The organism is Myxococcales bacterium, from assembly GCA_016706225.1.
Classification (GTDB): domain Bacteria; phylum Myxococcota_A; class Polyangia; order Polyangiales; family Polyangiaceae; genus JADJKB01.
The window spans coordinates 1-227,871 of the sequence record JADJKB010000025.1 but is presented as its reverse complement, the minus strand read 5'-3'; the positions used below and the strand labels follow the sequence as shown (position 1 = coordinate 227,871).

The following is a 227,871-nucleotide window of genomic DNA, read 5'->3' as shown; positions in this document are numbered from 1 at the left end:
GAAACGACCCGAGAATGTAGTCCCGAAGCCGTACCCGCGTCAGTGCGAGGGCGTAGTTCAGCAGGTTGAACGGCAGGATCGGCGAGAGCCTGAGCAACACCACCGTCCGAATTCCATTTCTGCTCACTGCGCGCTCCAGCGCGGAGAGCCGCGGGTGGCCGGCGAGCCTCCGGGCGACCCATTCGCGCGCCAGCGACCGCCCCAGCAAGAACGCCGCCGTCGCCGAAATAACGCTCACCGGTGAGACCAGCAGCGTTCCCAGTGTGGGGCCATACACAAAGCCTGCGCCCAGGGTGAGCACCGAACCCGGCAACACGAACACCGTCGCCACGAGGTACACGAGCGAATACACCCCGACGCCGGCACCACCCGCGGACTGCATCCAGGCGACGACCTTCAGGAGCCAATCACTTACCGGCAAGAGCCAAGCCGCGAGCAGGAGCGTGACCACGACGGCGAGGGCAGCGGCGCGTTTCACTGGAGGGCTCCAGAGCAGCTCGAGCCAGCGCCCGCCGTGCAGCCGAAACAGTGTGACTCGGTCGCAATGCGCCTCCCCTCGAGCTCGCTGAGCGAGTGGATCTCCCAGAGCGTACAGCCGGTCCTGCCGTGGCACGCCCCCAGATCGAGCTCCAGCATCTGGTTGAAGTCGCAGTCGTACAGCCGACCGTCCCAGCTCACACTGACCAGCGACCGGCACATCAGCCCGGGGACGGTGCCGGGGTTGAAGTGATTCACCAGCAGGCTCATGTACTCGTCGTGCCGTCCGCTGCGCACGAGCTCGTGGGCGAAGCGGTGGATGGGCATGTTGGTGAGCGTCAGCAAACGATTGAACTCGATACCGTAGCGTGAGCGGAGCTCCTGCCGATAGCTCGCCTCGAGGGCGGCCTGAGGCGGCGGCAGGGTGGCGCCGCGCGGGTTGTAGACGAGATCGAGCTCGAGCCCGGGACTCGTGCCGTAGCCCCATGCGTTCAGCGCGTCGAGCGCCCGCACACTCTTGTCGAAGACCCCACGACCGCGCTGCTGGTCGACGTTTTGCCCGAGGTAACACGGCAGGCTCGCCACCACCTTCACGCCGTTCTCCGCCAGCAATTGCGGGAGCTCTTGCATGCCGGGCTCGAACAGCACCGTGAGGTTGCAGCGGTCGATCACGCTGCGGCCGAGCCGGCGCGCCTCGCGCACGAGCATGGGAAAATTCGGGTTGAGCTCCGGCGCTCCGCCGGTCAAGTCCAGGCACGCGATCTGCGGCGTTCCGGCGAGCAGCTCGAGCACCCGCTCCGCCACTCGCGCCGCCATGCTCTCGGTGCGCTTGGGGCCGGCCTCCACGTGACAGTGGTGGCACGCGAGGTTGCAGAGTTTGCCTACGTTCACCTGCAGCGTGGTCAGCGCACCGCGGCGCAGCTCCGGTATGCCGTGCTCGGCCAGCACGGCGTCGAAGGGCGGCCGAGCCGGGGCGAGCGGGAGCGTTCGGGCCGAGGCTTTGTGCATGCTCCCTGTCCCTACGCAGCCAGTGGAGTGTGGTTTCGCGAAACCAGCCCCATCCGCGCGCGTAGCACGCTCGAGATGACGCTGGTCGCGCTCGAAATCAGCCCGAACTTGCTGCCGTGGTGGGCGGCCGCGGCTGGCTTCCGAGCCCACCCGGGTGATAACGTCGCGCGCGTCGTGGAGGAACGTTCGCGCGCCAGCGTCGCCATGGAACGTCACGCTGACGGCGACGCCGCGGCCTTCGCCGTCGTGTACGACGAGGTCGCACCGAAGATCTACCGCTACCTGCTGCGGCTCACCCGGAACGCCGACTCAGCCGCCGACCTGCTGCAGCAGGCGTTCCTCAAGATGCACGAGGCGCGGGCGCGTTTCAACCGGGGCGCCAAGGTCGAGCCCTGGGCATACGCCATTGCACACCGCCTCTTCATCGACTCGACCCGTCGCCACCGAGCAGTCGTCCCAATCGAGGATCAACTCACCCTGGCCAGCGACGACGACACCGAGTCGGTCGCGCGGGCCGGCGAGTTCTCCCGCGCGCTCAGCGTGGAGCTCGAGAGAATTCCTCGTCAACAACGCGAAGCCTTCCTCCTGGTTCGCGGCGAAGGGCTCTCGATCGCCGAGGCGGCCCAAGTGCTTGGAGCCAGCGAGACGGCGGTGAAGCTGCGGGCACATCGCGCCTACGTTCACCTGCGTGAGCACCTGGGAGAATTTCGCAGCGAGGAGCAGCCCGAATGACCCCCCTTCCGCCCGACATCAGGAGCCACGTGCTCGCGACCAGTCAGGCGACCCCGTCACTGACTCGTCATGCGCTCGGCCGTCGCCGTCAGCTGGTGCTCGCGACGGCGCTCGGTGCAACCCTCGCGGTGGGCCTCATGCGCGGCGTGCCCGAGCCGAGCAACCTGCGCCCGATGATGTTTCTGGGGGTTGCCGTGGGCGCTGCACTGCTCGTCGCCGTCGCAGTCTCGTTGTGGATGTTCGTTCCCGCGCCCTCTGCCCTCGGTCGCCCGAGCTCGAGTCGGCGCGCTGTCGCCGTGTGCGTCCCGATCTTGCTCGCCGCCGGCATGCTCGCAGCGAATCTGCTTGCCCCCGAGACCCTGCGCTCGCCACCTGCGCCAATCGGAGCGGCTGTCGCCTGCCTGATCGTGTTCACCGTTCTCGGCATGATGCTGCTCGGTGGCCTGGTGTGGCTCGAGCGTGACTCGGACCCCACGTCGCCCCGGGCGACGGGCGCGAGCCTGGCGGCGCTCGCCGGTGCATGGACCGCGTTTGCCATGGCGGTTCAGTGTCCGGCGGTGGACCCTGTTCACGTCCTTGGCACGCACGTGCTCCCCTCTGCGCTCTTGATCGGCGCCGGGGTGTTGCTCGGCGGGCGCTTCGTGGCGATGCGCGCCCCGCACCGCCCGAACCGTCCAAAAGGATCGACCTGAGACCTCCTACCGCTCGCCGTACTTGCTGATCAGGTTGATGCCGAAGGTCTTGAGCAAGTCGGCCGGCGAGGTCCCGCCAATCTGAGCGATCACGGCGTCGTTACGCAGCTCTCGCACCGAACCGTCCTGCTTGAAGAGCACCCTCGCGGGTTCGATGGCCTCCAGCGTCGACGGCATGAGCGCCTGGACCCTCCCGCTCTTGATTAGCTCGTCGATGCGACGCCGGTTGTCCCCGCGACAACGCGCAAAGGCATCACGCCGGTAGCTGATGGCCACCGACGCACAGCGGCCGTAGTCCGCGAGTGCGAGCGCCGACTCGACGGCGCTGTTGCCGCCGCCGACGACCAGCACGTGCTGTCCTTCGAAGGGGTCGGGTTCGATCAGCCGGTACACCACCTTCGGCAGCTCTTCGCCCGGGACGCCCAGCTTGCGTGGCGAACCCCGCATTCCGAGCGCGAGTACCACGTTGGCCGCGCGCCACTCACTCGTCTCGGACCGGATGCGCCACATTCCGTCGCCCTCGGGCTGAATGCTCTGGACCAGATGTCCAGTCGCGAGCGGCAGCGAGCACTTGGCCATGATCTCCGCCCACAGCTCGACCAGCTTCTCCTTCGACATCGTCCGCTTCTTGACGGTGCCGAACAGCGGGAGCTCGAGCGGCCCCGTCATTACGACCTTCGCCCGAGGAAAATGCGTGATGGTGCCGCCGAGGGCCTCACGGTCGACCAGCAACGTCCGCAGCTTGGCTTCCATCAGGCCCAACGTGGCCGAGATGCCGGCCGGGCCCGCTCCGACCACCAGCGCGTCGAGCGCGCCGTCCACCCCGCGGCGCACACCGTTCGGACCACCCTTGTGGATGTGCCCGGCCGCCTGCGCACCTTGGGACACCGCGTTCTTGATCAGCCCCATGCCCCCGAGCTCACCCACGATGAAGACGCCGGGCTGGTTGGTCTCGAAGGTGGGCCCGATCTGAGGCAACTCGACGCCGCGGGTCTTGCTGCCGAACACCAGGCGAATCGCGTCGACCGGACACGCCGCTTCACACGCCCCGTGACCCACGCAGCCGAGGGGGTTCACCAGCACCGCCCGGTTTGCGATCAGCCCGAGCGGGCCGTGCTCGGGGCAGATCGCCACACAGGCGCCGGACCCCATGCAGATGTTGGGGTCGATCTCCGGATGGAGCGAGGTGGGGATGACCACACCCAGGCCCGCGAAGTCCTCCGCTGCGGCGCGCGTCGCCGCTTCTTTGCGCGAGTCCCTGGCCTCCCAGAGCAGCCACAGGAGCACGGCCAGCGCAACCAGTGCCCCCAAGATGAGCGTGGAAGACAATCCCTGACTCCGTATCGAGCGACTGGCGAGCTTGCCAACTTCGGCGGCTTATTTACGGCCGTCTGGGTGACAGTCCAAGCAGAAAGTCTTCGAGCTGGAGGTTTGTGGATACTTGCCCTCGTCCTTGTGCACGCTGTCCATCTTGGCGTCGCCGTGGCAGGTGACGCAGTTGATGTTGCTCTTGGCAGCCGACCCCAGGTTGGCGTCGTGGCACTCGGCGCACTTCACGTTGCTGTGTTTGCTGCCGGCCAGCGGGAACTTGTTCTCGGGGTGGCCACCGGCGGCGGGCTTCCACGCCGTGGTGCTGTGACAGTCCGAGCAGACGTGGGAAAAGCCCTGATGGCCCGGGAACGGGCTCTTGTCGTAGTCGTCGACATGGCAGCTGAAACAATCCTTCGGCGTGCCCTTGTAGACCGGCGGATCACCCACATGACAAGCGGTGCACGGAGCCGTCGCGTGCGCGCCATCCAACGGGAAGGGGTGAGCGGCCGCGGACGCCGGCTTCCAAGCCACCTGGTTGTGGCACGCATCACACGTAGTGGGGAACGTGTTGTGACCTGGGTAGGGGCTCCCGTCGTAGTCCTTCTGATGACAGCCCACACACTCGCGGGGGGTCCCGGCGTACTTGGGTGGGTCGCCGACATGGCAGCTCTGACACGCCAGGGCCTGGTGAGCGCCCAAGATGGGCCAGCTGTGCTCGAACTTCGCCGGGATCCAGGCGTCCTCGCTGTGGCACGCGCCGCAGACCGTCGGCATCACGTTGACGTGGGGTGGTTTGGCCGCGCCCTCGTAGTCCGGCTGGTGACACGAGTAACACTCACCGGCGCGCACCTGAATATGCTCTTCGCCGTCACCCGACAGCACCTTGCCGCACGCGCCCGCGCCGGCGGCGAGCGCGATCACGCTGACCAGCAGGGCGTTCCAACGCGAGCGCGGCCGAGACCCGGACATCCAAGCAGCATACCGCAGGTGGGGAACCCGACCCAAGGGGGCACTCACCCACGCACCCCGAATTTTCCCGCCCGCGCGGGCCTTACTCACCAGAGAACCCTTGCAACGCTGCGGCGCATCAAGTCAATTGGCGAAGTGGGTGACGGGACGACACAGGCTCCGGCACGTCAGGGTGTGCTGGCGTGGGCGTTGCTCGCACTCCTCCTGGGGACCGCGGCCGGAGGCCTCTGGTCCTACGGTCGCGGCTTCTACACTCTCGGCGTCGAGGCCCGCGTGGATCACGAGGCGTTCCGCGTCCTCGGCCCCGGCGAGGTCGTCGGCCACGGCTACGGCATCGTGGGCACCGCGCTGATCCTCACCAATCTCTTCTACGTGGTGCGCCGGCGTTTCCCCTCGCTGCCCATCGGCTCGATGCGCGCGTGGCTGAATCTGCACACGACGACCGGGCTCTTCGGCGGACTGCTGGTGCTCTATCACTCGGCGTTTCAATTCCGCAGCCCGATCGCGACGGTCACGATCTGGGCCCTGTCGCTGGTCATCGCGACGGGCCTGCTCGGCCGCATCATCCATGGCTTCACGAGGGCACCGGACCTCGCCGAGCTCGAGCCCCACCTGGCGGTGTTCGACGGGATCCGCCCGGGAATCAGCCACGAGATCCGCGGCAAGCTGAAGGCCATCGAGCGTGTCGACCTCGAAGGCAGGTCGCTGGTTGCGGTGCTCGTGACCCTCCCGAAGTGGCGACGCGAGGCCTTCCAGCGTCGGGCCGCCATCGAACAAACCCTGGCTGCGTACGATCATCTTCACCGCGCGGAATTTCAACTGCTCGGCACCAACGTGAGGGCCGCAAAAGCCCTGCTGTTCGGCGAGGTCCGAGCTCGCGCGGCCGGCAACGTGCTGCGTGGCTGGCGGTCGATTCACCGCCTGGCCGCCGTCATCATGGTCTTGCTCGTCACGGTCCACATCGGGGTGGCCTGGCAGTACGGTTATCGCTGGATCTTCTCCGATGCGCCGGCTCTGGTACCTTAGCCTCCTGTTCGTGGCTGTCGTGCTGGGAGTGGGTCGCACGGCCCGCGCGCAGCTGATGAGCCCCGGGCCCCTGGCAGCACCGCATGCGTCCCTCGAGGGGGACGAGAACTGCGGCCGCTGCCACAGCTCGGGCAAGGGGGTGTCGAACGGCGCGTGCAACTCTTGCCACAGCAACGTCACCAAGTCGGGCATGCACGCCCGGGTGTTCTCGGGGGGCTGCCCGCGGTGCCACTCGGATCATCGCGGCCGTGGCTTTGCCATGGTGCGGTTCAGTGCGAGCGGCTTCGATCATACCCAGACGAGCTGGCCGCTCACCGGGGGCCACGCCAAAGCGAAGTGCAACCAGTGCCACAAGTCGCGCGGCTGGCTCGGCCTGTCGACGGGTTGCACGAGCTGCCACAAAGATCCACACGGCAAGCGCTTCGGGGGCAACTGCGTCGGCTGTCACAACGACTCGAGCTGGAAGTCCGTCAACCTGAAGTCGTTCGATCATTCTCTCTCCAGGTTTCCCCTGCGCGGGGCCCACACCAAGGCGGCGTGTGGCAACTGCCACGGCTCACCCGCGCGCTACCAGGGGCTCGACTTCGGCGGTTGCACGTCGTGCCACAAGGATCCGCATGCCGGGCGCTTCTCGAAAGAGTGCCTCAACTGCCACAACGAATCGGACTGGCACGGCATCCAGATGAAGGCGGGGGCGCATCCGGGACTCAGCCTGGCCAACGGGCATGCCCGCGTCGCCTGCGGCCGCTGCCACAACCGCGGGATCTACACGGCGCCCTCCGCCGGCAGAGCGTGCGCGGCCTGCCACAAACCCGTGCACGAGGCGGATTTTGGCAAGAACTGCGGCCGCTGCCACGCGAGCATTCGCTGGCTGGGCCTACCCAAGAAGACAGGGCGAGACGCCCACGACAAGACGCCGTTTCCGTTGCACGGCCGGCACGTCACGGTGGAGTGCAGCGGCTGTCATGCGCCGAGCAAACCCGCGCAGCAACGCTTCCGGGAGCTGAAGTTTGGCAACTGCAAGGACTGCCACAGCGACGCCCACGCCGGGGAGTTCGCAAAACGGAGCGGCGGCGAGTGCGGCGGCTGCCACAACGACGCTGGGTTCCGGCCCTCGAGTTTCGGTCCTCAGGCTCACGCATCGACGGCCTTCCCGTTGTCGGCCATCACACCGCCGTCCCCTGCGGCACCTGTCACGACAAACATCCCAAAGGCGGGAAGCGCTTGAACTGGCAGGGCGCGGCCACGCGCTGTGAGTCGTGTCACGAGAACCCACACGGCAGTCAATTCGCGAAGGAATTGAAGCAGGGCGGCTGCGCGAGCTGTCACTCACCGCACGACTGGCACACCCCCAAGATCGACCACAAGGGCTGGCCGTTGACCGGGGCTCACGCCGGCGCGCCCTGCGCCCGCTGCCACACTCCGTCGGAGGCGGACCGCAAACACGGACGCGGCGGCAGCTACCGCGGCACTCCTCGAGTGTGCGAAGGCTGTCACGCCGACGCACACATGGGTCAGTTTCGGCTGACTCGCCCGGTCAAGCCCTGCAACGGCTGCCACGATACTCACAGCTTCCGCATCGCGAAGTTCCCGCACACCGCCCGCGCCGGCTTTGTGCTCGAGGGGCGGCACGCGGGGCTCGCCTGCGCCAAGTGCCATCCGATGGCGGATCTGAACGGCGGCAAGAGCACACGGCGTTACCGCTTGGGGTACTCGGCGTGCAAACACTGCCACGCGGATCCGCACGAGGAGGCCGCGCCGTGAAACGCTGGCCCGCGTTCCTGCTCGTCGCGGCTGCGTTGCTGGCGGCCGTGGTCGCCCTGGCGGCGCCCGGAGACAAGCCGAGCACCGGCAAGTCGAAGAAGCGCGCGCCACACCGCTCATCGATCACCAGCGGGCTGGACTGCTCGACCTGCCACACGCCCAGCAGCTGGCGATTGGTGCCGGGAGGCGCAGGCGGAGGCTTCGATCACGCTGTCACCGGCTTCCCGCTGAGCGGAAGGCATCGACAAACCGCGTGTACGGGCTGTCACACCGGGAAGGCCAAGATCTCTCGCGACTGCGTCTCGTGCCACGCGGACTCCCATCGCGGCCGCCTCGGGCAAGGCTGCGATCGCTGCCACTCGGCGCGGAGCTTTCGCGAGGTGCGCGCCATCGAGAAACATCGCCGCACCCGGCTGCCTCTGACGGGTATGCATACCCTGGCGGACTGCACCGAGTGCCACCAGCGCAGCTCCCAGGGGCAGTGGTCCGGAGTGCCGGCGGATTGTTATGCGTGCCACGCCGGCGACTATCGGCGCACCGACATCCATCCCTTGCACGTCGGCGGTCCTGGTCAGACGCCGTTTCCCAAAGAGTGCGGCCAGTGCCACCGGCCGACGGGTTGGACGCCCGCCTTCGTGCCCGCGAGCTTTCAGTTTCGTCTGACCCAGAGTCCGCTCGCGCCGCAGAGTCACGAGCTCTCATTTCCGATCAAGGTCGGGAAACACCGCGGGCTCGAGTGCGGGGACTGCCACATCGCGCTGGCAGCGCCGCGACTCGTGCGCTGCACCGGTTGTCATGCGCACAACCCGGTTCGGGTGTCACGCCAGCACCGCCGGCAAGGGCCGGTGCGCGAGCGGTGCCTGCACTGCCACCAGGGAGGGCGCGCACGATGAGAGCCTCCCCCACCCTCGGCGCCCTCCTGGTCGTGCTCTCGTCTGCGCTGACCGCGCTTGCTGCACCCAAGGACAAACCGGCGCAAGACAAACCGGCGAAGGACCACAAATCGGCCTCCGGCAAGGGCGTCACGCTGAAGGTCGAGGTCGTCGACCTGACGAATGACCGCGCCTACATCACGCCCGGAGCGAAAGCAGGCCTGCGGGTCGGAGATCCGGTCAAGATCGGGCGTGACACCTTCGAGGTGATCGCGGTGACCGCCTCGTCCGCAGTGCTGAAGCTCGACAAATCGCAGCTCGAAGTCGGCGACAAGGGAACCGCGGCGATCGAGCTCGACCGCGAAGCGGTGGTGGTCGAGCGCATCAAACCGCCGCCACCGGCCGCGACCTTTCGAGACAGCTGGTCGCCCGCGCGACCGCCCGCCGAAGACCAGAACCCCGCACCCGTGCCCCTCGGCCTGGTCCAGGCTCAGGGACACAATCGCGCCAGTGTCTCGATGTACGGCTACGGCCTCGCCCCCGCGGGCAACGCGGGCACCGGGATCGGCTTCGCCGAGCTGCGAGGCCAACTCCACTACGAACCGTTCACGAGCGCGCCCTTTGCGCTCGACGTCGACCTCAGCGGTCAGACCTGGATATCGCCGAACCTCTCTGCGCGGCGCGCCGGCGACGCCCGCCCCGCGCTCAGGGTGCGGCGGCTCGAGGCGGCCTACGGGCGCGAGCGCTCGTGGTTCGCCAGCGGCGGTCGGCTCCGCTACGCATCCAGCTTCCTGGGATCGCTCGACGGCGTGAAGGTGCGTGCTCCACTTTTCGGAGACGTGTCGGTCAGCGCCTTCGGGGGAGCCGTCCCCGAACCGTTGAGCGGCGTGCCCTCCTCCACCGCGCGCTTCGGTGGTGAATTCGCCCTGGACGCCGTCGAGAACGAGCTTCGGCCGCGCGTCATCCTGGGGGGCAGCGCCTCACGCTTCAACGGCACCATCGACGAGCGTCGCTTGAACGCGAGTGTCGACCTCTTGCCTCGCTTCGGTCGCTTCGGCGCGAGCGCAGAGGTCTCGTTCTTCGACGCCGACAACCCCTGGCGAGCGAACACGACGGAGCTGACCTCCGCGATGGCCGACGCCTCGGTGCGCATGGGCATCGTCGAGCTCTCTGGCCGCGGAGGCCTGCAGCGCCCCGAACGCTCGCAATGGCTGGCCAGCTTTCTGCCGCCGGAGTGGCTGTGCGTTGCGGGTGCAACGGCCGCCAGCCCCGGCACGTGCCTGGGCAGCGACGCCACCTACAGCGGAAGCGGAGAGGTCGGCATCCGGCTCACCAAGCTGTCTGCCACCATCGGCGGACACGCGGCCACGACTCAAAACACCAACGCCAATGCGGTCGGTGGCTTCACCCAGCTCCGGCTGCTCGACATCGTCAGCACGCTGCGCGTTGACGCCGGCGCGTCCGCGGCGCGAACCAGCTTCCTCACGAACGCGGGCTTCTCGTTCAGCCCCGGCGTGGAGCTGCTCGATCGCACCCTCGATCTGTCCTTGCGATATCGCCCGGCCATCACCCGCTACACCGCGGACGACAGCGCGTTCGTCGAGCACCTCATCGGCGGCGCGATCTGGTTCTCGCCGTCGCGACACCTCGACCTGGCTCTGGACGGCGACCGCATCCTCGGCGCCGACGTCGACGTCTTCGTGGTCCAGGGACTCGTGACCTGGCGACCGGAAATCTGAGCGCGAGCAAAGCCCGCCACAGCTGATCCCCCCTTGCCAGCGGACGCTCGCCTGCACTACGGATGCGTGATGAAGAGTCTGATCCTCAACGGGGTCACGCCGTATCACTGGGCGTGGGGTGGGGCCGGCGTCGCGCTCGTGACGTTGTCCATGGTGTGGCTCACGAATCGTCGCCTGGGCGTCTCGACGGGGCTCGAGAGTGTCTGCTCGCTGGTCCTCCGAGCGCCCTATTTCCGGCGCGCCGACCTGCTGAGCTCCAACAGCTGGCGCCTGCCGATGCTGGTGGGGCTCGTGCTGGGCGGCGTGCTGTCCGCCGTCCTGGGTGGCGGCTGGGCGCCAACCTGGAATGCCGGGATGTTGGATCAGGTGTTCGGACTGGGCCCGGTGGCGAAGCTCGCACTGATGTTTGGAGGCGGACTGTTCATCGGCTTCGGCACCCGCATGGCCGGGGGCTGTACCAGCGGTCACGGCATCTTCGGGCTCTCGAACTTCGAGTCGTCAGGTCTGGTCAGCACGCTCAGCTTCATGGGAGCCGGCATGCTGACGACCACGATTGCCTACCGTGTGATCGGGGGCATGTGATGCCGCTGGTCTTCGTGGTGTTCGGCGTCGTGTTCGGCTGGACGCTGAGCCGCAGCGGCGCGGCGGACTACGACTTCATCCAGAAGATGTTCCTGTTTCAGGACTTTCAGCTGTACGGCATCATCGGCACAGCGGTGGCGCTGACTGCGCCCGGACTCTGGCTGATCAAACGGCGCGGTCGCACGTTGACCGGAGCCGTGGTCACGCTGGGGGAGAAACCTCGGCATCGCGGCAACGTCATCGGCGGCGTGCTGTTCGGCATCGGCTGGTCGATCACGGGCATGTGTCCCGGGCCGATGCTGGTGAACGTCGGCGAGGGCAAGCTGTACGCCGTCGCCGCGCTCGCCGGAGCGCTGGTCGGCGCCGCCGTGTTCGGGGTGTTGTACCCGAAGCTCGCCCCGCGCATCGGTCTGCCTGCGCTGGCCACGGGCACCGGCGACGGCTGAACGACGCGGCGGCACGCAAAATCGAGCGGGGGCCGGCATGGGCTTCAGTTCTCCACGCCAGACGGACGACGGTTCGTGCTAGCGTCAGGCGAACCAATCGAGGGAGACGGTCATGCGAGCGGTGTTGCTATCGGTAGCGCGGTCTAGCAGCAGCGCTCTTCGCCACCCGGCGCTCACGCCGACCGGCGGACCGCCGCAACCCGACCTGAGCCGGGTGCCCTTCGCTAGTCCTCCCGACCGCGCCCCAGGTCGAGCACGACTTTCTCAGTCTGAGCGACCAAATAATCTCCGATGGCGACGTACACCCGCGCGGCCGTTGCGCTCACGCTGGTGATGAAGCTTCCGGGAGACTCCACTGGCACGCGCCAGAGCTCCTTGCCACTCTGCGCGTCCACCGCGAGCACGTGCTGGGTGTTGGTGCCCTTCACGAAGAACCCCGGAGCTACGTAACAGAACGGCCCGCTCGATTCAGCGTATGCTGCCGGGATGCGCGCTCGAGTCATCACCAGCGTGGGGGTGTTGTTGCTCGCAACGGCGTGTGGCGACGACGCTGCGGTCGCGGCCGACACCACACTGCGGCCGCTGACCCGTGCGCCGCTCACCACGGAAGAGAGCCTGAGCGTGCTCCACCCCATCCAGACCGCGACTCAGGAGCTGAGCCCGCAAAAGCCACAGGCGATGGACCAGATGCTCGCCGACGGGTTCGGCGACACCGCGACCGGCCCGGGTCTCGCAGTGCTGAAGCGCACCCTGGATGACGCACCGCCGCCCGCCGCACACGCTGGTGGACCCCAGCACCACCAAGACCCAGCCCGGCACGCTGACGCTGGAGGAGTGGCAGAGCTTCGTCGGCGGCTACGATCACGTGCTTGCACACGTCACCGGTCACTCACACATCCACCGTGTTCACCGCCGGCAGCAGACCGGCAAGAACGCCTACTGGGAGCTGAGGCGTGTCGTCGGCCGGGCCCCTACCAGGTGTAGCCGCCCCCGACGGTCACGATCACGAATTCCGAAACGTAGATGGCCATCGCGCTGATGGTCCAACGCCGCAGCTTGGCGGTGCCGGCGTTGTACTTTGGAAAACTCAGCGTGAGCACCGGCCCGTGCGCCACGCTGCTGCTGCTGTCCTCGTTCTCTTTGTCGCCCACCTTCGTCGTGGTGAACGTCGCAGCAGCGCCGGCGCGATACCCCAAGAACACTCCGAACCCACCTTGTTCGAGCGTGGCCGGCTCCATCGTGCCGAAGCGCAGCCACTGGTAACCCGCCGTCAGCGACGCCGACACGGTGGCCTGTTCATACTTCACCTCGGTGTTGCCCGCCGTCACCGAACCAAAGCCGCCCTGAAACGTCCCCATGAGATCGAGGCCGAGACCACTCCAGCCTCCACCCTCCGGCCCGGGGAACTGCCCGCCGGCCATCAGCCGCAATCCGCCCTGAATCGAGTAGCCCATCAGCGTGAGATCGAGATCACCGGTGCTGGTGCCGTACAGGCCCGAAAGCTCCAGCGCGCCACCCAAGTCGTGGGACGGCGGTGTCACCACGCGGCTGACACTCTGCCCTTGAAGCCCGAAGCTCACACCGCGACCGTCCACGCGGGTGTTCGTGTCCTCGCGACAGACCTCGCCAGGCCGAGTGGCGCAATCGCGACGGGTCGCGTGCTGCGCGCTTCCGCCAGGACCAATCTGGGTCGCGCCCGGAGCTGTTCCGCCCGGCGCGCTCGCGCCCGCCAGCGCGGTGCGATCCGGCACCAGCGCCACCACCTTGACCTGCGCCCACGCCCAGGTCTCTTCGCGTTTGTCCGGGTGCTGAAACGTCACGAACGACCCGGGCTCGTGGCGAACGACCCGCACGTAGAGCACTCGGTTGTCCGCGGTGACCAGCACGTCCCAGTTGTTGGTGGCTGCCCCCGGAACCGGGTAACTCGGCACGGCTGGCGCCGCGGGAGGAGGGCTCGGCTGCTCGGTCGGCGGTGGCGTTTCGCCCGCCGGCTGGGCGGCGGCAATCGCAGGCCAAGAAATCATGAGGGCGAGTCGCAGGGTCGAACGCATTCGGGGCATGGCACCTCCACGGCGGCGTCGAGACAGCTCGACTGGGAGAAACTCGCGACCATACTCAGAAAAAAGTTCAAATTCTCCTTGAAAACACAGCGCCGCACCCCTTTCGGGAACCGGGGCCGCCGGCGCTCAGCCGGAAGCCCGAGTGCCCGAAGAAGAAAGCGCGAACCCTAAGGGCCCCGCGCGGCTCTCACCGAAGGTCATGGATATCACCGTCAGATTCCCAGGGAACAAGCGCGTCGATGCCCTCTTTGGCGATCGGGTCATCCACACCGATCAGAGCCCGTTGCACGGCGGCGAGGGCAGCGCACCTGAGCCGTTCGAGCTGTTTCTCGCCTCGCTCGCGACCTGCGCCGGGGTCTACGTGCTCGGCTTCTGCCAGGCGCGCAACATCCCGACGGACGGCATCGAGCTGACCCAGCACCAGGACTTCGACGAAGCCGGACGGCTTGCGCGCGTGACGATGAAGATCAGCGTGCCCGCTGGTTTTCCGCCCAAGTACGTGCCGGCGCTCGAACGGGTCGCGGCCAAGTGCACGGTCAAGCGTGTGATCCAGGACGCTCCCGAGTTCGTGATCGAGGCGACGGCCCGAGCGCCGGAGCACGAGACGGCCGCGGCGGTTCACTGAGACGAGCCGACTACCGCTGCCTCGTCACCACCGTCGAGTGCTGCTCGCCCCGCTCCCCGGCGCACAGGAGGAGCGTCAGGTTGCTGGCCAGGAAGTTGCGACTCGGCTCCGGCAGCACGATGCCAAGCCGCGCCAGCGTCTCCAGCGCATCCTTCACCGTGTCCAGCGCGCCTTCGACCAGCGTGCGTCGCGCGTCCACCAGCGCTTGGGCCTGCTGACGCAGCAACATGGATTGTGCGATCTCCGGCGCGTAGGCCAGATCGTTCAGGCGGATCAGCCGAATGTCGACCCCCGCCGCCTGCACCTGCCCTCGAAGCTGACTCGCGAGGGCGTGGATGATCTCCGCGCTCTCCTTCTTCAGACAGGGCTGGTTGGGGTTCTCGCTCTCGTACGGGAAGCGCGAGCACACCGCCTTCAGCACCGTAGAGGCCTGGTTGTTCACGAAGGTACGATAGTCCTGCACGTCCAGCGTCGCTTTCACCGGATCGACGACGTGAAAGACACACACCGCGGAGGCCTGGATCGGGTTGCCGTGGGTGTCCACGATGGTGGTCAGCGGGATCTCGGCAATGGCATCGCGCAACGAGACCCGGCGCCATCCGAGCCCGATGGGGAACGCCCAGTGGATGCCAGGCTGCACGATGCTGCGCCGGTACTTGCCCCAGTACAGCACCACGAAGGCGACGCGCGGCTCGACCACGAAGAACCCGCGCAAGATCAGGATCAGCAGGATCAGGCCCGGGATGAAGCCCACCCCCACCACGACCCCGAGCAGCTCTCCGAGCTCTTCGGTCATGACCGCACCTGCGCTGTGGGGCTCGTCGGATCCAGAGTGACCGCGATGGGCATGACCGTCTGCACGCGCTCTCCGCTGCAGAGCACCATCATGAGGTTCGTGGTCAGCGACTCCAGCGCGTGGGGCGGCAACTGGAGGCCCGAGCTCGACATCTTCCCCAGCGCACCCCGCACCGTCTCGGTCGCACCCCGGACCATGGTGCGCCGTGCATCCACCATCGCGGCTGCCTGCTGTCTGAGCAGCATGGATTGAGCGATCTCCGCGGTGTAGGTGAGATCGTTGAGACGCAGGTCGAGCACCTCGACCCCGGCCGGAACCAACAGCTCCTGCAGCGTGGTGATCAAGTGACGAGTCACCACCTCACTCTCGTGTTTGAGGTTGGGTTGGCCCGGGTCCTCGGCCTCGTATGGGTAGTGGGCGCAGATGTTCTTGACCACGACCGTCGCCAACGAGTTCACGAACAGCGGGTAGTTTTCGACCTCGAGCGCGGCGCGCGCCGCATCGCGCACGCGGTAGGAGCACATCGCCGACACCTCGATGGGGTTGCCGCTGGACTCGACCACCACGAGGTGTGGCAGGTTCGTCGTCACGACCTGGCTCGAGATCCGGTACAGCTTGCGCCCCAGCGGGAAGACGTACCCCAGGCCGTTGTCCTCGATGGTGCGTTTGTACTTGCCGAAGCGCAGCACCACCACCTGAGTGAACGGTTGCACGATGATGATCCCGGTCAGCGCGTACAGTAGAAACAGGCCGAAGGCCCCCAGGCCTGCGAGCACGAGCAGAACGATCAGCTCTTCCATCCGTCCGGCATAGTCGATCGCCGCCGCCGCGAGCAACGGGCGCGCCGCCAACCGTCTCAGCCTCGTATTTCGCCCTTTCGGGCGAAACACGAGGCTACAGACTTCAGGCTGCAGACTTCAGTGGGTCCGCTCGACCGGTGGGGTTCAGTGCATGCTGCAGATGACGATCTGGGGGCGTCGAGGTTGTTGTAAAGTTCTCGGAAAGGTTGAATGGAACCAGAACGTCGATGCCGTGGAGGGCACGACGGGCGGTACGGAGGATGTCGGGGAAGAGAAGTAGCGCTTGTGCGCGTAGCACGGTCGGACAGGAAGCCTGGCCAGCGGGCTCTGGAGGGCGCCTTCGGCGAACCAGAGAACGAGGACGGAGTAGAGGAGTCCGACCAGGGGAGCGACGCGAAGGACCGCCGCTTCCTTGCGCTGTGTTGGCTACTTCGGGTATCCGCCGAATGATCGCCCGGAAATCGGAGGCGAACAAGACTTGAACAGCGCGCCGATATCACGACAATCCCTCGTGTTCTGGCCGTGTTTGCTCGATGGGCTGGAGGCGTCGTCGCCGGCGTGGTGCGAAGGGTGCACTCCGCCGTTCGGGCGACGACGCGGCCAACGTCTCTTTTCGTCGGACTCGTCGAGGACGCGTTCCGGTCGCGCGAGGAGCTCATCGCGGAGAACACCCTTCTGCGCCAGCAACTCATCGTCGCCGCGCGACGCGCTTCGTGACACCCGACGGGGTGATCGGTCGCGCGCCCAAGCTTCAAGGCGCACGAGCGCGGGCTCCATGGTCCTCCTGGCAAGTCTCGCTCGCCATTGGCAGAGCGCCATTCTTCTGATCCAGCCACAGACCGTGCTTCGCAGGCATCGTCACGGGGTTCGACTCTTCTGGCGCTGGAAGTCACGCCACCCCAGGGCCGCTGCGCCGCGGGTCGCAGCGGAAACCGTGGAGCTCATCCAGAGAATCGCGCGGGACAACCGGCTCCTGGGGCGCGGAGCGCATCCGGAGCCGAGCTTTGAAGCTCGGCATCCGCGTCGCCAAGCGCACCGTGCAGAAGTACATGCGGTCGGCGCGACCGCGCCCGCCGTCGGGCCAAACTTGGGCGACCTTCCTACGCAATCACATGCACCAAATCTGGGCGTGCGACTTCATCCAGACCTACGACATCTGGTTCCGGCCGCTCGTTGCGTTCTTCATCATCGAGCTTGGGTCGCGCAAGATCGTGAGCGTGGGGGTGACGAGCAACCCGAGCTCGAGCTGGGTTGCGCAGCAGCTCCGCAACGCCACGGCGTTTGGCGTCGGGCCTCGGGCCGCAAGCCCGAATTGTCGGCGTTTTCCATGCGCCACCATCCGACGTCAGTTCGGGTGAATTCGAGCTGGGGCTACGACTGGAGTGCGGCTTTCAACAGGTACGCGCTGCAGAGCACGCATCATTCCGGGGAGAGCACCCAGCCTTGCTCCGGCGCGGGGTTTAGTTTGTCGGATCCGATCCCGCCCCAAACCACTGCGCGGTCTCCGGCACCGAGTACGGTCATGCTGTGGAGTGCGCGCGCTGGAGGGGCGCACTCGTCCTTCGGGAGCGGTGTCCATGTGTCCGTCGCGATGTCGTAAATCCCGCCCGTAGCCAGCAGCCCTTCCACACCGGTACCACCGAAGACAACTAACTTCCCTGCCTCGCCCAAGGCGGGGAGCACCGCGCCCGCTGCACCCGATCGGGCAGAAGGGGCGCCGGCGCCAGACATCGCTTTCCACTTCCACTCCGGGATTGAGAAGCGAGCACCGTCGTCACGGAACTTGGAAGCGTCCCCGCCACCCCAAATGATGACCTCTTCGTTCGCCGGCGACCAGACCGCGACCGCGCCGTCGCGAGCCCCGATTTGGCCGTCCGTCGGAGGCAGCTTCCACTTGCCTGTCTTCGCGTCGAACAGGTAACCGGCGACCTCCTTCGACTCATGCAGTTCGCCGTGGGTCAGCACGCCATACTCCCCAGCGGTGACCGTCACGCAACCGAAGCACTGGAGGGGCGCGGGATCCACGGGCGACCACGAATCGGAGTTCAGGTCGTACAGCGCTCCGTCGCTGAGAAGCACGCCATCTTTCGTGTACCCGTCCCACACGAGCAAGCCGCCTCCCACCACCCCGAACTTGTCCACGCCGCGTGCACTGGGCGCTCCGACACTGGCCACGGGTGTCCACACGCCTGCGACGGGGTCGAATCGAGCACCATCACCCAACACGCCTTGTTCGTACCCGTCGCCGCCCCAGACCACCAGCATTCCGCCGGCGACGACCATGGCGTGGTTCATCCGCGGACTCGGCGCGCCCGCATCGGGGAGCGAGATGGGACTCGCGCTCGGACCCGCAGGGATGCGCACGCCGTCTCCGCGCAGCTTCTCGAAACGGCCTCCCCAGACGAATACGTCGCCTTCGAAGGCGGTCGCGCCATGGTCCGTGCGAGGCGACGCGCCCGGAGACGGCGGCAGCCAGCGCCAGTGCGTTCCGACGCACCCGCCGCCCTCGCCGCCGGTCCCCGAGCTCCCGCCCCCGCCGCTCGCTGGCGCATCCGTGGTCGTCTGCCCGCAACCGAGAGCGAGGCACACCAGGGCAACCGAGCACCGGCTCACAAGCAGTACTCCCGCTCCAGCGGCACGCCTCCGTTCGGCTGGCACTCCGCCTTTGCCACAAACCCAGTCCAGGCACCCATGCTACAGCAGACGAGGTTGCACTGATCCGCGGTCATCGTGGCTCCGCCGCAGGCGCCCAGGCGCATGAATTCCACGTCCACGGGACTCTCGGAAACCACGCAGCACTCGGTGCACGCCGCATCCGGCAGCGCACTTCCCGGACACATCATCATGGGCGCCCAGAACTTCCCACCCCCGTTGTCGCAGCACGTGCGAGCGTGCGTGCGTGCGTGCGTGCGTGCGACATCATGCCAACCTCCGAGCGTGTGTACGCAAACGCATCATCTCAGATTCTGGAGTGCGTGTCTCGACGGTGCCCCGGTCATTGTTGACGGGGGTCAAGTCCGTGCACGCGTGGGCGCGTGCGGGACTTCCGAGTCGTCGCAGGCGGTTGCCACGCACAGGCCGACGCCAAACAACGAGAACGCTTTGGCAAGGAGCTGGGCCATTCTGTTTCCTCACCGCATGGCGTGTTCTGAGGGTTCTCGAGCACGGAGTCGGGCGTCACGGCCAGTCGATAGACGCGGAACATGTCGGCGCCACCCTCACCAGCGTGAAACGGCCAGTAGAGGTGTGTGTCGTCCGCAACGACGTCGACCACGTCGATGATGTTGTTGCGGAGGACCTCCGCACCGTCGTCCATCGTCGGGCAAGTCAGCACGTAGCCGCCGGTGCCGCCGGTGCCGGCGCCGCCCAACCCGGTGCCGCCGTCGGTCGCAGTCGTTCCACCCTCGGCAGCGCTGCCCCCTCCGGCGCTCGTGGCGGAGCAGGCGCTCGCTGTGGGGGCGAGGCCGGCCGCCACTGCTGCCAGTAGATCCGTCCGCCGCGCGAAGGAAGATCGAAGCGCCAAGGCCTGCCTCACGCTACCTGCTCAGTCCGAACAGCCAGGCGAGCCCCGTCCGTTGTCGTCAGCATCGCCCACATGGTGCGCCCTGACTTCTGCGCTGGCCATGGTCAATCGTTGCGGCTTCGCACGGCGGATCCCACCGAGCAACGCGGTCAAGATCTCAGGACGTGACGAGCTCTGCAGTCGCTCGTCGCCCCACCCTCGAGCACAAGCGTGCCCCAGCGCCGCTCGCTCAGGCACTCACGCTCGTCGGCCGCGAGGCGCGGAGGCACGATCGCCACGTCATACGGACAGCGCGGGATGTCCTCGGGCCCGCGCGTGCGCATGTGGTGCCCCCTGTCATCGCGCCTGGTTTTTTTCCGAGTCCACGCGGCCGACGCGACGCCGAGCACGGAGAGCCGGCGCTGCCACGGCGGCTAGCCCAAGCAAACCGATCGTGCGAAGCTAGCGGACGCCGAGATCACCGCCGACATCACCTCGGCGGGCAAGCCGGGATCGATCTCGTCGTTCGGGCAAGACGCGGTCGGCGAGCTGTACGTCACCGACTTCGACGGCAAAGTCTGGCGTATCGACCCAGAGTGATGTCCGTCGATACCGACAAGCTACGCGAGCTCATCGAGCGCTCCTCTCGCGTCCTGGTGTTCACCGGCGCCGGCATCTCCACGGGCAGCGGCATCCCGGATTTTCGCGGTCCGACCGGGGTCTGGCAGAAGCGCGCGCCGGTCTACTTCCAGGAGTTCATGGCGGACGAGGACGCGCGGCGCGAGTACTGGGAGTACAAGCTCGAGGGCTACCTCGGCTTTCGCGACGCCCGTCCCAACGCCGCGCACCTGGCGCTGGTCGAGCTCGAGCGGCGCGGCAAGCTCGAGAGCCTGGTCACCCAGAACATCGATGGGCTGCACCAGGCGGCAGGGACGAGCTCGAAGAAGCTGATCGAGCTTCACGGCACGAACTCCGAGGTGGAGTGCGTCGAGTGCCGGCGCCGCGAGCCCGTCGAGCGCTGCATGACCGATTTCGAGCGGACGCGCGAGCCGCCCGCCTGCACGGCGTGTGGCGCGCTGATGAAGCCGGCGGTGGTGATGTTCGGGCAAGCCCTCGACATGACGCTCCTGGGCGCGGCGATGCGTGCGGCCGAGCGGGCCGACCTGGTGCTCGCGCTCGGCTCCTCGCTGGTGGTCACTCCGGCTGCCGACGTGCCGCTCGCGGGAGCGCGTCGGGGAGCGCCCTACGTGATCGTCAACCGCGGCGAGACGGCCCACGATCGCCTGGCCACCCTGCGCATCGACGACGACGTCGTCAGCGTCTTGCCTGCCGCCGTGGCTTGAAGAAGAGAAGATTTTGTCACCACGGCGCCCACGGGAGACGCCACGAACGCCACGAAGAAATTCTGGGCTCAGAAAAATTGGAAGGAACGGTCAATATCCAGAAGGTCACGATCTTCGTCAGTACCGCCCCTACTGGTCAAGGTCACCGACCTGGACCTCGCAGTTGGGCCGCGCGGCGCGAAACACCCGCATGGACTCGGGGGTAACGGACACTCCAATCAAGTGCAGGGGCGTCTACGACGCGCCCAGCACCACGCTCCCCACCCGCGGGATCGCCCGGAAGTGCTCGTCGAAGGTGACCACCGAGGCGCCCTCGCGGGCCGCAACGGCAGCGATCCAGATGTCGTTCGTCGGGAGCGGTGTCCCTGCCTTGCGCAGCGCCACCACTATTTCCGCGTAAATGCGCGAAGCCGCATCATCGACGTCGAGGACTTCCACCACCGGGTTCCGCAGGAACGCCGCTAGCTCGCGTTCGTTCTCGGGCGACTTGCGCCCGAGTGCAAAGCCCGTGCGCAGCTCACCCAGGGCGACCGCGGGGAAGCCCACCCATTCCGCCGCGTCGATGACCTCGATGGCCGTGGGCGCACCGCGCTTGAAGTGGCTGTACGCGGAGGTGTCGAGGCAGATCCTCATCGCTTCCAGATCTCTTCGTCGACACGCTCGAACATGGACGTGTCTCGCTCGAAGCGCGCCAGGTCTTCCTTCGACCAGGTCCCGGCGAGCTTCCCGAGCGAGTTGGACCGGACCGCAGTCGAGTCGAGCCCGAGCGCTTGCCTGAGTAGCTGCAGCACCGTCTGGTTCAGCGAGGAACCGCGGCGTTTCTTCTCGCGTTCGAGGGCGCGCGCCAGCTCCCCATCCACGTCGCGGACTGTCAATGCTTTCATCCAGTGCAGTCTATGACTTCAGCAGTGAATGCGCAATCGGCATGATCGACGCCGCGCGCGAGGTCCGCGGCTCGGAAAGGCGACACAATCTCGGACTCATGCGATCTTTGCCTTCCGTTGCGAGTGGAACGCAGGACTCTGTGAGGCGCCGTGCTCGCGCTCGGGATCCTCGCCGTGATCATCGCCATGGGCGCGATGTGGCGGCGGGGGTGAGCGCAAGTGCGGACGCGGGCGAAGGGTCCTCGCGCCACCGGCTCATGAACGGCTCGAACCCGCGTACGACGAGCTCGTCCGTGCGCTCCAGGGGCTCATTCGATCGCTCGACGCGCGCTCCCAAGCCTGTAGCCTGGAGCCTGACCCCTGGAGCCCTCGTGTTTCGCCCGAAAGGGCGAAACACGAGTCAGAGTCGAGAGCCGGATTCCGGCCGATGCCGTTTGATTCAGCGAGTGAAGGTCACATGGAAGGGGGGCGTCGTCGCAGTGATGGGCCGTCCGGCTGCGTCGCGCGCCGCCCGGAAGCGCTGACCGAGGGCGCAGGCGCGTGCGGAGGCGCCAAAACCGTGACCGGGATCGGACAGCACGGTCACCGCCAGCGCATGGCCGTCGGTGTGCACGGTCACCGCCACCAGGACGCGCGCGAAGTGGATCTGGTCGACGTCGGCTTGCGGGGGAAACGCGCAACTCCAGGCTGTGACGACCGGTCGTGCGGAGCTGGCCTGGCTCGGCGGGGGCCTGGTCTGCGCTGCGTGCGCCGCTGCGGGTTTGGTGGTTGCTGGCCCCGCGGTCACCGCATTGCGCGGAGCCATCCCGGCGCCGGTCGCGCGTGGGTCCGTGACCTTGGTCTCGCTGGTGCCGCTCGAAGCGGTGAGGCCACCCGCGTAGCGACCCGCCGAGCCTTGCACCATCGTGAAGTCCACGACGTCGCCCTCTCCCTCGACGGCGAGGACTCTGCCCGCCTGCGCAGCAGGTGGCACGGCCGCGTTGCCGATGGGCGTGTTCGCTCCGATCTGGAAGTTGACTCGCGGTCCCGCCGGATGCCGTTCGTTCACGGCTCCGGGGAGCGGAGCCGGGCCGCCGGCTCCAGGCTCGGCAGACTCGTCGCGGGCCTCGGACGGCGGCGGCGCCTCCGGCGCGGCAGCAACCGCGGCGCGAGGCGGCTCCGGCTCGATCTCGATCTCGTAGAGCTGCAGGTCACGCGCGGTCACAGATCCGCCGGTCGCCAACATCACGAACAGCGATGTGTGAATGACGCTACTGAGCAGGAGGCTGCCCGCGAAGCGCCGAGACGCGGATGCGGAGCGGGCCATGTTGCCGTTCGGAATGGCTGCAAGCTTCGCGCCACGAAATGCGGCTTCCACTGAGACTTCTACCGCAATGCGCAAGCCGAAAGCTCTGCGCTCGGCGCTATTTCTCGGCAATCAGTGCGCGGTGCTGGCGCACGATTTCATCGACGCGGGCAGTCGACCTCGCGACCGCGCACGCGAGCGCAACCGTTCGTTGGCCTCGCGCCGGACTGGGACGACGTGAGACTCAGCGCGCCGGCCAGAGTCGCTGCCACTCCATGCGCCACCCAACCGTGCCCATGGCAACGGAATCGTAGCCCGGTTGGCCCGAGTGCATGACCCACAGGTTGCCCGCCGTGAACAGGGCCGAAGGTGTGCCCTGCATGCCTTCGTTTGCTCGTACCCCGACCGCGAACGCCTTGTCGTCGCACCCAACGGCGTTGAACCGCGGCTCGCCGTTTCGGTCGAACAAACGAGCGACCGTGCCCTTGCGATCCGCTGTTTGCCAAGCCACCACGAGCGTGTCGTCGTCGCCGTACGCCAAGCTCGGGTAGAAGTGAGCCGCTCCCGTCCCAGCGTCCACGCGATATGGCGCCGTGACGGTCTTGCCGTCGTCTGCGGAGACCTTGGCTAGGCGGGGGCTAGCTTCGCCGCGCGGCCGACGATCAAACCTCGGCGCTTCAGCAGCCGGTACATGGTGACGGTGTTCACGCCGGCCTGCTCTGCCGCCTCGCGCACGTTGCCGCCGCACTGGTTCAATAGCTCCAACAAGTAACGTCGTTCGAGCGGGGCCAGCCACTCCTCCCTCAGCTCGAGCAGGCCCTTCAGCGGAGGGTCGGGCTCCCGCCTGCGGTCCACGTTGCGACGCAGTGGTGCGGGCAGGTCTTCAGGGCCGATCTCGTCGCTCGTCACCATGGCTGCGGCGTACTCCATGCAGTTGCGCAGCTCCCGCAAGTTGCCGGGGAAATCATGGGCTTCGAGCGCGGCCACGGCGCCAGCGCTGAGGCGCAGATCGCCGCGCCCGAGATCTTGTGCGGCGCGCCGGAGAAAGGTCTCGGCGATCACCTCGAGGTTGTTCTTGTACGAACGAAGCGCCGGCAACTCGAGCGTGACGACGCCAACGCGGTAGTAGAGATCCTCGCGGAAGGTGCCGGCCCGAACCATGTCCGGAAGATCGCGGTGGGTAGCGCAGATCAGGCGCACGTCGATGGGTTTTGGCGCCCCGTTGCTGCCGACGGGCAGGATCTCCCGGGCTTCGAGCACCCGCAGCAACTTCGCTTGCAGCGACGGCGCGAGGTCGCCGACCTCGTCCAGAAACAGCGTTCCGCCGTTGGCCTTCTCCAGCTCCCCGAGCTTGGTGAAGGTCGCACCGGTGAACGCACCCTTCACGTGCCCGAACAACATGCTCTCCAGCAGTTGCTCGGGGATTGCCGCGCAGTTGACGGAGACGAAGGGGGCCTCGCGACGCTTGCTATTGAAGTGGATGGAGTGAGCGACCAGCTCCTTGCCGGTGCCACTCTCGCCCTGGATCAACACCGGGATGTCCGTCTCGGCGACCTGTTCGATCTGGTGTTCGAGCCAGAGCCACTCGGGCGAGAGCCCCTTGAGCAGGAAAGGACGTCGTTTGGCGCCTGCGCCGGCCCGGTACATGTGAGCGCGCCGCAGAAACTTCGCTGCGCTTCGCGCCACCTCGCCCAGAGCTTCCTCGGTATCTGCGGCGAAGGCGCTCGGTTCAGCGCTCGACACGCTGAGTACTCCGATCGGACGGCGCTGATACGGGATGGGCACCGCGACGATCGAGCGAACGTCGATCAAATACTTCGCGTAGTGGGGATCGCGTGAGGTGTCGTCGGAGCGGTAGGGTTGGTTGTTCCGGAACACCCAGAGTGCGATGCCGTCCGGACGCCCGTCGGTCCGGTGGCGCAGCAAGAGCCCCGGCACGGTCATCACGACTCCGTCGACCACATGGAAGTCGAGCCGCAGAGCCTTCTCGGTCTCGTCCCAGACGAACAAGGCACCGAAGCGCGCGCCCGTGCGCTCCATCGCCGCCTCGAGCACCACGCGCTCGATCCGCTCCTCCGCGGCGGCGTGGAAGCGCAGCTCGAGTAAGTTGCTAGCCGACATATCTACTAGCAACGCATGCACTAATAGTTGCTTTAGCGCAACTCCATCACCGCAGATCCCGCGACTTATTGCGACTTCTCCTGGGCCAGGCCGCTGGCATGGCCCGTGCTGTTGGGCCGCTGTCGATAGGAGACACCCCATGATGCGCAGCCGCCCCCTCAGCCTGATCTCCCTGCCCTTTGCGCTGACTCTGTTGGCGTGTTCCGCCGAGACCCGATCACCCCAGACGGAGTCGGTGGGGACCGAGACGCAGGCCCTGACCGGCGCGGCCCTCGTGGTGAACGAGTGCGCCACCGGAACCTCCGGCTACATCGAGCTTTACAACCCCACCGCGGCGACGATCGACATCGTAATCGACTCGAGCTGCTGGTTCGTGGACGACGTCGAAGGTGGCGGCGCCCCCAAGCGCGTCACCGACAGCAATGTGAACCACGCCGCGACCTCCAGCACGTGTGCCGCCGCCGGGCGAGCGGCGACCTGCGGACTCGTGGGTCCCGGCGAGCTCGTGTGGGTCCCGTACTCGTACGTGAACGCGAAAACCGCCGATGCGTGCCGGCTCATCAGCTCGCCACTCTCGGCGGGGGTCTGCTCGACGAGCTACCTGGACGCCACGGTCGGTGGGCCCACTGCTTCGAGCGCGTCCGGGCAGTGTTTCGGTCGTCAAGGGGACAGCGGGCCGTGGCAGTCCGCGGCGATCGGGTGCACACAGGGCACATCGAACGGTCCGACGTGCGCGGTTGGAGCCGAATGTGACGATGCTGATGCCTGCACGGCGGGTGAGACGTGGTCGTCGACCTGCGTCTGCGCTGCCGGCGCGGCGATTTCCTGCGACGACGCCAACCCCTGCACCGCCGACGCTTGCGACGCACTGGCCGGCTGTACCCACACGAACGTCACGGACGGCACCCTCTGCGGCACCGAGATGAGCTGCTCCGGCGGGACGTGTGCAGCCGATGTGCCGCCACCAGCCGGGGACGCTCAGATCGTCCAGCAGGGCGCAGCCGACAAGATCCTGCTGCGAGGCACCGTCGTCACGGAGGCGGGCTTCTTCGCCGGCGAAGTGCTGATCGACGGCGAGACCATCACCTGCGTCGCCGAGAGCTGCGCGAGCGCGGTTCAACAGATGAGCCCCGGCCCGAGCATCGTGGCCACGAACGGCATCATCCTGCCGGGCCTCATCGACACGCACAACCACATCTTGTTCGACATCTTCGACGAATCGGACTGGTCGCCGACCAAGGTCTACGTCAATCACAACCAGTGGCCGGGCGACGCCCGCTACGGGGCGATGGTCGACGCCAAACAATACCTGAATGGCGAGTACAGCTCGCCGGTCAGCATCGGCTGCGAGCTGAACAAGTACGGGGAGCTCAAGGGCCTGATTGCCGGCACGACCAGCATTGCCGGCGCGGCGAACCCCGCCAACAAAGCCTGCTACGGCTCGCTCGCGCGCACCATCGACCAGAGCTCGAACGACCTGCCAGGGGACAAGGTGCAAGCAGCAACGTTGTTCCCCAACACCACGAGCGCAAACAGTGTGTGCAGCAACCTCGCGACCGGCAAGACGGACTCGTACCTGGTTCACCTCGGCGAGGGTGTGGATGCCACGTCGCTCAACGAGTTCGACAAACTCTGGACGGTGCCGACGGTCGACGGCTGTCTGCACGCCCCGCAGACTTCCATCGTGCACGGAACGGCCTTCGGCGACGCCGAGTTCACGACCATGGCCGAGCGCGGCATGGGTCTGGTCTGGTCACCGCGCTCCAACGTGTTCCTCTACGGCTCCGGTGTGGACTACACCAAGACCACCAACATTCCGCTCGCCCTCTCCAAGGGGCTCAACGTGAGCCTGGCACCCGATTGGTCCATCGGTGGTAGCCAGAACCTGCTCGATGAGCTGCGCTTCGCCAGTCAGGTCGACGACGGCGCTTGGGGCAACATCCTCACCCCCAAACAGCTGTTCGAGATGGTAACGGTCAACCCCGCAAAGGCCCTCGGTCTCAGCAACGTGATCGGGTCCATTGCGGTGGGCAAAAAGGCAGACCTGTTCGTGATCGGCGGCGATGCCTCCGCTCCCTACGACGCCTTGCTCGCGACGGAGCCCAAGAACGTCCGCATGGTCCTGGTCGGCGGTCGCACGCTCTACGGCGATGCAGCACTCGCCGCACTAGCCCCGCCGGGACCCGCCTGCGAGGCGCTGCCGATGTGCGGGGCCGACAAGTTCGTGTGCGTCGCCGAGAATGGCGGCACGGCCAGCAACAAGCTCGGCCAGACATACGCCGACATCGTCAACGTGATCTCCGGCGAGCTTCAGTCGTACGATGACCAGAACCTGACGCAGTGGGACTTCTCGCCCATCGCTCCGCTAGTGAAGTGCCCGTCGGGCTCGTGAGCAGGAGCCGCCCAGGTTCTATCAACTTGAAACGTGGTGCGCAGTCGTCCTACTTTAGCCGCCATGAGTGAGGGGGAGACAAAGCCCGAGGCGGCAAGCGACGGGGAAGACGAAGCGGTCAAGGCAGCGACGGCGGCTGAAGCGGAAGCGTCGGACCGTCCGAGCATCGTCGAAGAGGTGGAGCCGGAGATCGTGTCGCCGGAGGCCCCGCACAAAGCACGGACGCATCATCCGCCGCCTCCACCGCGCCTGCGGGCGTCGGAGGGCCGCCCCCTCGAGGTGAGCGGCGAGCCCAAGTTGGCGCGGGACCTCATGACGCGGCAGCTCTTCACCATCGGCCCGGAAGACAGCCTCGAATCCCTCGAGGAGCACATGGCCACGCTCCACTTCCGTCACCTGCCGGTCGTCGACGACGACAAGGCGGTCGGCCTCATCACCCATGCCGATCTGTTGCATGCCTCGTCCAGCTACCTCACGAACCTGGCCAAAGAGGTCGACGAGATCGTCCACAAGCTGCCCGCCAAACGCATCATGCGACAAGACTTCGCGTCCGTGCGCCCGACCGACGACTTGGTCGAGGTTGCGGCGGTGATGTGGAAAGCGCGGGCCGTGTGCGTGCTCGTCACCGAGGAAGGTGGCAAGCTCGTTGGGATCATCACTCAGGGCGACTTCGTTCGGCTCGCGCACCATCTGCTGCAGCAAAAGCAAATCGGCGGCAGCAAATAACGAGTCATCGAGCGTCGAGCGTTTGCCGCTCGTGACAATCGCCTCAGTCCGTCGACGCACCCTTGAACGTCGCGATGACGCCCGCGACGCTCCGCGTGGGCATGTCGTGAGTCCACGTGTGGCTGATCTTTCCCGAGCTCGTCAGCAGCTTCGAGACCATCGAGTGCCCCGGCGGGTTCATGTTCGCGGAGGTGCTGTTTTGATGGACCTGGTGCGAGACCCAGCCGCTTTCTTGGGTGATCATCATGTTCGTGTCGTCGCTGCGCATCGTGAGCACGCCGACAGCCAGCTCGTTCGCTTGCGTCGTGGCGAGATCTGTCGTGGCGGTTGTCGTGGTCGCGTTGGTTCCTCCGACCAGACTGAGACCCCACGCATCGAGGCTCGGGGGCGCCTTCAAGCCGGCGACCTCGATGGCACCCCAGGCGATACCTTGCACCTGCGGCGGCCCCTCGGGGTCGACGCTGATGATGAACGAGCCCGCGGCCGCGATGTTCTGTGCGATGAAGATGTACGAGCGAGCCTTCTGGTGGCTCGACGCCAGCGGTTCGCCCTGCACGACGCGCGTGTAGGTATTCCCCTGATTGTCGGCGACACTGCCGTTCGAGAGGACACAGTCGCCGGCTACGCCCGCATCACCGTCGTAGCCGTACTCACTGATGCAGGTGATGCCGACGATGATCGCGTTGCCCGGCTGGGGTGTGGCGGACAGCGTGAGCTTCGAGACGGCCTCGGGCGACGTGCTGAGTTTGACAGCCGACGCTTGCACCACGGCGATCGGTTGCGGCCCTGCGTCGACGCTGGAGTCCGTGCTCGCGTCGCCCGGAGCGCCGCCAACGCCGGAGACTCCACCGGATGGCGCGCCTCCCATGCTACCCCCGGAGCCTGCGCCGCCGGCGAGCCCACCACTCCCACCGGAGGCGCCCGACGTGCCTCCGGTTGCGGCACCCCCGCTCGCTGAGCTGCCTCCCGTCGCCGCCCCGCCAGCGCCACCGGAGCCCTCACTCCCGAACTCCGAGCCGCCGCATGCGACCAGCAGAAGACCGACACCCCATCCCAACAGGCCCCGCGCTCGCATCTGGGTACTCTGACACAGCTCTCCACGAGGGCGAACAGCGCTCTGTTCCCGCCGGCGCCGACCTACCCTGTGGTGGGTTCGAGTCAGGGGTCCGCGCATCGGCTAGGCAGGCGCCAGCGCAGGACTGCAATTTGACACGCTCTTCTGATGATGAATGGCGTAAGGTCAGCCGACCTGGCGCGTTTTTCGAGGATGAATCGCGTGGTCCTCCGGGGACTGATGGCCGCCGCGACAATGGTCGCCGGCTGCGGCGCGGCGTCGCAGCCCGCACCGACCGAGCCCGCTCGCAGCGCGCCGCCGCCCGTGACTAGCGCAACCGAGCCTCCTCCTGAGCTCGTCGAACCCCCAATCGAACCGCTCGGCCCGGCTCCGAGCCCGCCGACTGACGCACCCCAAACAGAAAAGAGCTGTTCGATCTGGAGCGGCGGGCCGCTCGGCGACGCCCCACCACCCAAGGGATACGATCCGAATCCTTGCGGCCCCGCCGCACACTGCGTGTGCAACGCGCAAGCCGGCTATTCTTGCTCCGGCACCTGTCAGCCCAAGTGAGGGAGCGCGACGGTACAGCAGGCTCGTCAGTAGCTCTAGTGCCGCGGGGCGCCCCGGAGTGGTGCATCCCCGACCACCGCAACACTCTCCACTCTCGAGGAAAGCTCCGCGTAGAGTTGTTTCATCTCCTCGAGTTTCTTTGGCTCGGACTGCGACAGCTCTCGCGTTTCAGCGAAGTCGAGGCCAACGTTGAACAGCTCGAACCGCCGGTCGTCACCGAAGGCGATCAGCTTGTAGTCCCCCTCGATGATCGCCCTGCGCCGGTCGCTCAAATTGGAGCGGGGTAAATCGACGATTACAGGTCTCGGTCGCGCCTCGGCGCCGAATACCTCCGGCACCAAGCTCTGGCCTTGGTACTCGTCGCCCACGGGCAAACCGAGCAAGTCCGCCATCGTGGGCGCAAGGTCGATGGCGCCGCGCGCGGTTTCGATTCGCCGCGAAGGGGCGCCCGGCACGTAGATGAAGAGCGGGACTCGCACCAAGCTCTCCCACAGCTCGAAGGAATGGCGATAGTGCCCGCGCTCGCCGAACCCCTCACCGTGATCGGCGGTGATCACGATGGCGAGGTGCTCACCCCACGGTTGACGAAGGGCCCAGTCCACCAAGTCACCGACCCAACGGTCGGTGAAGTGAACTTCGTTGTCATAGAGGTCCCGGCGCTTGTCACCGTAGTCGGGGTCCTCCGGGTGTTTCACATACGTGAAGTGCGGATCGACGAAGTGAACGTAGGCAAAAAAGCGCTTCTGACCGTGTGAGCCCACGTTCGCCGGGTCCGACAACAACTTCTTCGCCAGCGCGTTCAAGCGGTCGCTGTTGACGTCGGTTACACCCGCGGTCTCGAGCGCCGTGCCATCGAGTAACCGGTAGTCGTCCCAGCCCTGATTCAGTCCGTACTTGGGCAAGAAGTAGCCGTGCGCATGGCCGGCCAGCGTGCGGATCCCGTGCGTCTGGGCGCGCTCCGAGAGAAAAACGTTGTCGTCGAACCACTTGGTGAAGAACCAGCCGTCACGTTTCATCTGGCTCGGGTACTTGCCGGCCAACGTGGGAGCTACGCTCTGGGCGGTGTAGCTCGAGATCGAATAACTGCGCGGATAAAGCGTCGAGCGCTCGCCGAACTTCGAGAGCCACGGCGCGATCGCCCGGGGATATCCGGCCCAGGGCATGTCGGCTCTCAGGCTGTCGATCATCAGCAAGAGGACGCTGTAGGGCCGTTTCGCCGACGGCTCGACCGGGGCCAGATGGGCACTCACCTTCGGCGCGGTGAGATCCGAGGCCGACGGGCCCGCTGCGCTCGGCGCCTTCGCGCCGCGCCCGGTCGGCACGCTCGAGTGGCCGCAGTGCACAACGGCAGCGATGGCGAACGTGGCTAGGCAACCCACGACCCACGACCGCGTCGAGCTCGCGACGGTCCGGCGAACCGAAGACATGACCCAATCGATGTACGTGGCGCAGGGACTGGCCGTCAACTCGCCTCGCGCGGCGACGGGTCCGGGCTCGCCATCCGTTCGACGGCTCCAACACGCGGTTGCGTCAACTCGGGCCCTGAACGTGCTCGAGATCGATCGTGCGCGCAAGGCGGTGTGGCCGGCGTCCACGTTGCCTCGAGCCCGACGCGAATCGTTCCCGCTCTCGGTCCCGTGGTAAGCTCGAAGCGAAAAGGAGGCAGCCGTGTCGCAGCCCGTCCCGTTTCGAAAGTTGATGCTCGCATTCCTGGTCGTCCCTGCTCTCGTGGCTTGCAGCAGTGAAGACGGAGGCGGTGGCGGCACCGGTGCGAACACGGGCACCGGCGGCACGGCTCAGGGAGCGACGGGCGGTGGGGGAACGGCTCAGGGAGCAACGGGGGGCACCGGCGCACAGGCTGGGCAGGGCGGAAGCGCGACCGGAGGTGCAGGCGGCGCAGTGGGAGCTGGCGAGCCGGCGAGTCTCGCGGGCATCACCCAGCTGCACAACGAAGCGCGCGCAAAAGAAGGCGTGCCGCCGCTGACGTGGGATCCGGCGCTGGCGGCCATTGCACAGGGCTGGGCCGACGGCTGCGTGGACAACGAAGCGCCCATCGGCCTCATCGATCACAATGCTGGGCGCAGCGACAACTACCCCGGGTACGTTGGCGAGAATATCTACGGAGCGAGCGGGACCGGCACGCCTCAGGCCGCGGTGTCGTTGTGGATGGCGGAAGAGGCCGACTACGACTACGCCAGCGGCAAGTGCGCTGCCGGAAAGGCCTGCGGGCACTACACCCAGGTGATGTGGGCAGCAACGACCAAGCTCGGCTGCGGCATCAACAAGTGCGCGGGACTCAAGTTCGGTGGCGTGATCGTCTGCGACTACGCCCCGGGCGGCAATTCCGGCGGCAAGCCGTTCTGAGCTCGCATCAGCCCGCCGACTTTGCGCTCAGGCTGATGCGTTTGCGCTCCAGATCGACGCTCAGCACCCGGACGCGGAGCAGATCACCCACAGCGACGACCTCGTTCGGGTCCGTCACGAAGCGGTCGGCCAGGGCGGAGATGTGCACCAGACCGTCCTGGTGCACACCGATGTCCACGAACGCGCCGAAGGCAGTCACGTTCGTCACGCGCCCCTCGAGCACCATGCCCGCGCTGACGTCCTCGATGCTGCGCACGTCATCCCGGAAGCTCGGCGCCTCGAACTCGGCTCGCGGGTCACGACCCGGCCGCTTCAGCTCGGCAACGATGTGATCGAGGGTGTAGTCGCCCACGTCTGCCGATAGGTATTTGCTCCGCTCCAGCCGCTCGAGCAGCTGAGGCTCCCGAAGCAGGTCCCGGAGGCCGACGCCGAGATCGCGCGCCATGCTCTCGACCAGTCGGTAGCGTTCCGGATGAACACCGCTCGCGTCGAGGGGGTGCTCGGCTCCGTGAACCCGCAAGAAACCGGCCGCTTGTTCGAAGGTGCGCGCCCCCAGCCCATGGACCTGGGTCAGCTGCTGCCGGGACACGAACCGGCCGTGGGCCTTCCGGTATTCCGCGATGCGCTGCGCGAGCTTCTCACCGATCCCCGACACTCGACCGAGCAGCGAGGGGCTCGCAGTGTTCAGCTCGACGCCAACACGATTCACGCAGCTCTCGACCACCTCATCGAGTTTCGCTTCGAGCAAGGTTTCACTCACGTCGTGCTGATACTGGCCAACTCCGACGCTCTTGGGATCGACCTTCACCAGCTCGGACAGCGGATCCTGCAGCCGGCGGCCGATGCTGACGGCCCCCCGCACCGTGACGTCGTGATCGGGCAGCTCTTGGCGAGCCACATCGCTCGTTGAGTATACATTGGCGTCGGCCTCATTGATCGAAACGCAGAGCACATCGGCGTTGCCTCTGCGTTTCAGGAGCTGGCGGACGAAGCTCTCGGTCTCGCGCCCATGCGTGCCGTTGCCTACCGCCACGGCCGCAATGGGATGGCGGTCGAGCAGACCGGAGAGGGTTTGTTCGGCGGCTCGCTCGGCGTTTTGGCCCTGGACCAGGTTGATGACGCTGTGCTCGACCAACGTTCCAGTCGCGTCGAGCACGACGCACTTGCAGCCCGTGCGTTGCCCGGGATCGATCCCCAGCACCCAGCGCCCGCCGAAGGGTGCTGCCAGGAGCAGTTGCTCCAGGTTCTTGGCGAACACCTTCACCGCGTCGCGCTCCGCAACGTCCAGCAACTCCGCGCGCACGGCAGAACGCGCGGCAGGAACGAGCAACCGCGAGAGTGCCTCGTCGACCGCACGAGCAAGCAGCTTTCCCCACGCATCACCGGCTCGGAGTCCGACCAACCGCTCGAGCTCCCGGGTGACACGAGCGTCGTCCAATTCGAAGCTCGGCCTGAGCACGCCCTCGTTCTCACCGCGGCAAATCGCCAGATAGCGGTGCGGCGCGAGCTTCGCGACGGGCTCGGCGAAGCTCGCGTAGTTGTCGAACTTCGTGGTCTGCGTCCGAAACTTCGTCGCCTTTTTCACGCGCACGGTGCCGCGTCGCAGCTCCTCGGCGACCCGACGGCGCGCGGCGGGGTCTTCGGAGATGCGCTCGGCACAGATGTCGACCGCGCCGTCGAGGGCCGCCTCAGCCGAGCCGATCTCGGGATTTTGCGCGACGAACCTGCGCGCCGCTGCCTCGGGACTCTCGCTGGCGTCGTGCTTCCAGATCAGGTCGGCCAGCGGCTCGAGCCCGAGCTCCTTGGCGATCTGGCCGCGCGTGCGGCGTTTGCTCCGGAAGGGCGCGTACAGGTGCTCGAGTTCGGCCTTCGTCTCACACAGCGTGATCGCCCGTTCGAGCTCCGGAGTGAGCTTGCCTTGTGCGCGGATCGCCTCGAGCGCCACCCTGCGCGCATCCCCGAGCTCCGACAGGTATTTCGCCCGTTCGGCGATCGCGCGCAGCTGGACCTCATCGAGCCCACCCGTGGCCTCCTTGCGATACCGCGCGACGAACGGCACGGTAGCCCCGCCATCGAACAGGGCGAGCGCCGCTGTCGCCCCTCGCGGCGGAACGCGGAGCTCGCGTGCGATCCGCTCGATGAGTGCTGCGTCACGCATCTGCCCCACCGAGAGCGATGACCTGCGTCAGTTGCAGTAGCCTAGACTGCCCACGTTCGTCGTGTCGATCGGTGTGCAGGTCTTGCCGCCGCACTCGGCGCTGGAGCAACAGAACTTGGCGCACACCCCGGCTCTCCGGTGCAGCGGTAGGTGGCGACGCAATACGGTCCGGCACCGTTGTCGCACGTCTGACCCGCCTGGGCCGTGTTGGGTGCGGGGAAGCACTTCGTGCTGGCGACCGCGCCGCTGTAGGCGATGTCGCAGGCCTCGCCGGCCACGGTGCAGCCCGAGTTGGTGAGCGGGTTACACAGCAAGGTTACGCCGCCCATCACGCAGCCGGGGGGCAGCGCAACACCACCGCCGCTGCCGCCGCTGCCGCCGGTGGCGCCCGTACCGCCAGTCGCGCCCGTACCGCCAGTCGCGCCCGTACCGCCGGTCGCGCCCGTACCACCGGTCGCGCCCGTACCACCGGTCGCGCCCGTGTCATCGCTGCCGCCCGTCGGGGCAGTGCCGCCCGTCGCGCCGACGCCACCGGTTGCACCGAAGCCGCCGCTCGCGCCGACGCCCCCGGTCGCGCCCGTCGCGCCAAACCCGCCGCCACCACTGAGACCGCCCGTTGCGCCGACACCGCCCGTTGCGCCGAACCCACCGCTTGCGCCGAACCCACCGCTGGCGCCGACGCCGCCGCCAGCGCCGCCGCCGCCCGTACCGACCGACTGGCAAACACCGCTGAGGTCGCAAGTGTAACCCGACGGGCAAGTGCCACCATCGGCGCAGCTGTACCCACCACCACCCCCGCTACTGGAGCAACCCGGCGGAACCAGAAGAGCAGCGGCAAACAGCAAGATGGCAGGGGTCGCGGCGAGCTTCGTGCGTGTCATGAGGTCTCCAAGTGCCGGGGGTATGTTCCACATCGAGAGGCCCGAGTCCAGGAGACGCTGCTGGCTCGAGCGCCCGCGCACCACTCGAGATGGGACCACGCAGAAATCGCCGTCGCACGCGGCGCGCTCCGTGGTTCCGCGCGGTCCCCATCGCGTCCGGCCAAGCAGAGGAGTAGGTTCTTGGGGCCCAAAACGGGCCCCCAAGGAGCGCGGTCATGACCACTTCAGTCGACGCATTCATGGAACGAGTCCAGGCCAAGAACCCGGGCGAGACCGAATTTCTCCAGGCTGTCCGCGAGGTGGTGGAGTCGGTCATGCCGGTGATCGAGCGCAACCCAGCCTACAGGAACGCCAAGATCCTGGAGCGAGCCACCGAGCCCGATACAAAAAACTCCGCAACGAGTTCACCGGGGTGCTCACCGGCAAGGGCATCAACTGGGGCGGCTCACTGATCCGACCGGAGGCGACCGGCTACGGTGCCACCTACTTCGCTCAAGAGATGCTCGCCACGCGCGGGCGCTCCTTCGAAGGCGCGACCGTCACCGTGTCGGGAAGCGGCAACGTCGCGCAATACGCGGTGGAGAAGGTCAACGAGCACTCAGGGGGCAAGGTGGTCTCACTCTCGGATTCCGCTGGAACCATCTTCGATCCCGACGGCATCGGGCCGGACAAACTGGCGTGGGTGATGAACCTGAAGAACATCCGCCGCGGGCGCATCGCCGAGTACGTGGCGCAGTATCCCGGCGCAAGCTATCGCGAAGGCCAGCGCCCCTGGGGCATTCCAGCGAGATCGCGCTGCCCTGCGCCATCGAGAACGAGCTCGATGGCAACGACGCACAAACCTTTGGTCAAGAACGGCTGCATCTGTGTGTCGGAGGGTGCCAACATGCCCACGACACCGGAAGGGGTCAGCGTCTTCCGCGAAGCGCACCTCCTGTACGGTCCGGGCAGCAGCCAACGCCGGCGGCGTGGCCACGTCGGGTCTCGAGATGGCGCAGAACGCCGCTCACCTCAGCTGGACCCGGAAGAGGTCGACAACCGCCTTCACATCATCATGCGCTCGATCCACACCGGAGTGCGTGAAGTACGGCAAGCAGGGCGAGTTCATCGACTACGTCGCGGGCGCCAACATCGCCGGCTTCGTCAAGGTCGCCGACTCGATGCTCGATCAAGGCATCGTCTAGGGATGCCAGGCAAGCCGTCCCGGCCGGCCCTCCCGCGCATCCGCTCGCATTGGCGTGAACAGTTCCACGCGCTGATGCCAAACCGAGTGCGGGAGGTCCTGCTGGTCTCCTCGGCTTACGACGCATTCCTGCTCGAGGAGGACGGGCCGCTCACCCACCGGATCTTTGCCAGCTACTCCGAGCTGGAGCTGTCCTGGGCACCGCGGATCACCCACGCCAAATCGGCGGAGGCCGCGCTGGCCCTGCTCACGCGCCGGCCCTTCCAGCTGGTGCTGATCGCCAGCTCGCTGCCCGGCACCGACGTTGCCGATCTGGGCCGGCAGATCCGCAGCTTGCACGGGGCTCTGCCGCTGGTGCTCCTGGTGTTCGACGAGGCGCAGCTCGGCTCCCTCCCGCCGGCGGAAGAGGGGTATTTCGATCAGGTCCTGCTCTGGAGCGGCGACGCGGGCATCATGCTCGCCGTCGTCAAGCTCATCGAGGACATGGCCAACGTCGATCACGACGTCGATGCGGCCGACATTCAGGTCATCATCGTCGTGGAAGACAGTGTCCGGGCGTTCTCCGGTTTCCTGACGCTCCTGTATCCGGAGCTCATGCGGCAGTCGCGCTCGCTGGTCGCGGAGGGTGTCAACGAGTTTCATCGGGCGCTCCGCATCCACGCCCGGCCGAAGATCCTCCTGGCGCGCACGTTCGAAGATGCCAGACGCTTGCTGGAGCGCTGGGCCAGCAACGTGATGGGGATCATCAGCGACGTCTCGTTCCCCCGAGGCGGCCAGCTCGAGCCCCGCGCGGGGTTTCAGCTGCTCGAGTTGGTCCGACAGCGCGAGGACCCGCCGCCCATGCTGCTCCACTCCTCCGACGCCTCCTTCGCCGCGGCGGCGCGGGAGGCGGACGTGCGATTTGCCGACAAGAACGCCCCCGACGCCATGCAGGTCGTGCGTCGGTTCCTGGAAGAACACCTCGGTTTCGGCGAGTTCATCTTTCGCCTGCCCGACGGCACCCAGGTCGCCACCGCCCGCAGTGTGCTCCGAGCTCGCTGAAGCCCTGGAGCACGTGCCACTCGAATCCATTCTGCACCACGCCAAGCGCCACGATTTTTCGCGCTGGCTCAAGGCGCGCTCGATGTTCCAGATCGCGCGTTACACGCGCGGCATCACCCTGGCCGACTTCAACAAACCCGAGCGCGTGCGGACCTACTTGCAGGAGGTCCTGCGCCAGGCCTCGGATCACGATCAGGCCGGCGTTGTGACCGACCTGGCGACGGGCACCCGCTCACCCAGCAACCGCTTCATGCGCATTGGCACTGGGTCCATCGGTGGCAAGGCACGCAGCATCGGCTTCGTGAGCGGACTCTTGGTGCAGGAAGGCCTGATCCAGCGCTTCCCGGAGCTCGAGATCCGCATTCCCAAGACGGTCGCCATCAGCGTCGGGGAGTTCGATCGCTTCATTCGACAGATCGACGTCAAGCTCCTCGGCCGGCGTGATGACCCCGAGATCCGCCGCGTGATCATGCAGGCGCGCCTGTCGGAGAGTTTCTTGGCCGAGCTGCACGAGGCGTACTGGGCACTGGAAGGCCCGCTCGCGGTGCGCTCCTCCAGTCTGCGCGAGGACGCCCGCTTCCAACCTTTCGCCGGCGTGTACGCCACCTACATGTTGCCCAACAACCACCCCGATCCCGAGGTGCGCTTCAGGCTCCAGCGCGCGATCAAGGCGGTCTACGCCTCGATGTTCGCGCGGGACGCCCGCACCTATTCGGCAGCTCACCCCCACAGCGCCGAGGATGAAAAGATGGGCGTGCTGGTGCAGCAGATCATCGGACAAAAGCATGGGGAGCGTTTCTACCCGCCCATCTCCGGCGTTGCGCAGTCGTACAACTATTACCCCATCGGGCCGCAACGAGCCGACCAAGGTCTGGCGGTGATCGCTCTGGGTCTCGGCCAGATGGTCGTGGCGCAGGGCTCGGGCGTCCGCTTCAGCCCGGCCCACCCGGGCGTCCTGCCCCAGTTCGGGCGTCCGGCGCAGGTGCTCGAGAGCACACAACGCCAGTTCTACGCGCTGGACCTGAGCTCGCCGCTGATCGACTTTGCGGCCGACCCGCACGGGCTCTTGCGCTTGTACGACCTGGATGTGGCCGAGGGCGACGGAACGCTGGCGCTCGCCGGCAGCGTCTACTCGGTCGACGACGACGCCATCCGGGAGAACCTGGCGCTGCCGGGCCCGCGCGCCGTCACCTTTGCCAACGTGTTGCGCTGGAAGGCCATCCCGCTGGCGGAGGCCATCACCGAGCTCCTGGCCGTGGTCGGCAAAGCCATGAATTCGGAGGTGGAGCTCGAGTTCGCCGTGGACATGGGGGACTACGGTCGCTCTCCGGAGCCCGGCCAGCGCAGCAAGGTGCCGAGGCTGTACGTGCTGCAGGCGCGGCCCATGGCGAGCCAAGATCCCGCTCCCGTGCATGTCGCCTTCGACGCCTTCGACGCCGACGAAACCCTGATCCGGACGGAGCGCTCACTCGGCAACGGCATCATCGAAGACGTGCGCGACGTCGTCTACGTCAAGAGCGGGTACCTCTCGGCGCAGGAGACGCGCGCCGCTGCCATCGAGCTTCGGGAAATTGACGCCAACCTGCGGGCACACGGCCGGAAGTATCTGCTGGTCGGGCCTGGTCGCTGGGGCTCGTCGGATCCACACCTCGGGATCCCGGTGGACTGGACTCACATCGCCAATTCCCGCGTGATCGTCGAGACTCCTCTCCGAGGCGAGCTGCTCGAGTCGTCACAAGGCACTCACTTCTTCCACAACCTGACGGCGGCGCATGTCGGCTATCTGACCGCCACACCCCAAGCGAATGCGCGCATCGACGAGAGCTGGCTGAACGACCAACCCTCGGCGCGGGAATCGGCTCTGGTGCGCCACGTCGAGCTCGAGCAACCGCTCCGCATCTACCTGGACGGGCGGCACGGCCGGGCCGTGGTGTTGAAACCTGCGCGAGCGTGAGCCCCGCGCGGGGCGCGGCCGAGCGCCGCCGCGTATTTCGCTCTGCGAAAGCGCTCTAGTCGAGTCTACGATGCACGCGGACCACACATGGCCCTGGTCGAAGTCAAGCTCAGCCTCGAAGCTCTCCTCGCCCAACCGCCTGTGGTCGCGGCGAACGACACGCTCTCGCTCAAAGTAGTCGATGTAGCGGCTCGCTCTGCCGAGCTGTTTGCGTTGCCTCTCCTCGGCAACGTCGTCGCCCTCGATCTCTTCGACCAGAGCATTGGGCCGGCGGGGGCCGCGCTGCTCGCCGCTTCGCCGTACGTCGCTCAGCTCTCCTGGCTGGATCTCGGCTACTGCCAGCTCGGGCAAACAGGCCTCGAGGCGCTGTGCGCGTCGAAGAACTTGCCGCGGCTCCGCTACGTAAACCTCGCGTCGAACGGGTTTCCGGATCCCTGCGACGACCCCTCGGTCGACCAAGGTGCGGTGATCGGTTGGGGCCGGAGCGCCCTGGGCGCCGAGCTCGAAGCCAAGTTTGGGCCGCTGCCCTGGCTCCACTGGCAAGGCGATCCTAGACCCACACCGGCCGCTGTGCTCTGGACGGTGGAGACCCTCGGCTAGAGGTCGACGCGACGGACGCTGGGTCCCGGTCGGTTAGCGCTCACGCCAGCCGGTCCGCGAGCCCAGACAGCGCCGAGTCGGGCGTGTCGTCCGCCGCCATCACGATCACGTCAGGATCCGAGCCGTCCCATGAAATCGAGAGAGAGTGTGCGCCCACCTTCAACAACCACAATCGCTCGTCGGGCCCGTCCACGCGTTGTTCGATGTGGGCCCGCACGACGTCGACGAAGGGCTGCGCGTGAGCCGGAAACTCCTCGAACGAAACTCCGCGAGCCAGCACCAACATCGCGCGTCCGCTCGGGGCCGTCGCACGCTCGAAGCGCAGTAATCCTGCCGCGTCGGGAGCCGGCCCCGAGCCGATTGGCGTGTCGAGCCAGTGCGTAAAGGCCGGGTGGAGCCGAGCCGCCATGGCATACAGCCAGCCGTGGGTCTTGCGGAAGAACGCCACCCGAGCCCGGACGGCGTGCTCGAGCTCGATCGAGCTCCGACCGCCGGCCATGGCGAAGAACGCTTCATCGAGGGACGGCAGAGCAGTGAGCTGCTCCGCTTCCGCTGCCGCGATCGGCTGCGCCGCCGTGACACCGGTCGCCTCGACACCGTTCGACAACCGCTCGAAGCTCGGCGCCAACCCGAGCGCGGGGTCGTGAACCACCCGACCGAGCAGGTCACTGTGCTCGAACAGCGTCGGTGTGCTGCCGGCCCGCAGCGCAGCCGCATAAGTCACGAGCGTTTGCCCCGGTTCGAGCGGCCAGCACGTTGGGAAAGGCAAAGACAGTCTCGAGCTCCATCTGGCGTCGAGCTCGACCCCGGTCCGGAAAAGCTCACCGATTGCCGCCCGCGCGCTCGCAGCGCGCTCTGCAACGGTCGGACATGAGCCCCTAGAATCGTCCATCACGACAGCCGCCCATGTCTGCGGTGTTATGTCGACCGAAGCGGCCCGTCAACGCACCCGCACGGGTCCGGCTGCAGCGGGCGTTGGCTCACGGCGGTGTGCATGTCAGCCAGAGCACGTGGCTTGGGGGACCGTCCGCGCTCCTTGCAACCCGCCGTCGCGCTTGCCCTGCGCTCGCGTACGCGGTAACGCGGCGGGCCGATGACGGCCGACGACTTCGAACCCGGCGACGAGCCTGCCGGCGAGCCGAGCTCGTCGACGGAGTCGCAATTCGAGCCGGCTCCGTCGGTTGCGCCGACGCCGCGCCAGCCGTGGACATCGCGGCGTACGCTCGGTCTCTCGGCCGCTTTTGTCGCCATCCTCGCGGTGATCGCGCTCGACGTCCGCTCAATCTTGAATACACGAAAAACCGGCGTGGTCATTCCGCCGAGCACGCCGAGCGCGAACCCGCCGACCGAGAGTCCGGCGCCGGTCGAGTCAGCCGAAGTGCCGTCGGTTCCCAGCGAACCGAGCCTGTCCAAGTTCGAGCCCGTCGATGACGGCGACGACGAACCGCCGACGGACGAACGTGCGAAACCCAAGCCCGACAAGCCCGCGCGCGCCGGGACCGTGCGCGAGGCGGCAGCGCGAACTTGCTCCACGTCGAGTGTGGACGGTCTGAGCCGGCAGATCGTGATCCAGGCTCGCTGCATCGATGGCAGGGCGTTCGCCAGCGTTCCGTCGCGGCCCAACCTGGTCACGGCGCGTAACGTATTTCTGTACCTGCACGCGCCAGCTCGCGATCACCTGGTCAAGGCGCTCGACGCGAACAAGACGAAGAAGATGACCGTCAACAGCGCGCTCCGCACGGTCGCTCAGCAGTACTTGTTATGGCGCTGGGCTGCGGGCCAGCGCTGCGGCATCAAGCTCGCGACGCCGCCCGGCGAGAGCAATCACGAGACGGGGCTCGCGCTCGACATCGCCGAAGCAGGGGCCTGGCGGTCGGCACTCGAGGCGCACGAGTTCCGCTGGCTCGGGTCGATCGATCGCGTGCACTTCGACTACAAGGGGCCCGACGCCGCTTCCCGCTCCAGCGTTGACGTGAGGGCATTCCAACAACTCTGGAACCGCAACCACGCGGACGACCCTATCCCGGAGACGGGGCGCTACGCGCCCGCGACGCAGGAGCGGCTGGAGAAGTCCCCCAGCGCAGGGTTTCCGCTCGGGCCGCGCTGCGGCAAGGTCGGCGCGCGCGACAACGCGACCCACGCCGATCGCGACAGCAAGCAGCCGAAGCAGCGCGGCTGAGCGCAATCGCACTCGCCGACGCTCAGCGTCGCCCCCAGCCGAAGCGCGGACCGAGCGTGCCCGCCCCAGGCGCGGCAAACGCCGCCCCCCCGACCGCCGCCCCCGCCACGCTGCGCTCCGCTCTGGGCTGCGCCGCTCCGCTCCGCTCTGCACTGCTCTGTTCTGCTCTGCTCGGCTCCGCTGCTCCTTTTTTGTTTTCCCTGCTCCGCTCCGCTCTGCTCTGCTCCGCTCCGCTCTGCCCCATCCCAAACTCCCCTTCCGGCTTGCTGCCGAAGGCGCGAACGACGAAAGGCGGCACAATGAACCAGCTGCGAACGGACAACCTCATCGGGGGCGAGTGGACGCGCGCCGCGTCCAGCTTCGAAGTCAGGAACCCAGCGACGGACGAGGTCATCGCTGAGGTTCCGAACGGCGGACAGGCAGAGGCGCGCCAGGCCCTCGCCGCGGCGCGCTCGGCCTTTCCGGGTTGGAGAGCCGCGTCGGCCGAGACCCGCGCGATCCTGCTCGGTCGATTGGCAGACCTGATGATGACCGAGAGTGAACGTCTGGCACGACTGCTCACCACCGAGCAGGGCAAACCGCTGGCCGAGGCCCGCGGTGAGATTGCCTACGCCGCCTCGTTCATTCGCTCGGCAGCCGGGGAGGCAACGCGGGTGCACGGCGAGGTTCTGCCGAGCGGCAAGCCCGAAAAACGCATCCTCGTCCTGCGCCAGCCGGTCGGTGTGACCGCCGCCATCACCCCCTGGAATTTCCCCGCGGCGATGATCACCCGCAAGCTCGGCCCTGCCCTCGCAGCGGGCTGCACCATGGTGGTGAAGCCCGCGGAACAAACGCCGCTGTCGGCGCTGGCGCTGGCAGAGCTGTGTGAGCGGGTCGGATTCCCTGCCGGCGTGGTCAACGTGATCACCGGCGACCCTCGGGCCATCGGCGCGGAGCTGATGGACAACCCGACGCTCGCCAAACTCTCATTCACGGGCTCGACCGAGGTCGGGCAGCTCTTGATGCGCGGCGCGGCCAAGAACCTGCTCAGGCTATCGCTGGAGCTCGGCGGTCACGCACCGTTCATCGTGTTCGACGACGCCGACGTCGATCAGGCGGTTCTCGGCGCGCTCAGCTGCAAGTACAGGAACGCGGGCCAGACCTGCATCTCGGCCAACCGCTTCTACGTGCAGTCCGGGGTCTACGAGCGCTTTCGCGACGCGCTCGCCGCGCGCCTCGGCGCGATGAAGGTCGGCCCCGGGGTCGATGCCGGGGTCGAAGTGGGACCGCTGATCGACGACGCCGCGGTCGAGAAGGTGCAACACCACGTGGCGGATGCGCTCGAGCGCGGAGCGAGCTTGCGCCTCGGGGGCAGTCTTGCGGACCTCGGAGCCAAGTACACCAAACGCTTCTACGTGCCCACGCTGCTCGAGGGCTTCACACACGAGATGCTGTGCGCGCGGGAGGAGACCTTCGGCCCGGTCAGCCCGCTGCGCCGCTTCGAACACGAAGACGAGGTGGTTCAGCTCGCGAACGACTCCGAGTTCGGCCTCGCCTCGTATTTCTACACACGCGATCTGGGCCGGGCGTTCCGCGTGGCCGAGCGGCTCGAGTACGGCATCGTGGGCGTCAACGACGGGGCGCCCTCGACCGCGCAGGCCCCCTTCGGCGGGGTCAAACACAGTGGTTTTGGTCGTGAAGGAGGACACTTCGTCATGCACGAGTATCTGAATGTGAAATACGTCTCGCTGGGGGTCGGATGAGCACCTCGGCGGATTGGGTCCGGCGCCGGCGGGCGGTCGTGGGCACCGATCTCGGGATCCTCGCGATGCCCGGCCGCGCGCTGACGGCTGACCTTCAGCCCACCGAGCGCGCGCAGCGCTGGATCGACGCGATGCGAGCCGAATCCGTCACGGCCAGCGCGGGGCTGGCCGACCCGCGCCCGCACAACGGCGCAAAACACGGTGCCTTCAAGCTTTCCTGAGCGCCAACCCGAGGGAAGAGACATGCCGAATCGAATCCTCGTCGCAACCGACGCCACCGACAATTCACTGGCCGCCGTGCGCATGGCCGCCGCGCTCGCGCGCTCGACGGGCGCGACGCTGATTGCGCTTCACGTCGTCGAGGCCCCAAGAGAGGTGTTGCGCTGGTCCGCAACGCCAGTAAGGGGTGAGCTGGTCGCCTACAAACAGCTGCTCGACAAACAGCTCGGCGTGGCCGAGCGCCGCACGCGGCGCCAGGTGGACGGAGTCGTGCGGCGCTCCGTGGATTTCAAGGTGGAGGTGTTGGTGAAGGCCGGCAGCATCGCCGAGCAGGTCGTCGACGTCGCCCTGGCCTACGACGCGGTCATGATCGTCATCGGCAAAGGACGACGCGCCGGGGATCTCGCCGAGCGCACGACCCGCATCGCGCGCATCGCGCGCCGTCCAGTGGTGATCGTGCCGGGCAAGTGGAATCGCGGTCTCCGAAAGTTGCCCCGCCAGACCAGCGTCCGGCGGCAACCGCGCCTTTCGAGGGTGGCGTAGGCTCCGCGAAGCCTCCAGCTACTGCTCGAGCCACTCCCGATAGTCACCCACGTTGAGCGTCGCGTATTTGACCTTGCCGCCGACTGGCGCCAGCACCTGGAAGCTCGGTGAGACACTGAGGTTGAGCGGACACGTGAAGGTGGTCGTCGACGTGCTCGTGGAGTAGCTGACCGTGCCGGAGTAGCGGGACTCTGTCAGATCCGGCGCGATCTCGAGCGCGGTGAAACAGCCGCCTCCCCCTCCGTACACGGCGAGCTTGCGAGTTGCTGGGGTTCCGCTTGCGATGATCTGTTTGATCAGAACGTAGGTCCCAGACGGGATGACGCCTCCGCCGGAAACCGTCGGCACGGTGCCGACCACGCCGGTCACGAACGTCGCCGCTGCTGGCATCTTCATCGTGTTGCAGGTTGGGCTCGCTGCGAGCTCACACTGTCCGGCGCCGCCGGTTCCCGTGCCGCCGGTCCCCGTGCCGCCGGTCCCCGTGCCGCCGGTTCCCGTGCCGCCGGTCCCCGTGCCGCCCGTGCCGCCGGTCCCCGTGCCGCCAGTGCCGCCGGTTCCCCCGCCGCCGGCGCCCGCTGCCGCGCCGCCGGTTCCGCCACCGCCCGCACCCGCCGCCGCGCCACCGCTGCCCGCGGTCGAGCCGCCGCTTCCGCCTGCCGCCCCGGCTCCAGCTGCGCCGCCGCTTCCTCCCGTAGCCCCGCCGGCCCCGCCCGTCGCGGAGCTTCCGCCAGAGCCCTTCCCGCCCTCGTCCGAGCTGTCACCGCATGCAGCGAGCGCGAAGGACAGCACCAAGACAGACACTCGAGCCGGAAATGACGCGTCGGACATGCAAACTCCTCGTACGAACCTCGGGATGGAAGCGCCGACAGTAGCTCAAGCATCGCAGCTCGGTGCGCCTATTTTCGTAAGCGACCCTCGCCGGAGTACCCTTGACTCAGAGCGCCGCCGGCGGATGCTCCCTGGCATCGACGGGCACGGGTTGCGGCACCGGACCGGGGCGGAGAGGACGGAGCAGCGACAGAAGGACAGCGCCGACCACGAGCGAGGCGATCACCGCCAGCGAGGCCGTCGTGGGAATGGGTGCGACGGCGCTCAGACACAGCTTCACTCCCACGAAGGTCAGGATGATGGCCAGAGCCGGCTTCAAATAGTGGAACTTGTGCACGACCCCCGCGAGCAAGAAGTACAACGAGCGCAGCCCGAGGATCGCGAAGATGTTCGAGGTGAACACGATGAAGGGATCACGCGTCACCGCGAGCACGGCGGGGATGGAGTCGACCGCGAAGATGACGTCGCTGATCTCAACCAACACCAGCACGGCCAGCAGCGGCGTGGCCAGCCATTTCCCACCCTCCCGGACCATGAACTTGCTGCCACGCAGGCCCTGAGTCAGGGGCACGAATCTCTGGAACGTGCGGTAGACCCAGCCGTCGGCGGGGTTCGACTCGACTTCGGTCTTGGCAAACAGCAGCTTGGCTCCGGTCACGATCAGCAGGCCGCCGAACAGATAGATGACGAAATGAAAGTGCTGGAGCAGCGCAGCTCCCGCCGCGATGAAGATCGCGCGCATCACCAGCGCACCCAGGATGCCCCAGAACAACACCCGATGTTGCTGCGCCGCAGGAACGCCGAATGCGGCAAAGATGATCACGAACACGAAGATGTTGTCGACCGAGAGCGCTTTCTCGAGCACATACCCAGTCGCGAACTCGACCGCCTTGCCACCGCCGAAGGCCAGGTGAATTCCGACTCCGAACGCCACCGCCAGGCTGACCCAGACGGCGCTCCAGACGCCCGCTTCTTTCAGCGAGACCTGATGAGGACGGCGGTGGAACACGCCCAGATCCAGGGCGAGCATCACCAACACGAGCGCCAGAAAACCAACCCACAGACCCGGGCTGCCGATCGAAGATTGCATCCGCTCTGATGTAGGTCCGAGCTCGCCCCAGGGCCAATAGATAGATATGTGCCTTTACATAGAGTTTTTCTATCCTAGGCTTGGCCCATGGAATGGCTGAACTATCACCACCTCCACTACTTCTGGCTGGCGGCCAAGGAGGGCGGCATCAGCCGCGCCGCCAAGAAGTTGCACCTTGCCCAGCCAACGCTCAGCAGCCAGATCCGCGCGCTGGGCGAGAGCCTGGGCGGCGAGCTGTTCGAGAGGCGGGGACGTGGCCTGGTTCTGACCGAGCTCGGCACGACGGTGTACCGGCACGCTGACGAGATCTTCAGCATCGGGCGCGACCTGTTGGACGCCGCAAAAGGACGCTCGAGTGGACGAGTGCAGCGGTTGGTCGTCGGGATCGCGGATGTGCTGCCCAAGCTCGCCGTCTACCGCATGCTGGCTCCGGCGCTCCGCCTGACGCCGCCGGTCCGTATCGTGTGTCGCGAGGACGCCGCCGAGCGGCTGGTCGCAGCGCTCGGCAACCATGAGGTCGACCTCGTGCTTTCGGACTCAGCGCTGTCGCCCAGCCGAGGAACCCGAGCCTTCAATCATTTGCTGGGGGAGAGCGGCACCAGCTTTTTCGCGGCACCGAAGCTCGCGAGCAAGTTGCGGCGCGGCTTTCCGCGCTCGCTGGACGGCGCACCGTTCATCATGCCCGGCGAGCAGAGCGCAATGCGGCGGGAGCTCGACGGCTGGTTCGACTCACGGGAGGTGCGGCCGCAGGTGGTCGCGGAGGTCGACGACAGCGCGCTGGCCAAGGTGTTTGGGCAGGCGGGCGCCGGTGCGTTTTTGGGCTCGACCGCCATCGAAGCGGAGATCGTCGAGCAATATGCTGTGGGAGTGGTTGGGCGAGCGCCCGAGCTGAAGGAACGATACTTCGCCATCAGCTTGGAGCGGCGGATCCGGCACCCCGGTGTGCTCGCGATCTCTTCGGCCGCGCGGGAGCTGCTCTCGAGCTGAGCCCCGCCGCGGGCGGGACCGCGGCACCAACATTCACGCATCCGCCCCCTCGCTGATCTCGAGCCCGTCCGGGAACACCTCGCGCAAGCGCCCGGCCCCTTCGCACAGAGCCACCCACGCAGCTTCATCGAAGCGTTCCCACGCGACCAGCACCCGGCGACCGGTTGGCGTCACTCCCGTCAGCGAGATCTCTCCAGGGCCTTTCGCCGGAGTCATTGCGTGCAGCAGCCCGCGGGTGAATTCGGTTTCGCTCCACTCCGCTTTCTGATGTTGAAGCCGTAGAACCACGCGACCTTCACGGCGCGTGAGCTCGAGCTCCGGGCGCGGTCGCGCTGTATCGTGATTTCGCACCTGCTCCTCCAGCCGCCGCGCAGCGTGCTCTCGAGCGGAGATCCCTGCAAACTGCCCCGCTCGCTCGGCGAAGGCCTGGGCCTCCTCCGGGGAGCGAAACGTCGCCAGCAGGACACCCGGTGGATTACCCCGTCCCTCCAGCCACACCTGCCATCTGCGTTCCGGGCCAGTACCGAAGTCGGAAACTGGGACACGAAAGAACTCGGTGAGTTGCCGTCGCCCTGTCCAAAACGGAACGAGAGCTCCGCTTTGAAACGTGACGATCCCGCGGGCCCGGTCGATGCTCACCCACCTCATCCAACCGGTGAGCAGGAGCATGAGCCCCGCGAGTCCGACGAACGCAGCGACCACGACGTAGCCAGCGACCCCGCTGCTCGGTCCAACACCCCGCGCGACGCGCACGCCACCCAAAACCAGGACCTGCCAGAGAAAAAACAGAGCCACGATCAGGGGCACGACGCTCACTGGCGCCATCTTCCGCGTCCCTTGCCGGATGCGGAGGCAGCCGGCCTCCTCTCGGATTTCGAGATCGAGAAAGATGGACCGAGTTTGCGCTGATGCGAGGTTCTCGGCCATGGGCGCGCTCCAGCAACGCCCCCGACCCGGCATGGCACCTATGTCGGGCTAGAGCGCACATCGGCCGCCGCGCCGCTCGGTGCTATGAGTCCAGCCGATGGGCCGGGCGAAGCTTTGGGCGCTGCTTGCGGCACTGCTCGCGATGGGCTGCGCAGAAGCCGAAGGTGTGTCGGCCGACGAGAGCCCGGACGCTTCGGCGGGCGGCGCGGCAGGCTCGGTGTCCACCGGCGGAAGCGCAGGCGCCAGCGGAGGCAACGCCGGCCAAGCGGGCCTCGGCGGAACGGCGAGCGGTGGAGCTGCCGGTGGTGGTGGCTCCGCGGGAGCCGATCCTTGCATCGGGACGACGTGCAACACGCCGCCCAAGAACACCTGCGCCGATGCGATCTCGCTGACGGTGTACTCGACGGTGGGCACGTGCTCCGCAGGGAAGTGCGCCTACGCCTCGCAGCAAGAGCTGTGCAAGTCCGGTTGCAAGAACGACGCCTGCGACGGCGATCCGTGCGTCGGCGTCAGCTGCAACACCGCGCCCAAAAACACCTGCGCGGACGCCAACAACCTCACCGTGTACGACGTGCCCGGCTCGTGCTCAGGCGGCCAGTGCGCTTACACGTCTCACAAACAGTACTGCTCTTTTTCATGCGCCAACGACGTCTGCAATGGCGACCCGTGCATCGGCGTCTCGTGCAAGACGCCCCCTGCGAGCTACTGCTCCGGCGCAACCGAGCTGACCGTCTACGACGCACCGGGCACGTGTGGCAGCGGTCAGTGCAGCTACGGAAAACACACCGTCTTCTGCTCCTTTGGCTGCGCCCTGGGAGCCTGCGCCAACGACCCCTGCGCCGGCGTCGCGTGCTCGACGCCGCCCGCACCCTACTGCAGCGGCCCGAACACGCTGAAGACCCCCGCTTCGAGCGGCACGTGTCAGAGCGGCAGCTGCAGCTACCCGACCACGGACGCGAACTGTCCATTCGGCTGCTCCAACGGCGTGTGCAAGGACTGCTCGACGACGGCGGACTGCAGCGCGGGCAAATGGTGCGACGCCGGCACCTGCAAGACCTGCAACAACGACGCACACTGCGGCGCGAGTTGCGCGAACTGCACCAGCACGACCCAGGTCTGCAACGCGGGGGGCACCGCGTGTGTCGCGTGCACAGCGGATGGCCACTGCGGGGCCGGAAAATACTGCAGCGCGAACACCTGTCTTGCCTGTGACACGAACCAGAAGTGCGGCGCCACCTGCGCTGCCTGTGCGACGAATCAGCAGTGCAGCGCAGCAGCCTGCCAGGTGTGCAAGACCAACACCGCCTGCGGCGCCAACTGCGCCGCCTGCGGCGGCGGCACGCCCCTGTGCCTCGACCAGGGCACGACGTCGAAGTGTGTGCAGTGTTTGACCGACGCCAATTGCACCGGCGGTCAAGTTTGCAAGGCCAACGTCTGCGGTCCTCCCGGCTGTCCGCCGCCCACCGAGGCCTGCAGCAACGGCAATCAGAACCGTGACAAGTGCTCGGGCGCCCGGATCATCGGCCGCATCGACGCGGGCGACTCGAACGGGTTCACCATCAGCGACAACACCTGCTACGCCTACAATCGCCTGGACGACAGCGGAAGCTGCTACGACGCTGGCGCCGATCACACCTATCGGATCTACCTGCGTGCGGGCGAGAGCATGGCCGTCACGCTCACCGATTCGTGGGCCTGCCCGTCCTACAGCAGCTCGTTCTGGGACGCGACGATCAAGATCTTCTCGAACTCGGGCTGTAACGACCTGCTCTGCACGAACAAGGACGTCTGCGACGACTACTTCAGCGGCACGAAGAACTACGTCGCGGCGAAGGACGGCTGGTACATCATCGTCGTCGACGGCAGCACCGCGTTCGACGACGAAGGGGACTACACGCTGAAGGTGAAGCTGACCTGCGGTGCCCAGGGCTGCACGTGCTCTTGAACTGCGGCGCCGGACGCAAAGATGGCCGGCAAATCGCGCCCGCAGCTCGAACTCAGTCCGATGGCCGACTCACGTGCACGGATTCGTCACTGACGGTCAAGCTGACACGGTGAATCTCGGCTCCCCCGCCGGCGATCGACGCCAAGTCCCGACGGCACCACTCCAACAGCGCGTAGGCGGTACGGGCGTTTGCGCTACCGCGGGCCCGGCGGCCCTCCACCTTCCAGCGCAACCGCCGGTCACTCGTGGGGTCTTCCGCGGAGTAGAACGTCCTGTCCGCCTGCTCGGCGAGGCGTTGGAGTGCGGCGGAGACCTCCGAGCTCGCCCCGCCTTCGACACTCACCACCACGTGACGCCACATTTCATGAATCCAGAAGTTCTCCTGGTCCACCAGCTTGGCCCAGCCGGCAGGCTCGAGCTCGAAGGGCAGCCTCTCGCGAAAACGAGTGAGGGACCGAAGGCTATGTAGGAGCAGAGCGGACCCAAGAACCGCGGCCAGCGCACACGCGACAAACGCCCACTGCATCGCCATGCGCTCTCCCGGGAGGATGAGGATCTCGCGGTTGAGCGCTGCCGCCAGCGGGCCGAGCCCGAGCCAACCGATGCCCCCCAGCACCAGCAACCCAATGTGTGCGGCGCGCCGCAGGTTCCAGGCGACCATCCAGCGGTCGCGCCTGCCCACGGTGCGGGCACGCGCCGCGCGCTCGCGTTCTTTCGCGGCTCGTGCCGCCTGCTCGAGCTCGCGGTTGCGCTCCACCACCGCCTCGTCCAGTAGCTGGTGGGGAGTAGCCTGCGTTGCCTCATCGCGCTCCGCCACGGCGGCGTCGCGCTCGCGGCGTGCCGTATCAGCCTCGTCACGTGCGGTCGCCAGATCTGCCTCGAGCACGTCGATCCGGGCACGCTGCGCCTCGCGGTCGTCACGGAAAGCCATGCGTCAAACGTCCAGGGCTGGGTCTCTCGTGTTCCAGACTACGCGTGGGGAGCGCCAGGGTCGAGCGCGCCGAGCGGGCGGCCCGCGCGCGCTCAGCCGCGACGCGACACCGGGCGTGCCCCAGCAGACTCCATATCAGCGCGCAGGCTCGCGGACATGCGCTCCCAGAGGCGGGAGCTCAGGCTCGGCGAGAGTCGCTCCAGGTACCAGAGCGCCTTCCACCAGCTCGGGATGATGATGAGGGCTTCGTTCTTGCCGATGGCGGTGAGAGCCTTCCTGGCGAACACGTCGACGTCCATCGGCCGAACGCGCGCCCACATCTTCAACACTGCTTCGTCGGTCAGTCCCTCGTAATTCATCCTGCCGAACTTTCCTCCGGTCAGGATTGGCGTGCGAATCGCGCCCGGGCAGAGCACCGAGACCCGCACGCCGTGGCGTTTTGCCTCCATGCGCAGGACCTTCGACAGCCCGACCACCGCGTGTTTCGTCGCGCCGTAGCTGCCCTCCCCAGCCACCGCCAAGAGTCCGGCAACCGAGGCGGTGTTGACGATGTGCCCCGATCCCTGCGCGATCATCACCGGGTAGGCAGCTTGAATGCCGTAGGTCACGCCGCGCAGGTTGACGTCGATGACGTCGTCCCAGTCAGCAGCCGCGTAGCCATCGATCTCACCCCCCACGCCGATGCCTGCGTTGTTGAAGAAATAGTCGAGCGAGCCCAGTTGCTCCACGGTCGCCCGCACGACGCGAAGCGTCTGCGGTAGATCGCGGACGTCGAGCTCGAGCGCGGTCGCGCTGCCGCCAGCGGCGCAAATCTCCGAGGCGATGCGCTCGGCGAGATCCAGCTGTCGATCCGCGAGCACGACCTTCGCGCCCGCCTGCGCCAGTTGCCTTGCGAGCGCCGCACCGATGCCCGAGGCCCCGCCGGTGATGACCGCGACTTTGCCGTGAAAGCTCGTCTCCGCCACGTTCCCCCTCACCCGCTCGGCGCGCCCGCGATCTGCACCAGCGCGAGCAGCCAGGCCGCGTGCCCGACCATCAGCTCGAGGCTCGTGAGCTCCTTCTCGCTCTCGGGCGCGAAGTAGCCGGTGCCGAGGTTCGCAAGGGCCACGTCGCGCTCCAGGAACGGATCCACTCCCGTGCCCCCGCGAATGGGCAGCACACGCGTCTCGACGCTCACCGCTTCGCCTGCGCGCTTCGCCCACTCGGCGAGCTCCGGCCGATCCGCGAGCTTGGGACCCATATTGGCGTACTGCACGTCGATCTCGACCGGCAACGCTGCGGCCTGGCGCTTCAGGTGCTCACACCGCGCCCGGAGACCCGCTTCATCGAAGTCGCGAAGCCGCACGTCGAGCCTGAGTCCGCGCTCGTCCGAGAGCGCGCGGAACGGCTGCGAGTAACCCTCCCAATCCGCAGAGTCCTCGGCGGCGAGCGGGAAACCCGGATTGGAGCAGAGGAAGCGCGCAATGAAGTCGAGCAGGTCGTAGACCGCGGCGTCTGGAGTGGGCCGCGAGGGGCCGGGCTCGAGCCGAAAGCTCGCGCCCCGGGGGACGTGCGGCGTCACGATTGCTTCGAGCGCCTCGACGAGCGCCCGTCGGGCGCCGTCGTCACGCAGGTAGACCGCGAGCTCTGCGTCGCAGTCGCGAAGCGAATCGGAGCGGAAAGATGCGAGCACGATGGACTCCGGCACGAGGTGTTGTGCGTGCAGGCGCTGCAAGAGCTCGGCGCCGAGGCGCGTGGCCGGTCGGTGCCCCTCTGCCTTGGCGGTTGCGCCGTGGGTGTTCACGCCCCCCAAGCTGAGGGTGAATACCGGCCAATCCGGCATCTCGCCCGGCCGAGACTTGAACCAGACCGAACCTCGGGAGCCGTTGAAATTGGCAACGTTGATCTCGTAGGGCTCGATGCCGTCGATGGTGTAACCGCTCCGAACCCCGCGCTGGGCCAGTAGCGCGGCGAGTCCCTTCACGGCCTGCATGCGCGCGATCTCTTCGTCGGGACGACCAATGACGATGAGCGGCGGGTGCGAGATCTCGGGATTTTCCCGGAGCAGCCAGGCGAGGGTCATCACGTGCGCCATGCCGAGTTTGTCGTCGAGTCCGAACGGCGCGTCCCCTGGGCCGTACAGCAGGGTCTGTCCGACGAAACTCCGCAGCGTGGAGTAGTTCTCGACGTTGACCTCGAGTCTGTCATTCGCCGAATACCGCACGGTGTCGCCATCCCAGGTCGACGTCAGGTCGAGTCGCTCGAGCGCTCGTGTGCCGCGCGCCGTGTCGAGGTGGAACAGCAGCGCGAGCGGAGCGGCCGCGGCGCCGGCTCCACGTCCCGCGAAAGTCGCGATCAGGTTGGCGTGCGCGTCGCGCTCCACCGAGGCGCCGAGCTCTCCGAAGAATCCAGCCAGGTGCTCGGAAAGCCGCGCTTGACCGACGGTGCTCGGGATCGTTGCCGAGCTCTCGTCGCTCGCCGAATCGATGGCCACGACCTGCTCGAGGTGACGCCGCGCGCGCGCCGCGATTTCTTCGAACGACTGCTGCGCCTGGACGGGCATCGGGCCTCCTGGTCAGCGGTCGTAGCAGATCTTCCGCCGCGGCGGCCGAGCCATCGCATGCGGCGCTGGCTTTTCGGCGCCCCGCGGCCCGTGCCGCCACCGGCCTGCCGGCCCTGATCCGCCCGGCTCCTCATCGTGTTAGTGCGAGCCCCGGAGGTCTCGATGACACACCCTCTCGAAGACGTAATCCGAAACGCAGAGCCTTTCGTATTCATCGGTGACAGTGGCGAAGACCGCTTCCCGGCCATGAGCTACGCCAACGCATCGAAGAAGGGTCACCGCGTCTACTACCTGGACCTCGGCGGCATGACGGCGTCGCGAGGACCTGTGAAGGGCGGGAAGGTCTACGCCGAGCCCAAGGACATTCCTGCCGATCGCAGCGACCTCGCGGTCGTGTGGACCAAACCGCACAGCGCAAAGCGCGCCGTGGACATCGCGCACGAGCTCGGCGCAAAACGCATCTGGTTCAGCTTCCAGACCGGACATCGGGACGCAGTCGCCCACGCCCGTTCACTCGACATGGAGGTCGTCGAGATCGGCCGCTGTCCCGTGTACTACATGGAAGGGCAGGTCCCGGTGTGCAAGGTGCACACGGCAGTCGTCAAGCTCTCGGGCTCGTACGCCAAGCCGCCGCAGCTCGATCCGGAGGCCAAGCGGCGAGAGCTACTCTAGACTCGACGTGGGCAGTCTTGCGCGAACTCAGCCAAAGCTGAGCCTGCAACACCGAGCCGGGTCAGATCCGTGTCTGGGCTCAGTCCTGGCTCGCGTCCGCGCCAGCGTCGCTCCCGGCGTCGGATGCGCTCGCCCCACAGAACGCGGCCGCCAGCTTCTTCGCCGAAGCGAGATCTCCCTTGACGCAGTAGCTCGAAGTGAACGACTGACACACGCCAGTCGCCGCCTTGGCGTAGCTCGAGCAGACACCCTGACCGGCAGCGCCCCCGCACTTCTGGTCGACCGTGTTGTTCTTGTAACAAGGCCGGCAGACTTCTTCGACACACTGGCCAGAGGCTGACAAGAGGGCGGCGCACTCGGCAGCGTTCTCGCCGCCGAGCAGCTCGATGCAGCCGTACCCGTTCACGATGGAGTAGGTCTCGGAGTACGTGAGGAGGACCGACCAGCCCGGATCTCCGAGCTTCGACCACAGGCATTGTTCGCATTTCGCTTTGGCCGAGTCCGAGCTTGCGCCGAACTTCTCACAAGGGGGCTCGTTCTTGTCGGCGCAGCTGCTGAAGTACTCGTCGATCATCGGCGTCGTGCACGAGTCGAGCTGAACCTTGGCGGGTCCGTAGGGCTTCGGTGCCCAGGCGCTAGGCAGCGCGGTCGGGCCACACGTGCTCGCGTCGCCGGCGCTGCCACCCGTTCCGCCGCTCGCACCCGTGCTGCCGCCGCCGCCCCCACTCACACTGCCGCCGCTCGCGCCACCCGAAGCGCCCCCGCTGCCGCCGGTGGAAGCGCCGCCGGTGCCGCTGCCTCCCCCTCCCTCCGAGTCCGAACCACACGCCGCGGTCCACAGAGCCCCGAGTGCGATCAAGCTGATGAACGAGCTCCAATACTTCACGGCCGTGCCCTCCGAAGCGCATCTTAGAGAGGTCGCGGAGGAACGCTCAAGTGGGATCGTCCGAGCGGCGCGGTCCAGAGGTTGGACGGGACTGACCCATTCCGCGCGCCTCGTAGTCTGGTGTTGTTCGTCGTTCCGCCCGTGGTCGGAACCGCCACCTTCGACTGCAAGTGAGGCGCTGCGGGCCCCCGCACCAACTCAAGATCCGCAGCAGCGAAACCCGGTCGTGGCGTCCGTCGAGCTGCGTCCGGCTCCGAGCTCGATGCCCGGACCCGGCACGCAGCCGAGCTCTCCGTATTCGTTGTTGGCGGGATCGGTGTACCCGTGCTGCCAGCGTCCCCCACCGCGCACCCGACAATAGTCGACTTGGCCCGAGGGCACGTTGGTGAACGGCTCGCACGAATCTTCCCACTCCGCCACGTTGCCACTCAGGTCGAATACACCCGCATACCCCGAGACGGTCGACTGGCATGTCGTGAGGGTACCCGCCGCCACGGTGTAGTTCAGATCTACCTTGACGTAGTCGACCCCTGCGCACGCCTGCGGGTCGTACTGGTTCCCGTACGGAAACGACTGCTTGCCTCCCGAGGTGCAGGCCAGAGTCCACTGGCTCTTCGTTGCATCCTTGTACTCCGCGTACGGGGTGGGTCCGCCACCGACCGCGCCGCACAAGCGTTTGCCGACGCCTTTGCAGTAGGCGTGAGCGTCGCACCAGTCCACGTGCCCAACGGGGCGGTCGCCGTCGCCCGTGGGTGGCCAATCGAACTGGGGAACGAAGGTGGAGTTCCAAACACATTGACTTGGCTGCTCCGCGAGCGACGGGTTGGTCGCGAGCCAAGTCGCGTAGTGGTCACGCGTCACCTCCGTGCTGTCGATGCAGAACCCGGCCGCGAGGGCGACCATCTTGGGCCCGCCGCCGGACGGGCAGCTCACCGTTGCGCCACCCGACCCCGCGCCGCCACCCGTGCCCGCGCCCGACGCCCCACCCGTCGAGGCGTCGTTGTTCCCCGCGTCGGATGCGGTCGAGCCTCCGCTGTCCCCACTCCCGCAGCTCACCGTCAGCAAGGCGTTCGCGACCAAAACAACAGCGACCGTGCGCGCGCAACTCGACATGCTTCGATCCTGACACGCCGTCCGTTGGGGGGCGTGAGAAATTCCGACTGCCCCCGGTTTCGCGGATTCAGCCGGCCGGGGGCGACGGCGTGCCCGTCGCTGTCCGGCTGGCGACGGTCAGTAGCGCGGCGGCATCAGTTGGGCGATGGGCTGCGTGCCTCTCTCGGTGATGGTCCCGGCGAGGGCAGCGAACAACATCGGCGCCGAATAGCTGAGCTTGGTCGTATGACCCGGCCAGATCTGAAACTGATGCTGGGCGAGCCCCCCCGGCCCAAACAGATTGGGGAAGTGCAGCTTCACGTGGTGCATTCCGGCGGGCAGATCGAAGCATGTGCTACCCCACTTCTCGAGCCGCTCCTGCCCATTGATCGTGACGCGCAGGCGCGTGAAAAACAGGAACCACATCAGCGGGAAAAAGCTCGAGTAGATCTCCAGCCGCCCCATGCCGCCGCTGGCGTCTGCTGGTGAGAAGCTCGGCCCCTGCTGGCCGTAGCCGGCTGCTGCATGAGGCCCTTGCGGTGGATATCCCTGCATGGAAGAACGCTAGCCTGGAGTGGGGTCCGTCGTCGACTGGAACGCTGATTCACCGGTGCCGCTTGCGCCAATCGCTCGGCGTCTCGCCGATGCGTTTCTTGAAGAGGGAGCTGACCTGGGAGGCCGAGCCCGAACCTGACGCCGGACACACGGGCGGCTACCGCAACAGCGCCCGGCGGCTGCGCATGCAAGACGCAGCGTGACTGCCGTTGCAGCTCAGCGACGACCACCGCACGTTCGGTTGACACTAGCCGGCTCACACCGCGCCGATATAAAGGAACACTGCCGCGATCACCATCGCAGCGACGCGCAGCAACGCGGTTTCGAGTGGGCGCTCACGCACCAGGTACGGCGCGCCCACGAACAGCGCACAGGCAAAGAGCTGGGCGAACGTGCCAATGTAGGCGAATCCGGGCGCCGTTCCCGAGACCGCGCGCGGGACCCGCTCCCACAGCCGCGGCCGAGTGACGAGCAGCACTCCCCAAGCCGCGAGCGGAACGAACGGAACGGCGTAGCGGAGAGCGGCGAGGCGGCGAAGCTGCACGTCGGATCTCAGTTCTCGCTCAGCGACAGCTCGTCGACGTACCACCCGAGCTGCCCGCTACCGGAGTGCTTGCACTTCAGACTCGGGAACTCGTCGCTCAGGCTCGAGGTGTCGCCGGTGATCTTGGCAACACTACCGCTCACCGTGACGCTCACCGGTGTGGCGCAATTGCCGCTCTGCTGTGTCACCACCGGAGGGCCCGCGTCGGAGCCCGCGTCCGCGCCGGCCGCGCCGCCAGTGCTCGCGTCCGGCGGAGCGCCACCGAGCCCTGCATCGGCGCCCGCGCTGCCGCCGCTCGTATTGCCCGCCGCACCGCCAGAACCTGCAACACCGCCACTGCCCGCCTGCCCTCCACTGCCGCCGCTCGTCGCGGCGCCGAAACCGCCGGAACCGCTGCCCCCGAAGGACCCACCGCCTGCTGAGGGATTGCCGCCAGAGCCAGCCTGGCCACCCGACCCGCCCCCTTCCCCGCCACACGCGACGGCCACGGTCGAGAAGAGCACCAGGAGAATCGAGCCTGAAACGTGCGAATTTGCCACGCTGCAGTCTACGCCACGGGCGCTGAGCATCCCCGCTGAAAAGAAATGAAAGTGCGAGGGCTCGGAGCTCGGGCTCGGCACCCTGCGTGCGGCTCGGCTCCGGTGTGTTGGCCGAGACACGCGGCAACGCGAACCCTTCGCGTGCACCGCGGCGGAGCCGTGACACTCGGCGAGTGCAGCGTGCGTGGTAGGCTCGTGCGATGCGTGGGCGACGGCGTGATTGGCTCCGAGCGGGAGGGCTGACTCTCGTCGCAGCATCCCTCGTGCTGCCGAGCTGCCGAGAGCCAACCCAGATCACGGTCGAGCTCCGCACGGACGTCCCGTGCGCCAGCGTGACCGAAACAACGGTCGGCGTCGGGACGCTGACCAGCGTGAAGGACAAGCCGACCGTCTCCAGCCAAAAGGGCTGCAAGACGCCAGACGGCCGCATTGGCTCACTGGTCGTGATCCCGAGCGGAGAGAATCAGGACGAGGTGACGATACAGGCCATCCTGGGGGTCGACGGGCAGCTCGCGAGCGGCTGCCAGCCAGACCAGCCGTCGGCGAATTGTGTCGTGGCGCGGCGCGCGCTTCGCTTCGTGCCCCACACGCCCCTCGAGCTGCCAATCGAGCTCAGCGCGAGCTGTTTGGGCAAGGTGTGCCCCGACGACCAGACTTGCCTCGACGGCAAGTGCGTTTCCGCCAAGCTGCCGGACCCCGAGAGCTGCACGACCCCCGGAGGTTGCGCGCCCGCGCCGGACGCGGGCAGCGACGCGCTGAGCGTGGACACCGGAACCGACTCCGCGCTCGACGCGGGCTTCGATGGCGGCGTCGACGCGGCGGCCGACACCGGCAACGACGCTCCCGCAGACGTCAACGCGGACGGGCCGGCAACAACGAAGCCGTTGCTCCACTACGCGTTCGAGGTCACGACCGGCGCGATCCCGGACTCGTCGGGCAACGGCCTCGATGGCACTCCGATTGGCGCAACGGTCAAGGCGGGTGCGGGGCACAACGCTTCCGGAGGCCTGGTGCTGACCGGTGCCGCCGGCACTAGCACGCTACAGATCGCGCCGAGCACCCTGCTGGCGGCCGTGACTCAGCTGACCGGTGTCACCATCGCTGCCTGGGTGAACCTTACGAAGGCGCCCCCCGCCAAGGGCTTCATCTTCGCCAATGACCCCGCCGGCACGCCCACCGTCGAGCTTTGGATCGAGCCGACCCGCGCGCTCTGCATGGACGTGGTCCCCACCGTCGGCGGCACCTACTATCCTGCGTGCAGCACCGCGACGTTGACGACTGGCACCTGGGCCCACGTGGCACTCAGCGCTGACACCGCGAGCGCTAGCCTGTACGTGGACGGTTCATCGGTGGCCACGAGCAAGACCCCGGCGCCGAAGTTCGCTCTGACCCAGATATCCTTCTTCGGGTATGGCTGGGACGGCGTTCTCGACGAGGTGCGGATCTACGACCATGTGCTGTCCCCGGCAGAGATCGCGGCACTGGCCAAGCTCTGAGTCGGTGGCGGCGAGCGGGGAGCTCGGGCGGGTGACTGCGAAGTCGCGAAGCGCGGGCGGCCGCGCTATCCTGCCTCCAATGCCTGGACCGCCTCGCGCGTCGACAAGCTTCCGTGCCGGCGCTCTGCCGCTGGCCCGGACTGCTCTTGCCCACGGGCGCTCGTCCGCTGCGCTGCGCACGCCGAACCGCCGGTCAGGGGTGCGCGGCTCGTGATCCAAGCTCCACACTCCACCCCCCTCGACGGCGAGCTCCTCGCGGGCAAGTACGAAATCTTGCGACGGGTGGGCGAAGGCGGCATGGGCGTCGTCTACGAGGCCATGCATCGGCGCCTCGGCGAACGCGTCGCCATCAAGCTGCTCCGTGAGCAGGACCGCCAGTCCAAAGAAATCGTGATGCGCTTCGAACGCGAGGCACGCATGGCAGCGAAGCTCCGCAGCGTGAACGTCGCCCGCATCTTCGACGTCGACTCACTCCCTGACGGGACACCGTTCATCGTGATGGAGTTCCTCGAGGGGCGCGACCTGGACTCGGAGCTCACGGAGCGCCGCAGCCTGCCGGTAACCGAAGCAGTGGGGTACCTGCTTCAAGCGTGCTCTGCCGTGCAGGAGGCCCACGCGCGCGGCATCGTTCACCGCGACCTGAAACCGCACAACCTCTTCCTGTGCGGGGACGGACCGAATCGAACGCTGAAGCTGCTGGATTTTGGCATCTCGAAGCTGTCCGACGGCGACTCGTCGGTCACCGCCACGCACTCGGCGCTGGGCACACCGCTGTACATGTCGCCGGAGCAAATCCGCTCCGCGAAGCGCGCCGATGCTCGCTCCGACATCTGGTCGCTCGGCGTGATCTTGTACGAGCTACTCACCGGCACGACGCCGTTCCACGGGGAAAACCCCACCGCCGTGGTCGCAGCCATCACCGCGGATCCGGTCCCGAGCCCGCGCGTGCACCGCTCCGACCTGCCAGACGCCCTGGTAGCAGTGATCATGCGTGCTCTGGAGAAAGCTCCAGAACGACGTTTCCAGACGGTCGAGGAGCTGGCTCGAACCCTGGCTCCCTTCGGTGTGAGCGGCACCTGGGTGCCAGAGCCGCTGGCGACGAGCAACCCCTCGAACCCGGCGACGACTCCACCCGTTCTCACCGACGCGCCGACGTTGCTCGCGTCGGGCCCGCCCGTCGATTCTGCGTCCGACGCGAACGCTCGGCCGGCCTTGACCGTGGCCATGGAGCCGCCGCGGCCCAAGCCGCGGGCGCTGGGCTTGAGTCTTGCGGCGCTGGCGCTGGCGTCGATCGCGGGCCTGCTCTGGTATGCCCTGGACGGCCGCGCCGCCGCGCCCGAGCCGGTCCGAACGGCTGCAGAGGCGGTGCCTGCACCGTTGTTGTCGAGTCCGGTGAGTCCGGAGCCTGAGCCGCGGCCGGCGGTCGAGCCCCGCGCGTCGGCGGAAGTCAGCCCGCAGGCGGGGCTGTCCCCGCCGAAAACTCGGCCGCAAAAGCCGCCGAACGCGCTACCGTCGGCCCCTTCGAAGCCGGGGCCAGAAAAGCCGACCCCGAAGCCCGAGGCAAAAGACCCTGGGATCCCACTGACGTTATGATTCGTCCGCGCGCACTCTCGCTCTGGCTGGCCGCGCTCGCCGCAGGGGTCATGTTGTTCATGACAGCGTCCGCCTGGGCCGAGCCCGCAGCCGAGCCGACGGCGGTGGATCTGAAAGCGCAAGGCGACGAGGCCATGCAGCGCATCGACTACGAGCGCGCCCTCGACCTGTACAACCGAGCCTACTCACTGGAGCCCTCACCGGCGCTGCTCTACAACCGGGGCCGAGCGTACGAGGCCCTGGCGCGGTATCCGGAGGCGCTCGAGCAGCTCCAGGCCTTCGAGCGTGACGCGCCGCCCGAGCTGAAGTCCCGGGTCAAGAAGCTCGACGAGTTGCTGGCGCGAGTGAGAAACAGGGTCAGCGAGCTCGACGTGCAATGCAACGTGAACGGCGCCCGAGTCCTCCTGCGTGCCAAGGTGCTCGGGACGACACCGTTCGCCAAGCCACTCTGGGTGAACGCGGGCAAGGCCGTGATCGAGGTCAACGCCGACGGCTATCAACCGTTCAAGCAGACCGTCACTCTGACCGGCGGGGGCAAGGTCTCCCTGGTGGCCAAGCTACTCTCGAAGTCCTCGAGCGGGCTCCTGATCGTCAACTCCCCGATCGCGGGCGCAACCGTGTTCGTCGATGGCAAACGGCTGGGGGCGGTCCCGGTGCAGATGGCCCTCCCGGCCGGCAGGCACCGCGTGGTCGTGCGGCACCCCGACTACGACGAGGCCGACACGAGCGTCGAGATGGCCGCGGGCGCCAGGAACGAGATCAGCGTGCCGCTCGACAAACCGCCGGGGTTGCTTTCGCGCTGGTGGTTCTGGACCGGAGTGGGTGTCGCGGTCGTGGGCGGGGCGGTGCTCACCTACGCACTGCTCACCGAGCGCGATCCGGACACGGGCGACATGGCACCCGGCCAGGTCGCAGGACCGCTCGTTCGGTTCTGACTCGAGTTTCGCCCGAAAGGGCGCGAGCCGACGCTGACGTGCCGCGCGGCACTCACTTCGCCAGCGCCGCGATCTCAGTGTCGGACAGCACCCGGTTGTAGATCCGCAGGTCGTCCATGGTACCCGCCCAGTCGAACCCGAAATACGAGGTCTTGGTCAGCGCGAACTGGGGAGGCGGTGCCCCATTGGAGAGGGCAAAGACCCCGTTCACGAAGAGCGCGAGGGTGGAGGCATTCGCGGTCATTGCGACATGGAACCAAGCGCCAAGTGCCACAGGTCTCGGCGTGCAGGTTGGTGTCTGGTGGCTCGGAACCGCGTCGCCGCAAACGTGCGTCGCGGTGAGCCAGGCTTCGAGGTCGTCGATGCCCGGAGTGGGGTCATGGTCGAAGATGAATCCAAGGGCGGTGGGGTTCGCCTTCACGCTCACCCAGGCCGACACGGTGACGCCGCTGTTCTGATCGATCGCGGCCAGGATGGGGCTGGGCCCGACACTCAGTGTGTCCAACGCCGTGAGCACGAGCCCAACACTCCCGTTGTGTCCCGCTCCCGCTTGCGCGCTGGCGCCCAGCAGCGTGCCGTGATTGCCGTTGCCCGAGAGGTCCAGGACAATGGAGCCCTGTGTGTCCTCGAAATCGAACCACGCGACCAGGTCCGATTGAGATGCGTCGGCGGTCGCGTCGACGGCGACATCAGGGCCAGCATCTCCGACCACCGCGCAACCGCCGGGGGTGGTGCAGGCCGCCGGGTCGGGCAGCTTCGCAGCGACACAAACACCGCCCAGACAAGTCTGCTCTGGGGAGCAAACCTTGCCCAGACAGCTCGCGCTGAGCTCGATCGGCAAATCGAGCGGCGTGTGGGGCACGAAGCGTAAGGCACGACGCGCGACGATGCAGTCGCTCGAGGGCTTGCTGGCGTCACACGCGCTGCTTGGGAGGCCGTTGATGGTGGTGATGACCTGGATGGCGACCTCGTCGTCGTTGTCGCCACTCGGGACGATGACCAACGAGCCGATGCGGCCGCTCGGGTCGCTGCAACCTTTCCGGGTCGAGACCGGGGGTTTCCCGGCCAGCGTCGTCAGGCTACCGACGCTCAGGCTGGTCTCGGAGACGTCGGCGCATCCAACGTCGGTGCGCAAGGTCACCGTAATTTCCGTCGGCTCACGGCAGCCCGCGAACAAGAGTGGTACCGACGCGAGGGCCAACGTCCCAGCTCGCACCACCTCGACTGCACGCCGCCTGAGGAGCACGACTCGGGAAACATAGCGCTTCTCGAGAGATGACGCAGAGGCGCCTTCGCCCGAGAGTGTCGCGCCGGTGTCGAAGCGCTCTCGAGTCAAGTACCGCACTTTTGCGGGCTGTCGTCCAGCTGGCAGGGACGGGCATAGTGATCGTATTTCGAGGACTTGATGTAAGCCCCGCCTACGTCTTTCCGGTGGACATGCTGGAGGTAGCAGGTCTTGGTCTTGGGTGCGTAGTCCACGCTCTTGCACAACGAGTCTGCGGAGCAGGCCAGTAGACATGCGTCGCGACTGACCTTGCTCAGCTTCGCGGAATTGTGCTTGTCAATCTCGCGATCGTCGAACTTCTGGTAGGCGTACGGGGCTCGCGGCAGGGTCCCGACGCTAACCGGGCTCCACTGCTCGTTGTTGGCGAAGTCCTCCTGCAGCGCCTGATCCTTCACGAACACCATGATGCGAGTAGGTGAGGCCCCGCCAGCCGGCAGCCACGGAGTGATTCGCTTCCAATCCGTGACGATCTGTGTCACCGAGCCCGGTGTGTACTTGACCACGCCAGTTGCGACTCCTGTGCACGTGGCGGAGGTCTGTTCGCGGCAAACCTGGAAGGCGTAAGTCAGCTGGCGGTCCGCCTTGGGGAATTTCCCCGTGGCGTTGACCGTTACCCCAAATTGAACGCGTCCGCCGGGGTTGAACTCGCCGTTCAGCGTCAGGTTGGATACGCTGAGATCGGCAGGACCCGCGGGCACGGGCTGGGCCAAGGCAGGTGGAGCAGCGGCGCCCGTCAGAATGGCGCAGACCCACAGAACTGATTGCACGAGTCGCATGGTTTCTCCCCGGCCGCCGCGCGTGCACGCGCAGCATGGCACCCGCCAAACCATATCCCAGCCGCGGGGACGGGTCGAGGCAGCCGGCACACCCTTGAGCCGCTTGGGGTGGCGGCCCGAGCCGAGGCGGCGGAACCGCTTGCTGGCCGCACGGGGCGCACGCGTGCGGGTGTGCCCGGACCGTCTCAGGGCGTGAGCACGGCGATCGCGGCCGTGCGATGCCCGCCGCCGATCCTGGGGCGAAGGCGAGAGCGGCAGGCCTGCGCGAAGCTCAGCACCGGCGAGACGAATCGCCATCCCGCGGGCTGAACCCGAACTGAGACGCCGCGGGTCACACCCTGCCAGGAAGGCCCTTTGCAGTGTGACCGGCCGTGTCACACTTGTCGGCTCCGCGGGTGCGTAAATGGCCTACAGTGAAGCGATCGGAAGGCTGGCATGAACACTGCTCAGCGTCTTTGCATGAACTCGCGCAACATTGCCTCGGTCGTCTGCATGCTCCTTGCGCCCCTCGCGGTTGGATGTGGCGGCGAGGACGGTGGCGGAAGCGGTGGCGCGTCATCCGGCGGAGTCGCTTCGGGCGGCGCTGCGACTGGCGGTGGCAGCTCGGGCGGCTCGTCCGGCAGCTCGAGTGGCGGAGCGGCGGGCAGCGCGAGCGGCGGAGCTGCCGGCAGTGCGAGTGGCGGGGCAGCCGGCAGCGCGAGTGGCGGGGCAGCCGGCAGTGCGAGCGGCGGGACAGCGGGCTCGGGGACAGGCGGCGCGGGAACTGGCGGCAACGGAACCGGCGGCGCGGGAACCGGCGGCAACAGCGCTCAGCCCGACTATCCGGGCCAAGCGCCAGCCGGAATGCTGGTCTGGGGAGCGGCGGTGTCTGGCAACGGCGATCCGGTCGTGCGTCACGAGACGCCGGCGGGTCACCCGCTCGCTGTGCGCCGGACCTTTTTCCAATGGTCGCAGCGCACCACGTCGATGATCACCATCGCGAAGGACGATCTCGCACATCAGCGGTTGCCGTGGGTGAGCGTCAAGACGCCATCGTGGGCCGCGATGGGCGCGGGCACTCATGACGCCGAGATCGATCAGATGCTCACCGCACTCGCCGCGCTGAAAGGTCCCGTGTGGTTGACGCTGCATCACGAGCCCGAAGGCGGAGGCGGCACGAACTCGCCCGACGATCCCGCGGGGCCAAAGGGACACGTCGCGATGAACGAACGCGTCCGCCTGCGCATGACCGCCACGAAGGTCGGCAACGTTGCGCTCGCTCCCATCTTGATGTCGTGGACATGGGATCCCAAGTCCGGCCGCAACCCGGAAGAGTGGTGGAAGGCCGGCATCTACGACTTCGTCGGAGTCGATCACTACCGGGACGCGGAAGCCTCGCTGCTCACCACGACCTGGGCGACGGTCCGCACCTGGGCCAAGGGCAAGGGCGTCGACGTTGCGGTCGGTGAGTGGGGCGTGCGCGGCACCGATGCCGCGGCTGGTCTGCGTGTCCAAGAGTGGTACGACGCGGCCGCGGGCTCGAACAAGGACGGGAAAGGCGCGCGCGTGGTGGGTTTGTCGGCCTTCGACAGCTCCCTGAACTCCCCGACCGGTTCGTGGGAGCTCAAAGGAGAGCAGCTCACGACCTTCTGGAAACTGCTGAAGGACGCGCGAACAGCCGACGTAGTGCCGTAATGGCGCGACGGCTCGCCCGAGTCGCTGACCGTGGATCTCGCAAGGCGGCCCTGCTGGAGCTCATCCGCGCGGTCAAAATCGCGGGCAGAGCCCGCAGCCCCGCTCGACCGAAGCCCTGTCTCACGGAGTGACGGTTACCGCGCGGAAGTAGACGAACCCACCTTTGGCGGTGACCTTCCAGACACACTCGCCCTGCGTCGGAACGCTCCAGGCCGTGGCGGGGAAGTTGTTGAACCCTGGCTGCCCCGAGCCGGGTGCGCTGAGCGGGTAGCTGCCCACGCTCTGATTGCAGGCCTCGAAGACACCGGTTCCGACGCCGGCCTCGCTCGTCGACGCGAGCTGCACGTTGATGCTCGTGACACCTTTGAAGAGTCCCCAGACCGAGGCGCCGTCGGAGATCTTGGTCACCTGCTCGGTGCACCCCGAGGCGCAACTTCCGCCACCCTCGCTCGGTGGCAAGCTCGTGCCATCCTTGTGCGCTAGCGGAACGAACTCGACGTAGCCGCTCCACTTCACGTACGCGCTCTCTTCGTCGTAGGTGCGCCCCGGGTGCAGGTACTCGGCGACTAGGCCGCCGTCGCTCGAAGTTCCCCCGCCGCTCGAGCTTCCCCCTCCACCCGCGCTCCCTCCGCTCCCGGCTGCGTCGGAGGCGCTGCCGCCCACGCCCCACGCGGAGTCTTCGACGGTGACCAGGTCGGAGCTGGCATCAGCCGGGCCTCCGCCAGTGCCTGCGGCGGGCAAAAGGTCTTCCTCGCCACCAGCGCACGCCATACAGGCAAGGCCGAGCGCCAGTTCGAGCGCCCGAACCCCACGGTTCGTATCCAACCCGGCCACCCCACGAGCCTAGCATCGCGCCGAGCGCGATGGGTCGACGTCGGTGCTGATGCTGGCAACGAACTCATGGGCGAGCGGGCAGCGCGGGGGAATATTTGCTGATGAGGGCGCTCTGCTCGGCTCTCGCCGCGCCGCGACCGGCGGATGCTTCTCGCGGCGCCGTTCAGTCGCCGAGCTCCGCGAGCGCCGCGCTGATCAACTGAGAGTTGCGGCCCTCGGCGCTGGTCCGAGTCGCGACATCTACGGCGCCCGAGCGCCTACCGACCCGATGGCATCCCCCGCGCGCGGAGGCGCGCGCTCTTCCTGCGTGGATCGATGAGGTAGCCCTGCGCTTTCGTGGCATGATGCCCGCATGGGGAATCCAGGCTGGGGTGCGATTTTGGCGCTCTTGTTCGTCGCTTGCTCGAGCACCTCGACCTCGCAACTCGTCGATCCGGACGCGGGCAAGGTCTGTGGTCCCGGCGATCAACGCGCGTGCTCTTGTGGTGCCCTGGCGGGGTTCGAAAAATGTAACCCCGACGGCAAAGGCTACGGACCCTGTGCGTGTGGCACAGGCGGCACCAGCGGCGGGGGCACAGGCGGTAGTAGCGGCGGCGCTGGCGGTGGAATCGGTGGCGGGGGCGCAGGCGGAGTCAGCGGCGGCGGAGGGAGCGGCGGGATCAGCGGCGGAGGCACGGGCGGAGTCAGCGGCGGAGGGGGCACAGGCGGAGCCGGCGGCAGCGCCACGGGCGGCAGTGCCGGGAGCGGTGGAGCCGCCGGCAGCGACGCCGGCTCCGACGCATCCCTCGATGGCGCCGCGGGTTCCGACTCCGGGTCAGACGGTTCGACGGATGCCGTCGGCGAGGACGCGGCGGCGCTCGACTGTTGGGCTAGCCCAAACCCCGCCGTGCTCACCACGCTCGTAGCTCCGTCGCCGGTAACAAGCTCGCGCTTCGGCCACGTCGTGGCGCTTTCCGGCGACACACTGGCGATCGGAGCCCCGGAGCTCTCGAGCGGTGGGGCCGTCTACGTGTACCGGTGCAGCGGAGGCGCTCTGAAGCACGAGCAGACCGTCACCGGCGTCAACACGGGCGCCGGCGACAAGTTCGGCAGCGCCATCGATCTGGATGGCGATACGCTGGTTGTCGGCGCCTACGCTGAGGACGGAAGCACCAAGGGGGTTGGAGGATCGGACGACAACGGCGCGCCCGATAGCGGAGCGGCCTATGTGTTTCGCCGCTCCGGGAGCACGTGGACCCAGGAGGCGTACGTCAAGGCATCGAACGCCGAGCAGAGCGATGGGTTCGGCATCGCCGTCGCGATCAGCAGTGACACGCTGGCGGTCGGCGCATACCTGGAGGACAGCGAGGCCGTCGGAGTCGGAGGTAGTCAAACGGGAACTGCCGCTGCGAACAGCGGCGCTGCATACGTGTTCGTGCGCGCAGGCACCACCTGGAGCCAACAGGCTTACGTCAAGGCTTCCAACACAGGCGCTGATGATTGGTTCGGTGCAGCCCTCGACATCGACGGGGACACGCTGGCAGTCGGCGCGTATCGAGAGGACAGCGCGGCTGCGGGCCCCGGCGGCAATCAGAACGACAACACACTCTCGGCGAGCGGCGCAGTCTATGTGTATCGACGCAGCGGGGCAGCCTGGGCGCAAGAGGAATACCTCAAGGCCAGCAACCCGGGCTCGGACGATCGCTTCGGCCAAGCGCTGTCCCTCAGTGGCGACAGCCTGGCGATCGGCGGTTACGCCGAAGACAGCAGCTCCGTGGGGATCGGCGGCAACCAGAGTAACAACGCAGCAACGGACAGCGGCGCCGTCTACGTCATGCTCCGGACCGGCACGACGTGGAGTCAGCAGGCTTACATCAAGGCTTCGAACACCGGCGTCGACGATTGGTTCGGTTTGCGTGTTGCGCTCGACGGCGACGCCTTGGCGGTGGGAGCCATTCAGGAGGATGGCATTGGCACCGGCATTGGCGCCGCACCGAACGACGGCAGCGCCAACACGGGAGCAGCGTACGTATTTTCGCGCAGCGGTGGCGTTTGGTCTCAAAAGGCCTACGTCAAACCGCCCGCCGCAGCGGCCGGGGACACTTTTGGCAGCGGGCTCGCCATCTCGGGGTCCAGGCTCGTAGTTGGTGCGCCGCTGAATGACGGCGCCTCGGCGGACGGAGGCTCACCGGACTTCGGCGCCGCCTTCGCCTACGCGCTGACTGGCCTCGTGCCGTAGCGCACGCGCTGTCCGAACCGATCGCGATGCGCGACGCGCTTCGCTCACCGCTGTAGCCACCCGAGCTCATGCAGACGCTCGCTCACGGCCTGAGCTGCCCGTGCGTGCCCCTCGGCGTTCGGGTGGTAAGGGTCCGGCTTCGTGAGCCTCCAGGCGTCGAGCGTGCGGTCGCGCTGGAACGCGGGAGTCAGATCGAGAAACGGGATCTTCGCCTCGGACAGCAGGCGTCGGAAGAGCTCGAGCTCGATCTGGGGTCGCTCGGCGAAGAACGGAAAAAGCACGGCCATCAGCCGCATGCCCTTGCCCGAGGCGTGCGCCGCGAGCTGCGCGAGGCCGCGGCGCTGGTCCGGGGTCGCCTCGACCAGCCGCGTGCCATACACGTCGTCGCGGTCCGGACGCTTCAGCGCGTGATCGATGGTCCACAGCACACGGCTCCCCGCGAAGCGACCGAACGTGCGCTCGCGGCAATCGAAGCTGATGGCTTCGTAGCGCGACCAGTGCTGGTCCTCGCTCGAGCCGTGAGTCTTCAGGACTTCGAAGACGTTGGGCGTGGGGCAGACGGCGAGCTTTGGCATTGCGCCATTGCTCTCCCGGTCGTGGAGATACAGCACCTCGGCGTCGTTGGGGCACATCTGCAACAGGAGGACGTCCGCTTCGAGCCCCGACAAGTCTGCGGTCAGGTACGCGACCTCGTGCGCGGTGTTGTAACCCCCGACTCCGACCGGAACGGCCTCGACCTTCGCCAGAGTCCCGAGGTCGTCCACCCAGTTGTGATAACCCGCGAGGTTCCACAGCTCGGTGAGGGAGTCGCCCAGCGCAACCACCCGGACGCGGTCCGACCGCTTCAGTGAGAAGTGCCGGGGGCCGTCCGCCGTGTCGAGTCGGAGAGCATCCCCCTCGACGCGCATGCGTTCCAGCCGGTACGGGATCGGACTCGCCGGGAGCAGCTCCCCGAGGCCAGCCCCGGGTGTGCGCACCAGACGATTGACCTGGCTCACGTAACGCGGAACTCGCTGCGCCACGACGAGCTCGCCCGCGCCCCACGCGACGAGCAGCGAGAAGAATACGAGTAGAGCGCGGCGCCGAGTCTCAGGGGACATCGGGCTCGCTCCCGGGCGGCGGAAAGAGCGCCGGGTACCGCTCACGGAGCACGAGCTCCAAGGCATCCGCCACGCGCTGACTCCCAGCGGCATTCCAGTGGCGATTGCCCTTGAAGTAGAAGCGCGAGTGCGTGTCGACGGGGAACAGGTCGTAGAGGCTGATGTGGGCGATCGCTTGGGCTTCGAGGCGGGCGTACAGCGGGCGTAACTCCTCCTTCTGGTACTGCTCGGTGAAGCCTGGATAGGGGTAGGTCACGACCAGGAAGGGCACGCTCGAGGCGCGCAGCTTGGCCGCCATGGCCTCGATGTCCCCTGCGCTCCGCGCACGCAGCTCCGCGAAGGATGGAAAACTCGCCGCGCCGTCCGCGCCTGCGTCTCGGGCGTCCGCAACTCCGCCGTCTGCGTTGTGCCTCCACGCCTGCGCGATGACCTGCTCTCGGAGCTTCCAGAACTCCTCCATGTCTCCGTCGCCGCGAAAGTTCCCGCCCGGCCCCTCGAGCCTGCGGTAGACCTCGTTGTCGTAGAAATCCGAGTCGTCGAAGAACAAGACCAGCAGATCTGGCGAGAATCCCGGCAGCTGTTGCTCCACGATCCGAAGCTGGACGTAGCTCGCCCACGAGACAGCGGCCACGTTCCAGACCTCGTACTTGCGACTGCCCGCGGCGTTGAGCTTGGTCTCTAGGCGCTCGTAGAAGGTCTCCTCGTGACGCACTCCCAACCCGTACACGAACGAGTCGCCCAACAAAACCACGCGGGTGACGCCCGCGGGCTTCTGGACGGTGTATTCGTCGTTCCGGAAGCCGAGGGAGTTGATCGCGATGTCCACCTGGTATTCCGAAGATGACACCGAGCCGTTTACGATGAACTTCTGGTCGACAAAACGATCACAGGGAGAGTTGACGTGGTGGTAGCGGGTCGCATCGCCGAGGGCGAAGGGGTCCGGCGTGCAGGGTGTGACGAGTGCGCGGGTCGCCGTCGAGTACTGCGCGCGCTGCCACACCTTGCGCCCGAGGTAGACGATCAAGCCGCAGACGACCAGCGCGTACGCCGCCAGAGCAACACGCTTCGCGGCTGGGTTCGTGGCGAATCCCATGGCAGGACACGCCAGTGTAGACGGCCTCGGCGCGGCGCGGCGGGACATTGCCCCCGCGGACGCCCGGCGCTCGGTCGGTGCGTGGAGTGCGGCATTTGACATCCGCGGTGGGCACGACGGACCATTGCTCCGCCGTGCCGGACCGCCGAAAGCTGCCCTCGGATCGCGCCTCCGGGGCCACGCTCGCGCTCGTGCTGAGCGTGCTCGCGCTGGCGCCGCGCCTCCGGGGGCAAGCTGTCCGAGCCTGGCTACTCGGCGTCGGCGGCCTCGTGCTCGTCCTCGCGTTGGCTCGCCCGAGCTTGCTCCGGCCGATCAATCGCGCGGTTCGCGCCATCGGCCACGCCATCGGCTTCGTCGTGCAGCAGGTGACGCTGTGTGTCCTGTTCTTTTTGGTGCTGACGCCAATCGGCTGGGTAGCGCGGCGGCTCGGGCGCGACACGATGGGGGGTCTGTTTCGGGCCCAAGTGCCGAGTTACTGGCTGAAGCGACCCGACCGCGGCCCGCTGGCCGTCGACCTGCGAAAGCCGTACTGACTCATGCTCGAGTTCATCAAGGACTTCTGGGGATTCCTGCGCATGCGCAAGAAGTTCTGGCTCCTGCCCATGCTGGTGATCTTCGGCTTGCTGGCGGTGCTCACGTTTCTCGCCGAGACCACCGCGGCAGGCCCGTTCATCTACACCATATTCTGAAGGGGACAGCGTGCGCGCCCTCGGGATCTCTGCTTTCTATCACGACAGCGCTGCCGCTCTCGTTGTCGACGGTCGAGTCCTGGCGGCCGTGCAAGAAGAGCGGTTCACGCGCAAGAGACACGACGCTTGCTTTCCGGAGCAGTCCATCCGTTGGGTGCTCGAGCATTCCGGCACTCGGCTCCGCGACGTCGAACACGTGGCATTCTACGAGAAACCGTTCATCAGGTTCGAGCGGCTGCTGGAGACGTACCTTCAGTTCGCTCCCCGTGGTTTCGGCTCTTTTCGCGCCGCTCTCCCCGTCTGGCTGCGCGACAAGCTGTTTCAAAAACAGGAGCTGAGCTCGCGTCTGCGGGAAATCGACGAGGGCTTCGACCCGAGCCGTCTTCTGTTCGCCGAGCACCACCGGAGCCACGCGGCCAGCGCTTTCTTCGTGTCGCCCTTCGAAGAAGCGGCCGTGCTGACCATGGATGGCGTCGGCGAGTGGGCGACGACCACGCTGGGCGCAGGACGCGGCAACCAGCTGTCTCTGACCCACGAGATCCACTTCCCACATTCGCTCGGGCTCCTGTACAGCGCGTTCACCGCCTACGCTGGGTTCCGGGTCAACTCGGGCGAGTACAAACTCATGGGGCTCGCGCCTTCGGGAACCCCCAAGTACGCAGAGCTCATCTACGAGCATCTGATCGACCTGAAGGATGACGGCTCGTTTCGCCTGAACCTTCGCTACTTCGACTACTGCACGGGCCTCAGCATGACGAACGAGTCGTTCCACCGCCTGTTCGGCGGCCCACCTCGCAAACCCGAAGACCCACTGCGGGAGCGCGACGCCGATCTCGCGGCGTCGGTCCAGGCCGTCGTCGACGAGGCCGTGCTGCGCCTGGCCCGGGCCGCCCAGCGCGAGACCGGGCTGGATAGCCTGTGCCTGGCCGGTGGTGTCGCGCTCAACTGCGTTGCGAACGGCAAGCTGTTGCGCAGGGGTCCGTTTCGCTCGCTCTTCATCCAACCCGCCGCCGGGGACGCGGGGGGTGCACTCGGTGCGGCACTGACCGCGTACCATGGGATGGGCGGCGCACGCGCGTGTGATGGGGTCACGGACGGCATGGGCGGAGCTCTCTTGGGCCCCGCGTACTCCCAAGACGAGATCGAAGCTCGCCTGCGAGCAGTGGGCGCGTGTTTCGAGGTCCTCGACGAGGAGGCCCTCGTGCTGGCGTGTGCGGCGCGGCTCGATGACGGCGCGGCCCTGGGTTGGTTCCAAGGCAGAATGGAGTTCGGACCGCGGGCGTTGGGCGCCAGATCCATCCTTTGTGATCCGCGCCGCCCGGACGCCAAGGACACCCTCAACGCGAAGATCAAGCTGAGGGAGTCGTTTCGCCCCTTCGCGCCGGCGGTCTTGTGCGAGCGCACCGCAGAGTGGTTCGACCTCGCGGGCGACAGCCCATACATGTTGCTCGTGGCGAAAGTCGCGGCCTCGCGGCTCGGGCAGATCCCCGCCGTGACTCACGTGGACGGCTCAGCGCGCATCCAGAGCGTGGGGGCTGACGCGGAGCCGCGATTTCGCCGACTGCTTCAGGCATTCGAGCAGCGCACGTCGTGCCCGATCCTGGTCAACACGAGCTTCAACGTGCGAGGTGAGCCCATCGTTCGAACACCCGAAGAGGCGTTCCGTTGTTTCATGGGCACGGAGCTCGATTGTCTGGCGGTCGGCTGCTGTTTGCTGGACAAGGACAAACAAACCGTCGAGCGCGACGCGCTGCACGGGGCGCGCTTCGACGCGGACTGATTCGCCGCTCGGTCGCAGCATCGTCTCCGCGTTGACCCTGGCGGCCAGTCCATTGACCGCACTGACCACTTCGCACGTACGCGCTTGCACCGCGGTGCGGCAGCGCTCAGCCTGGGCGCAGACCTCGAACGAGGCGGAGGATCATGACCCCGAGAAACTACTTCGAGCACAGAGTGTGGAGCTCGCGAACACTGAGCATCGTTTGTCTTTCGCTGCTTGTGACGGCCTGCAGTGGCACTGACGATGACGCTACCGCGGGCGGCAGCGGAGGCGCGGTGGCTTCCGGCGGAAGCGGAGCCGCGGCAACCGGTGGCAGCGGCGGCGCCTCGGGCTGCGTCGCCGGCGAGAATCGGCTCTGCGACTGCGCACCCGGTGAGACCGGCTTCCAGGAGTGCGGGCCCAGCGGCGCGTGGGGCGCATGCACAGATTGTGTGCCGAGCGGCACCGGCGGCTCGAGCGGTTCCGGGGGCGCAGGCGGTGCGAGCGGCTCGGGAGGCGCAGGCGGTGCGAGCGGTGGCGGTGGTGCGAGCGGCGCAGGCGGCGGCAAAGGCGCTCCACTGCCGGATCTGTCCGTGTACAGCGGCCTCAGCTGTTCGACCGGCTGTTGTTTCAACGGGACCGATGCCAGTGCGCGCAAGGACTACGATGAGTTCTTCGCCGCGCAGGGATTCCCGGCCAGCGAGGCCGAGCTCTGGACGGGGACCTCGACGATGCAGCCTAGCTTCGTGGACCAGGTGAAATTCGAGATCCTTCCGGCGACACTGTCCAACGACGACTACCACCAGCTCTACAGCTTCTTGCCGCAGATCAGCGTGGGCGGGCAGAGCTACACCCGGAAGGCGGGGGCGAACCAGAGCCTGTTCGCCGGGTTCAGCACCAACTTGGACAAGTGGCGCTATTTCAACGTGAGCGACTTCACGCCTGCGGTCGCGACCCACTACAGCCGCACGGCCACGTCCGACGTGATGGCGCGGCAGTTCATCTATCAGCTGAAGTGCAACCCCGCGTACAAACAGGCGCTGATGGCGTGTCCGGACTGCGCCGACGCGTTCACGGCATTCTCCAAACACGACATTGGTCGAGTGTTCGAGCTGAGGATCGCGCGGGTCGCCGGCTCGAGCTTCGAGCTCTCGAAACCCCTGAAGGTGATCGCAACGGACGTCTCTGGTTCACTCGCGTCCCACTCTCAGGAGCCGATCAACAACTACGGCAAGATCGGCAGCACGACCCACCGGGCCATCTGGCGGGCCGAGCTCAGCTACAAGCTGGCTGAGCTCGCGAAACACATCGGGGGTCCGACGCCGATCGTGGTGCGCGCGGTGAAGTGAATCAGATCACGGGGGCGTGGCCATGCCAGCAGCCTTGGTGATAGGCTGCCGGCGGCGGCGCAGCGCGCATGGCAGCTCCCAATCGTTGGCTCACCGGCGTGCTCGTGGCGCTGCTGTGCGCCATCTGGGGCAGCACCTGGTTGGTGATCCGCGGCGGGCTCCACGATCTGCCGCCCTTCACCTCGGCGGCCGCCCGCTTCTGGCTCGCAGCCGCGCTCATGTCGGTCGTCGCGCGACCTCTTGCCCGTCGCGAGGGAGGAGCGCGGCCGCGCGCCTGGCTGTGGCTCGCGTCGGGCCTGCTGAACTTCGGCACCTCCTACGGCATCGTGTACTTCTGCGAGACCCGCCTGCCGTCGGGTCTGGTCGCCGTGCTGTGGGGCGTGTTTCCCATCTTGATGGCCCTCTCGGCACACTGGTTCCTCCCCAGCGAGCGTCTGCGCTCCGGAACTTGGATGGGCATCCTCCTGGGATTTGCCGGGCTCTTTGTGCTCTTTCAGAACGACGTCCGAGCCCTGGGGGCTGGTGCAACCTCCGCGGCTCTGCTGCTGTTCGTGAGCCCTGTCGTCTCCGTGGTGGGGACGACCGTGATCAAGAAGTACGGCGCCGGGACCAGCTCCGTCCTGACCAACAGAAACGCGATGTTCGTCGGGGCGGCGGTGCTCTCGGGCCTCGCGCTGACCCTGGAACGCGACGCTTCACCGCGCTGGACCGCCGCGGCTGTCGGCAGTGTCGTCTACCTCGCGGTGGCGGGTACCGCCGTGACCTTCGGTGTCTACTTCTGGCTCTTGCGCTACGCCGACGCGCACAAGCTGGGCTTGATTGCCTATGTCACCCCGGCAATCGCGCTCACCCTCGGCTGGTCGGTGGGCGGTGAGCCGCTCCGCTCGTCTACGCTGATCGGAACGGGCCTCGTGCTCTTGGCGGTCGTGCTCGTGGTGCGCCCGGCGCGGAAGCGGACCGGGCGCACCGTGTAGCTCGATCCTCTGCTCGTGGTCGGAGGCGACTCAGCTTCAGGCTCTGCGCGCGGTCTTACGCGATGCCGTCGATGATCGCGTTGAGGGTGGGACTCGGACGCATGGCGTTGCCGGTCTTGACCGGATCCGGCTGGTAGTAGCCGCCCATGTCGACGGGCTTGCCCTGGGCGCCGACGAGCTCGGAGTTGATCTTCTCCTCGCTGTCCTTCAGCACCTTGGCCACCGGGGCGAAGCGATCCTTGAGCGCCGCGTCCTTGGACTGCGCGGCCAGCGCCTCGGCCCAGTACATGGCCAGATAGAAGTGGCTGCCGCGGTTGTCGATCTGGCCCACCTTGCGTGCCGGCGACTTGTTGTTGTCCAGGAACTTGGCGATGGCCTGGTCGAGCGCCTCGGAGAGCACGGCGGCCTTCGCGTTCTTGGTCGTCGCCGCGATGTGCTCGAGCGACGCGCCCAGCGCAGAGAACTCTCCCAGTGAGTCCCAGCGCAAGTAGCCCTCACTCTGGAACTGCTGGACGTGTTTGGGAGCCGAGCCGCCGGCGCCGGTCTCGAACAGACCCCCACCCGCGAGCAGGGGCACGATGGAGAGCATCTTGGCGGAGGTGCCGATCTCGAGGATCGGGAAGAGATCGGTCAGGTAGTCGCGGAGCACGTTGCCGGTGACCGAGACCGTGTCCTGCCCCTTGCGGATGCGCTCGAGCGAGTACTTCATGGCCTCGACCGGCTCCAGGATCTTCAGCGTGAGCCCGTTCGTGTCGTGCTCGGAGAGGTACTTCTCCACTTTGGCGATCACTTGTCGGTCGTGAGCGCGCTGTTTGTCGAGCCAGAAGACTGCCGGTGAGCCGGTGGCGCGGGCGCGCGAGACGGCGAGCTTGACCCAGTCGCGGACGGGCACGTCCTTGGTCTGGCACATGCGGAAGAGATCGCCCGTCTCGACGCTCTGCTCGAGCAGCGTCGCACCGGTGGCGTCGTTCACCACACGGATGCTGCCCGCGGCCGACGCAACGAAGGTCTTGTCGTGCGAACCGTACTCCTCGGCCTGCTGGGCCATCAGCCCGACGTTGGGGACGTCACCCATGGTGGCCGGGTCGAACGCGCCATTGCGCCGGCAGTCATCGAGGATCTCTCGGTAGATGCCGGCATAACTCCGGTCAGGGATCATCGCCTTGGTCTCGGCGAGTTTCCCGTCCGGTCCCCACATACAGCCCGAGTCCCGCACCACGACCGGCATCGAGGCATCCACGATGATGTCGTTCGGGGCGTGCAAGTTGGTGATGCCCTTGTCAGAGTCGACCATCGCGAGCGCCGGACGCTCGGGGTAGACCGCCTGAATGTCGGCCTCGATCTCGCCGCGCTTTTCCGCGGGCAAGATCTGGATCTTCTTGTAGAGGTCGCCAAGCCCGAGGTTGGGATTCACCCCGGCCTCCTGGAGCGCGGCCGCATGTTTGTCGAAGACGTCGGCGAAGAAGACGCTGACCGCGTGGCCGAACAGCACGGGATCGGAGACCTTCATCATGGTCGCCTTGAGGTGGAGCGAGAGCAGGACCCCCTGCGCCTTGGCATCGGCGATCTCGTCCGCATAAAACTTGCGGAGCGCCTTCACGCTCATCTTGCTCGAGTCGATGATCTCGCCGCCGAGGAGCGGGGCCTTCTGCTTCAGGACCGTCACTTTGCCCGACGCTTCGACGAGCTCGATGCGGTAGTCGAGCGCTTCGGCGAGGGTGATTGAAGTCTCGTTGCCGAACCAATCGCCCTCACTCATGTGGGCGACGTGAGACTTTGACTCCGGTTTCCACGCGCCGAGCCTGTGCGGGTGTTTCTTCGAGAACGCCTTCACCGCAGGTGGCGGGCGGCGGTCCGAGTTGCCCTCGCGAAGCACCGGGTTCACGGCACTGCCCAGGCACTTCGCGTAGCGGGTCTGGACGGCCTTCTCGGCGTCGTCTTTGGGCGCTTCGGGATACTCGGGCACGTCGTATCCGTGAGCCCGAAGCTCCGCGATCGCCGCCTTCAGCTGCGGGATGGAGGCCGAGATGTTGGGCAGCTTGATGATGTTCGCTTCGGGGGTCTTGCTGAGCTCACCAAGCTGCGCCAAGCAGTCGGGGACTTTCTGCTCCGGCTTCAGCTTGTCCGGGAAGTTGGCGAGAATGCGTCCCGCCAAGGAGATGTCGCGGGTCTCGACCTCGACTCCGGTGCCCTTCACGAAGCCCTGCACGATGGGCAGGAGCGAGTAGGTCGCGAGCGCGGGCGCCTCGTCGATTTGCGTCCAGATGATCTTCGACGTTTGGGTGGTCATGCCGTCTCCTTGTGGTCCTTCGGCCTGTTTGGCGAATTCCTGCGCCAGTCGCGCTCGGGTTCTCGGTTGGGCGCCGAGCAGCGGGCGCTCCGCGGCGTCTAGCCTGGCCGACGCCCTTCTACATCACCTAGCCGGGCTTGAGCAGGCCCTTCTCGACCACCGCTCCGTGACCGGCGACGGAGGGATGAGGGCCGCACCGCTTTTCTGGCGCAATCGAGCTTGGGCGACTGTCACCGCTCGCGGCAGCGCGGTCCGGGCTGCGGCTGCGGTTTTCGCAGAGACGGCCACGGCTGCGGGGTTCTGCTCGCGCCGCGCACCGGCGGCGGGGCTCGCCTCGCACGCGCCCGTGATTCAGCATGTCCGCGAGCGCAGCGAGTGGGGGACCCGACTCACTCCCTCAGCCGTCGGTGAGCTCGAACAACGTCAGATAGTCACCCCTCGACCACCAGGGTTCGGCTAGCCCCGGGTGGGCGCGCCGGAATGCGCCTTCTTCCCCGCCGCCGTGCACAAGACCGAGCGTCGGGTACGGCGCCAGAACCAGGTAGCTCGTGTGGTCACCTTCGAGGTGGACCACGTCGAGCATGCTGCCGACGATGACGAGGAACAGCAGCGTCGGGCCCCAGACCAAACCCGCCGGGCGCAGCTGCTCCATGAAGTGACCAAACGTCTCGACCGTGAGCATGCATTCCAGAGACGGCGCCACGCGGGCGGCTCAGCGCCGGTAGAGCTTCCGCACGCTCCCGCTGCCGTCGGCCTCGATGCTGGTGAAAAAAACAGCGTTGGCATCGATCGCCACTCCCATGACCGAAAACGGGTTGGACTCCAGCAGCGCTTTCGGACCACTGCCGAAGACCGCGCCACGCAGGGATTCTCCGGGCGACTGCCGCATGACCCAGAACACACTCTCGGAGTCGGCCGCGATGCCTTCCACCGAGCCGGGCGTGGCATGCACGAGCTCGGCGCCGCCGCCGCTGCTCGGGGCGCGGTACACGCTCCCGACTTGAGAAATTTCGCTGGCGGACCAGTACCCCGGCGGACCAGCCGTCACGTTGCCGGTTCGACCTCACCCTTGGCGACGTACACCGCCGCCGCCAGATCTCCCGTCACGTTCAGCGTGGTGCGGCACATGTCGAGGAAGCGGTCGACGCCCAAGATCAAGCCGATGCCCTCGACCGGGATCCTCAGCATGCCGAGGATCATCATGATCACGGGCAGCGAGCCGGCCGGCACACCCGCCGTGCCGATGCCCGCCAAGATGCAGACCCCGACCACCAGCACCTGTTGACCGAAGCTGAGCGGCACGCCGTACACCTGCGCCAGGAAGAGCACCGTGACACCCTCGAACAGGGCCGTGCCGTTCTGATTCATGCTGCTGCCCGCCGTCAGCACGAAGCGGCTGACGTGTCGGGGCAACTTCAGGTTGTGTTCCGCCACTTCGAGCGCCGCGGGCAGCGACGCGTTGCTGGATGCCGTCGAGAAAGCGGTGACCATGGCCAGGCGAATGGAGCGAAAGAAATGGAGCGGCTTCATGCCGCCGAAGAACCGCACGCTGATCGAGTACACCACGAACATGTGGAGGCCGAGACCGAGCAGCACCACGACCACGTAGAGCGCGATGATGCGCAGCAAGTCGAGCCCGAGGCGAGACGTAGCAGTGAACATCAACGCGGCGACGCCGAGCGGCGCTAGCCGCAAGACCCCGTTGATGATGCGCATGCTCACGTCGAACAGACCGCTGATGGCCTCCTTGAGCCGCTCAGCGCCCTCGGTCTTGGTGAGCGCCAGACCGGCGCCAAAGATCAGCGAGAACGCGATGACCGCGAGCATGTCGCCGTTCGCTGCGGCGGCGACGACGTTGGACGGGATGAGGTTCACCAGCAGCGCCACCGGCGACGTGTCGGTCGGAGCGCCGGCGGCCTTCAGCGAGGCGATCTGCGCGCCGAGATCGAGCCCCTCGGTGGAGACTCCGCGCCCGGGACCGATGACGTTCACCAGCGTGATGCCGATGGTCACGGCGATGGCCGACACCACGATCGTGTAGCCCATCATGCGTCCGCCGAGCCGGCCCAGGTGCTGCATGTCCAGATCGGCCACACCAAGCACCAGCGCGGAGAACAGGATCGGAATGATCAGCATGAACAGGAGCCGGAGAAAGATCTGCCCCACTGGCACCGCCGTGTAGTCGGTGAAGAGCGCAACCCAACGCGCGTCTCGCGCGAAGGCATTGACCGCCAGGCCTCCGGCCGCGCCGGCGACCAGGCCGACCAGCATCGCGCGGTGGTTCGTCACCGGCCCATCTAACGTGGATCCGAGCGAGACGGAAAGCCCGGCCGTTCAACGAAACCCGATCGCGAGTCTCAGGGCGGCGTCGTTCGCAGCCACAACCGCCCGTCTGGCCGTAGTCATCCCTCAGGTCGCGCTGCACGGCGCGCCCGATGGGCAGCAGTATCCGTACTCGGGAGGAAGTGTTGCGGTGATCTGACAGGTCATGCCAGTGGGGCAGCCGCCATCCGGGGGGTGGCACACGATGAGCTGCGCGTCGGAGTCACACGTCTGCTGGCACTGAGCAACCTGATTGAAGCTCCCGTCCAGCATCGACAACTTGGTGACACAACAAAACGCGCCGGGACAGTCCGCAGCGTCGTCGCAGTGAAACGCAAACCCGGTGCACGGCACACCGGCCTTCACACAACTCGAGGCGCAGCAGTACTCCGGAGCCGCGCACTCTTGTGTGGGGTTGGAGACACTGCCACAACTCACACTGCCGAGCGCACCGCCGCCGCCCCCGGCCGACCCGCCGCCACCCACCGCTCGTCGAGCCGCCGCTGCCGCCGCTCGTCGCGCCACCGCTGCCCGTCTTGCCAGCGCCGGTCTCACCACCACAAGCCAAGACCACGAGCAACGGCGAACCGACCCACAACCGTCGTGCGACCCGCTGTCCTGTGCTCATCGTCCGATCCCCGGGCTCGAGTTCCGCCGGCCAACTTAGCCCGAATCGCGGCGCTCGGCACGGGATGGAACACGACCCGACCTCGATCCAGGCTCGCGCTCTTTACGGTGCACACCGCAGAGGACGAGCTGCACGTGCTCGCCCGGATGGGAACCGGGCCCGTGCTCGAGGTTGCAGCCAGCGTCCCGCACATCTTCGATCGCTTCGTGAAGCTGGTCGCCGTGCTGCAGCTCGCACCCACCTCGCAGCTACGGCTGTGGGTCGACGACGTGCTCGTGGGCAGCGCGCGCGGCGGGTCTTCGCCAGTGGCTCGGCTGGTGGGACGCCAGACAATAGGCGCCGGGGTGCTCGGCCGGCATCGCTCCGCCTTGTTCCTGAGGGAGTTGATCCTGGTCGGGAGCCCCATCGGCTCCGAATCCCTGGCCGTCGTGTCACGCCGCTTCGACCGCCACACCCGTGGAGCACGCTGAGCTCACGCGTGGCAGTCTTGGCGGTGGAAACGCGACAGCACCGCCCCGGCCGCGCGCTCAGTGAAGAACGCTCACGATGGCAAGCGCTGGGCGCTGCCGGCTGCGCGCCGAATCGGCTATCCTCGGAGCGTGCGCACCTTCCCGCTCCTCGCCCTCTGCTTGCTTGCGCCCGGTATCGCTGCGTGTTCGTCCGACGACGACGGCGGCGGCGTGAGCGGTGGTGGCGGAGCCGACGGCAGTGCAACGGGCGGCGGCGCCGGCAGCGGCGCGGGCGGCGCGGCGTCCGGGGGCACGAGCGGGAGCGGTGGCTCGGGCGGCACGGCGTCCGGAGGCGTCAGCGGTGGCGGCGGAAGCAGCGGCGCGGGCGGGACGGCGATCGGTGGAACGGGCGGAAGCTCGGGTGCAGGAGGAAGCGGCGGCTCGACCGGCGGCGCTTCCGGCTGGCCGGCGCCGAGCGCGTGCGAAGAAGGCACCACGTCGCAGCAGTGCGGAGAGGGTGTGGCGGAAGCAAGCTGTCCCGATCAGGTCACCTTCTTCGACCGAACGCTGAAGGACACGGCGACGACCTACTGGGAGCTGCCAAAACCCAAGGCTGGCTTTCGCATGGCCGACAAGTTCGCGCAGGGCAACGCGTACCTGCGCCTCGAGGTCCTCAACAAACCGACGAACATCGAGATCTTCCCGCAGGTGTGCGCGTGGCGCTGGGACCCGAAGGTCGAGTGCAAGGATCGCTGGAAGGTGTTCGCCGAGACCTGCAGCTCCCAGAATGACTTCAGCTACACGCAGACGGGCGTGAGCTACGTCGCGCTCGGCTCGCCAGCAAAGTGGTGGCAGAAAGCGACGCCTGCGTGGAGCTACGCTCTACCCTGGGACGCCCTCCGGATCCTCCAGAAGGCAGTCCAGAACGGGAACAAGTACCTGTTGCAAGACGCAGGCTGCGGGACCGCTTGCTGGCCCGTCGCGGGCGGCGCGGCGGCCCACATGCCGATCGACATGCGGGGGGAGCTCGTGCTGGTGGCCCAGGGCAAGACGCTGAAGACGCCAGCTCACTGGACGGGCTGCACCGCGAGCTTCTGCAAGTGAGGTCGAGATTGCTAGCGAACGTGGACTCGTTTGCGGGTGGAGCGGAGCGCTGCGGCAGACGCAGCCAGCACCGCGAGCAGCAGCCCGCGCACTGGGGGCGCCGTCGGGCGATGAGTTCGGCAACTGCACCCGCCATCGTCGGCGCTTTCAGCCTTCGCGGGTGCCCCGCCCGAGCCCGTCGCCCCGCCAGTTCCACTGGCGCCGCCGCTGCCCGGCGCTCCGCCGCTCGGGGGCGGCGCGTCCGTGTACTCGAACGCACCGACGTCGGGCTTGTCGTCCCGGACGACGCCGTCGTGATCGTCGCTGACGCTGAAGCTCGACAGCACGAGTCCCACATCACGAGCCGGGGAGCTCGGCTGGAGGCGATACAGGTCGGTCGTTGGATCTTCGAACAACGCCTCGGCGACGCTCCCGAGCTCGAGGTTACCCGCGTCCGTCGCGTCGACGTCCCCACCGATGCCGTACTTGTCAGCGGAAGCGACAAACAGGTTGTTCACCACCGCGTTCCCCTTTGTCAGGTTGCCGAAGAGGCGGAGACCCGCGCCCCCCGAGCGCACGACGGTGTTGTGGATGAAGGCGTAACTCGCCCCCCCGATCGCGCTGAGCTTCTGATCATTGCCGTAGATCCCGTCCCTCTGCGAAGTCCACGATCAAATTGTTGGCTACCCAGGTTGCCGCGGCGCCCAGGACGAAGATCCCGATGGTGGGGCCGCCGATCAGCGTGTTGTCGTAGACCTTGCACGCGGAGGCGCCCCCGATCTGAATACCGCGGGTCTGCACCGAGTCGGTGGCTGTCTTGCCCACACCGCGGATCAGGTTGGCGTAGACCTCACAGTTCTTGGGAGTGACGCCCACCTGCAAGCCGTCCCAGCCCGTGTTCTCGATGCGATTGTCGTGCAGGTACACGCCATCGTGCTCGTGTGGGTACAAGATCGTCTCGACGCCATTGCAGTCGAACTTGCGCCCGCCGTAACCCGTGCTGCCGACGTAGAACCCCTCCCCGCCGGTGTCGTGCACATAGGTGTGATGCACACGCGTGTTCTTCTGGACAAACTTGCCCAGGTTGGCCGTGCCGTCGCAGCGCGACTCGGTCTTGAGGATGAAGCCGGCAAATCCCGTATGGTGGACCTCCAGGCGATCGATCTCGTAGTCGGTGGAGAGACCGCCCACGGGAACGCCGGAGGCAGAGTAGTCCGGTCCCGTGCGGGTGGCGCTTACGTCGAAGCCGTACGCGTAGGCCGGGTCACCGGTTCCAGTCAGGTGGAAGTGCTCGCAGCGGTTGACGAGCAGCCCATAGCCCTTGTCCGTATTCGCGATCTCGACGCGCCCGCCGCAGTTCTTGATGGTGATGGGCGCGACCTCGGTCCCCACCAGGTCCTCCAAGATCAAGAACGGCCGCTTGCCTGCCTCGATGCACACCACCTCGCCTGGCTTCACGCCCAGCGTGCTGCCGCTCACGCTGGTCTGGCTGGCGGGAATGGAGTGGTCACACCCGCAATCCGCGCCTTGCGCCCGGAGCGGGACGAGAAGTGCCAGCAGGCAGAAGGCAGCGGAGCGTCGCCTGAACATGCAACACATTTATCGCGGCGCCGCCGCAGCTACAACCGCGCGTCTGGGCGCGGTCTTCCCGCAGCGGGTCAGGTTGCGCTGCACGGCGCGCCCGATTCCGTCAGCAAGGCCCTCGTCGCATGGCGGCGGTTGAAGCGCGGACACATTGCGCCTAGGCTTCCTCTCATGAAGTCCAGCGGCGTGAAGATTTCGAGGCGCAGCTCGCTGGCAGCTGCCAGCGGGCTCTTGATGATCGGTTCCGGTCTTGGTGCTGTGCTCGTGGCCAAGCGGGCCAACGCAGCGCAGGGAGTGAAGTTCGCCATCAAGATCCACAAGCAGGTCGGCAACAAGAAAAAGCTGATCGCGACGCTGGACCTGCCGGACGAGTTGGTCGAGAAGCTGGCAGCAGCCGGCGACGGTAGCGTCAGGCTGATGGTCGAGCGCGGAACGGCGAAGGAGCGCAAGGTGCTCGGCGAAAAAGAAATCGAAGAGGCGCCGAAGCTGAGGGCCGCCGCCAAGAACGCCAAGAACAAGGCGAAGCAGAAGTAGTTGGGCCTCCGGCGTTGGCCTCGCTGAAGCCGAGCCTGCGGCTGAGCTCGTTCGCCGTGGTCCTGCCGCTCGGCGGAGACCGAGCGTTCGCGGGACACGCGGTCAGCGGGCGCTCGCTCATCTGTGATGGCGCGATCGGGCGCGTGCTCCAAGCGCTCGGCACTCCGTGTACCCTCGCCGACCTCGAGCACGAGCTCGGCGACGACGAGCTTTTCGCCGACGCGCCGGACTCCATCGGGCGCATCATCAGTGAGCTCCGAGCGCGCGGGCTCGTCACCGAGAGCGCGCCCGAAGAGGAGCTGGAACAGACCCGGGAGCGGGTCCGGCACTTGGACGGGGCCCGCGCCGAAATGCGCGCGTTGTTTGCTCCCGTCGAGCGCATGGCGAGCGCTCCCCCCGCGCTGCAGCGACGCGCGGTGGTGCTCGGCTGGTGCACCGCCGAGGCGCTCGTGCCTGCACTGCGGGAGGAGGGCCGCACGCGAGGGATCGCGCTCGATGTGCAGTCCGGATTCGAAAATGACGCGGCGCTCGCTCACCGCCACGACGCTGACTTCACCGTTTTGGTCCTCGGCAACTTCCGTCTCCTCGCGCCGCTCTTCGCCTTCGGCGGGGAGGACACCACCGGCGACACGCTGAAGCGCGCAATAGCCGAATGCGAGCGGACGATTCGGGACGCTGCTGCGCACACCCGCGGCACACTATTGGTGCTGGGATTGGTGGCGCCTCAGGCAGAGCCTCTCGGTCTCCTGGGCGCGTTGTCCGAGCACAGCTTCGCGGATCGAGTCTTCGAGCTGAACCGATCGATCCGCAGCGTGGTGCGGGCGCTCCCCAGCGCGCTCTATCTCGACCTCGACCGCCTGCTCGCAGGTGCCGGCAAGGCGAGCTTGTTCGACGACATGCTTGCGCCCTGGGCGCACGCAGGAGTAGCCAGCGGCGCCGGCAATCCGGAGTATCATCGCATTGTCGCTCACGCTTGCTTCGACGCTTTGGAGGCAGCGACCGGAACGAACGCGATCCGTTGCGTCGCGGTGGACCTCGACGGCGTGCTGTGGCCCGGCGAGATTGCGGATCCGGATTTCCAATTCGACGACGAGCTGCGCTCGACGTCCTTGCTCTACGGTGTGCATGGCGGCATCCACGAGGCGCTGCGTGCGCTGCGCGGGCGCGGCATCACCCTCGCCGTCGTGAGCAAGAACGTGAAACAGAGTGTGCTCGAAAAATGGCGCAGCGTGACCAGCGGCGCGCTGGGCTCGGCGTCCCACCTGCTCCACCCCGATGACTTCGCCCTGCTCGAGATTGGCTGGGACAACAAGAGCCAAGTGCTCCGGAAGCTGTCCGCCGAGCTCGGCGTGGCTCCGGCAGCCATCGCCTTCATCGACGACAGCCCGCTCGAACGCGCCGAAGTGCAGCATATGCTGCCACAGGTGTGGGTGCTCGACGCACCCATTGAACGCATGCGTGAGACCCTGCTCCGGTCGCCGCGCTTTGAGGTGCTGGAGCGGAGCGCCGAAGCACGCACTCGCGCCCAGACGACGCGCGCTCGCATCGAGCGAGATCGTGCGCTGGTCTCTGCTGAGAACCGCGGCGTGTTCCTCGAGAGGCTCCGGGTGCGTTGTACGCTGCGCGCGGCACGCGAGCCGACGGAGCTCGATCGCGTGTGCGAGCTGGTAGCGCGCACAAATCAGTTCCGCACGACCGGGGAGCGTTTCTCCCGACGCGAGCTCGACGCCCTGACCCGAGCCGCCGAGACGACGATTCTGTCGCTGTACGTAGCTGATCGCTTCGCCGACTACGGCTTGGTGGGTGCTGCGATCGTCGAGCGCGGCGAGCTGCGCCTGCTCGCGCTGAGCTGCCGCGTGATCGGTGCCGAGGTACATCAGGTGTTGTTCCGCGCGGCACTCACAGCATGCCGTGCCGTGCAAGACGGCGCCGACGTCGTCGTGCGCTTCAGCGAAACTCCGCACAACGCACCAGCGCGGCGCCTGTTCGACGGCAGCGGATGGATCTCGACGAAAGCGGGCTACGAGCTTTCGGCCGCCGCGCCGCTCCCCGACGATCCGGCTCACTGTTTCGTGGTCCACGCTTGACCGTGGGTGGGCCGACCGCTAGCGTTTGATGCATGAGCGTCTCCCTCACCTGGCACAAGCTGTCGCTGGTCCAAACCGTCAAGGCTTCGGATGGGACGCTGTCGAGCTACAAACTGGGAAGTGTCACGGTGAGCCCCACAGTCGCCACCCAGTTCAAAGGCTCGACCATCGAGTTCGAGTTCGTGCACACCGACGCCGAAGCGACGAACGCGGAACCCGTCTCCCTCACCAAGATCCTGATCGGCCTCTGACGGCAAGCGCCACCCTCCGCTCGTGGGTTCGGCTCAAGATCGACGGCGCGCCGGTCGATTTCGAGATCGTAGTGCCGGCGGCGCCGACACGCCTTCACGTCTTGATGCCGGTCCTGCGCGGACTCGCGAGTCAGATGGCGGACATTGGCAGCGCTCGCGCCGAGCAGGGCGGCAAGACGATTTCATGCCGCAAGGGCTGCGGCGCATGCTGCCGACAGCCGGTTCCGATCAGCGAATCGGAGGCGCTCGCGCTGGCTCGGCTGGTCAGCGACCTGCCCGAGCCGAGGCAGAGTGAGGTGCGGGCGCGCTTCAGCGCCGCGCTCGAACGGGTTGTCTCCTCTGCACTATTCGGGAGGCTCCGACAACCGGCCGAGATGAGCAACGCGGACTTGGCCCTACTCAGCCGAAGCTACTTCCAGCTCGGAGTCGCGTGTCCGTTCCTCGACGACGAGTCCTGCTCGATTCACGCCGAGCGCCCGCTGGCGTGCCGCGAGTTTCTCGTCACCTCGGCGCCAGAGCACTGCGCCGCACCCTCGGATGAAACAGTGGAGCGCGTCCCGCTTCCGGCTCAGACCTTCCGCGCCGTGCGGGCCGTGGATGCGCGCGCGACGTCGTCGGCCGGCTGGACGACGTTGATCTTTGCGCTCGAGCACGCCGCTACGGCTGCGGACCCACCTGAGCGGCCCGGTCTCGAGTGGCTGCGAGAGGTGTTCGCGGAGCTCGCTGGTACTCAGGGCCGTTTCGTTGACTAGCCGCGCGACTGAACCAGCGAGAGTGGAGCTCGTGCGGGACCGACGGGTCAGGTCATGGCAGCTGCGGCCCGTGGGCACGCGTCGTGAAAACCTCCCGCGGCTCCGTCACTCCGCGCAGGGTGTGGTGCCCAAGCGAGATCAGAGCGTCACTGCCGAGCGCCGCAGCGAAGACGTCCGTCATCAGGAGCGGGCAGCTGAGCGGCTTGCACAGCGCCTCGACCCGGCAGAGCTCGTTCACGGCTCCACCGATCACCGTGAAATCCAGGCGCCCGCGCCCACCAACGTTACCGTACATGACCGCTCCAACGTGCAAGCCGACACCAATCGCAAGCGCGGGTCGGGTGCTGTCCGCGCTCGACCAAGCGCGGACGGCGTCGAGCACTTCCTCTGCTGCAGCCAGCGCCCGGCGGCAGGGCTCGCGCGCGTCGCTCCCGGCGGGGAACACCGCCAGCACGGCATCGCCGATGAACTTGAGGATCTCGCCGCCCTCGCGCTCGATGGGCGCGGCCACGAGCTCGAAATAGGCGTCGAGCACCGCCACGACCTCGCGCGGCGGCAGGCGGTCGCTCAGCTCGGTGAAGCCGCGCAGGTCGCAGAACCACATCGCTGCCCGGTGTTCGACTCCAGTGCCGCGCCGGAATTGCCCCGCCAAGACCCGACTCGCAGCGTTGGCGCCCAGGTAGACCTCGAGCAGCGATCGCGTCGCGAAGCTCGCCCGGGCCAGCTGAAAGTGCAGCGACAGCAGCGGTCCTAGCGCAAGCAGAGCGTCAGCCTGCCCCGGCGCAAATCCGCCGCTCCGATCGCAGGCGAAGGCGATCCAGGGCGGGCGTTCGCCGCCGGGCTCGAGCGAGAGAATGAAGTAGTTGGTGGCGCCCGCCGCGGCCAGTTCGCGCAGCAGCGCGAACGGGATCTGCTCGCGTTGTCTGTCCAGGCGGCAGCGTAGCGAGGCGATCTGATCGCGGTGAATCACCTCGTTTGGAGTTCCTACGTAATTGGACGTCGCGGTCACATCGTGATCCCGCCGTATGACCTGGCACTCGCCGCCGCGAGTCCAGAGCAGCTGATTTCCCCAGAGCTCCGGGTGCAGCGTGGGGATCCATGCGCTCACTCGGAAAATGGCGAAGCCCCGTTGGTTCAGCTGCGCGGCGAGCCCGGCGACGAACGCCTCGGGCTCGAGCTTGCCGGCCGAGGCGTGCAGCAGCCACTCGGCGACTTCCGGTGCCCCGAGCTCGCTCACCTGCGGTCCTTCGCCGGGAGTGCGTCTGCGAAGCGCGGATCGTCCTTCCACGCCGGTCGCGGAGCCGGCTCGCCGGCCCGCGGGACATGGGGCGAAGGGGCCAGCTTCTCCATCTGGTGCACGTAGCGCGGGCAGTTCGGGAACACGCGCTCGATGTCCACTCGCGCGACGAGGGCTGCGCCCGGCATGCTCTCCAGGAGCGGGTCGTCGAACCCGAGGCGCGCGCGGCCGTGGATGCGCAGCCGGGCGGGGCGCGTCCAGTCGATGAACAGGAGCGCGACTTCGCTCCGGACCTGGACGTTGCCGAGCGAGCGAAACTGACCGTTGCCATCGTAGTCGGGCCAGGCGAGCTCTGTGGGCGAGAGCACCCGCACGAAGCCGGGGGCGCCACCCTTGTACGAGCAATCCGGAAAGCCGCTCGCGTCTGCCGTGGCGAGGAAGAACATGTCCGCAGCGCTCACCAGCGCCGCGTCGCCCTCCCCGAGCGCGCTTCTGTACGTCAACTGTTCCAGGCGATCGGCGATGCGTCGTGTATCGAAGCGATCCTGGAGCCCCCGACTCCCCCCGTGGTAGCTGGACATTCTCCCGCCAATCATACGCGCGCCTCGCCCTCGCGCGCTACGCGTGACGCCCGGGCACGGGATCGCCAGCTCGAAGGGACGGAGTTCGTCGCGGGTAGCTGGCAAGGGGTAGCAGTCCCGACTCGCTGGAACATGCCGGCTTCGGGGTCGGGGTACGGCGTCCGCCGGGTGCGCATCACGGGGCCCACCCAGGACGCAAAGGTCGAGCACATGAAGCTCCGGCTCGTTGGCGGGAAGGCCGTCGACGCCGAGTGTCAGAGACCTCCTATCAGGAGCCCGGGGCGGGCGCCGCATCTCGCCTTTGTGCCGCACTCCGGCTAACGTGTGTGCGGGTTTCTACTCGGGTGGTGGGCGATGAAGCGGGTCGGCGCTCTCTTGGCGGTGGGCTTTGGTTTTCTGACGGCTGGTGCTTGTAGCAGCGACGATGCGGGAGAGCTGAGGCGCGCGAAGCTCGCCGAAGGTTGTCTGGTCAACTCGGACTGTTCGCAGACGCCGGAGCCGCTGGTGTGTGCGTTCCAGCGCTGTCACGTGAAGTGCAACACGGACGCGGACTGCGAGAAGGGTCTGCGCTGCATGCTCGCCGACAAACCGGTGCACGTCTGCCAGCTACCGGACGAGCTGCCGAGCCCACCGTGCAAGTACAGCAGTGAGTGCCCCGGTGAGCAGGTGTGTGGCGTCGATGGAGAGTGCCGCGACGCCTGCAAGACGGACAAGGACTGCGTCTCGCAACAACTCTGCGTGAGCTCGACGTGTGCGTCGAAGGAGGAGCTCACGAATGGTCAGCTCGAGCCGCAGCCCGGCGTCGATGGCGGAACCAAGGAGTGCGAGTACAACTCCGAATGCCCTGCGGACCAGGTCTGCCGTCCGCAGGGCACGTGCGGTCTCGAGTGCAAAGGCGTCAAGGACTGCGCGACCGGCCAGAACTGCGTGGGGAGCAAATGCGTGTCCAAGGGTGGACCCGCCACGCTGCCGGACCACTGCAAGAACGCCCTGAAGGACGGCGACGAGAGTGGCATCGACTGCGGCGGCAGCTGCTACCCGTGCCCGACCGGCGGCGACTGCACCAAGAAAGAGGACTGCACGAGTCAGAGCTGCGCCGCGAGCAAGTGCCAGGAGCCAACCTGTGGCGACGGCGTGCGCAATGGCAGTGAGACGGGCACCGATTGCGGTGGCCCGAGCTGCACGGCGTGTCCCGCGGCCCAGACCTGCAACGTTCCGGCGGATTGCAGCGCTGGGATCTGCAAGTCCGGAACGTGCGTGGATGCAAGCTGCGCCGACGGCCAGCAGAACGGCGACGAGACCGACATCGACTGCGGCGGCGGCACCTGCCCGGCCTGCGACGGCGCGAACAAGGGCTGCGTCATCGGCGGCGACTGCACCAGCGGCGTCTGCACGGCGTACTCCTGCGCGCTGCCGACCTGCACCGACGGCCTGAAGAACGGCAAGGAGACTGCGCAAGACTGCGGCGGAGCCGAGTGCAAGCCGTGCAGCGCGGGAAAGGGCTGCGCGCAGGCCGGCGATTGCGTGAGCAAGGTCTGCATGACCGGAACCTGCGTCGCCGCAACCTGCACTGACACCGTCAAGAACGGCAACGAGACCGACACTGACTGCGGCGGTTCGGACTGCGACAAGTGTGCAAGTGGCAAAGCCTGTGTTCAAGCCACCGACTGCAGCGCCGGCGGCTGCGTCGGCAACGTGTGCAAGGCCACCTTCAAGCTAACGATCACGCCGGCGGGCACCGGCGCAGGCACGGTCAAGTCCGACGTCGGCGGCGTCGACTGCGGCGCCACGTGCAGCGCCGACATCCTCGACGGCACGAGTGTGGTGCTCACGGCTACCGCGGCGTCGACCTCGACGTTCACGAGCTGGGCCGGCGGCGGCTGCACCGGCACGGGCACGTGCTCGCTCACGTTGACTGCGGACACGACGCTGACGGCGAGCTTCGGAGGAGTGGCTCCCGGGGGTGTGGTGCTGACGAAACCACTGGGGAACGCCTATTCCACGGCGTACCCGGGAGGAACGGACGCCGCAGGCAACTACTATTTCCACGGCGTGTTCAACGGGTCTCACGACTTCGGGGGCGGACCGGTGAGCGCGAACGCCTACGACGGCTTCATCGCAAAGTACTCCCCGAGCGGCGCGTGGCTCTGGTCGCGCAAGCTCGGAGGCGCGGGCGAGGAGACCGTAGAACGAATGGTCATCGAGCCAAGCGGGGACGTTGTACTCATTGGGCGCGGAACGGCGGCCACTGGCCTCGACTTCGGAGGCGCACCCACGAGCTGCAACGCGGGTGGCCTCATCTTGGGCAGGTACGCCGGGGCAGATGGCGCGCACAAATGGTCGAAGTGCGTGGGGTCGGGTGTCGACACGGTAACCAGTGCAGTGCTCGACGGGAGCGGCAACGTCGTGGTTGCGGGCACGCTCGCCAACGGGACGACCGACTTCGGCACGGGGCCGCTCAGCGCTCAAGGCACGGACATGTTCGTCGCATCGTTCGCGCTTTCGAACGGAGCAGCCGTCGCCGCCAAGGACTTCGGCGGCGCGTCGGACGACCGGACCTTCGAGCTCGCACGCGCCGCGGATGGCAGTTTCGCGCTGGTCGGAGAGTGCACGGGCAACGTCGACTTTGGCAGCGGGATCGTGACGACGGGCAAGGGCGGCACGGACCTCTGCGTCGCGAAGCTGAGCTCGGCGTGGGTTCCAGCCTGGGTGCGGCAGCTCGGTGACCTCGGAGCGGACACGGGCTACTCGGCAGCCTTTGCGCCAAGCGGGAAGCTGGTGGTCACTGGGGTCTTCAACGGGCAGGTCGATTTCGACACCGGTACGGTGGACGTGGCCAAGGGAGGCGGCGACATCGTGCTCGCCCAGATAAACCCCACGACCGGCGCCATCGAGTGGCACAAGGTGTACGGCACCACAGCCGTCGAACGAGCCTCGCATCTCGCCATTGCAGCCAACGGTGACATTGTCCTGGTGGGAGGCTTGGAGGCCCCGCTCGGCTTCGGGGGCCCGCAGGTGCCGGCGGGTCTGTTCTGTGTGAAGCTGTCGTCAACTGCGGCCTTCGTCTGGAGCTCTGCCTTCTACGCGCCGCCGAGCGGCGCGTCCCTCGCCGTCGGCCTCACCCCGAGCGGTGGGGTGATGCTCGGGACGCAGAACGGCGGAGTCGGAGCGGAGGGTCTCATCCTCGCGCCATGACGCTGCGCCCTCACCCGCACCTACTCCATCTCCTCGACTCGTGAGCTTTCGCGAGCCGGTAATTCAAGTGGGTTTTCGCCGCTCATGACGATCGCGATCTGATCATCGCAAGACTGCCCACGTCGAGCCTAAGGCCGCTCGGACCGGCCCGCGGAATTCCCGACCGCTTCGAGCCAGGTCCCAAGAGAGCCCTCGCGCTCCGACGAGTCCCCGGTGCTGCGCGTCCCCGCCGGCTCCACCAAGAGCACGTGGCACTCCTCGGGCGCGAAGGGCTGGTGCTCGACCTCACGCGGGACGACACAAACGTCACCCGGTCCCAGGTCCACGCTTCCGTCGCGAAAGCGCAGGCAGAGTCGGCCGCCGAGGACGAAGAAGAGCTCGTCGGTGTCGGAGTGGCTGTGCCAGACGAACTCACCCTCGAGCTTGGCGAGCTTCACGTGGTAGTCGTTGAGCGACGCGATGATCCGCGGTGACCAGCGCTCGGAGAACGTCGCGAGCGCGTCCCGGGACCGGATGACCGGCGGAGGCATGCGGCATGGTGTCACCTGTGGTGCAGTGATGGCAATGCGCCGGTGCTCGCGTTCGCTCTGACGTCGAGCGATGCGTGGGCGACGGCGCCCGACCGCTGCGGCGAGCGTCACGGATTCGTGAGCTTCGAGCGGTCGCAGGCCGTCAGCTCGGCGGCGGGGGTCCAGAAGGCTTCGCCGGAGCGCGGACGCACGCCCAGGCGATGTGTATCCAGGCGCACAAAGTCAGCGCGCACTTCGGCGCCCTTGGCGCGCGCTCAGCTGATTGTGAACGGGGTGCTGTTCACGGTCTTGCCGTTGAGCTCGAGCTCCACGCGATACTTGCCGATTGGCCAACCCTTGGTTGGGCGCGTCAACGAGGAGTCGATGGTCATGGGATACTTCCCGCCAAGCTCGGTCAGCTTGGTTTGCTCGATCTCGACGGTCCGGATCGGCGTCTCCTTGGGAGCTGCGTCACCGACGTCTTCCGCGATCCACTTCACCTTCGCGGAGGCGAGCGGCCCGGGACCCGTGCTGACCTCCCACACACCGAAGATCGCGGTCATATCCTTGTCGAAGGTGGTCTTGGGCGCGACCACTCGGAGGTCCTTGACCTCGGTCCCCAGCTCGGCCTTCACGCTGAAGGCGCTGGCGGCTGGCGCCGTCGCCGCTGCGGACGCAGACGCCCTGGACGAGGTCCCGCTCTTGTCGCTCTTGCAGGCCAAGAGCGCGACGGCCACGAGCGCGAGAGCTGCTGCACCATTGAGTATCCTGAGCATGTTCCGTACCTCCGATGGGCCCGCACGCTAACACGCCGCGAGACGCGAAAGCGCGACCCGGCGGCTTCGGCCTCGATGGCGGAGTCACATCAGCCAGAGGGTGAGTTGGCGCTGTTGACCCACGGGTCTTTCGGGATTTCCAGCTCGCGATCGCATCCAGCTTCTGACAGAGTGCCGGCGAGTCGCGGCAAGGCCGCCGAGGGAGGAGACCCGATGTCGATGTTCAGAACGGTGAAGGCGTGCGTGTTCCTGTTGAGCGCGGGGCTGGTGTTCTCGACGGGAGCGTGTGGCGGCGACGACGGAGATGGCGGTGGCGGCAGCGGTGGCGGCGGAGGCTCGGCAGGCTCACTGTTCGCCTGTGACACTCCAGCCAAATTCGCCTGCTTCGAGATCGCCATCACGGCGGGTCCCGGGCAGCAGGCCGCCGCCGACCAGTGCACCTCCGACGGCGGCACGGCCACCACCGCGTGCCCTACCGCCTCCGTCGCCGGTGAGTGCCTGGGCGCGATTCACTATTTCTACTACAGCGGCTTCAGCGGTCTCGATAAGGCCCAGCAGGTCTGCGAGGGCCTGGGCAGCACGTGGTCCACGCCTTGAGCTGAGCGTCACCTTCCCCGTTGCATGCCCACACGATTGATCGAGCTCGAGTCCGGGCGCGTCTGGGAGCTCCTGGCAACCGCCAAGAACGCTGGCCCGTCTGGCTCGGGAACGGAATGTTATCGGTATTCCATCAATCGTATGCGTAGAGCGGACGTGACGCTGTCCGGTCCCTGGATCAGCAAACACCATGGCGCGGTTGAGTATCACGACGGAGAGTGGCGGGCCGTGGACGGTGGCAGCGTGAACACCGTGACGGTGAATGGCGAACGGCTGACAATGTCGCGGGTAATCGTGGATGGTGACGTGATCGGACTCGGCCAGTCCCAGCTGCGATTCGAGACCGACGGCGGACCGCCAGGTGTCCCTCCAAGGTAGCTCCCATGACGTCAGCCCGCTTGACGGAAAGCTCGGCTTTCGCGGCCGGGCCCCATCAGTGACCGAGCACGGCTCCGGAGCCTGCAGCCACGTCCGTGAGGCAGATCTGCTCCCCCGCACCGAGCGGGTTCGGGAAATAGATTTCGCTCCCGCTCTCGACCCTCCCCCGGTGCAGGCCCAGATGGTTGAGCGGGCGATACACCGAGACGATGCGACCGCGCGTCGTCTGCCGCCCTTCGAGTGCGGATGCGGCAATGGGCGGGGCTGACCAACACCACTCCAGCGCCTCCCGCAAGGAGGCAGAACAGACACCCGCTACAGCCGCAGCCGCGAGCTCGCTTCCCTGCCTCGTCACCCACGGCGTTTGGGTCGCCAGGGGCTGGAACTCTGAGTCGAGGCGCAAAGGGTCGGCTCCGGTGCAAGTGCGCTTGGCTCTGATATGCTGCCAGGCCACGCCATGAAACGATTCGTATTTGGCTTGGGCATGCTGGCTTGGCTGCTGGCCGTTTCTTGCACCTCCGAATCGACCAACGTCAACAACGACGGCGGCACCGGGGGAACGGCCACCGGCGGCACGGACGGGGGCGTCACCGGCGGGGCATCCGGCGGGAGCGTCACCGGCGGTGCATCCGGTACGGGTGGGGACGCAGCGACCTCCACTTGCACTGACGACAAGAAAAACGGGGACGAGACCGACAAGGACTGCGGCGGAGCGTGCGGCCCCTGCGACAGCGGCAAGGGCTGCAAGACCGGCGCGGACTGCAGCAGCAAGGTATGCGACAAGGACCAGCTCACGTGCTCGCCTCCCGACTGCACCGACGGGCAAACCAACGGGCAAGAGACGGCGCAAGACTGCGGGGGAGTGGCCTGCCCCAAGTGCGACGACGGCAAGGCCTGCAGTCAGGGCTCGGACTGCTCGAGCTCCGTGTGCAACGCGAACGTCTGCCAGGCCGCGACCTGCAGCGATGGCGCGAAGAACGGAGACGAGACCAGCGTCGACTGCGGCGGAAGCTGCGTCGCTTCGCAGAACAAGACCTGCAAGGACGGCGATGCGTGCACCGCCCAAGCAGACTGCACGAGCGGCATCTGCATCGGCGCTCCCAAGACTTGCGCAGCGCCCACGTGTATCGACACCGTGAAGAACGGCGCCGAGACGGATCTGAACTGTGGCGGTGGTTCTTGCCCGAAGTGTGATGACGGCAAGCAGTGCGGCGTCGCCGACGACTGCACCAGCAGCGTGTGCACGACCAGCACGTGCCAGGCGCCGCTGTGCGATGACAAGAAGAAGAACGGCACGGAGACCGACGAGGACTGCGGCTCCAACTGCCCCAAATGCGCGGACTCCAAGGCTTGCGCGAACGCGGGCGACTGCCTCAGCGGGGTCTGCACGGGAAACAAATGCCAAGCCCCGCTCTGCACCGACGGCGTGCAGAATGGCAGCGAGACCGGCGTCGATTGCGGTGGAAGCTGCAAGGGCTGCGCGGCCGGCGGGGCTTGCAGCGTCAACGCCGATTGTTCGACCGGACTGTGCGCCGCACAGAAATGCGAGCGCTGGGCCAGGGACTTCGCCACGAGCAACTGGGAGATCCCGTTCGGCTTCGCGACGAGCAGCAGCGGGCGAACGGCAATTTCGGGCTACCACACCGGTCCCGATCTGGATTTCGGCAAAGGCAAGCTCAACTCCGGGACGGACTACAACGCATTCGTCGCGGTGCACGACTCTGCCGGCGGGGCGCTCTGGGCGCGGACCATCGGACTGTCCGGCAAGTTCGAGGCCGCACTGGCCGTGGCGGTGGACGCTTCCGACAACGTGTACGCGCTGATCGCCTACTCCGGCGATCTCGACCTAGGCAGCGCGGCTTGCCCGAAGCTGAGCGTCGGCGTAGCGCCGTACGGCTTGGCGGTCGTGAAGCTCGCCGCGGCGGACGGGGCGTGCCTCGCACAGACCTCGCTGCTGAGCAGCGTTGCGACTTGGGTGCAGCTGGACTCCTGGAAACCCGCGAGCATCGCGGTGAACGCCGCCGGAGTCGTGGCTGTGACCGGCGCGGTCGTCGCCAGCAGCCCCGACACCGACGTCTTCGTGGCCCGCATCGATGGAACCAGCGTGTGGCAGAAGACGTTCGCGAGTCCGGCCACCAACGACGGCGGGCTCGGAGTGGCGCTGAACGCCGCGGGTGACGTGTTCGTCACCGGCTACTTCCGCGACACCTTCGACATCGACAGCCCGGCGCTGACCGCCGTGGGCGGTCATGACTATTTCGTGGCACGGCTCGCCGCTTCGGACGGCGCGACGGTATGGGCAAAACGCTGGGGGTGCTCCAACTCGGCGCAGGGTTATGGTCCGGACCGCGGCGTCGCGCTCGTGCTCGACAAGAACGACGACGTGCTCGTGGGCGGTGGCGTCATTCCGAATGGCTGTGACTTCGGCAACGGGACCCCCCTGGGCGGCGCGGGAGCGTCGGACGCTTTCGTCGCCAAATACAAGGGACTCGACGGGAGCTACGTGTGGCACGCCTTCGCCGGAAGCCCGGGAGCCGACGCAGTGAGTGCCCTGGCCCTCGATGCTGCGGGCAACGTGTTCCTCGGTGGCCACACCGACGGCACCACCCTGAGCTTCGGCGAAACCGTCGGCTCCGGTGCGGCCACCGACGGCTTCATCGTCGCGCTCACGCCGACCGGGCAGCACATCGACTCGATGACCATCTCGGGCGCCGGGGAAGAGCGCGTCGTCGGTCTCGGCTTCAACGACAGGGGCGGCCTGGTCGCCTACGGCGTCCATGGCAAGGATGCGAACGTGGGTTTTCTGCCGCTGCTCGCCGGGAACGCCGTGTACGACCTATTCCTGGTCAGCTACGGCTCGACGCTTCCCTGACTGGTGCGAGTTGGTTACACCTGGCCCGGGCGACGCGGTGCTCGCCTCTCGCCCAGGCAGCCCCTACGCCGACGCCCCGACCCGAGCCACTCGAGCAGGAGTACTTCGAGAGCGGAGACCACCCCGCTCTCTGCATCGATCGCCGATCGCCCCGACCATGCGCGCGGCGTCCCGGCTCACGCCATGGATCATGGTCGCTGGCGGCGTGCTTCCGCGCTCAGCCTTCGAAATGCCTCGCCCTCCTCGATCAGACCGTCGACAAGTGACGCCAGTTCATTGCCATTTTTCATATCGAAGCTCCGTTTTCGTTCGTGATGATTGGTCAGCGTCTACCTGCCCGTGACGAGCTCGATGACGCGCTGTTCGGAAGGGGCGCCGGCGTGGATGACCTGCTCGAACCCCGACCGCGACATGGCCCACGCCGCCAGGCCGACGAAGGCCACCACGGCAGAGAGCCCCAGGAGCCCCGTCATCACACTCCGCTCCACCGGACACACCGGCTCGTTGCTCACGTTCATGCGAATGTCCTCCTCTCGACGCGCGGTCGATGTTCAGAGGCTACGGGAAACGGACCGCCCGGACTTCGGGGGGACCACGCATTTTCAGGGACTTTTGTCCTGGGTGGTTCTACCCAACGAGGCCGCGCTGATACGCCCAAGCGGTCGCGGCGGCGCGCGTGGGCACGCCCAGTTTTGCGAAGATGTTGCTGACGTGCCGGTCGACCGTCTTCTCGCTCAGGAAGAGCTGGCGAGCGATCAGCTTGTTGGTCTTGCCGGACGCAACGAGCAACAGCACCTCGAGCTCGCGTGCGCTCAAACCGTGGGCACTCCGATCAGGGCTTGCTGCAACGCTCGGGGCGGCGGGCATCGACTCGATCGCCGCGAGGTCCGGCGCGGCGCCCAACGCGACAACGCGGCATGGGCGTCGCCCCAAGCCCGCCGCTCGTACGCCTCGCGGCCCTTCGCCTTCTCGGCCTCCACCCGCCGAACTCTACACGAAGGTGTCCCCCGTCAGGGCGAACCGACGTTCCCGTCCACGCCGACCACCAGCTGCAACAGGAAGCGCACGTCCCCGCGGGGCGAAGCGGTTACGTCGAGGCCGCCACCGATCGTCGGTGAGAGCCCCCACGTGCCGAGGGCGTCGCCCATGGTTGGCAGGTAGCGCCCGCCGATGAAGACCTGCTCGTCGGCGCTGACGGGCAGGCTGACGAGCGGGCCGAAGGCGGCGCCCAGGCCGACCACGTGATAGCGGAACAAGAACGCGGTCTGGATCGAGGTCGGCGCACCGAACTTGGGATAGGCCTGGGGTCCGGCCATGAGCGCGAGCTCCGAGCGCAGGCTCGCGCGCAAGGACAGCTCGAGCGCGGCGCTCCAGCCCCCGCCAAACCCCGACTCACCGAAGTTGGTCTTGCCGACGTGAACCCCGGCGAGCAATCGGTAACCCGCGGGCGTGAGCAGCCGCGCTTCGGGGTGCGAATGCGTGGCGCCCCGCGCGGCGGCGTCGCTCGCGGAGAAGCTCTCTTTCCCAGCGGGCCCGTATTCCAGCACGGTCGTGCTCCAGCGCAGATCGCCGACGACCACGAACACGTCGCGCAGGCACATTCCGTCGTCCGTCATCACCGGGTGGCCGTAGGCGCGCACCAAGCGGGGCGTCTCGCCACGGAATTTCTCCGCAGCGTCGGCACTGATCCCCAAGAGGCAGAAGCGCCCTTCGCCCCAGGGTGAGAGCCACACTCCACCTCCGGTCTCGACGACATCATCGAAGTAGTGATGCTCGACCCTCGCCACTCCGCGTTCCATGCCATCGGTGACACCCGTCCAGAACACCCTGGTCGACGCATGGCGTTTGGGCTCTCGTCGCACGTCGCTGGGAAGCACGCCCCGCGCGGCGCGGTCGAGCTGCGCTCTTTCCGCGGCGGTCGGGGGTACAAAAGCGGCCGACGACATCGCCTGCGCCTGGGCCGTCTGCTCGGCGAGTGCAAGACACGCAGTGAACGAGAGCGTGACGAGCACCCGCATGACAGGTTGGAGGAACGGGTGCACGTGGAATAGCTTACACACGGCTCTTGACGGTCCCCTCCCCGCCCACGGGCGGCGGTGACCTAAGCCCACGCCCGCCGGGGGGCCGGCGGCGAAGCTCGGCGCTCGCTAGCGCACTCCTTACGCTCTCCCTCCGCGCGCTGGTGGTTCCTCGTCTCCGCAAAGAGCTTGTCATAGCAAGTATTCCCCGGACGAGGCACCCACGTCCTGGCCATCCACCGCACCTTTGGCGCCGAAGGGTCGCCTCGACTCTCACGTTTCGGCGCCGACCACGCGCTGGAGCTCGCCGGTCACCTGCGTGTAGGCCGCATCGATATCGTCGTCGATCTTCAGTGGCGGCAGCAGCCGCATTCGCACGCGCGATGGGAACGGCAGCCACGGCGACGGCACCAGCGTCCAGGAAAGCCAACCGGCCAGGACGGCGAGCCACGGTCCACCGGCGGCGTGCCCGCCGAACCCAGCCCCGACACAAACGAGCGCGCCGACCAGCGAGACCGGCACGCGCTTCACACCGGCCAGGCGCGGCCAGAGCAGGAGCCAGGCCAAGAGCCGCGAGCGCCAGAGAATGGGCACGGTCCAGTGACTGCCGGTGATGGCCATGGGCACGATCGGCAGCGCGTGATCTCGCGCAATGCGCAGGAAGCCCTTGCGCCCGGCGAAATCCACTCGGCGCGCTTGCCAGAATGGGCGGAACGCCTCGTGGTCGCCGCCCGGGAAGGCGACCAAGGGCACACCGCGTTCGATGGTCGTCTTTGCTGCCGAGTACGTCGACGGCACGATGCCCAACCGGCGCACGAACGGTGACATGATCGGCAGCCAGAACGCGAGCGGGTGGGCGAAGCCCGCGAGCGGCCGCGACATGCCGAAGCACCGGTACCACTCGAGAACGAGGCACAGGACCTCCGCGCTCCCTCCGCCCGAATGGTTGGCGACGATCATGTACGCGCCGCGCTCGGGCAGATTTTCTGCGCCTTCCAGCCGCGGCCGAAACCACAGCCGTGCCCAGGGCCCGATGAAGCGCACGAGCCCGCGAACGAAGGGCTCACTCGCGGCTCCGGGCTCGCCGAAGTCGATGGTCTCGTAACGAGCGCGGAGCCACATGGCTCAGCCCACGAAGCTCATGCCGGGTTTCCAGTCGAAGTCGGCGTGGTCGTCACGGTCCGACGAATCGCGGAGGTGCCAGCCGTGCACCCCGCTCCCTGCTTCGCCCGTCGCCCCATGGAGCATCACAGCAAAGCGAATCACCCGGACACCGTGTCGTCAATCGGATCCGTCAGCTGTGCTCGCTCCGCGCGTCTCGGCGACAGGCACCTGAGCGCGAGGGAGAGCGGAAGGCGAGAGATGCGCTGCTCCGGCGTCTCGGCGCGAGCCGATGAGTACTTCCGCCGCTCGCGGGTGTACGCTGAGACGGATGTCGGTGGAGGGTGACGGAAGTCTGTACTTTCTCGACGAACGAGAGCGCCTGCTGGTGGAGGCGGCACTACCGGTAATCGAGGCCAGCGAGCCCGACGAAGCGGCGCTCTTGCGCGAGAGTCTGGTGCGCCTGTCCCGCGCGGCAGACATCGTGAGCCATAGCCCACCGGTGCTCGGGCACCGAGCGCACGCGGGCGGCCGCGTGCGCTCGGACGAGTCGTTGGTCGAGCTTCTGTGCGCGGTGCCGGAGTGGGACCTCGACTTGCACCTGCCGACGCGGGTGATCTTCGGTCAAGCCTACCTGGTAGCGAAGATCAACTTCCTCAAGAGCATGAGCTACGGGCTGGAAGCCGTGCAGGCCCCCGACGAGCTGCGCGAGCGGGCCGAGCTCGAGCTCGGGCAGTCCATCTATTCGAAGCTCGCCGAGGAGCTGTTCATCTCCATCGTCACCGACCCGAGAGCGGAGCGGCAGGTGAAGGTCGCCGCGGCCCGCTCCTTGTTCAGGGTCTGGGACGACCGCCTGCACGCGGAGATCGACGACTTTGCTCCTGTGCTCGAGTCCATCTGGAGCGCGCGCAACAAGCTGCGTCCCGTCATCGGCACCACGCTGGGAACCCAGGAATATTTCGCGCTCCTGCGCGAGAGCCGCGACACGCGATTTCTCGACTATTTCGTGGGCGACGTGCCCGACGAGCAGGTGCAGGCCTTCGAGGAGTTCCTGTTCGGCCTGTCGTGGGAGCAGCTGTGCGCGCTTCGCGACCGGATGCAAGAGGAGCAGCAGAGCGCGGTATCGATGGAGCAGGCTCGCGCGGCGGTCCCCCCGTCGTGGGCCCCCCGCAACGAAGGTCCGCAAGCGCTCTACACCAGCTACAAGAAGCGCAGGGTCAAGGCGCAGTACCGCGCGCTGACGGAGGCCCCGGGACCGCGCAAGACCGCCGAGGTCTTCGTGATGACGTCGTTTCTGATGCGTGAGCCCACACGCTGAGCGTCGATCGGAATTGGCGTTTAGAACCCAATGACGATTTCCTAGCGGCAGCCATCACATGCTCCCGGTGGCAGCCGTCAGCTCGCTGTTGCCGGCTCGAATCGCTCGGGTGCCGAGCCCCACGGGCACTTCGCGAGCACGGCGCGAGCACGCACGCGCAGCGCGTCATCGAGAGCGTTGTGTTGCGCTCGCGCGAACGCCTTGGCGAGCTCCGCGGAGGACTTCAGACGTTCCGCCGGGTCTTTCGCCAGACCGAGCGCCAGCACCAGATCGATGTCGGTGGGCAGCATCCCGAGCTCGCTCGGATTCACGGGCTGCTCGTGCACGATCGAATACAAGATCGCGTACTGGTCCGGGCCGCTGAAGGCGGGCCGCCCAGTGAGGGCGCGATAGGCCACCGAGCAGAGCGCAAACACATCCGCGCGGTGATCCACCGCCTCGCCACGGCACTGCTCCGGTGCCATGTAGGCGGGCGTGCCGATGGCGCCCTGGGTCAGCGAGCTGGTCGATTCCACGAGCCGCGACACGCCGAAGTCGAGCACCTTCCAGGCTGGCGTTTCGCCTTCGACCAGGAAAAGGTTTTGTGGCTTCACGTCGCGGTGCACGATGCCCGCTTGCTCGGCCGCGCTGAGAGCGTCCGCGACCTCGCTCACCAGCTTGGCCGTGTCGCGCAGTGACAGGCGGCCCTCGGCGCGAAGCAGCTCGGCCAGATCGCGGCCTCTGAGTCGCTCCATGGCGAGATACGGGCTGCCATCCGGCGCGGTGCCGGCGCCCAGCACGCGCACGACGTGGCGAGACTTCAGCGCCGAAGTGATGTTCACCTCGCGCACGAAGCGCTCGACCTCACTCGGGCTGTCAATCAAGTGCGGGTGAAGCACCTTCAGCGCGACCGCGTCGCCGTTTGTTTTGGTCTCGGCGCCGTAGACCTCACCCATCGCGCCGCGGCCGATCACCTCACCAACCCGAAAGTCGCCGATAGTGCGGCCAGAGAAGCGCCCGAGGCGGGCGGCGTCGCGCACCTGCCGCAGCTCCGCGCGGGCCTCGTCGAGCAGCGCGCGCCGTCGCTCGACCTCGAGCCGCGCCTTGGCGACGTAGCTGATCGCACCCACCGTGGCCCGCCGGCTGGTCCACGCCAGCCAGAACACCATCGCGAGCAGGCCTTCGAGCAAGATGGTGAGCCCGAACAGCGCCCGGAGGTTCTCCTTCTGCAGCGCCAAGACCGAGCCGGTCAGCGGCAAGACGTGCGTCAAGGACAGCGCCACCAGCGCGAAGTATCCGAGCGCACACGCGAGGTACACGAGCCAGGCTTCGAACGCGTGGTCGTTGCTCGCGAACGCCCACACGATGATCGCGAGCAAGAGCGACGTGGACGAGAGCAGCCCGAGGTACGCGGTCGCGAGCAAGGCCGCCAGCGCCATCAGCAGCCCGAGCAGCAGGCGCGCCGGCTGACGACCGCGTTTCGCCCCGCGCGCGGAAACGTCGACGTAGGCGGCGACGCCGGCGATGGCGAAGAGCAGCGCCGTGATCACCCAGTGCACCGGGCGCTTGTGCACGACGAGCTGCAAGAGCACCGCGCAACCGAGCGCACCGATGATGGTCAAACGCATGCCCACCGCGGCGTGCGCGTGGCTCTCCTTCTGCAGCGCGGCCTCCTCGATGGTGCGCTGCGCGTCGGCGTCGGCCAGGGTCGGCGCTTCGTCGACCGTCAGGTCGGTCGATGGGCTCGGTTCTTCCGCCGGCATGACGCCGGTAGGAGAGTACCTACTTCTTGACGGTCGGGCACTCGCTCTTCGCGGTCGCGTGAATCGGCTGCGGCTTGTTGATCGGGCACGACTGCTGGGTCAGCGCTGCCTGCGGCGTCTTGCTGCAGCACAGCGTGCCGGTGACGATGCCCAGGTTGCACTGATCGCCCGCCTGAAAGTACACCGTCGAGCTCAGCGGGGTGCTCGCTACGCACCCGCGGTCATCGCCGGGTGAGAAGAACACGTTGCAAGATTTCGGGTACGGCGCAGTGGTTGGGCACGAAACCGTGAGGCAGTCGCCAAACAAGTTGATGCTCTGGCACACCTCGTCGTTGCACACTTGATCCTTGCCGTCACAGTCCTCATCGATGCCGTTCCCGCAGATCTCTGCAGTCGGCACGCAGCCTGCGCTGCCACCTGTGCCTGCCGAGCCCGCGCCCGCCGAGCCGCCCGCGCCGCAGCTGGCGTCGGCGCCGTCGCAGTCCTGGTCGACGCCGTCGTCACAGATCTCGTTGTCCGGTCCGACCGCGCCCTCGCACGCCCCCCACTTGCCGAACTCGCCGCTGCCTTCGCAATTCTGGGTGCCTGCCTGGCAGACGCCTTGTCCTTCTTTGCTCGCGTCCCAAGGGAAGCAGCTCCGGCTATTTCCCGGAGTACACACCTCGCCGGTCGAGCTCGAGCCGCTCGAGCCCGAGCTGCCGCCGCCGATGCCGGTCATGAGTTGGCTGCCGCCGCTGCCGCCCGAGCCAGCGCTGCCAGCGGGAACGTCACCGCCGGCCGAGCTCTGATCGTCCGCGGCCGCCGAGCACGCGCCGAGCCAGAGGGTGGAGAGTAGGAGGAGGAGTGAGCCTGAGGAGGAGGTTCGTTGCATGTCCAGTGACGCTGCAACGGGCAGGCCAACCCCCCGCGGAGCGTCTTCTCGCGGGATCTTGCGTGCAAGACCCGGAGAGTTGTATCCAACCACGCTACGGTCGCGCGCGTCCGGTGTATCCGATCTGGCTACAGCCCTGGTATCGTCGCCACGATGGGCGCTGGCGAGCGGCGAACGCTGAGACCCGCAGCGCCGGCGGAGTCGGAAGGTACGGTAGAGCTCGACCCGTTCAGGGCAGTTTCGCCGGTGGTGCGAAGCTTCACTCTCGGCGTAGCGGAGGGTGACGCGCGCGGCCTCAGCTGGAAGTCGTCCTCCGAGCGTTGCTCGATCGGCTCGCACCCCTCGAACGACTTCGTACTCTCGGATCCGACCGTGTCGCGCTTTCACTGCGAGATCACGGTCGCCGGGCAGACCGCGCGGATCCGAGATCTCGGCAGCCTGAACGGTACCTTCGTGGACGGCACGCAGATCGTAGAGGCACACCTGAAGAACGGCAGCGCCATTCGGCTAGGGCGCTCCGTGCTGAGCTTCAGCCTCGGTGAGCTGGAGAGCTCCATTGCGCAGTCCGCCGAGGACAGCTTTGGCGGTCTGATCGGGGCAAGCGTGGCCATGCGCGCCGTGTTCGCTATTCTGGAGAAGGTCGCCCAGAGCGACGCCACGGTGCTGATCGAAGGCGAGACGGGGACCGGCAAAGATGTCGCAGCCGAGGGCATCCACCAGGCGAGCCCCCGCCACGACGCGAACCTGATCGTGGTGGACTGTGGTGCCGTGCCGGCCAACTTGCTCGAGAGCCAGCTCTTCGGTCACGAGCGCGGCGCGTTCACGGGCGCCGAGCAGCGGCGTGTCGGCGCGTTCGAGGAGGCGTCGGGTGGAACGGTGTTCTTGGACGAGATCGGCGAGTTGCCGCTCGAGCTCCAACCAAAGCTGCTGCGGGTGCTCGAGAAGAAGCAGATCACCCGCTTGGGATCGAATCAGCCGCGAGCCGTGGACCAGCGCGTCATCGCGGCGACGAACCGCGACCTGCGTGCCATGGTCAACAGCGGTCAGTTTCGCGAGGACCTCTACTACCGACTGGCGGTGGTGCGAGTGCGGCTGCCAGCGCTGCGTGAGCGGCCGGAGGACATCCCGCTCCTGGTGCGGCGTTTTCTGCAGTCGTTCGGCGCGAGCCCGGAGGTGTCAGAGCGGTTGACCCGCGTCGACTACCTGTCCGCCCTATCGCGATCGGCCTGGCCCGGTAACGTGCGCGAGCTGAAGAACTCCATCGAGCGCAGCATCGTGCTCGACCAGCCGGGACTGCCAACGGAGCCCAGCGTGACGAATCTGGGCGTCGTCGACATCAGCGTGCCCTATGAGGAAGCTCGCAATCGCGCGCTGACCGAGCTCGAGCGCAAGTACCTCTCCGCTCAGCTCGCCGCGCACGGCGACAACGTCTCCGCTGCGGCACGCGCCTCTGGCATCGGTCGCGTGCACTTCCATCGGCTGCTGCGCCGGAGCGGGCTCCGCTGACATATCCGAGCCCACGGTCCTGAGACAGGCCCTGCTGCGAGGCTCTCGACTCCGCTGCTCCCCCGCCGATCCGCCTCGCGGTTTGGTCAGCGCGACATGCGTCGGACGGTTCTGTCCTCGAAGTTGGTCCAGTAGACGTGGGTGGCGTCGATCGCAACCCCGCGCGGTCGAGCCTGCCCTGCCACCAGCGTGACGGGGTTGGCAAACGTGCTCGTGCTCTTTCGGATGCTACCGGTCCCAGAGTACCCGATCGCCCAATACACGAAGGAGCGCCAAGCGTCGCGCAAGATGGCGCGCCGGGCAAGCCAAGCGAACTCAGTCGGCGGTATCTGCGCCTTCACCGACGTGCGCTCGCCCCGGGTTCGTGGCAACCGGCGAGTGAAGGTCCACCAGCGTTCCTCCGTGCGTCTGCCGCCAAGAGGCGCCCTCGGTCATCGGAAGGCCGCCTTCACCTCGGGCTTCATCAGCACAATGAGCGACCAGATACCGACCGGCATCATCAGCGCGCAGCAGATGTAGGTGGTGCAAGGCAGGATGGCCAGGACTGCGCTCACCATGGCGAGCGTGTAGCTCTCGAGCTTTCTCATCTTGAATGCACCGACGAAGCACACCAACGCTGCCACGGCCCAGAGCAGGTACATCAGCGAGGCGATGCCCATCCCCACGGCCCCGCCGAGATCAGCGCGGCTCCCACCGAACGCCGACACGCCGCCGGCGAACAGCACCACCGCCGTTGCGAGCAGGTACCAGAGGCAGCTGATCGCCGAGACGACCATGAGCGCGACGGCGGGCGCTGCAACCTGGCTCGCCGCGACGCGCTGGGTGTCTTGGATCACACCTCCGGGCACCGGCGGCAAGTACCCACCCGGCGGACCCGGTGGCGGCGTGAACCCTCCTTGCATGACTCGAACAGGTTAGCGGAATGCGCTTCGGCGGAAGGCGTCCAGCGCTGGTCTGCCGAATCGCGTGCGGTCGCGGCCCCACTTCCGGAAGCGCGGCAGCCACGAAAAGTGTCGATGAATCCTTCGTGTTCGCGAAATCTGGTTTGGCGGAGCGACCGTCAGAGCTCGTCCGGCCAGCCGTCGAAGGCTTGGGGGTTCTTGACCGGAAGCGACCCGTAGGGGCCGGTGAGCGTCTTCCCTCCGCTCAAGTGCATACTCGTCTTCTCACCGTCCACGACGAACGAGAGCGTGCCGTTGGGCCCGCCGCTGAAGGTGCCGCTCACGGTCTCGACTCCGTTTCGGTGGCGGGTGACCGCGCTCGCGTCCCCGTAGCCCTGCGCCAGCGCTCCGACGTTCCAGAACGTGATGGTCAGCGTCCCCGACGAGTCCCCCCCGGAAGCGCTGACCTGCTGCGGCTTCACACGCTCGAGGATGCCGCGCGTCGCCCCGGCACTGCCCGCAGGCGCCGCGGTGTACTCGAGCTTCGGGGGCTCCCAGACCGCGAGCGGGTCGCGCTTCTTGAAGTCCGAGAGCGCCTTGTCGAACTCGCTCCTGGGCAGCTTTCCGGCCAGGTAATCCTTGTGGATGGCGTCGAGCTTCCTCCCGTCGAAGAACTCGCGCTTCTTCTGGGCCTCCCACTTCTCTTGCTCCTGCGGCGGCCGGCGCTTGATGAGCCCCGACGCCGGGTCGAAGTACATGTCGCGTTCGAGCTCCCGCACTTTGCCCTGGCTATCGATCACCTGCTCGCGCGGCACCCACTGGTCGAGCTGCGCGTCCTTCGCGGCCTTCTCTCGAAGCTCCTGGTCCCGTTTGTCGAGCAGCGGCTTCAGGTACTTCTTGTAAGCCTCCTCCCCACCCGCCGCCCCGGCAATGGACCCGACGCCCGGGATCCAACTCAATGCCGCGGCGCCGCCCGCCGCGCACACCTTCTTGCAGACGTCGTCGACCAGCGCGTGTTTTGCCCCTTGGGTGTCACCCTCCGCGAGATTGCCCGCGACCTTCGCCCCGGTGCTCACGATATCGATGATCTGGGCTAGCTTCTTCAGCTTGTCGAGCCAGGAGATCTCCTTCGCGTACTCGGCGCTCACTCCTTTGGACTCCTCCACCAGCTTCTTGCCGAGCTTCTTCGCGGCCCCCGAGCGAGTCTGGAGCGCGGTCTCCACACCGGCTTTCAGGTCGTCCTGGACCTGCTTCGCGCGCTCGACACTCTTCTGCATGACGTCGAGTGCCTCGCCAGTCCCTTCGTGCGTGACCACGCCCACGACGGGCTCGACGTTCTCGTCGTACGCTTTCTGGTAGCTCTGCCCGTTCGCTGCCGCCGCGAAGAAAACCAGCGCGAGCAACGCCAAGATCCGCCGGAGCCACACCGCACTCGTCATCGCGAGGGCCCCCGGAGCGCATCGGCGTTCTCGACGAACGCCTTGAAGCTCAGGACGTCCACGCGCCGGATCCGCAGCGACGAACCTTCTTCCGCTAGCAGCATCCCCATGAAGAGATCCGGCTTTGCCACGTGGGAGAGCAGCAAGAGGCTACGCCCGTCCCCCTTCACCACGGACACGAGCGACATCCGCTTCCAGTCATCGATGCCCATCGATGCCAGCGCCTTCTTCGACGGCTCTGGCGTCGCCGTGGCCTCGCTTGCGAGGGTGCTCGCTTGGCGCCGCACGAAGAGGTCAGTGACCTCGGCCAGCTTCCCACGCACGGCGTCACCGAATCCGTCTCGCGACTTGGCAACGACGGGCGCGAGCTCGGCCAGGTTCTGCATCAGCTGCTGCCCCGCCGCGACGTGGTTGGCTTCCATCAGCGCGGGATCGCTGAGTCCGTTCGTCACCGAGCGGAACCCCTGCGCCAGCGCTTCTGCCGAGAACAGCTGCTCGAACGCCTTCGCGCTCTCCGCGGTCGAGAAGCCCACGGCGTAGGGCGCAAACGTGGCCTGTTCGGTCCAGCCACGCACGGCTCGAAGCGGCTTCACGCTCCTGTGGCGCACGTATTCGCCGGTCAGCACCTCGACGTCCTCCAGCCGGGGGCGCGCACCACTCTGGTTCCAGAGCATGACCAAGAACGCATCGCTCCACGGGTGATAGAAGGCCATCGGGACCTTGCCCTCGCGGAGCCCGCCCGCACACAGCACCGAGCTCCCCAGCAAGTAGCTCCAGCCGAACTTCGGGTGCGCGCTCGGCCACACGTCCGCTTCGAGTGCCACCCACTTGGCGCGAACGGGCGCGTCGGCGTACGCCTCGAGCGCCTTGGCGGTGCTCTTGAGCGAGACTTGGCGAAAGTCCCAAGCCGCGAAGCTGGCGCGCTCGCGCTCGTCCGTGCGGCCGAGCATCCGATTGCAGCCGGAGCTGCCGGGGGCATCCAGTCGTTTGCACGCAATCAGCGCGAGCATCGCGAGCACCGCACAGAGCAGCGCCTGACGTCGGGTGACCATGGGCGTACCTCGTTGAACCCGGAGCATAGCGACGCGCTCGGCAAGCGGAAAGAAGGGCTGGCGCTCGCGCACGCGTAATCTGCGCGGCCGACGAGGTGAGCGATGCCGTTACGTGTCCCCTGAGGGGACAACTGCGCTGTCCCGCTCACCTCGGAGTCAGCGCGGACTGCAAGCGAGCGGCGTTCGGGGCCTGAAAGCGGTGCTCGACCACGATGCGGTACGTGGTCGCGTCGGGCCCGTAGTAGGCACGGTTGAACTCCTGCCGTGAGGCCAGCGCCGTGCCGTCGAGAGAGACACCGGCGAACAGGCCGCCCACGTCCACCAGCATGTGGATGTCCCTGGCGCTCGACGTGCCCTTGGCCTCGCCGCTGTCGCCGATGGTGCCGGCCGCAACGGCCGTATCGGTCCCCAGAGTGACCCCGTGATTGATCGCCCCGAGCACCGCGGCGTCGGTCATCAAGAACAGGATTACCGTGGCTTCTTGGTAGCCAATCTGCGCGCCCAGACTGCCGGCACCGAGCGAGTAGAATGCGGGGCCACTCCAGACGCCGGACGCGTCCTTGGACAAAAGCACGCCGTTGCCCCCCTCTCCGCCGAAGATGAGGCTCGCCTTGATCAGACGCGGAAAAACCATCACACCGCGCGCGCGCGCCAGGTATTGCTCTAGCGTTGGAAACTGGCCGCTCGCTCGCATGCGATCGACGGCTGACGCAGCTCGGTCGACGATCTTCTGCTGGGGCGAATCATCCGGCCCGCCCGGCGCCGCCTCCCGGTGGCAAGCGAGCCCTAGTGCGGCGAAGAGAATCAGCAAGGCGCGGCGCTGCATGAGCCGAGCCTAACTCCCGCGAGCAGCGCTCGCCGCCCCTCGTGAGCGCGAATATTGCGGCTCATGACCATCGTCAATCCGCTCACTGGAGCCCGCGAATCGGATCGCATGCGCCTGCGACGGCGCGGGCCGCAGCACCTCATTGATGCACCAAGTCCGAGCGGCACTTCTTGACGGCGTCGCCAGCCAAAGCGCGCCCCTTGGCCGCGAGGCGCACGCGACTCTTGGCGAAGTCGACATAGATCGCGTCGTCATATGCGGAGTGGCAGCCAATGCAGTCGCCGACGCGAGCGATCGAGTTGCGTTCTCTTTCGTTCAAGAAACGTGCTCCAGCGCGCGTGGTCTCGCCCTCTCGAGGGTAAGTCTTTGCGTCGCCCGGGTGGCAGGTGGCACAAGCCCGCGCTTTCGCCGTGGTGTGCGGATCGATGGGCGCCCAGAACGTTCGCGAGACGGGTTTGGCGATGCCCGTCACCCGGAGCTGCATGCCTTCCACGAACGGCGAGACGCGAGCGGAGGAGTCGACGGCGAGGGCGGGTGGCCCGAAAGAATTGCCGCCGGCCGTCTCGACCCAAGCGCCGAGCGTATCTTCGCCGCTGATGTGGTCCGTCTGCCTCGCGTTTGCGTCTCGGCTGGTGTGGCAGGAGACGCAACGCGGCGCCCACTGGGAGTGGCAGGATTGACAGCTCAGGCGCTCGTGGCCGACGAGACGGTGGTAGCTGGCGTCGCTCGCTTCCCTCAGTCTTCTCGTCTCGCCCGTCGTCGCCAGAAGCAGCGTGCGAGCTTGGCGGTCCGTGCGCCAGAGCGGGGTACCCTTGGCCATGATGACCGGCGCGCGACCTTCGAGAGACGGCATCCCGCGCGCGGTCCAGGCGGCGCGGAGCACGCCCTCGACACGGCGTTTGTCGGCGTCCGGCGCGGGGCCGCTCGCGTTGGGGTCGTGGCAACTCTGACAGCGCACCTCGACTGCAGCGGAGGCATGCCGGGGCTCGTCACGCCCATCTCCCATGACGTCGCGTTCGCTGTGGCAGTCGATGCAAGTGAGCCCCGCGCGCGCGTGCACGTCGGGGTTGGTATCGGTGATGGGGCGACCATCCGGGAGCTTTCGCGTCGCGGCTGCCGGCTCGACCTCCGCGATTCCGCGATAGGACAGCGAGATGCGCCCGCTCCTGGCGTGGCAGCCTTCGCAGCGCCGTTCCGGCACGTCCGCGCCGACGCCGGGGTGCAGCTTGCCTTTGTCGGTTCGCGGCCCCTCGGGGGCGGTGAGGTGACAAGCCACGCAGCCGCCACCGCGAGACGCAAAGCCGAGATCTCCACGTTCATCTTTGGGCTGCGCCAGGTGGCAGCTGCCACAGAGCTTGCGCGCGTGGTCTTCCGCAGGAGTCTTGGCAGCGGCACTCAGATTGCGGAAGTCGTCTTCACGTCGCACCTCAATCACGTCGCGTTCCCCAAAGGCGTAGCGGTCGACAGCGAGCACACCCGGAGAGCCGGCCATCGGACTGCTCGCGACACGACCCGCCTCACTGGCGTGACAGTCTGCGCGACCGCAGGTTGCGCTCACGTTCGACAGACCGCCGGTGATGACGCTCATGCCTTTGTGTGCACCTTCTTCGTCGCCACGGGTCGGATCACCAAGATGACAGGCGCTGCAACCAATGCGCGCCGGGTCGTGGGACCTGCCCAGTCCCTCCACATTCAGGTGACAAGCCAGGCAGGACTCGACTCGCGCGTTCCCGTCCACGTCGACCGTCGGCAGCTTCGTGTTCGGCAAACTTCGCGCCCCGACCCAGACTCCCACTCCGGCCAACGACAGGACTGCAACCGAAGCGAGGACTCGAAGTCGGGACATGGCCCGCGCTCAACAACCTTCGCGCTTCTTCTTTGCAGCGAGCGGCGCGAGCCTCGGCGCAGCCACGGGAGCAACGTTGACCGGTTTGGGGGTCCCTGACTCGTCGCCGAAATAACGGCGCAGCGCGATGTTCTGCAGATGCTGAGCGCGCAGGGCCGCACCGGCCGAACCCGGCGGCGCCGGCGGATCCGAGTCCATGGCGCGGTCCCACGCCTCACGCCCCCCGGCGAGCACGTTCACGTCGCGGCCGGTCACCGCGAGCCGACGCGCAACGCGATCGGTGCGCACCGCGTCGGCGCCAACCAACACGATGCGCCGCGAGCGCGGCGCGCCCTGGATCTGCTGATCTTCGCTTTCGCCAAAGAGCGTGATGGGGACCGCTCCAATGAGCGGGTGGCGTCCGTCGTCGAGCGTCACGACGACCACCTCCGGCGGCCCAACGCTCAAGAGCTGGGCGACCTCGAATGGAGCGAGCGCCACCGGGGACGTCGCCGCCGCCAGCTCGGGACCGGTCGAACGGGGCCGGCCCATCGCCGCGCCGCAGATTGCGAGGAAGACGGCGCCGAGCATGAGTAGCGTCTTGGGGCGTCTCAACGTCTGGGTGTTCATCTAGCGCTCCTCACTCTGCTGGGGCGGCTGCGGTCCCGTCGACAGCTGGGGGCAGACTCTTGCGTCGCGCCATGAAGCGTTCCAGCCACTCCGCGCCGAAGAAGAAGCCCAAGGCGAGCGCGGTGACGAGAAGCGCGACGACGCCGTAGGGCAGATGCAACCAGTCGGACAGCGTCTTGGTCTCGCCGCCGGCCAACGCGAAGCTCGATATCTTGGAGAAGACCGCGCCGAAGCCGAGGGCGCCCAGGCCAACGCCAACCAAAAAGACAAGGCCGTTGAGCCTTCCGGTGGCTGCAGACACGACGGCGGTGCCAGGGCAGTGCCCGCCGACGACGAAGCCGATACCGAAGATGACGCCGCCGACGACCTGAGCGCCGAGATAGGTCGGGTTGATGAAGATGGCGCCTGCGTCCAACAGTCCAATCGAGCGCAGCACGGTGAGCCCGAGCATCGCCGTCACGATCGCCGAGAACATCACCTTCAACACGCGCATGTCCGAAAGATAGAACTGTGCGGCGAGCTTCTTTGCATCGCCGAAGCCGGCACGCTCCAGCACGAAGCCGAAGCCGAAGCCGAAGACCACTGCCAGGGTGTAACCAACGAAGGTTGCAGGGTGTAGTGGCATCATGTCCAAAGCCTCCGAGCAAAGTAGGCGATGCCGTAGCCACCGCCGAATACGGCAAACATGAACGCCCAGCTGCCGAGGGCGAGTGTTGCGCCGCCAGACAGGGCCTGTCCGCTCGTGCAACCCATGGCAAGACGAGCGCCGAAGCCGACGATCGCGCCGCCGAGCAACGCGAAGCCGAGGCGGGTCCGGTTCGAGATCCGCGGGCCGCGATCGACGCCCAGGCGAAAACGGCCGCCGGTCAGTCCCGCGACGAGGCCGCCCAAGGCCACACCGACCAACTCGAACACCAGCCAGTCGTCCCACCACTTGGCGCCAGCGTTGAAGTAGCCGCCTAGGTGTTCATTGCCCTCGACCCAGCTGGGCGAGACTCCGTGGGCCATCCAGGCGAAGAAGCGTGTGACGGCCCCCGAAGCACCCAGACCGCGGCCGAACACCAGGTACGTCGCAAGCAACACGAGCCCCAGTACGAAGCCTGCCAGGTAGGGGTCCCACAGAGGCTTTTCAACTCGTTCGTTCTCCATCGCTTTCATTTCGACCTCTCAAGCGCGGACAAATCCGCCGGTCTGCCCCGCGTAGATCACGACCACTCTGAGCAGGAAGCCGCCGACGAGCACCAGGGCCGGCACACTCCTCGACGTCATGGCTTTGCCCCGGAGCGCCAGGAGCTCCAGCGCCGCTGGCACGAGCAATCCACCGAAGACCACGAAACCGAGGAAGGCGGGTGCGTAGGCTCCCGCGAGCACAGTCGCTGCGGCCTCCCGGTACAGCGGGCCTTGTCCCAACAGTCCAACCAGCCACATCGCGAGCAACGCAATTTCGACACCGATGAGCAGCACGTCGAGTCGGGCCAAGGAGGAGTGGCTGGCGTGTTCGTGCTCCATGAGCATGAGCGCGGCAACACCGGAGGACGTGCCTGATGCCAGGAAGAGCGCGCCCAGAGCGCCGCTCGACCACAGCGGACGCGCAACGGTGGCGGACAACAGCACGCCCGTGTACACGCCCAACGCTGCACCCGTGACCACGCCCGCGAGGGCGAGCCCGCGTAGGTGGCGCTCGCAGAACTTCGCGAGGGGCACCAGGCGCTGCGTTGCGCTGAGAGCCGCCACGCTGTCGGCCAGCCATTGTGGCGGCAGCGCGGTGATCAGTCCCAGCTGCACCGGCACGACCAGGAGTAATATCCAGGAGCCCCAGGACATCGGCGAGGCCGGCTGGAAGGCCGTGTAGAAGCGGAATACGTGGGTCTTGTAGCTGAGGTCGAGGAACAGCGCCCCCATCCCGAGGCTGAGCAAGAACGGAGTGAGAAGGATGCCCGTGCGCATCGCGCTCGTGACTCGATCGCGACCCCGGATGATCGCAAGTGCGCTGACCGTGAGCATGAGCCCGGCGACCAACCCGCCCAGGAAGAGATAGGTGGGGATCTCCCAGCCCCAGAAGGTACCGCCGAGGGCCCCGGCCAGGCCGCGGGTCGATTCGATCTCGATGTGGGGATTCATCAGTCGTTCTCCTCAACGGACGTACGAGACGTTGGGCCGTGTACCGGCCTCTGGGTTCACGGTGTAAGAAGACCCGCGCCGGAGGCGCAGCGAGACCACCGAGCGTGGATCGTCGAGATCGCCGACGGCAATGGCGCCAGTCGGACATATTTCTTCACACGCGGTTCCCAGACCCTTGTCCAGGCGGTGGACGCAGAGCGTGCACTTGTCCACGTGACCGTCCGGATGAACGAAACGCGCATCGTAGGGACAGGCGGCGATGCACGCACGGCAACCCGTGCACAGCGAGCGGTCGACCTGGACCGTACCGTCGCCGCGATAGTGACTCGCGCCGGTGGGGCAGTTGCTCACGCAAGGTGCGTCCGTGCAGTGCATGCAGCGTTCGGAGCGAATGTGGAGCTCCAACGACGGGTACTCGCCGCGCAGCTCTTGCACCACCCAGTCGCGGTACTGGCCGGGCGGCACCGCGTTTTCGTTCTTGCATGCGACCACGCACGCCTCGCAGCCGACGCAGCGGGTTTCATCGATGACCATCACGCGACGCATGGCTCAGACCTCCCTCTGCAGGGCCACGAAGTTGCCGCGCATGCCGGTCCCCCCCATCACGGGGCACGCCGGCGCATGGGTAATGAGCTCGCTGTCGTCCGCCCCCTTGCCGACCGCATACCGCAGCCCCTTTGCGGTGTGTCCCCAGCCGTGCGGCATGAACACGCAGTCGTTCCGGATCCGCTCGGTCACCTTCACTGCAACGCGGTTGCTCTTCACCCCGTCTTGATTGACCAACCGGACCAGGTCGCCGTCGGCGATCCCCATGTCTCTCGCGACCTTGGCGTTGAGCCAAACCCGATCGCCATGACTGAGCTCGCCGAGCTGTCGGTTGTTCGCGGTTCGCCCGAAGGTCTGGCCGGGCGCACGCCCGTAGAGCAGTCGGAAGAAACCCGGTGGGGCCTCGACGGGTCGTTCGTACACGGGCAACGCCGGCTGACCGAGCCGCTTCAAGCGCTCCGATACCAGCTCGATCTTTCCCGACTCCGTCGCGAACGATAGGGCCAGTCCGTCTTCAATCGTCGTCGGCTTCTCCGGTGCGAGCACCACGCCGTCTGTCTTCAGCTTTTCGAAATCGATGTTCGAAAGGCGGCAACGCTCCCGCAAGTACCCCTCGATGTCGTCCCAGGGGAAAAAGGCGGAGAGGTCGAGCTTCTTGGCTAGCTCCTTGGTGATCCACCAGCCCGGCTTCGCGTCTCCCGGAGGTGGCACGGCCGGTTGGCGTAGTGCGATACCCCCGCGCCTCCACTTCACGGCTATCAAGTCGTCATAACGCTCGAGGTACGACGCTTCCGGCAACACGACGTCGGCGTAGCTCGCGATCTCGGCCGGCAAGACGTCCACGACGACCAAGAGATCCAGGGCCTGAATGGCCTTCAGCGTCTCTGCCCTCTGGGGCAAGGCGTGGATGAGGTTCGTGCCATAGACCAACCACGACCGGATCGGGTAGGGCTTGCCGTCCAGCGTCGCGCGACGAATGCCCTGAGTGAGCGCCTCGAGGGCGAGCGGCGCCTCACCCGGGAGGCGGTCTGCGGGACCCCTGGTCTGGGGATACTTGGGCGTCGGATACGGCGCGGCCTTCATGCTGTTTGCGACGAAGAAGCCTCCGCGATGCCCCCAACTTCCCAGCAAAGCGTTGAGGATCGCCATTGCGCGCACGCGATGCAGATCCGCGGGGCCGTACCAGGTGGTGTGCCGACCGGGGTGGATGATTGTGGCGGGCGCCGCCCCGGCCATGCGCCGGGCGGTCTCGCGGATCATGTGCGGATCGAGCCCGGTCTCCGCGGCGGCCCATTCGGGAGAAAACGCCGCAACGTGCGCAGCGAGCTCGTCCAGGCCAGTAGCGAACTGCTCCACGTATTCGCGCTGATGGCGCTTCTCGGTGACCAGCACGTGGATCCAAGCGAGCAGCAGCGCGGTGTCCGTGCCAGGTCGAATCGGCATCCAGGTGCGAGCCTTCGACGCGGCTACGGAGAAACGCGGGTCAACGACGATGAGATCGCCGCCTCGCGAAACCATCTCGGCGAACTCCTGCACCTGCGTGTTGTGCATGTTCTCGCCGAGGTGCGAGCCGATGAGCACGAGACACTTGGAATGTTGGATGTCGAGCACTTCCGGGGAGCCCGGGTCGGCGCCGAAGGTGAGATCGAACCCGACATCTCGTGGACCACGGCACTGTGAGAAAGACGGGGCCGCGATGTTGGGCGAACCCCAGGCCGAGACCAGGTGCCGATACCAGGACGCGCCGGCGCCGTGATTGAACAGCGCGACGCTCTCGGGTCCGTATTTGTCGCGGATCGATTTCCACTTGTCCGCAATGAACCCGAGCGCCTCGTCCCAGGAGACGGGCCTGAAACTCTCCGAGCCCCGCGCGCCCACTCTCAGCAACGGCTTGACGAGCCGATCCGGATCGTGCGCGAGGCCGGCGCCACCCGTCCCGCGCGGACAGAGCATACCGTTCGAGAGCGGATGCAGCGGGTTGCCCTGGATCTTGGTGATGTGCTCTCCCTGCACGTGGGCCTGGATGCCGCACTTCCAGAAGCAGACTTCGCAGACCGAGCGCACCAGCCGTCCGTCGGTACCCGGATCGTTCGAGTACGGCAGGCCCCGGGCGGGCCCGGTCGGCAAGAATCGCTGCGCCATGGCCGCCGCGAGCGTTCCGGCTGTCAGACTCAGGAAGCTGCGGCGCGACGTGTCGGGAATGCCAGCCATGAACCGCCATGAGAGCAACCATCGGACCAAGTTGACTCAGTGCGGCATTTGCCCGATTCAGCTGTGATTTGCTGGAGCCTTTCGAAAGGTCGCAGCGCAATGATGCAAATGCTGCATCTTCCGGATGCATCTATTTGATGCAACTATTCCCGGACCAGCATGGGCGACCCACCTCCCCGCCGTCTTCCGATTGCCGCACGGCCTGAACCGAGCGCGGTCCGATCGTTGCTCGACCTTCCGCTCGGCAGGGAGGTGATGGGTTTGGAAGCAGCACTCGCTACGACCGGTGGACCCGTTCAATTCTGGGAGTCCGTGGTGGACCTGCTGACCGACGCCGTCTTTCTGGTGGGACCTGATCACCACATCATCTACTGGAATCGCGCGGCAGAGGCCCTTACGGGCTACTCGCGCGAAGATGTGGTGGGTCAGCCCTGCGACCGGGCGATCCACTGCACGGTCTGCGAAACGAGGTGTGGCGTCTTCGAGTTCGGAGCCATGCGCGACATACCGCTCACCATCCAGGCGCGTGACGGACGAAAGCTCGCGATCCTGAAGAGTGCGACGACGCTCTCTGATGCTGACGGCAAGCCGATGCTCGGCATCGAGGTCATGCGCGACGTCACGACCTGGAACGCCCGCGAGGCGGCGACTCAAGACGCCCGCCGCGCTGCGGAGCTCCAACAGACGTTGCTACGCTCCGTTCTCGACAACGGTACCGAAGGAATCGTCGGTTTCGGCAACGACGCCGCGATCCGCTTCGTTTCGGCTCCGGCCGAAGCGGCGCTTGGCAAGCGGGAGCCCGACGTTCTCGGGCGCCCCATCGAACAAGTCACGGGAGTCGCTCTGGGTGCTCTCGCTCGGCGCGTGTTGGTGACTGGCGAACGCTTGGGTCCCCAGCGCATGCTGATCGAACGTGGCGACGGTCCGGTGCCCGTGTTGGTGGCGCTGTCTCCGATGAGGCATGCGGAGGGGCAAGACGGCGCGCTTTTGTACGTGCGCGATCTCACGGAAGAAGAGCGCCGAGCCCGCGAGCTGGAGGGCTACGCCTACGGCCGCATCATCTCTCGCAGCCCCAACATGCAGGCGCTCTTCGAGCTGGTGGACCACGTCGCCAAGAGTGGCGCGACCATCTTGTTGCAGGGTGAGAGCGGCACCGGCAAAGAGTTGGTGGCCCGCGAGATCCATCGCCGCAGCCGACGCGCGGCGGGACCGTTCCACGCCGTGAACTGCGCGGCCATCGCGCCTGATCTGCTGGAGAGCGAGTTTTTTGGCCACGAGCGCGGGGCGTTCACGGGCGCTACCGCTCAAAAACTCGGACGGTTCGAGGTGGCTCATACGGGCACCATCTTCCTGGACGAGGTGGCGGAACTGCCCATCGAGCTGCAGGCGAAGCTCTTGCGGGTGCTCGAAGAACAAAGCTTCGAGCGCGTCGGCGGTACCAAATCGGTGGCTGTGGACGTCCGGATCATCGCCGCTACGCACCGAGATCTGGCCGGCATGGTGGCGACAGGCCGCTTTCGGGAGGATCTGTACTACCGCTTGCGCGTCGTTCCGCTGACTCTGCCTCCGCTGCGGGAGCGGCGCGCAGACGTTGCCATCCTGGCCGAGCACTTCTTGGCCCGCATTGCCGAACGCGATCATGCGGAGCGGCGCACTCTCGCCGCGGCGAGCCTGGAGGTTTTGTTGTCCCACCACTGGCCCGGCAACGTTCGCGAGCTCGCCAACGTGATGGAATACGCGGCCGTAGTTGCGAGAGGTCCGACGATCGAGCTCGCCGACCTGCCGATCGAGCTCCGGAGCCGTCCGGTGGAATTGCGCCCGCCCGCGTCCGGAACTCTGGCGGGCACTGCCCGAGAGAGCTCGCACCCGGATCGCTCGGAAGTCAGCGACGAAAAGGCCCGCATCCAGGCTGCGCTCAGCCGCACCCACTACAACGCCGGTGATGCAGCACGCTTGCTTGGCATGCACCGCACGACGCTCTATCGCAAGCGGTTGCGCCACGGGCTCTGATCACCCGCGCGCGACGCCCGAATCCCTGACTTGCTGTTCCAGGCTGCGGAAGCGCTCGGCCAGTGCGCGGACCAGCTTGCTGCTCCAACCTTCGATACCCAGACCTTCGTTGAGGGTGCGTTTGTCGAGCACCAGCACGGTGACCTGGTTTTCGGCCTCCACGCTCGCGGCGCGGGGCTCGTCGAGCAGTAGGGCCATCTCGCCGAACACGTCCCCCGCATCCATCGTGCCGAGCGTCTGCTCGCCCTCGGGGGTCTCGCGAAACACACGACAGCGACCGCTGACGATCATGTACGCGGCATCTCCTTCGTCCCCTTCGCGCACGATCAGCGACCGCGGTTCGAAGACCCTCTGCGGCAGATACAGCCCGCCGCGGAGGAACCGCCGCACGTCCTCTTGAAGCTCGAGCACCGTCTGAAACCGCTTGGCCGGCTCAGCTGCGACGGCGCGGTCGACGATCGAACACAATCGCTTGGACACCGCCAGACCCACGGTCGCGGTCTCGATCGGCACGACCTCGCCCGCCTCGGCGCGCGCGAGGATTTCCGCTTGTTTCTTCAGCATGCCGTAGGGCGTCCGCCCGCTGACGATCTCGTAGAGCAGCGCACCCAGACCGAACACGTCGCTTCGCTCGTCCATTTCCTGCGGGTTGCCGCGGGCCTGCTCGGGTGCAAGATAGTCGGCGGTGCCGACGGGCCCGTGCGCCTCCATCGCGGACTTGTCCTTGGATGCCGGGCGGCTCTTCGAGAGTCGCGCGAGACCCCAGTCCATCAGGTAGACCTGCCCGAAGTCGCCGATCATCACGTTCTCGGGCTTCAGATCGCGATGAATGACGCCGCGATGATGCGCGTAGGCCACGGCATCACAGACCTTCAGGAAGATCTCCAAACCCTCTTGCAGCCTCTCGGTGGAACCGGGAGGACGCGAGGGGTCCCGGAGCCAGGCTCCCAGATGCTTCCCCTGGACCAGTTTCATCGTGAAGTAGGGCACTCCCTTCTTGCTGATCCCCAGCTCGTGGACCGGCACGATGTTCGGATGCTCGAGCTGCCCGGTGATCTGTGCCTCGGCCACGAAGCCGTCGCGATAGAAGCGATCCTCGGCGAGCTGACGATCCAGGCGCTTGAGCGCGACGGGGCGAAGCAGATTCCGATCCAGCGCAGGGTGGATGCGCCCCATGCCTCCGCGGGCAAGCTCCGGCTCGAGCGCCAGGTGCTCCGGCACCGGAATGGCTTCTTGTTTGATGTCCCGCGCCGCCACGCGGTGTTCGGCCTTCACGGGGATCCTCTCGATCACCCTGACGGGCTCCGCCTCCGCCAGGCATGCGCTGCCCTTCTTCACTTCGTTCTCCCTGGGGTTGGTGCTGACTGCAGCCGAGTCTCTCTGTTCGCGCCGCCTGGGCGGCAGCATACGCCCGAACGACGACTTCACGGACGCAAAGCCAACCTCATCCCGGCGCGACGATCGCGCTCGGGCGCAGCGGCCGAACGGGACAACTGCCCCGCTCGGCCCGGCTCCCGCTCTCCCATCAACCTCCGTGGGGCTCGGACGAGGCCACGTGGAAGAGGGTCGCCTCCGGCGCAGCCGCGACGATCGATCCGAGCAAAGCGATTGTCTTCTGAACACAGGGCAAGGCCTCCTGCCGTCCGAGCGCCTCGCGGTCGGCGAAGACCTCCGTCGCGACAAAGGCGTCGGAGTCGACGACATCCCAGCCAACGTCGAAGCTGACCACCCCCGCCAACGGCCGGCTCTTTTCGACGACCTCCCGGAACGCTGCCATCGCTTGCTCGGATTTGCCGGGCTGACACTTGACCTTGAAACGGACGACGATCATGACTCTCTCCTGATTGCCGCGGCGCTTGGCTGCGCCTGGGCTCGAAGAGGCGTCGTGACCCGGGATGGAACAAGCGTTCCATCAGGGCCATTAGGGGCGAAATGAGCAATAAGTGCCGGTCCGCACCGCACGCCGGAGGTACACGCCCAGCTCCGGGGCCACGTGAGCGATCCGAGAGATGGCAGCCTTGATGCGCCGCTGAACGTTCACCCGCGCTCGCTCACTGACCGAGCACGCCTGGCGGGAGCGACCCCCGAGGCCGATGGCCCGGGATAGCTCCGTCTCGAGCGCGTCGATCTCGGCGTCCAGCCTTGCCACGCGACCGAGATCGGAATTCGATCTCGCCTCCTCGAGCTCGCCTTCGAGCTCCCTGAGGCGCGCCGCGTATCGTCTCCTGGCCTGGGGGTCCAGCGCGTCTCCCGCGTTCGATTCGACTAGCGCGCCATCCTCGTCGCTCGCCAGCACCAACACGTGCATCTCTTCGCCAGCGTGTTCGACCAAACGCGCCAAGAGCCAGAGCCCACGGCTATCGCGCAGCATGAATGATGCCTCGATGTATTCGAGTTGCCACATCTCCCCATGCCGAGTCAGTGAGAGACGAGGCGGACTGGGGTGGGAGCCCTGGGAGGTGTCTCGCCGGTGAAAGTTCGGAACGAGCTCGCTCGCGCGCCTGGCCAGGCCGTCCATGCCGAGCTCGCGCGCGAGTGCGGATGCGTCGGCGAACAACACGCCAGCGTCCTGCTGGCGTCCAGCTGACACGAGTACCGTTGCCAAGTCGAAGCGGAGCTGCGCGACCCAGGGGCGCAGTCCATCTGACTGCGCTTTCTCGAGCGCGCGCCGCAGCCGCCGTTCCGCCAAAGCATGTTCACCGACGCTGGCATCGAGCAGGCCCAGCATGCGCGCCGTCGGGCCCTCGTAGGTGATGGCCACGTGGCTCACCGGTAGCTCCGAAGCGGCGCTCGGGGCGAAGAACTCCCGGGCTCGCTGCCTTTGTTCTTCGCTACCCGCGAGGGCATAGGCCTCGGCGAGCCAGGCCTGAAATCCCCGCTCCCACAGCGTCGCCTCTCGAGGTCCCAGCTCGGCGAGCTTCAACGTCACTCGAGCCGTATCGCGCTGTCGGGCCAAGCAGCCGAGCCGCAGCGCACGCACCACCAGCTCGCCGTGTGGGATCCCACGCATCGAGCTCTCGTACTCGTCGAGGGCCATCAGCGCCTGTTCATCGTGATGCATCAGTCGCGCCCGGCGCATGCGGTGAGCAACGAGCGACAATGCGAGAGCGGGATCATCGGTGAGACCCGCCAGCTGGGACGCCTCCACCAAGAACCGCTCCGACTGGTCGAAGCGCCCCGACATCTGCGCGCGCATCGAGGCAAACAGAAGTGGGCGCCAGCGGTGACGCGGCTGGCCCGCGTCGTTCGAGATGGCCAACATGCGCTCGACACCGTCGTCGAAACCCAAAAAATCTCCAGTCTCTACACGATCGGCAGCCAGCCGCGCATGCGCCCGCAGCGCTTTGCCGACGTCATTCGCCTCGAGGGCGCGCTCCAGGAGCTCCGAGGCCAGTGCCATGCGCTCAGCGTAGGGTGCGGTGTCGACCAGGACCGCGCCGGCGAAATACAAGACGTCGCGCATGAGCGCTGCGTCGCCGAGCTCCCTGGCCCGAGCGATGGCGTGCCTAGCCATGTCGAGGAGGGCAGGCTCATCGGGGGCGGGTTGCCGCGCAGCGGCGAGGCGGGCCAGCAGCCGCCAACGAAGCGCCGTCGATTCCCCCTCCGGCTGCGCCGCCAGAGCCTCTTCGAGGAGGGCGACGAGCGAACCGTCCACCACGCCTGGGCGCAGGTCTGCGCCGCGAACCCAGGCCGCGTTGCCCAAGAGCGACGCATCGTGGCTGGTGCGAGCGTGGGCCGAGACCTCTTCGCAAATTCGAAGCGCCTCGGCGTGATTGCCAGCCTCGCGAGCGATCCGAGCAAGCTCCAGCCGCTCCTCAGGCGAGGCTGGCGCGGCGAGCCCGACTTTGCGCACGCGCTCCATGCGCTGATGCATGGCATACGCCCGGTCGAACGCGCCCTGCTCTTCGAGCCGGCTTGCCGCTCTCGCGGCGAGACTGAGCGCCAACGCGGCGCTTTCGCGGGTCGAAGCTCCAGCCAGTGCGTGCCGCGCGCGCTCGACGAGAAACTCCGACGATGCCCCCTCTTCGGCGCCGATGGCACCCTCCGCGAGTGCATGGATCGCCACGCGGTCTTCCGCGCTGATTGCCTCCTCGACAGCATCCCGTACGAGCACGTGGCGGAACCGGAAACGCCCGGCGTCGACCTCGTCGATGACGCCCGCGCGGAGCGCCGGTTCGAGCGCATCGATAGTCTGAGCCGGCGAACTCCCCCGCATGCGATGCAGCACAGCGGCATCGAAATCGCGACCCAGCACCGCCGCCATGGTCAGCAGCCGACGGCACCCCTCCGGCAGCAGGCTGACGCGCTCCGCCACGGCCTGGCGCAGGTTGGGAGGCAGCACCAGATCCTCCGGCGCAGACTCGGCTGGCGACGCCGTTCGGATCCCGCGAGCGCACTCCGCCACGAACAAGGGATTGCCGCCGGTGAGCTCACTGAGGCGGGCGACGGTGCGGTAGGAGAGGGCGCGTCCCGAGACCCGCTGCGCGAGCTCGGCGATATCGTCTCGTTCGAGCGCTTCGAGGCGGAGTTCGATGCCGTCCAGTGCGATGCGCGCGAGTCGTTGGGCGGCGGCCTCTCCAAGACGCGGATCCTCTGAACGCGCGGTGACGATGAGCAGCACCCGAATCGCCCGGACGGTGCGAGCAAGGAACGCGACCACGTCGAGTGTCTGCATGTCGGCGGCATGGAGATCCTCGATGACCCAGACGACCGGGGCGGCGGAGGCGGCCGAGGCGAGCGCCGACAGTGTCGCGTCCCAAACCTCGAACGGCGCGCGCCCAGCGCCGCCGGTCTCGAGCTCGACGCCGACGGAGCGCAGGCACGGCACCAGCGGGAAGTAGGGCGGAGCGTCCGAGTACTCCCAGGCTCGCCCCATGGCCACGCGCGCACCCATCTTGGTAGCCTCGCGAGCCACCGATTCGGCGAGCACGGTCTTGCCAATCCCCGCCTCACCCGACAGCAGGACGACACCGCCGCGACCGGCAACGGCGCGAGCCAGACTGTCACGCAACGTCGCCGTTGCGCTGTCCCGACCCAGAAGCTCGAGCTCGGTATCCGCTGACATACGATCGGTGTTTGCTCGCAAGCGACGCTCGGGAACGAACGGAGTCCGAGCACGACCGGCCCCCACTGAGCCTGGCGTCGACCAGTATATAGGGCTCGCTGCCACTGGGCGCGCGTCCTCCGTGAAGCCGCAGCGGAGGCAGAGCTGTGTGCGGAAGTTCCAACCGGGACATTCCGCGCTCGAGGTGCAAGACTCGCTGCGGCGTGTCCATCGGAGAGCAAGCGTCCGCAGGGGTGGCGTGGACGGGTGTCGGCAAGGCGGTGGCGCAAGTCGCGGGGTTCGCGGCCACACTGGCGTTGGTCCGCGTGCTCACTCCCGAAGACTTCGGGCTGCTCGCCATGGTCACGGTCGTCACCGGATTTCTGGCAGTCGTCGGCGAGCTCGGGTTCGCGGCGGCACTGATTCAGCGCGAGGCGCTGGAGGAGCGGCACCGGTCGAGCGTGTTCTGGCTGAACGTGATGACCGGCGTGGCACTTGCGGCGCTCGTGTTCGCCTCGGCGCCGGCGGTCGCGCGGCTGTACGCAGAGCCGCGGCTCTCCAGCATCATGCGGGTGCTGGCCATCGAGTTTGCGCTTGCGCCGTTTCAGATGGTTCAGCACGCGCTCCTGTCTCGGGACATGAAGTTCCGCGCCCTGGCCGCGGCTGAGACGGCCGGTGTCGTGGTCGCGAGCGCGGTCGCGTTGACCATGGCGCTGTGCGGGTTCGGCGTGTGGGCGCTGGTGGGCCAGACCTTGGCGGCCACCGTGGCGGAGGCCATCGTGCTCTGGCTCGCGAGCTCGTGGCGACCGCGCCTGATCTGGGACCGAGCCGCGCTCGGGGAGCTCCTGGGATTCAGCGGGAACCTGCTCGCGTACTCGACCATCAGCTACTGGACGTCGCAGCTCGACGACCTGCTCATCGGGCGGACGTTTGGTGCGCGGGCGCTCGGTCTCTACGGCCGAGCGTACTCCACCATGATGATGCCGGTGACGGAGGTCGGCGCCGCGCTCTCGCGGGTGATGTTTCCGACTTTCTCCAAGCTTCAGGCCGATCCGAAGCAGGCCAAACAAATGTATCTGCGGATCCTGGCGGTCATCGGCTTCGTCACCTTCCCGGTGATGTTCGCGCTCGCGGTCTTGAGCGCGCCGTTCATTTCCGTCTTGTTCGGCGAGCAGTGGCTCGGTGCAACGACGGTGCTCCGGATCTATTGCATCGTCGGCGCCTCCCACGCGCTCGGCTCGACCACGGTCTGGCTCTACAAGGCCTACGGGCGGACCGATTGGTTGCTCCGGTGGGGCATCGTCGGCGGCACGACCACGATTGCCGGCATCGTGCTCGGGGTATGGCTGGGCAGCATCGAATCGGTGGCGGCGTGTTACGCGGTCGCGACCGTGCTCGTGCTCGGGTACCCGAGGTTCGCGATCCCGGGACGACTGATCGGACTCCGGGCGTGGGAGGTGCTCCGCGCAGTGAGTGGCGCACTGGTCGCGGCGTCGCTCATGGCACTCGGCTTGTTGGCCCTCGGCCAGATGACGACGCGCTGGCTCTCCCCGGCGGCGGACTTCACTGTCCGCGCGATGCTGGGCGGTGTCCTGTACCTGTTCCTGGCGCAGACGGGCCGCGTCGCAGGGCTCCTGGAGTTGCGAGCCGCAGTGCGCGCTCGGCTCTTCCCCGACGGGACGGACCCGTCGTGAGCACACCTGCACCGGCTCGCGGCACTGCGCGCCGGTCGCCGTGCTCTGTCGGCGTTGCCGCGGCGACAAAGGGCAGCTAAGCCCCGAGCATGCGCCATCGAAAGCTCGGGAATACCGGTCTCTTCGTCTCCGAGCTCTGTCTCGGAGCCATGACCTTCGGAGGCAAGGGATTTTGGGAGGTCGTCGGCAAGCTCGGCGGGTCCGAAGCCGAGGCGTTGGTCGGCACGTCGCTCGACGCGGGCGTGAACTTCATCGACACGGCGGACGTATACTCCGAGGGCGAGTCCGAGAAGCTCGTCGGCGCGGCGCTGGCTTCGCTGAAGCGTCCGCGTGAGCAGGTCGTCGTCGCCAGCAAGTGCCGCGGTCGCACCGGGCCGGGTCCGAATCAGGTCGGGCTTTCCCGCGCGCACATCATGGCTGCGGTAGACGCGAGCCTGGAACGCTTGCAGCTCGACTACATCGATCTCTACCAGATCCACGGAGTCGATCTGGAGACTCCCATCGAGGAGACGGTGCGAGCCCTCGACGACGTCGTGCGCTCGGGAAAGGTGCGCTACGTTGGGTTCTGCAACCTGCCGGCGTGGTTGGCGATGAAGGCGTTGGCTCATGCCGACGCGCACGAACACGCCCGCTTCGTGAGCGCGCAGATGTACTACTCCATCGCGGGGCGCGACATCGAGCGTGAGGTGGTGCCGCTGTGCCAGGATCAGGGGCTCGCGCTCTTGCCCTGGAGCCCGCTCGCCGGCGGGCTGCTCTCGGGCAAATTCGATCCCGACAAACCCGGGCCCGAAGGCGCGCGCCGCACCACGTTCGACTTTCCTCCGGTGGACAACGCCAGGCTGCCCGGAGTGCTGACGGAGCTCCGGCGCGTGGCACGAGACAGCGACTGCTCGGTGGCACGGGTGGCGCTGGCGTGGGTGCTCAGCAAGCCCTTCGTCACCAGCGTGATCATCGGCGCTAAGACGCGAGAGCAACTCGCGGACAACCTGGCCGCGGCTGACGTCGAGCTCACGCCCGAGCAGCTGCTTGCGCTAGACGAGGTCAGCGCCCTGCCGTCCGAGTACCCGGGTTGGATGATCCCATTTCAGAACCGCGACCGGCGCCCGGCCACGCGCTGACGAGATGCCGGAGGCGGCCTCGGCTTCGGACCGGACGGAACCCAGCAAGCCAGCCGAGCTGAACTGGTTCGATGACCCGGCTTCAGGGCTTGCGACCGTCTGCCTTGCATGCGGCGGCCGAGCGATAGACCGCGACGACGCCGGCGCCCGGCGCCTTGGACGTCCAGGCTTCGAGCCCGCGGAACAAAGCGTTCGCACGGGCAACGTCGGGATTCGGCGCATCGGGACACGCGCAATCCGTGGTCGCGGCGCGGGCAGCCATCGAGCCGAGCCCGAGCATGCCCATCGGCCGCTCCTGAATTTGGAGCTTCACGTCCTTGCAGGTGTCGCAGTCGCGCTTGCCACCGCCCGGGCAGGCAAGCTGCTGCAGGGGCCCGTCACACCATGCGCTGATGTCGACCAGCATGCCGCTGAAATGAGCGACCACCGGGTCGACGTGGGCCAGCACGCCAAGTGGCGGCTGATCGCTCTTGCCCCACGCGCCACTCTCTTCCCACGTGCCGTCGGCGAGCTGGCGTTCGCTGCCACCGCCGCCGCCAAACCAGAGCAGGTGGCCCGCGGTGCCGGACACGAAATCTCGGACCCGAACGCCTTTCGTCCGTTTCTGCGTTACGAAGACCTTGAGATCGAGCTCACCTTCCGTGGCGCTCGGCTTGGCAACGCCGGGTCGGCAGCGCAGTTTTTCGCCCGTGAACCAGATCTTCACTTCACTGCCGGCCGACACCCAAGCGCTGAGCTCCGCTGCGTGCGACTCCGTGTCGACCGGCGAAAGTGCTTGGGGCCAGCGCTCGCGGGCCCAGGCAAGCTCGGCTGCCGGGTCTGCAACTGCGTGAGCCCCGTCGGGAGCCGCGTCGTCGACGCTCACACCGGCGTCGGCGATCGGACCGGCGGGACTCGGGTCGACCGACGGCGCGGACGCGGCCGGGAGGGGCCCCGGCGGCGCGGGCGAAGGCAGAGGGCTTGGCGCGCACGCCGCGAAAATCGCAAGCGGAGTGAGCACACCAGCCAGAACCAGGTGGCGCATGGCCGGGAGCATATCCGAGACTGGGGAGCATTCGGGTAGAACACCGCGAGGCGGTTCAGCAGCTGGATCCTGCTTTCAAGAGTGCTCCCCGCGAAACTCCAACGCTGCCTCCTTCGACGTGCAAGGATGCTCTGATGTCATCCTTCCCCATGCATCGACGTGCCTCTCTCGCTTGCTTCCTCTTCGTGGCGAACACCACACTCCTCGCCTGTGGGAGTGGGGACAGCGATGGCGGTGGCGGCACGGGAGGCACGAGCGCGGGGGGCAGCGGTGGGTCCAGCGTCGGCGGCGCCGGAAGCGGCGGGGCCAGCGCCGGAAGTGGCGGGGCCAGCGCCGGAAGTGGTGGGGCCAGCGCGGGGTCCGGCGGGGCGGCGGGGTCCGGCGGGGCGGCGGGGTCCGGCGGGGCGGCGGGGTCCGGCGGGGCGGCCGGGTCCGGCGGTGCGGCGGGCGCGGGCGGCACAAGCTCCTCGGGCAACTGGAAGTGCACCAACCCCAATACACTGCAATGCTTCTGCAAGGACGGGGGCAACGGCGCCGACCAGTGCAATGCCGCCAGCTACCCGTGCTGCATTCTCTTCCCGGAGGTGGCCGGTGGCCCCACCAACAAATGCCAATGCACGCCGGGCGACGCCACCGCATGCGACCAGGCCGCCACTCAGCTCAAGGGGAAGAAGGTCACCAAGTGCCCTCCGTGAGGGTCACGGCGTGAGTGGCCGACAGCTGCCCGTGGACGTCGAGTCGCCGGGCCGCTCGGCCACACGGATCGGGAAGCGCACTCGACCGCCGTGTGGCCGCCGCGTACTCTTGGCCCCGTCGATACAGGCAGCTCAGAAGCTCGTCGCGCCTCGCTTCGAATGACCGGTACTTCGGCCAAACCCCAACTCGCCGCCTACCTCCGCGTCGTTCCCCGCCCGGATGCGAGGACGGGCAATCCCGTCGCGTGGCTCGAAGATCGCGTGCTGCCGCAGGCGCTGGTCGAGGCGTTCCTCTCCGTCCCACTGCTCACGGGAATTCGGGTCGGTCGCGCCAACGACAAACGCCTGGCAAGAACCACGCTCGAGAAGGCCAAGGCGTTGGTTGCCACTGGCGGCGAGATTTACGTCGAGTTGCGTTGCGCCACGCAACTCCAGCCGCCCCCAGCCTGACCCGAGCGGGCCTCGCAAAAGCGGACGGTGTGGGTGTACCTGACCGAAGGTCGGGCAGACGCCTGCGTGGTGCTGATGTGCTGCCGCCGTCCCCGAGCCTCGAGATGAGCGCGCCGGTGCTTCAACGCATCACGTCTTGCACGAGGATGAACAACGTGCTCCGCTGATGTGATCCAATGCGGCGACCATGCCGAAACAGGCGGAGCGGGCTGGCGATAGCGAGTTCGATCATCTCGTTCGCGCTGTGCCTCGGCTGCAGCATCGATTCAGTAGACATCTCCGGCAAGCGCTGCCCGTGCGCCGAGGGTTGGACCTGCGACCCCGCCAGCGATCGCTGCGTCGACCACAACCCGTCTGCGGGGGGTGGCGGCGCCGCTGGCGCGGGCGGCAGCAACTCCGGCGGAACCGGCGACGCCGGCGGCAGCGCTGGCTCGGCGCAGGGAGGGACGGGCGACGCCGGCTCCGGCAACGGAGGGTCGGGCGGCGGCGGCGGCTCCGGCAACGGAGGGTCGGGCGGCGGCGGCGGCTCCGGCGGCAATGGAGGTTGGGGCGGCGGCGGCGGCTCCGGCAACGGAGGGTCGGGCGGCGGCGGCGGCTCCGGCGGCAATGGAGGTTGGGGCGGCGGCGGCTCCGGCAACGGAGGGTCGGGCGGCAGCGGCGGCTCGGGACCGGACAAAGTGAGTTGCGGCGGCACGACCTGCACGCTCAACGACTCGCTGTGTTGCATTGATGGCGCGGCGCAGTGCCAGCCGACCTCGACCGGCTGTTCTGGCGTCGAGGTGACCTGCGACGGGCCCGACGACTGCGGAAACGGGGAAGTGTGCTGTGCCAGCAGCTCGAGCGGAAAAATCACCAAGACGTCCTGCAGCCCTTCCAGCCAATGCAGTCACTCCGCGATCATTTGTAGCTCGTCGCAAAACTGCAGTGGCGGCGACAAATGCGTGAGTAGCTCGGGCTTACCCGGGTACAAGATCTGCGAGTCGGACTAGCTGGGACGTCTCGATGCGAGCGTCCGCGGGACTGGCCGTTGGGCAGCTTCGAAACCCGCAGAGGATGGCCACGCTGGCTAGCTTGGGGGCGCATGATCGCCGGCGCGCTCGCGCACCAGTCAGATGAAGCGTTTGAGCTCGGCCCAGACGCTCTCAGGTGAGCGTTTCCAGCCCCTGCACAGGTAAATCCGGAGGTGCCGCTCGTACGGCATCGCGTTTTCTGCGTCGTGCTCCGCGACGAGCTCGACCTGATGAAATGCCGTCGATGGGTCCAGCCCCCGGGCGTCCGCCGCGAGCACGAGCAACACAGGAGCACCTGCTCGCGGCGTGCCCCAGCCGTGGTACGAGTTGTGCGGGCTCAGGGCGTGCGGCAGCCCGAATGCCGCACCGAGCCAGTCGATGGCGCCTGCCTCGCCGTAGTTCATGACGACGATCTGGAGCTGATCGCGTTCGGCTTCCGGAAGCCCGTCGCGTACCCGGGCGAGATTGCGCACAAGCTCTTCCCATCCGAACATGTCGGCAAAGTGCTGGGGCAACGCGCCGAGATCGCTCCGCTCCGCTTTGGGCGGGCTGAGACCCAAGCGTTTCCCCCAGGCGACCGTGGCGTCGACACCGAGAATCGGCAGTGCCAAGGGGATGGTGGCGGCCCCCAACCCAAGCGCAACGGCCAAGACCACTGGAGGCGCGAACGACCGCGGGCGTCGCGTCGCCCAGCGCTCCAGGCTGGCCGCGCCGCCGGCGAAGAGCACCGGATAGTAGGGCAACAAGTAGTACGCCTTGGCGCCGAGCAGGGTGAATAGGCCGAGCAGAACCACATACGTGAACCCGAGGGTGCGATGCGCCGCATGGGCCCTTCGCGCGCTCAGCCCGGCCAGCCCTGCCAACCACAAAGGCAAGTTGCCCGGCCCCGCCAGCGTGACCTGGGCCGCGACGAAGCCGAGGGCGGACATGCGAACCAGCTTGTGGGCTTGTGCGTTCGTGTAAAACTCGACCGCCGGGAGCCCGTGGCGAAGCTGCCAAACGACGTGAGGGAGGGTGAGCACGAACGCCAACGCCAAAGTCAGCGCGAACCCGCGAGTGGCGAGCGAACGGGCGCGACCGGTCAGCATCCACGCAATTGCGGAGGCGAAGACCAAGAACAGCATGCTGTGTTTGGTCAGGACGCCGACGCCGACCACCAGCCCCAGCGCCGCGTGGCGGAGGCGGCTGGGCGAGCGGGCCACGGAGTGGAGCAGGTAACAGAATGCCGTCCAGAGCAGGGGCTCCAGTGAGTTCATCGACAGCGTGTGAAAGACGAACAAGAACGTCGGAGTCAGCGCCACTGCGACTGCGGTCAGCACCAAGCCGATGGCTCTGGCGCCGAGACGGTGGGCCAGGAGCACCGAAGCGGCGGTCGTGGCAACGCCCAAGGTGATTGGCAAGGCGCGCACGGCCAAGAGTGAATGGCCGAGCCAGTGCGTGGCAAAGGCTGCCATTGCCGCCACCGCCGGTGGATGGTCGACATAACCCCAGGCCAAGTGCTCCCCGCACGCAATGTAATAGAGCTCGTCTCTAAACCAACCGAAGCGATTGACACACGAGAGATGCAAGCCGGTAGCGGTCAGGCACACGGCCACGGTCACGAACAGCGCGCGTCGCGTCGTCACAGCACGTGTCCCACATCGACGTAGATGCCAGGCACGGCACCGGTCTCGGCGGCCAACGGCGCGTAGGCCACGTCTGCTCGAATCAACAACGCGTCTCCCCAGCGCAGGCGGGGGCCAGCGCCGAACCCGGGATGGAGCGTGCCCGGAGCGCCATCTGTGGCAGCAACCGCTGCCAGGCTGTCGGTATAGACCCTGCCTGCATCGGCGAAGCTCGCGACTCCCAGCGTGAAGCGCTCCGTCGCGACGCGAAAGCGGAGGAACATCGAGCGGACCTCGAGGTTGCCGATCAGCTTGGTGCGACCGAGCAGACGCCCGTCGGGCAGCCCGCGCACACCCATACCCCCGCCGGGGCCCCGCCCAGTTTCGAAGCCGCCGTACCGCCCCAGCTCGAGGAGCGGAGCTCGTTGACTCACAACGTCGCCGATCAGGCGAGCGCCGACCACCAGGCGCTCTCCGGCGAGGGGAAACCACGAACGCAGGTGAAGTGTGGCACCAACGAAGGAGTCGGCGCCGAACGCGCCTGGGCTGGAGCGGAAGACGAGCTGCAGGTGTCGACCGGTTGTGGGAACGGTTTCGTGATCGCGCGTATCGTACGCGACGCCCACCCTGAACGAAATCTCGTCGTGGTCCTGGACCCCGTACAGACGCTCTCCAGCCCCGACGCCGTTCGCGAGGTTCAACGCAAGCAGGCTGCCTGGATAAGTCTCGATGGTGGTTCGTTCGACGCGGATGCTGGAAAGCGTGCGCAGAAAGGGCAAAGGCGAACCGATGACACCGACGGCCAGGCCCAGCGTCGTTCCATCGAATTGATAGAAGCGCCGCGCCGCAACGTATGCCGCGCTCCCTGGTTCGAGCCCAGCCCACTTGCGCTCCGCGTGGCTCGCGTTTCCAATGCCGTAGTAGCCGCGATTCGTCGTGCGCAAGTATTCGAGCGCGAACGACGGCCGCAGCAGTGGCGCTCCGGCGCGCGGCCAGTCGACGCGCACGGCCGCTTCTCGGTAAGGCCATTCGGTGCCCGTCGCCTCGCGCTTGACGCTCGCGATCGCCAGCACCTGAGCGCGCCAAGCGTACGGGCGCAGCCCGTCCTCGTAGCGGACGAATTGCGCAAACGCACCAAACTTGAAGCCGACGTCGGTGTCGCCGCCCAGCGCCGGAAGCACACCCAGTTCGTGCCGATTGTCGTCGGGAGTTGGCTCAGCCCGGCTCGGTGACGCCAGCGTGAGCACCAACAGTAGCAGCATGGGGGCTCGAAATCGGAGTCGCATCACTCCTCTTCTTCGCTGCGGGCCAGCAACCTCTTCGGGTACCACACCGAGCGGCGTGGGCGGGAGCGCAAAACCAGCGTGGTGGACCCCCGCAGGGCCGTGCAGTCGCAGCGAACGCACCCGCCGTCCGAAGGCGCTCGCTGACTCGGGTAACAGGCCGCGCAGGCGAGGCTCCACGAAGAGCCGTGACGTCGCGAGCATGACCTCGATGGTCCGGGAGCGCCGCACTGCGCGCGGCCAAGGCGACACACCGCCGAAGCTCAGCGGCCACGCCGGCGCCCTGCACCAGCGCGCTCACGACGCAAGCCAGCAGCACGCCGAGCAACGGATGGCCGCCCTGGCCAACGCTGGCCTGCCGCGGCGCCCCGGCTTATGCCGCGCCAATGGACCTCCGCAACAAGACCTTCATCATCACTGGGGCCAACACCGGCATCGGCCGGGCGAACGCCATCGCGCTCGCAGAGCAGGGCATCGGAAGGCTAATCATCGCCGCGCGGAGTCCCGATCGAACGGAAGCCGTCCTCGGCGAGGTCCGGGCGAAGAACCCCGAAGGCAAGGTCGAGTTCGTTGCGCTCGACCTCTCTGACCTGTCGTCGGTGAAACGGGCCGCGGACGCAGTGCTCGAAAAAGACCTCGCGATCGACGCTCTGATCAACAACGCCGGAGTGGCCGGCGTGCAGGGTCAGACGAAGGACGGCTTCGAGCTCGCTTTCGGCACGAACCACGTCGGCCACTACCTCTGGACGGAGAAGCTGCTTCCTCTGGTGATGCGAGCGAAGCAGGGTCGCATCGTCATCGTGGCGAGCCAGGCCCACTACCGCGCTAGACAAGGGATCGACTGGGACGCGGTGAGAAAACCATCCAGAACGTTGAGTGCGTTCCCGGAGTACTGCGTGAGCAAGCTCGCAAACGTACTCCACACCAAGGAGCTCGCGCGTCGGCTCGCGGGCACTCGTGTCACTACCTACTCCCTGCACCCGGGCGGCGTCGCGAGCGACATCTGGAAGCGCCGCATGGGCGCCTTCGCCGTGCTGCTCCGCCCGTTCTTGATCACGAACGAAGCGGGAACGAAGACACAGCTCCGTTGTGAGACCGCGCCCGAGCTCGCGAGTGAGACCGGGCTCTACTACGACAAGGAGCGGCCGAAACCTGCGTCGACGCAGGCTTGTGATGTGGAACTCCAGGACGAGCTCAAAGTGAGGAGCGACGAATACATCGCGACGTATCTGTGAGCCGCATGCCTCGAGGACGGCCGCTGTGACGCTCGACCGCGGCCAAGTAGGGCGACTTCAGACGGCATACGCTGGTCATGTTGCGAGATAACCACAGCTTCGAGGACGGTCGACCCGGGTCGACGCGCGCGATCCGAACGGGGGAGACCCTGCGGTATCTTGGACTCGCCGTGCCCGATCTCGTCTCGTTGGAGCCAGATCGAGAGGAAGAGCGCCGGGCACGTTTGCTGGAAGGCTCAGCGTCGCCGAATGGGAGGACACGCCCTAGCCAGACTGGAACGCGATCGGAAAGGTCACGTTCGTCGGGTCACTCGCGGGGCTGAAGCTCGCCGTGCGAGCGACCTGAGCAACGCAGGTCGCGACGGAGGGCGGTAGATCGCCGGTGACCGAGGTGCTGGCGCTCGTCACCGTGCCGCGCGGAGCGATGACGAGCTTCAGGGTGATGCGCCCGGCAGCGGTCGGGTGGGCCTCGAGCACCACGTCGTAGCAGCGCCTGAACGCGGGGCGCAGTCGGCTCATTTCTTTCCGGATATCGGCCGCGGTGCGCTGCCCAGGCAGTGGCGCGACTTCAGCGGATGGAGCGGCGGCGACTTCCTCGGCCGTCACTTGGGTTGACGGGACGGGCAACGCTACCGCGGGTTCGAGGACCGGGGGCGGAGTCGCGGCGGACTGCTCAGGGCCGGGTGCGCGCGCTTGCCCGACGCGGCGCTCCGCCTCCTCCGTCTGCATTCGTTGCAGGCGCGCCTCCACTTGGTCGACGCGGAGCTCGGCCGTGACGGCCCAGGACACCGCACCCACGACCAAGAGCACGAGCAGCGTGCTCGCGCCGCAGCCCAAGCCGCGCTTCGTCGCCACCCCGCCCTGGCGCGGCTCCGCTTCGGCTTTGCCGAACCACTCGGGGACAGGCGAGTTCTGGCTCATCGGGGACGGCGCCGAGCATAGCGCGGTCAGGCAGTGTCCAGTTGCCCACCACGGAACGGGCCCGAAAGCCTGCGCGGGCGCGCGAGCACCAGCGTCAGACACAGACAGCGCGAAGCTCAAGGCTCGACGACCGGCGCGGTGAGTCCGTCGGGTGGCTCATGGGCGACGACGACCGCTGCTGCTCCTCTCGGGGCCCAGGAACTACCTGGAGGCCTGGGTCAGAGAGTTGCTCACTCGAGCGGCGCAGCCATCGCAGCTTTCGGCAGCATCACCACGCGCTCCCAGCGCGGAGCCGACGAGCCATCAACTCGTAAGCATGGCGCGGCTGCCCCCCCGCCGCTCCGACGACGAATGTGACGCAACGCGTACGGACTCAGGCGGCACTCTGGGCACGACGCCCTGTTCGCACGACTATCCCAACGTGGGCGGCTGCTCCCACGCGGTGAATTTTTGCGGCAAGTAGTCCGCGCCGTAGCGAAGCGCTCCTCAAGGGTAGAGCAGACTGCCGGCAGAGGTCGCGATTCGGATGTCGTCGATGGTCGTCAGCGCGGGGCCAATCGCCATCCAGCCGAACAGCGACGTGGGGTGCGAGCACGTGAGCGCCGCCTGCGGCGCACCGCGCGGTGACAGCTGATCGAGCTTGCGGTGCCACAGCTCGGACGTGCCGCCCGGACCAATGTGAAGCGTGATCACATAGGGAGTGCTCAGCTCGGAGGGCAGCGGCTGGTTTTGGTTCTTGCCGTCCAGGCATTGGATCAGCGCGACATCAGCCTCACCGACCCGAACCTGTGCGCCGACACCGGCGAGGAACTGACCCACACGGAAAGTGACGCTACCGGCTCCATCGCGACGGTAGACCAGCTCCAACCACACGTCGGGCGGCGCAACGCCACAGGAGAACATCGAGATGCTGGTGTTGTTGCCCCCTTCGAGCGTGCCACTGCCGGAGCCCGAGATGGCCCCGCCGGGCCCGCAGTGGGCGTTGCCGTTGTTGCCCAGGCCGGCGAAGCACTTGCTGCCCTCGAAATTGGCCGCGCACAACACCTGCCCCGGCGGAGCATCGGAAGCGATGACATCACTGACGGCGTCTGCGCTGGCGTCACCGCCACTGCCGGCAACCCCAGCGACGCCGCCGGCGCCGCTGCCGCCGCCGATGCCACCCGCTCCCGCAGCGCCACCGCTTGTCGACCCGCCTGAGCCCGTCGAGGCGTCGGACTCCGCAAGCGCGGCAAGCTCGACGGCGCAACCAGCGCAGGCCGCGACGGCGACGAGTGACTCGACCGAACGCAAGCGCATCGAACCGGTAGCCTAACACGGCCGAAAGAAACGCCGGGATGACGCCACGGGAGCGTCCGGGATTTGTCGGCCTCTGGCGGAGTGCGCCGCCAAGCGACGCCGATCGGGTCCAGGCCGCTCGGGCACTTCGTGACGGAACCTCGTCGCGGAACACGCTGCGAAGCGTGAGCTATCGCGAGCCACTGTGGCGGAGTATCATCGCGGACCTCGTGATCGGAATTCCTCGATGATTCGTTTGCGCCGACCCGCGAACCGCGAACTGACTCTCGTCGCAGCGCTGGCTCTCGCTCTCGTGACCTCGCCCGTCGCGGCACAGGACGATCCCGAGCCGCCCGCTGCGGATCCGCCGTCCGAGCCGCCCGCTCCGCCTCCAGAGACTCCCCCCGACCCGCCCCCGCCGCCGGCGCCGCCCCCACCGCCGGCGCCGGCGCCGCCCCCACCGCCCGCTGCCCCGCAACAGCCGCCCGCTCCACCGGAAGCGCCTCCGGATCCCCCGCCCCCGCCGCCCCCGCCGGCTGAAGCGCCTCCGAAGAAACCTCCGAAAGCCACCTTCCCCGCGCCGCCTCCTCCAGACAAGCCGCGCGCGCCCGCCCCGTCGCACAGCGCTCCGGTCGAGCGCCCTCGCGCTTCACCGCAGCCGAGGCCGCGCACCACGCAGCGGTCAAATGCAGCGCCGACGGCGCGCAGCGAGAGCGCGCCCGCTCCGTCGCCCGCGTCGGCCGACCAGGACAAGCCGGACGAGGAAGAAGACGACTCCCCGGGCGGCTTGTTTGGTCCGTTCAGGATCGGCGGCCTCGTGGGCGTCGGGTTGCCGAGCATCCTGAGCTTCGGGGGTGCCATCAAGCTCACGCGCTATTTCGGAGCCGGAATAAACGTGGGGCTCATCCCGACGATAAAGATCTCGCTCTACGGCGACGCCCAGCTTTCCTACCAAGAGTACGACGCCTACGGCCGGCTCTTTCCGTTCGGCGGCATGTTCTTCGTGGGTGCGGGAGTCGGCTACGCGACCATCAAGGGCTCGTTCAAGAGCAGCTACGACGTTCGCCCCTACCAGGCCATCGCGCCCACGCTGCCGGACTCGCTCGCCGTGGAGAGCATCGCGTCCGTGCGCACGTTGGTGCTGACTCCGCAGATCGGCCTCCAACACATCTTCGGCTCGGGATTCACTCTGGGCATCGACGTCGGCCTTCAGATCCCCCTCGCGCCCAGTGAAATCCACTTCGACACGCAGCTGCCCCCGGGCGTACCGGCCGAGGTCATCGACAAGTACGTCAAGCCGAACGATCAGAAGGTGCAAGACACGCTCGAGACCATCGGCCGCGCCACCGTTCCGACCCTCAACTTGCGCGTCGGTTGGATGCTCTAACCGCGGGAACCGCGCTGAGATTCAGGGTCGGGCGGGTCCCCCAATTGGACTGGCGCTGTGGCTCATCTACGACCCCGCGCGGCCGAAGCGCCACGTCAAAGTCGGCAAGCGGTTCCAGGCCGTCTGACCAGGTACCTGCCGCGGGTACCGTCGAACCGCCGGCAACTTCGAGCCCGGCGAGACCTGCACGGCTGACTCCCCGCCGCTCCGACGACGAATGTGACGCAACGTCAACCGGCGCGAAATTGCGCATGGCGTACGAGTCGAAGTGCTAAGAGGAGTGATGCTCGAGCGTTCGTGGTTGGTGGTCGCAGCCTTGGGGCTGTTCGCGTGCAACAGCTCGACGAACGGAGGCGGAACCGGCGGCGCGGCGGGCGCCGGCGGGGGCGCGAGCGGATCGGGCGGCGCGGCCGGATCGGGCGGCGTGGCCGGTAACAACGACGGTGGTGGCGCACTGGGCGGGGTCGGCGGCGTGGGTGGAGTCGGTGGAGTTGGCGGCGGAGGGACTGGCGACGCCGGCACGCCCTGCAACGGCGCCGACTTCGAGTCGTGCCTCTTGCCCATCGAAAGCTACAACGGCGCTTGTTACGAAGCGTCAGGATTCCAAGGCCCGGAGAAGGCGGTCTTCGATCAGACCTGCACGGACTCAGGCGGCACTCTGGGCACGACGCCCTGTTCGCACGATTATCCCAACGTGGGCGGCTGCTCCCAAGCCGTGAATTTCTGCTGGATCGTCTGGAGTCTCATCGAGAACGATCCAACCACGCCCGAAGACGAGTTCGCGGCGGCAAAGGCCGAGGAAGCCAACGCTTGTGCACTGGCCAACGGCAAGTACTACGCGCCGTAGCAAACGCTGCTTCTCGAAAGCCTGAGTGTGACGCCTCGACCAGCGTTCGCCGCCGACCGATGTGTCGAGCGGCTGCTACGGGCCGCACGCGGGCCTGGTGCTTCAGTTGATGCTGACACGGAACGCGGTGAGCTTGGCGCCTGCGAGAGCCGGTGAGGTGAAGCGGAGCGACCAGGCGCCCAAGGGGGAGCGAGTGAACGACCGGCTTGCGTCGAGCTTCTCGTCCTCTTTTGCGAACACGCTGCTGTTCAGGTCCACCGTGAACGAATAGGTGACCTTGCTGCCACTGACCACAGGCGACTGAGCGACGAGCGCCACTTCTGGCCAGTCGGCGTGCAAGAGCGAGAGCGAGACCTGCGAGGCGTCGCCCTGCGGAACGGTTGGAGCGGCGATCTCCACCACCACCTTGATGGGATTGAGCTTGGCGCCCGTCTTCTTGAACAGAACGGGGGTGCTCGCGGCGCCGCCCGCGCTGAGGATCGCCGGGGCTGTCACTTCACGAGCTACTTCGTCGGAAATCGTTTCCGCTCCCGTCCACTCTGCCAGCACCGGGACGAAGCGTTCGGCCTTGGGGTTGGTTCCCGTGATCACGACCTCCCAGTCGCCGAACCCGACCGGCGCATCGTTCCCGGCCGAGAGCGGTGGGGCGCTGAGCGTCCAGCTGCCGTTGCCGAGGCCTTTGCCGAGATACTGGTAAGCGCCAAAGTCCGAGGCTGGGATCAGCAGTGACGCCTTGCCCGTCAGACTCGAGGTGATGGAGCACTGCGCATCCAAGATCGGGCTTGGATCCAGGCAGTTTGCCGCGTTCTCGTTGGTCGACCAGATCTGCTCTCGGCAGGTACCGGCGGCGCATCCCTCCGAGTGGCTGAGCTCCACCTCGCCGTCCGGGTCGCCCACGTAGTTGCTGGTCTTCGCGCGGAAGAACACCCGGGCCTTCGGCTCGGCGACGCCCGCGTAGACCTCGCCCTGTGCTGACATCTGCACGAACGGACCGGGAACTCGATACATCAGGCTGTCGAGGCGATTGGCGTAACCGGGAAAGTTCGCCCGCTGTCCCAGCGTGGTCACGACGTACTTGGCCGCGAGGTCCTTGAGCCAAGGCGCAAAAGCTTCGCTGGCGCGCTTCTTGGTCAGGCTGAGCAGGTGGACGAGCACCACGCCACCCTGGGTCGTGTTGACCCGTTTGTTCATCTCCGTGCGCCAGGTGTTGGCGTTGGCGTTCACCAGGCCCTGGTCGTGTACGTGCCAGCCGACCGAGATCCGACCGATGCGGGCGTGAAGCTCCTCTTGGTGCGCGCAGCTTCCGCCATAGGGGAAGCGGAAGAACAGACTGCCTTGAGGCGACAGCAGCTCGTGCTTGGCGAGCGCGGTCTCCGTATCGTAGAGGCTTTCCTTCACCTTGTCTGCGGTGGGCGCGGGCTTCAGGTAGTTGATGTAGAGGTACGGCGAGACTTGATCGTTCCGCGCTCGGATTCGGGAAGCGTTCACGGCGCTCAGGTTGGTCAGGAAGGCCTTCGATACGAAGAAGTTTGCGCGCACGCCCGCTGCATCGAGCGCGTCGAGCACGGCGCCCAGAGCGTCGTTCGAGACCGCGTCCGCCGCGGTCAGTGTCAGCGCGACTCCCGCGGCGTTGTCGTGAGGCCCTTTGGCCACGGTCTCGACGAACCCTCCGCTGTAGCTGCAGGCGTTGGCGTGGTCGCACTTGCCGCCGCAAACCTCCGAGTCTTCGTCACCGACGCCGTCGGCCGCTGGGTCGGCGGTGCTGGCGCTGCAGCCTCCAAGGGCGAGCGCGACGACTGCGGCAACACTACGAACGAGCGCGGTTTTTGTGGTCATGGCGATGCGTGCCTCCATGAGTAGTACCTTCGCTTACATTGACCCCTCCGTCATTGACACCTCCGGCCAGTCTAGTGACCAGAGCGACCAGCTCGCGCGCCGTGCCCTGGTGTAGCGCTGTATTTTCCCGCCTTGTACTCGTGGTTGCCGATCACGCCGAAGAAGGGCGCGCGGCGCAAGAGCGCGCCGGCTTGATCGAACCAGTGGTCCCAGCAGGCAGGCGTGACGCCCGCGTACACGTAGTCGCCGGTTCCGACCACGAAGTCGGGCTGCTGGGCGGCGATCATCATCGAGACCTTGGCCCAGTCGGTGAAGTTGTCGCAGAGCGCGGTCGCGCCCCGTGTGTCTCCGAACACCACGTAGCGGAAGGGCGTGCAGGGGTCGGGTGCCGTGCGGAACTGGAGCCCCGGGCCCTGAATCAGGTCCGCACCCGACGTGATCGCGTAATAGTACTCGGTGGCTGCAGTCGTCACCTCGTGATCGGTGCTCGCTGCGGCCTCGCTCGTGGCCAGCGTGAGCCCCGTGGGAGTCGTGCCGTACGCGACCGTCCCGACGGACGGTTGGTCGGTGAACCAACGGATCGTCACCTCGTCCTTGGTCACGTCGCCGAGCAACGGTCCCTTGTCGACGGCGCCCAGCGCGAACCCCGTCCACAAGAGAGCTCCGATGGCAATCGGCAGCGCGGGTGTGCGGTGGGAGTTCACGCCCCGCATTCTATCAGCGGATCCGAGCAGAGCGCGCGGATGGATGCGTCGCGCTGCGAAGGGCCCTCGGCGGACGATCGCGCAGAATCAGCGCGCGACGAGCTCGACCGCCGAACGCCGCGAGGGAGGAACACCCTGATTGCAGCAGCGCCTTCTCTTCGTTCGCGATCCCGACGACGATTGGAGCATGGAGGCGCTCACCGCCGTGGCACGCCGCCGACGTGCCGTGCGCCGCCGCAGGCGCGCGAGGCTGATCACTGCCAGCGCGAAGAGCCCCGGCCCCGTCGCGCGGGAGGTCGCCATATCGCAGCTGCAGCTCGCGCTCCGGCTGACGGCGAACCCGCTACTCGGGCTCGGCGCGGGCGAGGCGGGAGGGGCAGGTGCCGGAGCCGCGCTCGGCGGCGGCGGTCCCGGCTTGGATTCGGCCTGCAGATCGCCCTTCGTCTTGGTCGTCGCGGAGATTCGCTTCAAGCGGCAGTTGTCCTTGTCACGCTTCTCCACAGCGTAGCGCGCCTGCACCAAGCTCACGTTCACGTCGCGAATGTTCAAGTCTTGCTCGGCCAGCTCGCCGCAGGTCTTGGCCTTCGCGGCCAGGAAGTTCGCGGACTCTTCGCGGCCGGCATCACCGCGGATCTTCGAGAACAGCTCGATCAGATCGCCCTCGCGAAAGCCGAACACGCGCACGGGCCCGCGCCCGGGGTTGCATACGAGTGGCTCGTTCGGCTCGAGCACCGATTTCTCGGGCTCTTCGTTGCAGTTGGTCACGAACAGCTTGAGCTGGGGCAGCGTCCCCTGCCCCTCCACCGTCAGCTCGAGCGTGATCTTGGCGCGGGGTGGCGGCGCGACGTCAGCGCGCGCCGGCAATGTCGCCAGGAGCAACGCGGCCATGCAGCCGATCGAGGTTCGCGCTGTCATCTCGTCTTCCCCGTGCATGCTGGACGACTCGACATCGAACCGCAAGGTGCTGGCAGATCATGCCCTCCCAGCCGTTTTCGGATCGGTGGTCGTAGTCGCCGCGGTCCGCCGGTGCGCGGGCGACGCGCGCCGGGTCACTCGGTCCCGAACCCGACCCAGGCCGCGCCGAGCGAGATGACGACGATCAGCGCGGAGCGCGCCCAAGCCTCACCCGCGCGCCCGCGGTACATCGCGGCGCCCCAGGCGTCGAACGCCGCGATGGGACCTCCGATCAGGCAAACCCACCCCAGCAAAGGGCGCCACGACCAGCCCATGATGTGCCAGAGAGAGAGCAGGCCTGCGCCCGCCGCGCCGGCGCACGCGGCCATGGCGACGCTGGCGCGCTGATCCCACTCCTCATGGGCCCACTTGCGATAGCGGCGGTACCAGTCGAGCACGGCGTCCAAATGTCATGTAGTGCATCAGCGCCCGCACCGGAACCCGATGCTCGAGCGACGCATCGAGGCGGGGCGGGGCGCCGCTCCGTGCCTAGAAAATCGTTGAGCTTCACCTTCTCTCTCGCGCGAGCAGGGATCCGTCACTCGGACCGGCGTGCCACATGTCGTTGCCTGAGGGGTCCGCGCACGAGCGCGCGGCCACGGCAGAAAACCAGGTTGCCGTCCGGCGCGTGGAGGATCGCTTTCGTTGTGCGTTGCGGCCGCGCGAGCGAGCAAGGTAAAGGACAGACGAGGAGGCAACATGGCGAGAGTGACGGGAGTCGGCGGAGTGTTCCTGAGGAGCGCGGACCCGAAGGCGTTGGGAGCGTGGTACGCGAAGCACCTCGGCGTCGAGGTCGGCGAGTGGGGCGCGACTTTCATGTGGAAGGATGAAGTGCCGGCGGGGACGGGGATGACGGCCTGGAATCCATTCCCGATGGACACGACCTATTTCGGCGAGGGGAAGCAGGCGGTCATGATCAACTACCGCGTGGACGACCTCGAAGCGCTGTTGGTGGCGCTCGCCGCTGCTGGCGTTTGGATTGACCCGAAGCGCCAGAACGAGAGTTATGGTCTCTTCGCCTGGATCAAGGACTGCGACGGGAACAGGCTGGAGCTCTGGCAGCCGCTCGAGGCGCCCGAGCATGGAGCTGGGTGACCAGGCCACGCGCTGCCGTTTTCGGAGCTGCGAGGCTGAGCACGGCTTCGTCGAAGCCCGCCTCGCCCTGACGGCGACCGAGGACGGCGGGCGGTCCCACCCGGTCTTCACCGACTACCGACCCGACTGGAACATTGGCAATCGCACCGAGTCCGGCGAGGTGGAGAGCAACGGCGCGCCCATCACGCTGGAAGACGCGCGATCGATTCCTCCCGGTGGTATCGGCACCGTTCGGCTCCCTCCGCTCTGGCCAGAGGCCCGGTCCAGGGTCCAGTCGGGAGGCGAGATCGCCATGCATGAAGGCAGTCGTGTCGTCGGCAACGCGGTCGTGCAGCGGGTGACGTTGAGACGCCGAGGATGAGAGGCGTCCCGAAGCCCGACGCCGCAGAGACGGACACCGCCCCTTTCACCCGGCCGACGGACCCGTGCCCGGTTCGCCGTAGGTCAGGTCCGCGAGAATTTCCTGGGCGGGCCGCGCCGGACGCATCGGACGAGCCCCGCCGAGGTAAGGCCATACCGCCTCGCGGATCTCGTCCGGGAGCACGGTCTCGAGGTATTCGAGCGCGGTTCCTCGGTGGTGGAGGTCGTCCGCGTGAAGCGCGAGGAAGGCGATCCGGAGCGACGCCGGGTCTACGTGCAGCGCGATGACGTTGAACACATGCTCCAGGCTGCGATCGATCCTATCTTGCTGAAGCCGCTCGAACAGCCCGGGCGCGTCGTCCTCCTCTTCGTCGAAGGGCGGACTCGTTTGGCCTTCCCAAATTTCCTTGCCGAGACTCGCCTCGCGAAGAACGATCGCGGTCACGACCTCCCGCGACACGACCACTCCCGAGGACGGCCCGGCGACCTTCACCAGCGCGCGACTGCAGGCGTAACGGACCTCGAAGCGTTCGTCGCTCAGGCCCCGGACGAGCCCGTCCGCGGCCCGTTGCGCGGAACACACCGAGAGCACACGCGGGATTCGGCGCCGAACGTCGAACTCGACGTTCTCGTCACAGAGCGCGTCCAACAACTGCCCGGTCGAGCGTGTGGCGACCTTCCGGAGTGCGCGGATCGCGTCGAGGTGAAACTGTTTGTCGGCAAGGAGCGCGATCGCGAACGAAACGAGGGGCGCCGCGAGGCCATCTGCCGACAAGACCCGCCGGACCCGCTGGGGGTTGCCGGAGCGAAGGTCAATGACGGCTCGAATGGCTTCGTCCAGGCTGTCCGTTCGCTCTTGGAGTTCGGCCGGGCGCTCGCTCGACGACTCCGGGAGCGCCTGGGCGCGGCGGTCCTCCAGCTGCTCGACGAGGGCGTCTTCTGCTGCGATCTGCGCCCGTCCCTCGCGGCTGATCGACTGTCTACCGACGGGCTCGACCTCCGCCCCTTTGCGCAAGCTCTGCTCCAGCATCCTCACATATCCGCGGTGCAGTGGACGCAAGCGTGTGACGGTCACGAGCGCGCAGCCGATGGCCACGACGAGGAGCAGCACTTCGGTTCGCCCGGGAACCAGCCAGAGCACGAGCGCGGTAATTGCGCTGGCCAGTACCGTACCCACTCGATCGAACCCAACGTCGATCAACATCTTGGTCGAGCGCTTCTTCTCTTCGGAGATCGGCGTGTAGAGCAGCTCGTACGCGGTGCGAAAGAGAGAGTTCTTCTGCATCGCCTCTCCACCACGCAGGATGGCCGTGCTCCCCAGTCCCGGCACGGCGAGCCCAACTGCCCCGCCGAGCACGACCACGGCTGGGAGCAGCGCGACCGTCAGCGCGAGGCCGAGCTTTTCGACCGCGAGCCGCCCGAGCGAGAGCTGTACCACGAACGAGAGCACCCCCACGACCAGCCAGAACACGGCAAAGAATGCCAACAGCTCGGGAGCGGTCGCAAAGCGCATCATCGCTTCGGAGCTGAAGACGTAGTCCAAGAGGCCCGACGTGATGGCTGCCAGTGCCACGATGAGCCCGAGATTTCGTAGATAGGGGGCGTCCCGAATCGAACGCAGCGGATTCGCGGCAGCGGCCTCGGTGCTCGCGGCGCTCTCGGACCGAGGCCGCGTCGCCCCAGCAGCCATGCGGTACGTGCTCGCTACACACAAGAAGTTCGTACCCGCGAGCAGCGGCAGCATCGTCGGCACCGAAATCACAGTCGACGCTCGCCACGCGGCGATCCCGCCCAGCACTCCGCCGAGCGTCCCACCGGCGGCGATCCACGCGACGGCGCGCTTGCCCGCGTGCGGGTCGAAGGCCTCGTTCATCAATGACCAGAACGCGGAAATGACGGTCGCGCCGAACAAAGCGGTGTGTGCGTAGAGCAGTATGGCGGCCAGCCGCGGCAGGCTGAAGCTCAGGGCCCACAGCCCGAGCAAGAGCACGCCGCTCGCTCCGAACAGCGCCGGCACGATCTTGGCCGGTGAGTGGCGCAAGGTCATGCGCGCGAGCCAGAACGCGACGACGAGGGACAAGAGCGCCGAAACCGCCATCATCGCCGGCAGCGCCGTCACACCGAAGGTCGAGAGAAAGAGTGCATCTCGGGTGGCCTTCCCGGCGACCTGCTGAGCGATCATCGCGGCCGACGCGAGCGTGGCAAGGCGCGCTCCCGCCGGGACGCTCCCCCACGAAAGGTTCCGGGTCACCGACAAGACTACTGCGCTCCACCCCGGCCGAGACCCAGCGTTGCGCTCCGCCGCACGCGCTCACGGAGGACCTCTGGCGGCTCACGCACCAAGCTGAAGCCCCAGCGTCACGCGGTACTGAGGGTAGCTGAAGGGCACGCCGGACGTTTGAGGGATCGGAATCGCGATGTGAGCCGGGTCGAGGATCAGGTAGACGGAGCGGCTGACCTCGAACTCGAGACCCACCAGGTTGAAACCGACGTACGGGCCGACCGTGCCTTTGGGGACGCCGTACAGGGCGAAGTTCATCCGAGAGATGCCGAGTTGGAACGTCGAGCGCACGTTGATTCGCTCGTAGTTCATGGGAAAGCGCACGACCAACGTGCCGTAGACGTTGGTCGTGCCCTCGCGAAACCGCTTCGTCGTGCGAGAGAAGAATGGGTTGAGCTCGCCATCGACGCCGACCAAGAAGCGCGGCGAGAGCCGGTAGCGGACGCCGATGGAGGCGGCGGCGGCGGCATGGGTCAGGGAGCCGCCACCCGCGAAATAGATGCCCAGCGGAAAGGGCTGCTCGCGGGACGCCGAGTCTGGAGACGTGTCGGCGGGGGTATCGCCAGAAGAACACACGGCTTCGGGTTTCGGTTCGGCTTCGGGTTTCGGCTCGGCTTCGGGCTTCGTCGCTGATTCTGGGTTGGATTCCGCTTCGGGATCCGCGGCCGCCTTGGGTTTCGATTCGGCCGCTGAACCCGCGGGTGATCCGTCGGAGTGCGGCACGTCTTGGGCGGCGGCGGGCGAGCTGGCCAGGCCGATCCCGAGCAGCGCGGCCCGTGCCGCGACGCGCGGCCCACCGCGGCCGGCTCGGCGCCGCCGCGCCCACAGCAGCCCCGCGCCGAAGACGAAGGACGAGAAGCCCCACGGGGATTGGCCCACGCTCGCTCGGCAACCGCAACCCGCGGGATCCCGATATTCGGTCTCCGGCGCGTCGCACCAGTGGTTGGCATACGTGCAGCCCGGTTCCAGCTGAAGATACTGGCCCAGCACCACGTCCACCCGTGTCATCCGTTCGGCGTCGCTCGCGGCCGGCGCCAGCGCGGCGGCCATGAGCGCCACGGAGGCATCCCGGGCGGTCTTCATTCGGCCGGTGCGCAAGGCATCCAGGTTGCTGCACGCATCCAGCTGGGACGAATGCGGCGGCCCGTCCCTGGATTCTTCATGCACCTCGTCGACGACGTCGGCGTAGTTGAGCACGGTCGTCACCCGCAGGTGATCGCTCGTGCGCCATTGATGGCTGAACGAATCCTGAAAGGTGTGCAGGGCCCGGCCCATCTCGACGTAGAAAGTCGGCAGCGCGACATCCACCGACCCACGGATGTCCAGCACCGCTTCGAAGGTCGTGCGCCGGCTGGGGTCCACGCTTCCGTCCGGGGCCAGCCCGGCCAACGCCTTTTCCACCTGACCGCGGATCGCGCTCCGGCATGCGGTCAACGCCCTTTGAGACCCGTCGGGCTCGTCATCACTGGAGGCCCGCAGACAGTGCATCTTCTGATTCACCGGGGAGCCGTGGACCATGGCCAACGCGTCCAGGTCGTCCGGCGCGTTGCCGTCCAGGTCGACGTCGCGGTTCGCGAGGACAAGGGTCGCGCCCGCCAGATCCGTGTCGGCTTTGAGCGGGAGGTCGTCGACCAGCGCCCGGTCTTGACCCTGTGGCTCCAGTGGAGGCGCCAGTGCCTGCTGGCTCCGGAGGCGGGATAGGGCATCGAGCGTGATCGTCTCGTGGCACGCTTCGGTGATCTCGCTGTTCACCGTGTACCCGTAGGCAGCAGCCGGCGTACCGACAATGATCACTAGAGCGCACAGCCCCGACGTCCGAACGAGCCTTCCCATGCCGCCCGAAGTGCAAGATGCAAGCCCAGGTGGCTCCCTCGCTTTCGAACGCCTGGCGTGGCACTGCACCCAACGCTGCGTTCGGCCGGAGGCGAGAGTGGGACGGAACGCCCCGGCTCGAGCATTCTCGTCACCCTCGAGGCGAGACGCGCTCGCCGCGCGGACCCGCATTCGACGACCAGACGCGCGTTCACGCCAGGTCAGAATCGTCCGACCGCCGCAACACCCTTGGTGTCGGGATTGAGCTGCGGCACGACCTTCACCGGCGTGGAGTGCAGCGCCGGCACCAGGATGCCAGTCGAGCCGCCAACGAGCGCGCCACCCACCGCGTCGCTGATGAAGTGCTTGCCCGCCATCACACGCGCGACACCGACGAACGAAGCGACGGTGAGACCCACACCCTTGTCGTTGCGGCCGCAGTGCGCTTCGTAGTTCGGATCCGTCTCACACGGCGTCAGGCTCGGCCGGCCGCGTTCGAACACCCGCTCCGACCCCGTCAATAGCGCTCCCGCCACCGCGTACGCTTCGAGGTCGATGAGCAGCATCTGGACACCCCAGTTGGGCTTTTGCCGGATCGCAAAGGCAACGAACCCATCCACGACGATTGGGTAGAGGGCGCCTGCGAAGTAGACCGCGTCACCGAGCGTTTGTGCGTGGTCCCGACCGGCTCGACTCTTGGCGCGCAGGCCATCGCGGACGCGGTCGTCGAAGAGCACCCCCCCGTGCCAGCGCACGTCCCCGTTCGGCGGCCAGATGAACGTGGTCGCGACCACAGCGGTCGCGCCGGCGACGGTGACGCCGACGTCCAGCCAGTCGAAACGACGGTATTGCCAGGCATCGCTCTGACTGGTCGGTTGTGCGCTCGACGCTCGCGGCAGCGCGACGACCCAAACGAAGCACGACGCTTGCCAGAGCCGCTTCAACCCGCCAAAGCGAGCTCTGACGTCGGAGACCATCACTCGACCGGCTCTTCGGCGCGGGCCATCTTGCAGCTGACTGGGGCGGCGCTCTCACAGGTTGCGTTCAGCGCCCATCCGTCGAGGGTCCTGGACTGCTCCAAGAGCCAGTCGTTGCCGGCCAGAATCCCAACGTGCACTTCGTCGCCGTGACTGACGATGCCAGCCGAGAGTCGAAGCGGTGATTGGAGCTGGAGCAGGAATGCCGCGCGCGTGTCGGCTGGTGAGCTCTGGATGCGACCCGCCGAGGCCAGCGGTCCTCCGCTGGCGTTCTTGACCACGATGTCCGTCATCCGACAGCTGCGGCGAAACTCTCCGGTCGCCTCGAGCTCCTCCAGCGGAAAGAGAGAGGGCACCCATCCGGGCAGGTCTCCGCTCGCCGCGAACATGCCAAGAGCCGGAAGGCCATCGCGAAACTGGGCACCAAATTCTCCAGATGCGTCGACATTGGCCCCGGCGAGCACGCTCAACGTCGGAAGCGTGACGCGACCCCACCAATCGCGAACGCGGAGACTGCCCGCATCGAGCCCAGCGTGGTCGATGCTGACCGTACCGGAGGCGAGGGCCGCGCCATGCTCGAGATCGAGCATCGAGAGCCGCCACGTCGAGCCGAGGTCCGCGTGCACGGGGGTGCGCCCCAAGCGTCCCTCCACACCCCGGGCCCGGACGCGAACAGTCCCCGAAAGCTGCCCGAACGATCGGCGCAGCTTGCTCATCAGCTCGAGCTCCGGGATCTTCGCCTCCCAGCCCTCCCGCGGGTTCTTGCCGCTCGTCATGTGAAGGCGCTTGGCGTTCACGTCGAGAGAGATCGCGTCATTGGATCGTTGCTGATACCGGGACTCCAAACGGGCATCACCCGTGACCAGGAAATCGTCCCAGCGCGCTCGGAGAGCGCCGATGTCGGCGACGGCGTGGACCTGGGCTTGCCCATCGGTCGCGAACCCGAGCTCACCGCGAAGCGTGGCTCTAGGGACACTCAGCCACGGGCAGCTGGCGCTCGCGTTGACGCTGCTCGCGGAGAACTTTCGGACCGTCAGGGTGGCGTGGGCAGTGCCACTACGCAGCAACAGGTCCAGGTCCTTGGCTTTTGCGGCCAGCTTGGCGGCGCCAACGACCGACGTGGCGCCGACCCGAACCCGCACGGAGGGTAGCGAGAGTTCGAGGGAGCCGCGGGTCAGCTTGGACCGGGACAGCGAAACCTCGGACGCCAGGTCGACGCGCCGAGCGTCGGCACGCACGACGCCCTCGACCAGTGAGAGTCTCTTCGCGGTGGCCCGCACGCTTCCGGTCCCACGACCGTCACGTAGCCGCGCGTGCCCTTTGATGCTGGCATTGCTCGCTTCGACGCGGGTGGCTCCTACGACCACCGCCAACGTTCGGGCATCAACCGTCAGGTCGACCCGGTCCTCCGAGAGCGCTTCCGTCTTTCCTCGCCCGAGCGAAAGGCGGGCGCTTCCGTCGAGCTCGAAATTCACGGACTCGAAGCTGCCCCGGGCCTTGGAGACAATCGCGCGGCCCTCGCCTCTGATGCTGCCCCCGGCGTAGCGCCCGCTCGCGTCCACCCGCGCACTTCCGCCCCGGAGCCGAAGCTGGTGACGCTTTGTCAGGTCATCAAAGCGTGACAGCACCGGTACCTCGAGCCCAGTGACTGCGCCATCGACCCGCGCCAAACCCCAATCACCGCTCAGGTCGACGCTCGGGCTGGCGACCGCCAGGTGGGCCGCGGTGACCGTGACTTGCGAGCCGCGCTCTCCGGAGGGCGAAGCACCGGCGTGCTCGAAACGAACGTTCACCTCGCCCGACCCATCCGCTGCGACGTGCGCTCCAACCCCGAACGTCTTGCCGTTGAACGTCCAGCCGCGAAAGACTCCGCTGAGCGTGGGACCTTGGAGCTCGACGTGAGTCTTGTCGGTGAGGACGCCATGCTCCGCGTCGAGCCGCAGATCCAGCCGCGCGCCCGGGGTAGCCAACTTCGCGCCCGGCGGCAGAAGCACCGTCAGAGGCTCGAGGTTCACGTCCTCGCCGTGCAGTTCCAGGGTCGCGCTGATGTAGCGAAACACCTCGCGCCCGACCGGAACGTTCACGAAGAACGGATGCACCACGCAGGTGACATGGCCCGAGAGACTCCCCGCCAGCAGCCGGTTGCCCGCCCGCAGCTGACCCGACCGGAGATCCATCGAAGCCGGCCCGACCACGAGAGACTGCCCAGCGTGCAGGCGAAACGCGCCCCCGGCGCGCGCAACACCCTGATAACGCAGCTGCTGAGCCCAAATTTCCACCACTCCGACGTCCACATCTTCCGCGTGAACTCGCCACAGATCGGTGCGCGGCGGCGCGGGCACGTACGCCGGCACCAGGGCCGGGGTACGAAATTCGGGGATTGGCGGCAGCGCAAGGGTCGACGCCAGCTCGGCGTCGGCTGCAACGACTCGGAGCCGCACGCGAAACACCAGACCTTCACCCCGAACGCGAGTGGCGTGCAGGGTCTTGGACAGCAGCGGAATGAGAGCGAGCTCCGCGTCCAAGCGCGGCGCATCGAGGGACCACTCCAGGTTGTGGTCTTGGAACAAGATGCGCGCTTCGTTCACGTGGACGCGGCCCGGCCACAGTGTCCATGCGCTGCGGAACGTGACGCGAATATCGTCGGTGGCTCTCAACGCGTGCTGAACGCCCCCCCAATTCAGCCAGGCATTGGCCGTTGCGACGTAGCCAAGCTCGGCAGTCACCAGCGTGACGAGCGCAAAGCGAATGACGCGGAACCACCACTTGTGTCGCACACCGTCTCTCACTGCACAGGCCGTGCCGCGGCTTGATACGAGCTCCGCGTCAGGCGCAAAGTCCACTATCAGGCGGGCGTGGCCACGATGGATGAGAGCGAGACTCGCTCACCGTTCAGCGCGACGGGCGCCTGTTCGCCGCCGACTTCGAGCACGACGGCCGTGATGTTGTCCTCGCCACCGCGCCCATTCGCCGTGTCGACGAGCTCCTTGCACACGGCCTCTACCGACGCCCCCTTCATGATGTCGTGCAGGTCCGAGTCCGGTACCTTGTTCGAAAGGCCGTCGGAGCAGACCAAGAAGCGGTCGCCTCGGCGTAGCTCGACTCGGCTCATCGCTACCTGCACCTCGGGTCGGAGCCCGACGGCTTGGAGGATGATGTTCTTGTAGTCGCTCTCCCCCGCCTGCTCCGGCGTGAGCACGCCGCGCTCGACGAGCTCTTGCACGTAACTTTGATCCCGCGTCAGCTGCAAGAGGCGGTCGTTGCGAAGCAAGTACGCTCGGGAGTCCCCGATTTCCGCGATGTAAGCGTAACGGTCGTGAACCAGGAGGGCCGTGAGAGTCGCCCCCATGCCTTCTCTGCCGGACGCGTGCGCAAGATCCCACACGCTCCTGTTTGCGCGCTCCACGCTGGTCTTCAGCGCCGCGCTCGCTCCCGCGGGGGAGCCCTCGTTCATGCCGACGCGGACCGAGTGAAGTGCGACCGTGCTCGCGACCTCCCCCGCCTGCGCGCCGCCCATTCCGTCCGAAACCGCGATCAAGATCCCACGCTCACCGGCATCCAGCCCGGCGCTGCGCTCCATCGAGTGGACGCGCTCGGTCGTCGCCAGATCGGCCACGACGAAGGCATCCTCGTTGGTCGTACGCACACGACCGAGGTCAGTCTTTCCAAATACCGTCAGCTTCACGTTGATCATGCTTCAAACCTCCCGCAGGATTCGTGCCGCCTCGGGCGGCGTTCGGCGCGTTCAGAATGTGGCAAGGCGCACCGTCACTTTCACGCGCTCCGTGGCAACGCCCAGGTGAACATGGGTTCGCGGCAGCACCAGGTAACCTTTGCTCGAAAAGAGATCGACGGCGGAACACGCCGGCGAGGTCTGGGACTCGGATGCCGAAACAGGGCAGAGTGAGCTCCTCGCTTCTTTGTGCGGGGCAGCGGGGTCCGACGGCTTCGCTTTCGCGCTCCGAGGGGTGTTCTTGACGCTACGGGCGAGCTCGGTGGCGACCGCGTCGGCGTGGCTGCTCCGGTACGGACGATAGTCGAGGTTGCTGGGTGCGGCCTTGTCGGCGGTTGCCGCGTCCGAAGCGCCCACTGGCTCGGCGTCCGCCGCGAGCTCCGGCCTCTCGGGCAGCGGCTGGGGCGCGCTCGGCTGGGCAGTGGCGCTTCGAACGAGCGCAATCCGGACCGGCAGGGCGTCCACGTGGATGGGCAGCTCGAGGGCGAGCGTGAGCTGCGGTTGATTCCGCGGCTGGTCCAGCACCAGAACGGACGCGCTTGCCGCAATCGCGCTCGTGAGCAGCAGGATACGGCCGAGGCGTTTGAGGGACATCATGCGGGTCATTTCTCTTGGTCTTGGGCGCATGGCCTATTGGGTCGGCTCGACCACGGTGCTGCTGTCGAGGTCGACCGCCGTCTGAGCCAGCAGCCTGCCGTTGATCGACGCGCCCGTCCGCAACGTGATCGCAGTTTGAGTCAGCACGATGCCCTCGAAGTGAGACGTCGTCCCGAAGTCCGCGAAACCTGCCACCTGCCAGAAGACGTTCTTCGAGAGCGCCCCGCCCGAAAGGACGACTTTCGCGGCGTTGCTCACGGTGAGGTCCTGCGCGATCTGAAAAATCCAGACGTCCGTCGCGTTACCGCTGAGCGTGACGTTCGTCGGGATCAAGAGGCCGGTGCCCCACTTGTAAACGCCTGGCGTGAGAGTCATTCCGCCGACGTTGCCGGCGCCGAGCTCGGTGACGCCCGGCGCGCGTCCTGCGGCATCGGTGTACGCGAGCTCCATGTCACCGATCGCCGTGGTCAGGTTGGATGGGGTGGGTGGTGTGTAGTCGGCTGCGAATACCTTCCCGGTCACCTGCAACGAGGTCGAGAACACATTGCTGGGATCGGCGGTCAACGAGAAGCCAGTGAAGTACGTGGCTGCCGCGGGGCTCACCCCGAGGTTCCCCGTGATGGCGGAGGTCGGTATCGTGGAGACCGCTGCTTTGGCGAGGATCACGAACTTGCCGGCCGCTCCAAGCTTCACCGGGATGCCGGGGAGAGTCGTGGAGCCATCCCCAGCATCCATTGCAACGCCGCCCGCGCCGCCGGAGCCGGAGCCCCCAGCTCCAGCCGCCGCACCGCCGGAGCCCGAGACACCGCCAAAGCCAGCGCCCGAGACACCGCCGACGCTGGAGCCCGCGCCACCGCCGACGCCGGAGCCCGCGCCACCGTCCTTCGCACCGCCGGAGCCGGAGTCGACCCCCGTACCGTCGCCGTCGCCACACGCCGTAGCCAGCGAGGCGAGTGAAAAGACGAGCACGAAGCCGGGCCTGGAGGAAGGCATGATTGCTACACACTGCAGGGTTCGTGCCGGAGCGTTCGCCCGCATTTCCGGCGCGAAACGGGAGTGTTTTGGGACGACCTTGCAGTGGCAAGAGCTCAGCGTCGCGAATTGTCCCGTGCGCCGCGAGGCCGATTGCCTCAGAACCCCAACACCGGATCGAAGCGCTGCGTCTTCGAAACGCCGTTCGCAGGCGCCGACCGAACCGCGCGTGAAGAGGGGGCGGCAGATGCCTCGGCCTTCTCGACCCGAACAGCGTCCGCCGCCGGGTCCGAACCCGCTTGGGCGGCTTCGTCGATGCGCACGTTTCGGTGGTCGCCCGCGCGCCGGAGCTCGGGCACCGACCGGCGGGCCCCCCCATACGCGGCCCCACTCACGACCGAGAACAACACGACGCAAACGAGCGCGATCCACTTCGTGTGGCGACCACGACGGGCTGGCGCGGCCTCGTCCACCAGGGTCACGGCCTCGGCTCGGCGCGCTCGCAGATCTGCGCTCATGCCTGGGGGCGGCGATGATTCCGTGTCCGAAATGCTGCCGAACCAGCGCGAGCGAACCCCGTGAGCCGAGGCGTCTTCGTGCACGCCCTGCTGGATCAGCCACGCGCCGAGGGCCTGTCCCAAGCTTCGCGCGCCGGGCCAACGCAGCTCTCGATCGCGATGGAGCCCGCGCATGAGCAGCGGTTCCAATCCTTTGGTGTCGACGCCCAGCTGGGAGGGTGGCGGCACGTCCTCCAGAATGATTGCCCTGAGCGCGAGCGCCGGCTCTCGGTCGCCGAAGGGTGGTAATCCCGTGATGCACTCGTACAGCACCGCACACACGCCCCAGATGTCCGCCCGATGGTCGACATCGTCCTTTCCAAGCGCTTGTTCCGGAGACAGGTAGTGCACGGTCCCGAATACACTGCCTACGTTGGTGATACGGCGCAGTCCGAGTTCCGTCAGGCATCGCGCGATGCCGAAGTCGACGATCTTGGGGACCACGTAGTCGCCCCCCTCGGAGCGATCGAGGAAGATGTTTTCTGGTTTCAGGTCGCGATGCGCGATGTTGCGGTCGTGGGCCGACGCGAGACCCTCGAGCACGGGCAGCAGGAGTTGCACCGCGCGTACCGGGGACAGCCGCCCGAATTCCTCCAACTCCGCGCCCAGATCGCGACCGTCGAGCAGCTCCATCACGAGGTACGGTGCTTTCCAGTCCGTGAAGCCGAGGTCGAGGACGCGCACGATGTTGGGGTGCTCGATGCGAGCGGCGAGCTGCGCCTCCCGGATCAGCCGCTGGCGCAGCTCGTCCGACGTCGTCTCGTCGCGCAGGAGCTTGATCGCGACCTGGTTGTCCAGACTGAGATGGTGAGCAGCCCAGATCGACCCCATTCCGCCCGAGCTCATCACGCGCAAGAGCTCGTATTTGTCGGAGAGGATCTGATGAGGCTGTGCTCGATCGGGGCCCGCATCAGCCAGTGACACCCCGCTCCCTTTCGGCATCCCGGCAACAGGAGCAAGTCACGTGCCGCTGCGGCGCGACTGGATCGAGAGCGCAACCCACAGCCGGACTGGGGCGTTCTGTCGCAGCTCGGGCCGGCGGAACAAATTCGCCTCAGTGCTCCCCGGGCTGATCACGGTGCGCCGGGCGCCCGACGCTCCCAGGAATCGGGACCCCGAGCTCGAGTTCGCGTGGGGATTCGCGACGCGCAGCTGGACGCGCTTGCACCGCAGTGTGGGACCGCGCCGAGCGGTACGTTTCGTGCTTTCGCAGCGATGACACTCGCTACCGTAACTCGAGACGTCGCCAATCATTGAGGCTCCGTCTTTCCCTGAGAGAGGATTCTCATGCCCACGCATTCTTTTTCGACAACGATCAGCATTGCCCTGGCGGCTTCACTTCTGGCGGGGTGTGGCGGTCAGGCAGCGGGCCCCCCAATCGCCCCAACCGGTAGCCAGGAGTCAAGCAACGCCAACGCCCACGCTGCGCCCGCGAAACCGACGGCGGACACCACCGGAACCATTTCCATCTCCGAAGAGATCCGAAAAGCCTGCGGCATCGCAGAAAAGGACGCTCACTTCGCCTTCGACTCTTCTCTAATCGACGCCAACGCGGGCGCTGTGCTGGGCCAAGTAGCCCAATGCCTGAATACGGGGCCACTAGCGGGTCGGCAATTGAACCTGGTGGGTCGAGCAGATCCGCGCGGCGAGAGCGAATACAACATGGTCTTGGGCGGTGCTCGGGCTTCGGCCGTCTCGAGCGAGCTCGAGGCGCGTGGACTCCCGGCCGGTAAGATCACATCGTCGTCGCGCGGCGAAATGGACGCGTCCGGCAAAGACGAAGCAGGCTGGGCGGAAGACCGACGGGTGGACGTCCGCTTGGGCTCACGCTGAGCGTCTTTCGTCCCACGCCGTTCCGTCCGGAAGCACCCGGCGTTCAACGGGACAACGACGTGCCTTGCAATGTCGCGGCCGGAGAGAACGCGCCGCTCGAATTTTTCCATGCAACATGAGGAACCGAGCATGCCTACGAAAGCAGAACGATTTCGGGCGAAGCGCGAGCGACGCGCCAATCCACCCAGGGCGAAGTCTCCGGCGAGACCTCGACGAGACTACCCGGTGAACACAGCGCGGGTCGGCGTGAGTGCCGACGACCGCAAGGCAGGGCTCCTCGATACCGCGGACCGCAACCGCATGAACTCCGACAAAGCAGGCGCGGCACTGGAGAGCTCTGAAACGGGCCAGCCCTCGCGCAAGAGCACCCGTGGCTCCGCCGGAGGCGTTAAACGTACGGACAACTTGAGGCAGCGCGCCGTGCAGAAGGCCCGGTCCCCGAAGAAGCGCGCAAGCAAGGCGCAAGCGCGGCAGCGCTGAGTGCGCTGTTGGACGGAGGCGGTCGCAGGCTCAACCAGCAGTGCTGAATCGAGCTGCCGCCCCCCAATCAGTCGAAGCGAGGTGAGTTCATGGACCACGGGCCGAACGCAGGAGGACACATGGGTTGGATGTGGAATGGAAACGGGCACATGGGCTGGATGCCGTTCGGGTGGATGCTCGGCGTGGTGTTGGTGGTGGCGATCGTTTGGGTGTTGCTCCGATCGAAACGCGGCCCGCCGAACGGGCGCGACTCGCCGCGGGATATTCTCCAGCGCCGGTTCGCGAAGGGCGAGATAGACGGGGAAACCTACAAGCGGACGCTGGCTGACCTGGAGGACTAGGGAGGACGTGCGCAGTGGGAGAGCTGACTCATTTGATTCGAGAAACGCTCGGTCGACACGTCGTTCGAACGGCGCTTGCATCGAGTCATGCGCACGCTCGGTCTCTTGACCGAATGGGAGGGTACGTCGGGCGTGCTGCACCGGCGGCCATGCATTGGAACGGCTCGTGCTTCAGCCACCAGTGAGGTAATGAATGTCCGAAATTCTTCCAACGACCGTCGTGGTCGGGATCGACTACTCCAACTCGTCAGAGCGCGCGCTCGAGATGGCCTGGGATCTGGCTGCGGCGGCACCCGCGGCCGAGCTACACATCATTCACGTCGTCGAAAAAGGGCTGGCCGCCGCTGCCGACGGCTCTCGGGTCGACGAAGAAGAAGAGCGCCTGAACGCCTTCGCGCTCGCCCATGCCCGCCGAGCCCTCGCCGATTCGCCGCCGGTTCGCCGGATGGTGACCCACGTGTGGCGTGGGGCGCCCGCCAAGGAAATCGCCACACTGGCGGCGGAGCTAGACGCTCGTATCATCGTGGTGGGCACGCATGGACGCCACGGCCTGTCGGATTTGTTGCTCGGCTCCGTTGCCGAGCGGCTGGTGCGAATCGCGCCGTGCGCAACCCTGGTAGTTCCGCCGCTGGAACGCCGGCAAGCGGCCGAAGCGCTGCGCATCGAGCCACCTTGCCCACAGTGCGTGGTAGCGCGGCGACAGAGCGAGGGCCGCGAGTTTTGGTGTCAGCGGCACGCGGCGTACCAGGGACGGCGCCACACAGCGCACGTGCCAGATGTCAAACAGACGCACACAGCGAATAGTCTGCTGATCTCCAGTTGGGGGTTCGGGGCTGCCGCTCAGCGCTGACCGCACCCATTTTTTGCGGAGCTAGTCCGGGGAGAACCGTGCATATCCAAATCAACACCGACCACAACATCGAAGGGCGAGAGAACCTTGCCGACCACGTCAGAGGGGTGGTGGAGCACGCGCTCAGGCGATTCACGCGTCAGATCACACGGGTGGAGGTTCACCTCAGCGCCCAGGCGGGCGGCAAGAGCGGGCCAGACAACGGGCAAGACGACAAACGCTGCATGATGGAGGTTCGCATCGAGGGCCGACAACCCACCGCGGTCACGCACCAAGCAGCGAGCGTGGACGCGGCCATCAATGGCGCAGCTGAAAAGCTGGAGAAGGCCATCGAGCGCGTGCTGGAGCGCCTGCACGCCCATCACTAGTGGTGAGCGGACGCGCGCGGAAACACAATCCGATGTCGACAGTCGAGCAACGCTCCTTGGAGCGCTGGGAGAACGAAGGCGGGCGGCCCTTCCGACCGGCAGTCCGAACGGGGCGGCGCAACACGCTATCGCCCCGTGTCCTCTACGCGCTGGACGCGTACTGGCGCGCCGCCAACTACCTGTCGGTGGGCCAGATCTACCTTCGCGACAACCCGCTGCTGAAGCGGCCGCTGGCGGTCGCGGATGTGAAACACATGCTGCTCGGACACTGGGGCACGACCCCCGGACAGAATTTCATCTATGTGCACCTGAATCGGGTCATCAAGAAGTACGACCTCGACATGATCTACGTCTCCGGCCCCGGACATGGGGGGCCAGCCGTCGTGGCCAACACCTATCTCGAGGGCACCTACAGCGAGATCTATCCCGACATCAGCCAGGACGAGGCGGGTCTCCAAAAGCTGTTTCTTCAGTTCTCGTTTCCCGGAGGCATTCCGAGCCACGCGTCGCCGGAGTGCCCGGGCTCGATCCACGAGGGCGGCGAGCTCGGGTATTCGCTGAGCCATGCGTTCGGTGCGGTGTTCGACAATCCCAATCTCGTCGTCGCCTGTGTGATCGGCGACGGCGAGGCAGAGACCGGCCCCTTGGCCACCGCGTGGCACTCGAACAAGTTCCTCGATCCCGTGACCGACGGGGCGGTGTTGCCGATCCTGCATCTCAACGGCTACAAGATTGCCAACCCGACCGTGCTGGCGCGGATCACCCGCGAGGAATTGGAGCAGTTGCTCCGCGGCTACGGCTGGACACCGTACTTCGTGGCGGGTCACGAGCCGGAGTTGATGCATGAAGCCATGGCCGCCACACTCGACGCGGCGCTGGAGCAGATCAGGAAAATCCACGAGGACGCCCGCGTCCACGCCAACCGGGTGCGCCCGCGCTGGCCGATGATCGTGCTCGATTCACCCAAGGGTTGGACGGGGCCGAAGCTGGTGGATGGCAGGCAGATCGAGGGCACGTTCCGCTCGCATCAGGTGCCAATCTCCGATCCAGCGACCCATCCCGAGCACCTCCGGCTACTCGAAGACTGGCTCCGGAGCTACCGGCCGGAGGAGCTCTTTGACGGAGAAGGCCGCCTGAAACCGGAGCTCGCCGAGCTCGCGCCCAAGGGCGCGCGACGCATGGGCGCAAATCCCCACGCCAACGGCGGCCTCCTGCTCTGCGATCTCGAGCTGCCCGACTTCCGCGAGTACGGGGTCGACGTGCCCTCACCCGGCGTGCGCGGCATTGGCGACACCCACGTGCTCGGGCGATTCCTGCGCGACGTGACGAAGCGGAACATGGGCCAGCGCAACTTTCGAATCTTTGGTCCCGACGAGACGCTGTCGAACGGCCTGGAAGCCGTGTTCGACGTGACCGAACGCCAATGGGACGCCGCGACGCTGCCGAACGACGAATTTCTCGCGCCGACCGGGCGTGTGGTGGAGATGCTCAGCGAGCACCAGTGCGAGGGCTGGCTCGAGGGCTACCTGCTCACTGGACGGCATGGTGTCTTCAATTGCTACGAGGCGTTCATCCACATCGTGGATTCGATGTTCAACCAGCACGCGAAGTGGCTGAAGGTCACGTCGCATCTGCCGTGGCGACGGAAGATCGCTTCGCTGAACTATCTGCTCGCCTCGCACGTCTGGCGCCAAGCTCACAACGGCTTCACCCACCAAGATCCCGGATTCATCGACCACGTCATGAACAAGAAGGCGGAGATTGTTCGGGTCTACCTGCCGCCGGACGCAAATTGTTTGCTGAGTGTGATGGACCACTGCTTGCGGAGCCGCCACTACGTCAACGTCGTGATCGCCGGCAAACACCCGGCGCCGCAGTGGCTCGCGATGGACGCTGCCGTCGAGCACTGCACGGCGGGCATCGGCATCTGGCCGTGGGCCTGCAACGACCAGCACGCAGACCCCGACGTCGTGATGGCCTGCTGTGGCGACGTCCCCACGCTGGAGACACTCGCCGCCGTGTCCATCCTACGCGAGCGTCTACCCGAGCTGAAGATCCGCGTGGTCAACGTCGTCGACCTCACGAAGCTGCAACCACAGACCGAGCACCCGCACGGGCTCAGCGACGCGGATTTCGACCGACTCTTCACCGAGAACAAACCGGTCATCTTCGCCTTCCACGCCTACCCCTGGTTGATCCATCGGCTGACGTACCGCCGCACCAACCACGAGAACATCCACGTTCGTGGCTACAAAGAGGAGGGCACCATCACCACGGCCTTCGACATGACGGTGTTGAACGATCTGGATCGCTTCCACCTCGTAATGGACGTCATCGACCGCGTGCCCGAGACTGGCGCCGCGGGCATCGAACTCAGGCGGGAGCTCGCGGACAAACTCATCGAGCACAAGCGTTACATCGACAAAAACGGCCAGGACATGCCGGAGATCCGCAACTGGAAGTGGGAAGCGGAGCCGTGACCGGGCCTGGCGGTCCCTGACTCATGAAGAAGCTCGTTGTTTTCGACCTGGATGGCACCCTTGCCGAGAGCAAGTCGTCGCTCGATCACGAGATGGTCGCTCTCCTCAGCGCGCTTCTCAGGATCACCAACGTCGCGGTGATCTCCGGCGCGGCTTGGCCCCAATTCGAGGCGCAAGTGCTGTCGAAGCTGCCCCAGGATCAACACCTCCGGAGTCTGTCGCTCTTACCCACCTGCGGAACCAAGTTCTTCCAGTATGAATCCAGCTGGAAGTTGCTGTACGCCGAGAACTTCAGCGCTGACGAGAAGGCCAAGATCATCCGCTCCTTGCAGCAGGTGACCGACTACTTGGGCTTCAAGGCCGAGGAGATCTGGGGAGAGGTGATTGAAGACCGGGGAAGCCAGATCACGTTCTCTGCCCTCGGGCAAAGAGCCCCCCTCGAAGCCAAAAAGCAATGGGACCCGGAGTTCACCAAACGAAAAAGAATGAAGGCTGCCCTCGCTCCGCTGATCCCCGAATTTTCCGTGCGCCTGGGTGGCACGACCTCCGTTGACGTCACCCAGCAGGGCATCGACAAAGCCTACGGTATCCGCAAGCTCCGCGACGTACTTGGTGTTGGCATCGACGAGATGCTCTTCATCGGGGATGCCTTGTTCCCCGGCGGGAACGACTATCCGGTCAAAGAGGCCGGCGTTGTGTCGATCCAGGTCCGAGACATCGAAGAATCGAAGCGGGTGATCGAAGCGATCACTGCTTGTTTGGACGGCGCGCGAACTGCGGAGACGCGGTCGGTGGAGCGCCGATGAGCGCCTTCCAGTTGCAGCGCCTGGGGCAGCTCATGCAGCCGGAGCCGGGCAATCCGCTGGAGATCGAAGGTGTCCTGAATCCGGCGGCCGCTCGCGGCTCCGACGGCCAGCTCTACCTCTTTCCCCGGCTCGTCGCCCGGGGAAATTTCTCGCGCATCGGCATCGCGCGGATTCGGTTCGATGAGGTCGGCGACCCGTGCGGAGTCGAACGGCTCGGCGTTGCGCTCGAGCCGGAAGCTGACTACGAGCTGCGCGCTGACGGCAGCGGGGGGTGCGAGGATCCGCGCATCACCTTTGTCGAGCCGCTTCGGCGCTACGTGATGGCGTACACGGCGCTTTCTCCCGTCGGTCCACGGCTCGCCCTGGCCGAATCGGAGGACCTGATCCACTGGAAACGCCTGGGCCTTGCTGCATTTGCTCCGTATCGCGGCATCGATTTCGTCCACGTGGACAACAAGGATGCCAGCGTCTTCCCCGTCGCGGTTCCGAATCACGCCGGGAAGCTGCAGCTGGGGATCCTGCATCGGCCACTTTTCCCCGGAACTCGTCCGGAGGAAACCGTCGACCGGAGTGCGTCACGGGGAGTGGATCTCAATCTCGAAAGCATCTGGATTTCCTATTGCCCGATGGCGCTCGGGGACGTCGAACCGCATCACTTTGGCCCGCTCAACTCACACCACCGCCTAGCGACACCGGTATCACCTTGGGAGCAGCTCAAAATCGGCGGCGGCACTCCGCCCGTCCTGACCCGGCATGGCTGGTTGATCGTCTACCACGGTGTGGGCGAGACGACGGAGCCGGCCAACGGCGGACGTCAGTTGTGTTACTCGGCCGGAGTGATGGTGCTCGCGAAGGATCACCCGCGGGAGGTCTTGTATCGCTCGGCGCAGCCAGTGTTGACACCAGTGACGCCGCAAGAACGCCACGGCACCGTCGCCAACGTCGTGTTCCCGACGGGCATCGATCGGCGCGACGACATCGGCTCACCGGACCGCTACGACGTCTACTATGGAATGGCGGACCATCGCATCGGCGTGGCGCGCCTCGACGTACCCGAGCGTCTCCCGCCCTGACCGTGGAGGCGAAACAGGCGCGGGGGTCGGGCACGGCTCTTGCCCCATTTGATCGGATGCACGCCAGGACCGCGCGAGCCAAAGCCTCCGACTCGACGCCGAGAACGAAGCCCAGCGCGAAGGACGAACTGAAAACCCTTCCCATGCCGGTGCTTCTGGCACAGCTCGACTCGTCGCCGGACCTGAAGCTGTCCGTCGCCGGACACCTGACGATCTTCCTAACGCGCTCGCGGGGGCCGTTCTGGTCAATCCGTCCGGCTCGCATGCTCTGGGCGGCGGTCTTCGGCACGCAGCTCACCGCGACGCTGATCGCGGTCTACGGCCTCTTCATGACGCCGCTCGGTTGGGGTTGGGCCGAATTCGTTTGGGGTCATGCGCTGGTCTGGTTCGTGGTGAACGATCGCGTGAAGTTGCTCGCCTATCGGGTTCTCGATCCGAGCGCAAGCGAGCCGCGCGCTCTGCCGCCCCGGGTCGCCGCACGTACCCACGGGGCGCTCGCAAAGTCCGCCGTCCCGAGCTGAAAAATCAGGGAGACTTCGCTTGCTCGACGAGGAATGCGCAAAGGCGTGGTGGCCGGGGGATTCAGGCGGCGCCGAACGACAGGTCGCCCACGCAGATCCCGGCTTCTTCCACGCGCAGCGCCGACCGCGGCCCCGGGCGAGCCCCGAACCGGATGCAAACTTCCACCGACAAGGTCCGAAGCTGCGTAGCCAGAGTGCCGGCGAGCGAGAGCAAGCTGTGGCGTGCTTCGCTACTGAGCAGCAGCGGCGGCGCGAAGTGCAGGCGCGCGGCCGAAGCTCCCGACATGGCGCTCACCAACGCTTGCGCCATCTCGTAGCGCGCGGCGAGCACCTCCGCGTGAGCGGCGTTGTTGACCGCGATCACCGCACACTCGATCGGCGTCTGCCGCTTGACCAGCTCCTGCGCGCGCCGCACCACACGACTCACGAGGCTGTTCTCGGGTTCTCCCGGCGCCTGGGCGACGAACACCCGCTCGGTGGCTGGGCCGCGCGTCTTCCCGATCGTCGGGATCCATCGCACGCCTTCCTCGACCACCAGCATGTAGGCAGTGACCCGTTGTTCCGTCATGTGACCATCCTCGCGTCGCGCGCTTTCGGTTCAGCCTGCGATTTCCGCGCCACGCGCGAGCGCGCCGACCCCGGCGCGGAAGCGGCCAAATCATGCGAAATCAATCACGGCCCGCCGCCACACGATCGCCACACCTGGGGCGGTCTTGCTTGGCGACCTCGACGCCAACGCAAAGCCGGTTTTGTCGCTTGACACTCGGGCGGCGATGAACGGCGCCTACGCGAACTGCGTATGGTGGCACGACGCGTGCACTCGCTTTCTTTCGTTTCGGAGGCGACGGGGTCCCATGAATCGTCCATTTGTCTCGTTGCCTCGGCACACTCTGCTCCTGGCCGCCGTGTTCGCGACCGGCGCGCTGCCAACGGATTCCATGGCGGGGGCCAAGAGCCCCCCCACGCCAGCGACCTGCGTTCAGTCGTGGCCAGAGGCGCGTTACAGGAACTACGGCTACGACCACATCGTGCACATCCGAAGTCGCTGCACGCCTGCTGCGACTTGCTACGTCTCCACGAACGTCAGCGCCAAGCCGATCCGCGTTCGATTGGAGCCCCAAGAGCACAAAGAAGTGCTGACGTTTCAAGGCGCGCCGAGCCGCGCGTTCGTCCCTCACGTGCGTTGCCGACTCGATGGGTCCCCGCGCTAGCCGGTCGCGCCGGAACGGGTCAATCCGTACGCGGCGCTGCTGAGCTGAGCCGCGAAGCGACGACCTTTCTGAGCTCCTCGACCAGGAGGATGCCGGCTGCGATCGCGGAAGCCACGAGCCAGTCGATTGCGCCGAGCCCGTCAGTGCGAAACAGGCTCTGAGCGGGCGGCCAGTACACTACGATGATCTGCAGCGCGACGACGACAACGAGCGCTGTCCACAGACGCCAATTTCCGAGTGAAGCGCGGCGTAAGACGGACAGGGTCTCGTTGCGAGCATTGAACGCGTTGAACACCTGGAACAGCACGAAGGTAGTGAAGGCCATGGTCAACCCGTGACTCTCGCCAGATTCGGCCATGCCGCGCTGGAACGCGAAGAGCGTGCCGACCGCCATCGTGAGCCCGTGGAAGAATAGGTGGCCAAAGCGCCGCCAAGTGAGGATGACCGCGGTTCGACGTCGCGGCGGATCGTCCATGATACCCGGTCGAGCCGAGTCGACTCCCAGAGTCATCGCCGGAGGACCGTCCATGATCATGTTGATCCAGAGCATCTGGATCGGCGTGAAAGGGGTGGGCAGGCTCAATACCGACGCACCAAAGACCGTCAGGATGGCTCCGACGTTGGTCGAGAGCTGAAAGCGCACGAACTTCAAAATATTGTCGTAGATGGTTCGGCCTTCCTTCACGGCCGCGACGATGGTTGCGAAGTTGTCGTCCGCGAGCACCATGGCTGCGGCCTCCTTCGCGACCTCGGTCCCGGTGTCGCCCATGGCGATGCCGATGTCTGCCTGTTTCAAGGCCGGCGCGTCGTTCACGCCGTCACCCGTCATGGCTACCACGTGTCCGTGCGCCTGAAGCGCGCGAACGATGCGCAGCTTGTGCTCGGGTGAAACACGCGCGAACACGTCGGTGGCCTCGACCTTTTCGGAGAGTTCGACGTCGCTGGCTGCCTCGATCTCCGGTCCTGTCATCACCGCTGGATCGATCCCGAGCGCGACCGCGATCGAGACCGCAGTCGCCGGATGGTCGCCCGTTATCATCTTCACGCGGATCCCCGCGTGTCGACACAACTCGATGGCGGCACGCGCCTCTGCCCGCGGGGGATCCAAGATCCCGACGAGGCCCACGAAGGTCAGGTCCGCCAAGTAACGGTCGAGACTCGCGGCAGGATCGAAGTCCGCCGAGGGAAGACTGCGCTCGGAGACGGCGAGGACGCGCATGGAAAGAGCCGCCAGGCGCTCGTTCTCCGTCGAGATGCTCATGCGTCCAGCTTCGTCGAGCTGGCCGACGCCTTCCCCTTGCCAAATCTGGGTGCTCCGCGCAGCCAGCACGTCTGGCGCCCCTTTGACGAACAGACGAATTCGTTCTCCGTCCTCATGGAAGGTGGCCATCAACTTGGTCCTCGAGTCGAACGGGAGCTCTGCGCTCCTCGGAAAGCGGCCAGCGGCATCCCCCGGAGCGAGCCCTGTCTTCGTTGCAAAAGCCAGCAGCGCGCCTTCCGTCGGATCGCCGGAGAGCACACCCCCATCGATCTGCGCGTCGTTGCAGAGTGCCGCCGGCAGTGCGAGCGGCTCGAGATCGATCCCCGTCGTGCCGTCCGCGGCGCTGACCTTCCCCTCGGGACCGTATCCTTCACCAGAAACGTCGAAGCGGACCCCGCGGAACCACGCGGCACGCGCGGTCATCTGATTCATGGTCAAGGTGCCCGTCTTGTCCGAGCAAATAACCGTCGTGCAGCCGAGGGTCTCCACCGCGGCGAGCTTCTTGACGATGGCTCGGCTGCGCGCCATGCGTTGCATCCCGAGCGCCAGCGTGACCGTCACGACCGCCGGCAGTCCCTCCGGAATCGCCGCGACGGCCAGCGCGATGGCGTCCATGACCTCTTTTTCGAGCGGATGACCACGAAGCAGGTCAACCGCCAACAGCAGCGAGACGATCACGACCGCGATGACGGTGAGGCGCTTCCCGAGGCCGTCGAGCTGAACCTGAAGCGGCGTTGGTGCCGGGACCGTCTCGTCCAGCATTCCAGCGAGCTCGCCCATTTGTGTGCTCATGCCGGTCCCTGTGACCAAGAACTCCAATCGGCCCCGCGTCATGATCGTGCTCATGAACACGGAGTTGACGCGATCTGCCAGCGCCGTCTCCGCGGGCAGCACGGCGTCCGCCTGTTTCTCCACGGGGTGTGACTCGCCGGTCAGCGCGGATTCGTCGATCTCAACAGCGTGGGCCACCGCGATGCGACCGTCCGCAGGTAGCCGATCCCCCGCTTCGGCGAGAACGATGTCTCCAGGCACGACCTCCTCTAGGTCGATCGACTCGAGCTGACCGTCGCGTCGTACCCTCGCCGTTCCCGTCAGCATGTGTTTGAGCGCTGCGACGGCGAGCTCCGCCCGATGCTCTTGGTAGTAGCCGAGCGCAGCGTTCAGTACGACGACCGTGAAGATGACGATCGAGTCCTTCAGATCGCCCACCACGAAAGCCAGCGCCGCCGCCACGAGCAAGACCAGGATCAGCACGCTCTTGAACTGCTCGAGGAACAGTCGCCACTGGGGCTTCGGCGGTCGTCGTGCGAGGCGGTTTGCCCCGTGCCGCGCGAGACTCGCGGCAGCCTCACGCCTGCCCAGCCCTCGCTCGACGTCGCTGCCCAGTGCCTCCACCACTTCGGGCAGAGGACGCGCATGCCAGGCCGTCTTGTTGCGTCGCTGAGCTGCTTGTTCCGGTGCGGGCATCATCGCCTCGCGGCTGTTGGCCAAGCAGGAAGACCCCGCGCGCGGCACTTCAGAAGCAGCCAGTTCTGCCCGCGCCCTGTCACGCGCCAATGCGCCTTCATCATGGGGCGGCCGTGATGCCGGAGCCACGCACGGGGAGCTCGACGCTCACCGCTGCCCCGCTCACTCCGGCTCTTTGCGGGGGTAGCGTGCTGGCTCCGCCGAAGAGTCCGCCGCCGTGCGCTATCGCCACGTCGCTGGCCAAACACAGCGAGAGCCCAGCCCCACCCACGACCCCGTCCGGCGTGAATCGCTCCCGACCGGCCAGCACGAAGCCCTCCGGAAACCCGCGTCCGTCGTCTTCGATTAGAACCGTCGCGCGCGTGACGCTCACGATCACACGAACGCGTACCCATGAGCGCGTGGCGTAACGCGTTGCCGATCAGCTCATAGATGGTCGCCCCGAGCCAGCGCGCGTCGGCCTCGATACCTGCCGGTTCGCTCGTTTCGCTCGCCTCGCTCGGCTCGACCTCGACCACCACACCCTTCCGTCCAAACACCTCGCAAGCCTCATCCGCCATTCGAACCACGAGCTCTCGCAGTGCAACGGGCCCGCGTCGGAGCGCCAGCGGCCCCCGCTCGAGCTCGGCTGCCATCGAGAGGCGGTCCGCAAGACGAAGTAGGCGGCCAAGGCTCCGGCGCGCGATGAGCAGCATGTGTTGTTGCTCGGGGTCGCCGCTGAGACTCGCCTGAAGCTCGGTGAGTGCACTCCACGCGACCCCCGCCGGCGACCGGACCTCGTGCGCAATCGTCCCGAGCAGATGAGTGCGGAGGTAGTCGAATTTCTGTTCGCTCAAAGTGGACTCCAGTTTCGCCGCGTCATCGGGCGCTCGCGTCGGCGCAACGACCTTACCTCACGGAAAAAACTCGGCGCTGCCCAGACTCGTCAAGCGCCGTCCGCGCTAGTCTCGACCCGATTTTTACCCGCCGCTTTGGCCCGATACAGCGCGGCGTCCGCCCGACGTAGTGACTCGGTTTGTGCGCGCTCGCTGGTGTGCGACAGGTCCGCAACTCCGACGCTGATCGTAACGACCCCGGCGGGGCTCGCGGGATCCTGCACAAGCGCGAGTCGCTCGATCGCCTTTCGGACCCTCTCCATCGCGCCCGCCGCCTCGGTCGGCGTCTGCTCCGGCAGAATGACGAGGAACTCGTCGCCACCGTATCTGTACAGGGAATCACCCGCGCGCAAAGATGCTCGCATCGCCGAAGCCACCGTCGAGAGCACTCTGTCCCCCTCCAGGTGCCCGAGACGGTCATTGTAGAGCTTGAAGTGGTCGACATCGCAGAGCGCCGCGGACGAAACATGTCCGTAGCGGGAGACCGTGCGGAGCCTTTACAGATCATCTTGCAGTCGCAGGCGGTTGCCGGCCTGAGTCAGCGGGTCAGTCCGGGCTGCGTCGAAGGCGCGATCGCCGGCCCGCTTGAGCGAGGCGTTGCTCCGGGAAAGCCCACGATGGAGCCGAGTGATGCGGGAGGCAGACTGAAGCTTCGCCGTCAGCTGCTCGATGTCCAGGGGCTTGGTCAGGTAATCATCCACGCCTCCGCGCAGCGCCTCGACGACGTGCGGGCGATCCGTGAGCGAGGTCATCATGATGAAATAGGTGTAGCCATCGCTAGAATCTGCCCTCGCCCTGCGACACAGCTCGAGACCGTCCATACACGGCATCATCCAATCGCTCACGATCACGTCGAAGTCGTGAGCTCGGTGCAGCTCCCAGGCCTCGGCGCCTTCCCGTGCGGTCATGCAAACATGCCCGAGGTCGAGGACCGCCCCCTCGAGCTCCCCCCTCGAACCGTCGTCGTCATCGACGACCAGCACGTTCAGAGGCGCGCCTCTTCCAAGCCTTGGGACGGTAGACATGGCCCTGTTCACGACACCTCACCAAGCAAGCGGCATACCGTGGGGGATCCACGAGAAGCCAGTCCCTGGCGCCGCCAAGCGGGACGGCGTGACCCGGCGCCACTGTCACGAAGGGACAATTAGTCCCGGACTGACTCTGGCTGGAGCCCGAGCACTTCCCTGACCCGCCGACAGAGCTCGACGCGCGCCACGGGCTTTTTTAGAAAGCCATCGGCCTGAGCGCTCTGCCAGCGCGTTCGGGCGCTGTGATCGTCCATGGCCGTGAGCAGGATCACGGGAATGTTCTGGGAAGCGACGTTGGCCTTCAGCTCGGTCGCCACCTGATACCCGTCCATTCCCGGCATGAGGACGTCGAGCAGGATCAGGTCCGGCGGCTCTGCCGCCACGTCGGCGAGCGCCTCCTCGCCGCTGGCCGCAGTGCAGAGCAGGTAGCCCTCCGGCGCGAGCATGATCTGCAATAACTGTCGGTTGTTTTCGTCATCGTCCACGATCAGGATGCGCAGAGTCATGCGGCTCCCAGCTGAGCCGCAACGGTCGCCAGGAAGTCCCGATACTGGATCGGCTTGGCGATGTAACCGTCATAGCCCGCCGCTCGAATGCGCGCCTCGTCGCCCTTCATTGCCAGGGCGGTGAGGGCGACCACCGGAATGGCGCGCGTCGCAGCGTCGCCCTTCAAGAGCACGATGGCTTGCAGGCCGTCCATGCCCGGAAGCTGGATATCCATCAAGATCAGGTCCGGCCGCGCGTCGCGGGCCAGTGTCAGCCCCGCCTCGGCGTTGGTCGCGCTGAGCACGGTGTGGTGCACCGACTCCAACAGGAATATCGCCAACTTCATGTTGGCGGGGTTGTCTTCGACGACCAGGATCTTGGCCATGTCAGCCCAGTGGGTGGCGGCCGGACAAGGCCCGCCGGACTTCGGCCGTGAACCGTGCACGGTCGAATTCACCCTTCTCCATGATCGCCGACACGTAACCGTTCAACCTGGCGCGGTCCTCGGCGGAGATCTCCATGGCGGTCACCACCACGATTGGGATGCGATCCGTGTCGGGATGCTCGCGGAGCGCCAGCACGACGTCGAAACCCGTCACGTCGGGCATCATCAAGTCGAGCACAATCAGGTCGGGCAGCTCCCGCCGTGCGGCATCGATGGCCTCGCGGCCGCCATATGCGCGCAGCACGGCGCTGGGCAAGCCCAAGACGTGAGACGCCATCAGCTCCACTGCCTTGGGATCGTCGTCCACTACGAGGACCTTGAGCGGCCGGTCGGGCGCGGAGGGAAGCAGACCGAGCCCGACCAGCGACTCGTACAACTCCTGCCGAGACACTGGCTTCTGCATCACCGCAGCGGCACCGAGCGCGAAGCCTCTGTTGCGATCGGCCACGATTGACAGGATCACGACCGGGATGCGTGCGAGCCCCGGCACACTCCTGACTCGATTCAGGAACTCCCAGCCGTCGACCCCGGGCAGCATGATGTCCAGAGTGATCAGTGACAGCGGTTGCTGGGCGGCGAGCTCCAGCGCGGATTCGGCGGAGGGCGCACACAGGACCCGGAAGCCCTCCGCCTCGAGTTGAACGCGGATGAGCTCTGCGGATTTGAAATCGTCTTCCACCACCAGCGCGGTGCGCGTTCCCGCGAGCTCTTGGTCCCGGACGACGGCGGGCGCTTTGGCCGTCGTCAGCGCCTCCTCCCCCGATGTTCGGAGCGGCAGCCATACCGTGAAGCAAGCCCCCTCTCCGACCGCGCTTTCCACGGCCAAGGCGCCGCCGTGCAATTCGGCGAGGAGCTTGACCATGGCCAAGCCGAGGCCAGTGCCCTCGAATTTTCGCGCCAAGCTGCTGTCGATCTGACTGAAGGGCTTGAACAGGTGCTCGAGGCCCTCGGGTGAGATGCCGATGCCGGTGTCGCTGACGCTGACCGCGAGAAACTCGGCGAAAGCGCTGTCGGATAGCGAAGAGCTCCGACCCCTCCAGGAACCCGACAGCTGGCCTACCTCGCTGCGCGGGACGCGGCGCGTCCGGAGAGTCACCTGACCGCCGTTGCCCGTGAACTTCACCGCGTTGGAGAGCAGGTTGTAGGCGATCTGTTTCACTTTGCGCTTGTCCGCCCAGATGACGCCTAACGCGTCCGAGGCGTCGAACTCCAAGCTGACATGGCGGGCCGCGGCCTTCTCTCTGATGATTGACAGGCTGTTCACGAATAACGAGGACACCTCCACTGGCTCGAGATCGAGCGTCATCTTGCCGGCCTCCACCTTGGACAGGTCGAGGATGTCGTTGATCAGGGAGAGCAGATGTTTGCCGCTGCTGAAAATGTCACCGATGAAGCCACGCTGTTGATCGGTCATCTCGCCCATCAGGCCATCCCGGAGCACCTCGGAAAAGCCGATGATGGCGTTCAACGGTGTCCTCAGCTCGTGTGACATGTTGGCCAGGAACTCGGACTTCGCCCGACTAGCGTCTTCGAGCTCGACGTTCTTCTGTTTCAGTGTTTGCTCGAAGCGCTTCAGCTCCGTCACGTCGCGCGCCGAGGCGAACACACCTTGCAGCCTTCGGTCACGGTCGTGGAAGGTGGTCGCGTTGTAGGAGACAACGGTGAGGTGCCCATCCCTGGCGCGCGCGGTGAGCTCGTAGTTGGTGACCTTGCCCTCGTTGAGCACGCGGTTGATGCCCGCTTCCGCCCGCTCTGGATCGGTGAAGTAGTTCTTGAACGGCGCGCCGATTAGCTCGTCCCGTGTGCACCCGGTCAGCGCCTCCATTTGTTTGTTGACGTCGGTGATGATGCCCCTGGGGTCGGTGGTCATCATTGCATCGATGTTGGATTCGATCAGCGAGCGCGTGTAGAAATGCTGGTCGCGTAGCCGCTGATCCAGCTTCTGTCGCTCCTCTTCCACCTGCTTGCGGGCGGTGTTGTCGGTGCCGATCAGCAGGTAACCGATGATGGCGTCCTGGGCATCGCGCAGCGCCGTGACGGACACCACCGCCGGAAAGCGGCTGCCATCCTTGCGGATGTAGGTGAGCTCGTAGATGTCTTCGATGCCACGTGAAGCCTTGAACACCAAAGCCTCGAAGCCGGGAGCAATGCTCGTCCCCGCCTCGGAGCTGAGCGCCTTGGCGCGCACGATCAGCTCTTGTGGATTGGAGATGTCGGCGGGCGTGAGCTTGTTGATCACCTCGGCGGCCGTGTAACCGAGCATCCGCTCTGCGCCGACGTTGAAGATCTGAATGACCCCGTTCGCGTCCGTGGCAATGCTCGAGAAGTTGGCGCTGTTGAAGATCGCGCTCTGCAGCGCTCCGGCCTTCAAGAGGGGGTCAGAGTGTCTGGCGTCCGCGTCTGCCTCGGGGCCTGCCCCGGGCGGGCGGGCGTTCAAGTTCTGACCGAGCTTCCGTGTGTGCTCGTCGTGCCCGTCTCGGAGAGTTCGGCTTCCTGCTCGGAGTCCTCGGCCCCGGCGTACAGTTTCAGCTTGCGATACAGCGTTCGCCGGTCGAAGCCGAGAACCTCGGCCGCGCGGGAGCGATTGCCTCCGACCAACGCAACCACGCGCAGCACGTACTTTCTCTCGAGCTCTGCCATCGTCACGACCTCCGTCGGATCGTCTGCGGAGACCACGAATCGCTCGGGATGGTAGGCCCGGATCTTCTCTGGAAGATCTTCCACCGTCACCTGATCGAACGCCGCCAAAGCCACCGTGCGCTCGATGCAGTTCTCGAGCTCGCGAACGTTGCCGGGCCAGTCGTAGTCCATGAGCTTTTTTGCCACGGATGCGGACAGGGTCAGGGCGGGTTTACCACTCTGCCCGGCGAACATCGTCAGGAAATGCTGGGCCAACGCCAGAATGTCTCCACCTCGCTCTTTGAGCGGTGGCAGCTCGATCTTGACGACGTTGATCCGATAGTAGAAATCTTCCCGAAATCGTTTTTCGAACACCTCGTCTTCGAGGTTCCTGTTGGTTGCAGAGACGATTCGCACGTCGAACGGCAGCTCGGAGTTCGAACCCACGGGGCGAACTTTCCGCTCCTGCAGGGCACGGAGCAGCTTCGGCTGCACCTCGAGGGGAAGCTCCCCTATTTCGTCCAAGAAGAGCGTGCCCCCCGAGGCCTCGAGAAAGAGCCCCTTCCGCTCTGCCTTGGCGTCGGTGAACGCGCCGCGCGCGTGACCGAACAGCTCGCTCTCGAGCAGCGTCGGGGGAACCGCCGCACAATTGATGGCGACGAACGGGCCAGCGCTCCTGGGACTTTGCGCGTGGATGGCGCGCGCAATGAGCTCCTTCCCCGTTCCGGTCGGGCCTTGAATCAGCACCGAGGCGGCGCTGTCACCGACGCGAGCAATCAAGTCGTAGACGCGCTTCATTGCCGAGCTCGTCCCGACGATTGATTCCGGGTGTTCGGAAGCTGCCACGGCGGTTCGAAGTCTTCGGACCTCTTTCAGTAGCTGTTTGTGCTGGACGGCTCGAGCCACACCCAGCCCGAGGACTTCTGCATCCACCGGCTTGGTGATGAAATCGTAGGCGCCCGCGCGCATCGCCGAAATGGCAAGCTCCATGCTTCCCACACCGGTCACCAGGATCACCGGCAGGTCGGGTCGAGTCCCCAAGATGCGCTCGCACAGCGCAATCCCGGTCATCGGCGTCATGGCGAGATCCGTGAGCACCGCGTCGAATTCGCGGGTTGCCACCGCATCGAGCGCATCGTGCGCCGACACGAACGAGGTGACCTCGAACCCCCGCTTCGTCAGCAGAGTCTCGAGCAAGTCACACATGTTCTGATCGTCATCAATGACGAGAATTCGACCGGTCAACTGGTACGCCCCTCCCCGGGCAGTCCCTAGACGAGGCCAGGTGTGCCATGGCAGCGCCACCGGCGCACGTGGTTTCCTGCCGCGCGCGCCGACGCGCCCGCGCCCTCCCATCGGATTCGGGGCGATCTGCCCCAGGCGCCCGCGGGTTGAGACATTCGCGCCATGAAAGATCTGCAAACGCCCGGCACTTGCTGACGGCACGAACCCTGCAGAGGTCGTCCGTGAACGAAGGGCCGAACGCGGCTCGGACTTCGAAAGCAGGCTCATGACCACTCTCAAAAGCAAAGTTGCAGAAACCGCAGAGCACGTGAAAAACACGGTGACGGAGACCGCCTCCAAGCTGGGTCACGCGGCGTCAGAAGCCGCCCACAAGGGTGAGCACGCGCTCTCCGACGTGGCCCGCAAGACCAAGGACTTCGCCATCGAAACTACCGACAAGCTGAAGCGCACGACCGACAAAGCCATCGACAAGACGGCTGAAGCGCAGCGCTCGCTGGGCGCAAAGGTCGAAAACACCGGCGCCAAGATCAAGAAGGACGCGAGCGTCTGATGTCGATCGTCAGCTGGCTGGTGCTGGGTCTCATCGCTGGCTTCATTGCCAGCAAGATCGTGGACGGCAGCGGCGCGGGGCTCACGACCGACCTGGTCTTGGGCGTCGTCGGCGCCTTCGTTGGCGGCGGTGTGTTCCACTTCTTCGGCGAGGCCGGAGTAACCGGGTTCAATTTCTGGAGCCTGTTCGTGGCCGTCGTCGGCGCCGTTCTGGTGCTGGTCGCGTACCACGCGGTCTCCGGGCGGCGCTCGGGTGTCCGAACGTGAAGCCGAAGCCGAACGCCGCTCAGCTCCGGGCGCTCGATTGGAACGAGCCATCACCGTTTTTGGTTGAAGAAACGCATTCAGAAAGATCGATACTCATGCAAACAAAACTTGGATTTTCCGTGGTCACACTGTGCGCGATCGCCGGCTGTGGGGGAACCGTGATGTCCCCGTCGAAGCTCACCGCTTCGGAAGGGTCCGTGCGCGGCGCTGAAGAAGTAGGCGCTCGGGACGAGCCGAAGGCAGGCCTGCATCTGAAGCTCGCGCAAGACGAGGTCAAGAAGGCCAAGTCCTTGAGCGAGAGTGGTGATGGAGAGGCAGCAGACCGAATGCTGACGCGCGCTCAGGTGGACGCCGATCTGGCCATCGCGGTCACGAACGAAGCGAAGACCTGGCGAGCTGCGCAACTGGTGAGTGCCGAAGTCGAAAAAGCCCGAGGAGGCGTCAAATGATTGGTTTGAATGGTTCAAGTTCGCGTGCTCGCCTTGGGGCGCTCGCGCTCGGAATGGCGCTCAGCACGAGCGCATGCGGTACCGCTGGAACACCGAAACAACTCCTCGACGCGCGCGCCGCGTACTCGGCCGCGGAAGCAGGCCCCGCCAAGACCCTGACGCCCGCCGAGCTGGTGGACGCCAAGAAGTCCCTGGACGAGGCAGAGCAGACCTTCCTGGACGACGGTGCCTCTGACAAAACGGTCGACGCGGCGTACGTCGCACAGCGACGCGCCGAGCTCGCAGACGCCCGTGGACGCATCGCGGATGGGGAAGCCGCCGCCGTGCGAAACCGCGCCGAGCTCGCGAGTGTGAATGCCTCGCGGTTGAGCGCGACCGAGAACGCGCTCGATCAGTCCCGGGGTGAGGTCGCTCGAAAAGGGCAAGAGCTCGCCCTGACGGGTGCCGAGCTACGCGCAACGGGTTCGGCGCTCGTTCGCGAGAAGCAGGCCTTGGCCCAGGAGAAGAAGGCGCGTGCCCTCGCAGAAGCGCGTCTGAAGGACGCAATGGACAAGCTCGCGCTGGCAGCCTCACTCTCGGTCAAAGAGGAGCCGCGCGGCACCGTCATCACGTTGCCGAGCAACGTGCTGTTTGCCACGGCCAAGTGGGTGCTCTTGCCGGGCTCGATGAGTAAGTTGGATGCGGTCGCGGTGGCCCTCAAGGACCAGCCCGACGTGACGATCAAGGTCGAAGGGCACACCGACAGTCAAGGTACCCCCGAGGCCAACAACCTGCTCGCGACCAGGCGCGCCGAATCGGTGCGTGCGTATCTCGAGTCCAAGGGTGTGGCGAAGGACCAACTCTCCGCAACCGGCCTTGGAGAGGACCGGCCCATCGGCGACAACAAGACCACCGACGGCCGTGCACAGAATCGGCGAGTCGAAATCGTCGTGACGCCGCGCGAGAAGCGGTAGCTCGAACGCGGCCACTTGGCCCAGCGCACTTGCGCGCTCCGCCACCTCTCTCGGCACTCGTCGAGGGGGGTGGCGGAGTTTTGTGGCTCGGCGCTCACGCCCGAGACCCGTGCCCGGCGTCCATCGAAGGACGATTCGTCCCGTACGCCCAGCGTGACCGGAGAGAACGGGATCTTCAGGCTGAGTCTCCGCGCGTCACGGGAGCGCGGATGACGCACAGTGCCGCGGGTTCATCGTCGCGGCACAGAACGTGCTCTCTGTCCGAGGAACATGTCTACACACTCGAAATCATTTTGCTCGCCTCTCGTCTTCTTGCTCCTCGCTGGGTTCGCGGTCGCTTGCGGCGACAGCGGGGACGGAGAGACCAGCGGGTCTGGCGGAACGGCGGCGTCCGGCTCGGGTGGCGCGGCGGCGTCGGGTTCCGGTGGAACCGCGGCATCGGGCTCGGGTGGAACGGCGGCGTCGGGCTCCGGCGGCAGCGTGGCCTCAGGCCTCGCCGTGAACCTCGGAACCGCTTCCAACTACGTGGTCCTCGCGAAGACCGGGATTTCGACGGTGCCCACCTCTGCCATCACCGGAAACCTGGGAGTGAGCCCGGCTGCAGCAACGTTCATCACGGGGTTCGCGTTGACCGCGGATCCCACCAATGTGTTCTCGACCTCCCCGCAGATCACCGGGAAGGTCTACGCGGCGGACTTCGCGCCGCCCACGCCGTCCGACATGACCACGGCTGTCGGGGACATGGAGCTCGCGTTCGTGGACGCTGCAGGGCGCGCAGCCGGCGTGACCGAGCTGGGCGCAGGGAACATCGGGGGCATGACCCTCGCGCCGGGCGTCTACGCCTGGGGCACGGGCCTTCTCGTGCCCACGGACGTCACGCTCACGGGCAGCGCGACCGACGTCTGGATCTTCCAGGTCGCGCAGGATCTCACGGTGAGCAGCGGTGCGAAGCTCGTGCTGGCGGGTGGAGCGCTGCCCCAGAACGTCTTCTGGCAGATCGCGGGGCTCGTGGACCTCGGAACCACGACCCATTGGGAAGGAGTCATCCTGACCCAAACCTCGATTACCCTGAGAACGGGTGCATCGGTCAACGGGCGGCTGCTGGCGCAGACAGCGGTCAACCTCGACGGCAGCACCGTGATCGAACCCGCAAACTGACGGAAGCCGAGCAAGAACGGAGCTATCTCGATGAAGACACACGCCCACGCGATCCTCGCTCGTCCGACGCTGTTGATGTTCACCGGCGCTACGCTGCTCGCCAACCTCGGTTGCGGCGCGGCGGCGCCCTGCCGAAAGGGGCCCAAGGACGATGTCGTCATGGCCGCCCGCACCGCCGGGGAGGCCGTCGAGACCGGGGTAAAGACCGGAGTCGAAGGTGTGAAGGCGGGCGGCCGCGCCGTAGGTGGTTTTGCAACGGATGGCTCTTCTGGCGCCAAAAAGGAATGGAAGAACGGCAAGGCGGACACGAAGGCGGAGGCCAACGAAGGCGCGGCTGAGACGAAGGACGAGACCGAGATCCCGCGCTGCAAGTAGGCGCGGAGGGAAACGCCCATGAACAACACCGCGAGCGTCGCAAGGCGCACCGTCGCCGGGCCCGCCGAGGTCGCACCGTGACGCGGGGACGCAGACCTTTGCTCGAGCGGACCCAACGGGTTTCGGCTCGTTGGGCCGTGCTCGTGGTGTGTGTCGGCGCGGGACTGACCTTGATTCCGCTGGGCGTCCCGCTGATTCTTGCGGCCTGGGTGGCGATCATCGCTCACCCGCTTCACATCCGACTCAGTCGGAGGTTGGGCGGCAAACAGCGAGCAGCCGGCGTAATGACCGTGTCGTTCGTACTGATCGCGCTCTTGCCGCTCTTGGCTCTGACGGTTTCCGTCACCGGCAGGGCGGTCGAGCTCGTGCGGCAAGTCATGGCCTCCGAGGACGGCGCTGCCGCGCTGAAATCCCTGGTGTCAGCCTCAGGCAGCGGTCCGCTTCACCCCGAAGGCTCCGACGGCTTCGACCTCGACCGCTTGCTCAACATGGCGCAGCAACACGGCGCCACCGCGTGGCACGCGCTCAGCGAGCTGGCGGGCGCAGCCACTTCGCTGGTAGTCGGGACCTTCGTTTTCGTCTTGGGCGTTTACGAGTTCCTCATCAACGGCACGCGCGCTTACGACTGGCTGCTGGAACATGCGCCCATTCCACGCGCGTACGTGCATCGACTCGGCAACGCTTTCAGCGAGACAGGGCGCGGTCTGTTCGTCGGTCTGGGACTGACCGCGTTGTTGCAGGGCGGCGCCGCAACCATCGGTTACGTCGCGCTCGGCATCCGGGAGGCGTTCGTGCTGGGCGCGCTGACCACCGTAGCCTCGATCATTCCTACCGGGGGAACGGGGCTGGTCTGGATCCCGGTCAGCGCGGGGCTCGCGATGGGAGGCAGGCCAGTGGCGGCGGTGGTGATGGTCGCCATCGGGATCTTCGTTTCTACTGCGGACAACTTCGTGCGACCGGCCTTGTCTCGCTACGGCAACCTCAGCATGCCCAGTCTCTTGCTGCTCGTCGCCATGCTCGGTGGGCTCACGCTGTTCGGCCCTTGGGGCGTTGCGCTCGGTCCGCTCATGGTTCGGCTAGCCCTAGAGGGACTCGAGATTTTGCGCGAACAGGGCGACACGAACGGCGGACGCACGCTGGGTTAGCTAGCCGCGCCTGCCGGCGGCTCGCTGCAGGGAATGCCGGTGGAGCTGAACGCAAGCGCCCCGAAGGGCGAGCCAAACAGATGCACTTCTTGGCGCAGTTCACCGGGCGGTTCAGGCGGCTCGGTTGTGAGCCCCCTCGCCGCTCGAGCCGGCTTCGGCGAAGAGCGCCTCGGCACAAGGCAGCACGACGGCACGCACGGCCTCGGCGCGGAGCGCAAGGCGCGCAGCTTCGTCGAACACGCCGTGCGCTGCGAACGCGCCTTCCGGCGCAGGGGCGAGGGCGGCTTCGGCTTCGAGCCGTGCGACCTCGGCGCGCACCGCGTCGCGCGCTTCGGTGCCGAAGCAGTCGAAGGCCCAGCGCACGAGCTTCCACGCGAGCAGCGCATGTCGCTCTTCGTCGGCGCCGATGTCTTCGAGCACGCCACGCACGACGGGATCGGCGGCCGACTCGGCGGACACCCGAGCCTCGTGCGCCGCCGCGCTCTCGCCCACGCAGCCTTCGCGGAAGGTGAGCCGGACGATACTGGCGACGTCCTCGCCACCGAGCGCGCCCGAGACGTCGAGCGCTGCGGGGCCCACCTGCGAGCCCGAGTACGCTGACGCGAGCCCAAAGGCAGTCTGGGCGTGCCGGAGCTCGTCGGCCATCGCTTCCTGGCTGTCACGCACCAGCGCGGCGGGCGCACCGAGGGCGAGGAGCTGGAGCGTGAAGCGCGCGAAGGCCGCCACGGACGCATGCTCCATTTGCCCAACCTTCGCCCAGTGTGCCGCGAGCGCGGCACGCTCGCCGCCGGTGAGCCCTTTCACGCGCGGCCGGAAGTCTGAGCACCAGTCCGCCCGCTCGACCACCGCCGCCACGCGGGCAGCGTCATCCACGAAGAATGGGCGCCCGGGCACGGGGCAGTCGTTCTCTTGGCACTTGGCGAGTCCGCCGCTGACCGCGCACTGCTGACCCGGTGCGCAGTCGGAGTCCTGGGCGCACTGATCTCCGCCGCGCTGGCAGCGGAAACCGAAGCTCCCACACTTCTCGAGCCGCGCCTGCGCGCAGAGCGCGCCAGCCCCACAGTCTGCGTCGGTCGCGCAGCTGGCCGTAAAGCAGTACCCCGCGGGCTGCCCGCACACACACACCGAGCCGGCGTCGCAGTCCGCGTCGGTCACGCAGCCGTAGAAGCAGACGCAGTCCACCACCTGCTGCTTGACACCGCATAAGCCGTGGGGCTTCGCAGTACAGTCGGTGTCGGCGCTGCATTCACTCGATCCGCCGCCCGTGGGCGTGCACGTCTCTGGTCGCGGAAGGCTGTTTGGGCACTGGGCGGTGGCCGTGCGGTGGATGGTGCCCTCCGAGCACATGGACAGCGCGGGATCGCCCGGGAACGGCATCGAATCCGTGCAGGGCCAGCTCTTGCCCGTCTCCTCGCTGTCCGCGCCGCACGCGATGGCGGGGAGCCCGAGGGCGACGAGCACGCTGGCACGGAGAAGGGCGAGATGTGACCGCATGGGGCGGCAGTCTATCACGCGCTCTGCGGCTTCAGGCCGAGATCCGCTCCTGAACCCTCACCGCCGGCGCCGATCCGCCTAGCATGACAAGCTTTGCGTGGAGCGAGGCTCGGTGCCTTCGCCATCGTTCGGGGACGTACGACTCGGAGCGCGGGTTTCACGCCCGTCGCATGGTCGTGGCGAGCAAGAGCCCCCCTCCGCGGCTTGCCGGCAAACGCCAACGCAGTCCGGCCCGCCATAGAGCTCGAATCCGCATTCGCCGAATGGACCACCGCGATTGACGCCGCGCAATTGGCGTTCAGTGCCCCGCCTCCGGCCCGAGCCCCGCCAGAACCTCGGCCGCTCTTTTCGCCACGGCATCGCTGCCCTGCCCGAGCGCGAGCAGCACTCCACGCTCCTGGAAGAGCCCGAGCGCGTCCACCGCGGCGGTGCGCTGCTCTTCGGAGCCAGACCGCGCCAGCTCGAACAGCCGCTTGCGTGCGAGCACGCGGGTCAGGGAGCGCGGACCGGAGTCGTATTCGGCTTGCCCGCGTGCTTGACTGAAGAGCAACACCGCGAAGTCGATGGGCTGCTGTCCGCGCGAGAGCGTACTCACGGCGCGGGCGTTCCTGACGAAGCGGAAGAGCGTGCCGTTGTCGAGATCAGCGTCGCTCGGGACACCCAAGCTCTGGGCATACTGCTCGCGCAACGCGGAGAGCCCGGGGCTGTCACCGTCGCCGGGGTAAGACGCGACGGCGCGCTTCGCACCGTCGGCTGAGCCGCCGAGCAAGAGCGCGATGGCGACAGGGGGCCGCAGGGCGGAATCGCCGAGTCGTGCCACGAGCTCGCTTTCGACGGTCGCGTCGAACCCCGAGTGACCTAGCGCTCGTGCCGCCGACAGGCGCAGTGACGGATCCGGGCTCGTGCGCGTCAGGTCCATCAGCAGCGGCGTCGCAAGAGCGATGGGGTGGCGCTCCAGCACGTCGAGCAAGCAGGTGACTCGGAACCGCGACGACTTGTCCGCGCCCGACTTCCATTTCTGGAGCCGCGTAGTGACCTCGCGCTCGCTCGCCGTGTCCAAGCTGAAGCCCAGCGCGCGGCAAGCCTCCAGCCGGCTCTGCTCGTTCTGCTTGTCGTCCTCCACGTGCTTCAGCAGAAGCGGTACCGCTCGTGCGTCGCCCCATTCGGCGAAACCGCTCGCGGCGCCCATGGCCAGTGCTCGGATCGCCATCCCGAGCATCGCGCTGCCGCCGCTGATGAGCGCGTCCGTCGTGGCGTCGAAGCCCTTTGGGCGGCGCCCGAGCTGGTTCTGCAAGATGGACCACGATTTGTCGTCGCGGAGCGCGCCGATGTAGCGCAAGGCCGATTGGGCAATGACCCACTTCTCGTCGAAAGGCGGCATCGCGCCCGGTTTGGGTAGTGCACCCGACGGATCGGCCCAGGCTCTCAGCTGTTTCCTCGACACTTCGTCCTGCACCTGCATGCGCGCGAGAGCCCGCAGGCCGTTCGCGTGCGGGGCGGGCCCGCTCTCTAGCCAGCTCCGCACGGGGTCTTGCGCTTGCGCGCGGACGCGCTCGCGCTCGGCCGGATGCAGCGTCGCCAGGTCCCCGATCAGCCGTGCCGCGATGATCCGCTCCTGATCGGTGCGGCGCAGCATGGCGTCGTTCGGGTCGTCATCGCGATAGACGTCCAACGGATCGAGCAACAGGCGCGAGGCCAGTACGGGGACTGCACGCAGATCGCCGAGCTCCGCCAGCGCGAATGCTGCGAGCGTTCGGCGGTGCACCCTCTCTGGGTCGCCGGGCCAACCTGCGTCGCTGGCGGTGTAGGCTGCGAGAGCGTCAGCGCCTCGCGGATCGGCGAGCCCGCGAATGGCCTCGAGGAGCCGGCGGCACTCCTGCCAGCGCTGCGCTCGATCCTCGATGCGCTCGGCGCGCACGAGCGCAGCCACCAGCTCGCGGGTACCGGGCGTCGGGTGGACTCTCTTCGGCTCCGGGTCGGGGGGCTTTGCGCTGCGATCGGGCGGCACACTCACGATCGAGGCCTTGCCCGGCGGCGAAGCGGGCAGCGCTCCGGTGCAGGCCGCGAGGCCCGTTGCGAGCGCGACACCCAGCCGCCCGAGCTTGGCCATGGCGACGAGTCTAGCCGTCTTCCGCTCGAGAGAGTGGTGCTGCATCCCCATCTGAAGGACGAGGGTGGGCACGTGCAGCGTTTCTTCCGAGTGGTCCGGAGACATTCGAGCGGCGATTGCCGAAGCCTTCCCGCAGAACCGTGGAGATCTGCCGGGAGCTCAGCGCTCGACGGGCATCAGGTCGACTTGCTCGGCGTCCAGCAACACGAGCTCGCCGTTCTCGAACGACGGCCGCGCGCGCCAGAAGCCGTCCAGCGCGGGACGCCCGACTCGTGAGAGCATCCCCGGCGCGAACAGGCTGTCACGCAGATAACTCAACGATCCGTCGGACTCGCAGGAGTCCACTCACTCGACCTTCCACCCGCCCCACGGCTGGGTCGCGGACGCTCACGCCATGCCGTGTCTTTGCGCGATGCGTAAGACAGCGGTGTTGCTCTCGGTGGCGTTTTGTCTGGCGGGCTGCGGTGGTGATTCAACGACCGACGGTGAGGGCGGCCGTGGTGGCGCGACCGGCGCGACGTACGTCCCGATGGGAAACAGGTCCGATCGATTCGTTGCCACAGCCTCAGCAGGTCGGGCACTCGCAGGACACCTTCGTCGCGCCGCCCACCAATGTGGTGCAAGCGTTGAAGGGCGCGACGCAGAAGTAGTCCGCGAGGCACGAGCAGGCGAGCGCGGCGCACTGGATCGACGGGGACACGCAGCGGTAGTCCGTGCTGAACGAGACGTAGGCCGCGCACCAGCCCTTCGTGCAGGCCGAGCAGTCCTTCACCGTCTTGCAGGTGAGGATGGGCACGCACGGTCCCCAGCAACCGTTCTGCACTGCAGGCACCTCGCCCTTGGGGCAGAGGGGCTGCATCGCCTTGCACTGGACCGTGCTCGGATTGCAGTCCACGCCGCCGCTGCCCGCCGCACCGCCGCTCGCGCCGCCAGCACCTGCGTTGCCGCCCACGCTGCCGCCACTGCCCCCCACGGCACCGCCGGCTCCGCCTGTGCCGCCGCTGGCCCCGGCACCGCCGGCCCCGCCCGCACCGCCGCTGGCCCCGGCCCCGCCGGCGCCATCGCTCTCCGACTCGCCTCCGCAAGCGATCGCGGTGGCGAGCACGAACATCCCCCAGGCCAGCTTCCTCATGGGCTGCGAGGATAGCGCATCGGGTGACCGGAGCTCAGACCGAAGAAACCGTCGGCGTCCCCGCGAGTCATCCAGCGCATGCGGCTCGACCCCAAACTTTTTCGGCGGCCCGGGAGCGCGCTGCGCGCGAAGCGGGAACCCGGTGAGATTTCCACCATCCGGCTCCTCCGTTGAGTTGACTCGTGGCTACGACGGCCCCCAGTTTCGGACCTCGATGCGGAGGCGCGGGAGGGGTCGAGATGCGCGTGTTGGCTCCGACGGCGAAGCCACGGCATCCATACCGGGCTGTTGCACACTCATCGAGTGAAGTTACAACGGCGTGCCGCCGAAGAGCGTCACCTCTCTGATCGCTCGTGGCGAGCGTCACAGCCCGCGTCGGCGAGCTCGGCCATCCGCGCGAGACCCGCCTCCATGTGCTCGGCCATCCGCGCCGCGGCGGCTTGCACGGCGGGCAACTCGCGTTGTGACGCCTCGACGCGCGCCGGATTCAGCGCGCAACCATTCGCCCACGCAGCAATGTCGGGCTCGGCTCCGAACGTGCGCGCCCTTGCTGCTGCTTGACGCCACTGCCGAGCACCGTCGAGCCGAAGCCGTAGAACACCGACGCCTGGTGCAGCTGGACGAACGGATAGGCGTCCTGCCAGTGCCCGCCGGCCACATGGCGACGATCGACCAGCGTGACGTGCACCTCTGCGTGATCGATCAACGCGTCCGTGAACGCCATGCCCATCGCGCCTGCGCCCACGAAGAGGTAGTCGGTCTCCAACGCTTGTGTCACCCACCGAGCTGTAGACCACCCGAGCGCGGGATTCCCGAGCGGTGCCATTTGGCCACGGAGAGCGCGGATTTTGGCCATTCAGCTCGCGGCGTGGACGCAGGGCCGCTGCGTCAGTTCCGTCCCGCACGACCTCGGCGAGGTGTCAGAGACATGTTCTGACGCGTCGAAGCAGCGGAACGGCGCGGATCCCGCCGGTTCGGGACGCGGGGGTGTCGGCGGGCAGCTTCGCGGGAGGGAGAAAACCAGCTCTAGTCCAGCAGTGTCACTGGAACGGGACCTGCAACGCCCACCGACATGCCCAAGATACCGAGCCAGGGCGACGGCGAAGTCGAGAGCTGTTCCGTTTCCAGCCCTGGGAGCAGCACCTCGAGCGGACTTGCGTTGCTGCTTTTCCTCGGCGCCGCGTTGCTGCTCGGAGCCGCGGGTTGCGGCGGCGCCGATACAGGAGACGTCCCGATGGCGGGGGATCCGGCAGTCGACGGCGGCGGCCTCCCGGATCCTGGATGGGGTGGCGTGGGTGTAGCTCTCGAGGACGCGGGCCCCAGCGACGAATCCGAGCCCAACCCAGACCCGGACCCGGACCCGAGCGCCGGCGCCGACGCCGCCCCAGCTCCGGATCCCGGTTCCGGGCCAGACCCCGGACCCACGCCCACCCCGGACCCGAACGAGCCGAACTCCCAGTTCGAGGTCGACATGGTGTACGCGACCGCGAACATCGGCCGCACCTACGGCACGTCGGCCGACGTCCAGAAGGTCTTCGACAAGATCGAAGGCGTCATCAGTGGCAAGAGCGGACCCAAGCTCATCGGCTGGCAGGAGATCGGCGAGAGCGACCCGTGCGGTGACAGCTGCGAGATCTCTTCGCTGAAGGCAGCGTTTCCCGCAGCGGCGGGGTGGGAGACGGTGCGACCCAAGTCGGTGCACACGCCGATCACGTCGAAGGGCGCCAACGACACCATCCACACCCACGCGACGTTCGCTTCACCGGGCTGGGCCGGCGTGAGTCCGACGCGCTACGTGGTGGTCTCGTTCCACCAGATCCGAAACCTCTCCATGATCAACACGCACTTCATCGCCGGTGCCTGGTCCTGCAAGTCTGCGGTCGCCCAGCGCAAGGAATACTGGAAGCAGGCGTGGCAGGTGTTGAAGGCGGAGGTGGCGGCCGAAATCGACAAGGGGCGCAACGTCGTCGTGACTGGAGACCTCAATCGCCCCCGCGACGCCAACAGCTGCAACCCGGCGTGGGATCCGACGTCGCTCCATCCGCGAGCCTCGGACGTAGGGGGGAGCAACATCGACTACGTTTTCGCCGTCCCAGCGCTTGGTTACCAGTTCGTCGTCGCGAAGCAGGGCAGCGGGAGCCCGAAGAAGGGATCCATCGATCTCGGTATCGACGGCCACAGGGCACACTGGGTGGTCGGCAGCTTTCAGTCGAAGTAGCGCCGGCCGTCGCGCGCGGGCGCTGCCGCTCAGGCGGGGACGGTCCTCACTCTCGACGGCGCGCCGCCGAGCACCTGCACCAGCGAGTCCGCGGGGACCAGTGCAGGCAAATCCTACGAGGCCACCCGCTGCGAGGTCAGCGCCGGCGCGCACCGGGTGAAGGGCGACAAACCCGTCGGCATCGTACCAGAACGCTTGGTACGCTTTCGCGGGTGGCGCGCGGCGCTAGCAGCGAGGGATTGCCTCGAAACGCGCGTGCGTTTGGCTCGAGCTCAGTTGATGGCTGCGAGAACGAGCTTCGTATCGGCCGGCTGCGCGGAGCTCACGCGAAGCCGCAACGACGCCAGAAACCGAGGCGGCAGCGCTCCGACGATCACCGAGTTCACGGAGTCGAAGGTCTTGCCATCACTCGAGACCTCGAACTCGATCCGCCCGCCGCTCTCCCGGATGCGCCACCACGAAGGCCCATCCGCCAGCTCGACCGAGCCGTTGCTGGTCACCGTGCCGAGCGAGGTCGTAGCCTTGAGCTTGCCCTGGTAGTGCTCGAAAGTCAGTGCGTCCGTTGGCCCGGAGGAGAGCGTGAGGGTGACGGTGATGCCGGAGGGCGCCGCGGGAGAGGTGTCAAACGCCAACGTGAGTCCCCGTCCGGCAAGGTCGTACCCGTGGCGCGTCGTAATGGAACATGACCCGGTACCTCCCGGCAGAACCGTGGCCTCGTAGCTGCTTCCCGTCACGCTCGCGGAGCAGTCGGTGTCCTCCGCCATCGCCCACGCTTCTCCAAGCTCCGCATCGAAAGACTCGCGCAGGCGGTCGATGCCACAGAAACTACCGGACTTGGGATTCAGGTTGTCGAAGCGAACCTGGCCGACGGGAGTCACCGTTCCCTTGTCGTTCATACCGAGGCGGAGCAACGCGGCCGCGACGAAGGACGGAGTCGGAACTTCGTGGTAGGTGGTCCACTTCTGCCCGTCCGGCGACGCGCCGAAGCCCAAGACACCGTCCTTCTCGCCGATTCGCCACCAACGGTGCTGGGTGGCATCGTAGGGAGCCGTGGCTTTCGTAGTGCCAGCAGCGGTGGTCACGTCGAAGCTCAAGAGCTCGGCGCCGGGGTTCTGATTGTCATCGAGCGCGGTCATCGAGACGGTCGAGCTGTTGTCGCGCTTCAGCGTCAACTGGACGCTCTTGCCCGAGAGTCCTCCGCTGACTTCGGGAACCTCCACCACCGCAAACCCGCCCCGGACGTCGATGGCATACCGCGACTCGCGGCTGCCCCCACCGCCACTGTCCCCCGGCGTGAAGACGAGCTCGCCCGCAGACTCCTCGACCTGCATGCCGCTGCCGGACAGCTGAGACACAAAGGCGTCGCTCAGCTCGCCATCGTCGAAGTTGTCCGAGAGGGCGCCGGGTCCGTTGCATGCTGCAGCGCCGGGCTCGTCCGAGGTGGACTCGAACTTGCTGCCGCAGCCCGTGAGCAGCCAGGTCAGCAGCACGGCCGTGCCGCTGCAAAGCCGAAGCGAAGGGCGCCACATGACTCACGAGTCTGCCCGTTTTCGTGGCTCCGCTCAATCGGGCATTGGAGCCGCTGTCGAACCGGTGCCCATTCTGCACTGGATTGCGTTCTTCCGCTTTGGGTCGCACGCATCGGGTGTGCAGACCAGGAACCGGGAACACGCTCAACACGGAGTGGCTCGCGTCGTATGCCGGCCTGGTGCCGTCAGCACGAGCAACGAGGTCACGCGCATGGACAAGGCGGGCAAGACGCAGCTCGTGAGCATCAACGCTCCGGCGGACAACGAGGGCACGGCAGCCAGCGAGAGCACCGTCTACTGGGCCGCCTTCGACGCCAACGAGATCCGTTCGGCGGCAGTGAGCATGGCCGCCTTTTCGACGTTCGCGAGTGGGCTCGCCGGCCCGCGCACGCTCGCCCTCGACGGAACCCACCTGAATTGGGTCAACTCGAACAGCGGCACGCTGCAGCGCAAGTCGATCACGGGGGGAAGCATCGAGACCGTCGCCCAAAATCTGGCCGCACCGTGGGGCACCGCCGTGGATGCGAGCGCGGTCTACGTGAGTACGCAGACGGGCATCTATCGTTGCGACAAACAGCCTGGCTCCACGCCGCTCCAACTGTTCGCCGCCAGCGCGAGCGGGAGCTGGGACTCGAGGCGACCTCCCGCCAGCACTCGTGGACCCGGTTGCTGCATGCACAGTAGACATTAACGCGCCGCACCTGCCGCATACCGCCGAGCTTAGGGCCCGACGACGCGCGCGAGAGGCTCTCGCGATGGTTCAACGGATCGCTGGCGAGATCTGTGATACCAACTCAGCGCATGCTGGCGCGTGGCTGGAAGCTGCTCCTGGTCTCGATGGGGCTCGGGTCGTGGCTCTTGCTGCTTTCGGGCTGCAACCGTTGCCGCACCACGGACGACTGCCGGGATCGCGGCCAGTGCACGTCGCGCGGCGAAGCCTGCATCGCGACCGAGGACTCCGACTGCCGAGCGAGCGAGTACTGCTCCGGGCAGGGGCGCTGCAAGGCACAAGGCAAGTGCATCGCCGCGTCCGAGGACGACTGCCGCGCGAGTGTCGACTGCAAGGCGCGCGGCAAGTGTTTCCTCCGCAACAACCTGTGCTGCACTCAGGACGGCCCGTGCCAGGAATACAAGCCCCCGCCTGCGCTTCCGCGCGGAGTCAAGGGTGAAGAGGGGTGTCCGTGCGGCTGTGATCACTCCGAGCAGATGGCGGCCGAGTTGCTCTCGGGCCCGCCAGCGGACGCCGCGGCCGCCATCGCGCGCTCGCTGGCCGCCATCAGTGAACGCGAGGACGCCGGCTACATCACCGAGGCCATGATCGAGCATCGCCTGCGCTTGCTCTCCGTTGCTCGCCAGCTGGGCTTCACAGTCGAGCCGCGGCCGAGCGCGCCTCGCCCCACCGGCGACAGCCCGCCGCTGACTCGCGAGAGCGCTACGCTTCGTGCAGCGGTCGATCTCGTAGTCCACGGCGAGCACAGCGAGCTCGTGCACGGTCGCGAGAAGCTCCTCCGCGCTGCCTACCGCGCTCACGTCCGGCTCGAGAACCTGACGGAGCGCCCGCTCACGCTGGCGCGCCCCGAGCTGCACGGCGCCATGCCGTTTCCCGTCGCGCGCTGGTACGTCCTCGGCTCCGACGGGCGGCCCTTCGATGGTGTGCTCGGCGCGCGGGAGAAGCGGAGCGTTTATCTGATCGGCTACCTGCGCTCGGACGTGAGTCCCGGCGACGAGCTCGACGCGACGTTGACCGTCGAGGGCTTGGCGTTCGACCTGCACGCCCGCGCACGGCGGAAATGGTACGGATTGACCGGCGACGACAGCCACTCTTGTTGCGAGGGGCACGGGGCAAAGTCGGCGACGATTCACTAGCCCCCTCGGGCGAGCGCGGTGGCTTCGCCACCTCGGCCGGCACGCTCACCTGGCGTCGGGCACTTGTACGGTAGTGCTCAGAAGCAGCTGGAGCTCGACGGCTCAGGGCGTCATCTCGTATGCACCCCTGAGGGCATACACGTGGTCCTTCCAGATGTGCTCGTAGCGCCGCTCGCTGAACACCGGCTTCCGAATCAAGCGTAGGCAGCAGGCCATCTGCGCCTCGGTGCTGCTGGGCTTGGCGTGAAGCTGCTGCGCGAAGCGGGCGAAGTCACGCACGAGGGTTTCGAACATCTGGTCGACGAGGTCGGCCTCGACGCCGTAGATCTTGGCGTTCTCGGCCACGAGCTGGGCATACACGACCAGCGTGAACATCTCACCCAGCGTCATGAGAAAATCGAGATCCTTGCGCTGCGCCTCGTCCGGCGTGGCCGTGGCGAGCAGCTCCTTCAACACGGCGATCTGCTCGCGGAACACGGCCACGTTCGGCACATCGAACAGAGCGAACGCCGGCTCGTAGTCGTGGAACTGGATCTTCCCCAGACCGCTCGTGGGCCCCTGGTCAAAGAGGAACGCGTCGTTGGCGTCGTCGTCGCGCTTCGGCACGGGCGGGAAGGCGCCGGGCGAGAAGAAGTAGTTGGGCATGAACTTCAAGATGAGCGCGATGTTCACGTGTACCGTGCCCTCGAGCTTCGGGAGAGCGCGGATATCGCGAGCCGCCATCTCGAAGTACGTGTCCTTCTCGAAGCCGCGGGCAGCGATGACGTCCCACAGGAGATTCACCACCTCCTCGCCTTGCGTCGTCACCTTCATCTTCACCACGGGGTTGTAGAGCAAGTAGCGACGATCCTCCGGGGAGGCGGAGCGCATGTAGTCCGCCGCCCGTAGCGCAAAGAGCTTCATGGCCACGAGGCGCGCATACGCATCGGTGAACATCTGCTTCACGTGCGGGAAGTCCGTCACGTACATGTTGTAGAGACGGCGGCTGGATGCGTGATTGATCGCCTCATACAGGGCGTGGGTGCACATCCCGATGGAGGCCCAGCCCAGGTTGTACTTCCCGATGTTGACGGTGTTGAGCGCCGCGTTCCAGGCTTCTTTGCCCCGCGAGAGGAGATCGGACTCCGTGATGGGGTAGTCGTGGAGCGCGTATTGGGCCACGTACGACTGGCTCGCAACGACGTTCTTCACCAGCTCGTACTTGGGATGCCGCGTGTCGACCGCGAAGAAGACGAACTCGTCTGTCCCAGCGATTTTTCCGAACGTGGAAACCAAGGCCGCTTCGTTGCCGTTACCGATGTAGTACTTCTCGCCGTTGGCGACGTACGTTCCGTCGGGCTGCGGCGTCAGGGTCATGCCCGTCGAATAGATGTCTGCGCCGTGCGTGCGCTCGGAGAGGCCGAAGCCGAAGATCCCGCCCTGGCCGAGGAGCGCCGCAGCCTGCTTCTTCTTGCCGGTGTTCGCGCTCATCCAGATGGGGCCGAGCCCCAAGATGGTGACCTGCCACGCATACCAGTAGCAAAGGCCGTAGAACCCCAAGATCTCGTTGAATTCGCAGTTGCGCCAGGTGTCCCAGCGTGTGTCCCCAGCGCCTTCCCCGGCCGGTGTCAGCAGCGTGGCGAAGACCCCTTCCTCCTTCACGAACCCCAGGAAGTCGGCGTACCAAGTCCGCGCGAAATCGTCCTGTTTGAGCCGGACCTTCCCCTTCTTCTCGAAGAACTCGATCGTCTTCCGCATGATCTCGAGCGACCGATCGTCGGGATACTGCCGCGCGTGCTGCTTCGGATTCAAAAGGACCATGGGCACTCCTCCGGGCGCGCACGAGCCCACGATGGGCGCGAAGCGCGGGGGATGTATCGCACGATGTGGCCGCCGCCGGACGGCCACGCGAGATCCTGCGCACAATTTGGGTTCAGCGAGGGGGCCTCACGATCGAGAACTGGATGCCGAGCGCGGCGAACGTCGTCAGCCGTTCGCTCCTTCGTGAGAGCCGTGCGTCGCCTGCGCCGAAATTCTTGGCAGCCGGGACCTCGGCGCCAGCGCCGCCCCAAATCGCGATCGTCTGTTCAGGTCACGCTCGGCGCTGTCTCCGACTTGGCCGGGGGTAGTGACGAGCTGACGCTTGGCCAAGCACGACATCAGCGCCGTCGTCTTGGGAGAGATGGCGGAGCAGCCCGGCATCACGCATTGGCCTGCGCAAGTCGCATGCGCCTCCGAGGTCGTGGCGCCGCCTTTGGTCTGCTGCTTGAAGCCGGCGGGTTTCGTTGCCTTGCCTCCGAAGGCAGCAGCGGGTGCGGTGTTCTTGTCGCCAAAGCCGTCGTCTCCACCACCTCCTGACCCGTTCGCGACCGGGCCCGTCGCTCCGGCGCCGGAACGGCACTCGATGACACACACCGGCGCGCTGTCACTGCCGTCGCAAGAGCAACCCGCAAGGCGTCGCACCGCCGGCGGGATGAGCTCGCTCGGATCCGGCAGAATCGAGAGCACGAAGTCCGGGGCGCCCTTATCGCGAGCGCGGGCTCGGCAAACCGACTTCACGAATTCGAGCCCGTGGATCCTATGGCGGCGGACCCCGCGCCGACCGCCCGCCTGGGCGCCGCCGAAAAGTTGCCTTGAGATCGAACGGGGCGCGCAGCCGCCCGCTCCGCCGCTGCCTTCCGCCTCCGAACCTGCGCAAAGCCGCGCTCAAAACGCCGCGGATTTCGACGGTTGTCTCTGCCCAAGACCGAGTGCGGCGCCGTGTGCCATGATTCCGAGGTGACCGATCGCGACCCTGCCGCGGTGGCTCGCGCGGAAGCGCGGCGCAGGACCTGGACTTTTGGGGTCGCGCACAGCCCCCTCGAAATGGATCGGGCGGATTTGGAGTTCTGGCTCTCTGCGTCGCCAGCCGAGCGCATCCGTGGCATGACCGAACTGATCGAAGAGATGCGCTGGCTCGAAGGCGACCATGGACCTCCCCCCCGACTTCAGAGACTTGTTGGCGGAGTTAGGCCGCGCGGACGTTGAGTACGTCCTGGTAGGCGGCTGGGCAGTGGCCTTCCACGGGCGCCCCCGCGCCACCAAGGACATCGACTTCGTGCTGCGTGGGACACCGGAGAATCTCGAGCGTGCGGCCGAGGCGCTCGGGGCGTTTGGCGCTCCCGCTTCAATCTGCGCGGCCGTGCGCACCATGGCGCCGAGCGACGTGGTCTACTTGGGCCAGGCGCCGCTTCGCGTCGACTTCCTGCGGGAGATATCCGGCGTCACGGCTGAAGACCTGTTTGCGCGCGCGACGAGTGTCGTGCTCGACCAACTCCCGTTGCGGGTGGCGAGCATCGACGACCTGATAGCCAACAAGCGGACAGTCGGGCGACCGCAGGACTTGATTGACGTCGCGTTCCTCGAGAGAGCGCGGGACCAGCGCAAATAGCCGAAGGGCCGCGGTGCCGTTCAGTCGAGTTGGAGCGTGAGCCGGGTCACTTCGTGATGCTGAGCTTCACTGGCAAGCGAGCGCGCGCGTCGCCGCTGCCGAGAAGTAACCGCGCTACCGACACAGGGCGACGGGACATGGGGCAAACCGATCGGATGGACGAGGCGAGATCCTTGAACCTGACGGCCTCGGGCGCCGCTGGACACAGCGAACGTCTCGAAGCCAGCATGGCCGACGGCGGTGTGGCGGGCTGCGGCAAGGCGCAGGTCTGCATCGACAGCGCGAGACCACGCGACGCTGGTTGAGGACCGCCGGGCGCAAGCGCGCCACGCCGTGACAGGTATCAGGCACGAGTGCTTGCGGCGTGTCATCCCGCTTGGCGAGCAGCACCTGCGGCAGATCGTCGCCGAGTATGTGGAGCACTACCATCTCGAGAGAAACCATCAGGGCCTCGGCAACGCGCTGATCGAAGCGCCGCCCGCAAACTCGAACGGCGGGCGGACGATTCGATGTCGGGAGCGGCTCGGTGGAACGCTCCGCTACTACTACCGGGATGCGGCTTGATTTTTCGCAGACCAGTTTTGGTACAGTACGGGTTACCTCGACCGGGGCCGAAACCATCAAGGGATCGGTCAGCTCGTCCCCGCTGGGTGCTCGACCGCGGCCGCGGGGGGCGGCGCGGTGATTGCGCGCCCCGTCCTGAACGGACTGCATCACGACTACCGGCGAGCGGCGTGACGGTGACGACGCGCTTCACGCTCCGGATAGGCGAAGTATCCGGTACAGCCGTTCCTGTGCGTGGACGACGACGAGATCTGCTTGTTCGATCTGGCCACCAAGAGCTGCGCTCGGAGCTTTGTCGCCAAGCAAGAGTGAGACCAGGCGCGACGGGAGATTTCACCGCCCAGCGCCGGGCTGCCGCGCTATGCTCAGTGGGCCAAAGTCATGGATCTGGTCCAGCACCTCCAGCAGCTCTTGGCGGAAGAGCCGCGGGTCGAGCTCGCACTGCTGTTCGGCTCGCACGCCAGCGGGCGCGCCACGTCCGCGAGCGATGTCGACCTCGGCGTGCGGTTCGCGCCGGGTCTATGCCCGACCGAGCGCCGGTCGCTCGCCAATCGGCTGGAGCGAGGCCTGTGCGCCCCGCTCGACCTGATCGATCTGGATGATGCGCCTCCGCTCTTGCGCATGGAGATGGCACGCGCCGGTGTCGTCGTGAAGGAGGTGAAGCCGGGCAGCTGGGTGAGCTTCCGCGCCAGGGCGATGCTCGACTGGTGGGACTTCGCGCCATACGCGCGACTCATCCAGAGCGCGGCCATCGCCCGGCTGAAGGGTCTCGAACGTGGTGCGCGCTGAGGTCGCCGGGCAGAAGATCGCGCGGGCGGATGCCTGGTTGCGCGACGTAGAGGAGCTCCTCGGCGTGAGCGTGGAGCTCTTGGCCAGTGACGCGCGCCGAGCGGACCTGGCGTCTTTCTACCTGTTCCTGGCGATCCAGGAGGCGATCGATCTGGCGGCGCACTGGCTAGCGGACGCGGGTTGGCCGCCGCCAGACGATGTCGGCTCGACGTTCGACGTTCTGGCTCAGCGAGGTGGCATCACGCCGGAGCTCGCCGGCGCGATGCGTGCCATCGTGCGGGTTCGCAATCGCATCGCGCACGGGTACTCCACCGTGGACCCCGGGCGGATCCGAGCGGAAGCGCCCACGGGCGTCGCCGCCCTCCGCGAGTTCCTGGCGGCGGTCGCGGCGGCGTCGCGCAGCTGAGTGTCGCCCCGCGCCGTCCCACGGGGGCTCAGCGTCGCGCGTGGTGGGACAGCGCCCGTATCCTGGGTGCGAACCCGACCCCGTAGTATTCGAAAACCCAGCCCACGAAATCGCCGCCGATTTTGTGGCAATGAGGCTCCCTCTGCAGCAGCCACTCGGCGTGGTGTTCGAAAACCCAAACGAGATCACCCCGGCTTGGCTTCACGCCCTGCACGAAGAGGAAACCAGTGTTCGCAGGGGAGTCCTTGCAGTTCATCCAGATGGAGTTCTCGATCAATCGCCTGGAGCGCACCCCACTGGGAGATAGCAGCGGCATCGCCGCTGGTTTTCTCGGGTCCGGCAAACTCAATGCGCACGATGAGGTGATGGTCGTCGAGCCGCATGAGATGCACCTGTGCTGGCTACAATTCGCATCCGCCGCATGATCGCGCAGGAGTGCGTGCCGAACAAGACTTGAACGGTTCTCTTGGATCGCGACAATCGTCGGGTGCTGACCGCGTTTGCTCGATGGGCTGGAGACGTTATCGCCAGCGTGGGGCGACGACTGCACTCCACTGCTCGTGCTGCAACGCTTCCAACGTCGGTCCTCGTCGGAGTCGTGGAGGATGCGTTCCGGTCGCGTGAGGAGCTCATCGCCGAGAACGCGCTTCTGCGCCAGCAGCTCATCGTCGCCGCGCGACGCGCTTCGTGACACCCGACGGCAGTTACGCGCCCGAGCTTCAAGGCGCACGAGCGCGGGTTCATGGTCCTTTCGGCAGGTCTCGTTCGCCATTGGCGGAACGCCGTCCTTCTGGTCCAGCCACAGACCCGGCTTCGCTGGCACCGTCATGGGTTTCGCCTTTTCTGGCGCTGGAAGTCACGCCACCCCAGGGCCGCCGCACCGCGGATCGCTGTGGAAACCGTCGACCTGATCCGGACAATCGCTCGGGACAACCGGCTTTGGGGCGCGGAGCGCATCCGCGGAGAGCTTCTGAAGCTCGGCATTCGTGTCGCCAAGCGCACCGTGCAGAAGTACATGCGGTCGGCCCGACCGCGCCCGCCAGGAGGGCCAAGAAGCATGCCCTGTCGTTATCAGGTTCCTCCGCGGAGCTCCACGGTCACGCCTGGGTATTGTGGTCCGCAGCCGATGACAAGAAGCGCTCGAGCGCCCGAGTGACGTCGGTCGGGCGCTCCTCCATCACGAAGTGGTCGGCGCCCTCGATTCGGACCAGCTCGGCGTCGGGGATGGACGCCGCCAGGTCTTCTGCGATCGCTACCGGACACCAGCCATCGTCCGTCCCCCAGAGTAGCAGGGTCTTGCAGCGAATTTCAGCGAGTCGGCGGCCGAGCTCGGGAATGGGTTTTAGCTCGTAGTCGGCGAACAGTTTCACCCACCACCGCTTGCCCGGTCCGCGCAAGACGCCAATGTACGATTCGACGAGCTCGGCGTCGAAACAGCGGCGACGAATGAAACGTGCAAAGCCCAGGCGGTGGATCGAGTAGAGCGGCGCACACCACAAGAGCCAGCGGAGCGCGCGGCTGCGTGCCAACACCCCAACCACTGCTGTCACCCAGTAATACATGCCCGGGAAGGTTCGGTGAGCGCGCGAGTTGAGGATCACCAAGCTGGCCACTCGGTCGGGGTAGCGCTGCACGAAGCCGAGCGCCAAGAGCCCGCCGTAGTCGTGCCCTGCGAGGTCCACGCGCTCGAGTCCGAGCACATCGAGGAAGGCGGCTACCCGGGCGACCTCGGCTTCGAAGTCAACGGACAGCTGGAGGTTGCGATCCGAGTCGCCCCAACCCAGCCAGTCGGGCACGATCACGCGGCGGGTGCGGGAGAGCGCCTGTTGTTGGTGCCGCCAAGCACGGTGATTCTGCGGGTATCCATGCAGCATCAGTAGCGGTGGTCCGCTCCCGGACTCCGAGTACACGATGCGCGAGCCGTCGACGACCGCGTGTGGCAGCTGTTGGCGGGCCATTTCCTTCATCAAGCGGACCACGTCCCGACGGTCGATGAGACTATCACGCCAGCGCGGGTGTCGTGACGCCGTGGGCACGGCCCGAAGGCGTAGTGTACGAAAACCCAGCCCACGAAATCGCCGCCGATTTTTTTTGCCAATGCGGCTCCCTCTGCAGCAGCCGTTCGGCCCATCTACATTCGTTGGATGAGAGCTCTGGTGATGCATCTTTGGGTCTTCAGCGTTGCTGGCTTCATCCAGCGCAGCCAGCAACAGGTCATCGAGTACTTGCTCGAGGAGAATCGCGTGCTTCGCGAGCAACTCAATGGGCGTCGCCTTAAGCGCTACCTCATTCACGACCGAGACCCGCTGTTCACGCAGACATTCACCAAGATTCTCGTCACGGCCGGCGTGAAGACCGTGAAGTTGCCGGCCAGGGGCCCGAATTTGAACGCTTACGCGGAAAGGTTCGTTCGATCAATCAGGCACGAGTGCCTGCGGCGTGTCATCCCGCTCGGCGAGCAGCACTTGCGGCAGATCGTCGCCGAGTACGTGGAGCACTACCATCTCGAGAGAACCACCAGGGCCTCGGGGTACGGGAGCAAGCCTGGGACCATCTCGGGCAACTGCTACGGGGCGCTCGCCCCACGCCGCATGCGCTCCGTCGTGGCCCGCATGCGGTCGTCGTTTGCGTCCTCTATCGTTCGGAAGCGTCGCACACCTGGACGCGGCTTGAACGGAAAGAACGAGCGTGAGCGCGACCACAACACCCGGATGCGCGCGCTCAGGAGCGCGTCACTGACTCTCTCGGGCCTGGGAACGTCGCTGACCGATCGGTATTTGAACAGCGGCATGTCTTCCTCAATCTTCTTCTTCCAGGTCGAACGCCGACCGGAGCGCTAGGACATCGGCCCGGTCGATGGGGCGTACAGTGTCCTTCTTCATGCGATAGAGCGTCGCGGGGGTTGCCACTCGAACACGCACACCCTCTATTTCTTTCTCCTGGAACCGTAGGTCCGAGAACTGCGTGGCCTCACCAACCCTCGTCAGGATGTCGAGGTAGAGGGTGCCCTCCGGCGGCCCATACCTGACGACCGGGTAATCTCCACACAGGTCCTCGGCAGTAATCTGCTCGATCTCCGGGTCGTCCCAAACGGCCCTGAGCGCGCGCCGCAAGCGCTCGACGTTCTCCGGGTCCGGGCGAACGAACAGGTCGAGATCCTCGGTGGCACGCACCAGTCCATGAAGGTTGAGCGCCACACCGCCGACGACGATGTAGTCGACGCCCGCCTGGTTCAGGCTGGCAATCACGCGCAATGCGTCGTCGAGACCGTCCACGAAACGATGCTAGCACGGCGGACTGCGTGAATTGCAGCGCGGAGCGAGCCCCGCCCACAGGTGGCGAGAACCCACCAAACCCGGAACGACGCGTCCTCTACCCGCGCGAGCGCGAGCATCCGAGAGACGCTGGCGGTCTTGGCAACACATCCAACCGGCTCGACCCGAGCCTCGTACCGGTGACCTGAAACGGTGACGTTGCCAAACGCACGATGGCGTACTTGTGGGCCAGAGTGCTGGTGGCGGCGATCAGCAGTCATCCACGAAACGCAGCTCCTTTTCGGGCTCTTGGCCACGGCGCCCGGCTCGTCCGAGCGCTGGGCAAACAGGTCCCGAGCCCTTCGCGCTCGCAGGCGGGTGAGCTCAAACACCGGGCGCTGACCGACGTAGAGACCGCGCGCAAGCAGAGCTCGACCCGCATCGGCAATGCGAAACCTGGGACACTAGCTCGGGCGAAGCACCATCAAACAAATCCTGGCCGACCATGGCATCGAGCCCGTAGTGTACGAAAACTGGTCCGCGCTCAGTGGGCAGGCGCGCCAGCCTGGGCCACGCTGACGCGGGCAGAGCAGCCGCTGTGGGGCGTCCTGGACGAGGCGCACTTCCCGTTTCGGAGCGCGCGCCGCGAGCCACCAGCTCCGAGTACCCGCAGTCACAGGTAGGCCTCGAACTCTTTCACCACGAAGCGCGGCAGGCCGCCGTGCTCGTCCGCGCGCTCGAGGAACGCCGGCCAATGCTCCGCCACTGTCTGGTAGAGCAGCGTGCTCTCCGGTCGATGCCGGACGCGCGAGGGCTCGGGGCGAGTGTGTGCGGGGTGGCCCACACGACGGCGCTATGGCCAGCGGCGTGCCACCCCGGAAGGCCGATGTTTCCCTCGCAAAATGCGCGGGCTCGGGGTGGCGAACCGGCGGCCGCCGGCGGCGATCGCCACCCGCCGCGACCCGCCGCGCCCGAGCTCCCTCCGCGATCACCCAAGCCCGCGCCAACAAGTCCGGCGCTCAGGCCCTTCCGCTTCGCTGCGGCCAGGCACCGCCGCGCCTCCGGTCGAGGTCGAGCGCGAAGGTCCCGTCGCTGAACGGCCTCTTGAGGACGAGGCGCACGAGGTCGTCGCCAAGGAGCTGGACGCGTTCGTTCGCGATCGGCGGGCGCAGGATGTACTTGCACAGTGCCTCTCGTCCCGCGGCATCGCCGGCCTCGCCGTCGTTGCGGCGTGGAGCGAGAAGCCACCCTCCGTGGCGCACAGGGCCTTGGTGTGGAGCTCCGCCTCGCAGCGGAGCTGGATGGGGTCTCGACGGCGAAGGGCGGGACCTGCGGGCAGCGTGCCGGTGACGGACGCGGCTGCGAGCGCGGCGAGGGCGGGCTCGCTGTCAGCGAGCTTGGCGTCGCGGGCGACTGCGTCGTCCTCGATCACGCCCTTGCGCCGCAAGAGCGAGAGGACGCGCGCACGCACGGTGCCGATGCACACCCCATGCACACCCCACCTTCGAAACGGGACGGAACGCCCAGACACGCGTGGTCACGTAATCTCGCGGATTTGTAACGGGTCGACACGGCCCGTCACCCTCTTCGGCTCCTTGCCAAGGTGGACGGTCATCGTCCCGCAGGCGCTCGACTTCCTGCCGTTCCACCGGCGTGCCCTCCAGGCGTCGGCCCGGCGGCTCGCCAAGCAGCGGGTAGTCGCATGACGGATCCGGATCGGTTTCCACAGAGTCCCGAATTCCAACCTAAACGGAACACGAAGATCGCATAAGACACGATCATTCGTGTTCGGTTAAGGGCGCGCCGATGACCGAGCAACGCGCGCGGGACCACGTCACGTTGCCGACGTGATGTGGTTGGCGGGACCGATTAGCTAGATCATTTCGATCGGTTACGCATGCACACCTGCGCGAGCTGGTAGCGAGCCACCGCCTCTGATCCCCTCAGGGTGTTCTACGTCCAAAGGAGGAAGCGATGGCTCGTGCCCGAGCAAGCCAGATTGTCGCGACAATTGCCAGCGTTTTGCCGCCCGCGCGAGTCATCGAGCTCGCTCGCGAGCTCGGCGTCGTCAAGCGTCAGCGCAAAGTCGACATCGTGCACTTTGTGCAAGCACTGGTGCTCGGCTTCAGCCTGGATCGAGTGCGCAGCCTGAGTGGGTTGCGTAGAGCCTATCAGCTCCTCGCCGGTGCGACGCTGGCTCGCTCGTCTTTTCACGGCAGATTCACTGCCGAGCTCGTGCAGTTGATGAGGCAGCTCGCTGACGAGGCGCTCGGCAAGACCACTGGCGCCAAGGAGAAGCTGCGCAAGGCTTTCAAACCGTTCGCCGATGTCCTGGCGATCGACTCGTGCATCATTCGCCTCCACGCTGGTCTCGCGAAGCACTACCCGTCCGTCTGGACCCACCACACGCCGGCATCGGCCAAGCTCACGATGGTGTGCAATGTGGTGGGTCGCGGCCCGCGGACCCTTCAGATCAGTCCGGGAAGCACCCACGACGTGCACTTGCTGAAGCCCGGAGGCTGGGTGCGAGGGAAGCTGTTGATCTTCGACCTGGGCTTCTACCGAGCAATGTTGTTCAAGAGCATCGCTGAGCACGACGGCTACTTTCTTTGCCGATTGAAGAAACAAGGCAACCCCACCATCGTCAAGAGTCACCGTCCGGACCACGCTCATCTAGTGAACAAGAAGCTCCGCGACTGCCAGCACGCCATCGCCGACGACGTGATCGATGTCGAGGGCGAAGTCTCGTACGTCTTGCGGCGCAAGAAGATCACGCACCACACGGCTCAATTCCGAATCGTCGCGATTTACAATCACGAGCTCGGGCTCTGGCATCGCTACATCACGAACGCTCCGCCCGAGATGATGCCGGCCGAGAGCATCACGGCGATCTACGCGGGGCGCTGGGAGATCGAACTCCTGTTTCGAGAGCTGAAGAGCGCCTACCGCATCCACGAAATGCCCAGTGGCAACCGCTACGCGTCAGAAACCCTGCTCTACTCCGCGATCCTAACGCTCCTGGTCAGCCGCAGACTGCATCGGCTCGTGAGGACGATCGCGGAGCTCGACTGGCTCGACTCCCGTTTGATCGGTGGGCGCGGATCCTGGCCAGCGTGACTCCCGAACTCCTGTCGCTGTTGTCCGTACGGCGCGTCACAAAGCAACGGCACCTGGCCCTGCTCGGCCTGCTCTGCCACGAAGCGCCGGACCCCAATCGCTCCCGTCGCTTGCTCCAAGAAAGGGCGCAGGACGGCGTGCTGGCGTTCGCCTAACCGATCACGAATGAAGACACGATCCGTCAACTTCTGCCGCCCCATCAATGACGTGCAGTTTCGCATGATCGCTTTGCTCGGGCTAGCCTCGAGCCCGCGTCGTTCGAAGGCTTGATGCTGGACGTGAAGGACGCGGACTTCGCGCCGCTCATTCGAGGCGACTGGGAAGAGGACATCGGCGCGGGCAAGAACTTCCGCACGTTCGTCAAGCTCGAGGGCAAGAAGCTGGTCGTCACCAGCCATGAGATGCACGCCGACCCGAACTGGCCCGACCACACCATCACTTCCGAGACCAAGGAAGCTCGGGTAAACGACCAGAAGCAATTCGTCGTTACGGGTCTCTGGCGCGTCGAGTCCAACGCCAAAGGATACGAGGGCAAGAAAGTGGAGCCGTCGGACTTCACCTACACCTTCTGGCCGGTGTCCCGGGACATCGTCTGGTTCGACGAAGGACGCCGGAACAACTGGGTCAAGCTGGTGCGCGCGAAAAAAAGTGAGGGCAGTTTCGCAATCGGAGCCGAGCCTCCCGAGCTCACGCAGCCGCCGCGCGCTCTTGGCGGGCCTTCCAGGGGTGACCACGGGCTGACCGGCTGCCGCCTACGGGTCGCCTGAGTTGTAGGCAGCGCAGACGCCCAGGGTGCCCGTCGTGATACATGGGCCGCAGCCCTGGCCGCACTCCAGGTCCGTCGTGCACGAGAGGACCGCACAGATGAGCGCGTCGTTCGGCCCGTCAGTGGGCGATGCATCGCCCGCGTCGCCCGTTCCGCCGTCCTGTAGCGCGTCCCCGCCCCTCCGGCACCACCGCTGAAGTCACTCCGGACTTGTTCGAGCCGCTAGGGTGCATTGACCGTGTGCCTGCTCACCAACCTCACCTCTCTTGCTGACCACCACGCGGGGCGTCGGTGCGATCACACCGCCACCGGCGTGAAGCACTCCTGCGGCGCCGGCGGCTGCACCTAATCTGGTGCCGAAGGGCAGCGCCCGGCTGCACCCTGCCGGCGTGCGGGAAGTCGTGCCCAGCCCGAAGTAACTTGCTCACGGCGGGACCGCTCGGGATGGGGTGCTCGGAGTAGTGGGGATCGTTCTCGCGAAGCGAGGGCGTTGCGCTCACCACACGGTGTCGCGCGCTCGGTGCCGGCGCCGGCTCACTGCTTCGTCCAGGTCGCGACGATCTTGCTGGACGGGTTGATGACGTCGAGCTTGTTGTTCGCGTAGGTGTAGCCGTAGTAGTCGATGGCGTTGACGGGGCAGGTGGCGGTCGCGATCAACGTGCTCCCCCCCGTCGTCCATGTGCCCTTGCGCGTGGAGATGGAGCCCGAGACGGTCTGCTGAGTCGCTTCCTCGTAGCTCGTCGCGCCGAATGTGAAGACCCCACGACTGGGCGTGCTGCCAGGCGTCGCCGGCGGATAGACGGTCAAGGCCGTCAGCACGTAGGTTCCCGCCGGGACGGCGCCGCCCTGCCCGGTCGGTTGGCTTCCCGTGCCCTGGGACGGCACCACGAACGCCCCGGACGGGACCAGCGCGCTGCAGGTGGCGCCCGTACCCCCTGTGCCCCCGCCGCTGCCGCCGCTACCGCCGCTGCCGCCGCTACCGCCGCTCGCTCCGCCGCTGCCGCCGCTCGCTCCGCCGCTACCGCCGCTCGCTCCGCCGCTACCGCCGCTCGCTCCGCCGCTACCGCCGCTCGCTCCGCCGCTGCCGCCGCTCGCTCCGCCGCTACCGCCGCTACCGCCGCTCGCTCCCCCGCTCGCTCCGCCGCTACCGCCGCTCGCTCCGCCGCTACCGCCGCTCGCTCCGCCGCTACCGCCGCTACCGCCGCTCGCTCCGCCGCTACCGCCGCTACCGCCGCTCGCTCCGCCGCTACCGCCGCTCGCTCCGCCGCTGCCGCCGCTCGTTCCGGCGCTGCCACCGCTGCCACCGCTCGCTCCCCCGCTGCCGCTCGCGCCACCGAAGTGCCATGGGCTGGGCGTGGAATCGCCACCGCCACACCCGCTCACGCACAACGCGCCGCTCAACCCAACCGCGCAAGCGAACTTCATGAGCCCCCGTCCGACGCCACAATCGCACACCTGGCTTTGGCCCGCCAGTCCCTGGCGGCACTTCGCGGGACCCGATGACAGCGCACCTGATCGGAGCGACGCGTCCTCTCTAGCTGCGTGCGCTCGGCGACCCGAGCTACATGGCACCTCGGCTCCGACGGCTGTAGCAGTCCGAAGAGGCTGCGCCGCTCCGAGCGATTGCGCAGCGCATAGGGCATTTGAACTGCCAAAACCCACCAAGCCGAGAGTACGCGCTCGACGGCTTCGGGTCGAGATCACCTCCCGCACCCCGACCCCCGGCGCCGATTGGGCTCGCCGGGCGCCGATTGGGCTCGCCGGGTCCTCTGCCGAGCTCGATCACCCTCGCCAAGCGCGCGCGACACACACCTCCGCCCCAGCGAAGTCGCCGGTCGCCTCACCCCTCCCCGAACCCCATCCCCAATTGCTCGGGCACGCGGACGGGGACTCTCGCCGTGGGCGGCGCTCTCGATCCGAGGCCGTCCTCGTGCTCCGCAATCAGCCGCGTGATGGCCGCGCGGCTCGTGGCGACCTCCGCCCACCTCATCGGGCCGGAGCAACGCGGGCACGTCTCGACATCGGCCGCGAACACGTGCGCCAGCAACCACGCCCACCGCTTCCGCCCGACCGGCGCATCGTCCTTCTCGCCGAGCAGCTCGAGGCTGATCGCCTCGAGCCGGAGGTGGCTTGTGACAGGCCGCATCCACGGGCGGCTTGGGCACGACGAGGGCCCGGCGCGATGAGTGGCTCGAGAGCACCCCGAAATACCGGAGCATGTGAAAGCGTGGAGGCGGCACGGCCGCCACCAACCGCGCAATCAGGTCGTGGGGCTCGAGCACCAGCGCGCGGGTGCCGTCCCGCCACACCTTCTTGAAGATGAGCTCGAGCCTGCCGTCCTGCCGGCGCTCGAGGCGGTCCTGCGCGATCGGAGGGCGCGTGATGTATTTAGCGAGCCGCTCCACTCGTCGCCGATCTCGGCCGTCGATGACCTGCGCCGCATGCAAGTTGATGCCGCGCACCTCCGCGATGCCGCCACTGTCTGGTAGAGCAGCGTGCTCTCCGGTCGATGCCGGACGCGCGAGGGCTCGGGACGGGTGTGTGCGGGGTGGCCCACACGACGGCGCTATGGCCAGCGGCGTGCCACCCCGGAAGGCCGATGTTTCCTCGCAAAATCGCGCGGACTCGGGGTGGCGAACCGGCGGCCGCCGGCGGCGATCGCCACCCGCCGCGACCCGCCGCGCCCGAGCTCCCTCCGCGATCACCCAAGCCCGCGCCAACAAGTCCGGCGCTCAGGCCCTTCCGCTTCGCTGCGGCCAGGCACCGCCGCGCCTCCGCCTCGTCCTCGATCTTCCGGCCGCTGCGCGAACGCAGCGGAGAGGCTGAAGAACACCGGCAGGCTTCGCTCGAACGGGTAATCCGTCAGCCTGACACCTGGACGCCGGCTCGGCTGAAGCAAGAGCTGCAGAAAGGCGGCGTGCGCCTCACCAGCGACACCGGGGCGAGATCGTCGCGCATCTGATCAATCGTGCGCTCGACGCCGGCGCGGCGAGCCTGTTTCTGGCGATGCGTCAGGCGCTCGGGCAAGTGCGCGGCGCCTACGCCCTGGCCGCGATCTGCCGGCGTGAGCCCGGGCGCATCGTGATCGCCAAGAGCGCGTCACCCCTGGTGATCGGTATCGGCGAAGGGGAGACGCTGTGCGGTAGCGACATTCCGGCCTTGCTCGGCAGTACGCGCGAGATGATCTTCCTCGAGGACGGCGAGATGGCCGAGCTCACGGCCGAAAGGGCGCCATGGCAACGAAACGGTCCACCAAGGCGTGGCGGTCGGAGGTCGAGGGATGTTCTTCTGACCGTCGCCGATCAAAGGTCCATTCGACCCTGAGCCCATACTTCTGATACGCGAGGTCGGTGAGTCCGGCGATGACCTGGTCGTAGTCCGACCAGTGCCAGTCGATCTCGCGTCCGTCCCAGAAATCGGCGTTCGCGTAGTCGCCGACGACGCCCAGCGCTCGGATGTAATGGAAGCCGTGCTTCGAGAGCCAATCGAGGTTCTGCTCGAGCCGGGCCAAGTCGTTCTTGTAGCCCCAGGCGGCCCACATCAACGTCGCGCCGAGCGCGTTGAAACGCCCCTGATCGTCCGTCAGCGAGCGACCGTCGAGCTTCACCTGACCGGTGCGTTTCCCAACTATGCCTGCGCTGCCTCCCGTCGACGAGCCTCCGCTGCCGGCCCCGCCTCCCGTGCCGCCAGTGCCGCCGGCGGCACAGGCGGCACAGGTGGCACGGGTGGCGGGTGCAGCACGTGCTCGGAGGTCTACAAGGGGACGGCAGCGCCCGCCACGCTGTGCGCGTCGTCGAAGACCCTGTACACGCAGTATGCGACCTGCCTGTGCAAGGACTGCCCGAGCGCTTGCACCACGGACTATTGCACCGCGCCGGGCACCAAGCCCCTCTCGGCGTGCACGCCCAGCGCGTGCGGCGAGTTCTGTTTCAGCGAGGGTCAAACGTGCCAAGGCGACAAGCCCGCGGCCACCGGAGGCACGGGAGGCACAGGTGGCACGAGCACCGGTGGCACGGGCACCGGTGGCACGGGCACCGGTGGCACCGGAGGCACAGGCACGGGAGGCACGGGTGGAGGCACCGGCGCGTGCTGCACGTTGTCGGACTTCTTGGCGGGCAAGGGGTTGACAAACCCAGGGTCGGCGGCGTGCCAGGTGGACTTCCAGAGCGTGCTCGCTTGCGCGTGCTTCGGTCCGTGCAATCCCGGGTGTACCGCCGGCTGGACCGGGTGTCAGGCAGGAGCCACGGGCGCCGGATTGCCTGCGCCCCCCGCGTGTAAGGCGTGCTTGGAGTCCCTCCCGTGCCCAGGATACAAGGTGTGTCCGTAGACGTCGTCGTCACGGCGTGAAGCCGGACGACTGACGCGTCCGCATGACCCGGAATGGAACGTGGTGAGCGGAGTTCGGACAGAGGCGTTCCGCGCGCCGATTGGTTCGCGCGATCTCGCCGGAGCCGTCAGCTACAGTCGTGCTTGGCTTCCCATTCGCCGGTGCAGCTCGCCTTGCAGTCGGACTTGCATTCCTCGGCCTTCGCCACGGTGCCCAACTTGGTGGGAGCCGCTCCAGCGCACGTGCAAGTGCAGCTGCACGTGGTGTCGCCGCCGCTGTCGCTGCCGCAAGCCGAGACGACCAACAGCGCCCACGACGCGAACAAGAAACCTTTGAGTAGACCCTTCACTGTCGCGACCCTCCGCCGGCGGAAACCCTGCCCCGCTGACCCAGACGACGCTATCACCACGAAGCATTGGATTGCCAGGCCCCTCGCCCGCGTCGCCCGAACGAGCATTCGGTTCTCGCACCCCCGACTGACGTCCGTCACCCCGTGTCGCGCGGCCTTGTGCGCCCGGGGCTTCGCTTGGTATCCTCGCGGCTATCGTGAAGCGACCGGGCGGGCGTGGACCGCGACTGATTGGGGTGTTGGGGCTGACCTTGGCAGCGGCCGTCGCTTGTGGCGATGACGCGGCCGATTCGGGCGGCAGGGTGACGCGGTTCTTCGGCGGCAGCGTCGGAGGCGGCACCGGCGGCGGGGCCGGAGACGCCGGCGCGACCTGCAACGGCATCGAGTGTCCGCCACCTCCCGCGGCGGCCGCGGGCCTCGCCGAGCCGTGCTGTCAGACGAACGACAGCTGCGGTTTCAAGATCCCGAGCATCGGCCAGGAGTGCTTGCCGCCCGCTGACACCGACGCTTCGAACCTGGATCCCGATTGCCCGAGCGTCACCTGGCAGGGCAAGACGCTGGCGGGCTGTTGCTTGCCGGACGGCAAGACCTGCGGCGCTGTAGAGAGCCTGGTCGGCACCGGCTGCTTGGACGCGGCTCTGTTCGGCGTCGCGGCCACGGTCGACTGCGACGGGAATCCGGTCACAGGTACTGGCGGCACGGGCGGAACTGGAACCGGCGGAACTGGAACCGGCGGAACTGGAACCGGCGGAACTGGAACCGGCGGAACTGGAACCGGTGGAACTGGAACCGGTGGAACCGGAACCGGTGGAACTGGAACCGGTGGAACTGGCGCCTGCGTGTCCTGCTCCATCGCGCTGAACGTGTCGACCTCCGACCCGACCAAGATCTGCGCAGGCGCCGAGCTGACGAACTGGAACAGCTTGAAGAACTGCGCGTGCAGCGATGGGACAGGAAAGTGCCTCACAGAATGTGGCGCGACGGTGTGCGTCAACAAGTCGCCGGGTGCCGCGGCGGCCTGCAAGACCTGCCTCCAGTCCAAGTGCGTGGAGTTCTACATGACGTGCACTCCGGCATGATGCGGGGGCGCAGCGCCAGTTCTTTGAGCAGGTTCGGGGCAATCCTCCTGCTGCTCGCCGGGCTGCCGGCGTGCTCCGGCGACGAAGAAGAGCCCGGCCGGATGGTCTTGTCGCTCCACGCGGACATGGCCATTCCGAAGGACATCGACACGATTCAGCTCGAAGTGCTCTCGAACGGATCTCCGCGGCCGCCGACTGATCCGATCATCATCGGCAAGGGCGGTCAGCTCCTGCCGGCGACCCTCACTCTGGTGGGCAACTCCAACCCTTCGACCACCGCGACCGTCACGGTCGTCGCGTTCAGCGGGGGACGCCCCCAGACGCTGCGCAAGGTGGTGACCCAGATCCCACCCAAGCGGCTCTCGCTCCTGCGCATTCCCATCCAGTGGTTGTGCAAAGACAACGTCGTGAACACCGGCGGTCTCAACATCAGCAAGTGCCCCGAGGGCCAGAGCTGCATGAACGGCGACTGCATCGAGGACACGGACAACTCGCTGCCCGACTACGGGACCGGCGACGTCTTTGGCGGAGGTAACGGCAAGGACCCGGCCACCGGCACGTGCTTCGACACCGTGACCTGCCTCGACCAGGGATTCGACGTCGCCGTCCAGATCAGCGACTGCTCGCTCGCCCTGCCGTCGGGGGACGAGTCGAGCCTCAACATCGGGCTGGTCACCGAACTTGGCGACGCCGGCATCTGTGGCCGCAAGGATTGCTACGTGCCGCTCGACAAGAGCGATCTGTTCGGTTGGCGCGTCGAGGCGGGGCGCATCAAGCTGCCGCAGGAAGCGTGCAAGCGCATCTCGGAGGGAAGCGTGACCGCCGTGCGACTGGCAACCGGGCCCTGCCAATCCAAGACGGTGCAGATCCCGACCTGTGGACCGTGGTCGTCCGTGGGGGACTCGACCGAGCAAGTCTCCGCCGAGTGCAACAAGCTCTGCGGCTTCATCGACAAATCCGGTTGCATCGACGACACGGCCGAGAAGTGCTTCGCGCGCTGTTATCCGGGCGCCGGCGTCTGCGACTCGGTGATCGATGCCTATGCCGAGTGCGGCAAGGCGTTTCCCTTCCAGGTTTGCCCGAACGCATCGGTGACCCGCACTGTGCCGGCGCCCCAATGCGACCTCCAGGCGGAGCGCTTCCAGGTCTGCCGGAAGTGCGCGCGCGCAGCCATCGACGAGTGTGATTACTGCACCTGCAGCGCCTGCGAGAAGGAGCTGATCGCCTGCGACGCCGACTCCCTCTGCGCCAAGATCCTGGAGTGCGCCGAGCGGGTGCGCTGCCGTGGCCAGGCCTGCGACGCCCCCGGCGCGTGTCAGCAAGAGATGGGCGTCAGCAAACCCGCAGCCGATCTGTTCCTGGCAATCGGCGCCTGCCAGTCCACGGGCTGCACCGCGAAGTGCTCGGGGAGCTGATGGCCGACGCACCGGAGCCCGAGCCCGCCTTCTCGGCGCCGGTGCGCCCGGGCGATGTGCTCGCCAAGAAATACAAGGTCACGAGGCTGCTCGGCGCCGGCGGCATGGGCGTCGTGGTCGCCGCAGACGACATCGATCTCGATCGTCGCGTCGCGGTGAAGTTCCTCTCACCCGAGGGCGCGCAGAACGCCAACATCGTGGCGCGCTTCATGCGCGAGGCGCGCGCCGCGGTCAAGATCACGAGCGAGCATGTCGCCAAGGTGATCGAGGTCGGCCGGCTCGAGACCGGCGAGCCCTACATCGTCATGGAGTATCTCGAGGGCTGCGACCTGGCTGACGTGGTCGCCAAGGGCGCGCTGCCGGTCGAAGAGGCCATGGACTACGTGCTGCAAGCGTGTGAGGCCATCGCGGAGGCTCACGCCAAGGGCATCGTTCACCGGGATCTGAAGCCCGCGAACCTCTTTCTCTCCAAACGAGCCGATGGGTCGCCCATGGTGAAGGTGCTCGACTTCGGCATCTCCAGCATGACGGGGCCAGCCGCGACCGAGCACGCCCTGACGCGCACCGGGGCCATCATGGGCTCGCCCTATTACATGTCGCCCGAGCAAGCCAAGTCCGCGCGCTCGGCCAACGCGCAGAGCGACATCTGGTCGCTGGGCGCCGTCCTGTATGAGCTCATCGGCGGCAGACCTCCGTTCACCGGAGAGACCATGGCGGAGCTGATCGCGGCCATCTTGAGCGTGGAGCCGCCGGCGCTGAGCTCCCTCTGCACCGACGTACCGGAGGGACTCGACGCCGTCGTGTTGCGCTGCCTGAGCAAGGACCCCGGCGTCCGCTACGCCACCGTGGGAGACCTCGCTCAGGCGCTCGCCCCCTTTGCGCCCCAGCGCGCCCGCGTCTCGGTGACCCGCGCCGTCGCCGTTTCTGCGTCGCCGCGAGCCTCAGGAGGTCTGGCGACCGACGATACGCTGCCCGCGGGAGGCACCTTGGTAATGCCCCAGACGGCGCAGGCGAAGTCCCAGGCTGCAAACACGGCCGCCGCTTGGGCGGAGACGCGCGCGCCGGTCGCATCCTCTCGCGGCAAGGTACTGGGTGCGGTGATTGGCGCTCTGGCGGTGAGCGTCGGGCTTGGCGTTGCGTTCACCCGCAACGGCTCGACGGACGCCACCGCAACGCCCGCGGCGACGAGCGCGACAGCAGGCGCCGCAGCTCCGGCCGAAGCGCCGCTCACGCCGGCGGCCACGCCCGTGCCGCCGGGCGACGAGAAGCCCACCGCGAGCGCCGCGCCGGAGGTATCGGCCCCGGCGACGAACGCCGACGCAGGTCGGAAGCCGCTGGCCACGACCAAGACTCCAGGTCCACCGCCGAGCGCCCTGGCCGTGAAGGCCACCCCCGAACCGGTGCCTTCAGCCAAACCGGGACCGGTAACGAAACCCACCGCCTCTGCCAAGACCCCCTCGCTCTCCATGCCCCTCGAGTAGTCGCCATGTCCTCCGCGCGCCCCACCCACCATCGTGTCCTCGCGGCCCTCATGGCCGGGTTGCTCGCGTGCTCGACCCCCGCCGGAGTCGCGGCGCAGGCCGGAGACGAACCGCCACCGGCCGGCGCGAGCGCGCCGCCGTCGCTCGCCGACTCCCTGACCGGCAGCGCAAAGACGGACTACGAGAGCGGAAAGTTGCTCTTTTCCGACGGCGATAACGCGGGCGCCAAGCTGAAGTTCGAGAGCGCGTACGCCGCATCCAAAGATCCTCGCCTCTTGTGGAACCTGGCGGCGTGCGAGAAGAACCTGCGCAACTACTCCAAGGTCCTCGAGCTTCTGGAGCGCTACCTCGCCGACGGCGACGAGAAGGTCACCGAAGAGGCCCGTGCCCGAGCCGTCGAGCTCAAGAAGACCGTGCGCGGCTTCGTCGCCGACGTGACCATTCGGGTCGACCAGGTAGGCGCGAAGATCGCGGTCGACGGCGAGGATCTCGGCACGTCCCCGCTCTCTGGCACCGTTCGACTGAACCAAGGGAGCCGAGTGCTTCGGATCAAGAAGCCCGGGTTCGAACCCTTGGAGCTGACGGTGAAGCTCAACGGGGGCGAGGCGAAGTCCATCGACGTGAAGCTGCTCAAAGAGAGCGCGCAAGCACGTCTCCGGGTGTCCGCCGGGCAAGGTCAGAAGATCGTCGTCGATGGTCGAAGTGTCGGCAGCGGTGAGTGGGAGGGCTTTCTCAAGCCCGGCAGCCACACCGTCCAGGTCAGCGCGCCGGGGATGCGCAGCTACCGCTCCGAGTTCATCTTGGAGCCCAAGCAGACGAAGGTCTCGACCGTGACGCTGGATCCCCTCTCTCGCGATTCGGGTGGCAGCCTCACGCCGTGGCTGCTCGGCGGCGCGGCCCTCGCCGTCGGGCTCGGCGTCGCTGCGTTCTTCGTCTTCAAGAAAGACGAAACCAAGTCCGTCCCCGAGGCACCGGGCACCGTGCCGCCCGGGCAGGTGTACCTCTCCTTTTGAGTCTCCGATGATGCGTACTACTGCAATCGGTACCGTGTTGTGGCTCGTCGCACTGGCGCTGCCCTGGGTGGTCGCGTGCTCCGACGACGCGGGGCCAGGCTCGGTTCCGCGGGGCAAGACCTCGTTTGGCGGGAGCTATTCGGGTCCGGTCACGGGACCCGGCTCGGATGCTTCTCTGCCCAAACCGCCAGACGGCGGCAGCGTCCCGGACTCTTCGGCTTCGCCGAGCCTCGACTGCGCCGACGCCTCTTCGTGGGACTGCGTGTGCGAGCCGGACAGCGTGGCCGCGTGCAGCTGCGGTGACAGCGCGAGCGGGACCAAGACCTGTCGGCCCTCCGGCGCGGGTTACTGGCCGTGCGCGTGTGTGGCCAACGACAAGCTTGGCGCGGTCTGCAGCGCAGACGCCGACTGCGGAGAGGGGCTCACCTGCCTCACCGCCACCTCGACGCAGATCGTCGGGCAGGGACCTGCCGGCGGGCTGTGCACCAAGGCGTGTGCCGCCGACCCAACGGTCTGCGCAAGCATCAAGCCCAGCGCCAAGTGCATCGGCTTCCCAGATCAAGCCTCGACCACGCGATTCTGCCTCGAGCAGTGTGACTTCGGCGACCCGGGGACGGCCAAAGCTTCCAAGTGCCACGGCCGCGTCGACATGGGGTGCTCGCCGATCATCATCCCGGGCCTCGGAGAGGCCGCGCGCGTGTGCCTTCCCAACTGCAACTCGGATGAGGACTGCGGCACCGGGCTCTTCTGCGACCCCGGGTCCGGCCTGTGCAGCGCGACGGCGCCTTCGGGCGATCCGGTCGGCACACCGTGCTCCCAGAGCAACGACACCTGCCGAGGCTTCTGCGAGAAGCTCGATCTGCCGGCAACCAGCGGGTCGACCACGCTCTGCGCCGAGCGTTGCACGGCAGGGGCGATTGCGGAGAGCAAGACGTCCTGCGGATGGAACAAGGCGACGGCCACTGCCGCACCGGCAACCTGCATCTATTACCCGGGCGCGGTCACGGTCCCCGGCTTCGGCGACCGCGGCGCCTGCGGTCAGCTCTGCGACTGCAACGCGGACTGCAAGGCCACCGGGCTCGTCTGTCAGCCGCTGCCCACTCCCCTCGATGCGCTCTTCAAGCGGAAGGGGCAGTGCTCGGCGCCCGTGAAGGTGGATGGCGGAACCAGTCCGGGCATCCCCGTCTGCATCTGAAACCGTCGCGTGGCGTTCGCTGTCGTCAACGGAGTGAGAACTAGGGACAGCGGCTAGACGAACACGCCCGGAGGGCAAGACCGGGGGACGATGGCGGCGCCAGCGGCCCAGGGGCGAGCTCGACGCCGACGCTGGACGCGGCGTGTGCCAGTCGCCGGGCATTCCAGGGGCTCGCACCACTGCCACGAGCGCGCTGGTCGGCGCGAAACGGCAGAGGGCCCACCGTGTGCGGCGGCTCGACAAGGAGGACGAGGCCGTGCAGCTGCCGCTCCTGGCCGAGGCCGGCAAGCTGACCGAGGCCGCGCTCGCCCACGGCCCGCTACGTCTACGCGGAGCGCTCTGCGCGCTGCCGACCGGGAGGGTGATCGTCGCGACGGCGCGCCACGACTCGAGCGACTCGATCGCGGCGGCCCTGCTGAAGATCGGTTGCACGCGCGTGGTGGAGCTCGATCGCGGCTCGCAGCACCCGGCCTTCGTGCACCGCGCGGGCGCGGCGACGCCGCCCCTCGCCAGCTACGAGACCAGCGTGCTCTACGCCGTCGGCCGCCCGATGCTGCCGCACGCCTTCCGCTGGAAGGCCGAGGGCGCAGAGAAGTCGACGAAGCCGACGCTGTGGGACGTGTCTCCCGACATCGGGAAGAAGAAGAAGGCTGCGCCGAAGGTGGTGCCTGAAGAAGGCGCGGCGCCGTGATGCGATAGGTCGCGTCTCGAGCAAGAGCGGCTAGCGGCTAGCCCGAGCAAAGCGATCGTCCGAAGCTGGACGGGCTGATGGGGCTCGGGGAAGTTTGCAGATCGGTGCCCATGCGATCTTCGCGTTCCACCCAGCCTGAAATGCGGGACGCTGTGGCCGGGAGCCAGAGGGTCAACCAGAGCGGAGAGCGGCGCGCGAAGCGGGTCATGTCCCGAGCTTGTCGCGAGGAGGGCGTGAGCTGGGAGGAGGAGGATTGGGTGGACGAGGAGGCGACGAGGCATCGCGGGCCCGATGAGTGAACGCCGCTCATGTCCCTGGCGCTCGCCCACGACCTTGCGATTCCTTGAACAGTTCTCGTGAGGTCGTCCGTTGCTTGGCCGAAGAGGGCTACCGGTCTCGCGTCGGGAGGCCGCTCACTCAGGGGACGGTCTGGAACATCCTGTGCGCCCTTGCGGGTCGCGCCGCCTGAACTTCAAGACCGCAGCGCGTCCAGCAGATCGCGAACCGCGCCCCAAGCGTCGGCCTCGGTTTCGTCCTGTCGTGCATCGAACAGGAACTCCGAGACTCTTCGCGGCCCGAGGCTGTCGATGGTCTCGAAGTCCTCGGAGAGCAGGCGGAGGGCTTCCTTCACTTCCGGTCTGCCAACGTGCGGCGAAAGGCGGGCAGCCACATCGCCAGGGCCACCACCGTAGTTCCGCAGCAGGTAGGCGATGTCGTACGCGTCCTTGTTCTCGCCGCGGCTCCTGAACGCGAGAGCCTTCATGACGATGAACGCGCCGGCCCCACAGACGGAGATCTGCCGGCGTGCCTCCTCGCCGCGGATGGTCACGCCTTGCAGCTCTACTTTCACCTGATCGATGAACGCCAGTCGCAAACCGGGGGCGATGATGGCGGCGAAGTCCGGCTCGATGTTGCGAAGCTGCCCTCCCCTGTCGGTGTCGAGCGTTGGCGGGATGAGGAAGTCCACGGTCACCTTGGGCGGGCCATCGATCTTCCAGCGCTGGCGAGTCCGGTTCCCTCTCTCGTTCTCGTCCGGCCCGAAGCCGGCGGCACGGAGCCTCTCGGTGAGCACCTCGTAGCGCTTGTCGTCGAGGATCGCGACTTCCATGCCGATGTCGAGGTCGAGCGTGCCCACGTGCTTCTCCACCTTCGCCTCGGCCTGGTCGATGAGCAACGTCGGCACGAGGCCACCGACCACCACCAGCTCGTCCAGCAGGTCGCCGAGCTTCGTGGCCAGGTAGAGGCACGCTGCCCGCACGTTCCGCACCTGGGCTGGCTCGTATCCTGCCGCTGTTCTCGGTTTCGCCATCAGGCCTTCCACTTGAGCGCGCGAGATCTCAATTCGGCCGCGGCTTCCTTGGCCCGCTCCGGATGAGCCAGGAGATCGAGGTACGCCTGCACGGGGTGAACGCACTCGATTCCGCCGGCCTTCGTCGAACCGTCGAACACGCCTTCGTCGTTCGGCAGCACGAACCAGACGTTCGCCCCCTTCGGCTCTTCGCGGAAGCCCACGGCGTCGAGCACCTTGTCGTTCGGCACTGAGCCGACGAAGAACGACACGAGGCGGAATCCGGCGAACTCGGTGCGAAGCCACGCTGCCGCCAGCCCGGTCGCGGCGTGTTTGAGCTTCGAGCGCGTGAGCTGCGCTGCCAGCTTCTGGAGCAGCTCGTCACCGCTCCTCGCCGTGACGTGCCCCCGAAGGACGGTGTGCTTGTCGAAGCTGTACACGGCAGACCAAGCATCGAGAAGCAGGTCGGGAGCCGGCACGCGAATGAGCCCGCTATCGTCCCGCCCGACGAGCCCGTCGCCTTCGAGCCGCCGGACTATGCGGCTCGTGAAGCCATCATCGAGGCCGGTTTCGCGAGCGAGGTCTTGCTGGCGAAACGCCTTTGGATGATGCACCAGAAGATGCCGCGCCAATCGCGCGCTCTTTGGCGCGAATACCGATGACGGGCGTCCCCGTCTGAGGAACTTGTTGGGCTTGCCCTCAATGATGACGCGAAGCCCCGGAGCGACGATGCTCGCGTTGCCCGAAAGATCGAACCACGAGACGCCGGCTTCGGCGCAGATACGCTTTCCGACTTCGCCCATGAACGGAGTGGCAACGACGGGCACCGCTTGCTGGCCCTCCGCGTAACGTTTCGCGTGCGCCACAGCTCTGCTGACGCTGGCCGCCTCGGAACTCAACTTTAGCTCCACAGCCAGCTTGAGCGCGCCATCCTCGACGAGGAGATCCGGCCCGTCGCGCTGCTCGACTCGGAAGTGAGGGTGGTCGAGCCACACCCCGAGCAGCTTCCTTGCCTGGTCGATGGCCGCGGTCTCGCTGAGAGGCACCTGCCTATATTAGGTCGCCTGACCCGCGGGTCAACTGGCATAAATTAGTCAGGCACCCGGTCAATTAGCCCGCCAATTACCCCAAAGTGACCGCTCGGTCCTCCACCTGCGACGACGCTCCGGTCTCGGCACGACGCTCTGGGGACTAAGAGTTGATCCCGACGCGAGCCGAAGCGCAAATGTCGTCAGTGCCACGCCCGACGCTTCAATCTCGGCACGACGCGTCCCCCCTGCCGCGTGAGCGCGAGCGAAAGCAGGACGCGGCTAGCCCGAGTAAAGCGATCGTGCGAAGGGCTGATTGGGCTCGGGAAGCCTCAGATCGTTCCTTTGTTCCTGTTCCCGGTCCCCCCCCCGTGGCCCCACCCCCCCCCCCGGGCCCGGGGCCCGGTGCCCCCCTGTGCCGGCCCCCCCCGCTGGGGTGTTTCGCGGGCCCCCGGGGCCGGCCCCCCCCCCCCGCCCCCCCCCCCCCCCCCCCGTTTTTCCCCCGGCCGCGCCCGCACGCCCCGGGGGGTGCCCGCCCCCCCCCGGGCGCGCCGGCGCGCCCCCCCGCGTTCCCCCGGGTGGGCCCCCCCCCCGGGGCTCCCCCCCCCCCCCCCGGCCCCGGCCCCCCCCGGGGGGTCGCCCCCGCCCCGCGCCCCCGCCCCGTTGCCCGCCCCCGCGGGCCCGCCCCCGCCCCCCGGCGGGGCCCCGGCCCCGGGGGGCCCCCCGGGGGGGCGGGCCCCCCCCCCTCCGCCCCCCCCCCCGGTCCCCCCCCCCGCCCGCCTCTCCCGGGCAGGTGCGCTGCCGGGCGCGGCCCCCGGCCGGCCCCCCCCCCCCGGGGGCCCGCCCCCCGGCCCCCCCCCCCCGGGGGCCGCCCCCCCGGGGGTTCCCCCCCGCCCCCCGTTCCCCCCCCCCCCTCCCCCTGCGCCCCCCCCCTTCCCCCCCGCCCCCCGCCCCCCCCCCCCCCCCCCCCCCCCCCCCGGGCGGGGGCGCGGGGGGGGGGGCCCCGGCCCCCCCCTGCGGGGCCCGCGGCCCCCCCCCCCCCCCGCCCCCCCCGGGGCGGGCCGGGGGGGTGCGCGGGGCGGCCCCCCCCGGCGGGGGGCGCCCGGGCATTTTTTTTTCCCCGGGGCCCCCCGGACCCGGGGGGCCTCCTCCCCCGGCCGAGGGGACAAGACCCCCCCCCCCCCCAAGGACCAGGCCCCCCCCCCCCCCCCCCCGGGGGCCCACCGGCCCCCCCCCCCCCCCGGCCCCCCCCCCCCCCCCGCGGCGGGGCGGGCCGGGGCGGCGGCCGGGTCCGCGCCGGGGGGCCGGCCCCGCCCGCCCCCCCCCCCCCGGCTCCCCCCCCCCCCCCCCTTTTCCCCCCCGCCCCCCCCCCCGCCCCCCCCCCCCGGCCCCCCCCGCCCCGCCCCCCCGGCCCCCCCCCCCCCGGGGGCTCCGGCCGGGCCCCGCCCCCCGAGCCCCGCCGGGCGGTGGAGCGCCGGCCCCCGCCTCCCGCGGCCCCGCCCCCCCCCCGGGCCCCCCGGGGCGGCCCCCCCCCCGCCCCCCCCCCCCCCCCCCCCCCCCCCCCCCCCCCCGGCCCCGCGCCGGCCCCCCCGCCCCCGGGGGCGGGGGGCCGCGCCGGCCCCGCCCCCCCCCCCCCCCTTGGGGCGCGGGGGGGGGGCCCCCCCCCCGGGGCCCCCCCCCCCCCCCCCCGGTTGTCCGCCGGGCGCCGCCCCCCCCCCCGCCCCCGCCCCGCCCCCCCCTGCCCTCCCCCGCGGCGCCCCCCCCCCCCCCCCCCCGTCGCTTCCTCCAAAGGGGGGCGGGGGGCGCCGGGCGGCCGTCCCCTCCCCGCGGGGCCGCCAGGGGGGCCCTTCGGCGATCTTCGCGTTCCACTCAGCCTGAAATGCGGGACTCTGTGAGCGCGAAGCGTTGGCTCGGTCCGTCGCGGATCGGGGCGTCGGCTCGCTGGTGACGGACGCCGTCTCGGGAGAAGGACTCCTCGAAGCGTTCGCGGACGTCGCCTCGAAAGGCGACCGCTTCAGCTGAGGCCTGGTCACTCGGCGCGCAGCACGAAGTGCTCGAGCTCGAGGTCGTAGTAGCGGTCGGTACGCCCGAGATGCTTCATGCCAAGCCGGAGAGCGACCGCCCGGGAGCGCTGGTTGGGCGATTCCACCACCGCGTGCAGCTCCGGCAGCGAGAGCTGGGTGAAGCCGCGTTCGACGAGCGCGCGGCCCGCCTCGGTGGCGAAGCCCTTCCCCCAGTGCCGGCGCGCCAGGTGCCAGCCGATCTCGATGTCCGTGCTGAGAGTGCCGTTCGTGCCCGAGGCGGGGGGCGGCTTGAGCAGGACGGCTCCGACCAGCTCCCCGCTGCCCTTGTCGAACAGGGGCCATGACCCGAGTCCCTGGCGGAGCCCGGCGTTGCGCAAGGCCACGGCCTCGAGGCGCGCGCGCATCTCCTCGAGGGTCTGCGCGGGCCCGGTGCCGATGTAGCGCACCACCTCGGGGTCGCTGTAGATGGCGAACGCGCCCTCGAGGTGGTGCTCGGGATCCCACTCGCGCGCTACTAGACGCTCCGTCTCGAACACGTCCATTCGCCGGACGCTACCGCGCAGGCGTCAATCGTCAACTCTTGCGCATGGTGACTGCATCAGGATGGCCAGGGGCGCACCGGGAAGCGTAGAATTGGCCATGACGATCCACGCCCCACCCGCGATGGTGGAGTGCACCCAGCTCCTGGAAGCGACGATCACTCCGCGGCTGAATGCGCTGGGAGTCGAGCACGTGGAGATCGTCGCGCGTGGAGTCCCGCGGTCGGCAAGGTACTGGGTCGGATACCGGCTGGCGCCTGGTGTGCAGCGCACCCAGCGCGAGCTCGCCGAGGAGGTGAAGCTGTATTTCCCCGGCGCCCTCTCGTACATGATGCTCCAAGTAGTTCCGGTCGAACGCTTGCCGGAGACCGATCCCGGCATCCTCGAAGAGCAAAAGAGGCTCCGGCGTCCGACTTGGCAGATGTTCGTCTTCTTCGGCGTGCTCGGTGCCATCCCGCTGACGCTCCTGCTCGGCTTCACCGTGTTCGGGAGGGGAGACCTGATCGTGAGCGCCCCGCTGCGCGGCGCCGGCGCTTCCGAGGCGCGCTTCGTCTCGGACGGCAAGTCGCTGGCACTCTGGGCGTCCCTCGACGGAAGCTTCTCGCGCAACGCCGGCAGCAAGACGCTGAACAAGATCCTGCCCGTACACTACGAGATCGACGTGGTCCACGAAGGCAAGCTCGTGCACCACCTGTCGATCGACACGCAGGTGGGCAGGGCCTCGCAAAAGCTGAATTGCACGATGGCACCGGACTGCGAGGTCTACCTCGAAGATCTGCCCCCGCTGGGTTCTGGGCCGGTGCTGCTGAAGGTCCAGGGAACGCCGCGCGAAGACGTGACGCGGGTGACGGACATGTCCCTCCTGGTGCGGAAGGGCACCTTCTTCTAGGCATCACCACATACAGGGGGGACCGGCGGAGCGAACGCGCCGACGAGCTCGAGTCTCTGATGGGCTCCGTCGACGACTTCGGCTGGCGCGAGAGGCTCGAGGCGGACGACGACCGGGTGCGCGCGCTTTGGATGAAGCTGCGTCTGGCATGCTCGCATGGCTAGCCAGCGAAAGCGTGTGCGCAGGGCACCGAGTCCGAGCTCACCCGCCTCGAGGCCGCCAAGCACGGGATCTTTCCCCGCATCGACGACGCGCTCGAGTTCGCCAAGAACACCCGGGTGCTGCTCCTGGTTCACCGCCCATCGAAGATCGAGGTCGATCTGAGCTTCGGGATGCTGCCCTTCGAGTCGGAGCTGGTGCACCGCGCTCGGGCGACCGAGGTGGGCAAGGTCCGCTTTCCGCTGGCCACGCCCGAGGACGTCATCGTGATGAAGGCGCTCGCGCTCCGACCCCGAGATGTGGGCGACATCGAGGGCATCCTCGAATCGAACGTGGATCTCGACCTCGCGCGCATCCGTGCAACGCTGGCGCAGCTGAGCGCGGCGCTCGAATCAGACGACCACGTCTCTCGTTTGGACGAGATCCTCCGCGCCGTGCGCCGCTGAGACCCGCGGCCGGGGCGTGGGACGTGTCGCCCGACATCGGGAAGAAGAAGAAGGCTGCGCCGAAGGTGGTGCCGGAAGAGGGAGCGGCGCCGTGATGCGCTAGGTCGCGTCTCGAGCAAGAGCGGCTAGCGGCAAGCGGCAAGCCCGAGCAAAGCGATCGTGCGGAACTGGACGGGCTGATTGGGCTCGGGGAAGTTTACAGATCGGCCGTTGTGCGACCTTCGCGTTCCACTCAGCGTGAAATGCGAGACTCTGTGAGACCCAGACCGACTCTGCGACGGCCATCGGCGGTTTCGCCAACCTCCCGCCGGGCTTGGCGGAGGTCGAATACCACCTGGCGAAGACCGGGCAGAAGATCGGAAAGGTGACCGTGCAAGTCCGCGCCTGGCACCTGACGTTCCTGCAGTTCGAGCCGAACCTCCAGGTCGGGCAACGACGGATCGAGCGCCGGATCGAATCATCGTGGCGACGGCACGCGTGCACGACGTTCGACTCGTGACGCGCTTGGTCGACCTGCTTTGAAGCGCGGCGTCGCCGTGATAGGGGCTCGGCTCATGTCCCGCCTGCTGCTCTTGGCCTTGGCGCTTCTGATCATCGACTGCACCCCGCCCACGGAGTTCAAGGGTGAACCGAAGGTGGCCGGGGGTCGCACCGGCTGCGTCGCGAAGTGCAACGCGCAGGGGCTCGAGCTGGCCGGGATGGTGTTCATGGGCGAGTACAGCGATGGCTGCGTTTGCCGGGTGAAGGGGTCGGCAGCGCCGCCGCCCACCGATCAAGCGGGGGCCACCCTCGGCGCCGGCGCGGCGGCAGCAGGCGTGGTCATGGCGAGGCGTGCGCGCGAGGCGGCCGCACGGCAACGACAACAGCAGCAGCAGCAGCAGCAGTCGTATCAGCGCTGAAGCCCGCAGCCCACCTCGGGCGCCGGAGTCGATGGCGGCAGCGCACCGGTCGGAGCCTGCTCGGCGCCGCACGCGACGGTTTGCGCGAGCAGCGCGCAAGCGACGACATCGATGGCGCGACGGCGCGCGCGCACCCGGGCGTCACTTGGGCGGCCGAGCTCTCACGCCACGGTTCGGACGGGGATGTCGTTCCCGTCGGCCGTGATCTCGCATTCCTGGGCGTTCGAGAGCGGCAGCCTCCCGGTCAGCGTCACGTGCACCGGAGTGGTCTTGCCGTCGTGCTCGATGGTTCCATCGAGCTCCCCCACGCCGATGAGCGACCAGCTCTTCTTGTCCACCAGGCGACCGTCGTACTCGAGCTTGAAGCCCCTGCGCCTAGCCCGAGCAAAGCGATCGTGCGAAGCTGGGCGAGTTGATGGGGCCGCAGACTCTGGAACCACTCCCGCGGCGCGACGGCGAAGCGTAGGCGCCCGACGCCGGAGCCGGTGTGCCCGCACCCGCGCGACCGCTTCCGCCAGCGCACGCTCGACAAGGCCCGCTTCCAAGATAGCCGCGCTTCGCGAGCTTGCGGTCGCGCCGGGCATCCGCCGCACCGCGTTCCGGGTGAGCGCCACCGTCCACTTCGATGATGAGCCACCGAGAGGGTGCCACGAAGTCCGCGATGATGGCGCCGCACCTCGACGCCAAGCCGACGCGCGCGAAGCGCAGAGCGGCCTCGGACTCGGTGGGCGCCGCCCGCATCCCGGCGGCGCGGGCGGCGAGGTGCTGTTGACGGCGGAGCTTCAAGCGGTCACGAGCGAGATGGTTTTCGCGTCGGTTGGGCTAAACGCCGCGCGCTGAAGCGTGGCACCCTCAGCGGCTGAAGTAGAGCTGGGCCGAGTACTTCCCGTCCGGGGTCGGGCCGCGCCGCGCGATGGTCAATCCATGCGTCAGGAGCCGCCCGGTCCGGACAGCTCCAGGTCCTGGGCGGCCGGTCAAGGCTCCATAGACCTGCGCAAGGGCCTTCTCGTCAGCGACCTCGATCGATGCTCGACATAGTTTCGCGCGGCACTCGAGTGACGAAACAGCCGGCGCCTCCTTCAACCCGGCGAGGGCGTCTGCGATGGGCTTGCGAAACGATTCGACTTCGGCCGCGCTGAACTGCGTGTCCGCCTCGAACTGAGCGTCGAGTTGCTGGGCCCCCTTTTGGTTCTCGTCTTCCAGGTTAGCGTCCAGCTCCGGACCGGTCGCGGCGTCGGCGAGCGGCGGCGCGGCCGTTGAGAGCTCCGGACGCGGCTTCTCCGTGCGCGCGCAGCCGGCGGCGACGACGAAAAACAACGCAGCTACGGGGTACTTGGCGATAAGCATCGTGACCTCAGTTGTAGTTCCACGACAGGCCGTGCCACGAGCACACTGGTGGGTGGCGCCCGGAGCGACCGTGAGCCAAGCGGCAACGATGTTCGTCGTGCCGTACGCCGGAACGGTGTGAGAACTTGCCGGGGGGCTCGAGGTCGTGCGGGCTTCGGTGGAGGCTCGGGGGACCGAGCTGGCCCGCCGCTGACACTAATGAGCCGCCAGGTCGCTGCGTCTCGCGAGGGCATCCAGGTCGCATAGTGCCAGCGCCGAAATCCGGTCGTCGAGGTCGTAGCTTCGCTGGCCAGGATGGACGACCCAGAGGTGGTCCAAGCGCAGGTCCTCCAACGCTACGCGCATCGACTTCGTTACTGTCGGGGCATCAGCGTGTTTCAGCTCGAAGCCCAGGCGTCGCCGACCTCGAATCAAGAACAAGTCGAGCTCCGCGCCCGCATGCGTCCGATAGAAGTGGGCGTCGCGCTCTGCGGCCAGCCGGTTGATGATCTGTTCGAGTGCGAATCCCTCGAACGAAGCCCCCAGTCTGGGGTGGGCGAACAGATCGAGGCGGCTGCGAATCCCGAGCAAGTAATGGAGAAGGCCGGAGTCGCGCACGTAGATCTTCGGCGCTTTGACCAGACGCTTGCCGACGTTTTCGAACCACGGTTGGAGTTGGCGAACCATGAAGCCGCCGGTCAAGATATCGAGGTAGTTGCGTACGGCCTTCTCGCCAGCGCCCATCGCGCGCGCCAGCTCCGCAGCGTTGAGGGTCTGCCCGTGGTAGTGGGCCAGCATCGTCCAGAATCTGCGCAGCGCGTGAGGTGGCACACGCAGGCCCAGGAGCGGAACGTCACGCTCCACGAACGTGCTCGCGAAGGCGGCGCGCCAAGCGAAGCTCGCTGTCTCCGAGCGCGCGAGCAACGAGCGCGGAAACCCTCCCCGAAGCCAGAGCGCTCCGTGCCCTCGCGCGTCGACCTCCGTCACGTCGAGGCCCGCCATCTCGTGGGTCACGACTCGCCCTGCCAGGCTCTCCGACGCACCACGCACGAGCGTCGGCGACGCACTTCCCAGCACCAGGAACCTGGAACGCAAAGGACGCCGGTCAGCGAGCACGCGTAAGAGCTCGAACAGTCCGGGTTGCCGCTGAGCTTCGTCGATGATGACCAGGCCTCGCAGCGGCCCGAGGACCTGCTTGGCGACATCGGCGCGCAGGGGAGTCTCCGGGTCTTCCAGGTCGAAATAGGTGCTCTTGGTCGACGCCGCGATCTCCCGAGCCAAGGTCGTCTTGCCGCACTGGCGGGGGCCGAGCAGGAGCGTGACGGGTGACTGGCGCAACGAGCGTCGGACTGCGGAGAGCAGAGTCGGGCGCGGGACAAGGCTGGGCACGTCCTTGAAGATACGTCCTACAAGGGAGGATTTTCAAGGATCCAGTCGCGAACGGCGTGACGAAGCACGGCTGGCGCGGCGCGAAACCAGGGTCTGGCGGCGATCAAGGCGTGAGTATCGCTCGTCGATGACGCTGCCGATGCGGAGCACCCGCCCATTCTACGTCAGGCCGAGCAGGGACGCGGGCGGAACGCTGCAGGCGGCCCGGCGCGGGAGCTCGTCGGCGGTGCGCGAGGCGCCTCGAGCGGCCGCGCATGCGCACGCGGAAACGAGGGCGTGTGCAGTGGGCTCAGCTGCGAGCGGAGCGCAGGACCCTGTGAGAAGCAGAATGGCGCACCAAGCGCGCCGCGCCGATGCCCGTCGACCCCGAGCGAATCATCCCCCCGCTTCCTGCACGACCACTCCGAGCACCGCGGCCCGAGGCGCCACTTTGAACCAGCGAACCGTCGCCTGAATCCCATGCGTTCCGGACTGCGCGACGTCGAAGGAACAATCGTTGTCCTGGTTCCATGTCTCGCTCGTCTCGACGCCGCGCCCGTCGAGCGGGCAAGGGACGGCTTTCTTGGAGCCGTCGGGAGCGATCAGCACGACCTCGATGCGGGAGGCCATCAATAGGTTTCGGGTCTCATTCCAGTTTCTCTCGATCATGAGTTGCGGGTCCAGCTGCATGGACGTACGGAACGTGACCCGCTGGCCGGCACGCGCCTGGAACGATGCCTCTGCGCCGGTGCGCAGTAGATCGAGCTGTGCCACCGGAGGCACCTTTGGCTTGCGATACGCGAGCACGAGCCCTAGCGCCAAGGCCCCGACGAACAGCGCGAGCATGACCGGGGCGATCACCGCAGCGTAGAGCCCGAGCCGCACCTGGCTGCGCTGGTCAGCACGCGCCTGCGTGGCAGCGGTGTATCCCCGGACCCAGTCCTCGGCGGCCCGAGGTCCCTGGCTGCGCCCGATCTGGTCCCGCTGCCCGTCGAACGCCGAGGCGAGCCGGTCGGCGATCGGGAGCAGCTGCTCGAGCCAGCTCCCGACCTCCGCTGGCGGCATATGCCTCGCCGCGTTCGAGAGGCTCTTCACCAGGACCACGTTCAGCGTGACCTCCCCGGCTTCGGCTGTCAGCGGGGGCTCTCGGGCCGCAAACTGCTCGACCAACCAGGCTCGAGTGGGACCGTCGAGCGCAGCTTCGACCACGGAGGGCGGGAACCCGTTCAGCAAGAAGAGCCCATCGAACTGCGCATCGCCGGTTCGGACCTCGGGCACGCCATGGATGCGCGTGTTCTTCCGATGATTGACCCGCAGTGTGATCGGGCGATCCCCGAGCGGCACCCCGAAGCGAACGGAGAACAAGAGCCCCCCATCGGTGCTGACGAAAGCGTGGATCCGATGCCCGTTGTACTGGCCATGCAAGTGGTAGCAGGGATCTCCGCCGATGTTCTCGTCCACAATCGGACCGGGACCGATCACGGCCTGCACGCTGGTGAACAGCGTGCGAACGTCCTCATTCGGTCCGAAAATGCTCATCTGCTGATCCTCGCGCGGGTGGGGGGCGCTTCGGCGCGGCGCGGCGGCGCGGCGAGGCGAAGGCACGCACTGATGAGGAAGAGCCGGCGGCGAGCCAGAGGCCGAGACAAGAAAGGGCGAGCGCCTCGAGCATGGGCGGACGCTATCCGGCGCATCATGAGGCGGCAATACGCGAGCAGGAGCCAGCGGTCGGGATAGCGCGACCGTTGCGATCTTTGCCTTCCGTTGCGAGCCGAACTCGGGATTCTGTGGACGGACCTATTTCCGGTATCGTTCGGGCATGCTCGATGCATTGAGGTCCGCTTGGAGTCTCGTGGGCTTTGGCGCGCTCACGGCGCTGGTCGGCGCTTGCGACGATGCTCCCGGGCCCGAGCTCGCTTCGGTAGCGGTCGAGGTCGACAAGCCGTTCGCGCTGGAGCTCACGGCGGACGGAAAGCCAACGCGCCTGTGGCTCGACTACGACTGCCACCTCGGCGGCCCGCCCTTCACCGTGACCGTCCTGGTCAACGCCAGCGGAAGCGAGCAGAAGCTCGAGAACGACACCCTTCACGTCCGCTACTCCGTCAGCAAGAAGACCTCGCACAGCACGGAAGCCAACAAGGGCATGCTCCTGTTCGAGCTGCCTGCCCAACCGTCGGGGAGCAAGGTACGAATCGCGGGCACGCTGCGCCAGAAGCCCGGCCTGGTCATCTCCATTGGCGGAGACGCCAAGCGAGACGCGCCGAGGTGCGCGTCGATGCGGTTCTGGGCGGCAAGCTAGGCCAGGTGAAAGCGCGCGCACGTCTCTTCAGGGGACGAGCAGACCGACCCATATGCGCCGCGCCTTGCCCGAGCGCCTGACGCATCGCCAGAAACAGGCTCGCCGCGCCGGCGTCGAGCGCACGATTGATCAGATGCGCGACGATCTCGCCCCCGGTGTCGCTGGTGAGGCGCACGCCGCCCTTCTGCAGCTCTTGCTTCAGCCGAGCCGGCGTCCAGGTGTGCGCATAGGGCATTTGAACTGCCAAAACCCACCAAGCCGAGTACGCGCTCGACGGCTTCGGGTCGAGATCACCTCCCGCACCCCGACCCCGGCGCCGATTGGGCTCGCCGGGCGCCGATTGGGCTCGCCGGGTCCTCTGCCGGCTCGATCACCCTCGCCAAGCGCGCGCGACACACACCTCCGCCCCAGCGAAGTCGCCGGTCGCCTCACCCCTCCCCGAACCCCATCCCCAATTGCTCGGGCACGCGGACGGGGACTCCCGCCGTGGGCGGCGCTCTCGATCCGAGGCCGTCCTCGTGCTCCGCAATCAGCCGCGTGATGGCCGCGCCTCGTGGCGACCTCCGCCCACCTCATCGGGCCGGAGCAACGCGGGCACGTCTCGACATCGGCCGTGAACACGTGCGCCAGCAATTATGTTTATCGCTTCCGCCCGACCGGCGCATCGTCCTTCTCGCCGAGCAGCTCGAGGCTGATCGCCTCGAGCCGGAGGTGGCTTGTGACAGGCCGCATCCACGGGCGGCTTGGGCACGACGAGGGCCCGGCGCGATGAAGTGGCTCGAGAGCACCCCGAAATGCCGGAGCATGTGAAAGCGTGGAGGCGGCACGGCCGCCACCAACCGCGCAATCAGGTCGTGGGGCTCGAGCACCAGCGCGCGGGTGCCGTCCCCCACCCTTCTTGAAGATGAGCTCGAGCCTGCCGTCCTGCCGGCGCTCGAGGCGGTCCTGCGCGATCGGAGGGCGCGTGATGTATTTAGCGAGCCGCTCCACTCGTCGCCGATCTCGGCCGTCGATGACCTGCGCCGCATGCAAGTTGATGCCGCGCACCTCCGCGATGGGCGCATCCGTCGCGTCCGCGGCACGCGAGCGCTCGGGCAACTCCGCCGGCACGACCAACCGCAAGAGCGGCTTGCCTGCACGCTCACCGCTCACGCCAATGCCCTGAGCTGCCGCCGCGTAACACGCAGCCAGCCCCGGCTCGTCAAAGCAGAGCTCCGGCAGCTCCCGCTCACCGAGCTCGGGGTCGAGCTCCGCCCGTGCGCTTTGAGGATGCTCTCGATGCGGGCCGCAGTGCGCTGCGACCTGCGCCACGTCCGCGTGCGTGGGCGCGTCGAGCTCCCGGAACTCGAGCGGCGCGCGCGGGTCGCCGTCCGCGTGCACGTACACGGAGGGCGGCAGTGGACGGCCCCAGCGGATGAGCGCCAAGCGTGAGCCCATGCTGCGCCTCGACAAAGGTCGACCCCAAGAAGGTGCGCGT

Annotated in this window: 218 protein-coding genes and 4 pseudogenes (1 of these 222 only partly in view); 102 read left to right on the top strand and 120 right to left on the bottom strand. The window is 67.2% G+C overall.

All coding sequences use genetic code 11. The features are described 5' to 3' along the window. Together IPI67_39635 and arsS are read right to left on the bottom strand one after the other, a co-directional pair. Nucleotides 1–478: the 5' portion of a TVP38/TMEM64 family protein gene (locus tag IPI67_39635; protein MBK7586286.1), read on the bottom strand. Its footprint begins 203 nt before the window's first position; 478 of the gene's 681 nt are visible here — the first part of the coding sequence; the start codon lies at nt 476–478; the stop codon falls past the left edge of the window. After that, a complete protein-coding gene (arsS, locus tag IPI67_39630; protein ID MBK7586285.1) occupies nt 475–1,485 on the bottom strand; it encodes an arsenosugar biosynthesis radical SAM protein ArsS in 1,011 nt (336 codons plus the stop codon). Before arsS ends, IPI67_39635 begins: the two co-directional genes overlap by 4 nt. A gap of 75 nt (nt 1,486–1,560) precedes the next feature. Here arsS and IPI67_39625 point away from each other — a divergent pair, with 75 nt between their 5' ends. Together IPI67_39625 and IPI67_39620 are read left to right on the top strand one after the other, a co-directional pair. Then, a complete protein-coding gene (locus IPI67_39625; GenBank protein ID MBK7586284.1) occupies nt 1,561–2,217 on the top strand; it encodes an RNA polymerase sigma factor in 657 nt (218 codons plus the stop codon). Beyond that, the gene (locus IPI67_39620) at nt 2,214–2,909 is read left to right on the top strand and encodes a DUF1109 family protein (protein MBK7586283.1); all 696 of its coding nucleotides are present in this window, start codon (nt 2,214–2,216) and stop codon (nt 2,907–2,909) included. The genes IPI67_39625 and IPI67_39620 overlap by 4 nt, the downstream gene beginning before the upstream one ends. Nucleotides 2,910–2,915: 6 nt before the next feature. On the opposite strand, the gene IPI67_39615 is transcribed toward IPI67_39620, so the two are convergent. Together IPI67_39615 and IPI67_39610 are read right to left on the bottom strand one after the other, a co-directional pair. Further along, complete coding sequence (locus IPI67_39615; protein ID MBK7586282.1) at nt 2,916–4,238, bottom strand: NAD(P)-binding domain-containing protein; 1,323 nt, start codon at nt 4,236–4,238, stop codon at nt 2,916–2,918. 48 nt (nt 4,239–4,286) lie between these two features. Beyond that, nucleotides 4,287–5,189: a hypothetical protein gene (locus tag IPI67_39610; GenBank protein ID MBK7586281.1), complete on the bottom strand. Its 903-nt coding sequence runs from the start codon at nt 5,187–5,189 to the stop codon at nt 4,287–4,289. A gap of 135 nt (nt 5,190–5,324) precedes the next feature. Here IPI67_39610 and IPI67_39605 point away from each other — a divergent pair, with 135 nt between their 5' ends. From IPI67_39605 to IPI67_39575, 7 genes are all read left to right on the top strand, one after another. After that, the gene (locus IPI67_39605) at nt 5,325–6,215 is read left to right on the top strand and encodes a hypothetical protein (GenBank protein ID MBK7586280.1); all 891 of its coding nucleotides are present in this window, start codon (nt 5,325–5,327) and stop codon (nt 6,213–6,215) included. Continuing rightward, a complete protein-coding gene (locus IPI67_39600; GenBank protein MBK7586279.1) occupies nt 6,193–7,443 on the top strand; it encodes a hypothetical protein in 1,251 nt (416 codons plus the stop codon). The genes IPI67_39605 and IPI67_39600 overlap by 23 nt, the downstream gene beginning before the upstream one ends. Then, nucleotides 7,440–7,979 carry a hypothetical protein gene (locus IPI67_39595; protein ID MBK7586278.1) on the top strand — a complete coding sequence of 180 codons (540 nt, stop codon included), beginning with the start codon at nt 7,440–7,442 and terminating at the stop codon, nt 7,977–7,979. The genes IPI67_39600 and IPI67_39595 overlap by 4 nt, the downstream gene beginning before the upstream one ends. Next, nucleotides 7,976–8,872: a hypothetical protein gene (locus tag IPI67_39590; protein ID MBK7586277.1), complete on the top strand. Its 897-nt coding sequence runs from the start codon at nt 7,976–7,978 to the stop codon at nt 8,870–8,872. Before IPI67_39595 ends, IPI67_39590 begins: the two co-directional genes overlap by 4 nt. Continuing rightward, nucleotides 8,869–10,590 carry a hypothetical protein gene (locus IPI67_39585; protein MBK7586276.1) on the top strand — a complete coding sequence of 574 codons (1,722 nt, stop codon included), beginning with the start codon at nt 8,869–8,871 and terminating at the stop codon, nt 10,588–10,590. The genes IPI67_39590 and IPI67_39585 overlap by 4 nt, the downstream gene beginning before the upstream one ends. 69 nt (nt 10,591–10,659) lie before the next feature. After that, nucleotides 10,660–11,172, top strand: coding sequence for a YeeE/YedE family protein (locus IPI67_39580; protein ID MBK7586275.1), 513 nt, complete (start codon nt 10,660–10,662; stop codon nt 11,170–11,172). Beyond that, nucleotides 11,172–11,618 (top strand): YeeE/YedE family protein, encoded by a 447-nt coding sequence (locus IPI67_39575; protein ID MBK7586274.1) that lies wholly within the window; start codon nt 11,172–11,174, stop codon nt 11,616–11,618. The genes IPI67_39580 and IPI67_39575 overlap by 1 nt, the downstream gene beginning before the upstream one ends. 224 nt (nt 11,619–11,842) lie before the next feature. On the opposite strand, the gene IPI67_39570 is transcribed toward IPI67_39575, so the two are convergent. Then, nucleotides 11,843–12,121, bottom strand: coding sequence for a PQQ-binding-like beta-propeller repeat protein (locus tag IPI67_39570; GenBank protein ID MBK7586273.1), 279 nt, complete (start codon nt 12,119–12,121; stop codon nt 11,843–11,845). Here IPI67_39570 and IPI67_39565 point away from each other — a divergent pair. Continuing rightward, on the top strand, nt 12,105–12,602 hold the full coding sequence (locus IPI67_39565; protein ID MBK7586272.1) for a hypothetical protein: 498 nt from the start codon (nt 12,105–12,107) through the stop codon (nt 12,600–12,602). The genes IPI67_39570 and IPI67_39565 overlap by 17 nt on opposite strands. Here the strand turns inward: IPI67_39565 and IPI67_39560 are convergent. Continuing rightward, the gene (locus IPI67_39560; GenBank protein MBK7586271.1) at nt 12,590–13,678 is read right to left on the bottom strand and encodes a hypothetical protein; all 1,089 of its coding nucleotides are present in this window, start codon (nt 13,676–13,678) and stop codon (nt 12,590–12,592) included. The genes IPI67_39565 and IPI67_39560 overlap by 13 nt on opposite strands. A 199-nt stretch (nt 13,679–13,877) precedes the next feature. Between IPI67_39560 and IPI67_39555 the strand changes: the two genes are divergently transcribed. Beyond that, a complete protein-coding gene (locus IPI67_39555) occupies nt 13,878–14,303 on the top strand; it encodes an OsmC family protein (GenBank protein MBK7586270.1) in 426 nt (141 codons plus the stop codon). Between the two features lie 10 nt (nt 14,304–14,313). Here IPI67_39555 and IPI67_39550 read toward each other — a convergent pair whose 3' ends face one another. Both IPI67_39550 and IPI67_39545 read right to left on the bottom strand, forming a co-directional pair. Next, on the bottom strand, nt 14,314–15,099 hold the full coding sequence (locus tag IPI67_39550; GenBank protein ID MBK7586269.1) for an SPFH domain-containing protein: 786 nt from the start codon (nt 15,097–15,099) through the stop codon (nt 14,314–14,316). Then, entirely contained in the window at nt 15,096–15,950 is an 855-nt protein-coding gene (locus tag IPI67_39545) for a hypothetical protein (protein MBK7586268.1), read from the bottom strand. Before IPI67_39545 ends, IPI67_39550 begins: the two co-directional genes overlap by 4 nt. Nucleotides 15,951–16,903: 953 nt before the next feature. On the opposite strand from IPI67_39545, the gene IPI67_39540 reads away from it, so the two are divergent. Continuing rightward, the gene (locus tag IPI67_39540) at nt 16,904–17,257 is read left to right on the top strand and encodes a hypothetical protein (protein MBK7586267.1); all 354 of its coding nucleotides are present in this window, start codon (nt 16,904–16,906) and stop codon (nt 17,255–17,257) included. A 61-nt stretch (nt 17,258–17,318) separates the two neighbouring features. Here IPI67_39540 and IPI67_39535 read toward each other — a convergent pair whose 3' ends face one another. The 3 genes from IPI67_39535 to IPI67_39525 form a co-directional block, all read right to left on the bottom strand. Beyond that, the gene (locus tag IPI67_39535) at nt 17,319–18,512 is read right to left on the bottom strand and encodes a hypothetical protein (GenBank protein ID MBK7586266.1); all 1,194 of its coding nucleotides are present in this window, start codon (nt 18,510–18,512) and stop codon (nt 17,319–17,321) included. Further along, complete coding sequence (locus IPI67_39530; GenBank protein MBK7586265.1) at nt 18,509–18,673, bottom strand: hypothetical protein; 165 nt, start codon at nt 18,671–18,673, stop codon at nt 18,509–18,511. Before IPI67_39530 ends, IPI67_39535 begins: the two co-directional genes overlap by 4 nt. 221 nt (nt 18,674–18,894) lie before the next feature. Continuing rightward, nucleotides 18,895–19,422: a hypothetical protein gene (locus IPI67_39525; GenBank protein ID MBK7586264.1), complete on the bottom strand. Its 528-nt coding sequence runs from the start codon at nt 19,420–19,422 to the stop codon at nt 18,895–18,897. A 575-nt stretch (nt 19,423–19,997) separates the two neighbouring features. Here IPI67_39525 and IPI67_39520 point away from each other — a divergent pair. Beyond that, nucleotides 19,998–20,744, top strand: coding sequence for a Sir2 family NAD-dependent protein deacetylase (locus IPI67_39520; GenBank protein ID MBK7586263.1), 747 nt, complete (start codon nt 19,998–20,000; stop codon nt 20,742–20,744). 234 nt (nt 20,745–20,978) lie between these two features. On the opposite strand, the gene IPI67_39515 is transcribed toward IPI67_39520, so the two are convergent. From IPI67_39515 to IPI67_39505, 3 genes are all read right to left on the bottom strand, one after another. Beyond that, nucleotides 20,979–21,377 (bottom strand): type II toxin-antitoxin system VapC family toxin, encoded by a 399-nt coding sequence (locus IPI67_39515; GenBank protein ID MBK7586262.1) that lies wholly within the window; start codon nt 21,375–21,377, stop codon nt 20,979–20,981. Continuing rightward, nucleotides 21,374–21,628 (bottom strand): hypothetical protein, encoded by a 255-nt coding sequence (locus IPI67_39510; GenBank protein MBK7586261.1) that lies wholly within the window; start codon nt 21,626–21,628, stop codon nt 21,374–21,376. Before IPI67_39510 ends, IPI67_39515 begins: the two co-directional genes overlap by 4 nt. A 439-nt stretch (nt 21,629–22,067) precedes the next feature. Further along, nucleotides 22,068–22,985 (bottom strand): hypothetical protein, encoded by a 918-nt coding sequence (locus tag IPI67_39505; protein MBK7586260.1) that lies wholly within the window; start codon nt 22,983–22,985, stop codon nt 22,068–22,070. Nucleotides 22,986–23,001: 16 nt separating this feature from the next. On the opposite strand from IPI67_39505, the gene IPI67_39500 reads away from it, so the two are divergent. Continuing rightward, nucleotides 23,002–23,154, top strand: a complete 153-nt coding sequence (locus IPI67_39500; GenBank protein ID MBK7586259.1) for a hypothetical protein — start codon at nt 23,002–23,004, stop codon at nt 23,152–23,154. A gap of 3 nt (nt 23,155–23,157) precedes the next feature. Here IPI67_39500 and IPI67_39495 read toward each other — a convergent pair whose 3' ends face one another. Further along, entirely contained in the window at nt 23,158–23,493 is a 336-nt protein-coding gene (locus tag IPI67_39495) for a hypothetical protein (GenBank protein MBK7586258.1), read from the bottom strand. Between the two features lie 47 nt (nt 23,494–23,540). After that, the gene (locus IPI67_39490; GenBank protein MBK7586257.1) at nt 23,541–25,034 is read right to left on the bottom strand and encodes a sigma-54-dependent Fis family transcriptional regulator; all 1,494 of its coding nucleotides are present in this window, start codon (nt 25,032–25,034) and stop codon (nt 23,541–23,543) included. Between the two features lie 139 nt (nt 25,035–25,173). On the opposite strand from IPI67_39490, the gene IPI67_39485 reads away from it, so the two are divergent. Then, entirely contained in the window at nt 25,174–27,426 is a 2,253-nt protein-coding gene (locus IPI67_39485; GenBank protein MBK7586256.1) for an amidohydrolase family protein, read from the top strand. A gap of 63 nt (nt 27,427–27,489) precedes the next feature. Then, nucleotides 27,490–28,152: a CBS domain-containing protein gene (locus tag IPI67_39480; GenBank protein MBK7586255.1), complete on the top strand. Its 663-nt coding sequence runs from the start codon at nt 27,490–27,492 to the stop codon at nt 28,150–28,152. Nucleotides 28,153–28,195: 43 nt separating this feature from the next. Here IPI67_39480 and IPI67_39475 read toward each other — a convergent pair whose 3' ends face one another. Beyond that, nucleotides 28,196–29,227, bottom strand: a complete 1,032-nt coding sequence (locus IPI67_39475; GenBank protein ID MBK7586254.1) for a hypothetical protein — start codon at nt 29,225–29,227, stop codon at nt 28,196–28,198. A gap of 219 nt (nt 29,228–29,446) precedes the next feature. On the opposite strand from IPI67_39475, the gene IPI67_39470 reads away from it, so the two are divergent. After that, complete coding sequence (locus IPI67_39470; protein ID MBK7586253.1) at nt 29,447–29,776, top strand: hypothetical protein; 330 nt, start codon at nt 29,447–29,449, stop codon at nt 29,774–29,776. A 35-nt stretch (nt 29,777–29,811) separates the two neighbouring features. Here IPI67_39470 and IPI67_39465 read toward each other — a convergent pair whose 3' ends face one another. Further along, a complete protein-coding gene (locus tag IPI67_39465; protein MBK7586252.1) occupies nt 29,812–31,203 on the bottom strand; it encodes a sulfatase-like hydrolase/transferase in 1,392 nt (463 codons plus the stop codon). A 241-nt stretch (nt 31,204–31,444) separates the two neighbouring features. Between IPI67_39465 and IPI67_39460 the strand changes: the two genes are divergently transcribed. Continuing rightward, a complete protein-coding gene (locus tag IPI67_39460; protein ID MBK7586251.1) occupies nt 31,445–32,140 on the top strand; it encodes a hypothetical protein in 696 nt (231 codons plus the stop codon). Between the two features lie 7 nt (nt 32,141–32,147). Here IPI67_39460 and IPI67_39455 read toward each other — a convergent pair whose 3' ends face one another. Beyond that, the gene (locus tag IPI67_39455; protein MBK7586250.1) at nt 32,148–34,298 is read right to left on the bottom strand and encodes an RNA-binding transcriptional accessory protein; all 2,151 of its coding nucleotides are present in this window, start codon (nt 34,296–34,298) and stop codon (nt 32,148–32,150) included. A 41-nt stretch (nt 34,299–34,339) separates the two neighbouring features. Then, nucleotides 34,340–35,179, bottom strand: a complete 840-nt coding sequence (locus IPI67_39450) for a hypothetical protein (protein MBK7586249.1) — start codon at nt 35,177–35,179, stop codon at nt 34,340–34,342. 215 nt (nt 35,180–35,394) lie between these two features. On the opposite strand from IPI67_39450, the pseudogene IPI67_39445 reads away from it, so the two are divergent. The 4 genes and pseudogenes from IPI67_39445 to IPI67_39430 all read left to right on the top strand — a co-directional run bounded on the left by IPI67_39445 (nt 35,395) and on the right by IPI67_39430 (nt 39,957). After that, a pseudogene (locus tag IPI67_39445) lies at nt 35,395–36,363 on the top strand (hypothetical protein). Nucleotides 36,364–36,437: 74 nt separating this feature from the next. Beyond that, complete coding sequence (locus tag IPI67_39440) at nt 36,438–37,403, top strand: hypothetical protein (protein MBK7586248.1); 966 nt, start codon at nt 36,438–36,440, stop codon at nt 37,401–37,403. A gap of 13 nt (nt 37,404–37,416) precedes the next feature. Beyond that, nucleotides 37,417–39,357 (top strand): hypothetical protein, encoded by a 1,941-nt coding sequence (locus tag IPI67_39435; protein ID MBK7586247.1) that lies wholly within the window; start codon nt 37,417–37,419, stop codon nt 39,355–39,357. Between the two features lie 87 nt (nt 39,358–39,444). Then, on the top strand, nt 39,445–39,957 hold the full coding sequence (locus IPI67_39430) for a hypothetical protein (GenBank protein MBK7586246.1): 513 nt from the start codon (nt 39,445–39,447) through the stop codon (nt 39,955–39,957). 40 nt (nt 39,958–39,997) lie between these two features. Here the strand turns inward: IPI67_39430 and IPI67_39425 are convergent, their stop codons facing one another. Further along, nucleotides 39,998–40,681 carry a hypothetical protein gene (locus tag IPI67_39425; GenBank protein ID MBK7586245.1) on the bottom strand — a complete coding sequence of 228 codons (684 nt, stop codon included), beginning with the start codon at nt 40,679–40,681 and terminating at the stop codon, nt 39,998–40,000. 369 nt (nt 40,682–41,050) lie between these two features. On the opposite strand from IPI67_39425, the gene IPI67_39420 reads away from it, so the two are divergent. The 4 genes from IPI67_39420 to IPI67_39405 all read left to right on the top strand — a co-directional run bounded on the left by IPI67_39420 (nt 41,051) and on the right by IPI67_39405 (nt 44,640). Beyond that, nucleotides 41,051–42,136 (top strand): D-alanyl-D-alanine carboxypeptidase family protein, encoded by a 1,086-nt coding sequence (locus tag IPI67_39420; protein ID MBK7586244.1) that lies wholly within the window; start codon nt 41,051–41,053, stop codon nt 42,134–42,136. A 299-nt stretch (nt 42,137–42,435) separates the two neighbouring features. Then, nucleotides 42,436–43,878 carry an NAD-dependent succinate-semialdehyde dehydrogenase gene (locus tag IPI67_39415; protein ID MBK7586243.1) on the top strand — a complete coding sequence of 481 codons (1,443 nt, stop codon included), beginning with the start codon at nt 42,436–42,438 and terminating at the stop codon, nt 43,876–43,878. A gap of 38 nt (nt 43,879–43,916) precedes the next feature. Then, nucleotides 43,917–44,099, top strand: coding sequence for a hypothetical protein (locus IPI67_39410; protein ID MBK7586242.1), 183 nt, complete (start codon nt 43,917–43,919; stop codon nt 44,097–44,099). Between the two features lie 22 nt (nt 44,100–44,121). Next, nucleotides 44,122–44,640, top strand: coding sequence for a universal stress protein (locus IPI67_39405; protein MBK7586241.1), 519 nt, complete (start codon nt 44,122–44,124; stop codon nt 44,638–44,640). 18 nt (nt 44,641–44,658) lie between these two features. On the opposite strand, the gene IPI67_39400 is transcribed toward IPI67_39405, so the two are convergent. Together IPI67_39400 and IPI67_39395 are read right to left on the bottom strand one after the other, a co-directional pair. Then, nucleotides 44,659–45,468 carry a hypothetical protein gene (locus tag IPI67_39400; protein MBK7586240.1) on the bottom strand — a complete coding sequence of 270 codons (810 nt, stop codon included), beginning with the start codon at nt 45,466–45,468 and terminating at the stop codon, nt 44,659–44,661. A 106-nt stretch (nt 45,469–45,574) separates the two neighbouring features. Then, nucleotides 45,575–46,558: a TerC family protein gene (locus IPI67_39395; protein MBK7586239.1), complete on the bottom strand. Its 984-nt coding sequence runs from the start codon at nt 46,556–46,558 to the stop codon at nt 45,575–45,577. An 87-nt stretch (nt 46,559–46,645) separates the two neighbouring features. On the opposite strand from IPI67_39395, the gene nhaR reads away from it, so the two are divergent. Beyond that, nucleotides 46,646–47,545, top strand: a complete 900-nt coding sequence (gene nhaR, locus IPI67_39390; protein ID MBK7586238.1) for a transcriptional activator NhaR — start codon at nt 46,646–46,648, stop codon at nt 47,543–47,545. A gap of 33 nt (nt 47,546–47,578) precedes the next feature. Here nhaR and IPI67_39385 read toward each other — a convergent pair whose 3' ends face one another. Continuing rightward, nucleotides 47,579–48,361 carry a hypothetical protein gene (locus IPI67_39385; GenBank protein MBK7586237.1) on the bottom strand — a complete coding sequence of 261 codons (783 nt, stop codon included), beginning with the start codon at nt 48,359–48,361 and terminating at the stop codon, nt 47,579–47,581. 208 nt (nt 48,362–48,569) lie between these two features. Here IPI67_39385 and IPI67_39380 point away from each other — a divergent pair, with 208 nt between their 5' ends. Continuing rightward, entirely contained in the window at nt 48,570–50,417 is a 1,848-nt protein-coding gene (locus tag IPI67_39380; protein ID MBK7586236.1) for a hypothetical protein, read from the top strand. A 52-nt stretch (nt 50,418–50,469) separates the two neighbouring features. On the opposite strand, the gene IPI67_39375 is transcribed toward IPI67_39380, so the two are convergent. The 3 genes from IPI67_39375 to IPI67_39365 form a co-directional block, all read right to left on the bottom strand. Further along, nucleotides 50,470–51,348: a hypothetical protein gene (locus IPI67_39375; protein MBK7586235.1), complete on the bottom strand. Its 879-nt coding sequence runs from the start codon at nt 51,346–51,348 to the stop codon at nt 50,470–50,472. 92 nt (nt 51,349–51,440) lie between these two features. After that, complete coding sequence (locus IPI67_39370) at nt 51,441–52,313, bottom strand: SDR family oxidoreductase (GenBank protein MBK7586234.1); 873 nt, start codon at nt 52,311–52,313, stop codon at nt 51,441–51,443. An 8-nt stretch (nt 52,314–52,321) separates the two neighbouring features. Then, nucleotides 52,322–53,890, bottom strand: coding sequence for a hypothetical protein (locus IPI67_39365; protein ID MBK7586233.1), 1,569 nt, complete (start codon nt 53,888–53,890; stop codon nt 52,322–52,324). Nucleotides 53,891–54,052: 162 nt separating this feature from the next. On the opposite strand from IPI67_39365, the gene IPI67_39360 reads away from it, so the two are divergent. After that, nucleotides 54,053–54,562, top strand: a complete 510-nt coding sequence (locus IPI67_39360) for a CoA-binding protein (protein ID MBK7586232.1) — start codon at nt 54,053–54,055, stop codon at nt 54,560–54,562. 79 nt (nt 54,563–54,641) lie between these two features. On the opposite strand, the gene IPI67_39355 is transcribed toward IPI67_39360, so the two are convergent. The 5 genes from IPI67_39355 to IPI67_39335 form a co-directional block, all read right to left on the bottom strand. After that, nucleotides 54,642–55,448, bottom strand: a complete 807-nt coding sequence (locus IPI67_39355) for a hypothetical protein (GenBank protein ID MBK7586231.1) — start codon at nt 55,446–55,448, stop codon at nt 54,642–54,644. Nucleotides 55,449–55,646: 198 nt separating this feature from the next. Beyond that, nucleotides 55,647–56,561 (bottom strand): SUMF1/EgtB/PvdO family nonheme iron enzyme, encoded by a 915-nt coding sequence (locus IPI67_39350; protein ID MBK7586230.1) that lies wholly within the window; start codon nt 56,559–56,561, stop codon nt 55,647–55,649. 117 nt (nt 56,562–56,678) lie between these two features. Continuing rightward, nucleotides 56,679–57,095, bottom strand: coding sequence for a hypothetical protein (locus tag IPI67_39345; protein MBK7586229.1), 417 nt, complete (start codon nt 57,093–57,095; stop codon nt 56,679–56,681). A gap of 256 nt (nt 57,096–57,351) precedes the next feature. After that, nucleotides 57,352–57,639 carry a hypothetical protein gene (locus IPI67_39340; GenBank protein MBK7586228.1) on the bottom strand — a complete coding sequence of 96 codons (288 nt, stop codon included), beginning with the start codon at nt 57,637–57,639 and terminating at the stop codon, nt 57,352–57,354. 8 nt (nt 57,640–57,647) lie between these two features. Next, nucleotides 57,648–58,178, bottom strand: a complete 531-nt coding sequence (locus IPI67_39335; protein MBK7586227.1) for a hypothetical protein — start codon at nt 58,176–58,178, stop codon at nt 57,648–57,650. A 200-nt stretch (nt 58,179–58,378) separates the two neighbouring features. Between IPI67_39335 and IPI67_39330 the strand changes: the two genes are divergently transcribed. The 3 genes from IPI67_39330 (at nt 58,379) to IPI67_39320 (ending at nt 62,202) form a co-directional block, all read left to right on the top strand. Next, a complete protein-coding gene (locus tag IPI67_39330) occupies nt 58,379–59,674 on the top strand; it encodes a LamG domain-containing protein (protein ID MBK7586226.1) in 1,296 nt (431 codons plus the stop codon). Nucleotides 59,675–59,884: 210 nt separating this feature from the next. After that, entirely contained in the window at nt 59,885–61,267 is a 1,383-nt protein-coding gene (locus tag IPI67_39325) for a protein kinase (protein MBK7586225.1), read from the top strand. Further along, the gene (locus IPI67_39320; protein ID MBK7586224.1) at nt 61,264–62,202 is read left to right on the top strand and encodes a PEGA domain-containing protein; all 939 of its coding nucleotides are present in this window, start codon (nt 61,264–61,266) and stop codon (nt 62,200–62,202) included. The genes IPI67_39325 and IPI67_39320 overlap by 4 nt, the downstream gene beginning before the upstream one ends. Before the next feature lie 52 nt (nt 62,203–62,254). Here IPI67_39320 and IPI67_39315 read toward each other — a convergent pair whose 3' ends face one another. After that, the gene (locus IPI67_39315; GenBank protein ID MBK7586223.1) at nt 62,255–63,538 is read right to left on the bottom strand and encodes a LamG domain-containing protein; all 1,284 of its coding nucleotides are present in this window, start codon (nt 63,536–63,538) and stop codon (nt 62,255–62,257) included. Next, complete coding sequence (locus IPI67_39310; protein MBK7586222.1) at nt 63,535–64,254, bottom strand: PAN domain-containing protein; 720 nt, start codon at nt 64,252–64,254, stop codon at nt 63,535–63,537. The genes IPI67_39315 and IPI67_39310 overlap by 4 nt, the downstream gene beginning before the upstream one ends. A gap of 468 nt (nt 64,255–64,722) precedes the next feature. Between IPI67_39310 and IPI67_39305 the strand changes: the two genes are divergently transcribed. Beyond that, the gene (locus tag IPI67_39305) at nt 64,723–65,937 is read left to right on the top strand and encodes a hypothetical protein (GenBank protein MBK7586221.1); all 1,215 of its coding nucleotides are present in this window, start codon (nt 64,723–64,725) and stop codon (nt 65,935–65,937) included. A 120-nt stretch (nt 65,938–66,057) separates the two neighbouring features. Here the strand turns inward: IPI67_39305 and IPI67_39300 are convergent, their stop codons facing one another. Continuing rightward, the gene (locus IPI67_39300; GenBank protein MBK7586220.1) at nt 66,058–66,771 is read right to left on the bottom strand and encodes a hypothetical protein; all 714 of its coding nucleotides are present in this window, start codon (nt 66,769–66,771) and stop codon (nt 66,058–66,060) included. Between the two features lie 352 nt (nt 66,772–67,123). Between IPI67_39300 and IPI67_39295 the strand changes: the two genes are divergently transcribed. Beyond that, nucleotides 67,124–68,989 (top strand): FG-GAP repeat protein, encoded by a 1,866-nt coding sequence (locus IPI67_39295; GenBank protein ID MBK7586219.1) that lies wholly within the window; start codon nt 67,124–67,126, stop codon nt 68,987–68,989. A gap of 44 nt (nt 68,990–69,033) precedes the next feature. Here IPI67_39295 and IPI67_39290 read toward each other — a convergent pair whose 3' ends face one another. Together IPI67_39290 and IPI67_39285 are read right to left on the bottom strand one after the other, a co-directional pair. Then, the gene (locus IPI67_39290; GenBank protein ID MBK7586218.1) at nt 69,034–70,089 is read right to left on the bottom strand and encodes an SGNH/GDSL hydrolase family protein; all 1,056 of its coding nucleotides are present in this window, start codon (nt 70,087–70,089) and stop codon (nt 69,034–69,036) included. Next, nucleotides 70,079–71,182, bottom strand: a complete 1,104-nt coding sequence (locus IPI67_39285) for an SGNH/GDSL hydrolase family protein (protein ID MBK7586217.1) — start codon at nt 71,180–71,182, stop codon at nt 70,079–70,081. The genes IPI67_39290 and IPI67_39285 overlap by 11 nt, the downstream gene beginning before the upstream one ends. A 134-nt stretch (nt 71,183–71,316) precedes the next feature. On the opposite strand from IPI67_39285, the gene IPI67_39280 reads away from it, so the two are divergent. The 5 genes from IPI67_39280 to IPI67_39260 all read left to right on the top strand — a co-directional run bounded on the left by IPI67_39280 (nt 71,317) and on the right by IPI67_39260 (nt 75,953). Continuing rightward, entirely contained in the window at nt 71,317–71,715 is a 399-nt protein-coding gene (locus IPI67_39280) for a hypothetical protein (protein MBK7586216.1), read from the top strand. Nucleotides 71,716–71,718: 3 nt separating this feature from the next. Continuing rightward, nucleotides 71,719–71,871: a hypothetical protein gene (locus tag IPI67_39275; protein ID MBK7586215.1), complete on the top strand. Its 153-nt coding sequence runs from the start codon at nt 71,719–71,721 to the stop codon at nt 71,869–71,871. Between the two features lie 10 nt (nt 71,872–71,881). Further along, on the top strand, nt 71,882–73,651 hold the full coding sequence (locus IPI67_39270; GenBank protein MBK7586214.1) for a carbamoyltransferase: 1,770 nt from the start codon (nt 71,882–71,884) through the stop codon (nt 73,649–73,651). Nucleotides 73,652–73,794: 143 nt separating this feature from the next. After that, entirely contained in the window at nt 73,795–74,979 is a 1,185-nt protein-coding gene (locus IPI67_39265) for a hypothetical protein (protein MBK7586213.1), read from the top strand. Between the two features lie 68 nt (nt 74,980–75,047). Next, on the top strand, nt 75,048–75,953 hold the full coding sequence (locus tag IPI67_39260; GenBank protein MBK7586212.1) for an EamA family transporter: 906 nt from the start codon (nt 75,048–75,050) through the stop codon (nt 75,951–75,953). A gap of 55 nt (nt 75,954–76,008) precedes the next feature. Here the strand turns inward: IPI67_39260 and IPI67_39255 are convergent, their stop codons facing one another. The 5 genes from IPI67_39255 to IPI67_39235 all read right to left on the bottom strand — a co-directional run bounded on the left by IPI67_39255 (nt 76,009) and on the right by IPI67_39235 (nt 81,090). Next, on the bottom strand, nt 76,009–78,243 hold the full coding sequence (locus tag IPI67_39255) for an NADP-dependent isocitrate dehydrogenase (GenBank protein ID MBK7586211.1): 2,235 nt from the start codon (nt 78,241–78,243) through the stop codon (nt 76,009–76,011). Nucleotides 78,244–78,640: 397 nt separating this feature from the next. Beyond that, nucleotides 78,641–78,925 (bottom strand): hypothetical protein, encoded by a 285-nt coding sequence (locus IPI67_39250; GenBank protein MBK7586210.1) that lies wholly within the window; start codon nt 78,923–78,925, stop codon nt 78,641–78,643. Nucleotides 78,926–78,955: 30 nt separating this feature from the next. After that, nucleotides 78,956–79,291: a hypothetical protein gene (locus IPI67_39245; protein ID MBK7586209.1), complete on the bottom strand. Its 336-nt coding sequence runs from the start codon at nt 79,289–79,291 to the stop codon at nt 78,956–78,958. Beyond that, nucleotides 79,288–80,532 carry a dicarboxylate/amino acid:cation symporter gene (locus IPI67_39240; GenBank protein ID MBK7586208.1) on the bottom strand — a complete coding sequence of 415 codons (1,245 nt, stop codon included), beginning with the start codon at nt 80,530–80,532 and terminating at the stop codon, nt 79,288–79,290. Before IPI67_39240 ends, IPI67_39245 begins: the two co-directional genes overlap by 4 nt. Nucleotides 80,533–80,652: 120 nt before the next feature. Continuing rightward, entirely contained in the window at nt 80,653–81,090 is a 438-nt protein-coding gene (locus IPI67_39235; GenBank protein ID MBK7586207.1) for a hypothetical protein, read from the bottom strand. A gap of 210 nt (nt 81,091–81,300) precedes the next feature. Between IPI67_39235 and IPI67_39230 the strand changes: the two genes are divergently transcribed. After that, nucleotides 81,301–81,663, top strand: a complete 363-nt coding sequence (locus IPI67_39230) for a hypothetical protein (GenBank protein ID MBK7586206.1) — start codon at nt 81,301–81,303, stop codon at nt 81,661–81,663. Between the two features lie 129 nt (nt 81,664–81,792). Next, nucleotides 81,793–82,746, top strand: coding sequence for a hypothetical protein (locus tag IPI67_39225; GenBank protein MBK7586205.1), 954 nt, complete (start codon nt 81,793–81,795; stop codon nt 82,744–82,746). Nucleotides 82,747–82,757: 11 nt separating this feature from the next. On the opposite strand, the gene IPI67_39220 is transcribed toward IPI67_39225, so the two are convergent. After that, nucleotides 82,758–83,243 (bottom strand): hypothetical protein, encoded by a 486-nt coding sequence (locus IPI67_39220; protein ID MBK7586204.1) that lies wholly within the window; start codon nt 83,241–83,243, stop codon nt 82,758–82,760. A gap of 115 nt (nt 83,244–83,358) precedes the next feature. After that, the gene (locus IPI67_39215; GenBank protein ID MBK7586203.1) at nt 83,359–84,315 is read right to left on the bottom strand and encodes a hypothetical protein; all 957 of its coding nucleotides are present in this window, start codon (nt 84,313–84,315) and stop codon (nt 83,359–83,361) included. Between the two features lie 165 nt (nt 84,316–84,480). On the opposite strand from IPI67_39215, the gene IPI67_39210 reads away from it, so the two are divergent. The 4 genes from IPI67_39210 to IPI67_39195 all read left to right on the top strand — a co-directional run bounded on the left by IPI67_39210 (nt 84,481) and on the right by IPI67_39195 (nt 87,933). After that, nucleotides 84,481–84,843 (top strand): hypothetical protein, encoded by a 363-nt coding sequence (locus IPI67_39210; protein MBK7586202.1) that lies wholly within the window; start codon nt 84,481–84,483, stop codon nt 84,841–84,843. 14 nt (nt 84,844–84,857) lie between these two features. Continuing rightward, nucleotides 84,858–86,930 carry an HAD-IIIC family phosphatase gene (locus IPI67_39205; protein MBK7586201.1) on the top strand — a complete coding sequence of 691 codons (2,073 nt, stop codon included), beginning with the start codon at nt 84,858–84,860 and terminating at the stop codon, nt 86,928–86,930. Between the two features lie 32 nt (nt 86,931–86,962). Then, nucleotides 86,963–87,181: a hypothetical protein gene (locus IPI67_39200; protein MBK7586200.1), complete on the top strand. Its 219-nt coding sequence runs from the start codon at nt 86,963–86,965 to the stop codon at nt 87,179–87,181. A gap of 104 nt (nt 87,182–87,285) precedes the next feature. After that, nucleotides 87,286–87,933, top strand: coding sequence for a YkgJ family cysteine cluster protein (locus tag IPI67_39195; protein ID MBK7586199.1), 648 nt, complete (start codon nt 87,286–87,288; stop codon nt 87,931–87,933). A gap of 52 nt (nt 87,934–87,985) precedes the next feature. Here IPI67_39195 and IPI67_39190 read toward each other — a convergent pair whose 3' ends face one another. Together IPI67_39190 and IPI67_39185 are read right to left on the bottom strand one after the other, a co-directional pair. After that, a complete protein-coding gene (locus tag IPI67_39190) occupies nt 87,986–89,170 on the bottom strand; it encodes an adenylate/guanylate cyclase domain-containing protein (protein ID MBK7586198.1) in 1,185 nt (394 codons plus the stop codon). Then, nucleotides 89,167–89,766, bottom strand: a complete 600-nt coding sequence (locus IPI67_39185; protein MBK7586197.1) for a pyridoxamine 5'-phosphate oxidase family protein — start codon at nt 89,764–89,766, stop codon at nt 89,167–89,169. Before IPI67_39185 ends, IPI67_39190 begins: the two co-directional genes overlap by 4 nt. A gap of 339 nt (nt 89,767–90,105) precedes the next feature. Between IPI67_39185 and IPI67_39180 the strand changes: the two genes are divergently transcribed. Further along, nucleotides 90,106–92,946 (top strand): hypothetical protein, encoded by a 2,841-nt coding sequence (locus tag IPI67_39180; protein ID MBK7586196.1) that lies wholly within the window; start codon nt 90,106–90,108, stop codon nt 92,944–92,946. 128 nt (nt 92,947–93,074) lie between these two features. On the opposite strand, the gene IPI67_39175 is transcribed toward IPI67_39180, so the two are convergent. Beyond that, on the bottom strand, nt 93,075–93,476 hold the full coding sequence (locus IPI67_39175) for a cupin domain-containing protein (protein MBK7586195.1): 402 nt from the start codon (nt 93,474–93,476) through the stop codon (nt 93,075–93,077). Between the two features lie 254 nt (nt 93,477–93,730). Continuing rightward, nucleotides 93,731–94,231 carry a hypothetical protein gene (locus IPI67_39170; protein ID MBK7586194.1) on the bottom strand — a complete coding sequence of 167 codons (501 nt, stop codon included), beginning with the start codon at nt 94,229–94,231 and terminating at the stop codon, nt 93,731–93,733. Nucleotides 94,232–94,444: 213 nt separating this feature from the next. Between IPI67_39170 and IPI67_39165 the strand changes: the two genes are divergently transcribed. After that, a complete protein-coding gene (locus IPI67_39165; GenBank protein ID MBK7586193.1) occupies nt 94,445–94,828 on the top strand; it encodes a hypothetical protein in 384 nt (127 codons plus the stop codon). A gap of 24 nt (nt 94,829–94,852) precedes the next feature. Further along, the gene (locus IPI67_39160; GenBank protein MBK7586192.1) at nt 94,853–95,206 is read left to right on the top strand and encodes an FHA domain-containing protein; all 354 of its coding nucleotides are present in this window, start codon (nt 94,853–94,855) and stop codon (nt 95,204–95,206) included. A gap of 55 nt (nt 95,207–95,261) precedes the next feature. Here the strand turns inward: IPI67_39160 and IPI67_39155 are convergent, their stop codons facing one another. Beyond that, nucleotides 95,262–95,408 carry a hypothetical protein gene (locus tag IPI67_39155; protein MBK7586191.1) on the bottom strand — a complete coding sequence of 49 codons (147 nt, stop codon included), beginning with the start codon at nt 95,406–95,408 and terminating at the stop codon, nt 95,262–95,264. Nucleotides 95,409–95,663: 255 nt separating this feature from the next. Here IPI67_39155 and IPI67_39150 point away from each other — a divergent pair, with 255 nt between their 5' ends. After that, nucleotides 95,664–98,078 carry a hypothetical protein gene (locus tag IPI67_39150; protein MBK7586190.1) on the top strand — a complete coding sequence of 805 codons (2,415 nt, stop codon included), beginning with the start codon at nt 95,664–95,666 and terminating at the stop codon, nt 98,076–98,078. 329 nt (nt 98,079–98,407) lie between these two features. Here IPI67_39150 and IPI67_39145 read toward each other — a convergent pair whose 3' ends face one another. The 4 genes from IPI67_39145 to IPI67_39130 all read right to left on the bottom strand — a co-directional run bounded on the left by IPI67_39145 (nt 98,408) and on the right by IPI67_39130 (nt 101,218). After that, nucleotides 98,408–98,596: a hypothetical protein gene (locus IPI67_39145; GenBank protein MBK7586189.1), complete on the bottom strand. Its 189-nt coding sequence runs from the start codon at nt 98,594–98,596 to the stop codon at nt 98,408–98,410. A 109-nt stretch (nt 98,597–98,705) separates the two neighbouring features. Next, nucleotides 98,706–98,945: a response regulator transcription factor gene (locus IPI67_39140; GenBank protein MBK7586188.1), complete on the bottom strand. Its 240-nt coding sequence runs from the start codon at nt 98,943–98,945 to the stop codon at nt 98,706–98,708. A gap of 143 nt (nt 98,946–99,088) precedes the next feature. Then, nucleotides 99,089–100,120, bottom strand: a complete 1,032-nt coding sequence (locus IPI67_39135) for a hypothetical protein (protein MBK7586187.1) — start codon at nt 100,118–100,120, stop codon at nt 99,089–99,091. A gap of 249 nt (nt 100,121–100,369) precedes the next feature. Then, entirely contained in the window at nt 100,370–101,218 is an 849-nt protein-coding gene (locus IPI67_39130; GenBank protein MBK7586186.1) for a 1-acyl-sn-glycerol-3-phosphate acyltransferase, read from the bottom strand. Nucleotides 101,219–101,528: 310 nt separating this feature from the next. On the opposite strand from IPI67_39130, the gene IPI67_39125 reads away from it, so the two are divergent. Further along, on the top strand, nt 101,529–102,515 hold the full coding sequence (locus tag IPI67_39125; GenBank protein MBK7586185.1) for a hypothetical protein: 987 nt from the start codon (nt 101,529–101,531) through the stop codon (nt 102,513–102,515). Between the two features lie 77 nt (nt 102,516–102,592). On the opposite strand, the gene IPI67_39120 is transcribed toward IPI67_39125, so the two are convergent. Both IPI67_39120 and IPI67_39115 read right to left on the bottom strand, forming a co-directional pair. Continuing rightward, nucleotides 102,593–104,257: a serine/threonine protein kinase gene (locus IPI67_39120; protein MBK7586184.1), complete on the bottom strand. Its 1,665-nt coding sequence runs from the start codon at nt 104,255–104,257 to the stop codon at nt 102,593–102,595. A gap of 19 nt (nt 104,258–104,276) precedes the next feature. Continuing rightward, nucleotides 104,277–105,128 (bottom strand): hypothetical protein, encoded by an 852-nt coding sequence (locus IPI67_39115; GenBank protein ID MBK7586183.1) that lies wholly within the window; start codon nt 105,126–105,128, stop codon nt 104,277–104,279. A 153-nt stretch (nt 105,129–105,281) separates the two neighbouring features. On the opposite strand from IPI67_39115, the gene IPI67_39110 reads away from it, so the two are divergent. Then, the gene (locus IPI67_39110) at nt 105,282–106,634 is read left to right on the top strand and encodes a sigma 54-interacting transcriptional regulator (protein ID MBK7586182.1); all 1,353 of its coding nucleotides are present in this window, start codon (nt 105,282–105,284) and stop codon (nt 106,632–106,634) included. A gap of 86 nt (nt 106,635–106,720) precedes the next feature. On the opposite strand, the gene IPI67_39105 is transcribed toward IPI67_39110, so the two are convergent. The 12 genes from IPI67_39105 to IPI67_39050 all read right to left on the bottom strand — a co-directional run bounded on the left by IPI67_39105 (nt 106,721) and on the right by IPI67_39050 (nt 118,156). After that, nucleotides 106,721–106,897, bottom strand: coding sequence for a hypothetical protein (locus tag IPI67_39105; protein ID MBK7586181.1), 177 nt, complete (start codon nt 106,895–106,897; stop codon nt 106,721–106,723). 168 nt (nt 106,898–107,065) lie between these two features. Continuing rightward, nucleotides 107,066–107,536: a hypothetical protein gene (locus IPI67_39100; GenBank protein ID MBK7586180.1), complete on the bottom strand. Its 471-nt coding sequence runs from the start codon at nt 107,534–107,536 to the stop codon at nt 107,066–107,068. 158 nt (nt 107,537–107,694) lie between these two features. Continuing rightward, a complete protein-coding gene (locus IPI67_39095) occupies nt 107,695–108,954 on the bottom strand; it encodes a hypothetical protein (protein MBK7586179.1) in 1,260 nt (419 codons plus the stop codon). Then, nucleotides 108,951–110,006: a hypothetical protein gene (locus IPI67_39090; GenBank protein MBK7586178.1), complete on the bottom strand. Its 1,056-nt coding sequence runs from the start codon at nt 110,004–110,006 to the stop codon at nt 108,951–108,953. The genes IPI67_39095 and IPI67_39090 overlap by 4 nt, the downstream gene beginning before the upstream one ends. Nucleotides 110,007–110,151: 145 nt before the next feature. Continuing rightward, a complete protein-coding gene (locus IPI67_39085) occupies nt 110,152–110,832 on the bottom strand; it encodes a lipid-binding SYLF domain-containing protein (GenBank protein MBK7586177.1) in 681 nt (226 codons plus the stop codon). A 139-nt stretch (nt 110,833–110,971) separates the two neighbouring features. After that, complete coding sequence (locus IPI67_39080) at nt 110,972–112,678, bottom strand: hypothetical protein (GenBank protein ID MBK7586176.1); 1,707 nt, start codon at nt 112,676–112,678, stop codon at nt 110,972–110,974. A gap of 9 nt (nt 112,679–112,687) precedes the next feature. Further along, nucleotides 112,688–113,287, bottom strand: a complete 600-nt coding sequence (locus IPI67_39075; protein ID MBK7586175.1) for a hypothetical protein — start codon at nt 113,285–113,287, stop codon at nt 112,688–112,690. A gap of 10 nt (nt 113,288–113,297) precedes the next feature. Beyond that, a complete protein-coding gene (locus tag IPI67_39070; GenBank protein ID MBK7586174.1) occupies nt 113,298–113,915 on the bottom strand; it encodes a YeeE/YedE family protein in 618 nt (205 codons plus the stop codon). After that, nucleotides 113,912–114,436, bottom strand: coding sequence for a YeeE/YedE family protein (locus IPI67_39065; GenBank protein ID MBK7586173.1), 525 nt, complete (start codon nt 114,434–114,436; stop codon nt 113,912–113,914). The genes IPI67_39070 and IPI67_39065 overlap by 4 nt, the downstream gene beginning before the upstream one ends. Nucleotides 114,437–114,454: 18 nt before the next feature. After that, nucleotides 114,455–115,408, bottom strand: a complete 954-nt coding sequence (gene nrfD / locus IPI67_39060; GenBank protein ID MBK7586172.1) for a polysulfide reductase NrfD — start codon at nt 115,406–115,408, stop codon at nt 114,455–114,457. A 12-nt stretch (nt 115,409–115,420) separates the two neighbouring features. Beyond that, nucleotides 115,421–115,954 (bottom strand): 4Fe-4S dicluster domain-containing protein, encoded by a 534-nt coding sequence (locus IPI67_39055; protein ID MBK7586171.1) that lies wholly within the window; start codon nt 115,952–115,954, stop codon nt 115,421–115,423. Between the two features lie 3 nt (nt 115,955–115,957). Beyond that, nucleotides 115,958–118,156, bottom strand: coding sequence for a molybdopterin-dependent oxidoreductase (locus IPI67_39050; protein MBK7586170.1), 2,199 nt, complete (start codon nt 118,154–118,156; stop codon nt 115,958–115,960). Nucleotides 118,157–118,420: 264 nt separating this feature from the next. Between IPI67_39050 and IPI67_39045 the strand changes: the two genes are divergently transcribed. Further along, nucleotides 118,421–120,175: a sigma 54-interacting transcriptional regulator gene (locus IPI67_39045; GenBank protein ID MBK7586169.1), complete on the top strand. Its 1,755-nt coding sequence runs from the start codon at nt 118,421–118,423 to the stop codon at nt 120,173–120,175. Here IPI67_39045 and IPI67_39040 read toward each other — a convergent pair whose 3' ends face one another. From IPI67_39040 to IPI67_39030, 3 genes are all read right to left on the bottom strand, one after another. Further along, nucleotides 120,176–121,603, bottom strand: coding sequence for a protein kinase (locus tag IPI67_39040; protein ID MBK7586168.1), 1,428 nt, complete (start codon nt 121,601–121,603; stop codon nt 120,176–120,178). A gap of 97 nt (nt 121,604–121,700) precedes the next feature. Beyond that, nucleotides 121,701–122,006: an antibiotic biosynthesis monooxygenase gene (locus IPI67_39035; GenBank protein MBK7586167.1), complete on the bottom strand. Its 306-nt coding sequence runs from the start codon at nt 122,004–122,006 to the stop codon at nt 121,701–121,703. Between the two features lie 90 nt (nt 122,007–122,096). Next, nucleotides 122,097–125,240: an AAA family ATPase gene (locus IPI67_39030; protein MBK7586166.1), complete on the bottom strand. Its 3,144-nt coding sequence runs from the start codon at nt 125,238–125,240 to the stop codon at nt 122,097–122,099. A gap of 203 nt (nt 125,241–125,443) precedes the next feature. On the opposite strand from IPI67_39030, the gene IPI67_39025 reads away from it, so the two are divergent. After that, complete coding sequence (locus tag IPI67_39025) at nt 125,444–126,913, top strand: MOP flippase family protein (protein MBK7586165.1); 1,470 nt, start codon at nt 125,444–125,446, stop codon at nt 126,911–126,913. Between the two features lie 89 nt (nt 126,914–127,002). Beyond that, nucleotides 127,003–128,031, top strand: coding sequence for an aldo/keto reductase (locus IPI67_39020; GenBank protein ID MBK7586164.1), 1,029 nt, complete (start codon nt 127,003–127,005; stop codon nt 128,029–128,031). Nucleotides 128,032–128,113: 82 nt separating this feature from the next. Here IPI67_39020 and IPI67_39015 read toward each other — a convergent pair whose 3' ends face one another. Further along, nucleotides 128,114–129,055 (bottom strand): hypothetical protein, encoded by a 942-nt coding sequence (locus tag IPI67_39015; GenBank protein ID MBK7586163.1) that lies wholly within the window; start codon nt 129,053–129,055, stop codon nt 128,114–128,116. Nucleotides 129,056–129,189: 134 nt separating this feature from the next. Between IPI67_39015 and IPI67_39010 the strand changes: the two genes are divergently transcribed. The 3 genes from IPI67_39010 (at nt 129,190) to IPI67_39000 (ending at nt 131,189) form a co-directional block, all read left to right on the top strand. After that, complete coding sequence (locus tag IPI67_39010; GenBank protein ID MBK7586162.1) at nt 129,190–129,750, top strand: hypothetical protein; 561 nt, start codon at nt 129,190–129,192, stop codon at nt 129,748–129,750. A 159-nt stretch (nt 129,751–129,909) separates the two neighbouring features. Further along, nucleotides 129,910–130,200 (top strand): hypothetical protein, encoded by a 291-nt coding sequence (locus IPI67_39005; GenBank protein MBK7586161.1) that lies wholly within the window; start codon nt 129,910–129,912, stop codon nt 130,198–130,200. A gap of 176 nt (nt 130,201–130,376) precedes the next feature. Further along, nucleotides 130,377–131,189, top strand: coding sequence for a hypothetical protein (locus IPI67_39000; GenBank protein MBK7586160.1), 813 nt, complete (start codon nt 130,377–130,379; stop codon nt 131,187–131,189). Between the two features lie 119 nt (nt 131,190–131,308). Here IPI67_39000 and IPI67_38995 read toward each other — a convergent pair whose 3' ends face one another. Both IPI67_38995 and IPI67_38990 read right to left on the bottom strand, forming a co-directional pair. Continuing rightward, nucleotides 131,309–132,835 (bottom strand): glycosyltransferase family 39 protein, encoded by a 1,527-nt coding sequence (locus IPI67_38995; protein MBK7586159.1) that lies wholly within the window; start codon nt 132,833–132,835, stop codon nt 131,309–131,311. Further along, nucleotides 132,832–134,076: a BamA/TamA family outer membrane protein gene (locus IPI67_38990; protein MBK7586158.1), complete on the bottom strand. Its 1,245-nt coding sequence runs from the start codon at nt 134,074–134,076 to the stop codon at nt 132,832–132,834. Before IPI67_38990 ends, IPI67_38995 begins: the two co-directional genes overlap by 4 nt. A 407-nt stretch (nt 134,077–134,483) precedes the next feature. Here IPI67_38990 and IPI67_38985 point away from each other — a divergent pair, with 407 nt between their 5' ends. Further along, on the top strand, nt 134,484–135,332 hold the full coding sequence (locus IPI67_38985) for an SDR family NAD(P)-dependent oxidoreductase (GenBank protein ID MBK7586157.1): 849 nt from the start codon (nt 134,484–134,486) through the stop codon (nt 135,330–135,332). 264 nt (nt 135,333–135,596) lie between these two features. Here IPI67_38985 and IPI67_38980 read toward each other — a convergent pair whose 3' ends face one another. After that, nucleotides 135,597–136,253 (bottom strand): AgmX/PglI C-terminal domain-containing protein, encoded by a 657-nt coding sequence (locus IPI67_38980; protein MBK7586156.1) that lies wholly within the window; start codon nt 136,251–136,253, stop codon nt 135,597–135,599. Nucleotides 136,254–136,739: 486 nt separating this feature from the next. Beyond that, a complete protein-coding gene (locus IPI67_38975; protein MBK7586155.1) occupies nt 136,740–137,549 on the bottom strand; it encodes a hypothetical protein in 810 nt (269 codons plus the stop codon). Between the two features lie 796 nt (nt 137,550–138,345). Between IPI67_38975 and IPI67_38970 the strand changes: the two genes are divergently transcribed. Next, nucleotides 138,346–138,915, top strand: coding sequence for a hypothetical protein (locus IPI67_38970; GenBank protein MBK7586154.1), 570 nt, complete (start codon nt 138,346–138,348; stop codon nt 138,913–138,915). Nucleotides 138,916–139,198: 283 nt separating this feature from the next. Further along, a complete protein-coding gene (locus tag IPI67_38965) occupies nt 139,199–139,762 on the top strand; it encodes a hypothetical protein (protein MBK7586153.1) in 564 nt (187 codons plus the stop codon). 102 nt (nt 139,763–139,864) lie between these two features. On the opposite strand, the gene IPI67_38960 is transcribed toward IPI67_38965, so the two are convergent. From IPI67_38960 to IPI67_38945, 4 genes are all read right to left on the bottom strand, one after another. After that, the gene (locus IPI67_38960; GenBank protein MBK7586152.1) at nt 139,865–141,598 is read right to left on the bottom strand and encodes a hypothetical protein; all 1,734 of its coding nucleotides are present in this window, start codon (nt 141,596–141,598) and stop codon (nt 139,865–139,867) included. 71 nt (nt 141,599–141,669) lie between these two features. Beyond that, nucleotides 141,670–142,302: a metallophosphoesterase gene (locus IPI67_38955; protein MBK7586151.1), complete on the bottom strand. Its 633-nt coding sequence runs from the start codon at nt 142,300–142,302 to the stop codon at nt 141,670–141,672. An 87-nt stretch (nt 142,303–142,389) separates the two neighbouring features. Beyond that, on the bottom strand, nt 142,390–143,217 hold the full coding sequence (locus tag IPI67_38950) for a hypothetical protein (protein MBK7586150.1): 828 nt from the start codon (nt 143,215–143,217) through the stop codon (nt 142,390–142,392). Between the two features lie 134 nt (nt 143,218–143,351). Continuing rightward, nucleotides 143,352–143,654, bottom strand: coding sequence for a hypothetical protein (locus tag IPI67_38945; GenBank protein MBK7586149.1), 303 nt, complete (start codon nt 143,652–143,654; stop codon nt 143,352–143,354). A gap of 301 nt (nt 143,655–143,955) precedes the next feature. Here IPI67_38945 and IPI67_38940 point away from each other — a divergent pair, with 301 nt between their 5' ends. Beyond that, the gene (locus tag IPI67_38940) at nt 143,956–144,351 is read left to right on the top strand and encodes a VOC family protein (GenBank protein MBK7586148.1); all 396 of its coding nucleotides are present in this window, start codon (nt 143,956–143,958) and stop codon (nt 144,349–144,351) included. Next, nucleotides 144,338–144,712 (top strand): hypothetical protein, encoded by a 375-nt coding sequence (locus IPI67_38935; GenBank protein MBK7586147.1) that lies wholly within the window; start codon nt 144,338–144,340, stop codon nt 144,710–144,712. The genes IPI67_38940 and IPI67_38935 overlap by 14 nt, the downstream gene beginning before the upstream one ends. Before the next feature lie 45 nt (nt 144,713–144,757). Here the strand turns inward: IPI67_38935 and IPI67_38930 are convergent, their stop codons facing one another. The 8 genes from IPI67_38930 to IPI67_38895 form a co-directional block, all read right to left on the bottom strand. After that, nucleotides 144,758–146,962: a hypothetical protein gene (locus IPI67_38930; GenBank protein MBK7586146.1), complete on the bottom strand. Its 2,205-nt coding sequence runs from the start codon at nt 146,960–146,962 to the stop codon at nt 144,758–144,760. Between the two features lie 81 nt (nt 146,963–147,043). Further along, nucleotides 147,044–148,744, bottom strand: a complete 1,701-nt coding sequence (locus IPI67_38925) for a hypothetical protein (GenBank protein MBK7586145.1) — start codon at nt 148,742–148,744, stop codon at nt 147,044–147,046. 281 nt (nt 148,745–149,025) lie between these two features. Continuing rightward, a complete protein-coding gene (locus IPI67_38920; GenBank protein ID MBK7586144.1) occupies nt 149,026–149,781 on the bottom strand; it encodes a hypothetical protein in 756 nt (251 codons plus the stop codon). Then, on the bottom strand, nt 149,781–152,558 hold the full coding sequence (locus IPI67_38915; GenBank protein ID MBK7586143.1) for a hypothetical protein: 2,778 nt from the start codon (nt 152,556–152,558) through the stop codon (nt 149,781–149,783). The genes IPI67_38920 and IPI67_38915 overlap by 1 nt, the downstream gene beginning before the upstream one ends. 68 nt (nt 152,559–152,626) lie before the next feature. Continuing rightward, nucleotides 152,627–153,475, bottom strand: coding sequence for a serine/threonine-protein phosphatase (locus IPI67_38910; GenBank protein ID MBK7586142.1), 849 nt, complete (start codon nt 153,473–153,475; stop codon nt 152,627–152,629). A 51-nt stretch (nt 153,476–153,526) separates the two neighbouring features. Further along, nucleotides 153,527–154,111, bottom strand: coding sequence for a hypothetical protein (locus IPI67_38905; protein ID MBK7586141.1), 585 nt, complete (start codon nt 154,109–154,111; stop codon nt 153,527–153,529). A gap of 33 nt (nt 154,112–154,144) precedes the next feature. Continuing rightward, on the bottom strand, nt 154,145–154,846 hold the full coding sequence (locus IPI67_38900; GenBank protein MBK7586140.1) for a DUF3494 domain-containing protein: 702 nt from the start codon (nt 154,844–154,846) through the stop codon (nt 154,145–154,147). A gap of 395 nt (nt 154,847–155,241) precedes the next feature. Then, nucleotides 155,242–156,582: a serine/threonine protein kinase gene (locus IPI67_38895; protein MBK7586139.1), complete on the bottom strand. Its 1,341-nt coding sequence runs from the start codon at nt 156,580–156,582 to the stop codon at nt 155,242–155,244. 345 nt (nt 156,583–156,927) lie between these two features. Between IPI67_38895 and IPI67_38890 the strand changes: the two genes are divergently transcribed. The 8 genes and pseudogenes from IPI67_38890 (at nt 156,928) to IPI67_38855 (ending at nt 164,308) form a co-directional block, all read left to right on the top strand. Beyond that, on the top strand, nt 156,928–157,473 hold the full coding sequence (locus IPI67_38890; protein MBK7586138.1) for an OmpA family protein: 546 nt from the start codon (nt 156,928–156,930) through the stop codon (nt 157,471–157,473). 608 nt (nt 157,474–158,081) lie between these two features. Beyond that, nucleotides 158,082–158,294, top strand: coding sequence for an SHOCT domain-containing protein (locus IPI67_38885; protein ID MBK7586137.1), 213 nt, complete (start codon nt 158,082–158,084; stop codon nt 158,292–158,294). A 193-nt stretch (nt 158,295–158,487) separates the two neighbouring features. Next, nucleotides 158,488–159,144 (top strand): universal stress protein, encoded by a 657-nt coding sequence (locus tag IPI67_38880; GenBank protein MBK7586136.1) that lies wholly within the window; start codon nt 158,488–158,490, stop codon nt 159,142–159,144. 38 nt (nt 159,145–159,182) lie between these two features. After that, on the top strand, nt 159,183–159,512 hold the full coding sequence (locus tag IPI67_38875) for an HPF/RaiA family ribosome-associated protein (GenBank protein MBK7586135.1): 330 nt from the start codon (nt 159,183–159,185) through the stop codon (nt 159,510–159,512). 32 nt (nt 159,513–159,544) lie between these two features. Beyond that, on the top strand, nt 159,545–161,992 hold the full coding sequence (locus IPI67_38870) for a phosphoketolase family protein (GenBank protein MBK7586134.1): 2,448 nt from the start codon (nt 159,545–159,547) through the stop codon (nt 161,990–161,992). Between the two features lie 23 nt (nt 161,993–162,015). After that, nucleotides 162,016–162,798 (top strand): HAD-IIB family hydrolase, encoded by a 783-nt coding sequence (locus IPI67_38865; GenBank protein ID MBK7586133.1) that lies wholly within the window; start codon nt 162,016–162,018, stop codon nt 162,796–162,798. Continuing rightward, entirely contained in the window at nt 162,795–163,871 is a 1,077-nt protein-coding gene (locus IPI67_38860) for a glycosidase (GenBank protein ID MBK7586132.1), read from the top strand. The genes IPI67_38865 and IPI67_38860 overlap by 4 nt, the downstream gene beginning before the upstream one ends. A gap of 188 nt (nt 163,872–164,059) precedes the next feature. After that, nucleotides 164,060–164,308, top strand: a pseudogene (locus tag IPI67_38855) (metal-transporting ATPase). A 145-nt stretch (nt 164,309–164,453) separates the two neighbouring features. Here the strand turns inward: IPI67_38855 and IPI67_38850 are convergent. After that, nucleotides 164,454–164,960, bottom strand: a complete 507-nt coding sequence (locus tag IPI67_38850; GenBank protein MBK7586131.1) for a hypothetical protein — start codon at nt 164,958–164,960, stop codon at nt 164,454–164,456. Between the two features lie 286 nt (nt 164,961–165,246). Between IPI67_38850 and IPI67_38845 the strand changes: the two genes are divergently transcribed. Next, complete coding sequence (locus IPI67_38845) at nt 165,247–165,603, top strand: hypothetical protein (protein MBK7586130.1); 357 nt, start codon at nt 165,247–165,249, stop codon at nt 165,601–165,603. Nucleotides 165,604–165,622: 19 nt separating this feature from the next. Here the strand turns inward: IPI67_38845 and IPI67_38840 are convergent, their stop codons facing one another. The 8 genes and pseudogenes from IPI67_38840 to IPI67_38805 all read right to left on the bottom strand — a co-directional run bounded on the left by IPI67_38840 (nt 165,623) and on the right by IPI67_38805 (nt 175,029). After that, a complete protein-coding gene (locus IPI67_38840) occupies nt 165,623–168,331 on the bottom strand; it encodes a cation-translocating P-type ATPase (GenBank protein MBK7586129.1) in 2,709 nt (902 codons plus the stop codon). A gap of 100 nt (nt 168,332–168,431) precedes the next feature. Next, nucleotides 168,432–168,704, bottom strand: a complete 273-nt coding sequence (locus IPI67_38835) for a hypothetical protein (GenBank protein MBK7586128.1) — start codon at nt 168,702–168,704, stop codon at nt 168,432–168,434. A gap of 552 nt (nt 168,705–169,256) precedes the next feature. Continuing rightward, nucleotides 169,257–169,691 (bottom strand): annotated as a pseudogene (locus IPI67_38830) (GGDEF domain-containing protein). A gap of 12 nt (nt 169,692–169,703) precedes the next feature. Further along, complete coding sequence (locus tag IPI67_38825) at nt 169,704–170,189, bottom strand: response regulator (protein ID MBK7586127.1); 486 nt, start codon at nt 170,187–170,189, stop codon at nt 169,704–169,706. Nucleotides 170,190–170,350: 161 nt separating this feature from the next. Further along, entirely contained in the window at nt 170,351–170,740 is a 390-nt protein-coding gene (locus IPI67_38820) for a response regulator (GenBank protein ID MBK7586126.1), read from the bottom strand. Continuing rightward, nucleotides 170,737–171,105, bottom strand: a complete 369-nt coding sequence (locus tag IPI67_38815; protein MBK7586125.1) for a response regulator — start codon at nt 171,103–171,105, stop codon at nt 170,737–170,739. The genes IPI67_38820 and IPI67_38815 overlap by 4 nt, the downstream gene beginning before the upstream one ends. Nucleotide 171,106: 1 nt before the next feature. After that, a complete protein-coding gene (locus tag IPI67_38810) occupies nt 171,107–173,602 on the bottom strand; it encodes a PAS domain S-box protein (GenBank protein MBK7586124.1) in 2,496 nt (831 codons plus the stop codon). Then, the gene (locus IPI67_38805) at nt 173,599–175,029 is read right to left on the bottom strand and encodes a sigma-54-dependent Fis family transcriptional regulator (GenBank protein ID MBK7586123.1); all 1,431 of its coding nucleotides are present in this window, start codon (nt 175,027–175,029) and stop codon (nt 173,599–173,601) included. Before IPI67_38805 ends, IPI67_38810 begins: the two co-directional genes overlap by 4 nt. A 265-nt stretch (nt 175,030–175,294) precedes the next feature. Here IPI67_38805 and IPI67_38800 point away from each other — a divergent pair, with 265 nt between their 5' ends. The 7 genes from IPI67_38800 to IPI67_38770 all read left to right on the top strand — a co-directional run bounded on the left by IPI67_38800 (nt 175,295) and on the right by IPI67_38770 (nt 179,925). Next, a complete protein-coding gene (locus IPI67_38800; protein ID MBK7586122.1) occupies nt 175,295–175,579 on the top strand; it encodes a hypothetical protein in 285 nt (94 codons plus the stop codon). Next, entirely contained in the window at nt 175,579–175,845 is a 267-nt protein-coding gene (locus IPI67_38795) for a GlsB/YeaQ/YmgE family stress response membrane protein (GenBank protein MBK7586121.1), read from the top strand. The genes IPI67_38800 and IPI67_38795 overlap by 1 nt, the downstream gene beginning before the upstream one ends. Nucleotides 175,846–175,940: 95 nt before the next feature. Beyond that, nucleotides 175,941–176,294 carry a DUF4398 domain-containing protein gene (locus IPI67_38790; protein ID MBK7586120.1) on the top strand — a complete coding sequence of 118 codons (354 nt, stop codon included), beginning with the start codon at nt 175,941–175,943 and terminating at the stop codon, nt 176,292–176,294. Between the two features lie 53 nt (nt 176,295–176,347). Further along, nucleotides 176,348–177,247: an OmpA family protein gene (locus IPI67_38785; protein ID MBK7586119.1), complete on the top strand. Its 900-nt coding sequence runs from the start codon at nt 176,348–176,350 to the stop codon at nt 177,245–177,247. A 270-nt stretch (nt 177,248–177,517) separates the two neighbouring features. Further along, nucleotides 177,518–178,405, top strand: a complete 888-nt coding sequence (locus tag IPI67_38780) for a DUF3494 domain-containing protein (protein ID MBK7586118.1) — start codon at nt 177,518–177,520, stop codon at nt 178,403–178,405. Nucleotides 178,406–178,435: 30 nt separating this feature from the next. Then, a complete protein-coding gene (locus IPI67_38775; GenBank protein ID MBK7586117.1) occupies nt 178,436–178,780 on the top strand; it encodes a hypothetical protein in 345 nt (114 codons plus the stop codon). Nucleotides 178,781–178,857: 77 nt separating this feature from the next. Further along, nucleotides 178,858–179,925 carry an AI-2E family transporter gene (locus tag IPI67_38770; GenBank protein ID MBK7586116.1) on the top strand — a complete coding sequence of 356 codons (1,068 nt, stop codon included), beginning with the start codon at nt 178,858–178,860 and terminating at the stop codon, nt 179,923–179,925. A gap of 111 nt (nt 179,926–180,036) precedes the next feature. On the opposite strand, the gene IPI67_38765 is transcribed toward IPI67_38770, so the two are convergent. The 5 genes and pseudogenes from IPI67_38765 to IPI67_38745 form a co-directional block, all read right to left on the bottom strand. After that, nucleotides 180,037–181,419: a ferritin-like domain-containing protein gene (locus tag IPI67_38765; GenBank protein MBK7586115.1), complete on the bottom strand. Its 1,383-nt coding sequence runs from the start codon at nt 181,417–181,419 to the stop codon at nt 180,037–180,039. A 298-nt stretch (nt 181,420–181,717) separates the two neighbouring features. Then, complete coding sequence (locus IPI67_38760) at nt 181,718–183,529, bottom strand: hypothetical protein (protein ID MBK7586114.1); 1,812 nt, start codon at nt 183,527–183,529, stop codon at nt 181,718–181,720. Nucleotides 183,530–183,688: 159 nt separating this feature from the next. Beyond that, nucleotides 183,689–183,874 carry a hypothetical protein gene (locus IPI67_38755; protein ID MBK7586113.1) on the bottom strand — a complete coding sequence of 62 codons (186 nt, stop codon included), beginning with the start codon at nt 183,872–183,874 and terminating at the stop codon, nt 183,689–183,691. Nucleotides 183,875–184,094: 220 nt separating this feature from the next. Beyond that, entirely contained in the window at nt 184,095–184,661 is a 567-nt protein-coding gene (locus tag IPI67_38750; protein ID MBK7586112.1) for a hypothetical protein, read from the bottom strand. Between the two features lie 568 nt (nt 184,662–185,229). After that, nucleotides 185,230–185,487, bottom strand: a pseudogene (locus tag IPI67_38745) (NAD(P)-binding protein). A 246-nt stretch (nt 185,488–185,733) separates the two neighbouring features. On the opposite strand from IPI67_38745, the gene IPI67_38740 reads away from it, so the two are divergent. Beyond that, nucleotides 185,734–186,879, top strand: a complete 1,146-nt coding sequence (locus tag IPI67_38740) for a hypothetical protein (GenBank protein MBK7586111.1) — start codon at nt 185,734–185,736, stop codon at nt 186,877–186,879. A gap of 272 nt (nt 186,880–187,151) precedes the next feature. Here IPI67_38740 and IPI67_38735 read toward each other — a convergent pair whose 3' ends face one another. After that, a complete protein-coding gene (locus tag IPI67_38735) occupies nt 187,152–188,408 on the bottom strand; it encodes a hypothetical protein (protein ID MBK7586110.1) in 1,257 nt (418 codons plus the stop codon). 154 nt (nt 188,409–188,562) lie between these two features. On the opposite strand from IPI67_38735, the gene IPI67_38730 reads away from it, so the two are divergent. Together IPI67_38730 and IPI67_38725 are read left to right on the top strand one after the other, a co-directional pair. Further along, nucleotides 188,563–189,099, top strand: a complete 537-nt coding sequence (locus tag IPI67_38730) for a hypothetical protein (GenBank protein ID MBK7586109.1) — start codon at nt 188,563–188,565, stop codon at nt 189,097–189,099. A 110-nt stretch (nt 189,100–189,209) separates the two neighbouring features. Beyond that, complete coding sequence (locus IPI67_38725; GenBank protein ID MBK7586108.1) at nt 189,210–190,274, top strand: hypothetical protein; 1,065 nt, start codon at nt 189,210–189,212, stop codon at nt 190,272–190,274. Between the two features lie 102 nt (nt 190,275–190,376). On the opposite strand, the gene IPI67_38720 is transcribed toward IPI67_38725, so the two are convergent. Together IPI67_38720 and IPI67_38715 are read right to left on the bottom strand one after the other, a co-directional pair. Beyond that, nucleotides 190,377–192,074 (bottom strand): acyl-CoA dehydrogenase, encoded by a 1,698-nt coding sequence (locus tag IPI67_38720; GenBank protein MBK7586107.1) that lies wholly within the window; start codon nt 192,072–192,074, stop codon nt 190,377–190,379. A 165-nt stretch (nt 192,075–192,239) separates the two neighbouring features. Next, nucleotides 192,240–192,812, bottom strand: a complete 573-nt coding sequence (locus IPI67_38715) for a hypothetical protein (protein ID MBK7586106.1) — start codon at nt 192,810–192,812, stop codon at nt 192,240–192,242. A gap of 409 nt (nt 192,813–193,221) precedes the next feature. Here IPI67_38715 and IPI67_38710 point away from each other — a divergent pair, with 409 nt between their 5' ends. From IPI67_38710 to IPI67_38685, 6 genes are all read left to right on the top strand, one after another. Then, nucleotides 193,222–193,683 carry a nucleotidyltransferase gene (locus IPI67_38710; protein ID MBK7586105.1) on the top strand — a complete coding sequence of 154 codons (462 nt, stop codon included), beginning with the start codon at nt 193,222–193,224 and terminating at the stop codon, nt 193,681–193,683. Nucleotides 193,684–193,838: 155 nt separating this feature from the next. Then, nucleotides 193,839–193,988, top strand: coding sequence for a hypothetical protein (locus IPI67_38705; GenBank protein MBK7586104.1), 150 nt, complete (start codon nt 193,839–193,841; stop codon nt 193,986–193,988). A 52-nt stretch (nt 193,989–194,040) separates the two neighbouring features. Next, nucleotides 194,041–194,247, top strand: a complete 207-nt coding sequence (locus IPI67_38700; protein MBK7586103.1) for a hypothetical protein — start codon at nt 194,041–194,043, stop codon at nt 194,245–194,247. A 381-nt stretch (nt 194,248–194,628) separates the two neighbouring features. Continuing rightward, the gene (locus IPI67_38695) at nt 194,629–195,036 is read left to right on the top strand and encodes a nucleotidyltransferase domain-containing protein (protein MBK7586102.1); all 408 of its coding nucleotides are present in this window, start codon (nt 194,629–194,631) and stop codon (nt 195,034–195,036) included. Then, nucleotides 195,023–195,442: a DUF86 domain-containing protein gene (locus tag IPI67_38690; GenBank protein MBK7586101.1), complete on the top strand. Its 420-nt coding sequence runs from the start codon at nt 195,023–195,025 to the stop codon at nt 195,440–195,442. The genes IPI67_38695 and IPI67_38690 overlap by 14 nt, the downstream gene beginning before the upstream one ends. A 227-nt stretch (nt 195,443–195,669) precedes the next feature. After that, entirely contained in the window at nt 195,670–195,867 is a 198-nt protein-coding gene (locus IPI67_38685; GenBank protein MBK7586100.1) for a hypothetical protein, read from the top strand. 672 nt (nt 195,868–196,539) lie between these two features. Here the strand turns inward: IPI67_38685 and IPI67_38680 are convergent. After that, nucleotides 196,540–197,400, bottom strand: a complete 861-nt coding sequence (locus IPI67_38680) for an alpha/beta hydrolase (protein MBK7586099.1) — start codon at nt 197,398–197,400, stop codon at nt 196,540–196,542. 201 nt (nt 197,401–197,601) lie between these two features. Here IPI67_38680 and IPI67_38675 point away from each other — a divergent pair, with 201 nt between their 5' ends. Then, a complete protein-coding gene (locus IPI67_38675) occupies nt 197,602–198,282 on the top strand; it encodes a transposase (protein MBK7586098.1) in 681 nt (226 codons plus the stop codon). Here the strand turns inward: IPI67_38675 and IPI67_38670 are convergent. Both IPI67_38670 and IPI67_38665 read right to left on the bottom strand, forming a co-directional pair. After that, nucleotides 198,241–198,717, bottom strand: coding sequence for a nucleotidyl transferase AbiEii/AbiGii toxin family protein (locus IPI67_38670; protein ID MBK7586097.1), 477 nt, complete (start codon nt 198,715–198,717; stop codon nt 198,241–198,243). The two genes, IPI67_38675 and IPI67_38670, sit on opposite strands and share 42 nt — an antisense overlap. Before the next feature lie 652 nt (nt 198,718–199,369). Further along, nucleotides 199,370–199,540, bottom strand: a complete 171-nt coding sequence (locus IPI67_38665; GenBank protein ID MBK7586096.1) for a hypothetical protein — start codon at nt 199,538–199,540, stop codon at nt 199,370–199,372. Nucleotides 199,541–200,670: 1,130 nt separating this feature from the next. Between IPI67_38665 and IPI67_38660 the strand changes: the two genes are divergently transcribed. Beyond that, on the top strand, nt 200,671–201,813 hold the full coding sequence (locus IPI67_38660) for an IS4 family transposase (protein ID MBK7586095.1): 1,143 nt from the start codon (nt 200,671–200,673) through the stop codon (nt 201,811–201,813). A gap of 269 nt (nt 201,814–202,082) precedes the next feature. After that, nucleotides 202,083–202,580 carry a hypothetical protein gene (locus IPI67_38655; GenBank protein ID MBK7586094.1) on the top strand — a complete coding sequence of 166 codons (498 nt, stop codon included), beginning with the start codon at nt 202,083–202,085 and terminating at the stop codon, nt 202,578–202,580. A 533-nt stretch (nt 202,581–203,113) separates the two neighbouring features. Here the strand turns inward: IPI67_38655 and IPI67_38650 are convergent. From IPI67_38650 to IPI67_38640, 3 genes are all read right to left on the bottom strand, one after another. Continuing rightward, nucleotides 203,114–204,004: a hypothetical protein gene (locus IPI67_38650; GenBank protein MBK7586093.1), complete on the bottom strand. Its 891-nt coding sequence runs from the start codon at nt 204,002–204,004 to the stop codon at nt 203,114–203,116. Between the two features lie 275 nt (nt 204,005–204,279). Beyond that, entirely contained in the window at nt 204,280–205,041 is a 762-nt protein-coding gene (locus tag IPI67_38645) for a transposase (GenBank protein MBK7586092.1), read from the bottom strand. Between the two features lie 752 nt (nt 205,042–205,793). Further along, a complete protein-coding gene (locus IPI67_38640) occupies nt 205,794–206,090 on the bottom strand; it encodes a hypothetical protein (GenBank protein MBK7586091.1) in 297 nt (98 codons plus the stop codon). On the opposite strand from IPI67_38640, the gene IPI67_38635 reads away from it, so the two are divergent. Then, nucleotides 206,049–206,906, top strand: coding sequence for a hypothetical protein (locus IPI67_38635; GenBank protein ID MBK7586090.1), 858 nt, complete (start codon nt 206,049–206,051; stop codon nt 206,904–206,906). The genes IPI67_38640 and IPI67_38635 overlap by 42 nt on opposite strands. A gap of 127 nt (nt 206,907–207,033) precedes the next feature. On the opposite strand, the gene IPI67_38630 is transcribed toward IPI67_38635, so the two are convergent. After that, on the bottom strand, nt 207,034–207,255 hold the full coding sequence (locus IPI67_38630; GenBank protein ID MBK7586089.1) for a hypothetical protein: 222 nt from the start codon (nt 207,253–207,255) through the stop codon (nt 207,034–207,036). Nucleotides 207,256–207,452: 197 nt separating this feature from the next. On the opposite strand from IPI67_38630, the gene IPI67_38625 reads away from it, so the two are divergent. The 6 genes from IPI67_38625 (at nt 207,453) to IPI67_38600 (ending at nt 214,129) form a co-directional block, all read left to right on the top strand. Then, a complete protein-coding gene (locus IPI67_38625) occupies nt 207,453–208,334 on the top strand; it encodes a hypothetical protein (GenBank protein MBK7586088.1) in 882 nt (293 codons plus the stop codon). Between the two features lie 101 nt (nt 208,335–208,435). Continuing rightward, nucleotides 208,436–209,749 carry a hypothetical protein gene (locus tag IPI67_38620; GenBank protein ID MBK7586087.1) on the top strand — a complete coding sequence of 438 codons (1,314 nt, stop codon included), beginning with the start codon at nt 208,436–208,438 and terminating at the stop codon, nt 209,747–209,749. After that, nucleotides 209,734–211,230 (top strand): protein kinase, encoded by a 1,497-nt coding sequence (locus IPI67_38615; protein MBK7586086.1) that lies wholly within the window; start codon nt 209,734–209,736, stop codon nt 211,228–211,230. Before IPI67_38620 ends, IPI67_38615 begins: the two co-directional genes overlap by 16 nt. A gap of 5 nt (nt 211,231–211,235) precedes the next feature. Further along, the gene (locus IPI67_38610; GenBank protein ID MBK7586085.1) at nt 211,236–212,243 is read left to right on the top strand and encodes a PEGA domain-containing protein; all 1,008 of its coding nucleotides are present in this window, start codon (nt 211,236–211,238) and stop codon (nt 212,241–212,243) included. Between the two features lie 34 nt (nt 212,244–212,277). Next, a complete protein-coding gene (locus IPI67_38605; protein MBK7586084.1) occupies nt 212,278–213,438 on the top strand; it encodes a hypothetical protein in 1,161 nt (386 codons plus the stop codon). Nucleotides 213,439–213,664: 226 nt separating this feature from the next. Then, the gene (locus IPI67_38600) at nt 213,665–214,129 is read left to right on the top strand and encodes a hypothetical protein (protein ID MBK7586083.1); all 465 of its coding nucleotides are present in this window, start codon (nt 213,665–213,667) and stop codon (nt 214,127–214,129) included. Nucleotides 214,130–214,601: 472 nt separating this feature from the next. Here IPI67_38600 and IPI67_38595 read toward each other — a convergent pair whose 3' ends face one another. The 3 genes from IPI67_38595 to IPI67_38585 form a co-directional block, all read right to left on the bottom strand. Next, complete coding sequence (locus IPI67_38595; GenBank protein MBK7586082.1) at nt 214,602–215,438, bottom strand: hypothetical protein; 837 nt, start codon at nt 215,436–215,438, stop codon at nt 214,602–214,604. Then, on the bottom strand, nt 215,438–216,463 hold the full coding sequence (locus tag IPI67_38590) for a MarR family transcriptional regulator (GenBank protein MBK7586081.1): 1,026 nt from the start codon (nt 216,461–216,463) through the stop codon (nt 215,438–215,440). Before IPI67_38590 ends, IPI67_38595 begins: the two co-directional genes overlap by 1 nt. A 2,011-nt stretch (nt 216,464–218,474) precedes the next feature. Then, nucleotides 218,475–219,011: a GNAT family N-acetyltransferase gene (locus IPI67_38585; protein ID MBK7586080.1), complete on the bottom strand. Its 537-nt coding sequence runs from the start codon at nt 219,009–219,011 to the stop codon at nt 218,475–218,477. A gap of 97 nt (nt 219,012–219,108) precedes the next feature. On the opposite strand from IPI67_38585, the gene IPI67_38580 reads away from it, so the two are divergent. The 4 genes from IPI67_38580 (at nt 219,109) to IPI67_38565 (ending at nt 221,401) form a co-directional block, all read left to right on the top strand. Continuing rightward, nucleotides 219,109–219,897, top strand: coding sequence for a hypothetical protein (locus IPI67_38580; protein ID MBK7586079.1), 789 nt, complete (start codon nt 219,109–219,111; stop codon nt 219,895–219,897). A 278-nt stretch (nt 219,898–220,175) separates the two neighbouring features. Continuing rightward, nucleotides 220,176–220,502, top strand: coding sequence for a nucleotidyltransferase (locus tag IPI67_38575; GenBank protein ID MBK7586078.1), 327 nt, complete (start codon nt 220,176–220,178; stop codon nt 220,500–220,502). Nucleotides 220,503–220,815: 313 nt separating this feature from the next. After that, entirely contained in the window at nt 220,816–221,001 is a 186-nt protein-coding gene (locus IPI67_38570) for a hypothetical protein (GenBank protein MBK7586077.1), read from the top strand. Nucleotides 221,002–221,056: 55 nt separating this feature from the next. Further along, complete coding sequence (locus IPI67_38565; protein MBK7586076.1) at nt 221,057–221,401, top strand: hypothetical protein; 345 nt, start codon at nt 221,057–221,059, stop codon at nt 221,399–221,401. Between the two features lie 161 nt (nt 221,402–221,562). Here IPI67_38565 and IPI67_38560 read toward each other — a convergent pair whose 3' ends face one another. The 5 genes from IPI67_38560 to IPI67_38540 all read right to left on the bottom strand — a co-directional run bounded on the left by IPI67_38560 (nt 221,563) and on the right by IPI67_38540 (nt 225,634). After that, on the bottom strand, nt 221,563–221,739 hold the full coding sequence (locus IPI67_38560; GenBank protein ID MBK7586075.1) for a hypothetical protein: 177 nt from the start codon (nt 221,737–221,739) through the stop codon (nt 221,563–221,565). A 37-nt stretch (nt 221,740–221,776) separates the two neighbouring features. Next, the gene (locus tag IPI67_38555) at nt 221,777–222,187 is read right to left on the bottom strand and encodes a DUF559 domain-containing protein (GenBank protein ID MBK7586074.1); all 411 of its coding nucleotides are present in this window, start codon (nt 222,185–222,187) and stop codon (nt 221,777–221,779) included. 66 nt (nt 222,188–222,253) lie between these two features. Beyond that, complete coding sequence (locus tag IPI67_38550; GenBank protein MBK7586073.1) at nt 222,254–222,748, bottom strand: hypothetical protein; 495 nt, start codon at nt 222,746–222,748, stop codon at nt 222,254–222,256. Nucleotides 222,749–222,943: 195 nt separating this feature from the next. Continuing rightward, entirely contained in the window at nt 222,944–224,116 is a 1,173-nt protein-coding gene (locus IPI67_38545; GenBank protein MBK7586072.1) for an ATP-binding protein, read from the bottom strand. A 375-nt stretch (nt 224,117–224,491) separates the two neighbouring features. After that, nucleotides 224,492–225,634, bottom strand: a complete 1,143-nt coding sequence (locus tag IPI67_38540) for a hypothetical protein (GenBank protein ID MBK7586071.1) — start codon at nt 225,632–225,634, stop codon at nt 224,492–224,494. Nucleotides 225,635–225,914: 280 nt separating this feature from the next. Here IPI67_38540 and IPI67_38535 point away from each other — a divergent pair, with 280 nt between their 5' ends. Continuing rightward, nucleotides 225,915–226,394, top strand: a complete 480-nt coding sequence (locus IPI67_38535) for a hypothetical protein (protein MBK7586070.1) — start codon at nt 225,915–225,917, stop codon at nt 226,392–226,394. A gap of 639 nt (nt 226,395–227,033) precedes the next feature. Here the strand turns inward: IPI67_38535 and IPI67_38530 are convergent. Beyond that, entirely contained in the window at nt 227,034–227,831 is a 798-nt protein-coding gene (locus IPI67_38530) for a transposase (protein MBK7586069.1), read from the bottom strand. Between the last annotated feature and the right edge of the window lie 40 nt (nt 227,832–227,871).

What these genes read in the sequence shown, in the direction of transcription:
- arsS (MBK7586285.1), bottom strand. Translation starts at nt 1,485, where the DNA reads ATGCACAAAGCCTCGGCCCGAACGCTCCCGCTCGCCCCGGCTCGGCCG.
- IPI67_39625 (MBK7586284.1), top strand. Translation starts at nt 1,561, where the DNA reads ATGACGCTGGTCGCGCTCGAAATCAGCCCGAACTTGCTGCCGTGGTGG.
- IPI67_39620 (MBK7586283.1), top strand. Translation starts at nt 2,214, where the DNA reads ATGACCCCCCTTCCGCCCGACATCAGGAGCCACGTGCTCGCGACCAGT.
- IPI67_39610 (MBK7586281.1), bottom strand. Translation starts at nt 5,189, where the DNA reads ATGTCCGGGTCTCGGCCGCGCTCGCGTTGGAACGCCCTGCTGGTCAGC.
- IPI67_39600 (MBK7586279.1), top strand. Translation starts at nt 6,193, where the DNA reads ATGCGCCGGCTCTGGTACCTTAGCCTCCTGTTCGTGGCTGTCGTGCTG.
- IPI67_39585 (MBK7586276.1), top strand. Translation starts at nt 8,869, where the DNA reads ATGAGAGCCTCCCCCACCCTCGGCGCCCTCCTGGTCGTGCTCTCGTCT.
- IPI67_39580 (MBK7586275.1), top strand. Translation starts at nt 10,660, where the DNA reads ATGAAGAGTCTGATCCTCAACGGGGTCACGCCGTATCACTGGGCGTGG.
- IPI67_39575 (MBK7586274.1), top strand. Translation starts at nt 11,172, where the DNA reads ATGCCGCTGGTCTTCGTGGTGTTCGGCGTCGTGTTCGGCTGGACGCTG.
- IPI67_39565 (MBK7586272.1), top strand. Translation starts at nt 12,105, where the DNA reads ATGCGCGCTCGAGTCATCACCAGCGTGGGGGTGTTGTTGCTCGCAACG.
- IPI67_39570 (MBK7586273.1), bottom strand. Translation starts at nt 12,121, where the DNA reads ATGACTCGAGCGCGCATCCCGGCAGCATACGCTGAATCGAGCGGGCCG.
- IPI67_39560 (MBK7586271.1), bottom strand. Translation starts at nt 13,678, where the DNA reads ATGCCCCGAATGCGTTCGACCCTGCGACTCGCCCTCATGATTTCTTGG.
- IPI67_39555 (MBK7586270.1), top strand. Translation starts at nt 13,878, where the DNA reads ATGGATATCACCGTCAGATTCCCAGGGAACAAGCGCGTCGATGCCCTC.
- IPI67_39550 (MBK7586269.1), bottom strand. Translation starts at nt 15,099, where the DNA reads ATGACCGAAGAGCTCGGAGAGCTGCTCGGGGTCGTGGTGGGGGTGGGC.
- IPI67_39515 (MBK7586262.1), bottom strand. Translation starts at nt 21,377, where the DNA reads ATGAGGATCTGCCTCGACACCTCCGCGTACAGCCACTTCAAGCGCGGT.
- IPI67_39510 (MBK7586261.1), bottom strand. Translation starts at nt 21,628, where the DNA reads ATGAAAGCATTGACAGTCCGCGACGTGGATGGGGAGCTGGCGCGCGCC.
- IPI67_39500 (MBK7586259.1), top strand. Translation starts at nt 23,002, where the DNA reads ATGCGCAAGCCGAAAGCTCTGCGCTCGGCGCTATTTCTCGGCAATCAG.
- IPI67_39490 (MBK7586257.1), bottom strand. Translation starts at nt 25,034, where the DNA reads ATGTCGGCTAGCAACTTACTCGAGCTGCGCTTCCACGCCGCCGCGGAG.
- IPI67_39485 (MBK7586256.1), top strand. Translation starts at nt 25,174, where the DNA reads ATGATGCGCAGCCGCCCCCTCAGCCTGATCTCCCTGCCCTTTGCGCTG.
- IPI67_39480 (MBK7586255.1), top strand. Translation starts at nt 27,490, where the DNA reads ATGAGTGAGGGGGAGACAAAGCCCGAGGCGGCAAGCGACGGGGAAGAC.
- IPI67_39475 (MBK7586254.1), bottom strand. Translation starts at nt 29,227, where the DNA reads ATGCGAGCGCGGGGCCTGTTGGGATGGGGTGTCGGTCTTCTGCTGGTC.
- IPI67_39470 (MBK7586253.1), top strand. Translation starts at nt 29,447, where the DNA reads ATGGCCGCCGCGACAATGGTCGCCGGCTGCGGCGCGGCGTCGCAGCCC.
- IPI67_39465 (MBK7586252.1), bottom strand. Translation starts at nt 31,203, where the DNA reads ATGTCTTCGGTTCGCCGGACCGTCGCGAGCTCGACGCGGTCGTGGGTC.
- IPI67_39455 (MBK7586250.1), bottom strand. Translation starts at nt 34,298, where the DNA reads ATGCGTGACGCAGCACTCATCGAGCGGATCGCACGCGAGCTCCGCGTT.
- IPI67_39450 (MBK7586249.1), bottom strand. Translation starts at nt 35,179, where the DNA reads ATGACACGCACGAAGCTCGCCGCGACCCCTGCCATCTTGCTGTTTGCC.
- IPI67_39440 (MBK7586248.1), top strand. Translation starts at nt 36,438, where the DNA reads ATGCCAAACCGAGTGCGGGAGGTCCTGCTGGTCTCCTCGGCTTACGAC.
- IPI67_39430 (MBK7586246.1), top strand. Translation starts at nt 39,445, where the DNA reads ATGGCCCTGGTCGAAGTCAAGCTCAGCCTCGAAGCTCTCCTCGCCCAA.
- IPI67_39420 (MBK7586244.1), top strand. Translation starts at nt 41,051, where the DNA reads ATGACGGCCGACGACTTCGAACCCGGCGACGAGCCTGCCGGCGAGCCG.
- IPI67_39415 (MBK7586243.1), top strand. Translation starts at nt 42,436, where the DNA reads ATGAACCAGCTGCGAACGGACAACCTCATCGGGGGCGAGTGGACGCGC.
- IPI67_39405 (MBK7586241.1), top strand. Translation starts at nt 44,122, where the DNA reads ATGCCGAATCGAATCCTCGTCGCAACCGACGCCACCGACAATTCACTG.
- IPI67_39400 (MBK7586240.1), bottom strand. Translation starts at nt 45,468, where the DNA reads ATGTCCGACGCGTCATTTCCGGCTCGAGTGTCTGTCTTGGTGCTGTCC.
- IPI67_39395 (MBK7586239.1), bottom strand. Translation starts at nt 46,558, where the DNA reads ATGCAATCTTCGATCGGCAGCCCGGGTCTGTGGGTTGGTTTTCTGGCG.
- nhaR (MBK7586238.1), top strand. Translation starts at nt 46,646, where the DNA reads ATGGAATGGCTGAACTATCACCACCTCCACTACTTCTGGCTGGCGGCC.
- IPI67_39380 (MBK7586236.1), top strand. Translation starts at nt 48,570, where the DNA reads ATGGGCCGGGCGAAGCTTTGGGCGCTGCTTGCGGCACTGCTCGCGATG.
- IPI67_39375 (MBK7586235.1), bottom strand. Translation starts at nt 51,348, where the DNA reads ATGGCTTTCCGTGACGACCGCGAGGCGCAGCGTGCCCGGATCGACGTG.
- IPI67_39365 (MBK7586233.1), bottom strand. Translation starts at nt 53,890, where the DNA reads ATGCCCGTCCAGGCGCAGCAGTCGTTCGAAGAAATCGCGGCGCGCGCG.
- IPI67_39360 (MBK7586232.1), top strand. Translation starts at nt 54,053, where the DNA reads ATGACACACCCTCTCGAAGACGTAATCCGAAACGCAGAGCCTTTCGTA.
- IPI67_39350 (MBK7586230.1), bottom strand. Translation starts at nt 56,561, where the DNA reads ATGTCGAGTTGCGCGCGCACGGTCGCTGTTGTTTTGGTCGCGAACGCC.
- IPI67_39345 (MBK7586229.1), bottom strand. Translation starts at nt 57,095, where the DNA reads ATGCAGGGATATCCACCGCAAGGGCCTCATGCAGCAGCCGGCTACGGC.
- IPI67_39330 (MBK7586226.1), top strand. Translation starts at nt 58,379, where the DNA reads ATGCGTGGGCGACGGCGTGATTGGCTCCGAGCGGGAGGGCTGACTCTC.
- IPI67_39320 (MBK7586224.1), top strand. Translation starts at nt 61,264, where the DNA reads ATGATTCGTCCGCGCGCACTCTCGCTCTGGCTGGCCGCGCTCGCCGCA.
- IPI67_39305 (MBK7586221.1), top strand. Translation starts at nt 64,723, where the DNA reads ATGAACTCGCGCAACATTGCCTCGGTCGTCTGCATGCTCCTTGCGCCC.
- IPI67_39295 (MBK7586219.1), top strand. Translation starts at nt 67,124, where the DNA reads ATGGGGAATCCAGGCTGGGGTGCGATTTTGGCGCTCTTGTTCGTCGCT.
- IPI67_39290 (MBK7586218.1), bottom strand. Translation starts at nt 70,089, where the DNA reads ATGTCCCCTGAGACTCGGCGCCGCGCTCTACTCGTATTCTTCTCGCTG.
- IPI67_39285 (MBK7586217.1), bottom strand. Translation starts at nt 71,182, where the DNA reads ATGGGATTCGCCACGAACCCAGCCGCGAAGCGTGTTGCTCTGGCGGCG.
- IPI67_39275 (MBK7586215.1), top strand. Translation starts at nt 71,719, where the DNA reads ATGCTCGAGTTCATCAAGGACTTCTGGGGATTCCTGCGCATGCGCAAG.
- IPI67_39265 (MBK7586213.1), top strand. Translation starts at nt 73,795, where the DNA reads ATGACCCCGAGAAACTACTTCGAGCACAGAGTGTGGAGCTCGCGAACA.
- IPI67_39260 (MBK7586212.1), top strand. Translation starts at nt 75,048, where the DNA reads ATGGCAGCTCCCAATCGTTGGCTCACCGGCGTGCTCGTGGCGCTGCTG.
- IPI67_39255 (MBK7586211.1), bottom strand. Translation starts at nt 78,243, where the DNA reads ATGACCACCCAAACGTCGAAGATCATCTGGACGCAAATCGACGAGGCG.
- IPI67_39250 (MBK7586210.1), bottom strand. Translation starts at nt 78,925, where the DNA reads ATGCTCACGGTCGAGACGTTTGGTCACTTCATGGAGCAGCTGCGCCCG.
- IPI67_39215 (MBK7586203.1), bottom strand. Translation starts at nt 84,315, where the DNA reads ATGTTCAGGCGACGCTCCGCTGCCTTCTGCCTGCTGGCACTTCTCGTC.
- IPI67_39210 (MBK7586202.1), top strand. Translation starts at nt 84,481, where the DNA reads ATGAAGTCCAGCGGCGTGAAGATTTCGAGGCGCAGCTCGCTGGCAGCT.
- IPI67_39200 (MBK7586200.1), top strand. Translation starts at nt 86,963, where the DNA reads ATGAGCGTCTCCCTCACCTGGCACAAGCTGTCGCTGGTCCAAACCGTC.
- IPI67_39195 (MBK7586199.1), top strand. Translation starts at nt 87,286, where the DNA reads ATGCCGGTCCTGCGCGGACTCGCGAGTCAGATGGCGGACATTGGCAGC.
- IPI67_39185 (MBK7586197.1), bottom strand. Translation starts at nt 89,766, where the DNA reads ATGATTGGCGGGAGAATGTCCAGCTACCACGGGGGGAGTCGGGGGCTC.
- IPI67_39180 (MBK7586196.1), top strand. Translation starts at nt 90,106, where the DNA reads ATGAAGCGGGTCGGCGCTCTCTTGGCGGTGGGCTTTGGTTTTCTGACG.
- IPI67_39175 (MBK7586195.1), bottom strand. Translation starts at nt 93,476, where the DNA reads ATGCCTCCGCCGGTCATCCGGTCCCGGGACGCGCTCGCGACGTTCTCC.
- IPI67_39170 (MBK7586194.1), bottom strand. Translation starts at nt 94,231, where the DNA reads ATGCTCAGGATACTCAATGGTGCAGCAGCTCTCGCGCTCGTGGCCGTC.
- IPI67_39165 (MBK7586193.1), top strand. Translation starts at nt 94,445, where the DNA reads ATGTCGATGTTCAGAACGGTGAAGGCGTGCGTGTTCCTGTTGAGCGCG.
- IPI67_39160 (MBK7586192.1), top strand. Translation starts at nt 94,853, where the DNA reads ATGCCCACACGATTGATCGAGCTCGAGTCCGGGCGCGTCTGGGAGCTC.
- IPI67_39150 (MBK7586190.1), top strand. Translation starts at nt 95,664, where the DNA reads ATGAAACGATTCGTATTTGGCTTGGGCATGCTGGCTTGGCTGCTGGCC.
- IPI67_39145 (MBK7586189.1), bottom strand. Translation starts at nt 98,596, where the DNA reads ATGAACGTGAGCAACGAGCCGGTGTGTCCGGTGGAGCGGAGTGTGATG.
- IPI67_39140 (MBK7586188.1), bottom strand. Translation starts at nt 98,945, where the DNA reads ATGCCCGCCGCCCCGAGCGTTGCAGCAAGCCCTGATCGGAGTGCCCAC.
- IPI67_39130 (MBK7586186.1), bottom strand. Translation starts at nt 101,218, where the DNA reads ATGTGGCTCCGCGCTCGTTACGAGACCATCGACTTCGGCGAGCCCGGA.
- IPI67_39125 (MBK7586185.1), top strand. Translation starts at nt 101,529, where the DNA reads ATGTCGGTGGAGGGTGACGGAAGTCTGTACTTTCTCGACGAACGAGAG.
- IPI67_39120 (MBK7586184.1), bottom strand. Translation starts at nt 104,257, where the DNA reads ATGCCGGCGGAAGAACCGAGCCCATCGACCGACCTGACGGTCGACGAA.
- IPI67_39115 (MBK7586183.1), bottom strand. Translation starts at nt 105,128, where the DNA reads ATGCAACGAACCTCCTCCTCAGGCTCACTCCTCCTCCTACTCTCCACC.
- IPI67_39110 (MBK7586182.1), top strand. Translation starts at nt 105,282, where the DNA reads ATGGGCGCTGGCGAGCGGCGAACGCTGAGACCCGCAGCGCCGGCGGAG.
- IPI67_39100 (MBK7586180.1), bottom strand. Translation starts at nt 107,536, where the DNA reads ATGCAAGGAGGGTTCACGCCGCCACCGGGTCCGCCGGGTGGGTACTTG.
- IPI67_39095 (MBK7586179.1), bottom strand. Translation starts at nt 108,954, where the DNA reads ATGACGAGTGCGGTGTGGCTCCGGCGGATCTTGGCGTTGCTCGCGCTG.
- IPI67_39090 (MBK7586178.1), bottom strand. Translation starts at nt 110,006, where the DNA reads ATGGTCACCCGACGTCAGGCGCTGCTCTGTGCGGTGCTCGCGATGCTC.
- IPI67_39085 (MBK7586177.1), bottom strand. Translation starts at nt 110,832, where the DNA reads ATGCAGCGCCGCGCCTTGCTGATTCTCTTCGCCGCACTAGGGCTCGCT.
- IPI67_39080 (MBK7586176.1), bottom strand. Translation starts at nt 112,678, where the DNA reads ATGTCCCGACTTCGAGTCCTCGCTTCGGTTGCAGTCCTGTCGTTGGCC.
- IPI67_39075 (MBK7586175.1), bottom strand. Translation starts at nt 113,287, where the DNA reads ATGAACACCCAGACGTTGAGACGCCCCAAGACGCTACTCATGCTCGGC.
- IPI67_39070 (MBK7586174.1), bottom strand. Translation starts at nt 113,915, where the DNA reads ATGATGCCACTACACCCTGCAACCTTCGTTGGTTACACCCTGGCAGTG.
- IPI67_39065 (MBK7586173.1), bottom strand. Translation starts at nt 114,436, where the DNA reads ATGGAGAACGAACGAGTTGAAAAGCCTCTGTGGGACCCCTACCTGGCA.
- nrfD (MBK7586172.1), bottom strand. Translation starts at nt 115,408, where the DNA reads ATGAATCCCCACATCGAGATCGAATCGACCCGCGGCCTGGCCGGGGCC.
- IPI67_39055 (MBK7586171.1), bottom strand. Translation starts at nt 115,954, where the DNA reads ATGCGTCGCGTGATGGTCATCGATGAAACCCGCTGCGTCGGCTGCGAG.
- IPI67_39045 (MBK7586169.1), top strand. Translation starts at nt 118,421, where the DNA reads ATGGGTTTGGAAGCAGCACTCGCTACGACCGGTGGACCCGTTCAATTC.
- IPI67_39035 (MBK7586167.1), bottom strand. Translation starts at nt 122,006, where the DNA reads ATGATCGTCGTCCGTTTCAAGGTCAAGTGTCAGCCCGGCAAATCCGAG.
- IPI67_39030 (MBK7586166.1), bottom strand. Translation starts at nt 125,240, where the DNA reads ATGTCAGCGGATACCGAGCTCGAGCTTCTGGGTCGGGACAGCGCAACG.
- IPI67_39020 (MBK7586164.1), top strand. Translation starts at nt 127,003, where the DNA reads ATGCGCCATCGAAAGCTCGGGAATACCGGTCTCTTCGTCTCCGAGCTC.
- IPI67_39015 (MBK7586163.1), bottom strand. Translation starts at nt 129,055, where the DNA reads ATGCGCCACCTGGTTCTGGCTGGTGTGCTCACTCCGCTTGCGATTTTC.
- IPI67_39010 (MBK7586162.1), top strand. Translation starts at nt 129,190, where the DNA reads ATGTCATCCTTCCCCATGCATCGACGTGCCTCTCTCGCTTGCTTCCTC.
- IPI67_39005 (MBK7586161.1), top strand. Translation starts at nt 129,910, where the DNA reads ATGACCGGTACTTCGGCCAAACCCCAACTCGCCGCCTACCTCCGCGTC.
- IPI67_39000 (MBK7586160.1), top strand. Translation starts at nt 130,377, where the DNA reads ATGCGGCGACCATGCCGAAACAGGCGGAGCGGGCTGGCGATAGCGAGT.
- IPI67_38990 (MBK7586158.1), bottom strand. Translation starts at nt 134,076, where the DNA reads ATGCTGCTACTGTTGGTGCTCACGCTGGCGTCACCGAGCCGGGCTGAG.
- IPI67_38985 (MBK7586157.1), top strand. Translation starts at nt 134,484, where the DNA reads ATGGACCTCCGCAACAAGACCTTCATCATCACTGGGGCCAACACCGGC.
- IPI67_38980 (MBK7586156.1), bottom strand. Translation starts at nt 136,253, where the DNA reads ATGAGCCAGAACTCGCCTGTCCCCGAGTGGTTCGGCAAAGCCGAAGCG.
- IPI67_38975 (MBK7586155.1), bottom strand. Translation starts at nt 137,549, where the DNA reads ATGCGCTTGCGTTCGGTCGAGTCACTCGTCGCCGTCGCGGCCTGCGCT.
- IPI67_38965 (MBK7586153.1), top strand. Translation starts at nt 139,199, where the DNA reads ATGCTCGAGCGTTCGTGGTTGGTGGTCGCAGCCTTGGGGCTGTTCGCG.
- IPI67_38960 (MBK7586152.1), bottom strand. Translation starts at nt 141,598, where the DNA reads ATGACCACAAAAACCGCGCTCGTTCGTAGTGTTGCCGCAGTCGTCGCG.
- IPI67_38950 (MBK7586150.1), bottom strand. Translation starts at nt 143,217, where the DNA reads ATGACAGCGCGAACCTCGATCGGCTGCATGGCCGCGTTGCTCCTGGCG.
- IPI67_38940 (MBK7586148.1), top strand. Translation starts at nt 143,956, where the DNA reads ATGGCGAGAGTGACGGGAGTCGGCGGAGTGTTCCTGAGGAGCGCGGAC.
- IPI67_38935 (MBK7586147.1), top strand. Translation starts at nt 144,338, where the DNA reads ATGGAGCTGGGTGACCAGGCCACGCGCTGCCGTTTTCGGAGCTGCGAG.
- IPI67_38920 (MBK7586144.1), bottom strand. Translation starts at nt 149,781, where the DNA reads ATGGTCTCCGACGTCAGAGCTCGCTTTGGCGGGTTGAAGCGGCTCTGG.
- IPI67_38910 (MBK7586142.1), bottom strand. Translation starts at nt 153,475, where the DNA reads ATGATCAACGTGAAGCTGACGGTATTTGGAAAGACTGACCTCGGTCGT.
- IPI67_38905 (MBK7586141.1), bottom strand. Translation starts at nt 154,111, where the DNA reads ATGATGTCCCTCAAACGCCTCGGCCGTATCCTGCTGCTCACGAGCGCG.
- IPI67_38900 (MBK7586140.1), bottom strand. Translation starts at nt 154,846, where the DNA reads ATGGATGCTGGGGATGGCTCCACGACTCTCCCCGGCATCCCGGTGAAG.
- IPI67_38895 (MBK7586139.1), bottom strand. Translation starts at nt 156,582, where the DNA reads ATGCCGAAAGGGAGCGGGGTGTCACTGGCTGATGCGGGCCCCGATCGA.
- IPI67_38890 (MBK7586138.1), top strand. Translation starts at nt 156,928, where the DNA reads ATGCCCACGCATTCTTTTTCGACAACGATCAGCATTGCCCTGGCGGCT.
- IPI67_38885 (MBK7586137.1), top strand. Translation starts at nt 158,082, where the DNA reads ATGTGGAATGGAAACGGGCACATGGGCTGGATGCCGTTCGGGTGGATG.
- IPI67_38880 (MBK7586136.1), top strand. Translation starts at nt 158,488, where the DNA reads ATGTCCGAAATTCTTCCAACGACCGTCGTGGTCGGGATCGACTACTCC.
- IPI67_38870 (MBK7586134.1), top strand. Translation starts at nt 159,545, where the DNA reads ATGTCGACAGTCGAGCAACGCTCCTTGGAGCGCTGGGAGAACGAAGGC.
- IPI67_38865 (MBK7586133.1), top strand. Translation starts at nt 162,016, where the DNA reads ATGAAGAAGCTCGTTGTTTTCGACCTGGATGGCACCCTTGCCGAGAGC.
- IPI67_38860 (MBK7586132.1), top strand. Translation starts at nt 162,795, where the DNA reads ATGAGCGCCTTCCAGTTGCAGCGCCTGGGGCAGCTCATGCAGCCGGAG.
- IPI67_38850 (MBK7586131.1), bottom strand. Translation starts at nt 164,960, where the DNA reads ATGACGGAACAACGGGTCACTGCCTACATGCTGGTGGTCGAGGAAGGC.
- IPI67_38845 (MBK7586130.1), top strand. Translation starts at nt 165,247, where the DNA reads ATGAATCGTCCATTTGTCTCGTTGCCTCGGCACACTCTGCTCCTGGCC.
- IPI67_38840 (MBK7586129.1), bottom strand. Translation starts at nt 168,331, where the DNA reads ATGCCCGCACCGGAACAAGCAGCTCAGCGACGCAACAAGACGGCCTGG.
- IPI67_38820 (MBK7586126.1), bottom strand. Translation starts at nt 170,740, where the DNA reads ATGACTCTGCGCATCCTGATCGTGGACGATGACGAAAACAACCGACAG.
- IPI67_38815 (MBK7586125.1), bottom strand. Translation starts at nt 171,105, where the DNA reads ATGGCCAAGATCCTGGTCGTCGAAGACAACCCCGCCAACATGAAGTTG.
- IPI67_38800 (MBK7586122.1), top strand. Translation starts at nt 175,295, where the DNA reads ATGACCACTCTCAAAAGCAAAGTTGCAGAAACCGCAGAGCACGTGAAA.
- IPI67_38795 (MBK7586121.1), top strand. Translation starts at nt 175,579, where the DNA reads ATGTCGATCGTCAGCTGGCTGGTGCTGGGTCTCATCGCTGGCTTCATT.
- IPI67_38790 (MBK7586120.1), top strand. Translation starts at nt 175,941, where the DNA reads ATGCAAACAAAACTTGGATTTTCCGTGGTCACACTGTGCGCGATCGCC.
- IPI67_38785 (MBK7586119.1), top strand. Translation starts at nt 176,348, where the DNA reads ATGGCGCTCAGCACGAGCGCATGCGGTACCGCTGGAACACCGAAACAA.
- IPI67_38780 (MBK7586118.1), top strand. Translation starts at nt 177,518, where the DNA reads ATGTCTACACACTCGAAATCATTTTGCTCGCCTCTCGTCTTCTTGCTC.
- IPI67_38775 (MBK7586117.1), top strand. Translation starts at nt 178,436, where the DNA reads ATGAAGACACACGCCCACGCGATCCTCGCTCGTCCGACGCTGTTGATG.
- IPI67_38765 (MBK7586115.1), bottom strand. Translation starts at nt 181,419, where the DNA reads ATGCGGTCACATCTCGCCCTTCTCCGTGCCAGCGTGCTCGTCGCCCTC.
- IPI67_38760 (MBK7586114.1), bottom strand. Translation starts at nt 183,529, where the DNA reads ATGGCCAAGCTCGGGCGGCTGGGTGTCGCGCTCGCAACGGGCCTCGCG.
- IPI67_38750 (MBK7586112.1), bottom strand. Translation starts at nt 184,661, where the DNA reads ATGAGGAAGCTGGCCTGGGGGATGTTCGTGCTCGCCACCGCGATCGCT.
- IPI67_38740 (MBK7586111.1), top strand. Translation starts at nt 185,734, where the DNA reads ATGCCCAAGATACCGAGCCAGGGCGACGGCGAAGTCGAGAGCTGTTCC.
- IPI67_38735 (MBK7586110.1), bottom strand. Translation starts at nt 188,408, where the DNA reads ATGTGGCGCCCTTCGCTTCGGCTTTGCAGCGGCACGGCCGTGCTGCTG.
- IPI67_38725 (MBK7586108.1), top strand. Translation starts at nt 189,210, where the DNA reads ATGCTGGCGCGTGGCTGGAAGCTGCTCCTGGTCTCGATGGGGCTCGGG.
- IPI67_38720 (MBK7586107.1), bottom strand. Translation starts at nt 192,074, where the DNA reads ATGGTCCTTTTGAATCCGAAGCAGCACGCGCGGCAGTATCCCGACGAT.
- IPI67_38710 (MBK7586105.1), top strand. Translation starts at nt 193,222, where the DNA reads ATGGACCTCCCCCCCGACTTCAGAGACTTGTTGGCGGAGTTAGGCCGC.
- IPI67_38705 (MBK7586104.1), top strand. Translation starts at nt 193,839, where the DNA reads ATGGACGAGGCGAGATCCTTGAACCTGACGGCCTCGGGCGCCGCTGGA.
- IPI67_38695 (MBK7586102.1), top strand. Translation starts at nt 194,629, where the DNA reads ATGGATCTGGTCCAGCACCTCCAGCAGCTCTTGGCGGAAGAGCCGCGG.
- IPI67_38680 (MBK7586099.1), bottom strand. Translation starts at nt 197,400, where the DNA reads ATGGCCCGCCAACAGCTGCCACACGCGGTCGTCGACGGCTCGCGCATC.
- IPI67_38675 (MBK7586098.1), top strand. Translation starts at nt 197,602, where the DNA reads ATGCATCTTTGGGTCTTCAGCGTTGCTGGCTTCATCCAGCGCAGCCAG.
- IPI67_38660 (MBK7586095.1), top strand. Translation starts at nt 200,671, where the DNA reads ATGGCTCGTGCCCGAGCAAGCCAGATTGTCGCGACAATTGCCAGCGTT.
- IPI67_38655 (MBK7586094.1), top strand. Translation starts at nt 202,083, where the DNA reads ATGCTGGACGTGAAGGACGCGGACTTCGCGCCGCTCATTCGAGGCGAC.
- IPI67_38650 (MBK7586093.1), bottom strand. Translation starts at nt 204,004, where the DNA reads ATGAAGTTCGCTTGCGCGGTTGGGTTGAGCGGCGCGTTGTGCGTGAGC.
- IPI67_38620 (MBK7586087.1), top strand. Translation starts at nt 208,436, where the DNA reads ATGGTCTTGTCGCTCCACGCGGACATGGCCATTCCGAAGGACATCGAC.
- IPI67_38610 (MBK7586085.1), top strand. Translation starts at nt 211,236, where the DNA reads ATGTCCTCCGCGCGCCCCACCCACCATCGTGTCCTCGCGGCCCTCATG.
- IPI67_38595 (MBK7586082.1), bottom strand. Translation starts at nt 215,438, where the DNA reads ATGGCGAAACCGAGAACAGCGGCAGGATACGAGCCAGCCCAGGTGCGG.
- IPI67_38585 (MBK7586080.1), bottom strand. Translation starts at nt 219,011, where the DNA reads ATGGACGTGTTCGAGACGGAGCGTCTAGTAGCGCGCGAGTGGGATCCC.
- IPI67_38580 (MBK7586079.1), top strand. Translation starts at nt 219,109, where the DNA reads ATGACGATCCACGCCCCACCCGCGATGGTGGAGTGCACCCAGCTCCTG.
- IPI67_38565 (MBK7586076.1), top strand. Translation starts at nt 221,057, where the DNA reads ATGTCCCGCCTGCTGCTCTTGGCCTTGGCGCTTCTGATCATCGACTGC.
- IPI67_38550 (MBK7586073.1), bottom strand. Translation starts at nt 222,748, where the DNA reads ATGCTTATCGCCAAGTACCCCGTAGCTGCGTTGTTTTTCGTCGTCGCC.
- IPI67_38540 (MBK7586071.1), bottom strand. Translation starts at nt 225,634, where the DNA reads ATGAGCATTTTCGGACCGAATGAGGACGTTCGCACGCTGTTCACCAGC.
- IPI67_38535 (MBK7586070.1), top strand. Translation starts at nt 225,915, where the DNA reads ATGCTCGATGCATTGAGGTCCGCTTGGAGTCTCGTGGGCTTTGGCGCG.
- IPI67_38530 (MBK7586069.1), bottom strand. Translation starts at nt 227,831, where the DNA reads ATGGGCTCACGCTTGGCGCTCATCCGCTGGGGCCGTCCACTGCCGCCC.